The organism is Paenibacillus sp. MAH-35, assembly GCF_058135425.1.
In genome coordinates, this window is sequence record NZ_JBYUPU010000006.1 from 57,672 (window position 1) to 288,357 (window position 230,686).

Annotated in this window: 197 protein-coding genes, 4 tRNA genes and 1 other annotated feature (2 of these 202 only partly in view); of the genes, 155 read left to right on the forward strand and 46 right to left on the reverse strand. The window is 55.5% G+C overall.

The window, feature by feature from the left end; genetic code table 11:
* From typA to AC3Y2E_RS08265, 6 genes are all read left to right on the forward strand, one after another.
* A protein-coding gene (gene typA / locus AC3Y2E_RS08240) for a translational GTPase TypA (protein ID WP_379209032.1) crosses the window boundary here: on the forward strand, positions 1 to 859 show its 3' end. 983 nt of this gene lie to the left of the window's left edge; 859 of the gene's 1,842 nt are visible here — the last part of the coding sequence; its start codon lies beyond the left edge, outside the window; the stop codon is at positions 857 to 859.
* A gap of 48 nt (positions 860 to 907) precedes the next feature.
* Positions 908 to 1,306 (forward strand): YlaH-like family protein, encoded by a 399-nt coding sequence (locus tag AC3Y2E_RS08245; protein WP_379209034.1) that lies wholly within the window; start codon positions 908 to 910, stop codon positions 1,304 to 1,306.
* A gap of 49 nt (positions 1,307 to 1,355) precedes the next feature.
* On the forward strand, positions 1,356 to 1,799 hold the full coding sequence (locus AC3Y2E_RS08250) for a hypothetical protein (RefSeq protein ID WP_379209036.1): 444 nt from the start codon (positions 1,356 to 1,358) through the stop codon (positions 1,797 to 1,799).
* Between the two features lie 4 nt (positions 1,800 to 1,803).
* Entirely contained in the window at positions 1,804 to 2,079 is a 276-nt protein-coding gene (locus tag AC3Y2E_RS08255) for a hypothetical protein (protein ID WP_379209038.1), read from the forward strand.
* 17 nt (positions 2,080 to 2,096) lie between these two features.
* Positions 2,097 to 3,071 (forward strand): LCP family glycopolymer transferase, encoded by a 975-nt coding sequence (locus AC3Y2E_RS08260; RefSeq protein ID WP_379209040.1) that lies wholly within the window; start codon positions 2,097 to 2,099, stop codon positions 3,069 to 3,071.
* A gap of 106 nt (positions 3,072 to 3,177) precedes the next feature.
* The gene (locus AC3Y2E_RS08265; protein ID WP_379209042.1) at positions 3,178 to 3,630 is read left to right on the forward strand and encodes a pyridoxamine 5'-phosphate oxidase family protein; all 453 of its coding nucleotides are present in this window, start codon (positions 3,178 to 3,180) and stop codon (positions 3,628 to 3,630) included.
* A 56-nt stretch (positions 3,631 to 3,686) separates the two neighbouring features.
* Here AC3Y2E_RS08265 and AC3Y2E_RS08270 read toward each other — a convergent pair whose 3' ends face one another.
* Positions 3,687 to 4,232 (reverse strand): YhcN/YlaJ family sporulation lipoprotein, encoded by a 546-nt coding sequence (locus AC3Y2E_RS08270; protein WP_332073073.1) that lies wholly within the window; start codon positions 4,230 to 4,232, stop codon positions 3,687 to 3,689.
* 105 nt (positions 4,233 to 4,337) lie between these two features.
* Here AC3Y2E_RS08270 and AC3Y2E_RS08275 point away from each other — a divergent pair, with 105 nt between their 5' ends.
* The 8 genes from AC3Y2E_RS08275 to AC3Y2E_RS08310 all read left to right on the forward strand — a co-directional run bounded on the left by AC3Y2E_RS08275 (position 4,338) and on the right by AC3Y2E_RS08310 (position 18,966).
* Positions 4,338 to 5,669 carry a PhoH family protein gene (locus AC3Y2E_RS08275; protein WP_379209045.1) on the forward strand — a complete coding sequence of 444 codons (1,332 nt, stop codon included), beginning with the start codon at positions 4,338 to 4,340 and terminating at the stop codon, positions 5,667 to 5,669.
* Between the two features lie 268 nt (positions 5,670 to 5,937).
* Complete coding sequence (locus AC3Y2E_RS08280; RefSeq protein ID WP_379209047.1) at positions 5,938 to 7,206, forward strand: S-layer homology domain-containing protein; 1,269 nt, start codon at positions 5,938 to 5,940, stop codon at positions 7,204 to 7,206.
* A gap of 416 nt (positions 7,207 to 7,622) precedes the next feature.
* On the forward strand, positions 7,623 to 9,869 hold the full coding sequence (locus tag AC3Y2E_RS08285) for a helix-turn-helix domain-containing protein (protein ID WP_379209049.1): 2,247 nt from the start codon (positions 7,623 to 7,625) through the stop codon (positions 9,867 to 9,869).
* A 271-nt stretch (positions 9,870 to 10,140) separates the two neighbouring features.
* Positions 10,141 to 11,595: an ABC transporter substrate-binding protein gene (locus tag AC3Y2E_RS08290; protein WP_379209051.1), complete on the forward strand. Its 1,455-nt coding sequence runs from the start codon at positions 10,141 to 10,143 to the stop codon at positions 11,593 to 11,595.
* A gap of 44 nt (positions 11,596 to 11,639) precedes the next feature.
* Complete coding sequence (locus tag AC3Y2E_RS08295) at positions 11,640 to 12,533, forward strand: carbohydrate ABC transporter permease (RefSeq protein WP_379209054.1); 894 nt, start codon at positions 11,640 to 11,642, stop codon at positions 12,531 to 12,533.
* 19 nt (positions 12,534 to 12,552) lie between these two features.
* Entirely contained in the window at positions 12,553 to 13,389 is an 837-nt protein-coding gene (locus AC3Y2E_RS08300; protein ID WP_379209056.1) for a carbohydrate ABC transporter permease, read from the forward strand.
* A 168-nt stretch (positions 13,390 to 13,557) separates the two neighbouring features.
* On the forward strand, positions 13,558 to 16,854 hold the full coding sequence (locus AC3Y2E_RS08305) for a DUF4838 domain-containing protein (protein ID WP_379209058.1): 3,297 nt from the start codon (positions 13,558 to 13,560) through the stop codon (positions 16,852 to 16,854).
* Positions 16,855 to 16,875: 21 nt separating this feature from the next.
* Complete coding sequence (locus AC3Y2E_RS08310; RefSeq protein WP_379209060.1) at positions 16,876 to 18,966, forward strand: alpha-L-rhamnosidase-related protein; 2,091 nt, start codon at positions 16,876 to 16,878, stop codon at positions 18,964 to 18,966.
* Between the two features lie 57 nt (positions 18,967 to 19,023).
* On the opposite strand, the gene AC3Y2E_RS08315 is transcribed toward AC3Y2E_RS08310, so the two are convergent.
* Both AC3Y2E_RS08315 and AC3Y2E_RS08320 read right to left on the reverse strand, forming a co-directional pair.
* A complete protein-coding gene (locus AC3Y2E_RS08315; RefSeq protein ID WP_379209062.1) occupies positions 19,024 to 20,598 on the reverse strand; it encodes an extracellular solute-binding protein in 1,575 nt (524 codons plus the stop codon).
* 208 nt (positions 20,599 to 20,806) lie between these two features.
* Positions 20,807 to 22,105, reverse strand: a complete 1,299-nt coding sequence (locus AC3Y2E_RS08320; RefSeq protein ID WP_332073062.1) for an alpha-glucosidase/alpha-galactosidase — start codon at positions 22,103 to 22,105, stop codon at positions 20,807 to 20,809.
* A gap of 382 nt (positions 22,106 to 22,487) precedes the next feature.
* Between AC3Y2E_RS08320 and AC3Y2E_RS08325 the strand changes: the two genes are divergently transcribed.
* A complete protein-coding gene (locus tag AC3Y2E_RS08325; RefSeq protein WP_379209065.1) occupies positions 22,488 to 23,357 on the forward strand; it encodes an AraC family transcriptional regulator in 870 nt (289 codons plus the stop codon).
* An 83-nt stretch (positions 23,358 to 23,440) separates the two neighbouring features.
* Here the strand turns inward: AC3Y2E_RS08325 and AC3Y2E_RS08330 are convergent, their stop codons facing one another.
* On the reverse strand, positions 23,441 to 23,929 hold the full coding sequence (locus AC3Y2E_RS08330; RefSeq protein ID WP_379209067.1) for a hypothetical protein: 489 nt from the start codon (positions 23,927 to 23,929) through the stop codon (positions 23,441 to 23,443).
* A gap of 208 nt (positions 23,930 to 24,137) precedes the next feature.
* Here AC3Y2E_RS08330 and AC3Y2E_RS08335 point away from each other — a divergent pair, with 208 nt between their 5' ends.
* Complete coding sequence (locus AC3Y2E_RS08335) at positions 24,138 to 25,469, forward strand: extracellular solute-binding protein (RefSeq protein ID WP_379209069.1); 1,332 nt, start codon at positions 24,138 to 24,140, stop codon at positions 25,467 to 25,469.
* A gap of 9 nt (positions 25,470 to 25,478) precedes the next feature.
* Here AC3Y2E_RS08335 and AC3Y2E_RS08340 read toward each other — a convergent pair whose 3' ends face one another.
* Both AC3Y2E_RS08340 and AC3Y2E_RS08345 read right to left on the reverse strand, forming a co-directional pair.
* Complete coding sequence (locus AC3Y2E_RS08340) at positions 25,479 to 26,558, reverse strand: coiled-coil domain-containing protein (protein ID WP_379209071.1); 1,080 nt, start codon at positions 26,556 to 26,558, stop codon at positions 25,479 to 25,481.
* A gap of 196 nt (positions 26,559 to 26,754) precedes the next feature.
* Positions 26,755 to 27,696: a hypothetical protein gene (locus tag AC3Y2E_RS08345; RefSeq protein ID WP_379209073.1), complete on the reverse strand. Its 942-nt coding sequence runs from the start codon at positions 27,694 to 27,696 to the stop codon at positions 26,755 to 26,757.
* Between the two features lie 118 nt (positions 27,697 to 27,814).
* Here AC3Y2E_RS08345 and AC3Y2E_RS08350 point away from each other — a divergent pair, with 118 nt between their 5' ends.
* Positions 27,815 to 28,936, forward strand: a complete 1,122-nt coding sequence (locus tag AC3Y2E_RS08350) for a class I SAM-dependent methyltransferase (protein ID WP_379209075.1) — start codon at positions 27,815 to 27,817, stop codon at positions 28,934 to 28,936.
* 68 nt (positions 28,937 to 29,004) lie between these two features.
* Here AC3Y2E_RS08350 and AC3Y2E_RS08355 read toward each other — a convergent pair whose 3' ends face one another.
* Positions 29,005 to 29,235, reverse strand: a complete 231-nt coding sequence (locus AC3Y2E_RS08355; protein ID WP_190926498.1) for a DUF2626 domain-containing protein — start codon at positions 29,233 to 29,235, stop codon at positions 29,005 to 29,007.
* Between the two features lie 272 nt (positions 29,236 to 29,507).
* Here AC3Y2E_RS08355 and AC3Y2E_RS08360 point away from each other — a divergent pair, with 272 nt between their 5' ends.
* The 10 genes from AC3Y2E_RS08360 to AC3Y2E_RS08405 all read left to right on the forward strand — a co-directional run bounded on the left by AC3Y2E_RS08360 (position 29,508) and on the right by AC3Y2E_RS08405 (position 41,103).
* Positions 29,508 to 30,158: an RsfA family transcriptional regulator gene (locus tag AC3Y2E_RS08360; protein ID WP_379209077.1), complete on the forward strand. Its 651-nt coding sequence runs from the start codon at positions 29,508 to 29,510 to the stop codon at positions 30,156 to 30,158.
* Positions 30,159 to 30,390: 232 nt separating this feature from the next.
* The gene (locus tag AC3Y2E_RS08365; protein WP_379209079.1) at positions 30,391 to 31,344 is read left to right on the forward strand and encodes a ketopantoate reductase family protein; all 954 of its coding nucleotides are present in this window, start codon (positions 30,391 to 30,393) and stop codon (positions 31,342 to 31,344) included.
* Positions 31,345 to 31,448: 104 nt separating this feature from the next.
* Entirely contained in the window at positions 31,449 to 31,844 is a 396-nt protein-coding gene (locus AC3Y2E_RS08370) for a DUF3397 domain-containing protein (RefSeq protein ID WP_379209081.1), read from the forward strand.
* Positions 31,845 to 32,176: 332 nt separating this feature from the next.
* Positions 32,177 to 33,838 (forward strand): peptide ABC transporter substrate-binding protein, encoded by a 1,662-nt coding sequence (locus tag AC3Y2E_RS08375; RefSeq protein WP_379209083.1) that lies wholly within the window; start codon positions 32,177 to 32,179, stop codon positions 33,836 to 33,838.
* A gap of 205 nt (positions 33,839 to 34,043) precedes the next feature.
* Complete coding sequence (locus AC3Y2E_RS08380) at positions 34,044 to 34,979, forward strand: ABC transporter permease (RefSeq protein WP_379209085.1); 936 nt, start codon at positions 34,044 to 34,046, stop codon at positions 34,977 to 34,979.
* Between the two features lie 23 nt (positions 34,980 to 35,002).
* Positions 35,003 to 35,923 (forward strand): ABC transporter permease, encoded by a 921-nt coding sequence (locus tag AC3Y2E_RS08385; protein WP_379209452.1) that lies wholly within the window; start codon positions 35,003 to 35,005, stop codon positions 35,921 to 35,923.
* Positions 35,924 to 35,966: 43 nt separating this feature from the next.
* Entirely contained in the window at positions 35,967 to 36,959 is a 993-nt protein-coding gene (locus AC3Y2E_RS08390; protein WP_379209087.1) for an ABC transporter ATP-binding protein, read from the forward strand.
* Positions 36,956 to 37,912: an ABC transporter ATP-binding protein gene (locus AC3Y2E_RS08395; protein WP_379209089.1), complete on the forward strand. Its 957-nt coding sequence runs from the start codon at positions 36,956 to 36,958 to the stop codon at positions 37,910 to 37,912. The genes AC3Y2E_RS08390 and AC3Y2E_RS08395 overlap by 4 nt, the downstream gene beginning before the upstream one ends.
* Before the next feature lie 238 nt (positions 37,913 to 38,150).
* Positions 38,151 to 39,785, forward strand: coding sequence for a bacillithiol biosynthesis cysteine-adding enzyme BshC (gene bshC, locus AC3Y2E_RS08400; protein ID WP_379209091.1), 1,635 nt, complete (start codon positions 38,151 to 38,153; stop codon positions 39,783 to 39,785).
* A gap of 49 nt (positions 39,786 to 39,834) precedes the next feature.
* Entirely contained in the window at positions 39,835 to 41,103 is a 1,269-nt protein-coding gene (locus AC3Y2E_RS08405) for an adenosylhomocysteinase (protein ID WP_190926138.1), read from the forward strand.
* A gap of 669 nt (positions 41,104 to 41,772) precedes the next feature.
* Here the strand turns inward: AC3Y2E_RS08405 and AC3Y2E_RS08410 are convergent.
* Positions 41,773 to 42,102 carry a hypothetical protein gene (locus tag AC3Y2E_RS08410; protein ID WP_379209094.1) on the reverse strand — a complete coding sequence of 110 codons (330 nt, stop codon included), beginning with the start codon at positions 42,100 to 42,102 and terminating at the stop codon, positions 41,773 to 41,775.
* 18 nt (positions 42,103 to 42,120) lie between these two features.
* Positions 42,121 to 42,339: a hypothetical protein gene (locus AC3Y2E_RS08415; protein WP_379209096.1), complete on the reverse strand. Its 219-nt coding sequence runs from the start codon at positions 42,337 to 42,339 to the stop codon at positions 42,121 to 42,123.
* A 341-nt stretch (positions 42,340 to 42,680) separates the two neighbouring features.
* Between AC3Y2E_RS08415 and AC3Y2E_RS08420 the strand changes: the two genes are divergently transcribed.
* The 29 genes from AC3Y2E_RS08420 to AC3Y2E_RS08560 all read left to right on the forward strand — a co-directional run bounded on the left by AC3Y2E_RS08420 (position 42,681) and on the right by AC3Y2E_RS08560 (position 77,134).
* Positions 42,681 to 43,814 carry a DUF4349 domain-containing protein gene (locus tag AC3Y2E_RS08420; RefSeq protein WP_379209098.1) on the forward strand — a complete coding sequence of 378 codons (1,134 nt, stop codon included), beginning with the start codon at positions 42,681 to 42,683 and terminating at the stop codon, positions 43,812 to 43,814.
* Positions 43,815 to 43,961: 147 nt separating this feature from the next.
* Positions 43,962 to 44,399 (forward strand): division/cell wall cluster transcriptional repressor MraZ, encoded by a 438-nt coding sequence (gene mraZ, locus AC3Y2E_RS08425; protein ID WP_190926145.1) that lies wholly within the window; start codon positions 43,962 to 43,964, stop codon positions 44,397 to 44,399.
* 79 nt (positions 44,400 to 44,478) lie between these two features.
* Positions 44,479 to 45,438 carry a 16S rRNA (cytosine(1402)-N(4))-methyltransferase RsmH gene (gene rsmH, locus AC3Y2E_RS08430; protein ID WP_379209101.1) on the forward strand — a complete coding sequence of 320 codons (960 nt, stop codon included), beginning with the start codon at positions 44,479 to 44,481 and terminating at the stop codon, positions 45,436 to 45,438.
* A gap of 48 nt (positions 45,439 to 45,486) precedes the next feature.
* Entirely contained in the window at positions 45,487 to 45,876 is a 390-nt protein-coding gene (locus tag AC3Y2E_RS08435; protein ID WP_190926149.1) for a septum formation initiator family protein, read from the forward strand.
* A gap of 25 nt (positions 45,877 to 45,901) precedes the next feature.
* Positions 45,902 to 48,172 (forward strand): penicillin-binding transpeptidase domain-containing protein, encoded by a 2,271-nt coding sequence (locus tag AC3Y2E_RS08440; protein ID WP_379209104.1) that lies wholly within the window; start codon positions 45,902 to 45,904, stop codon positions 48,170 to 48,172.
* A 168-nt stretch (positions 48,173 to 48,340) separates the two neighbouring features.
* A complete protein-coding gene (locus AC3Y2E_RS08445; protein WP_379209106.1) occupies positions 48,341 to 50,269 on the forward strand; it encodes a stage V sporulation protein D in 1,929 nt (642 codons plus the stop codon).
* Positions 50,270 to 50,549: 280 nt separating this feature from the next.
* Positions 50,550 to 52,037 carry a UDP-N-acetylmuramoyl-L-alanyl-D-glutamate--2,6-diaminopimelate ligase gene (locus AC3Y2E_RS08450; protein WP_379209109.1) on the forward strand — a complete coding sequence of 496 codons (1,488 nt, stop codon included), beginning with the start codon at positions 50,550 to 50,552 and terminating at the stop codon, positions 52,035 to 52,037.
* Positions 52,034 to 53,425, forward strand: coding sequence for a UDP-N-acetylmuramoyl-tripeptide--D-alanyl-D-alanine ligase (locus tag AC3Y2E_RS08455; protein ID WP_379209111.1), 1,392 nt, complete (start codon positions 52,034 to 52,036; stop codon positions 53,423 to 53,425). The genes AC3Y2E_RS08450 and AC3Y2E_RS08455 overlap by 4 nt, the downstream gene beginning before the upstream one ends.
* A 22-nt stretch (positions 53,426 to 53,447) precedes the next feature.
* Positions 53,448 to 54,404: a phospho-N-acetylmuramoyl-pentapeptide-transferase gene (mraY, locus tag AC3Y2E_RS08460; protein ID WP_379209114.1), complete on the forward strand. Its 957-nt coding sequence runs from the start codon at positions 53,448 to 53,450 to the stop codon at positions 54,402 to 54,404.
* Between the two features lie 17 nt (positions 54,405 to 54,421).
* Positions 54,422 to 55,846 carry a UDP-N-acetylmuramoyl-L-alanine--D-glutamate ligase gene (gene murD / locus AC3Y2E_RS08465; RefSeq protein ID WP_379209116.1) on the forward strand — a complete coding sequence of 475 codons (1,425 nt, stop codon included), beginning with the start codon at positions 54,422 to 54,424 and terminating at the stop codon, positions 55,844 to 55,846.
* A 442-nt stretch (positions 55,847 to 56,288) separates the two neighbouring features.
* Positions 56,289 to 57,386: a stage V sporulation protein E gene (spoVE, locus tag AC3Y2E_RS08470; RefSeq protein ID WP_332073034.1), complete on the forward strand. Its 1,098-nt coding sequence runs from the start codon at positions 56,289 to 56,291 to the stop codon at positions 57,384 to 57,386.
* 5 nt (positions 57,387 to 57,391) lie between these two features.
* Positions 57,392 to 58,465: an undecaprenyldiphospho-muramoylpentapeptide beta-N-acetylglucosaminyltransferase gene (gene murG, locus AC3Y2E_RS08475; protein ID WP_379209119.1), complete on the forward strand. Its 1,074-nt coding sequence runs from the start codon at positions 57,392 to 57,394 to the stop codon at positions 58,463 to 58,465.
* A 250-nt stretch (positions 58,466 to 58,715) separates the two neighbouring features.
* The gene (gene murB, locus AC3Y2E_RS08480; protein ID WP_379209121.1) at positions 58,716 to 59,621 is read left to right on the forward strand and encodes a UDP-N-acetylmuramate dehydrogenase; all 906 of its coding nucleotides are present in this window, start codon (positions 58,716 to 58,718) and stop codon (positions 59,619 to 59,621) included.
* A gap of 54 nt (positions 59,622 to 59,675) precedes the next feature.
* The gene (gene murA, locus AC3Y2E_RS08485) at positions 59,676 to 60,953 is read left to right on the forward strand and encodes a UDP-N-acetylglucosamine 1-carboxyvinyltransferase (RefSeq protein WP_379209123.1); all 1,278 of its coding nucleotides are present in this window, start codon (positions 59,676 to 59,678) and stop codon (positions 60,951 to 60,953) included.
* 96 nt (positions 60,954 to 61,049) lie between these two features.
* Positions 61,050 to 61,892, forward strand: a complete 843-nt coding sequence (locus tag AC3Y2E_RS08490; protein WP_379209126.1) for a cell division protein FtsQ/DivIB — start codon at positions 61,050 to 61,052, stop codon at positions 61,890 to 61,892.
* A 330-nt stretch (positions 61,893 to 62,222) separates the two neighbouring features.
* Positions 62,223 to 63,473, forward strand: a complete 1,251-nt coding sequence (gene ftsA, locus AC3Y2E_RS08495; protein ID WP_190926169.1) for a cell division protein FtsA — start codon at positions 62,223 to 62,225, stop codon at positions 63,471 to 63,473.
* A 48-nt stretch (positions 63,474 to 63,521) separates the two neighbouring features.
* Positions 63,522 to 64,655: a cell division protein FtsZ gene (gene ftsZ / locus AC3Y2E_RS08500; RefSeq protein ID WP_190926172.1), complete on the forward strand. Its 1,134-nt coding sequence runs from the start codon at positions 63,522 to 63,524 to the stop codon at positions 64,653 to 64,655.
* A 1,022-nt stretch (positions 64,656 to 65,677) separates the two neighbouring features.
* The gene (gene spoIIGA, locus AC3Y2E_RS08505; protein WP_190926174.1) at positions 65,678 to 66,601 is read left to right on the forward strand and encodes a sigma-E processing peptidase SpoIIGA; all 924 of its coding nucleotides are present in this window, start codon (positions 65,678 to 65,680) and stop codon (positions 66,599 to 66,601) included.
* 257 nt (positions 66,602 to 66,858) lie between these two features.
* Entirely contained in the window at positions 66,859 to 67,581 is a 723-nt protein-coding gene (gene sigE / locus AC3Y2E_RS08510; protein ID WP_190926176.1) for an RNA polymerase sporulation sigma factor SigE, read from the forward strand.
* Positions 67,582 to 67,787: 206 nt separating this feature from the next.
* On the forward strand, positions 67,788 to 68,570 hold the full coding sequence (gene sigG / locus AC3Y2E_RS08515) for an RNA polymerase sporulation sigma factor SigG (protein ID WP_190926178.1): 783 nt from the start codon (positions 67,788 to 67,790) through the stop codon (positions 68,568 to 68,570).
* Between the two features lie 816 nt (positions 68,571 to 69,386).
* A complete protein-coding gene (locus AC3Y2E_RS08520) occupies positions 69,387 to 69,683 on the forward strand; it encodes a YlmC/YmxH family sporulation protein (RefSeq protein WP_190926180.1) in 297 nt (98 codons plus the stop codon).
* A 114-nt stretch (positions 69,684 to 69,797) separates the two neighbouring features.
* Positions 69,798 to 70,667, forward strand: coding sequence for a peptidoglycan editing factor PgeF (pgeF, locus tag AC3Y2E_RS08525; protein ID WP_379209131.1), 870 nt, complete (start codon positions 69,798 to 69,800; stop codon positions 70,665 to 70,667).
* Between the two features lie 18 nt (positions 70,668 to 70,685).
* Positions 70,686 to 71,372 carry a YggS family pyridoxal phosphate-dependent enzyme gene (locus AC3Y2E_RS08530; protein WP_379209133.1) on the forward strand — a complete coding sequence of 229 codons (687 nt, stop codon included), beginning with the start codon at positions 70,686 to 70,688 and terminating at the stop codon, positions 71,370 to 71,372.
* Positions 71,373 to 71,455: 83 nt separating this feature from the next.
* Positions 71,456 to 71,890, forward strand: coding sequence for a cell division protein SepF (locus tag AC3Y2E_RS08535; RefSeq protein WP_190926184.1), 435 nt, complete (start codon positions 71,456 to 71,458; stop codon positions 71,888 to 71,890).
* A 24-nt stretch (positions 71,891 to 71,914) separates the two neighbouring features.
* On the forward strand, positions 71,915 to 72,208 hold the full coding sequence (locus AC3Y2E_RS08540) for a YggT family protein (protein ID WP_379209136.1): 294 nt from the start codon (positions 71,915 to 71,917) through the stop codon (positions 72,206 to 72,208).
* A gap of 11 nt (positions 72,209 to 72,219) precedes the next feature.
* Positions 72,220 to 73,002, forward strand: coding sequence for a YlmH family RNA-binding protein (locus AC3Y2E_RS08545; protein ID WP_379209138.1), 783 nt, complete (start codon positions 72,220 to 72,222; stop codon positions 73,000 to 73,002).
* A gap of 90 nt (positions 73,003 to 73,092) precedes the next feature.
* Positions 73,093 to 73,569, forward strand: coding sequence for a DivIVA domain-containing protein (locus AC3Y2E_RS08550; protein WP_332073020.1), 477 nt, complete (start codon positions 73,093 to 73,095; stop codon positions 73,567 to 73,569).
* Positions 73,570 to 73,672: 103 nt separating this feature from the next.
* Positions 73,673 to 73,933 (forward strand) — a binding site (T-box leader).
* 50 nt (positions 73,934 to 73,983) lie between these two features.
* Positions 73,984 to 76,743 carry an isoleucine--tRNA ligase gene (gene ileS / locus AC3Y2E_RS08555; protein WP_379209141.1) on the forward strand — a complete coding sequence of 920 codons (2,760 nt, stop codon included), beginning with the start codon at positions 73,984 to 73,986 and terminating at the stop codon, positions 76,741 to 76,743.
* Between the two features lie 106 nt (positions 76,744 to 76,849).
* Entirely contained in the window at positions 76,850 to 77,134 is a 285-nt protein-coding gene (locus AC3Y2E_RS08560; protein WP_379209454.1) for a DUF5665 domain-containing protein, read from the forward strand.
* 44 nt (positions 77,135 to 77,178) lie between these two features.
* Here the strand turns inward: AC3Y2E_RS08560 and AC3Y2E_RS08565 are convergent, their stop codons facing one another.
* Positions 77,179 to 77,922, reverse strand: coding sequence for a TraR/DksA C4-type zinc finger protein (locus AC3Y2E_RS08565; protein WP_379209143.1), 744 nt, complete (start codon positions 77,920 to 77,922; stop codon positions 77,179 to 77,181).
* Between the two features lie 199 nt (positions 77,923 to 78,121).
* Here AC3Y2E_RS08565 and lspA point away from each other — a divergent pair, with 199 nt between their 5' ends.
* From lspA to AC3Y2E_RS08590, 5 genes are all read left to right on the forward strand, one after another.
* Entirely contained in the window at positions 78,122 to 78,637 is a 516-nt protein-coding gene (lspA, locus tag AC3Y2E_RS08570; RefSeq protein WP_190926195.1) for a signal peptidase II, read from the forward strand.
* A complete protein-coding gene (locus AC3Y2E_RS08575) occupies positions 78,618 to 79,616 on the forward strand; it encodes an RluA family pseudouridine synthase (RefSeq protein ID WP_332073017.1) in 999 nt (332 codons plus the stop codon). Before lspA ends, AC3Y2E_RS08575 begins: the two co-directional genes overlap by 20 nt.
* A 30-nt stretch (positions 79,617 to 79,646) precedes the next feature.
* Positions 79,647 to 80,804, forward strand: a complete 1,158-nt coding sequence (locus AC3Y2E_RS08580; RefSeq protein WP_379209146.1) for an aminotransferase A — start codon at positions 79,647 to 79,649, stop codon at positions 80,802 to 80,804.
* A 97-nt stretch (positions 80,805 to 80,901) separates the two neighbouring features.
* The gene (locus AC3Y2E_RS08585) at positions 80,902 to 81,672 is read left to right on the forward strand and encodes an SIMPL domain-containing protein (protein WP_332073015.1); all 771 of its coding nucleotides are present in this window, start codon (positions 80,902 to 80,904) and stop codon (positions 81,670 to 81,672) included.
* Positions 81,673 to 81,880: 208 nt separating this feature from the next.
* Positions 81,881 to 82,324: a DUF6526 family protein gene (locus AC3Y2E_RS08590; protein ID WP_379209149.1), complete on the forward strand. Its 444-nt coding sequence runs from the start codon at positions 81,881 to 81,883 to the stop codon at positions 82,322 to 82,324.
* Positions 82,325 to 82,406: 82 nt separating this feature from the next.
* Here AC3Y2E_RS08590 and AC3Y2E_RS08595 read toward each other — a convergent pair whose 3' ends face one another.
* The 3 genes from AC3Y2E_RS08595 to dapD form a co-directional block, all read right to left on the reverse strand.
* Positions 82,407 to 83,186: a WecB/TagA/CpsF family glycosyltransferase gene (locus AC3Y2E_RS08595; RefSeq protein WP_379209151.1), complete on the reverse strand. Its 780-nt coding sequence runs from the start codon at positions 83,184 to 83,186 to the stop codon at positions 82,407 to 82,409.
* Complete coding sequence (locus AC3Y2E_RS08600) at positions 83,183 to 84,340, reverse strand: N-acetyldiaminopimelate deacetylase (RefSeq protein WP_379209153.1); 1,158 nt, start codon at positions 84,338 to 84,340, stop codon at positions 83,183 to 83,185. The genes AC3Y2E_RS08595 and AC3Y2E_RS08600 overlap by 4 nt, the downstream gene beginning before the upstream one ends.
* Before the next feature lie 67 nt (positions 84,341 to 84,407).
* Positions 84,408 to 85,118 carry a 2,3,4,5-tetrahydropyridine-2,6-dicarboxylate N-acetyltransferase gene (gene dapD, locus AC3Y2E_RS08605; RefSeq protein ID WP_332073011.1) on the reverse strand — a complete coding sequence of 237 codons (711 nt, stop codon included), beginning with the start codon at positions 85,116 to 85,118 and terminating at the stop codon, positions 84,408 to 84,410.
* Positions 85,119 to 85,563: 445 nt separating this feature from the next.
* Between dapD and pyrR the strand changes: the two genes are divergently transcribed.
* From pyrR to pyrE, 7 genes are all read left to right on the forward strand, one after another.
* Positions 85,564 to 86,106: a bifunctional pyr operon transcriptional regulator/uracil phosphoribosyltransferase PyrR gene (pyrR, locus tag AC3Y2E_RS08610; RefSeq protein WP_332073010.1), complete on the forward strand. Its 543-nt coding sequence runs from the start codon at positions 85,564 to 85,566 to the stop codon at positions 86,104 to 86,106.
* Positions 86,107 to 86,112: 6 nt separating this feature from the next.
* On the forward strand, positions 86,113 to 87,021 hold the full coding sequence (locus tag AC3Y2E_RS08615) for an aspartate carbamoyltransferase catalytic subunit (protein WP_379209156.1): 909 nt from the start codon (positions 86,113 to 86,115) through the stop codon (positions 87,019 to 87,021).
* Positions 87,022 to 87,096: 75 nt separating this feature from the next.
* Entirely contained in the window at positions 87,097 to 88,377 is a 1,281-nt protein-coding gene (gene pyrC, locus AC3Y2E_RS08620; RefSeq protein WP_379209158.1) for a dihydroorotase, read from the forward strand.
* Positions 88,378 to 88,462: 85 nt separating this feature from the next.
* On the forward strand, positions 88,463 to 89,632 hold the full coding sequence (gene carA / locus AC3Y2E_RS08625) for a glutamine-hydrolyzing carbamoyl-phosphate synthase small subunit (protein WP_379209160.1): 1,170 nt from the start codon (positions 88,463 to 88,465) through the stop codon (positions 89,630 to 89,632).
* Entirely contained in the window at positions 89,619 to 92,840 is a 3,222-nt protein-coding gene (gene carB / locus AC3Y2E_RS08630; RefSeq protein WP_379209163.1) for a carbamoyl-phosphate synthase large subunit, read from the forward strand. Before carA ends, carB begins: the two co-directional genes overlap by 14 nt.
* A 149-nt stretch (positions 92,841 to 92,989) precedes the next feature.
* A complete protein-coding gene (gene pyrF / locus AC3Y2E_RS08635; RefSeq protein WP_379209165.1) occupies positions 92,990 to 93,721 on the forward strand; it encodes an orotidine-5'-phosphate decarboxylase in 732 nt (243 codons plus the stop codon).
* Positions 93,722 to 93,734: 13 nt separating this feature from the next.
* Positions 93,735 to 94,373, forward strand: coding sequence for an orotate phosphoribosyltransferase (pyrE, locus tag AC3Y2E_RS08640; protein ID WP_379209167.1), 639 nt, complete (start codon positions 93,735 to 93,737; stop codon positions 94,371 to 94,373).
* 105 nt (positions 94,374 to 94,478) lie between these two features.
* Here pyrE and AC3Y2E_RS08645 read toward each other — a convergent pair whose 3' ends face one another.
* Positions 94,479 to 95,801 carry a hypothetical protein gene (locus AC3Y2E_RS08645; RefSeq protein WP_379209169.1) on the reverse strand — a complete coding sequence of 441 codons (1,323 nt, stop codon included), beginning with the start codon at positions 95,799 to 95,801 and terminating at the stop codon, positions 94,479 to 94,481.
* 331 nt (positions 95,802 to 96,132) lie between these two features.
* Here AC3Y2E_RS08645 and AC3Y2E_RS08650 point away from each other — a divergent pair, with 331 nt between their 5' ends.
* From AC3Y2E_RS08650 to AC3Y2E_RS08670, 5 genes are all read left to right on the forward strand, one after another.
* A complete protein-coding gene (locus tag AC3Y2E_RS08650) occupies positions 96,133 to 97,458 on the forward strand; it encodes an amidohydrolase (RefSeq protein ID WP_379209171.1) in 1,326 nt (441 codons plus the stop codon).
* Between the two features lie 25 nt (positions 97,459 to 97,483).
* The gene (locus tag AC3Y2E_RS08655) at positions 97,484 to 98,773 is read left to right on the forward strand and encodes a CapA family protein (protein ID WP_379209456.1); all 1,290 of its coding nucleotides are present in this window, start codon (positions 97,484 to 97,486) and stop codon (positions 98,771 to 98,773) included.
* 26 nt (positions 98,774 to 98,799) lie between these two features.
* Positions 98,800 to 100,092 (forward strand): neutral/alkaline non-lysosomal ceramidase N-terminal domain-containing protein, encoded by a 1,293-nt coding sequence (locus AC3Y2E_RS08660; protein ID WP_379209173.1) that lies wholly within the window; start codon positions 98,800 to 98,802, stop codon positions 100,090 to 100,092.
* A gap of 836 nt (positions 100,093 to 100,928) precedes the next feature.
* On the forward strand, positions 100,929 to 101,093 hold the full coding sequence (locus AC3Y2E_RS08665) for a hypothetical protein (RefSeq protein ID WP_379209175.1): 165 nt from the start codon (positions 100,929 to 100,931) through the stop codon (positions 101,091 to 101,093).
* Between the two features lie 15 nt (positions 101,094 to 101,108).
* A complete protein-coding gene (locus AC3Y2E_RS08670; RefSeq protein WP_379209458.1) occupies positions 101,109 to 102,890 on the forward strand; it encodes a family 10 glycosylhydrolase in 1,782 nt (593 codons plus the stop codon).
* Positions 102,891 to 104,084: 1,194 nt separating this feature from the next.
* On the opposite strand, the gene AC3Y2E_RS08675 is transcribed toward AC3Y2E_RS08670, so the two are convergent.
* Both AC3Y2E_RS08675 and AC3Y2E_RS08680 read right to left on the reverse strand, forming a co-directional pair.
* Positions 104,085 to 105,488: an NAD-dependent malic enzyme gene (locus AC3Y2E_RS08675; RefSeq protein ID WP_332072999.1), complete on the reverse strand. Its 1,404-nt coding sequence runs from the start codon at positions 105,486 to 105,488 to the stop codon at positions 104,085 to 104,087.
* A 45-nt stretch (positions 105,489 to 105,533) separates the two neighbouring features.
* A complete protein-coding gene (locus AC3Y2E_RS08680; RefSeq protein WP_379209178.1) occupies positions 105,534 to 105,842 on the reverse strand; it encodes an IclR family transcriptional regulator domain-containing protein in 309 nt (102 codons plus the stop codon).
* Between the two features lie 688 nt (positions 105,843 to 106,530).
* On the opposite strand from AC3Y2E_RS08680, the gene AC3Y2E_RS08685 reads away from it, so the two are divergent.
* From AC3Y2E_RS08685 to AC3Y2E_RS08715, 7 genes are all read left to right on the forward strand, one after another.
* On the forward strand, positions 106,531 to 107,961 hold the full coding sequence (locus tag AC3Y2E_RS08685) for an aldehyde dehydrogenase family protein (RefSeq protein ID WP_379209180.1): 1,431 nt from the start codon (positions 106,531 to 106,533) through the stop codon (positions 107,959 to 107,961).
* Positions 107,962 to 108,069: 108 nt separating this feature from the next.
* Complete coding sequence (locus AC3Y2E_RS08690; protein WP_379209182.1) at positions 108,070 to 108,219, forward strand: hypothetical protein; 150 nt, start codon at positions 108,070 to 108,072, stop codon at positions 108,217 to 108,219.
* A 64-nt stretch (positions 108,220 to 108,283) separates the two neighbouring features.
* Positions 108,284 to 108,742 carry an NUDIX hydrolase gene (locus AC3Y2E_RS08695; RefSeq protein ID WP_379209184.1) on the forward strand — a complete coding sequence of 153 codons (459 nt, stop codon included), beginning with the start codon at positions 108,284 to 108,286 and terminating at the stop codon, positions 108,740 to 108,742.
* A gap of 49 nt (positions 108,743 to 108,791) precedes the next feature.
* Positions 108,792 to 109,742: an aminoglycoside phosphotransferase family protein gene (locus AC3Y2E_RS08700; RefSeq protein WP_379209186.1), complete on the forward strand. Its 951-nt coding sequence runs from the start codon at positions 108,792 to 108,794 to the stop codon at positions 109,740 to 109,742.
* A 238-nt stretch (positions 109,743 to 109,980) separates the two neighbouring features.
* The gene (locus AC3Y2E_RS08705) at positions 109,981 to 110,295 is read left to right on the forward strand and encodes a serine hydrolase domain-containing protein (RefSeq protein WP_379209188.1); all 315 of its coding nucleotides are present in this window, start codon (positions 109,981 to 109,983) and stop codon (positions 110,293 to 110,295) included.
* Positions 110,296 to 110,335: 40 nt separating this feature from the next.
* On the forward strand, positions 110,336 to 110,935 hold the full coding sequence (locus AC3Y2E_RS08710; RefSeq protein WP_379209190.1) for an NUDIX domain-containing protein: 600 nt from the start codon (positions 110,336 to 110,338) through the stop codon (positions 110,933 to 110,935).
* A 138-nt stretch (positions 110,936 to 111,073) separates the two neighbouring features.
* On the forward strand, positions 111,074 to 111,871 hold the full coding sequence (locus AC3Y2E_RS08715; RefSeq protein WP_379209192.1) for a helix-turn-helix domain-containing protein: 798 nt from the start codon (positions 111,074 to 111,076) through the stop codon (positions 111,869 to 111,871).
* 28 nt (positions 111,872 to 111,899) lie between these two features.
* Here the strand turns inward: AC3Y2E_RS08715 and AC3Y2E_RS08720 are convergent, their stop codons facing one another.
* A complete protein-coding gene (locus AC3Y2E_RS08720; RefSeq protein ID WP_379209194.1) occupies positions 111,900 to 112,787 on the reverse strand; it encodes a phosphotransferase family protein in 888 nt (295 codons plus the stop codon).
* Between the two features lie 191 nt (positions 112,788 to 112,978).
* Here AC3Y2E_RS08720 and AC3Y2E_RS08725 point away from each other — a divergent pair, with 191 nt between their 5' ends.
* The 6 genes from AC3Y2E_RS08725 (at position 112,979) to AC3Y2E_RS08750 (ending at position 121,195) form a co-directional block, all read left to right on the forward strand.
* Entirely contained in the window at positions 112,979 to 113,749 is a 771-nt protein-coding gene (locus AC3Y2E_RS08725; protein WP_379209196.1) for a GNAT family N-acetyltransferase, read from the forward strand.
* Positions 113,750 to 114,167: 418 nt separating this feature from the next.
* Positions 114,168 to 115,730: an FAD-dependent oxidoreductase gene (locus AC3Y2E_RS08730; RefSeq protein WP_379209198.1), complete on the forward strand. Its 1,563-nt coding sequence runs from the start codon at positions 114,168 to 114,170 to the stop codon at positions 115,728 to 115,730.
* A gap of 32 nt (positions 115,731 to 115,762) precedes the next feature.
* A complete protein-coding gene (locus AC3Y2E_RS08735) occupies positions 115,763 to 117,079 on the forward strand; it encodes an ABC transporter substrate-binding protein (RefSeq protein WP_379209200.1) in 1,317 nt (438 codons plus the stop codon).
* Positions 117,080 to 117,264: 185 nt separating this feature from the next.
* Positions 117,265 to 119,196 carry a hypothetical protein gene (locus AC3Y2E_RS08740; RefSeq protein WP_379209202.1) on the forward strand — a complete coding sequence of 644 codons (1,932 nt, stop codon included), beginning with the start codon at positions 117,265 to 117,267 and terminating at the stop codon, positions 119,194 to 119,196.
* Positions 119,197 to 119,334: 138 nt separating this feature from the next.
* Positions 119,335 to 120,240: an AraC family transcriptional regulator gene (locus AC3Y2E_RS08745; protein ID WP_379209204.1), complete on the forward strand. Its 906-nt coding sequence runs from the start codon at positions 119,335 to 119,337 to the stop codon at positions 120,238 to 120,240.
* A gap of 175 nt (positions 120,241 to 120,415) precedes the next feature.
* Positions 120,416 to 121,195: an arylamine N-acetyltransferase family protein gene (locus tag AC3Y2E_RS08750; RefSeq protein ID WP_379209207.1), complete on the forward strand. Its 780-nt coding sequence runs from the start codon at positions 120,416 to 120,418 to the stop codon at positions 121,193 to 121,195.
* Positions 121,196 to 121,350: 155 nt separating this feature from the next.
* On the opposite strand, the gene AC3Y2E_RS08755 is transcribed toward AC3Y2E_RS08750, so the two are convergent.
* Complete coding sequence (locus AC3Y2E_RS08755; protein ID WP_379209209.1) at positions 121,351 to 122,442, reverse strand: phosphotransferase family protein; 1,092 nt, start codon at positions 122,440 to 122,442, stop codon at positions 121,351 to 121,353.
* A gap of 216 nt (positions 122,443 to 122,658) precedes the next feature.
* Between AC3Y2E_RS08755 and AC3Y2E_RS08760 the strand changes: the two genes are divergently transcribed.
* The 5 genes from AC3Y2E_RS08760 to AC3Y2E_RS08780 all read left to right on the forward strand — a co-directional run bounded on the left by AC3Y2E_RS08760 (position 122,659) and on the right by AC3Y2E_RS08780 (position 126,236).
* The gene (locus AC3Y2E_RS08760) at positions 122,659 to 123,180 is read left to right on the forward strand and encodes an NUDIX hydrolase (RefSeq protein ID WP_379209211.1); all 522 of its coding nucleotides are present in this window, start codon (positions 122,659 to 122,661) and stop codon (positions 123,178 to 123,180) included.
* A 161-nt stretch (positions 123,181 to 123,341) separates the two neighbouring features.
* The gene (locus AC3Y2E_RS08765) at positions 123,342 to 123,767 is read left to right on the forward strand and encodes a pentapeptide repeat-containing protein (RefSeq protein ID WP_379209213.1); all 426 of its coding nucleotides are present in this window, start codon (positions 123,342 to 123,344) and stop codon (positions 123,765 to 123,767) included.
* Between the two features lie 150 nt (positions 123,768 to 123,917).
* The gene (locus AC3Y2E_RS08770; RefSeq protein WP_379209215.1) at positions 123,918 to 124,325 is read left to right on the forward strand and encodes a DUF2500 domain-containing protein; all 408 of its coding nucleotides are present in this window, start codon (positions 123,918 to 123,920) and stop codon (positions 124,323 to 124,325) included.
* 757 nt (positions 124,326 to 125,082) lie between these two features.
* Positions 125,083 to 126,060, forward strand: coding sequence for an RNA polymerase sigma factor (locus AC3Y2E_RS08775; RefSeq protein WP_379209217.1), 978 nt, complete (start codon positions 125,083 to 125,085; stop codon positions 126,058 to 126,060).
* Positions 126,057 to 126,236 (forward strand): hypothetical protein, encoded by a 180-nt coding sequence (locus tag AC3Y2E_RS08780; protein ID WP_379209219.1) that lies wholly within the window; start codon positions 126,057 to 126,059, stop codon positions 126,234 to 126,236. Before AC3Y2E_RS08775 ends, AC3Y2E_RS08780 begins: the two co-directional genes overlap by 4 nt.
* 109 nt (positions 126,237 to 126,345) lie before the next feature.
* Here AC3Y2E_RS08780 and AC3Y2E_RS08785 read toward each other — a convergent pair whose 3' ends face one another.
* A complete protein-coding gene (locus tag AC3Y2E_RS08785) occupies positions 126,346 to 128,544 on the reverse strand; it encodes a family 78 glycoside hydrolase catalytic domain (RefSeq protein ID WP_379209221.1) in 2,199 nt (732 codons plus the stop codon).
* 209 nt (positions 128,545 to 128,753) lie between these two features.
* Between AC3Y2E_RS08785 and AC3Y2E_RS08790 the strand changes: the two genes are divergently transcribed.
* Positions 128,754 to 129,638: a helix-turn-helix domain-containing protein gene (locus AC3Y2E_RS08790; protein ID WP_379209223.1), complete on the forward strand. Its 885-nt coding sequence runs from the start codon at positions 128,754 to 128,756 to the stop codon at positions 129,636 to 129,638.
* A gap of 423 nt (positions 129,639 to 130,061) precedes the next feature.
* Here the strand turns inward: AC3Y2E_RS08790 and AC3Y2E_RS08795 are convergent, their stop codons facing one another.
* Complete coding sequence (locus tag AC3Y2E_RS08795) at positions 130,062 to 130,976, reverse strand: helix-turn-helix domain-containing protein (RefSeq protein ID WP_379209225.1); 915 nt, start codon at positions 130,974 to 130,976, stop codon at positions 130,062 to 130,064.
* A 128-nt stretch (positions 130,977 to 131,104) separates the two neighbouring features.
* Between AC3Y2E_RS08795 and AC3Y2E_RS08800 the strand changes: the two genes are divergently transcribed.
* Positions 131,105 to 132,976 (forward strand): ADP-ribosylglycohydrolase family protein, encoded by a 1,872-nt coding sequence (locus AC3Y2E_RS08800; RefSeq protein ID WP_379209227.1) that lies wholly within the window; start codon positions 131,105 to 131,107, stop codon positions 132,974 to 132,976.
* Positions 132,973 to 133,797, forward strand: coding sequence for an amidohydrolase family protein (locus tag AC3Y2E_RS08805; RefSeq protein WP_379209229.1), 825 nt, complete (start codon positions 132,973 to 132,975; stop codon positions 133,795 to 133,797). Before AC3Y2E_RS08800 ends, AC3Y2E_RS08805 begins: the two co-directional genes overlap by 4 nt.
* 860 nt (positions 133,798 to 134,657) lie before the next feature.
* On the opposite strand, the gene AC3Y2E_RS08810 is transcribed toward AC3Y2E_RS08805, so the two are convergent.
* Positions 134,658 to 134,834: a hypothetical protein gene (locus tag AC3Y2E_RS08810; protein WP_379209231.1), complete on the reverse strand. Its 177-nt coding sequence runs from the start codon at positions 134,832 to 134,834 to the stop codon at positions 134,658 to 134,660.
* Between the two features lie 281 nt (positions 134,835 to 135,115).
* Between AC3Y2E_RS08810 and AC3Y2E_RS08815 the strand changes: the two genes are divergently transcribed.
* From AC3Y2E_RS08815 to AC3Y2E_RS08875, 13 genes are all read left to right on the forward strand, one after another.
* A complete protein-coding gene (locus tag AC3Y2E_RS08815) occupies positions 135,116 to 135,973 on the forward strand; it encodes an ABC transporter ATP-binding protein (RefSeq protein WP_379209234.1) in 858 nt (285 codons plus the stop codon).
* On the forward strand, positions 135,933 to 137,009 hold the full coding sequence (locus tag AC3Y2E_RS08820) for an efflux RND transporter periplasmic adaptor subunit (RefSeq protein WP_332072971.1): 1,077 nt from the start codon (positions 135,933 to 135,935) through the stop codon (positions 137,007 to 137,009). Before AC3Y2E_RS08815 ends, AC3Y2E_RS08820 begins: the two co-directional genes overlap by 41 nt.
* 5 nt (positions 137,010 to 137,014) lie before the next feature.
* On the forward strand, positions 137,015 to 139,930 hold the full coding sequence (locus tag AC3Y2E_RS08825; RefSeq protein WP_379209236.1) for an ABC transporter permease: 2,916 nt from the start codon (positions 137,015 to 137,017) through the stop codon (positions 139,928 to 139,930).
* Positions 139,931 to 139,933: 3 nt separating this feature from the next.
* The gene (locus AC3Y2E_RS08830) at positions 139,934 to 140,833 is read left to right on the forward strand and encodes an ABC transporter ATP-binding protein (protein WP_190926274.1); all 900 of its coding nucleotides are present in this window, start codon (positions 139,934 to 139,936) and stop codon (positions 140,831 to 140,833) included.
* Positions 140,820 to 142,343, forward strand: coding sequence for an extracellular solute-binding protein (locus tag AC3Y2E_RS08835; RefSeq protein ID WP_379209238.1), 1,524 nt, complete (start codon positions 140,820 to 140,822; stop codon positions 142,341 to 142,343). The genes AC3Y2E_RS08830 and AC3Y2E_RS08835 overlap by 14 nt, the downstream gene beginning before the upstream one ends.
* Before the next feature lie 115 nt (positions 142,344 to 142,458).
* On the forward strand, positions 142,459 to 143,013 hold the full coding sequence (locus AC3Y2E_RS08840; RefSeq protein ID WP_190926278.1) for a phosphatidylglycerophosphatase A family protein: 555 nt from the start codon (positions 142,459 to 142,461) through the stop codon (positions 143,011 to 143,013).
* A 165-nt stretch (positions 143,014 to 143,178) separates the two neighbouring features.
* Positions 143,179 to 143,385 (forward strand): hypothetical protein, encoded by a 207-nt coding sequence (locus AC3Y2E_RS08845; protein WP_379209470.1) that lies wholly within the window; start codon positions 143,179 to 143,181, stop codon positions 143,383 to 143,385.
* Positions 143,386 to 143,501: 116 nt separating this feature from the next.
* Positions 143,502 to 143,575, forward strand: a tRNA-Met gene (locus AC3Y2E_RS08850).
* A 19-nt stretch (positions 143,576 to 143,594) separates the two neighbouring features.
* A tRNA-Ile gene (locus AC3Y2E_RS08855) sits at positions 143,595 to 143,671 on the forward strand.
* Positions 143,672 to 143,720: 49 nt separating this feature from the next.
* A tRNA-Leu gene (locus tag AC3Y2E_RS08860) sits at positions 143,721 to 143,803 on the forward strand.
* A 154-nt stretch (positions 143,804 to 143,957) separates the two neighbouring features.
* Positions 143,958 to 144,389, forward strand: a complete 432-nt coding sequence (locus AC3Y2E_RS08865) for a hypothetical protein (protein ID WP_379209241.1) — start codon at positions 143,958 to 143,960, stop codon at positions 144,387 to 144,389.
* A gap of 152 nt (positions 144,390 to 144,541) precedes the next feature.
* Positions 144,542 to 144,784: a hypothetical protein gene (locus tag AC3Y2E_RS08870; protein WP_379209243.1), complete on the forward strand. Its 243-nt coding sequence runs from the start codon at positions 144,542 to 144,544 to the stop codon at positions 144,782 to 144,784.
* The gene (locus AC3Y2E_RS08875; protein ID WP_379209245.1) at positions 144,784 to 144,936 is read left to right on the forward strand and encodes a hypothetical protein; all 153 of its coding nucleotides are present in this window, start codon (positions 144,784 to 144,786) and stop codon (positions 144,934 to 144,936) included. Before AC3Y2E_RS08870 ends, AC3Y2E_RS08875 begins: the two co-directional genes overlap by 1 nt.
* Before the next feature lie 216 nt (positions 144,937 to 145,152).
* Here the strand turns inward: AC3Y2E_RS08875 and AC3Y2E_RS08880 are convergent, their stop codons facing one another.
* Both AC3Y2E_RS08880 and AC3Y2E_RS08885 read right to left on the reverse strand, forming a co-directional pair.
* Positions 145,153 to 146,091, reverse strand: a complete 939-nt coding sequence (locus tag AC3Y2E_RS08880; protein WP_379209247.1) for an S-layer homology domain-containing protein — start codon at positions 146,089 to 146,091, stop codon at positions 145,153 to 145,155.
* Between the two features lie 179 nt (positions 146,092 to 146,270).
* Entirely contained in the window at positions 146,271 to 146,453 is a 183-nt protein-coding gene (locus AC3Y2E_RS08885; protein WP_379209249.1) for a hypothetical protein, read from the reverse strand.
* Between the two features lie 253 nt (positions 146,454 to 146,706).
* On the opposite strand from AC3Y2E_RS08885, the gene AC3Y2E_RS08890 reads away from it, so the two are divergent.
* The 4 genes from AC3Y2E_RS08890 to AC3Y2E_RS08905 all read left to right on the forward strand — a co-directional run bounded on the left by AC3Y2E_RS08890 (position 146,707) and on the right by AC3Y2E_RS08905 (position 148,524).
* Positions 146,707 to 147,165 (forward strand): GreA/GreB family elongation factor, encoded by a 459-nt coding sequence (locus AC3Y2E_RS08890; protein WP_379209251.1) that lies wholly within the window; start codon positions 146,707 to 146,709, stop codon positions 147,163 to 147,165.
* A 124-nt stretch (positions 147,166 to 147,289) separates the two neighbouring features.
* Positions 147,290 to 147,592 carry a YolD-like family protein gene (locus AC3Y2E_RS08895; RefSeq protein WP_379209253.1) on the forward strand — a complete coding sequence of 101 codons (303 nt, stop codon included), beginning with the start codon at positions 147,290 to 147,292 and terminating at the stop codon, positions 147,590 to 147,592.
* A 77-nt stretch (positions 147,593 to 147,669) separates the two neighbouring features.
* A complete protein-coding gene (locus AC3Y2E_RS08900; protein ID WP_379209255.1) occupies positions 147,670 to 148,071 on the forward strand; it encodes a hypothetical protein in 402 nt (133 codons plus the stop codon).
* A 380-nt stretch (positions 148,072 to 148,451) separates the two neighbouring features.
* Positions 148,452 to 148,524, forward strand: a tRNA-Val gene (locus AC3Y2E_RS08905).
* A 374-nt stretch (positions 148,525 to 148,898) separates the two neighbouring features.
* Here AC3Y2E_RS08905 and AC3Y2E_RS08910 read toward each other — a convergent pair.
* The 3 genes from AC3Y2E_RS08910 to panD all read right to left on the reverse strand — a co-directional run bounded on the left by AC3Y2E_RS08910 (position 148,899) and on the right by panD (position 150,304).
* Positions 148,899 to 149,075 (reverse strand): hypothetical protein, encoded by a 177-nt coding sequence (locus AC3Y2E_RS08910; RefSeq protein ID WP_379209257.1) that lies wholly within the window; start codon positions 149,073 to 149,075, stop codon positions 148,899 to 148,901.
* Positions 149,076 to 149,178: 103 nt separating this feature from the next.
* The gene (locus AC3Y2E_RS08915; protein ID WP_379209259.1) at positions 149,179 to 149,910 is read right to left on the reverse strand and encodes a YheC/YheD family protein; all 732 of its coding nucleotides are present in this window, start codon (positions 149,908 to 149,910) and stop codon (positions 149,179 to 149,181) included.
* Positions 149,891 to 150,304 (reverse strand): aspartate 1-decarboxylase, encoded by a 414-nt coding sequence (gene panD / locus AC3Y2E_RS08920; RefSeq protein WP_379209261.1) that lies wholly within the window; start codon positions 150,302 to 150,304, stop codon positions 149,891 to 149,893. Before panD ends, AC3Y2E_RS08915 begins: the two co-directional genes overlap by 20 nt.
* Before the next feature lie 188 nt (positions 150,305 to 150,492).
* On the opposite strand from panD, the gene AC3Y2E_RS08925 reads away from it, so the two are divergent.
* Together AC3Y2E_RS08925 and AC3Y2E_RS08930 are read left to right on the forward strand one after the other, a co-directional pair.
* Complete coding sequence (locus AC3Y2E_RS08925; protein ID WP_379209263.1) at positions 150,493 to 151,698, forward strand: threonine synthase; 1,206 nt, start codon at positions 150,493 to 150,495, stop codon at positions 151,696 to 151,698.
* Between the two features lie 80 nt (positions 151,699 to 151,778).
* Positions 151,779 to 152,102 (forward strand): DUF1811 family protein, encoded by a 324-nt coding sequence (locus AC3Y2E_RS08930; protein ID WP_379209265.1) that lies wholly within the window; start codon positions 151,779 to 151,781, stop codon positions 152,100 to 152,102.
* A 107-nt stretch (positions 152,103 to 152,209) separates the two neighbouring features.
* Here AC3Y2E_RS08930 and AC3Y2E_RS08935 read toward each other — a convergent pair whose 3' ends face one another.
* Positions 152,210 to 152,512, reverse strand: coding sequence for a 4a-hydroxytetrahydrobiopterin dehydratase (locus AC3Y2E_RS08935; protein WP_332072955.1), 303 nt, complete (start codon positions 152,510 to 152,512; stop codon positions 152,210 to 152,212).
* Between the two features lie 192 nt (positions 152,513 to 152,704).
* On the opposite strand from AC3Y2E_RS08935, the gene AC3Y2E_RS08940 reads away from it, so the two are divergent.
* Positions 152,705 to 152,926 carry a hypothetical protein gene (locus AC3Y2E_RS08940; protein ID WP_379209267.1) on the forward strand — a complete coding sequence of 74 codons (222 nt, stop codon included), beginning with the start codon at positions 152,705 to 152,707 and terminating at the stop codon, positions 152,924 to 152,926.
* 36 nt (positions 152,927 to 152,962) lie between these two features.
* Here the strand turns inward: AC3Y2E_RS08940 and AC3Y2E_RS08945 are convergent, their stop codons facing one another.
* The gene (locus AC3Y2E_RS08945; protein WP_190926305.1) at positions 152,963 to 153,346 is read right to left on the reverse strand and encodes a cupredoxin domain-containing protein; all 384 of its coding nucleotides are present in this window, start codon (positions 153,344 to 153,346) and stop codon (positions 152,963 to 152,965) included.
* Between the two features lie 310 nt (positions 153,347 to 153,656).
* On the opposite strand from AC3Y2E_RS08945, the gene AC3Y2E_RS08950 reads away from it, so the two are divergent.
* The 6 genes from AC3Y2E_RS08950 to AC3Y2E_RS08975 all read left to right on the forward strand — a co-directional run bounded on the left by AC3Y2E_RS08950 (position 153,657) and on the right by AC3Y2E_RS08975 (position 158,682).
* On the forward strand, positions 153,657 to 153,926 hold the full coding sequence (locus AC3Y2E_RS08950; RefSeq protein WP_379209269.1) for a hypothetical protein: 270 nt from the start codon (positions 153,657 to 153,659) through the stop codon (positions 153,924 to 153,926).
* A 111-nt stretch (positions 153,927 to 154,037) separates the two neighbouring features.
* Positions 154,038 to 155,336 carry a S8 family peptidase gene (locus tag AC3Y2E_RS08955; RefSeq protein ID WP_379209271.1) on the forward strand — a complete coding sequence of 433 codons (1,299 nt, stop codon included), beginning with the start codon at positions 154,038 to 154,040 and terminating at the stop codon, positions 155,334 to 155,336.
* A gap of 222 nt (positions 155,337 to 155,558) precedes the next feature.
* On the forward strand, positions 155,559 to 156,557 hold the full coding sequence (locus AC3Y2E_RS08960; RefSeq protein ID WP_379209273.1) for an ABC transporter ATP-binding protein: 999 nt from the start codon (positions 155,559 to 155,561) through the stop codon (positions 156,555 to 156,557).
* Entirely contained in the window at positions 156,554 to 157,357 is an 804-nt protein-coding gene (locus AC3Y2E_RS08965; RefSeq protein ID WP_379209275.1) for an ABC transporter permease, read from the forward strand. The genes AC3Y2E_RS08960 and AC3Y2E_RS08965 overlap by 4 nt, the downstream gene beginning before the upstream one ends.
* On the forward strand, positions 157,341 to 158,135 hold the full coding sequence (locus AC3Y2E_RS08970) for an ABC transporter permease (RefSeq protein WP_190926313.1): 795 nt from the start codon (positions 157,341 to 157,343) through the stop codon (positions 158,133 to 158,135). The genes AC3Y2E_RS08965 and AC3Y2E_RS08970 overlap by 17 nt, the downstream gene beginning before the upstream one ends.
* Before the next feature lie 103 nt (positions 158,136 to 158,238).
* Entirely contained in the window at positions 158,239 to 158,682 is a 444-nt protein-coding gene (locus tag AC3Y2E_RS08975) for a GNAT family N-acetyltransferase (protein WP_379209277.1), read from the forward strand.
* A 182-nt stretch (positions 158,683 to 158,864) separates the two neighbouring features.
* On the opposite strand, the gene AC3Y2E_RS08980 is transcribed toward AC3Y2E_RS08975, so the two are convergent.
* Positions 158,865 to 160,127 carry an ATP-binding protein gene (locus AC3Y2E_RS08980; RefSeq protein ID WP_379209279.1) on the reverse strand — a complete coding sequence of 421 codons (1,263 nt, stop codon included), beginning with the start codon at positions 160,125 to 160,127 and terminating at the stop codon, positions 158,865 to 158,867.
* 178 nt (positions 160,128 to 160,305) lie between these two features.
* Here AC3Y2E_RS08980 and AC3Y2E_RS08985 point away from each other — a divergent pair, with 178 nt between their 5' ends.
* On the forward strand, positions 160,306 to 160,551 hold the full coding sequence (locus AC3Y2E_RS08985) for a DUF3892 domain-containing protein (protein ID WP_379209281.1): 246 nt from the start codon (positions 160,306 to 160,308) through the stop codon (positions 160,549 to 160,551).
* A gap of 77 nt (positions 160,552 to 160,628) precedes the next feature.
* Here the strand turns inward: AC3Y2E_RS08985 and AC3Y2E_RS08990 are convergent, their stop codons facing one another.
* Positions 160,629 to 161,384, reverse strand: a complete 756-nt coding sequence (locus AC3Y2E_RS08990; protein ID WP_379209283.1) for an MBL fold metallo-hydrolase — start codon at positions 161,382 to 161,384, stop codon at positions 160,629 to 160,631.
* Positions 161,385 to 161,652: 268 nt separating this feature from the next.
* Here AC3Y2E_RS08990 and AC3Y2E_RS08995 point away from each other — a divergent pair, with 268 nt between their 5' ends.
* The 3 genes from AC3Y2E_RS08995 (at position 161,653) to AC3Y2E_RS09005 (ending at position 167,212) form a co-directional block, all read left to right on the forward strand.
* Positions 161,653 to 161,844 (forward strand): hypothetical protein, encoded by a 192-nt coding sequence (locus AC3Y2E_RS08995; protein ID WP_190926323.1) that lies wholly within the window; start codon positions 161,653 to 161,655, stop codon positions 161,842 to 161,844.
* 268 nt (positions 161,845 to 162,112) lie between these two features.
* Positions 162,113 to 164,464, forward strand: a complete 2,352-nt coding sequence (locus AC3Y2E_RS09000; protein WP_379209285.1) for an FdhF/YdeP family oxidoreductase — start codon at positions 162,113 to 162,115, stop codon at positions 164,462 to 164,464.
* 255 nt (positions 164,465 to 164,719) lie between these two features.
* Entirely contained in the window at positions 164,720 to 167,212 is a 2,493-nt protein-coding gene (locus tag AC3Y2E_RS09005; protein ID WP_379209287.1) for a putative bifunctional diguanylate cyclase/phosphodiesterase, read from the forward strand.
* A gap of 104 nt (positions 167,213 to 167,316) precedes the next feature.
* On the opposite strand, the gene AC3Y2E_RS09010 is transcribed toward AC3Y2E_RS09005, so the two are convergent.
* Positions 167,317 to 167,478, reverse strand: a complete 162-nt coding sequence (locus AC3Y2E_RS09010; RefSeq protein WP_190926329.1) for an aspartyl-phosphate phosphatase Spo0E family protein — start codon at positions 167,476 to 167,478, stop codon at positions 167,317 to 167,319.
* Positions 167,479 to 167,778: 300 nt separating this feature from the next.
* On the opposite strand from AC3Y2E_RS09010, the gene AC3Y2E_RS09015 reads away from it, so the two are divergent.
* Entirely contained in the window at positions 167,779 to 168,390 is a 612-nt protein-coding gene (locus AC3Y2E_RS09015) for a stalk domain-containing protein (protein WP_332072940.1), read from the forward strand.
* Positions 168,391 to 168,482: 92 nt separating this feature from the next.
* Positions 168,483 to 168,779, forward strand: coding sequence for a DUF1292 domain-containing protein (locus tag AC3Y2E_RS09020; protein WP_190926333.1), 297 nt, complete (start codon positions 168,483 to 168,485; stop codon positions 168,777 to 168,779).
* A 93-nt stretch (positions 168,780 to 168,872) separates the two neighbouring features.
* On the opposite strand, the gene AC3Y2E_RS09025 is transcribed toward AC3Y2E_RS09020, so the two are convergent.
* Positions 168,873 to 169,292 (reverse strand): DUF1885 family protein, encoded by a 420-nt coding sequence (locus tag AC3Y2E_RS09025; protein ID WP_379209460.1) that lies wholly within the window; start codon positions 169,290 to 169,292, stop codon positions 168,873 to 168,875.
* Positions 169,293 to 169,505: 213 nt separating this feature from the next.
* Here AC3Y2E_RS09025 and AC3Y2E_RS09030 point away from each other — a divergent pair, with 213 nt between their 5' ends.
* A complete protein-coding gene (locus AC3Y2E_RS09030; RefSeq protein WP_379209290.1) occupies positions 169,506 to 169,793 on the forward strand; it encodes an SAV0927 family protein in 288 nt (95 codons plus the stop codon).
* Positions 169,794 to 169,880: 87 nt separating this feature from the next.
* Here AC3Y2E_RS09030 and AC3Y2E_RS09035 read toward each other — a convergent pair whose 3' ends face one another.
* Entirely contained in the window at positions 169,881 to 171,350 is a 1,470-nt protein-coding gene (locus AC3Y2E_RS09035) for an aminotransferase class I/II-fold pyridoxal phosphate-dependent enzyme (RefSeq protein WP_379209292.1), read from the reverse strand.
* Between the two features lie 343 nt (positions 171,351 to 171,693).
* Here AC3Y2E_RS09035 and AC3Y2E_RS09040 point away from each other — a divergent pair, with 343 nt between their 5' ends.
* Positions 171,694 to 172,971, forward strand: coding sequence for an MFS transporter (locus AC3Y2E_RS09040; RefSeq protein ID WP_379209294.1), 1,278 nt, complete (start codon positions 171,694 to 171,696; stop codon positions 172,969 to 172,971).
* Positions 172,972 to 173,038: 67 nt separating this feature from the next.
* A complete protein-coding gene (locus AC3Y2E_RS09045; RefSeq protein ID WP_379209296.1) occupies positions 173,039 to 174,199 on the forward strand; it encodes an MFS transporter in 1,161 nt (386 codons plus the stop codon).
* A 187-nt stretch (positions 174,200 to 174,386) separates the two neighbouring features.
* Here AC3Y2E_RS09045 and AC3Y2E_RS09050 read toward each other — a convergent pair whose 3' ends face one another.
* Positions 174,387 to 176,450 (reverse strand): OmpL47-type beta-barrel domain-containing protein, encoded by a 2,064-nt coding sequence (locus AC3Y2E_RS09050; RefSeq protein ID WP_379209298.1) that lies wholly within the window; start codon positions 176,448 to 176,450, stop codon positions 174,387 to 174,389.
* A 12-nt stretch (positions 176,451 to 176,462) separates the two neighbouring features.
* Positions 176,463 to 178,568 carry a hypothetical protein gene (locus AC3Y2E_RS09055; RefSeq protein ID WP_379209300.1) on the reverse strand — a complete coding sequence of 702 codons (2,106 nt, stop codon included), beginning with the start codon at positions 178,566 to 178,568 and terminating at the stop codon, positions 176,463 to 176,465.
* Between the two features lie 447 nt (positions 178,569 to 179,015).
* On the opposite strand from AC3Y2E_RS09055, the gene AC3Y2E_RS09060 reads away from it, so the two are divergent.
* The 9 genes from AC3Y2E_RS09060 to AC3Y2E_RS09100 all read left to right on the forward strand — a co-directional run bounded on the left by AC3Y2E_RS09060 (position 179,016) and on the right by AC3Y2E_RS09100 (position 192,309).
* A complete protein-coding gene (locus AC3Y2E_RS09060; RefSeq protein WP_379209302.1) occupies positions 179,016 to 180,038 on the forward strand; it encodes an efflux RND transporter periplasmic adaptor subunit in 1,023 nt (340 codons plus the stop codon).
* A gap of 37 nt (positions 180,039 to 180,075) precedes the next feature.
* Positions 180,076 to 183,000, forward strand: coding sequence for an ABC transporter permease (locus AC3Y2E_RS09065; RefSeq protein WP_379209304.1), 2,925 nt, complete (start codon positions 180,076 to 180,078; stop codon positions 182,998 to 183,000).
* A gap of 3 nt (positions 183,001 to 183,003) precedes the next feature.
* Positions 183,004 to 184,071, forward strand: coding sequence for an efflux RND transporter periplasmic adaptor subunit (locus tag AC3Y2E_RS09070; protein ID WP_483875095.1), 1,068 nt, complete (start codon positions 183,004 to 183,006; stop codon positions 184,069 to 184,071).
* A 220-nt stretch (positions 184,072 to 184,291) separates the two neighbouring features.
* Complete coding sequence (locus tag AC3Y2E_RS09075; RefSeq protein WP_379209306.1) at positions 184,292 to 185,425, forward strand: hypothetical protein; 1,134 nt, start codon at positions 184,292 to 184,294, stop codon at positions 185,423 to 185,425.
* Positions 185,422 to 187,683: a hypothetical protein gene (locus AC3Y2E_RS09080; protein ID WP_379209308.1), complete on the forward strand. Its 2,262-nt coding sequence runs from the start codon at positions 185,422 to 185,424 to the stop codon at positions 187,681 to 187,683. Before AC3Y2E_RS09075 ends, AC3Y2E_RS09080 begins: the two co-directional genes overlap by 4 nt.
* 112 nt (positions 187,684 to 187,795) lie before the next feature.
* The gene (locus tag AC3Y2E_RS09085; RefSeq protein WP_379209310.1) at positions 187,796 to 190,102 is read left to right on the forward strand and encodes an FAD-dependent oxidoreductase; all 2,307 of its coding nucleotides are present in this window, start codon (positions 187,796 to 187,798) and stop codon (positions 190,100 to 190,102) included.
* A gap of 21 nt (positions 190,103 to 190,123) precedes the next feature.
* The gene (locus AC3Y2E_RS09090) at positions 190,124 to 190,870 is read left to right on the forward strand and encodes an SDR family NAD(P)-dependent oxidoreductase (protein ID WP_379209464.1); all 747 of its coding nucleotides are present in this window, start codon (positions 190,124 to 190,126) and stop codon (positions 190,868 to 190,870) included.
* On the forward strand, positions 190,867 to 191,463 hold the full coding sequence (locus AC3Y2E_RS09095; protein ID WP_379209312.1) for a carbohydrate-binding family 9-like protein: 597 nt from the start codon (positions 190,867 to 190,869) through the stop codon (positions 191,461 to 191,463). The genes AC3Y2E_RS09090 and AC3Y2E_RS09095 overlap by 4 nt, the downstream gene beginning before the upstream one ends.
* 33 nt (positions 191,464 to 191,496) lie before the next feature.
* Positions 191,497 to 192,309 (forward strand): creatininase family protein, encoded by an 813-nt coding sequence (locus tag AC3Y2E_RS09100; protein ID WP_379209314.1) that lies wholly within the window; start codon positions 191,497 to 191,499, stop codon positions 192,307 to 192,309.
* A gap of 66 nt (positions 192,310 to 192,375) precedes the next feature.
* On the opposite strand, the gene AC3Y2E_RS09105 is transcribed toward AC3Y2E_RS09100, so the two are convergent.
* Together AC3Y2E_RS09105 and AC3Y2E_RS09110 are read right to left on the reverse strand one after the other, a co-directional pair.
* Positions 192,376 to 192,750: a RidA family protein gene (locus tag AC3Y2E_RS09105; protein ID WP_379209316.1), complete on the reverse strand. Its 375-nt coding sequence runs from the start codon at positions 192,748 to 192,750 to the stop codon at positions 192,376 to 192,378.
* A gap of 114 nt (positions 192,751 to 192,864) precedes the next feature.
* The gene (locus tag AC3Y2E_RS09110) at positions 192,865 to 194,223 is read right to left on the reverse strand and encodes an extracellular solute-binding protein (RefSeq protein ID WP_379209318.1); all 1,359 of its coding nucleotides are present in this window, start codon (positions 194,221 to 194,223) and stop codon (positions 192,865 to 192,867) included.
* 448 nt (positions 194,224 to 194,671) lie between these two features.
* Here AC3Y2E_RS09110 and AC3Y2E_RS09115 point away from each other — a divergent pair, with 448 nt between their 5' ends.
* The 8 genes from AC3Y2E_RS09115 to AC3Y2E_RS09150 all read left to right on the forward strand — a co-directional run bounded on the left by AC3Y2E_RS09115 (position 194,672) and on the right by AC3Y2E_RS09150 (position 206,834).
* Positions 194,672 to 195,805 (forward strand): ABC transporter ATP-binding protein, encoded by a 1,134-nt coding sequence (locus AC3Y2E_RS09115; RefSeq protein WP_379209320.1) that lies wholly within the window; start codon positions 194,672 to 194,674, stop codon positions 195,803 to 195,805.
* The gene (locus AC3Y2E_RS09120; RefSeq protein WP_379209323.1) at positions 195,802 to 198,804 is read left to right on the forward strand and encodes an extracellular solute-binding protein; all 3,003 of its coding nucleotides are present in this window, start codon (positions 195,802 to 195,804) and stop codon (positions 198,802 to 198,804) included. The genes AC3Y2E_RS09115 and AC3Y2E_RS09120 overlap by 4 nt, the downstream gene beginning before the upstream one ends.
* Positions 198,805 to 198,807: 3 nt before the next feature.
* On the forward strand, positions 198,808 to 199,794 hold the full coding sequence (locus AC3Y2E_RS09125) for a carbohydrate ABC transporter permease (RefSeq protein ID WP_332072918.1): 987 nt from the start codon (positions 198,808 to 198,810) through the stop codon (positions 199,792 to 199,794).
* 4 nt (positions 199,795 to 199,798) lie between these two features.
* Positions 199,799 to 200,653 (forward strand): carbohydrate ABC transporter permease, encoded by an 855-nt coding sequence (locus AC3Y2E_RS09130; protein WP_332072917.1) that lies wholly within the window; start codon positions 199,799 to 199,801, stop codon positions 200,651 to 200,653.
* Between the two features lie 70 nt (positions 200,654 to 200,723).
* Positions 200,724 to 202,736, forward strand: a complete 2,013-nt coding sequence (locus AC3Y2E_RS09135; protein WP_379209466.1) for a YIP1 family protein — start codon at positions 200,724 to 200,726, stop codon at positions 202,734 to 202,736.
* Positions 202,729 to 204,957: a DUF5696 domain-containing protein gene (locus AC3Y2E_RS09140; protein WP_379209326.1), complete on the forward strand. Its 2,229-nt coding sequence runs from the start codon at positions 202,729 to 202,731 to the stop codon at positions 204,955 to 204,957. The genes AC3Y2E_RS09135 and AC3Y2E_RS09140 overlap by 8 nt, the downstream gene beginning before the upstream one ends.
* The gene (locus AC3Y2E_RS09145; RefSeq protein ID WP_379209328.1) at positions 204,958 to 205,854 is read left to right on the forward strand and encodes a carbohydrate ABC transporter permease; all 897 of its coding nucleotides are present in this window, start codon (positions 204,958 to 204,960) and stop codon (positions 205,852 to 205,854) included. It abuts the gene before it with no gap.
* Positions 205,851 to 206,834, forward strand: coding sequence for a carbohydrate ABC transporter permease (locus tag AC3Y2E_RS09150; RefSeq protein WP_379209330.1), 984 nt, complete (start codon positions 205,851 to 205,853; stop codon positions 206,832 to 206,834). Before AC3Y2E_RS09145 ends, AC3Y2E_RS09150 begins: the two co-directional genes overlap by 4 nt.
* Before the next feature lie 247 nt (positions 206,835 to 207,081).
* On the opposite strand, the gene AC3Y2E_RS09155 is transcribed toward AC3Y2E_RS09150, so the two are convergent.
* Complete coding sequence (locus AC3Y2E_RS09155; protein WP_379209332.1) at positions 207,082 to 207,852, reverse strand: IclR family transcriptional regulator; 771 nt, start codon at positions 207,850 to 207,852, stop codon at positions 207,082 to 207,084.
* A 397-nt stretch (positions 207,853 to 208,249) separates the two neighbouring features.
* Between AC3Y2E_RS09155 and AC3Y2E_RS09160 the strand changes: the two genes are divergently transcribed.
* From AC3Y2E_RS09160 to AC3Y2E_RS09170, 3 genes are all read left to right on the forward strand, one after another.
* Complete coding sequence (locus AC3Y2E_RS09160; RefSeq protein WP_332072911.1) at positions 208,250 to 208,450, forward strand: cold-shock protein; 201 nt, start codon at positions 208,250 to 208,252, stop codon at positions 208,448 to 208,450.
* A 100-nt stretch (positions 208,451 to 208,550) separates the two neighbouring features.
* Complete coding sequence (locus tag AC3Y2E_RS09165) at positions 208,551 to 208,769, forward strand: cold-inducible protein YdjO-related protein (protein WP_190926382.1); 219 nt, start codon at positions 208,551 to 208,553, stop codon at positions 208,767 to 208,769.
* A gap of 215 nt (positions 208,770 to 208,984) precedes the next feature.
* Positions 208,985 to 210,925, forward strand: coding sequence for a DUF2334 domain-containing protein (locus AC3Y2E_RS09170; protein ID WP_379209336.1), 1,941 nt, complete (start codon positions 208,985 to 208,987; stop codon positions 210,923 to 210,925).
* A 718-nt stretch (positions 210,926 to 211,643) separates the two neighbouring features.
* On the opposite strand, the gene AC3Y2E_RS09175 is transcribed toward AC3Y2E_RS09170, so the two are convergent.
* From AC3Y2E_RS09175 to AC3Y2E_RS09185, 3 genes are all read right to left on the reverse strand, one after another.
* A complete protein-coding gene (locus tag AC3Y2E_RS09175; RefSeq protein WP_379209338.1) occupies positions 211,644 to 212,315 on the reverse strand; it encodes a TetR/AcrR family transcriptional regulator in 672 nt (223 codons plus the stop codon).
* A 65-nt stretch (positions 212,316 to 212,380) separates the two neighbouring features.
* Entirely contained in the window at positions 212,381 to 213,406 is a 1,026-nt protein-coding gene (locus tag AC3Y2E_RS09180; RefSeq protein WP_379209340.1) for an ABC transporter permease, read from the reverse strand.
* A complete protein-coding gene (locus AC3Y2E_RS09185; protein WP_379209342.1) occupies positions 213,403 to 214,131 on the reverse strand; it encodes an ABC transporter ATP-binding protein in 729 nt (242 codons plus the stop codon). Before AC3Y2E_RS09185 ends, AC3Y2E_RS09180 begins: the two co-directional genes overlap by 4 nt.
* 421 nt (positions 214,132 to 214,552) lie before the next feature.
* Here AC3Y2E_RS09185 and AC3Y2E_RS09190 point away from each other — a divergent pair, with 421 nt between their 5' ends.
* Positions 214,553 to 215,887 carry an ABC transporter substrate-binding protein gene (locus tag AC3Y2E_RS09190; protein WP_379209344.1) on the forward strand — a complete coding sequence of 445 codons (1,335 nt, stop codon included), beginning with the start codon at positions 214,553 to 214,555 and terminating at the stop codon, positions 215,885 to 215,887.
* A gap of 182 nt (positions 215,888 to 216,069) precedes the next feature.
* Here AC3Y2E_RS09190 and AC3Y2E_RS09195 read toward each other — a convergent pair whose 3' ends face one another.
* A complete protein-coding gene (locus AC3Y2E_RS09195) occupies positions 216,070 to 217,302 on the reverse strand; it encodes a serpin family protein (RefSeq protein ID WP_379209346.1) in 1,233 nt (410 codons plus the stop codon).
* 229 nt (positions 217,303 to 217,531) lie between these two features.
* Here AC3Y2E_RS09195 and AC3Y2E_RS09200 point away from each other — a divergent pair, with 229 nt between their 5' ends.
* Positions 217,532 to 219,307, forward strand: a complete 1,776-nt coding sequence (locus AC3Y2E_RS09200) for an ATP-binding cassette domain-containing protein (protein WP_379209348.1) — start codon at positions 217,532 to 217,534, stop codon at positions 219,305 to 219,307.
* A gap of 513 nt (positions 219,308 to 219,820) precedes the next feature.
* Here AC3Y2E_RS09200 and AC3Y2E_RS09205 read toward each other — a convergent pair.
* Positions 219,821 to 222,289: a putative phage tail protein gene (locus AC3Y2E_RS09205; protein WP_379209350.1), complete on the reverse strand. Its 2,469-nt coding sequence runs from the start codon at positions 222,287 to 222,289 to the stop codon at positions 219,821 to 219,823.
* A gap of 92 nt (positions 222,290 to 222,381) precedes the next feature.
* Positions 222,382 to 223,776: an ABC transporter substrate-binding protein gene (locus tag AC3Y2E_RS09210; RefSeq protein WP_379209352.1), complete on the reverse strand. Its 1,395-nt coding sequence runs from the start codon at positions 223,774 to 223,776 to the stop codon at positions 222,382 to 222,384.
* Between the two features lie 292 nt (positions 223,777 to 224,068).
* Here AC3Y2E_RS09210 and AC3Y2E_RS09215 point away from each other — a divergent pair, with 292 nt between their 5' ends.
* Both AC3Y2E_RS09215 and AC3Y2E_RS09220 read left to right on the forward strand, forming a co-directional pair.
* Entirely contained in the window at positions 224,069 to 226,300 is a 2,232-nt protein-coding gene (locus AC3Y2E_RS09215; RefSeq protein ID WP_379209354.1) for a helix-turn-helix domain-containing protein, read from the forward strand.
* 63 nt (positions 226,301 to 226,363) lie between these two features.
* Positions 226,364 to 228,247 carry an ABC transporter ATP-binding protein gene (locus tag AC3Y2E_RS09220; RefSeq protein ID WP_379209356.1) on the forward strand — a complete coding sequence of 628 codons (1,884 nt, stop codon included), beginning with the start codon at positions 226,364 to 226,366 and terminating at the stop codon, positions 228,245 to 228,247.
* Here the strand turns inward: AC3Y2E_RS09220 and AC3Y2E_RS09225 are convergent.
* On the reverse strand, positions 228,238 to 228,651 hold the full coding sequence (locus tag AC3Y2E_RS09225) for a ferrochelatase (protein WP_379209358.1): 414 nt from the start codon (positions 228,649 to 228,651) through the stop codon (positions 228,238 to 228,240). The genes AC3Y2E_RS09220 and AC3Y2E_RS09225 overlap by 10 nt on opposite strands.
* A gap of 9 nt (positions 228,652 to 228,660) precedes the next feature.
* On the reverse strand, positions 228,661 to 228,864 hold the full coding sequence (locus AC3Y2E_RS09230) for a hypothetical protein (protein WP_379209360.1): 204 nt from the start codon (positions 228,862 to 228,864) through the stop codon (positions 228,661 to 228,663).
* A gap of 340 nt (positions 228,865 to 229,204) precedes the next feature.
* Between AC3Y2E_RS09230 and AC3Y2E_RS09235 the strand changes: the two genes are divergently transcribed.
* Together AC3Y2E_RS09235 and AC3Y2E_RS09240 are read left to right on the forward strand one after the other, a co-directional pair.
* Positions 229,205 to 229,378, forward strand: coding sequence for a hypothetical protein (locus tag AC3Y2E_RS09235; protein ID WP_379209362.1), 174 nt, complete (start codon positions 229,205 to 229,207; stop codon positions 229,376 to 229,378).
* 248 nt (positions 229,379 to 229,626) lie between these two features.
* A protein-coding gene (locus tag AC3Y2E_RS09240; RefSeq protein ID WP_379209364.1) for a heavy metal translocating P-type ATPase crosses the window boundary here: on the forward strand, positions 229,627 to 230,686 show its 5' portion. Its footprint extends 902 nt past the window's final position; the window shows 1,060 of its 1,962 coding nt (coding positions 1-1,060); its start codon is at positions 229,627 to 229,629; the stop codon falls past the right edge of the window.

Sequence of the window (230,686 nt, forward strand, 5' to 3'; positions counted from 1 at the left end):
TACGTCCCGGAAGCTGCGCGAACGGCTGTTCAAGGAACTCGAAACCGACGTATCGCTGCGGGTAGATGAAACCGACAGCCCGGACGCCTTCGTCGTATCCGGACGCGGCGAGCTGCATCTCGGCATCCTGATCGAGAATATGCGCCGCGAAGGATTCGAGCTGCAAGTATCGAAGCCTGAAGTTATCGTTAAAGAAATCGACGGCGTCAAGTCGGAGCCGATCGAGCGGCTGATCATCGACGTGCCGGAAGACAGCATGGGAGCGGTTATGGAGAGCCTGGGCACGCGCAAGGCCGATATGGTCAATATGACCAATACCGGCAGCGGCACGGTCCGTCTCGAGTTCCTCATCCCGGCGCGCGGACTCATCGGCTACCGGACCCATTTCCTGACGCTCACCCGCGGCTACGGTGTAATGAACCACGCCTTCGACAGCTACGGGCCGTATGCGGGCGCTGGAGTCGGCGGACGTCATCAGGGCGTGCTGATCGCCTTCGAATCCGGCGTAGCGACGAATTACGGCATTCTGTCGATCGAAGACCGCGGCATTTTGTTCCTTCATGCGGGCACCGAAGTTTACGAGGGGATGATCGTGGGAGAGCATACGCGGGACAACGATCTCGCCGTCAACATTTGCAAAGAGAAACAATTGACCAATATGCGCGCTTCGAGTAAAGACGAGACGGTGAAGGTGAAGACGCCTCGCGTTTACTCGCTGGAGCAGGCGCTTGAATATTTGAACGATGACGAGTACTGTGAAGTCACTCCAAAATCGATTCGACTTCGCAAAAAGATATTAAATAAAAGCGAGCGGGAGAAAGCGGAAAAGCTCCGCAAGATGGCCGAAGCGAACGTTTAACGTTCGCTCGGCCTTTCTTCCCATCCGAACCGAGGGAGGCGTTCGCCGGTGCAGCAGTGGTTGTACGATCATCCGTGGATTACTTATATTCTTATTTTTGCGTTTCTCGTATACATTTATAATAAGGTGTTCCGCATGCGTAAGCTTCCGCCGCTGAAGGATGCCGTCATTTATTTGACGATCGCGGTAGGCGCAGGTATTCTGACGTTGTTCCAGCTCGATCTGGAGCTGCCGATCGTGATCAGTTTGGGCGTGGCTGTAGCGCTTATGCTGACCGTCAGAATCCGGTATTGGATGATCGAGCGGGAAAACCGCAAAAATGGCGTCAGTGCGCCTGCGGCCCAGGAAGCCCGGCAGCCGTTGCCCGACGCCGCTGCTCCATCCGTCGGTTCGGATCTCCCGAGCAAGGGTGTCAGGGCGGTTAAGAAGGACAAGCCGCAGGCATAATGTCAGGGAGGTAGCGGCCGTACGCGCTTTCGCAAAGGAGAGATGAGGCATGGCCCAGCTATGGCTTACTCCGATTGTATGCCGGAGCCCGTTAATTTTAGGAGGGGAGCGCATCCGTTGCGATCCGCCGGACGAGCTTGCCAGCTTCCGGGGGATGCTGGATCGCGTTCACCCTCGTTTTTTGCTTTCGTTCAAAGCTCGGCTGTTATTGTCCGACGAAAGTACACAAGCTTGCGGTTCGGAGGACGGAACGTTTTCCTTGTCCGCACCCGGCGATATTGCGTTCGACGGGACTACGCTTGAGCTGTCCGACTGCGGTTCCGCCCTGTTAAGCAGGCTTGCCGAACCGCAGCAAACCGCATTGTGGCTGGCCGAGCTGGAAGCCGGGATCGATTGGGCTTTGCTGCCGGACGTTCAGCGCGGCTGGATCGGCCGGATGCGCCGTTGGACCGGATTGGGCTGGACTACCATCATCGTCAGAGAGGATGCTTGACTCAATGAAGCTGCAGGATGCTTTGTTCAATTGGCTTCAAATCCGGTTAGTCGCCGACGCCAGACCAGATGATCACGCCGCGGGCGAAACCGAATCGTTTTTCGCTGAAATATTGCGGGACGATCATAAGCTGGACAACGTGCGTATTACGCTTACGGACGACACGATGTTGCATATTCAATACGAACAGGACGGAAAGAATCATACGCAATTATTCGATAAGGAACATGCGGAGCAGTTGCTCCGGGATATTATCGCAAACCCGAAATATAACGAATAAAAGAGGGGGAACTCCAGATGCCGTCAGCCGCTACACCGCCCCTTCCGCCTCGGCGTCCTCAGAGCTCGTCCAGACGGGTTTGGAAGACGCTGGTCTTTATTGTCATCCTGATCCTTCTGGCTGTCGCCGCTTACGCCGGATACTTGTATTATAAGATCAATTCGGCGATCGACAGCGCGGGCAGTGACAATACGGCTCCCGTAACGAAGCCGGTGAACGCGAATCCCGTAACCGTGCTGCTGCTGGGCGTTGACTCGAGACCCAAAGGAGGAAGCCTGAATACCGACGTCATTATGGTTGCTTCCCTGAATCCGGAAAGGAAAACCGCTACAATCGTGTCTATCCCGCGGGATACGTATATCAAAATGAACGGCTACAGCTCCGGGAAGGCCAACTCGTTTTACGCCGCTTTTCATAACGCCAAGTCATCGACGGCGGATACGAAAACGAAACAATTTTTCGGCAAATATTTAAACGTGCCGATCGATTACATCGCCAAAATCGACTTCAAAGGCTTCGAGGAAATCGTAGACAAGCTGGGCGGACTCACCTTAAACGTAGATATGAACATGTGTTACACCGACAAGTTCGACGGCACCTCGATCAAGCTGGCCAAAGGGACGCAGTCGCTGAACGGCAAGCAAACGCTGGATTTCGTCCGCTACCGGAAAGGCAACTGCCAAAATGCGGCCGATTCGAACGATATCGAGCGCAACGAACGCCAACAGCAGGTGATCGGGGAGATGGTCGGCAAGCTGAAATCGCTGGAAGGGCTGCTGAAGCTCGGTCCGGTCATCGAAGCGGGCGGGAAAAACGTCGATACGGACATCCCTTCCTCGCAAATCAAAAGCTTTATCCGGACATATATGGGAATCGACCGCGATAAAATAAACTATGTTCATCTGGAAGGCGAATGGCACAGCCCGTATATTACGATCGGGCAAACCGAGCTGAAGTCCGCTCAGACCGCCTTGCAGGAACAGCTCAAATAAGTTTGCTTCGAAGGACTATACAAGCGGGCGGACCCAATCGGCTATGGCTGACTGTCCGCTCGTTATGGTATACTGGAAGCAAGCTGCACATCAGGAGGATGAATGAATGGCGGAAACGATTACGGCTTTGACGGAGCAACAACTATCGGAGCTGCAGCAAGAAAGGCTCGTTATGCTTTCCACCATCGATGCGGAAACGGGTGCGCCAAGCCTAAGCGCCATTTCCTGGGTGAGACCGATGAGTCCGACGGTGGTCCGCTTCGCAATCGATCAGCGCTCCCGGCTTGTGGCGAATATGAAAGCGAATCCGCTCGTAACGCTGACTTTTTTCGGCGGCGGAACGCTGAATGCGCTGTACGGGAAAGCGTCGTTCGTAACGGATGCGCTCGAAGGCGTGCCGTTCAAGCTGACTTGTATCGACGTGCAATTGGAGGCGGTCCGGGATGCGATGTTTTACGGCTCCCGCATTACTGTCGAGCCCGCATACGAGAAAACGTATGACAAACGTGCGGCTGAGAAGCTGGACGGACAAGTTTTTGCTGCCATCCAAAAAGCCTAGTTCCAAGGGAACCAGGCTTTTTGCGTCTTCATCGAAGCTTGTCCTTTAGAGCGGGCCTACAGCTGTTTATCCATCTGCTGTCCGTCGTCCGTACGGGCCGGCGGATTCCCTTGAGGCGTTATATCTTTCGGAATTTGCGGCACGATCCTGCCGATCATATCGGCCAGTTCTTCGGCGAAGCCGGCTATCGGGCGCCCTTGCCGGATATCCTCGCGAATTTCCGCGATGCGTCCCGCCATATCGAGATCCGCCGTAACGAAGGCGTGCACGCCGTAAGGATCTTTGCGGAGCGCTTCTGCGACCGAATATTTGATCACATCGACGCGGCTCCGGTCGAGCTGGGGATCGACGTTGATGCCGACAATTGCCGTATTGCCGAGAATGACGCAGCGTGCGCTGTGGACTTGCGGAATATCCGACGCCAGCTTCTCGAGCCTTTGCGTCACTTCCTGCTTATTATGGATTTCCGGTTTCGCCGGAACCGATTGCTGGACTTTCACTCCATTTTGCCCATCCGGCGCAGGCGAAGCCTGATTCTGCGGATGGCGGGCACAGCCGGAAAGCACAGCTATCGCCAAAACGAGGACAACGACATATCTCATATAAATCGCTCCTATTCTAATCCTGAATTGCCATGGTTAGTTTGTCCGATTCGACTGTGATTATGTACAGGCGACAGCCATACGCCAAGCGGGAGGGGACGTACGATGAAAAAAGTATATGTGTTGGATACGAATGTCCTGTTGCAGGATCCGAATGCCGTCTTCGCCTTCGAGGACAACGAAGTGATCATTCCTGCGGTCGTTCTGGAGGAAATCGATTCCAAAAAACGAAACGCGGACGAATTGGGTCGCAACGCGAGAACGGTATCGAGACTGCTCGACGCCTTGCGTACGAAAGGGCGTTTGCATGACGGCGTGGAACTGGATAATGGCGGCAGCCTCAAGGTGGAGCTGAATCATAAAAGCTTTCAAAAACTGCAGGATGTATTTGGGGAGATTACGAACGACAACCGGATTCTCGCGGTCGCTCTGAACTATTATTTGGAGGAGCAGCAACTGGAGCAGCCGAGACCTGTCATCCTGGTCAGCAAAGATACGCTGGTGCGGATCAAGGCGGACGTGCTGGGGCTCTCCGCCGAAGATTATTTGACCGACCGGGTCGTCACTTCAAACGAATTGTATCCCGGCTATTTAACGATGCACGTGCATCCGGGAGTTATAGACAATTTCTACAATGCACGCTACTTGCCCGTTACCGACTTGAATACCAATTATATGTTCCAGCCGCATGAGTTCGTCATTTTGAAAGATGAGCTGGGCACTTCCAAATCGGCGCTGCTGAAGGCGAGCGCGGACGGCAAACGGCTCGATCCGCTGTTCTTGAGCAACGAGCCGATCTGGGGCATCGGAGCGCGGAACGTCCAGCAGCGGATGGCGCTGGAGCTGCTGCTGAACGACGATATTCCGCTCGTTACGCTGACCGGCAAGGCGGGGACGGGCAAGACGCTGCTGGCGCTGGCGGCCGGACTGATGAAAATCGAGGACGAACGCAAGTACAAAAAGCTGCTGATCGCTCGGCCGGTCGTGCCGATGGGCAAGGATATCGGATATTTGCCCGGCGAGAAGGACGAGAAGCTGCGTCCGTGGATGCAGCCCGTATACGACAACCTGGAGTTTCTATTTAATACGAAAAAGCCGGGGGATATCGATAAAATATTGGCCGGGATGGGTAGCATTCAGGTCGAGGCGCTTACGTATATTCGCGGGCGCTCGATCCCCGGACAATTCATTATTATCGACGAAGCGCAGAACTTATCCAAGCATGAAGTGAAAACGATTGTCTCCCGCGTCGGGGAAGGAAGCAAAATCGTACTAATGGGCGATCCCGGACAGATCGACCACCCGTATCTGGACGCTTACAGCAACGGGCTGACGTACGTGGTCGAACGATTCAAAAACCAGTCGATCAGCGGCCATATCAATCTCGAGCGGGGCGAGAGGTCCCAACTGGCTCAATTGGCGGCGGATCTGCTGTAGCGCGCCTTGCAACCGAAAGCAGTGGGGTTCCGGTAAACGGCGCCCTGCTGCTTTTTCTATAAGGATGAAGAGTTCGAATGGTTGTAATTTGTTGGTAAATGTCGAAAATAGTCGAAACGATTCAAGAGAAAGAGGTGAGTCGTTCGGGCTAGTCCGGTTCGTTCTTCCCTCCCTTGTCGATTTAGGTCGTTTGCCTGTGTTCAATTCCTTCGGTTTCCCGATATGATTGTTTATTGGATCGTACATAACAACCGGGGGAGTATTGTACATGAGACGAATGAGAACGTTACTGCTAGCGCTTGCCCTAACGACCGGGGTTTGCCAACTGGCCGAAGGAGTCCGGGTCGTGGCGGCATCTTCGATCGAGACGCCGAGCCGTTTTACGGATACGGCCGGACACTGGGCGGAACCGACGATCAACCGGCTTGTAGCCGAGGGTATTCTGGACGGATATCCGGACGGTACGTTTCGGCCGAACGAGCCGGTCTCGGCAGATCAATTTTTGAAAATTTTGCTGTTATCGTTTACAGACCGTCATCAAAACGGGGAGCGCAGCTGGAAAGAATCGTTTATTCAGTCGCTTAGCGCGGCCAACCGGAACATCCTGCGCCAGGATTACCGCGACTTTTCGTTTGCGCCAAGCTCTGTCGGATATTGGGCCAAGCCTTACATCGACCTGGCGGGAGACCTCCATCTGATGAACCCGAGCGTATTTCCCGACTTCAAGCAGAAGTTGAACCGGGAGCAAGTGGCGGAACTGCTCTATTATACGCTGAAAGAAACCGAGTATTTGGAGGACGCGGACTACAGCCGCAAGCTGTCGAACGGCATCGGCGATCTCCGAAGCGCCAACGAGCGGCAGCAGAAATTCATTGCCGAATCGTTCGCCAAAGGCATTATGGAAGGGTACCCGAATGGGTATTTTGGCGTAGGCGTAACGGTAACGCGGGCGGAGTCGCTCACGATCGTCGAGCGGTTGATCGACAAGAGCAAGCGGATCGAGCCGTCCGCCTCCCACACCGGCCTGCATACGCTCGTCGTGCCGACGAAGGACGGAAGCTACAAGCGGATCGTGTTCCCGAACGAAGCGATGAAGCGGGCGTACGGCGTGATGGAGGAAGCCGGCAAGCTTAGGGGAACGAACTACGACCTCGAAGAAACGACGCTCCGGCTGTTCGAGGACGCGGAAGCGAAGTCGAAGGCGTTGTCGCCGAACAAAAATCCGGGCGACGTCTGGGACGAGGCCTCCTTGTGGATAGAGCCCAAGTACGATACATACGGCATTACGATTCGTCTGCAGGAAGGGGCGCTGGCCCGCAACCGCGAGCCGATTAAACGGTTCGTCAACGAAATTTTCGGCTACGATGCCGCCAAGTTCGACAGCTGGTTCGACGCCATGTACGTCCAGAAAGAAAGCGGAGGCGCCTTCGAGACACAAAGCGTCGCGATCGGTGCTTATACGATCGAAGCTTCTTCGCCGGACGACGTGTCGCTTGTCTTCTCGATTGTGCCGCAAGCTACGAAAGTCCAGAAGTAGGTTTGCCGTACATACGCGCGCGAATAATCTCGCGGGCAGGTAATACCGGTGTCGGCTATAAAGATTAGGCCGGCCAAACAAGCAAACGGCGGTCCCCTGAGGCATGGGGGCCGCCGTTCCTTTTCCTCAACAAACGACCTCCCTCTTCGAAATCAAACGTTGGGACAAAAACTTTCTTCCGATGACGGATGGCAGGCTCTGTTGTACAATGGGCCTATGGCAAACGAAGACCTATTAAAGCCGGACAAATCCGCCGCGCTCCGCGATCTGCACAGCAATCGGGGGAGTTTGCGGAAGCTATTGTTTATCCGGTACTAAAATTGATTATTTACGGATGAGCTCCGATCCTGTACATGTTAAAGCAGGAAGTTCCGCTTAGCGGCTAACTCAACATTTGAATGACTCCGGAGGGTCTTATGCGGAAAAACTGGTTTAACCGGCTGCTGCTGTCCTACTTGCCCGTCTTGTTCGTCGTCAGCCTGAGCCTGCTGCTTATGACTTATTTGACGCTGAACGAAATGGCCAAACGATCGGCCGTCCGCGCGAACGAACTGCTCTCGCAAAGCATCAAGCAGAAAATCGACGATGTGCTGACAAGTATAGACGAGGCGATGTTTAAGGAAATTTTGGGGAATGACAAGTTGAAAGCGTTTTTTCAGGGCGATCGCACGGGGGATAACCGGTATGACGATTACCAGACGGTAGCGGCGCTAAGAAGCATGATGGAAAACAACCGGTTCATCGATTCGGTCTATTTGTACCGGGTAACCGGCCGAACGGTGCTCACCCCGACGACGTATACCGGAATCGATCAGTTCGGGGACAAGGAGTTCGTGGGGAGGCAGCTGAGCAGTTTGAAGCCTTACCGGTGGGTGGGGACGCGAATGTACCGGGAACAGCCGAACAGCAAACCCGTTTCGGTCGTCAGCCTCGTGAAAATTACCAACCTTGGCGATAAAAGCATGATGATCGTCAACGTCAGGACGGACCGCCTAAGCGAGCTGATTCGTCAAATGTCGGATTCGAATTTGAGTTTCGTCGAGCTGGTCAACGAGCAAGGAGCTCTGATCGCTTCGAAGGAGACGCAGGGGGACGTTCCCGATTCGAACGACCGGCTGCGGAGCGGCGGCAAGCCGCTGTCTTCCGTTCAGTCGTCCTATACGGGATGGACGGTACGCAGCGGGATGTACCGGGCCAGTATCGTAGATTGGGTGTCTTCCCTCTTCTACGTCTGGATGGCGTTCGGCTTCCTCGTCATCGTTCTCGGCATCGTCTGGCTGGTTTATGTGACGAGACGCAACTACAAGCCGATCCGCAGCATTGCCGCCCGGATCGAGGAATACGCCAAGCTGAAGCAGCAAAGCTTGAACCGGGAAGAGAAGGCGGACGAGTTCAAATATATCGAGACGGCGATCGAAGATTTGCTCGACCGGTCGAGCCTGCTGCAGGAGGAAAACAAGGAAAATATGGCCTACCGCAAGCGGCATGTCTTCCTGACGATGCTCGAAGGCGGGGCTTCCGCTTCCGCTCAGGGGGAGCCGTGGAAAAGCGAATTGGACAAGCTTGGACAATACGGCCCGCTTCGCGGACTCGTTGTCGTGCTGATCGAAATGGACCGGTACGCCGAGTTTGCCGGCCGATACGGCAGGCGGGATCAATTTCTGCTTAAACATGTGCTGAGCACCGGGCATCAGGAGCTTGCAGACGGCGAGCCCGTCCAGGTCTGGTCGGAGTGGGTCGCCCGGCATCGTCTGGCGGTGATGTACATGTTGGATGACGGCACGGCCGGCTGGGAGCCGGTACAGGTTTGCGAGCGGCTGCGCGCCTGGGTCGAGCAGCATCTGCCCTTTACGGTGACGATCGGGATCGGCTCCTTCCAGACAGAGATCGAGCTTGCGGCGGAGTCGTACCGGCACGCGGCGGACACGCTGAACTACAAGTCATCGCTTGGAACGAACCGCCTGATCGGTCCGGAGGATCTGCACTCGATGCCGCAAGGGGAAATGTTCAAGCAGTTCCACCCGATCAGAGCGGTCTGCCAGCTGTTCCGTTCCGGCGATCCGGAGTGGGAAAAGCTCTTTGACGATCTGCACGTTTTGGTACGAGGCCAGCTGTTTGCGCACGACGAGCTGGTCAGTCTGGTCACTTATTTGATCCACCATCTTCATAAAGAGGTAATGGAACTGCCTGCCGAGCTGCAGGAGTTGTGGAACGGCTTCCACGACCGGCTGCTGAAGATCGCCGAACAGAAAGAAAACGTAGACGAAATGTTTGCCGAATTGCGCCGGGTATTGACTGAAGCTTCGGAGCAAATGCGGGATGTGCGGGAGCACCGCCATCATCACCAATTGATGCATGAAGTGAAGCGGTACATCGGCGAACATTACGCCAATCCCGACTTATCGCTCGCTCATCTCAGTGAAGCGTTCGGCGTGAACGCCAGTTATTTGAGCCGGTTGTTCAAGGAGCAGTTCGGAGAGAAGTTTAACGACTTCGTCGCGCAGGTCCGCGTGGAGAAGGCGGTCGAGCTGCTGAAGGGGACGGAGGAGACGGTTAACGAGATTGCGGCCGCTGTCGGCTACACGCATACGCTGACCTTTATCCGGGTGTTCAAAAAGGTGATGGGCAATACGCCGGGAAATTACCGCAAGGATATGGCCTAGGGAGCGGCGCCCAGGCTCCGCCGCGGGTAACGCAGCGCCAAACGAATATCGGATATCGCGTAAAAAATCGTCTACAGACGACAGAGGCCTTGAACCGGCCGTTCCGTGCCTGCGGGCACAAACGGTCGGTTCAGGCTTTTTGCCATGCATCGCCAAAAAAAAGAATTGTATATGCCGTGATAAAATCGTCGATATTCAGAAGGCTGCCGCCCATGGTACTTTACTTAGCGAGACGGCAGCTTGCCGCAGACATAACGAGGAGGGTTTAAAGTTGACATTCAGATTGAAATCGATTTCAGCAGTATCCGCCTGCCTGATTCTTTCCTTAACGGCTCTCGGATGCTCGAAGGAAGGCGGGAAAAGTCCCGCGCCGTCCGCAAATCCCGCAGGCAGCTCGGCCGCAGACGTGTATCCGGAGAACGGGCTGCCGAAGGATGAAAAGGTGAATTTAAAGATCGGGTTCCACGAAGCGGGCATGGGCCGGGAATGGTTCGACTTTGCGATGGACAGCTTCAAGAAGAAGTTTCCCAACGTAAGCTTCGAGGTCGTGTATTCGCCTAAAATCGCGGACATCATCGGAACGAAAATATCCGCGAACAACGATAACGACATGTTCGATCTGTTCTCGCCCGTGCTCCCCGGAGGGAATGCGGCGCAAATCCCGCTGGTAGAGAGCGGAAAAGTAGAGTCGCAGGAGGATCTCTGGGACTACAAAGTGTACGACGGTAAAGGCAAAACGGTCAAAGAACTGGCCATTGCGGGCGAGTTTGAAGGAACGGCGAGAATACTCGGCAAAACGTATTTGCTGCCCACGGCGGGAACGACGACGGGTCTGTTCTTCAATAAAAAGCTGTTCGAGAAAAACGGCTGGAACCAAAACCCGAAAACATGGGACGAGTTTTTGAAGCTGGGAGAGACGATCAAAGCGGCTGGCATCATCCCGATCACGAGCCCGGGGATGTATCCGGATTATCTCCAGTACGCTTTCGGCCCGTGGAAGCTGTTCGAGCTGGCGGATATGAAAGGGAAGCTGAAAACGTTTGAGGATGATTTCCGTAATTTCCGTAACGAGTACACGAGTCCGGAAAGCGTGGAGCGCTGGAACCGCGTCTATGAGCTCGGCAAAAAAGGATTTTTCCCGGAGGGCATGGCCGCATTAAACCATACGCAATCCCAAATGCAGGTGCTGCAAGGCAAAGCGGCGATGGTTTCCACTGGCGCCTGGGTTCAGAACGAGATGAAGGATTCCACGCCAACGGATTTCAAATGGGGCTTTATGGCGGTGCCGATGGGCGACAAGCCGGACAGTGTGAAATATATCCGCGGCTCCTTCAGTAACGGCATGTTCATCTGGTCGGCCAAGCCGGAGCTGAACAAGAAGTGGGCGAAACAATTTATCGTATGGATGTGGAATCTGGACGTGCAGACGGTAATCGCGGATAAAGGCGGACAGCTGTCGGTGCGCAGCGATTTCGCCGACGATCCGGCCCGGGCCGACAAAATTCAGGATTCTTCGAAGGCGGTGGCCGAGTACATCAAAAACAATAAGGTGGTCATGGAGAGCGCCTTCCGCGACGTTACGCTGACCGATCCGGCTTACGCCCAGTCCGTCAAAGTAATCTCCGAAGCGGCGAGCCAGATCGCAACCGGCAAGCAGGATCCGCTTCCGAAGCTGCAAGAGGCGCAGCAATTAATCGATAAAGCGATAGCCGCGCAGAAAAAATGACGAACCCTTCGACGAACCAAGCCCTCCCGGCGCAGAAGGGGTGGATGCAGAAGTCTCGAAACCAGAAGCGGATTTTCCTGGCTCTTGCGATTACACCGGCATTCGGAGGTTATCTGCTGTTTACGTTATACCCGAATCTGATGTCCGTGTACTACTCCTTTCTGAACTGGAACGGCATTACCGAGCCCCAATTCGTCGGGCTGCAAAATTACATTACCCTGTTCCAGGACAAATACGTCTGGCGGGCGCTTGGTCATAACTTGATCTATATGATTTTCGTTCCGACGCTTGTCATTTTGATTTCTTTGCTGCTGGCCTATTTGCTCACGAACAAAAGCTATAAGGGAACCCCGGTTTATAAGGTGATCTTCTTTTTCCCGAACGTACTGTCGAGCGTCGTAGTCGCGCTATTGTGGGCGTTCGTCTACGACGGCAGCTTCGGCCTGCTCAACTCGCTGCTGCGCCTGGCCGGGATCGACATCGGGGAGTTTTACTGGCTCGGCGATACCAAAACGGCGCTGTGGTCGATTATTCCCCCGTACGTATGGGCGGGAGTGGGCTTTTATGTCGTCATTTTCATGAATGCGATGATCACGATACCGAAATCGCTGTACGAGTCGGCGATTCTGGACGGAGCCAAGCCGATGACCCGGCTGTTTCAAATTACGATTCCGCTCATCATGCCGATTATCCGGGTAGGCGCGTTATTCCTCGTCCTCGGTTCCTTGAAAGGCTTCGAGCATGTGCTGATTTTGACCAACGGGGGGCCGGCGGGCTCCACGGACGTGATCGGTCTGTATATGTTCAATCTGGCGTTCGGCTCCGAGTACCACAACTACGGGTACGCCTCCGCGGTGGGCATGTTCCTGTTCGTCGTGCTCGTCCTTGCCAAGCTGCTGACGGACAAATATATGGCGAATCGGTCGGTGGAGTATTGATGGAGAGGATGAAACGCTTGTGACGGAAAAACGTTCGATCGTCGATGTCTTTTGGTGGCTGGTGCTGGCGCTTTTCGCTTTGGCGGTTCTTTTCCCGCTCGTGTGGATCGTGTACCAGTCGTTAAAGACGAACCGGGAGTTTTTCCAAGACGTCTGGATGCTGCCGGAGCAGTTGAAGTGGATCAATTACAAAAACGCCTGGGTGAAATACAATATCGGCTCGGCGCTGCTGAACACCTTGTATTACGTCGGCGCCAGTCTGATCATCGGCACGTTCCTGACTACCGTGAATGCTTACGCGCTCACGCGGCTGGAATTTAAGGGCCGGAAGCTGATATGGGGCACGATCATGCTTTCCTTGTTCCTGCCGGGGATCAACGCCCTGATTCCGCAATATGTGCTGATGCGGGATCTGCATTTAACGAACAGCATTACGGGACTGATCATCCTGGACAGCTTCGGGGAGAGCGTCTTCTTCCTGTTGCTGCTCGGCGGATTCATGCAGTCGCTGCCGAAGGAGCTGGAGGAGAGCGCCTTTATGGACGGAGCTTCCCTGTTCCAAGTGTTTATGCGGATTATCGTGCCGCTTTCGGCGCCGGGTATTGTCACTGTGGCGATCTTTAAGTTTCTTAGCTTGTACAACAATTTCCTGGGACCGTTCATCTATCTCAGCGATCAGACCAAGTACACGATCGGCGTCAATATGTACCAAGCCAATCAGATGATGCAGTATACCTCGGATTGGGTTACGATGTTCGCCGGCGTCATGATCGCGATGGTGCCGTCCGTATTTATGTTCATGTTTTTCCAGAGATGGATTATGGAAGGCGCCACGCTGGGGGCGGTCAAAGGCTAGGAGTGAGCGGCCGATCGTCTGCGGCTATCGGACCGGATTCGCGGCGGTTCGGGCCCGTAAGAAAGGCAGGCAGGACCATCATACTGCAGGAGGCATTCGTCTGCATAGACGATGCCGGCGGGGAGTAAAGGCCGCTAACGCTCCCCGCATCATTTGAAGGAGGAACGGATGATGAGGCTTACAGGCAAAGGGAAGGTAACAAAGTACTGGGTCACGCTGCTGTTGATGGTCTGTCTGCTGATTTCCGTTGGATTCCCTACAATTGAAACCGCTTACGGACAAGCGGCGTCTCCGGGCAGCGGGCCGCCGGGCGGCAAAAGCGAGAATAAGAAGCCGTCGAAACCGCCAAAGCCGCCAAAGCCGCTGGGCATGGAGACGAACCCCCCGCTGAATATCGTCCTGAACGGTCAGGCGCAAGCTGCGATTATTCTGCCAGCGAATGCGGACGCTCCTCTCCGCGCCTCCGCCGATACGTTAGCGGCATACGTGCAGAAATCGACGGGAGCGGTTTTGCCCGTATGGGATGAAGACGAAGTGCCGGCCGGCAACGGCCAGCTTCAGGACCCTGTATGGATTCATGTCGGCGTGAGCGGTTTGTATCCGGACCCTCATCTGGACGACCTGCTGGAGGGCGTGGAGGGGGACGGGTTCGTTATTCATTTTCACGGCAATCGAATCGTCATTGCGGGAGCGACATCCTGGGGAACGCAATTCGGCGTTTACGATTTTTTGGAACGGTATATCGGCGTGCGCTGGCTGATGCCGGGACCGGACGGCGAAGACGTGCCGCAGCATCTTAATGTATCCATTCCGCAGCAAGATGTGATCGAGGAACCTGTCTTTATGTCGCGGGCGATCAGTCCGCTGATGGGAGCGGCGTTACCCGTGCAGGCCGAATGGGCGAAGCGGAACCGGCTGCATGGCCGGATCGAGTTTCATCACAATGTGCATTCGCTCTTCCCGCCGCAGAAATACGGCCAGAGCCATCCCGAGTTTTATCCGGTCCGAAACGGAACTCCCTATACTCCGCCCGTCGGGACTACCACGTACTGGCAGCCTTGTTATTCCGAACCGGCCACCGTCCAAGCCGCGGTTTACGGAATTATCGAGTATTTTACGAACCATCCGGATGCGGACTCGTTCTCGCTGGGGGTTAACGACGGCCGCGGCTATTGCGAGACGGAACCGAATCATCCGAATTACCCGGGGCAGCTCAACTCGGTCGGTCTGCCGGATATGTCCGATATTTACTACGGGTGGGTCAATGCCGTTGTGGAAGACGTCCTGGCCGTATTTCCCGACAAATGGTTCGGTCTGCTTGCGTACGATAATGTCATGGACCCGCCGTCCTTTCCGTTGAATCCTCGCGTGATTCCGTTTATTACGCAGGACCGCATGAGCTGGATCGATCCGGCCGTCGAAAGTGTGGCGAAGCAAAAGCTGGAGGAGTGGGGCGAGACGGCGGGCAACGTCGGGTGGTACGACTACATCTACGGCAACCCGTACCTGGTTCCGCGCATGTATACGAATCAGATGGCCGAAAACTACGTTTATGCTGCGAACGAGGGCGTTCAGGCGCATTACGCCGAGTTGTACCCGAACTGGGGAGAAGGCCCGAAGCCGTGGATCGCGGCCAAGCTGCAATGGAATCCGAACCAGAATGTCGAAGCGCTGCTGGATGAATGGTATGTCCGCGCCGTCGGGGAAGCCGCTGCAGACGACCTCCGCGCCTACTACGAGTATTGGGAAAACTTCTGGACGCAGCGGGTTCCGAATTCGGAGTGGTTCGAGTCCTGGAAAAACGCTACTTATCTGGACTTCGCCGATCCCGGTTACATGAATCTGGTCACCCCGCAGGATATGGCTTACAGCAGAAGCCTGCTCGAAACGGTATGGGCGCAAGCCGACACGGCAGGCCGAAAATCCAGGGCAAACCTGCTGCTGCGAGCGTTCGAGTATTACGAGGCGTCGGCGCTCAGCTATCCGAAAAACGTGGACCCGATTGCCGATACACAAGCGGCCTTGTTGCTGCTCGATAGCATCGATCTCGAGGAAACGACGGAGATGGCTCAGAAGCGAATCGATTTGGTGAACCAGTTCAAACAGGACGCCGTCCTCGTCCACACGATCGATCCCAAGCCGTACCCGCTTCTGAATTGGTCGGGGCTGAATGCTAACGAGTTTTGGGAGCTGGTCCGGTATATGCAGCTGCACGAGCCGAACGGCGGGACGGCTACCCAGAGCGTATACAACCTCTCAACCGCAGCGGAACCGACCAAGATGCGCGAATATGCGCGATTGCTGCAAGAGGCCAGTTTAAACCAATTCCCGCTGAACGGTAATCCTTCCTTCGAGGAAGCCGGCGGGATAAGCCCTTGGGGAACCTGGATCGATAAGCCGCCGGCTGTCATCTCGCGTTCGCAGGACATTGCCCGGCCTGGAGGCTCGTCCAGTTTGCTGGTCAGCAATCTGACCAAGGGCGGTCCGATTCAGACGTTCGAGGTGAAACCGGGCCTCTATGCGTCGCAGGTGTACTATTACACGCCTCCGGGTACACAGACGAAAGCGATCATCCGATTATCGTTTAACTATTTGGACAAAGACAACAAGGTGCTGAAAAATACGATCACCCCCGCGAGATTCGTCTCGACAACGGCAGGACAATGGGCTTCCGTCCGAGTGCTGGACGATGTCCCCGCCTCGGTGAACGGCACCGAAGTGAAAAAGGTTCAGATGATTGTGTATATCAACGACGTTGAGTCTACGACCCAGCTATACTTGGACGATGTGACCTTTTTCCAAAGCAACGAAAATTTCATTAACACGCTGTCGTTTTGGAAGGTTTACGATTATATAACAGCCAATCGGACGGGCAGCGGTACGATGCGGACCAAGCTGGAGATTGTGGCTCAAAAGGACGAAGCGTCTGACAGCCGCGATCTGGCGCGGCTTCTCCTGAACATGCTGGACGGGGCGCAGCCGGTGAATCCCGATCCGTCGTTCGCGCTGGGGACTGGATCGGGACCGGGATCGACGTTGACGTATTGGTCACAGTTCGGTTCCATGCAGCGTGTTACGGATAATACGTATATTCGTTCGGGCAGCGCCAGCATTCTTCTGGCCGGACCGGCCGCACAGAGAATCACGGCCCAATATTTTACATTCCAACCCGGTGCGGCGGCTGTAAGAGTCTACTATAAGCTCCCGGCAGGAACGACTTCGGCGGGCACGATTCAGCTTAGGCTGAATTTGAACACCGCAGGCGGGGCGCCGATCGCCGTCTTGCCTTCGAAGACCGTTCCGGTATCCGCTCCGTCGGGCGGCTGGGCTTCAATCGATTTCGCGGTTTTGATTCCCGCGTCGTATAACAATCTGGCTGTAGGAAAAGTACAATTCGTTATCGTGACGAACGGCTTGGAGAGCGCGACCCCAATCTATCTGGACGATGCGTCTATTTATCAGTAAAGGATGAAGGAGATTTTCGCGATGACATACGAACAAAGTCAAGCAACCTGGATCTGGTTTCCCGGCGATTTCGAAATATGGCTTCACCGCGAGGTGTCCATCCGCCGGGAAGAGAGGGGAAGCGTTTATCCTCCGTTTTACCGGTTGGATTCGCCTTACGCCTCGGTCAAGTTTCGCTGTCTTTATACGATACCGCAGGAAGAGGAAGTGACGATCACGGCGCAGGGCCGGTATAATGTCATGCTCGACGGACGGATGGTTCCGTCCGATACCGGCAAGCTGCTCCTGCCCGCGGGGACGCATACGTTCATCGTGTCGGTAGTTCACGAGGCCGGTCTCCCGGCCTTATTCGTGGAAGGAACCGCGATCGCGAGCAACCGCAGCTGGAGCGTCACGCACGGCAACTGGAACTGGACGACGCCGGGAGCGTGGAATTTCCGCACGGCGGAGGAGCGGCCTTCGTTATACCGGCTGCCAACGACGCGGGAAGAGCCTGCCGAAGTGAAGCAGAATGCGGACGGCTCGCTGCTGGCCGATTTCGGGAAGGAAACGTTCGGCTACATGCAGCTTCATGGACTGGTGGGAGAAGGGACCGTCACGCTATACTACGGGGAATCGCTGGAGGAAGCGTGCTCCGAGACGTTTTGCGAAACGTTCGACCGGATTGCGATCGAAGCCGGAGATTTGCCCGACTATACGCACGACAAATCCAAAGCGTTCCGCTATGTAAACGTCGTTCCCGGGTCTGGCGTTAAGGTTGGCGATGTCTCGATGCTGTATGAATACTTGCCCGTCGAATACCGCGGCCAATTCCGCTGCTCGAACGAACGGATCAACCGGATCTATGAGGTGGCCGCCTACACGATGCATTTGACGACGCGGGAGCTGTTTCTGGACGGCATCAAGCGGGACCGCTGGGTATGGTCGGGGGATGCCTCGCAAAGCTATCTGATCAATTATTACCTGTTCTTCGACGAGGCCGTCAATCGCCGGACAATGATCGCGCTGCGCGGCAAAGATCCGGTCGAATCGCATCTCAATACGATCCTCGATTATTCGTTCTACTGGATCATCAGTCTGCATGACCATTACTGGTACACCGGGGACGTGGAGTTCGTCCGGTTTCTCTACCCGAAAATGCTGAGCCTGCTCGATTTTTGCCGCGACCGGACGAACCGCAGCGGTATGGTGGAAGGTTTGCCGGGAGATTGGGTGTTCGTCGACTGGGCGGAGATTAGCAAGGAGGGCGAGCTGAGCTTCCAGCAGGTGCTGTTTTGCCGCAGTCTGGAAGTGGCGGCCGGTTTTGCCCGACTATTCGGGGACGGAGAGCTCGCCGGGCGGCTGGGTGCAGAGGCTGCGGCCCTGCGGGGCCAGCTGTTCGATGTATTCTGGGATGAAGAGCGGGGAGGACTGCTGCATCATCGGGTCGACGGGCAAGTTCGGCCGGTTATGACCCGGTATGCCAACATGTTTGCGCTGCTGCTCGGCATGCTGGACGAAGGGCGGCAGCGGGCAGTGGCGCAGCAGGTGCTGAAAAACGACCGCGTCCCTCCGATCACTACGCCTTACATGCGATTTTACGAGCTGGCCGCGCTTTGCGAGATCGGCGAGCAGGCGCATGTGTTGACCGAAATGGAGCGCTATTGGGGCGGCATGCTGGATTTGGGCGCAACCAGCTTCTGGGAAGTATATGATCCGGAGGTGAAAGGGATCGCGCAGTATGCGATGTCCGGGCGGCCGTTCGCCAAAAGCTTGTGTCATGCCTGGGGAGCGGGTCCGGTTTTCCTGCTCGGGAAATATTACATGGGCGTCCAGCCGCTGGAAGCCGGGTATGCGCGGTTTGTCATCGAACCGCGTCTGGGCGGGCTGGACTGGTTCGAAGGGGTGGTGCCGGCTCACCGGGACAACATCCGCGTCTATATGGATGCAACGACTCTTACCATCCGAACCGGCGGCTTTCCGGGCCTCCTCCGGTTGACGAGCCGAAGCGAGCCTTCCTGTCCGGACGCACTGTTCCGGCACCTCGGCGAGAACCGCTACGAGCTGCCGCTGGAGAAGCCCGATACGGATTATGTCATCGCGTACATCAATGCGGAGAGTCTGATCCGCTAATAAACAACCCGACCCCGGTATAAAAGCCGGAGTCGGGTCTTTTTGCGCAGTTGCGGCTTACCGATTTTTGCGGGCGGCGCGAATTTTCTCTTCATACTGCTGGAAGATGCTCTCTCCCTCATAAGAGCTCATCAGTTGCCTGCGATATTCAGGCCAGTGCTTCCCGGATTTGTCCTGGAACAACATTTTCAATTGGAGCTCGTTTTGGCGGGTGCGCATCTTTTCCACATTAATGCCCAGCGGGGGGGTTAGGATCGTCCCCAGTCCTTCATATACCGGGATAGTAGTGATCGTCCGGATCACGGTCCGGTCCCGTGCAGTAATGCGCGGGTCCACAATCGCAAGTCCGAGGATTTCGGGCGTATTCGGCGTAAAGAAGCTCCAGATATTCAGGAGATTCTGAATGGTATTGGTTTCATTCCGCAGCATGCCGGGTAACAGCGTAATGGTGTTTCCGTCCCGTTTGTAATGCTGATCCCGAATCCCGTAGTGCGTAAGCAGGAAGCCTTCCTCGCCGGCCAGCCAGTCCAGGATTTGGGCGGTAACTTTGAGCTTCTCCTGATTCAGGCCTGCGGCGTTATTGGAGAAGACGAACGGATAACCCGGAGCCGCCGCCGTGCGGAGCGGCTGACTGCCGAACGGATTAAACGGCACCCAATCGGCGTTCGGGTCAATCGCGCGGCTCCGCGTCTGCAGGCTCTCCGGATTGGAATCGAGGGCGAATTCCAGCGAATCGCCGAGGACGATTCCCGCCTTGCCTTGCACGGCTTTGTCCACATGCTGATTGTCCTTGTACAGAAACCAGTCGGGGTCGACCAGGCCGGCGTCCTGGATCTTCAGAATATCCTCGACGACTTGCCCGACCCGCAAATCCATCTGCATGTCGATCAGCTTGTCGTTCTCGAAATATGCCGGGAAGAGGAGCCCGTTCTTGACGTATTCCGGCCAATCCAAGGAAATGCCCGTTCCGGCGCCGGCCGTCGTGAACCCGTACGTATCGTTGACCCCGTTCCCGTCCGGATCTTTATAGGTAAACGCGTGAAGAACGTTGACATATTGATCGTAGGTTTGCGGAACGTCCAAGCCGAGGCGCGACAACCAGTCGCGGCGGATGTAATAGGCGCGGTACGTTTTTTTGTCATACGGAATCGGGGCCCTCGCAAATTTGTTATGCACCTGATATTCACGAAGTTCCTGCTCGTTCATCCAGTATTTGAAATAGTTCGGCATCGTCGCCGGCGTCACGAAATAAGTCATGTCCGCCAGAACATTGTCCAGCGTATATTTGGCTCCGCCGTCCGGACTGATATTCAGCCACATATCGGGAGGATTGTTGGCGGCCAGCAGAGAAGCCAAGGTCGCATTGTATTCGTCGCCCGGGGGCATGGCCGTTACGGTAAGATCGATGTTGAATTTGGCTTCGATCGCTTGCCGGATAAAATCGTCTTCGGGCGGAGGCAGGTGCGAACCTGGAGCGCCGCTTATAAAAAAGTGCAGAGACAGCTTCTCCTCCGGGTTGTCCGGGCCCGATACCGGCCGGCCGGTATCGGCCATTCCCGGCTTTAGCCAGACCAGGATTCCGAGCAGGACGAGAAGCGCCAATCCCGCGATCCCCCATTTGGCAGCTTTCACTTGGTTTTCTCCCCTTCTTGCATCACGTTTCTTCCTCTAATACTACTTGTTCAAGCCAAGTAAATAAAGAGTTTCTTCAAGGGCGGGCCGCTTCGGGGAGGGGGGAGCGGCCGGGCTGAATCCGGGCGTGGAGGCTGGTCGGCGGGATGCCCCAAAAAAAGGCCGCCCACCGGGAAGGAACCCGGGAGACAGCCTTATCCGCCAACGCTTATTTAAATTTCGGCAGCCAGTCGCCGTGAGCTTCAATCATCGCGTCACACATCGCGACGATATCGTCGATCGACAATTCCGCGGAAGTGTGCGGGTCCAGCAGCGCCGCATGGTAAATATGCTCTTTCTTCAGCGTACGGGCCGCTTCGATCGTCAGCAGCTGGGTGTTGATGTTGGTCCGGTTGAGCGCCGCCAGCTGCGGAGGCAGATCGCCCACATACGTAGGCGTGATGCCGTTGCGGTCGACGAGACAGGTAACCTCGACGCAAGCTTCCTTCGGCAGGTTGGTGATCAGACCGGTGTTCATTACGTTGCCGCCGATGCGGAACGGGTTGTTCGTCTCCATCGCTTCCATCATATACGAAGCGTATTCGTGGGAACGCGTATGCTCGATGTTTTTGTTATTGACGAGTTCTTCGCGCATCGTCTTCCAGCGTTCGATCTGACGGACGCAGCGGCGCGGATATTCGTCGAGCGGGATGTTGAATCGTTCGATCAGCTCCGGATAGTTGCGCTTGATGAAGTACGGATGATATTCCGCGTTATGCTCGGAAGATTCGGTGACATAATAGCCGAACCGGAACATCAGTTCGTAGCGAACCATATCGCCATGTTTTTCCTTTTGTTTCTCGGCGGCGCGACGTTTGATCTCCGGATACAGATCGACGCCGTCCTTCGTTACTTCCAGCAGCCATGCCATATGGTTGATGCCGGCGATTTTCGCCTGCACGCCTTCCATATCGATTCCGAGCGGCTTGAACAGATGAGGAATGCAGGCTTGGACGCTGTGGCACAAACCTACCGTTTTGACGCCGCCGTCCGTATTCATCACGTTCGTCAGAACGGCCATCGGGTTCGTATAGTTGAAGAACCAGGCGTCGGGGCACACTTCGCGAATATCTTTAGCGAAATCCAGCATCACCGGGATCGTGCGCAGATTGCGGAAAATGCCGCCTATTCCGAGCGTGTCGGCGATCGTTTGCCGGAGACCGAACTTTTTCGGAATTTCGAAGTCGGTAATCGTACAAGGGTCGTAACCTCCGACCTGAATCGCATTAACGACGTAGGTGGCGCCGCGCAAAGCTTCCCGGCGGTCGGCGTACGAGATGATGCGGCACGTGCTGCCGGACGTCGTCTTCAAGTTGTTCAGCATGTTCTCCGAATCTTTCAACCGCACCGGGTCGATATCGTGAAGCGCGATCTCAAAATCTTGCAGAGCGGGAGTCTTCATGACGTCGCCCAGTACGTTTTTGGCGAATACGCTGCTGCCTGCTCCGATGAAAGTAATTTTCGGCATTTTGCAATTCCTCCTTGTTTGTTCTATAAATGCGAGTTCAAAAAGTCCGGTTTTCAGCACCGAGAAGATGGGATGAAGCTAGGAAATGAGGAGCGGAGCGTAGTGAAGCTACGTGAGCACCGGAAGTTCCGGCTGAATTCCATATTCGATGCCGAGCAGGCTTCCTGATCTGCTTCGTGATCAAAAGCGGACTTTTTGAACAACCTCTATAAGCAACTATAAAGTCAGGAGGTCAAAAAAAATATGGAGAAAAGCGTGTTGCTTATGGAACAATGCGGCTTCCTTCGAACGTGCCCCGGCAGCCTCTTGATTTGTGGCGGCGCTTCGTTTTCAATAGAAGAGAGGTTCACCGATTCAGAAAACGAACAAGGAGCGCACGGCCATGAACATGGAGGAACGTCATTCGACGTCAGTGAATCCCCTGCCGGGCAAAGGCGAATTGACCGTCCTTTTCGGCGGAAGAGAGCAGACGGCGCCTGCCCATAATGTCGGTCCGCAGGTGCGCGATTATTTCCTCGTCCACCATGTGATGTCGGGAAAAGGCACGTTTCAATGCATGGGGCGCACATACGAGCTCGAGGAAGGAGACAGCTTCTTCATTTTCCCCGGCGAGCTCATCCGGTACACGGCCGACGACGCCGATCCGTGGACGTACCGGTGGGTCGGCTTTCGCGGGAATATCGCCGAGGAGCTGCTGAATGCGGCGGATATCTCCCAGCATCGTCCGGTAGCACGACCTTCGCGCCATCGGCGCGTTGCGGTGCTGTTTCATCAGATCGAGCGGTCGCTGGAGCTGGCGGACCCCGGCGTCGACCTGCGAAGCGGCGGTCTGCTGCGGATGCTGCTGGCTGAGTACAGGAAGGACGAGGCGTACCGGTCCGAAGGTGCGGACGGGAAGAGGACGCCGATCGAGCAGCAGGTCGAGCGTACGATCCGCTGGCTGACCGTGCAATATGCCGAGCCGATCTCGATCGAGAAAATGTCGCAGTCGCTCGGATACAACCGGACGCATTTATCCAAAATGTTCAAGCAGTACACCGGGATGACCCCGATGCATTTTCTGCTGAAAATTCGCATGGAGCGGGCGAAGCTGCTGCTTCGCGAGAAGCTGACGGTGGAGCAGGTGGCGGCATCGGTCGGCTTTACCGACCCGCTTTATTTCTCCAAGCAGTTCAAGAAATGGTTCGACCGGTCTCCGACGGAATACCGGCAGGAAGCGGACGGAAAGTCTTTTTACGATTGCAAGGACTGATCGGGCCGAAGACGCGCCAAAAAAAGCGGGGGAACGTAGTGCTCCTCCGCTTTCCGGCTGCAAGGGCCGAATCGCCGTGCCGGTTACTCCCGGACGAATTGCAAGCGGCAGCCGTACGCCTTGGCGATGCCGTGCATCAGTTCGTTAAGCGATCGGTCGACTGCATAATGCGCGCTTCCTTCATAAGGAAAACGGGCGATCAGATGCTCCTCCATCTGCGCCGCCGCCTGAGCGGGTTCGGCAAGTCCGTCCGATTCGGCAAAACGGTATACGGCGCACAGATGCCCGTACAAATAGCAGCCTCCGGACAGCGATACGAAGCCGTAATCCTCAAAGAGCGGAGTCACCTCGGCCTTCTCCGGCAGCTTCAGCAGCTCGAAGGGCTCGTACTCGAATTCGTATTCCTCGATCAGCTCCGTCAATAACGCGCACTCCCGCTGCTCATCCACAATCAGCAGTTCCTTATCCCGGTCCGACAATCGTACGTGATTCGCCAATGCTTGGACGAACCCGGCGTATTCGTCCGGCTTTGTGCCTTCGGGAAGCTGGACTTCCACACCGTATTTCCGCATCGTATCCCCCCTCCGTCTGAATCTGGCTTTTTCCCATTGTAGCAATCCGCCATTTCCGTGTCGAATGCGAGGAAGAAATTGTATCGTTTTTTTGAAACGCATGAAAAAGAGTTCACGAAAGCGCTTTTTTGATATAGTATAGATAAAAATAAGGCTTTTGAACTAGCAACCTTTTCGCTGTCTGCATATCCGAAGGAGGGATGTCCTCTTGTTCCGCCATAAAAAGTGGCTGCTGCTCGGCTCCGCGGTATGTTTCGCCGTCGTACTCGTCTCCGTGCTGTTCGGCGGATCGGTCGACCGGTCCAAACCGAGCGCAGGGGAAGGCAATCCGGTCGATCATACGCCCCCGTCGGCGAGCGATGCGGAGAAACAGCTGAAAGTAGCCGTCTCCATGCCGCCTAAAGAGTTCCAGCTGCTGCAGCAGCTGAAGGAGCAGTATCAAAAAGCGCATCCGGGCATCGTGATCCAGTTGGAGAACGTGCCGGACGATACGGTTTACGCCAAACTGAAAAAAGCGGCACAGCTCGGGGAAGCGCCCGACGTTATGCTGCTTGATAATAGCTGGGTGAGCGAATTCGCCGCTCTCGGTTATTTGCTGCCCGTCGATTCGATGCTTGCCCAGGATTTGCAGTCCCAGCAAATGGAACAGGCGCTGGCGCAAGTGAAATGGAACGGATACGTATGGGGGGTTCCCAAAGATTTGGATGCCCCCGTATTGGTTTATCATACGAAAAGACTGGCTGATGCGGGAACGGAGAAACCTCCGGCAACGTCCGAGGAGCTCGTCTCGCTCCACAAGCAGCTGCATAAACCGGAGGAAGGCAAGTACGGAATCTACATTCCCGCGTCCGACGGACATCTGTTTGCGACGATGGTGCGCATTCTGGGCGGCGGCAAAACCGCTTCCAAGCAATACCCGGTGAAGCTGAACGACCCGGCTGTGCTGAAATCGCTGGAAGCTTTTCTGCTGACGGCGCCGGACGGGGCTAAAGAAGACGCGAAAGCGCTATTAAAATCGTTTCCTTACGAAAGCGCGACGTGGAAACCGTGGGAGCTGCTCGCGCAGGGCAAGATCGCCGGTTATTTGACCACCTTCTCCGACTGGAAGCAAAACGGTTCTCCGGCCGTTCAGACGATGGCGAAAATCCCGTTTCCCAAAGGGGAAGAGACGTGGCTGACGCCTTGGCTATCCGGCAGAAGCTTCGCGATTTCCGCCCGGTCTGAGGCTGCCAAGGAGTCGTTCGAGCTGATCCGTGACTGGATCTCCCAGCCGTCCGCGCTTCATTTCTGGCGAACCGCCGGTGTGCTGCCGGCGCAGCGTAACGCCTATTTAACGGGAATCCGGGATGACGCCGGCTTTCAGAGCATCGCCGCGCTTATCGACAATAATGAACCGACGCCGGCTTTTCCGCAGCGGGTGAAGCAGTTGACGGCGCTTGAAACCCAGCTGGATCTGCTTTGGAAGGGCGAGCAGCCGCTCCGGACGTTCGCGGAACGGACCGAAGCCGAATGGGAGACGATTCGTCCCGCTTCCAAGTAAAGCTTACCTTCAGAGGCTGAGCTTCAAGGAAATCGTCATTTCGCCAGTTTTGATCGTTACGTCGGTCGCTTGAATAAACGGGGCGATCTTGCCTGGATAAAAAGCGAGATCGAATTGCCGCTCCAGCGACTTTGCGGTAGATTCGGGCATCGCGTACCCGTTAAACGATAAGCTGTCAATGAAAAAACGAATGGCGTTTACAGGTTTATTCTCGGCTACATACCGTCCTTTGAGCGAGATCTTGATTTCGTCGGCTGTACCTCCGGCTGCGATCGCCCCGTCTTCGAACAGAAACGAAAAACCGTGCAGCGCCTTGCTCTTCGCCTGCATAAACCGGTTTAACTCGCCGTCGCCGATGACGATAGTCGGGTTCAGTCCTTTCATCGAGACCATTTTGCCGTTTTGTCCGATCAGCTCCGGCAGCTTTGTCATCACTTCGGCCAAGGCGGCGAAATACGAGCGGAACAAAGGAAGCCCGCGTTGTTCCCACTGCAAGCGGATATCGGCCAGTTCGGTTTCGAGCCGCGATCTGTCGGGGTGGCCTGCCAGCAGATGGTCGACTTCCTTTTGCGCTTCTGTCCGCTTCGCCTTTTCCGCTTCGTAGGCGTTCCGCGTATCGGCAAGCAAGCGGCGGCCCTCTTCCAGCTCGGCTGCGGCTTGCCTGTAGGCGGTGTACTGTTCCTGGTAGTCGGAGATGAACTTGCGGTCGCGGGAGAGGATGAATTGCAGCTGCTCCCAGACGTACAAAGCGTCCCGAAGCGAGCTCGCGCGGAGCACGGTCAGCCAGATCGAATGCCGCTGTCCTGTATAATAAGACCGGATGACCGATCCGGTCTGATTTTTTTTCTCTTCCAGCTTCCGGCTTGTCTGTTCGGCCAGCCGACCGGTCACTTCAAGCGTTTCGATCAGCTTGTGTTCCTCGTCCGTCAGCCTTTCGATCTCACGGTCCAGCTCGTACACGGTTAATCCTTTCCCGAGCAGCAGGCTGTCGGCACTGACGCTTGGCTCGGCCAGAGCGAAGCCGTTCCCGCAGAAAAGCAGCGAGCAGGCCAGTCCGATCGCCGCCATCCGGCGAACTATATTCGGCATCGGTTGTCCCCCCTGTCCTATCCGTACTAAATGTATCGGAGGGAGCGGCGTTTTATGCTTCCCGATTTGGTGAACATGGAAGTTGTTCCGCTTCGCGGGACAGCGGGCGTATGGAACGGCAAATCCCCATACCGGAAGGTACAGGGATTTGTGCTGGGCTGGGCTGCGTTGCGTTGCGATGCGCATTATCGGAAGCTCACTTCCTGGGAAGCAGCTTCCATAGATCTTCAAACGGCTTTACGGCAGCCGGGACGTTTTGTTCAAAAGAAATAGGCTCGTTTATGTCCGACAAGCTGTAATCGAGCTTGAACCGGTACGTTCCCGGGGCAGGCGACGAGGCCGCCGGCAAGGCGTTCAGATCCAGGGAGATCTGTTCGAGAAACGACTCCGGATTCATCCGAAGCCGGATGTAGCCCGGCGCTTGAAGCTGCATTCCTGCGAGCTTTGGCGGGCCGCTCCATGTGCCGCCCGTGATCGCTTGCAGCTGTCCGGTCCATCCGTCCAGTCCGGCCCCCATCTGCTTCGACAGTTCGGCCGCGTTGGCTTCTGTAATCTCGATCGAATACTGCTTGAACGCCCCCGGCTCATCGAGCGTATCTTCCTTAAACCACTTCGGCTCGACTCCGGACAGAAGCGAATCCAGCAGCCGGGTCATCGTTTCCTGGGAGCGGAGCAGAGCTTCGGGCGACAGCGGACCGGAAGAGGAACCCCCGGCGGGCTTTGCCAGATCAAACGAGTAATATTCGTCCTTCTTGTTCAAAAGTGGAATCTGCGCGTACATTTTGTTATCCTTGATAAGAAACGGAATTTGAAATGAATTCCCCAACCGGGTTGTCATCTGTACGTTCGTCTCCAGCCGCACCGGGTTGTAGCTGGCTATGCCGGACCATTTGAATTCAGCGCCGTTGACAGCCCCGGCCAGCGCTGCGGTAAGCGGATTGGATAAACCGCCAGCAGCGGCTTCAGGGGTGTCCCAGCCGAACGTCCCGCTGCCGCTGAACCGGTAATGCTGGATCTCGCTTTGCTTGCGGATCGCTTGCTGCACCGCTTCTTTTTCCTTGACTCCGTCCGAGCAGCCGGAGAACAGCAGGGCGGCAGCCGCCAATACGACCGGGAGGAACGGCAGCTTTTTGTTCATCGATGTCTCCTCCTTTGCGGGTTTTCCTAAGTTTATCGCTCTCATTATACTCGGATATCGGGCGATTGTCTGTACGCAACAAGTGCCATTTACAGAAGCAGGAAGGAGGCCGCATACCGTGACGGACTTAACCGGACCGTGTCCGTTGATCCCGATCATCCGTTCGAGAATCGGCGATAGTCCCCGTTCGGCCCTATCGTTTCGCGATTATATGGAGCTGTGCCTGTACCATGATCCTCTCGGTTATTACAGCCGCGATACGGTCAAAGTGGGCAAGGACGGAGATTTCTACACCAGTTCCTCGATCGGAACGATTATGGGCGAAGTGCTGGGCATGTTTATTATCAAGCAAGCGCAGCGGTACGATGCGGATACGCCTCTGACGATCGTCGAATGGGGAGGCGGTACGGGCCGGCTGGCCGGCCATATCCTCGATACGGTCGCAAAGCGCAGTAAATCTTTGTACGACCGGCTGACATATGCGATGGTGGAGAGCAGTCCTTTCCATAGGCGGCTGCAGACCGAGCAATTGAGTCCTCATCCGGCGGTGCAACACGTAACGCCCGGACAATCGTACGAGATGCTGGAGAACGGCCCGGCGATCGTGCTGTCGAACGAACTGCTCGACGCGTTCCCGGTACACCGGATCGAGCGCAAGGACGGGAGCCTGTACGAATGGTTCGTCGGCTGGAGCGAAGAGTCCGGCAAGTTTGTGACGCGGCTGTTTCCGCTGGCTGCCGGCAGCCGGGCGGCTTCTTATATCGAGCGGGAATCGGTGCCGGTCCGCGAGCGTCAGATCGTGGACGTGAATCCGGAGGCGGCCGATTGGGTGAAACGCATCCTATCGGGACTTCGGGAAGGCATGCTGGTTACGATCGATTACGGCGATGTCGCCGAGGAGCTGTACAGCGCTCACCGCATGCAGGGAACGTTTCTATGCTACAGGAAACATCAGGCGTTCGATGATCCGTATGCGTACCCGGGCGAGCAGGATATGACTTCTCATGTAGACTTTACGGCTTGCATACGGGCGGGTACGGAAGCAGGGGCGGGCGAATGGTCGCTAAGGACGCAGAAGCAGTTTCTGATCGACGAAGGGGTGCTGGAGCTGCTCGTAGCTCATAACGGTCAAGACCCGTTTGGGCCTGAGGCGAGACGGAACCGTGCGGTTCGCCAGCTGCTCGTCAGCGATTCGATGAGCGAGTTGTTCAAAGTTTTGGTGCAAACGAAAAAAAGGTGATCTCCCGGTTATGTACGTAAAACGCCGGAAGCTCACCTTTTTTTGTTCGCTTACTTGCGAAGCGGGGATTAAAGCTCCATCTCGAAAAACGACCAGTACGTAAACCCTAAGAAGGAGAGAACCATGTATCCCCAGAAAATCATAATGTACGTACGTTCGGACAAATTCATATACCCCAAAACGACAAAAGCGGCGGTTTGGAAAAAGAACAGCAGCGCCATCTCCTTCATGTCGCCGGCTAGTGCCATCAGACCGATCGCGAGCGTCCAAAAGCCGAGCACTCTGAACATGCGAGCCACCATTACTCCCCCTCTCTGTTGAACGATCAATAAACGCAAAACCCTATTGTCCATTATACCTGCAACCTTTTCGACTTGTAAACCGGAGAACGTGACGAATTAGCAAACTTTTTAACCCGGTGGTTCTAGCATAACCGGTTGTCCGAAAAAACATGTATGAGCGCCACAAAAAATGGTAATACCAAATAGTATCAAATAGATTCTATGAACTCTAGTTTGGGCATAGAAATAAGTTAGTGGCGATATTAGTTTGTGTTGGGAGGTTTTCGTTGATGACTGTAGTCAGACAAGACGCATGGAGCGAGGAAGACGATCTAATATTGGCCGAGGTGACGCTTCGCCATATCCGCGAAGGCAGTACGCAGCTTGCGGCCTTTGAAGAAGTAGGGGAAAAGATAGGTAGAACGGCGGCTGCCTGCGGGTTTCGGTGGAACAGCTGTGTACGCAAAAAATACGATGCGGCGATCTCGATCGCAAAGGCTCAACGGCAGAAGCGGAACCAGTTCCGGAAGCAAGCCGGAATAGGCTCGGCCGTAACGTCCGTAGCTACGCTGGATACGGCGGATATCGGCTCGTCCAGACACGAGCCGGTGACGGAGGAGTCCATCTCGATCGATGCGGTCATTCGTTTCCTGCGCCAGTGGAAAGGAACGTATCAGGAGATGAGCAGACAGATCCGCAATCTGGAAAAAGAACTGAAGGAAAAAGACGAAGAGCTGGACGATCTGCGCCGCGACAAGGAACAGCTAGGGAAAGAAATCAACAATGTGCAGACCGATTACCGCGTCGTGAATGACGATTACAAGGCGCTTATTCAAATTATGGACCGTGCCCGCAAGCTCGCTTTTCTCGTAGAAGAGGAAGAGGAGCAGAAGACGCGGTTTAAGATGGATGCGAACGGAAACCTGGAACGGATCGATTGACGTTTGCAGACGCGATGCTGGGAAACGAAGCGCATGCGGACAATATAAGGAAGATCGAGCAATAAGCCTGCAGCGGTTTAACCCGCCGCGGGCTTTTTCGATTTAGCAGACCGTATATCGTGGAAGTGGCTCTAAATCCCGGAAACGCCAGCGTCAAAGACGCCGGTAGGCGTTTATCCTTGTTTCCTTCCGAAAATATGGTATAGTAGCGGAAAAAGGCCGGGGGACGGATATGAGAATCGCATGCGTAGGCGCGGGTTCGATAGGAATGCTGGTAGCTTCCAGACTGGCTGCCGCGGGGACGGATACGACGCTAATCACCCGTACCGAAGAGCAGGCGGAGCTGCTGAACGAAACGGGTATTCAATTGCTGGATGGCGGAGGGGAGAGGGGTGTCGCTATTCGCGCACATTCCTATGAAAATAAGACCGCACCGCTGCCGGACGGCGCAGAGAAACTTTACGATTGGGTGTTTCTGACGGTGAAGCAGAAGCATATTACGGAGCCGCTGCTGGACACTTTGCATCATTTGCTGGGGGAGCAAGGGAAGCTGGTATGTTTTCAGAACGGAATCGGTCATGTCGAGAAACTGAAAGAGCGGTTTCCGCTGGCGCGCATTTATTTGGCGGTGACGACGGAAGGCGCGAAGAAGCTGTCTCCTTGCCAGGTTGCGCACACCGGACGAGGATGGACGACGATCGGACATGCAGGTCCGAATATTGGGGGAAAAGAGCAAAATTTGCTTGAAAAAACGATGAATGAGGCAGGATTTCGTACGTTCCTGTCGAACCAAATGATAGAGATTGTATGGAATAAGCTGCTTATTAACTCGGTCATCAATCCGCTGACTGCACTGCTTCGTCTTCGCAACGGAGAGCTTCCGGCGTCCGGGGAGAGGCGCCGACTTATGCGCGATCTACTGGATGAGGGGCTGGCAGCCGCCAACGCTTCAGGCATCCGCACGCGCGACGACGTATGGGAGCAGCTGCTTGATGTATGCGCCAAGACGGCCGGCAACCATTCCTCCATGCTGCAGGACGTCTCCGAGGGGCGAATCACCGAGATCGATTGGATTAACGGAGCCATGCTGGAAGCAGGCGCGCGGCACGGGGTGCCGATGCCTCATCATGAAACCGTATACCGTCTCATAAAAGCTGCGGAACCGGCGGAACCGGCAAATACATAATTCCGGATTTCCTCCGGCTGCTTGAACGACGATGTCTCGATAAAGCGACGATAACACGTTACACGTACGTTTCGGAAAAAGATCATGATTCCGGGTGGTGTAGGTTGGACGGATTATTGAACGTACTCATACATATTTACGCATTTACCGCCGCAGTGCCGTTTTTATGGTTTTTCATCCTGTGGATCGGAGTATATCTTTGGCGCAGGGACACCAAAAAAGCGACGAAGCTGGCGATGGACGTAACGACTTTGCTGCTCATCGGTTCGGTTCACGCGATGTTTTTGCAAATTTTTCACTCCGGCTTCGGCTTTTTTCTAATTTTACTTTTCTTTTTAATCGGCTACGGGCTTGTCGGCAATTTCCAGTATCGGATGAAAGGCAAGCTGGACCATATGAAAATCGTCCGGCTGTTATGGAGGCTCGGCTTCCTTTGCCTAAGCGTCGTTTATTTGTTGTTTTTGGTCGTCGGTCTTATCAAATCGATCGTATCCGTTTAACCCGTTCCGCAGCGTTAGCCGCAGTTAGCCGCTTCTTGCAATCCGCGTGATTGCAGAAGCGGCTTTTTTGCTTTGCTTTACATATTTTAGCCGTTGCGGGGGAACTTAAAAAGGAGAAAAGATGTCCCGCTTTAACGCTGAAAAGCTTGCACTGTTTAACGCTTCAACGATTTTCGCCATTTGTGCAGTAAAGAAAGAAGCGGTGTCAAGATCAATATATTGCACGTTTTCGTTCAATATAATGCGTGGTTTTTTGACTCCGAGGGAAGTATATTATTTCGTGTATGACAAAAGGTAGAGAAAAAAAGTTTCATGAACAGGGAGGAACATTTGTGAAGATTAAGGGGTTCAACAAATCTGTAATCGTTTTCACGAGTATCGTTCTGCTTGCGGGAACAGCGCTGGTTGGCTGCACGAAAAAGTCTGAAACGGGCGCAGACGGTGCGGCTGCCGAGCAGAAGTTTCGGATGCTGATCGCTTCCGAGCCACCTTCACTCGATCCGGGGCTGGCCCAGGACAACAACTCCTCGACGGTGCTTCGTCCGATCTACGACGCCTTGACTCGTATGGACGAAAAAGGCGAAGTAAAGCCGGCCGCGGCGGAGAAATGGGATGTCTCGGAAGACGGCTTGAAATACACGTTCCACCTTCGCAAAGACGCCAAATGGTCCAACGGGGACCCGGTTAAAGCGAGCGATTTCGAGTTCGCGTGGAAGCGCGTGCTTGATCCGGGGATGACGCCTCCGGCTCCATATGCGTACCAGCTGTACTACATCAAAAATGCGGAAGAATACAACACAAAGAAAATTACGGACGCCTCCCAAATCGGAGTGAAGGCGAAGGACGACTTTACGCTTGAAGTCGAACTGAAATCGCCGACGCCGTATTTCCTCAGCCTGGTTGCCTTCTACACCTATATTCCGCTGAACGAAAAAGCGGTGAAAGCGAATCCGAAATTCGCATCCGAGGCGGCTACGATGGTCACGAACGGACCGTTCCTGCTGAAGGAATGGAAGCATAACGATTCGTTGACGCTTGTCAAAAACGACCAGTATCATTCGGCCAAAGACGTTAAGCTGACCGAAGTAAACATGAAAATTATGAACGACCCGGGCACGATGCTGAACATGTACAACACAAACCAGATCGACTGGGCCGGCCGTCCGACCAACGAATTCCCGGTTGATCAGCTTCCGATGCTGAAGAAGGACCCGAAGATCAACCTGCAAATTAAAGGGATCGCATCGACGTATTATTACGAGTTCAACACGAAAGCGGAGCCGTTCGACAATGCGAACATCCGAAAAGCGTTCGCCATGTCGATCGACCGCAAGGCGATCGTAGAGAAAATTACGCAGGGCGACCAGCAGCCGGCCTACGGCCTTGTTCCGCAAGGCATCCGCGGCGAAAGCAAAACGTTCCGCGAAGAAGTGAAGGACGACTACTTCAAGGAAGATATTGCTGAAGCGAAGAAGCTGCTTGAGCAAGGGATGAAAGAAAAAGGCTACTCGAAGCTTCCGGCGGTTACGCTGATTTATAACAAAAGCGAAGCGCACAAAAAGATTGCGGAAGCAGTCGTCGATATGTGGCGTCAAAACCTCGGCATCGACGTCAAGCTGGAAGTGCAGGAGTTCGGCGTCTATATCAAAAACCGTCAAAACGGCAACTTCCAAATTGCGCGCGCAGGCTGGGGAGCGGACTACAACGATCCGATGACCTACATCGATCTGATGATGACCGGCGGCGGCAACAACAATTCGAAATATTCGAACGCGGATTACGACAAGCTGATTAAAGATGCGTACGGTACGTCCGATCAAGCGAAACGTATGAAGGCGATGGCGCAAGCTGAGAAAATCATGATCAACGACATGCCGATTATGCCGATTTATTACTACACCGGTATTTGGGCTCAAAAAGATTACGTGAAAAACGTGTTCGTCGATTACAAAGGTGACGTCAACTTCATCTACGGCTCAATCGAGAAGAAATAATCGGGTCACCATACAGGTTGGAGTTCCCATTCGGGGTATATAGGGCGTCTTATATATCCCGAATTTTTTTGTGCAGGCATGGAAAATGCTGCAGTTGGACAGAATGAGGCGTTATTGTTTACAATAATCAAAGAGTTATGTTAACTAATTCACAGTTACCGAAGCTGGTTGACATGCTTCGTATTTTGTTCGGGAGGTGCGCGATTTGGTTCGCTACTTGCTGCGAAAGCTGGTTTTTGTAGTCATCTCCTTGTTCGTACTGGCTTCGGTCACGTTTTTTCTGATGAAGGCGATACCGGGTGATCCTTTTACGTCGGAGAAAGCAGTACCGCCTGAAATCAAGGCGAACTTGATGGCCCATTACGGCTTGGACAAGCCGGTATATATGCAATATGCCGCGTACATTAAAAATGTCGCTTCGTTCGATCTGGGCATGTCGATGAAATGGCAGGGCCGTTCGGTCAACCAAATTATCGAAGGCGCGTTCGGCTATTCGCTTCGCCTTGGCCTGCTGGCTGTCGTAACCTCGGTTACGATCGGCGTGCTTCTGGGAACCGTCGCGGCGCTCAGACACCGCAAGCTGCTCGATAACGTCGCCATGATCGTTGCGGTTCTCGGGGTGGCCGTACCGAGCTTCGTTATGGCTACGCTGCTTCAATACTTATTTGGGGTGAAGCTCCCGCTATTTAATGTCGCCGGATTAAACGAGCCGCTGGATTATGTGCTGCCCACGCTCGCTTTATCGTTTATGCCGATCGCCTTTATCGCCAGGCTGACGCGTTCCAGCATGCTGGAGGTGCTGCAGTCCGATTTCATCAAAACGGCGAAGGCCAAAGGTCTTTCAGGATCGGTTATTACCGTCAGGCACGCTTTGCGCAACGCCATTCTGCCTGTTGTCACCTATTTGGGACCGCTTGCAACGAGCGTTATTACCGGATCGGTCGTCATCGAGAAAATTTTCGGGATTCCCGGCTTAGGCAAATATTTCGTCGAAAGCGTGGAAAACCGCGACTATACGCTTATCATGGGCCTGACTTTGTTTTACGGAACGCTGCTGATGAGCGCCCGCTTCTTTACGGACGTGGCCTACGGTCTCGTAGACCCGCGCATTAAATTGACCGGTGGAAAGGAGAAGGCATGATGAAGGAACATTCGGTCCCAGGCATGCCGGAGACGGTGACGCCGGATCAATTCGAGAAACTGGATCACGAGAGCAGGCAAGGGGAGAAGATCGTCCGTGAAAGTTTGTCCTCCTGGAAAGACGCATGGCTGAGACTGCGGGCGAACAAGCTCGCGATGACGGGGCTCGTCATCTTGATCGTTCTTGCGTTTATGGCCGCTTTCGGCCAGATGATGACGCCTTACGACTATTATACGAACGACCTAAACAATACGAATCAGCCTCCGTCGGCCGAGCATTGGTTCGGTACGGACGATCTCGGACGCGATATGTTCGCGCGGACGTGGATGGGCGCCTCGATCTCGCTGCGTGTCGGGCTGTTCGCCGCTGTGATCGATTTGCTGATCGGAGTTATTTACGGCGGAATTATGGGCTACTTCGGCGGCCGAATCGACGAAGCGATGAACCGTTTCTCGGAAGTGATGGATTCGATTCCTTACCTGCTTATCGTTATTATGTTCGTCGTCGTGTTTGAACCAAGCATGTACACCATTATACTCGCACTGGTCATTACCGGGTGGATCAAGATGGCCTGGATCGTCAGGGGGCAGGTGATGCTGCTCAAAAACCACGAGTATGCGCTCGCCTCGCGTTCGCTGGGAGCCGGCTTCTCGCGGATTTTGTTCCGTCATCTGATCCCGAACGCTTCCGGTCCGATTATCGTGACGCTGACGCTGACCGTGCCTCAGGCGATCTTCGCCGAAGCGTTTCTGAGCTTCCTCGGCCTTGGCGTCAACTCCCCGGCGGCTTCCTGGGGGACGATGATTTCCGACGCGCTTTCGTCCTGGATGTATATGCCTTGGAGATTGTTCTTCCCGGCCGTGCTGATCAGCTTGACGATGTTTGCCTTTAACGTATTCGGAGACGGCTTGCGTGACGCATTCGATCCGAAGATGAAAAAATAACCGGCTTATCGATTTTTGAAACAATGGAAGGGAGGAGTGCCTGATGGAACCGATCTTGGACGTACAAGATTTGCGAGTGTCGTTCCGCGTTCGCGGCGGAGAAGTTCAAGCGGTGCGCGGCGTCAGCTTTCAGGTCGGCAAGGGGGAAGCGGTGGCGATCGTAGGCGAATCGGGCTGCGGCAAAAGCGTTACCGCTCAAACGATCATGCGGCTCATTCCGTCGCCCCCCAGCATCATCAAAGGCGGCGAGGTCCGTTTCCTGGGCCAGGATCTGCTGGAAAAGTCGGAGAAAGAGATGCAGCGCATTCGCGGCAAAGATATCGGCATGATCTTCCAGGACCCGATGACCTCGCTCAACCCGACGATGACGATCGGCAGGCAAATCGCCGAAGGGCTTATCAAGCATCAGAATATGAGTGCGAAGGCGGCGGACAGCCGCGCGGTGGAGATGCTGAAGCTCGTCGGTATCCCGAATCCGGAATCGCGTATCAAGCAGTACCCGCACGAATTTTCCGGCGGAATGCGTCAACGGGCGATGATTGCGATCGCGCTCGCCTGCAATCCGGCGCTGCTGATCGCTGACGAACCGACTACCGCCCTTGACGTTACGATCCAGGCGCAAATCCTGCGGCTGATGAAAGATTTGCAGAAAAACTTGGGGACGTCGATCATCCTGATTACTCACGATCTGGGTGTGGTCGCCGATATGTGCGATAAAGTAATTGTCATGTACGCAGGCAAAGTCGTGGAAGCCGGCACGAAGTGGGAAATATTCAAAAACCCGCAGCACCCCTATACGAAAGGGCTGCTTCGTTCGGTGCCCCGGCTCGATCAGCGGAAAGACGAGCCGCTCATTCCGATATTCGGCACGCCTCCCGATCTGATCAAACCTCCGGCCGGCTGCGGCTTCTGCGCCCGCTGCGACGACGCGATGCGCATTTGCGCCGAGCGCGATCCGGGGACGACTACGGTCAGCGACAGCCATCAGGTCCGCTGCTGGCTGACGCATCCGCTTGCCAAGGAGGTGGCGCAATGAGCCAGCCCTTAGTGGAAATCCGCAATTTGAAAAAATACTTCAATATAGGTAAAGGCCAGACGTTGAAGGCGGTCAACGACATCAGCTTTAATATTAAGCAGGGCGAGACGCTGGGCGTCGTAGGCGAGTCGGGCTGTGGCAAGTCTACGGCGGGACGTACGATCTTAAGATTGTACGAGCCGACCGAGGGCTCCGTTCAGTTTAACGGAACGAACATCTACTCCTTGTCCGGTTCGAAGATGAAGGCGCTGCGCCGGGAGATGCAGATGATATTCCAGGACCCGTACGCCTCGCTTAACCCGAGAATGACGATTACCGATATTATCGGGGAAGCGCTGGACATTCACAAGCTGAGCGGCAGCAAAGCCGAACGTAAAAAGCGCGTAGAGGACCTGCTCGACCTGGTCGGGTTGAATCCGGACCATGCGACGCGGTATCCGCACGAATTTTCCGGCGGACAACGCCAGCGGATCGGGATTGCCCGAGCGCTCGCCGTTGATCCGAAATTCATTATATGCGACGAGCCGATATCCGCTCTGGACGTGTCGATTCAGGCGCAGGTCGTGAATTTGCTGCAGGAGCTTCAGCGCAAAATGGGGCTGACTTACTTGTTCATCGCGCATGACTTGTCGATGGTCAAGCATATTAGCGACCGTGTGGCGGTGATGTACCTGGGCAAGGTCGTAGAGATCGCACCCAGCGAAGAACTGTACGCCTATCCGACTCATCCGTATACGAAGGCGCTGCTGTCCGCGATCCCGATTCCCGATCCGGAAATCGAAGCGACGCGGGAGCGGATCGTGCTTACCGGCGACTTGCCGAGCCCGGTGAATCCGCCGAGCGGCTGCAAGTTCCGGACCCGCTGTCCGCTCGCTACCGAGAAGTGCGCAAGCGTGGAGCCGGAGCTGGTGGAAGCCCGTCCGGGCCATTTTACGGCTTGCCATTATGCTTGAGTATTAACCGTCGTGTATTAAGCCGAATAGATTGCGAGCACCCGGTAACGGCCTTTTAGGCGCCGCTGACGGGTGCTTTTCGGCGTGAGCGCGCGTTTGCTTCTTTGGTCTGCGAACGGCGTTAACGAAACGGTTCCGAAAGACGTATCTTTTTTTGACGAATCGGGTCCGGACGTGTACAATCGAAGTAGTTTTGCCGCGAAAAATGCACGACATCTTACGACGAGGGGTTGCCGCTATGAAAATGGAACGTTACCGATGGGCGCCCGGACAACCGATTACGCGGGATTACATACATGATTTCGCATCTGTAGCTTCTCTGTACGAGTTTAACCCTTGGGAGGAATCCGGAGAACGGGAACGGGTTGCCTGGCTGGACAGGGAAGACAGGCCGGAGGCGGATCGGGAAGAGCTCGTTCGGACGCTGCTCGCCTATAATAAGAAGATCGGGAACGCAGCCGCGGCGCTCGATCGGATCGAATCGCTGCGGGATCGCGGAACGCTCGTCGTGGCGGGCGGCCAGCAGGCGGGATTGTTCACTGGGCCGCTGCTCGTGCTCTACAAGGCGATCACGATTTTGACGGAAGCCCGCAGAGCGTCCGCGAGACTCGGCAGGGAAGTCGTACCGGTCTTCTGGATCGCCGGAGAGGATCATGACGTAGACGAGGTCAACCATACCTACGTGCTCTCCGATACGCTCGCCGTACATAAGATCAAGCTGAATGCGGAAGCGGGGGTCAAAACTTCGGTCAGCAGGTGGAACGTGCCGAAGGAAGCCTGGGACGATGCCCTTGCGCAGCTCGAACAAACGCTGATGAATACCGAGTTCAAGCCGGTTCTGATGGAGAAGCTCCGGGCGATCCTCGCGGATTCGGACAGCTTGACCGACCAATTCGCCCGGACGCTCGCCTGGCTGTTCGGGGAGCACGGCCTTGTCTTCGTCGATTCCGACGACCCTTCGCTCAGGCGGCTGGAGTCCGGATTGTTCCGTTCGATCGCCGCAAGGCAAGCCGAACTGAGCGAGGCCGTGATGCAGGCCAAGGACCGTCTTGAAGCGGAAGGGTACAAAGCTCAAGTCGAGCTTCACCCCGATCAGGCGCACTTGTTCGTTTACGATGAAGCGGGAGAGCGAATCTTGCTGTACCGCCGGGACGGATTGTTCGTGGACCGGAAGGGGACGGTGTCGTTCACAACGCAGGAACTGGAGCGGCTGGCCGAGGCTGAGCCTCACAGGCTCAGCAACAACGTCGTGACGAGACCGCTGATGCAGGACTATTTGTTTCCCGTCTTGTCTACGGTGCTGGGTCCTTCCGAGATCGCGTACTGGGGCTTGCTCCGCGAAGCGTTCCGGCTGTTCGGCTTAAGGATGCCGACGCTCGTCCCGAGACTGGAGTTTACGCTGCTCGAAGGGACGATTCAGAAGCAGATGGGCAAGTTCGGACTTGAGTTCGACGATGTCGTACGCCGTCTGGACGACAAGATGAACGGCTGGCTGGCGGCCCAGGGCTCGCTTGAGGTGGAGAAGCTGTTCGCGGATGCGAAGGCGAAGTTCGGTGATCTGTACGGCCCGGTTGTGGATACGGTGGCCGGACTGAATCCGGGGCTGAAGAAGCTTGCGGAGACGAATCGGAGCAAGATCGTCGAGCAGATCGAATTTCTCGAAGCGAAGGCGGCGGACGCTTTCCGCTCCCAGCACGAGACGTCCTTGCGTCACTGGGAACGGATTCGTCAATCGGTACTGCCGCTGGGCAAGCCGCAGGAGAGAGTGTATAATGTGTTTCAGTACTGGGTGAAATACGGCGGCGGCTGGCTGCAGCAGTTGGCCGAAGAACCGCTATCCAGCGACGGCGATCACCGGATTGTATACTTTTAAGCGGATAGAGCCAAAGAATCAACCTACATTCAAGGAGGCCATTATTAGAATGAGCACAAAGGCACAACAAAACTCGATTATTACCGATCTGTCCCTGGCTAAGGACGGTCACCTGAAAATTGACTGGGTACAAGCTCATATGCCGGTATTGAACCGGATCCGCGAACGTTTTGAGCAAGAACAGCCGTTCAAAGGTTTGAAAGTGGCGATCTCGCTCCATCTGGAAGCGAAAACCGCTTATCTCGCCAAAGTGGTGCAAGCCGGCGGCGCTGAAGTAACGATCACGGGAAGCAATCCGCTGTCCACCCAGGACGACGTGTGCGCGGCTCTCGTCGAAGACGGCATTACGGTATTCGCTAAGTACAATCCTTCTCCGGAAGAGTACAAGCAGCTGCTCATTCATACCCTGGAAACGAAACCGGACCTGATCATCGACGACGGCGGCGATCTCGTAACGATTTTGCACTCGGAGCGTCAAGATCTGCTCGCGCAAGTTCGCGGCGGCGCGGAAGAAACGACGACCGGGATTCTCCGACTGAAAGCGATGGAGAAAGAAGGCCAATTGAAATTCCCGATGGTGGCGGTTAACGACGCCTTCTGTAAATATTTGTTCGACAACCGTTACGGTACGGGCCAATCGGTTTGGGACGGCATCAACCGGACGACAAACCTGGTGGTAGCGGGCAAAACGGTCGTAGTCGTCGGATACGGCTGGTGCGGCAAAGGCGTAGCGATGCGCGCCAAAGGTCTCGGAGCCAACGTCATCGTTACCGAAATCGACGCGATCAAAGCGGTGGAAGCGTACATGGACGGCTTCGCCGTTATGCCGATGGTTGAAGCTGCCAAGGTCGGCGATTTCTTCGTAACGGTAACAGGCAACCGCGACGTTATCCGCGGCGAGCATTACGAAGTGATGAAGGACGGCGCCATCTTGTCCAACGCAGGCCACTTCGACGTAGAGGTGAACAAGCCGGAGTTGGAAGCTTTGTCGTCTTCCAAACGTACGGTACGCCGCAATATCGAAGAGTATGCGCTGAAAGACGGCCGCAAAATCTACATTTTGGCGGAAGGCCGTCTGGTCAACCTCGCGGCTGGCGACGGACATCCGGCCGAGATTATGGACATGACGTTCGCGCTGCAAGCGATGTCGCTCAAATACGTAAACGACATGTACAAAGAAATCGGCAGCAAAGTCGTGAACGTTCCATACGAGCTGGACGAGCAGGTTGCTCGCTTCAAGCTGGAATCGCTCGGCTTCGGCATTGACAGCTTGACCGAAGAGCAAAAATCGTACCTCGACAGCTGGGTGGAGCATTAATCTCCGGCTGTAATCCGAACCTAAACCAAGCCCTTCCTGATCCCAGGAGGGGCTTTTGTCACAAGATCAGGAGTTTAAGTGATTCACCATGGTAAAGCGGAAAAGAGTTTCCTTCCTGATGTCGTCGAGTCAGCCACTGTCGCAAGCTGCTTATGGTTTTTATCGTGGCCGTTCGGCTTTCTGCCCTGCTTATGGCTAGGGGGAGGGGGAAGCGAATAGGAGTGGTTTGCAGCTTTTTTTTGGTCCGAAAACCGGATTGGGCGTGGAATAAGAGCGGTTTGCAGCTTCTAAATATCCGCGAAATAGGCACAGACCCCTTCAAGTGGTGGAAATAAGGGGTACAAACTGCCTTTATTTGTATATTTCCTTCCAAGATGCCGAAAATAGAGGGTGCGAGAGACTCTTATGTGGTTAGGTAGCTTGTACAGATGTCGTCTCCGTGAAGCCCAACGCGATCGGTTCGAAAGAAACTTGCTTACGGGCGTCGGCATCATTCGAAGTCGAGTTGTTCCGGCAACACCCTTATCAATGACTGGCTGGAGCGATGGGACCGGTTCCCTTCCATGCACAGACGTATGGGTTTGCATGTCAAAGGACCGTCCGGAACGCTTGCCGGACGGTTTTCTACTTCGTATTTCACAGCAGATTCGCCGACAGGAGAAGCGGCCGTCAAGGGACCGGACGATCCTGCTCCCCGATCGATCCCATGCCGGCGATCGTATGCTTCGTCTCCTCCGTACCGAGCTCGTACAGCTTCCGGTACACTTCGGTCAGCACATAATCGTAGCCGTCGTGTTCGGCATCCTGATGATACGGCACGCCCGGCAGATGGGCGCGAAAGCCCGAAGCGTTGTCCTGATCGCTCAGCATCCCGAACCGTTCGATCAAATCGTCCACTTCCGGTTCCGTTGCGAAGATCTCGAACTCGTACGCGGCGTCGCCTTGATTCTCCAGCACAGATCCGGCCTGAACCGAGACGTAGTATTTTTTCTTATCCACCGGGTAACACTCCCTTCATTATACATACAACCAAAGCATGACGGCGGCGACCACCGCCAGGACAGGAAACACCACATAAGCGATTACGATCGGATTCGCCAGAAACGGATGCTTGGCGGTTGTCGCATTCGTATTTTGGTCGAACCTGCCTTCTCGCTGCTTTCGGCCCGCGATAACGGTAAGTACGAAGCCGACAGCCGATACAAGCACAATAAGCCAGGCGAGGTACGTGATCACGCGCAAAACTCCTTTAAGTCGATATCGTTCCCAATATTGTTATCCCATAACAGAGGGGACTTTATTCGCCGGGAGAGAGAATCCGTACGGATTGCTCAGCAACCCCAACCCCAACCCCAACCCCAACCCCAACCCCAACCCCAACCCCAACCCCAACCCCAACCCCAACCCCAACCCCAACCCCAACCCCAACCCCAACCCCCTCTGCAAGTTTCATATTTTGCCGTCTCTTTTTTTCCAAATCTTTGCAACCTTAAGCGGATTTGACTCGTTTAGGGAGTGGCGGCGCTTTCATCTGCGGTTCACGCTGTCAAAATAGGGCAGATCTAGGGGGAATAGATTTGAGCGGATTCAGAAGGGGACGTAAGACGGGAGCCGTTTTGCTGGCGGGTTGTCTGCTGGCCGTCGGCTTGCTGGCCGGGTGCGGGTCGGCGAAGGAGGCACCCGACCAGGCGATGAATTCGGAGCCGGCTCCGGCACCGGCGATGGCAGCCAAACAGGAATCGGCCCAGCTTTTCAATGCCAACGATTCCGGTACGACAGCGGGAGGAGCGACGGAGCGAGCAGACGGCGCCCAAGCAACATCCGGTATGACGAACGTTCAATCCGGGGCGGGAGCGCCAGCTTCGGTTCCGGGTGCCTCTCCAGCCGGGCAGCAACCCGCCGCCATCGACCGGCAAATCATCTACAAAGCGAATGTGACGATGGAGGTAGCGGAGTACGGCAGCGCCCATACGGAGATTAACAACCTGGTTCATTTGTCCGGCGGTTACCTGCTCCAGTTTTCCGAAAACCGGACCGACTACGAGCAAAGCGGCATCCTCGTCGTGAAGGTGCCGTCCAAAGGGTTCTCCGGATTTTTGGCCGATCTGGAGAAGATGAAGCCAAAGTCGATCCAGCGCAGCGTACAAGGCCAGGACGTTACGGAAGAATATGTGGACCTGACCTCGCGGCTGAAGGCAAGAGAAGCGGAGCTGGCGCGGCTGTTCTCCTTTATGGACAAAGCGACCAAAAGCGAAGATCTGGTGGCGTTCTCGAAGCAGATCGAGACCGTTCAGACCGAAGTCGAGCGGTTGAAAGGCCGGATGCGTTATTTGGAGCAGAACGTCGCTTATTCGACCGTGGAGATCCGGCTGTATCAGAAAATCGAGAAAGCGAAGGTTGAAGCCGAGAAGGCGCAGGAGAGCGGGTTTGCAAGCAAGCTGGCCAAAGCGCTGAAAGGCAGCGCCAAGGTTGTGCTTGGTTTCCTGCAAGGGGTTGTAATCGTGCTCGCCGGGGCGCTTCCGGTACTTGCGGTGCTTGCCGTAGTCGGCATACCGGCAGCTATCATCTACCGGAGACGGAGAGCCCGCATGAAAGATCTGGAAGAACGTTCCAGATCGATCCGCAGGCAAAACCTGTCCCAGATCGAGTCCGATGCAGAAGCGGATCGGGATGCGAATAACGACCGCAAGCCGCCGGCCTCCGATGCGTAAGCGCAGCCGACTTGTACAAATTGAAAACAATTGATAAATTATTTCAAAAATCCTGCTGCTTGCGGCAGGATTTTATTTGTCTATGGAGAATAACAAGTCAGAGTGGTGAAAAGTGGGTGAAAGTGGCGGGAAGGGGGAGACTAGCGGATGTTCATGGGGGAATACCAGCACTCGGTCGATGACAAAGGTCGAATGATCGTTCCCGCCAAGTTCCGCGAAGCTCTCGGAGCCGCGTTCATCGTCACCCGCGGGCTCGATAACTGCTTGTTCGTATATCCCAGGGAAGAGTGGGCCGTACTCGAGCAGAAGCTCAAAAGCTTGCCGCTTATGAAGGCGGACGCCCGCGCGTTCACAAGGTTTTTCTTCTCCGGCGCAACCGAATGCGAGCTGGATAAGCAAGGCCGCATCAATATCCCGAGAAACTTATGCGAATACGCCAAGCTGGACAAGGACTGCGTCGTATTGGGAGTCTCGAACCGGGTGGAGATTTGGAGCAAGCAAGTTTGGGAAAGCTATTATGAGCAGTCGGAGGAGTCGTTTAATGAGATTGCGGAGAAGCTCGTCGACTTCAATTTTGATCTGTAACCTTGTCGATTTTACACATTTCGTACGATAGAATCGTCCGGCTGGCAATCGCTGCGCCGGACTTACGGGAGGGCGCAGCTTGTTCGAGCATGTGACGGTATTAAAGGAAGAATCGGTAGAAGCGCTGGCGATCCGGCCTGACGGCATCTATGTAGACTGCACGATGGGCGGGGCGGGCCATAGCTCGCTGATCGCTTCCAGGCTGGGAGAGCAAGGCCGGCTGATCGCCTTCGACCAGGACGATATCGCCCTGGAGAACGGCCGAATCGCGCTGGCTCCGTTCGGTGAACGGGTACATATGGTTAAGAGCAATTTCAGATATTTGCGGAGTGTACTGGGCCGCCTTGATTTCGTTCCGAAGAAGGACGGAGTGCCGCAGGTGGACGGGATCTTGTTCGATCTGGGCGTATCGTCGCCGCAGCTGGATGAAGCGGACCGCGGATTCAGCTACAACCATGACGCCGAGCTCGACATGAGGATGGACCGGGATTCCGATTTGACCGCACGCGAGATCGTTAACGAATGGAGCGCGGAGGACATTGCCCGCATCCTGTTCCAGTACGGGGAAGAGAAGTTTTCGCGCAAGATCGCAAGAACGATTGAAGAAGCACGGAAGGCGGGTCCCATCGAGACAACGGGCCAACTGGTGGAGCTGATTAAAGAAGCGATCCCCGCAGCCGCGAGAAGAACGGGCCCTCATCCGGCCAAGCGCAGCTTTCAGGCGCTGCGAATCGCCGTGAACGATGAGCTGGGCGCGTTCGAGGATGCGCTGGAGCAATCGATCCAGTGTCTCGCTCCGCACGGCCGTGTAGCGGTGATAACGTTTCATTCGCTCGAGGACCGGATCTGTAAGCACGCCTTCGCCAAATATGTAGAAAAATGCACGTGTCCGCCCGATTTCCCGATGTGCGTCTGCGGCACCAAGGGGATCGTCCGGCTTGTGCACCGCAAGCCGCTGCTGCCTTCGGACGAGGAGCTGCAGCGCAATTCGAGAGCGAGATCGGCGAAGCTGAGAGTGGCGGAGAAGCTGGACGTCTAATCTGCATGAATATAACCAGGGGAACGCCCGAAGGAGGATGACACCCGCGTGTCGGCATATATCAACGGAAACTTGGCGATTGAACGGAAACCCGTCAAAAAGCCGAAAGGACAAGACCAGAAGAAAGTCGTGGTCAAACGGAAATCGATTCCGGTTCAGGAGAAGCTGCTGTATTTATTTACCGTCATCGTATGCGTCGTGGTGGCGGGTGTCATCATATGGCGTTACGCTCAAATCTATGAAATGAATACGAGAATTCAAAAGATAGAGAGTGAAGTCAAGGCGCTGCAAATTGAAAACAACAAGCTGAAGATGGAGATCACGAAATATCAAGACCCGAAAAAACTGCTCGATCAAGGAAAGTCGCTCGGACTTGTCCCGAACGAAGAGCTGAACCAGTTGACCGAGAGAAAGTCCCCCGCCGGCGATAGTCGCTAATGAATACGAGTGAGAGGACCGGGCCATGAATAGAAAAGTAAAACTGCGCACACTGCTGATAGGGGGATTGTTCACCCTATTTTTTATTGTCCTTATCGGTAAAATTTATTGGGTTCAAGTCGTAGACGCTAAAGAACTGATCAAAAAAGCGCAGGCGATGTGGGAGCGCAACAAAATCCTTCAGCCGGTCCGGGGATCGATCGTCGACCGGTACAATCAGGTTCTCGCCGAGGACGGCGCTTCGTATACGGTCATCGTAAACCCGACGGCGATCGATAAGCTCAAAAACGCCCAGACGGTTGTCCAAGTGCTGTCGAGCATTTTGAACAAACCGGAAAACGAACTGATGGAAATGGTTACGAAGCAAAATAAGGACGGTGAGTTGTCCAGTTGGGTGGAAGTACGAAGCGAAGGCTGGAAGATTGACGCCGAGACGGCCGACCGGATCGCCAAGGCGCTTAACTTGCCCGAACCGATCAATAAGCAAGCCAATCTGTACACCCACGGCGTGTATTTGGAAGAATCGCAGAAACGGTACTACCCGGCGGGATCGATGGCTTCCCACGTGCTCGGGTATTTCGACAAAAACGGCAAAGCGGTGATGGGGCTCGAAGCCGCCTACAATGAGCTGCTGACGGGCAAGCCCGGCCATATCAGTACGACGAAAGACCGGATGGGCTACGAGCTGCCGGACGCGAAAGCCAGCTACGAGCCGGCCGAGGACGGCAAGACGCTGCAGTTGACGATTGACCGGAATATCCAGTCGTATATCGAGACCGCTTTGGAGAAGTCGTATAACGAATGGAAGCCGAAAAGCATGACGGTCGTGGCGATGAACCCCAAAACGGGGGAAATCCTCGGTATGGCTAACATGCCGACCTTTAATCCGTCCAGATATTGGGAGTCGGAAACGAAAAACTTCTACAACCATGCCGTAGGCTCGCAGTACGAGCCGGGATCGACGTTTAAGCTTGTAACTCTTGCGGGCGCCATAGAAGAAGGACTGTTCGATCCGAACGACAAGTTCCAGTCCGGCGGGATCGCCGTTTATGACCGGACGCTGAAAGACCATAATTTGAAAGGCTGGGGCAAAATTTCGTATCTCGAAGGATTAAAGCGTTCCAGTAACGTTGCTTTCGTCAAGCTGGGCTACGAGAAGCTGAAGCCGGACAAGCTGAAGGAATATATTACGCGATTCGGCTTCGGAGAGAGAACGGGCATCGATATTCCCGGAGAAACAAAAGGTCTGGTGCGTTTCAATTATCCTGTCGATTACGCAACCGCTACGTACGGGCAAGGAGGCGTCTCGGTTACGGCGATTCAGCAGATCGCCGCATATGCCGCGATCGCCAATGGCGGTAAGATGATGCAGCCGCACATCGTCAAAGCCGTACTCGATCCGAAAACGAACGAGCCGGTTCAAACGTTCGAGCCGAAAGAAATTCGTCAAGTCGTATCGCCGCAAACGGCAGCGAAAGTAACGGAATATTTGGAGCAGGTCGTATCCGATCAGGAGATCGGTACGGGAAGAAATGCTTATATCGAAGGCTACCGGGTAGCCGGCAAGACGGGAACGGCGCAAAAGGTTATCGACGGCAAATATTCGACGGAAAAATGGCTGATTACGTTCGTCGGATACGCGCCGGTCGAAGATCCGAAAATTGTGGTTCTCGTACTGGCCGACGAGCCGGAACTGCACGGGAATTACCATAACGGCGGTCTGGTCGCTCCTCCCGTATTTAAAGAAATCGTAACGCAAAGCTTGCGTTATATGAACGTCTCGGCAACCGTCAAGCAGGAACTGTCGGGTATCGACAAAAAAGTGGTCGCCCCCCAAGTGGAAGGCAAACTGCTTATAGAAGCGAAGAAAGATCTGGGTGATTCGAAAATCAAGTACGATGTGCTGGGCAAAGGGGCGTCCGTTGTAGCCCAATTTCCCGAAGGCGGTACGGAAATCGGACCGACGCAACGAATCTATTTGGTAACCGAGGAGAAGGCGGGGATGGATCTGCCTAACCTGCAGGGCAAATCGCTGCGAGACGCCCTCGCCGTCTGCTCGTTTCTGAAAGTGAACTGCCAGGTGACCGGCGAAGGTTATGTCGCCTCGCAAACGTTATCTGCAGACGAAGGCGGACAACAAGTCGCGGTGCTTCAGCTCGTTCCTTGGATCGATCTGGAGAAAGCGAAGGCGGAGGCGGCCAAATTGGCGGCCAAAACCGAAACCGCGAACAAACAGCAGCCAGCCAATTCTGCGAAAAATAGCGATCCAAAGCAAAAGACGGACAAAAAACAGTAAGAAAGCTAGCGAAAGAGCTTGTTCTAACCCCCCTCACCCAGGAATAGCTATGTTATGAAACGTTCTAGCTATTTCTGCAGATAAGATCTAGCAAGCTTGATCCGAAAAAGGAAGGCGTACGAGCTGCGGCTGTCGATTTCGGAGGAAAGCGTGAGGGGGGCTCTCTTCGTGAAAGTATCCAGTGTTACCGTTCGTCGCAGATTGTTTATTGCGCTTCTCGGAAGCGGGATTATTTTTGCCGCACTTGTTCTGCGTCTGGCTTACGTCCAGCTATGGATCGGCGGGGATTTGGCGCAGAAGGCGGAAGATTCGTGGCGCCGCAACATACCGTTCGCGGCAAAGCGGGGCGATATTTTGGACCGGAGCGGAGTGCGTCTGACTTACAACGTCAGTTCTCCGTCCGTCCTGGCAATTCCCGCCCAGATCCAGGACGCGCGCGGCACGGCGAGGGAGCTGGGCCGTGTGCTGCAAATGAATGAAGACGAGATTTACGCGACGATTACAAAAAAGCAATCCAGCGTCTATATCCGGCCGGCCGGGCGTAAAATGACCGAGGAGAGGGCGCGGGAAGTCCGGGAGCTGAATTTGCCCGGTATCGAGGTGGCCGAGGACAATAAGCGGTATTATCCGTTCGGCTCGTTCGCTTCCCATATTCTCGGGTTTACCGGGATTGACAACCAGGGATTGACCGGAGTCGAGGCGGCTTATAATGCGGAGCTGCGGGGCATTAACGGAAGCGTGTCGTATTTGAGCGACGCGGCGGGGCGCTACATGCCGGGTACGTCGGAGCAGTACATCCCGCCCAAAGACGGTCTTAACCTGCAACTGACGATCGACAAAAACATTCAGTCTTTTCTGGAACGCGAGCTAGATCAGGCGATGGTCCAGCATCAGGCGAAAAACGCGATCGGCATCGCGATGGACCCGAATACCGGTGAAATTCTCGCGATGTCAAGCCGGCCGACGTACGATCCGACGAACTTTCGCGACTTTCCTTCCGAGGTGTATAATCGCAATTTGCCGATCTGGATGACGTACGAGCCGGGATCGACATTCAAAATCATTACGCTGGCAGCCGCTTTGGAAGAGAAAAAAGTGGATTTGAAAAACGAGCATTTCTACGATCCGGGCTTTATCGAAGTGGGAGGCGCCAGACTCCGCTGCTGGAAGCGGGGCGGACATGGCAGCCAGTCGTTTCTGCAAGTGGTCGAGAATTCGTGCAACCCGGGCTTTGTGGTGATGGGACAGCGGCTCGGCAAGGAATCGCTGTTCGATTATATCCGCCGCTTCGGCTTCGGGCAGAAGACCGGCATCGATATCGGCGGAGAAGAAAACGGCATTTTGTTCAAGCTGTCCCGGGTCGGCCCCGTCGAGCTTGCGACGACTTCGTTCGGCCAAGGTGTCTCGGTTACCCCGATTCAGCAAATTACCGCCGTGTCGGCCGCGATTAACGGCGGCAAGCTGTTCAGGCCGCACGTGGCCAAAGCGTGGTACAATCCGGAAACCGGCGAGAAAGTGAATAGTGTAGAGCCCGAACTGGTCCGTCAGGTGATCTCCGAGTCGACCTCGAAGCAGGTGCGCGAAGCACTGGAAAGCGTAGTGGCCAAAGGAACGGGACGGCCGGCGTTTGTAGACGGCTACCGGGTCGGCGGCAAAACGGGTACGGCGCAAAAAGTCATTAACGGACGCTATTCGCCGGATGAGCATATCGTCTCGTTTATCGGCTTTGCGCCGGCGGACGATCCGAAGATCGTGATCTATGTGGCGGTCGACGATCCGGCAGGCATTCAGTTCGGCGGTCTCGTCGCCGCTCCGATCGTCAAAAACGTAATGAGCGATGCGCTGCGTTACATGGGCGTTGAGCCCCGCAAAGACCAGATCGAGCGGGAATACCGGTACGGCGAGACGAAGCTCGTGGAAGTGCCGAATCTGATCGGACATTCGGTCAGCGATTTGTATGAGAATATGAATATGAACTTCCGGCTGGAGAAGTTCGGCAGCGGCGAGGAAGTGATCAGCCAGGCTCCTAAGGCGGGCGACCGTGTGGAACAGGGCACTACGATTCGGATTTATATGGGAAATCACCCAGAATCGTGATTGCAAGGGGTAGGTTTTGGTCTATAATAGTTAAGGCGTTTCTGAAAGAAACGCGGCTTCGAAAGCATAGGCTAGGCGATTCGTAGACATACAGAGTAGGCTCTGTATGTCTACGAATCGCCACATCGGAAGCATAAGCTAGGCGTTTCACAGATAAAATCCGAGTATAATCGGAATATCTGTGAAATGACCACATCGAAAGCATAATCTCAGCGTTCAATGCAACGTTTCATAGAAGAGCCATTCCTTTTTACTATAACGGCTTCAAGGGGGGACATTTATGCAGCTTCGGCAGTTCGCTTCTCTATTTGCCGCATCCCGGCTGACGGGAGATGCGGATACGGTCGTAACCGGCATTCAGACCGACTCCCGTAAAGTGCGGCCGGGCGATTTGTTTCTGTGCATACCGGGCCTCGTCAGCGACGGACACGATTTTGCCGCCAAAGCCGCTGAGGCCGGTGCGGCCGCTCTGATCGTGGAGCGGGACGTCCCGGTCCAGCTTCCCAAACTGTTCGTCAAGGATGCGCGGTACGCGATGGCGGTAGCAGCCAGCTTTTATTATGGCTATCCGAGCCGGGAGATGAAGCTAATCGGCGTCACCGGCACGAACGGCAAAACGACGACGACGACGCTCATCGAATCCATTTTGCGGGATAACGGCTATCCGACCGGTCTGATGGGAACGATCAGCATGAAGATCGGCGATGAATGGTTCGAGGCGGAGCGAACGACTCAGGAGGCGCTCGAGCTGCAGATGAATTTGCGGAAGATGCGGGACGCCGGAGCGCAATACGCGGTTATGGAAGTGTCGAGTCACGCGCTCGAGCTCGGACGCGTGAAGGGCTGCAAGTTCCGGACCGCCCTGTTTACGAACCTGACTCAGGACCATCTTGATTTCCATAAAACGATGGAGCAGTACCGGGCCGCCAAAGGACTGTTTTTCTCGCGGCTCGGCAACGAGTTCACCTCGAATCCGGACGACGCCGTGTATGCGGTGCTGAATGCCGACGACGATGCCTCCGATTATTTGGCATCGCAAACAAGCGCGCAGGTGATCCGTTACGGGTTCGGCGAAGATGCCGACGTCCGGGCGACCGACATTAAGATGTCGCCGAAAGGCACGCGATTTACCGTATCGGCGTTCGGGGAAACGGCGGAAATTCAGATGAGACTGGTAGGCAAATTCAACGTATACAATGCGCTTGGGGCCATTTCATCAACTTTGCTGGAGCAGATTCCACTTTCAAGCATAGCGAATAGTCTGGATAGGGTGAGCGTCGTCCCCGGGCGGATGGAGACGGTGGAAGGGGATCACGAGTTTCTCGTTATCGTCGATTACGCGCATACGCCGGACGGCCTGGAAAATGCGCTGGCTACAATCCGCGAGTTTTGTGAAGGCCGGATTCTTACCGTTTTCGGCTGCGGAGGAGACCGCGACAAGACGAAGCGCCCTGCGATGGGCCGTGTAGCAGCCCGCTACAGCGACTATGTGTTCGTCACTTCCGACAATCCGCGTTCCGAGCCGCCGGAGTCGATATTGGCCGATATCGAGCCGGGCATAACGGAGGGGGGGCTCAGCCGGGACCGGTACGAACTTCTGGCCGACCGACGCGAAGCGATATATAAAGCAGTTGAAATGGCAAGCCCGAACGATGTAGTATTAATTGCGGGAAAAGGGCATGAATCATACCAGATCGTGGGCGGCGTCCAGCATCATTTCGACGACCGGCTTGTCGCCCAGGAAGCGATAAGGGGTAGATCGAAGTGATCATTCGTACGTTCGGCGAAATCGCCCGTATGGTAGCCGGGAAGGCGGTTTGCGGCGAAGAGTCGGCCGTCATCCGCGGCGTATCCAAAGATACGAGGACGATTCAGGCCGGCAATTTGTATGTTCCGATTATCGGAGAGAGGTTCGACGGGCACGAATACGCGAAGGAAGCTTACGACAAAGGGGCTGCCGCCACGTTGTGGCAGCGGGACCGCGGCGAGCCTCCCGAAGGCGTTCCGGCGATTCTCGTCGACGATGCGCTGGCGGCACTGCAGCAGCTTGCTTCGCGGTACCGCGAGCAGTTGCCTGTCCGGATCACGGGCATCACCGGCAGCAACGGCAAGACGACGACCAAAGATATGATTGCGGCCGTACTGGCCGTCAAATATAACGTTCATAAAACGGAAGGCAATTTGAACGGCGATATCGGATTGCCGCTGATGATTTTGCAGATGGATGAACGGACGGAACTTGCCGTATTGGAGATGGGAATGCGCGGCTTTCACGAGATCGAGCTGCTGACGCATATCGCCAAGCCGGAAGCGGCGGTCATTACGATGATCGGCGAGGCACATATGGAGTACCTCGGTTCGAGGGAAGGAATCGCAAAGGCGAAGCTGGAGATTTTGAGCGGCTTGAAGGAAGACGGGGTGTTCGCCTATTTGGGCGACGAGCCCCTGCTGGACCGGCTGCTGCCGCATGTTCGCAAGCCCGCGTCCATGAACGTCGTCCGGTTCGGCGCAAGCGCAGGGAACGACCTGTGGCCGAGCGGGATCGAGATCGACGGAGACGGAACGAGGTTTACCGTGAACGGCGCGGAAGAGCCTGTCTTTCCTATTCCTCTGCTCGGCAAACATAATGTGGTCAACGCCATGGCCGCCGTTGCGATCGGACGTTACTTCGGGCTGACCGACGCCGAGATCGCGGCGGGGCTGTCGTCCATGAAGCCGACCGGTATGCGGATCGAGCGGCTGACGGGCGTATCGGGAGTGACGGTGCTGAACGACGCGTACAATTCGAGTCCGGCTTCGACGCTGGCCTCTCTCGAGCTGCTCCGCGACTTGACGGGCTTCGGCCGGAAACTGGTCGTGCTCGGCGATATGCTGGAGCTCGGGGAGCACGATGTGCGATACCATACGGAGATCGGAGCGACGCTGTCGTCCGAACATTTCGATTGCGTGTTCACGTACGGTCCGTTATCCAAACATACGGCGGATGCGGCGGCTCCCTTTTTCCCGGAAGGCCAGGTCCGCTGGTTCGAGGATAAGGAGCAGCTTGCCAGTCTGCTTGCGGAGTATGCGAAGCCGGACGATATTGTGCTGGTGAAAGGCTCGAGAGGAATGCGGCTGGAAGAAGTCGTCCATCGCCTCATAGAACAGCAGCTGTAGAAGGGAGGGGGAACCGACTGTCATGGATATACGTGTTATCTTGTTTACAATGGGCGCCGCATTTGTGCTCGCGCTTATTCTCGGGCCCATCTGCATCCCGATCCTGCGGCGGCTCAAGTTCGGCCAGCAGATTCGCACCGACGGTCCGCAAGGGCATCTGAAAAAAGCGGGAACCCCGACCATGGGCGGAACGATCATCTTGCTCGCATTATCGATTGCCTTTTTACGGTTTTCCGACAAAACAGCGGAAGCGGTTATCCTGATTGTCGCCACGTTAGGATATGGCTTAATCGGCTTTTTGGACGATTATATCAAAATTTTGTTTAAACGCTCGCTCGGACTTACCGCCAGGCAGAAATTGTTTGGGCAGTTGTTTTTCTCTGGCGTCGTATGTTACCTTTTATATCGGAGCGGGCACAGCACCGAACTGACGGTGCCGTTCACCGATTTCTCGTTCGAGCTCGGCTGGTGGCTGTATGTGCCTTTTGCCGTCATCATGATGCTGGGCATGTCGAACGCAGTGAATTTTACGGACGGACTGGACGGTCTGCTGGCCGGAACGAGCGCGATCGCCTTCGGCGCTTATACGATTATCGCCATGGTCACCTCCGAGATGGAAACCGCCTTTTTCTCGGCCGCTATGGTTGGCGCGGTGCTTGGCTTTCTCGTCTTCAACGCGCATCCGGCCAAAGTGTTTATGGGCGACACCGGTTCTCTCGGAATCGGCGGCGGACTCGCCGCCGCGGCGATGCTGACGAAGTCGGAGCTGCTGATTCTGATCATCGGCGCTGTATTCGTCATCGAGATGCTGTCCGTCGTCATCCAGGTCATTTCCTTTAAGACGCGCGGCAAACGCGTGTTCAAGATGAGTCCGATCCATCACCACTACGAGCTCGTAGGATGGTCGGAATGGCGCATTGTTCTTACGTTCTGGCTGGCCGGTCTCGCTTGTGCGGCACTTGCGCTGTTTACTTTATAAAGGTGGGTTGCAAACCTATGAATCATCCCGAGTTTTACCGGGGCCGGGAAGTCGTCATCCTCGGCCTCGCGCGCAGCGGAGTGACGGTGGCAAAGCTGTTTCACGAACACGGCGCCGCCGTGAAGGTTAACGATATGAAGGAACGCTCTTTATGCCCTGAGGCCGACGAACTAACGGCTCTGGGTATTTCTGTTCTATGCGGGGGTCATCCGGATACGCTGATTCATCTGGGCGTGGCGCTCGTCGTCAAAAATCCGGGCATTCCGTACTCCATTCCTCCTATTAAGGAAGCGGAGCGTCTCGGCATCGAAGTGGTCACCGAGGTCGAGGTGGCGAACTATACGTGCGAAGCGCCGATTATCGGAATTACCGGGTCGAACGGCAAGACGACCACGACGACCTGGATCGGACTTATGCTGGAAAATGCCGGCCTGAAGCCGATCATCGCCGGGAATATCGGAATCGCCTTATGCGAGGCGGCTCTGGAGGCAACTCCGGACAACCGGATGGTCGTGGAGCTGAGCAGCTTTCAATTAAAGGGGACGGTGTCGTTCCGTCCGCGCATTGCTTGTCTGCTCAACCTGTGCGAGACCCATCTCGATTATCATGGAACGATGGACGATTATATCGAATCGAAGGCGAAGCTGTTTGCGAACCAGCTGCCGGAAGACGTAGCGGTAGTCAATTTTGACGACCCGGAATGCAGACGAATCGCGGGCACCGTCCGTGCTCAGCTTGTCCCGTTTTCTATGAAGGAGCGGCTCCATCGCGGTGTATTTGTCGATCCACCGCTCGCCTCGCCGGAGGAAGCGCTCACGGAACGTCATCGGATCGTATACCGCGATGCCGCCGGTCAGGAAACTGTCGTGCTGCCGGTTAAGGAACTTGGACTTCCCGGCAAACACAACGCCGAGAACGCTCTGGCCGCTGTCGCAGTAGCCATGTCGGCGGGAGCCGGACTCGAGCCGGTCGTGAAGGCGCTCCGGGAGTTCCGGGGCGTTGAGCACCGTCTGGAATTCGTAACCGAGCGCGAAGGGATCGGGTACTACAACAATTCGAAAGCGACCAACTCGCTGGCTACGATCAGGGCGCTGGAATCTTTCGAGCAGCCGATTGTGCTGATCGCCGGCGGACAGGACCGGAAGCTGGACTTCCGCGACCTGCTGCCGCTGCTGCGCGAGAAGGTGAAAGCGGTCGTTTCGCTGGGAGAAACCCGCGATATCTTTGCCAGGCTGGCGGAGGAGGCAGGGATTAGCGCCGTAAAATCGGTCGATACTGGGAACAGTGCAGCCGATACGCTCGACGAGGCGGTCCGCACGGCGCGGTCTATGGCCGCACCGGGAGATATCGTGCTGCTCTCGCCGGCCTGCGCCAGTTGGGATATGTTCGAGTCTTACGAGATTCGGGGACGCATGTTTAAAGAGTCGGTGCATAAGTTGTAGAGAGGGCTTGTTTACATCGACCGTTCGCCGGGTGGGGGCGTGCTGGTGCGGCTGCGATAGTGCAAACTTGTATGAGAGATGATGATCGGAAGTCCAGGCTTGAAGGATAGGCTTCGCCCGCTTGTTGAAATGGTGTCCTCTTGGAATGGATGGTAGGGCAGGACACCCTTTCAAAGGCGGGACGTAAACTCTTCGCTCTATCCTTGCAATCCTTCGGCATTTCAGTTTCTCATATAAGTTTGAATGTACTTGCAGCCCGCAACGGCACCGCCTCCCGCAGTTCCGGCGGAGAGAGTCGCTGCAAACAAGCCCAAGAGTGGGGAAGGAAGTAGAGAGGGCGTGTGCTTAGGAGAGTTATAGAGCATAACTCCAATAAGCCGATTCATGGTTTGTGAAGCGCCGGTTTCTACGTATTCTCCCCCGTCTATGGAGGTATGCGGCGATGTCTAAAGTGCGTTCGTTTCCCGATCCGTGGATTCTCATATCCACACTGCTTATTTTGACGATCGGCGTTGTGATGGTGTACAGCGCCAGCGCGGTTTTGGCTTTTCACGACTATGGGGACTATTATTACTATTTGAAGCGCCAGCTGATTTTTGCCGTTCTGGGCATAGCCGCGATGTTTGTTACGATGAACGTCGACTACTGGGTATGGAAAAAGTATGCGAAAGTCGGCCTCATCGTCTGTTTCGCGCTGCTCGTTATCGTCCTTATTCCCGGAATCGGGGTTGTCCGCGGCGGGGCGCGCAGCTGGCTCGGCATCGGCTCTCTCGGGATTCAGCCGTCCGAGTTTATGAAGCTGGGCATGATCGTATTTTTGGCGAAATGGCTGTCTGAGGACCAGTCGAAAATAACCGAGTTTACGCGCGGGCTTGTGCCGCCTCTCGGCATTATGGGGCTTGCTTTCGGGATGATTATGCTGCAGCCCGATCTCGGGACGGGCGTCGTTCTTGTCGGTGCGTCGCTGCTTATCATTTTCACCGCAGGCGCCCGGATCTCGCACTTATCGTACCTCGCTCTGGTCGGGGTGGCCGGGTTTGTCGGGCTGATCGCCGCGGCGCCTTACCGGCTCAAGCGGATCACCGCTTTCCTCGATCCTTGGCAGGACCCGCTCGGAGCGGGGTATCAGTCGATTCAGTCTTTATACGCGATCGGCCCCGGAGGGCTGGCCGGACTCGGGCTCGGCATGAGCCGGCAAAAGTACAGCTATTTGCCCGAGCCGCAGACGGACTTTATTTTCTCGATCATCGCCGAAGAATTGGGCTTTATCGGCGGAGCCACGATCCTGCTGCTGTTCGCGCTGCTCGTCTGGAGAGGGATGCGGACGGCGATTACCGCTCCCGATTCGTACGGCAGCCTGCTGGCTGTCGGGATCGTCGGGATGATCGCAGTCCAGGTTATTATTAATATCGGCGTCGTTATCGGCATGTTTCCGGTAACCGGAATTACGCTGCCGCTCATCAGCGCAGGAGGCTCGTCACTGACGCTTATGCTGACCGCCATCGGCGTGCTGTTGAATATTTCCCGCTATGCGAGGTGACATCCATGAAATCGATCGTCTTCACCGGCGGAGGCTCGGCGGGCCATGTAACGCCCAATCTGGCGCTTATATCCAGACTGCGCGAGAGCGGCTGGAACGTGAATTACATCGGCTCGGCGGACGGCATCGAGAAAACCATTATTGAGGAAGCCCGCATTCCGTTCCATCCGATCTCGTCGGGAAAGCTTCGCCGTTACTTCGATCTGAAAAATTTCAAAGATCCGTTTAAAGTGATCAAGGGCGTCTTCGACGCTTACCGGACTATACGCAAGCTGAAGCCGGACGTCGTCTTTTCCAAAGGCGGCTTCGTGTCCGTTCCGGTTGTCGTGGCGGGCTGGATGAACCGGATTCCCGTCATCATCCATGAGTCGGATATGACGCCGGGGCTGGCCAACAAGCTGTCCGTTCCATTCGCTTCGCACATATGCGTCACGTTCCCCGAGACGCTGCGCCATATGCCCGGAGGCAAGGCGGAGTGCACGGGGCTGCCGATCCGCGACGAGGTGAAGCGCGGCAGCAAGGCGAAGGGACTCTCGCTCTGCGATTTTCACAGCCGGAAGCCGGTATTGTTCATTATGGGCGGCTCTCTCGGGGCGAGAGCGATCAACGAAGCGGTCCGGAGCGGACTCAGCAGGCTGCTCGAGACGTTTCAGATCGTACATCTGTGCGGCAAAGGCCATGCGGACCCGCAGCTGAACGGCGTCCGCGGCTACCGGCAATTCGAATACGTGACGACCGAGCTGCCCGATCTGCTGGCCATGGCCGACGTTGTCGTATCCCGTTCGGGCTCGACGTCCATCTTCGAATTTTTATCGCTGCGCAAACCGATGCTGCTTATTCCGCTGTCGAAAAACGCTTCCCGGGGCGACCAGATCCTCAACGCGGAATCGTTCCGCAGCCAAGGCTTCTCCGAAGTGCTGGAGGAGGAGCAACTAACGTCCGATACGCTGCAAGACGGCTTGCTTTGTCTGTACGAGCAGCGGGAAACCTATATAAACCGGATGAACGCGTATTCCAATCAGGACAGCGTCTTGCAAATCATCGCCCTGATCGAGCGGCTGTCCGGGGCCCGGAGCTGACCGCGATGCTCGCTCCGCAGCCGCGCCCCGCTTATCCGCGCCCGCACAGATGGGCGTTTGTCACACATCCGGGCCTCTTACATACTATACACTATAACCGTGACAGACACCGGGATACCGCTATATGCACGATGCGGAAACATAACCGTATTTCTCGAAGTGTTCGGACCCTAGGGGCGTACCCGCGTCTGCAGACGTTCGACGTTCGTTCAGGCAGGTCCCAAGGCGTTCCCGTGAAGGAGGTTCACCCATGCTGCAGGTAATCCAAGATTTGCAGGCTGCCCAAGTAGGCGAAGTGATGCAAAACGAACCGCTCGCTGACTACACGACCTGGAAGATCGGCGGTCCCGCCGACGTTCTGGTCGTACCGAACGGCAAAGAGGAGCTGGCTGAGACGATGCGCATCCTGCATCGGCACGGCGAATCGTTTATAACGATCGGCCGCGGCTCCAATATGCTCGTATCCGACAAAGGCGTACGCGGCTTCGTGATTAAGCTCGGCAAAGGTCTCGACCAGATCCGGTTCGACGATCAGGTTGTTACGGCCGGCGGAGCTGTGTCACTCATCCCCTTGTGCGTTAAGGTCGGCAGAGAAGGACTTACCGGGCTGGAATTCGCAGGGGGCATTCCAGGCACTGTGGGCGGAGCCGTCTACATGAACGCCGGGGCTCACGGTTCGGATATGTCACGTATTCTCAAAGAAGCCGAAATTGTACTGGAAACCGGAGAGACGATACGCCTGCGTAACGATGAGATGGAGTTTGGATACCGGCATTCGCTGCTCCACAGGCGGCCCGGGATCGTGACGGAAGCCGTCCTGGAGCTGAAGCACGGAGACCGGAAAGAAATTTCCGCCGCTATGGCATCCAACAAAGCCCGCCGCATTCATACCCAGCCGCTGACGCTTGCGACGGCCGGGAGCACGTTCCGCAATCCGGAGGGGACGTTTGCCGCGAAGCTGATTGAGGAGGCCGGGCTGAAAGGCTACCGTGTAGGCGGGGCGGAAGTGTCGCCGCAACATGCCAACTTCATCATCAACACCGGAGGCGCGACGGCGAATGATGTATTGCAGCTGATGGACCATATACGAAGCACTGTACTCGGAAAGTTCGGCGTCACCCTAGTGCCGGAAGTATGGATCGCAGGGGAAAAGTAACGCAGGTTATTCCGGTTCCCGGCTTGCAAGGCAGGCTTTCGGGAGGGTATAACATTGGAGAAGCTGGTTATCGAAGGCGGGAAGCCCTTGTCCGGCAATGTCCGGATTCACGGCGCCAAAAACGCTGCGCTGCCGATCCTCGCGGCATGTACGATGGCGGAAGGCGTTCACCGGATCGGAAACGTGCCGGATCTGCTTGATATTCATGTCATGCTGGACATTTTGCGCGCACTCGGCTGCAAGACGGAGCTGAAGGACGATGTCGTTTCGCTGGAAACGTCTTCGGCCCATTCGTCGCATATTCCCGAGGAATTAATGCGCCAGATGCGGTCATCGATCTTTTTGATGGGGCCGCTGCTCAGCAGGTTCGGCCATGTGCAAGTGTATCAGCCGGGAGGCTGCGCCATCGGGGAACGCAAGATCGACTTGCATCTGAAGGGCCTGCAGGCGCTTGGAGCGAAAATCGAAGAGTCGGGAAATACGATCAAGTGCAGCGTAGACCGGCTTAGAGGAACCGATATTACGCTCGATTTCCCAAGCGTCGGGGCGACGGAAAACATCATGATGGCTGCGGCTTTGGCGGAAGGCGTTACGACGATTTCCAATGCGGCGCGCGAGCCGGAGATCCAAGATCTGCAAAACTTTTTGAACGCCATGGGCGCCAAAATGATCGGTGCCGGCACGGACACGATAACGATCGAAGGAGTGGAGCGGCTTACGCCCCGGGCTTACCGGGTCATTCCGGACCGGATCGTAACGGGCACGCTGATGGTCGCAGCTGCGGCAACGCGGGGCAGCGTCACTTTGGAGAACGTGTGTCCGGCTCACCTGACTTCGGTCATTCACGTCCTCAAGCGCGCGGGTGTTCAAATCGTCGCTAGCGATGATATAATACACGTAAGCAATTCTTCCAGACCGCGAGCCGTCGAACGAATCGTAACTTCGCCTCACCCGTCGTTCCCTACTGATCTTCAGGCGCAACTGATGGTGCTCCTGGCGCTTGCCGACGGAATCAGCGTTGTTAAGGAGACGGTGTTCGAAGGCCGCTTCAAGCACGTCGACGAGCTTTCCCGCATGGGCGCCGATGTGCGGGTCGATCTGAACAGCGCCTTTATTCGCGGGGTACCGCGATTGTACGGAGCGACGGTCGAAGCGACCGACTTGCGCGCCGGAGCCGCGCTCGTGATTGCCGGCCTGGCGGCTGCGGGCACGACCATCGTCGAGCAGATTCATCATATCGACCGCGGATACGACCAGATCGAGATCATGTTCAGCAGGCTCGGAGCGAAGATCGAACGTTTCAGTCCTGTACGTCAATTGAAAGTTCCATAAGCCGTTTGCGGCATCGCCAGAAGCTCCCCTTCTCCTACAGGAAGGGGATGAACGGCGTTTTAACGTTTTTGCGCGTTACGATCGGAGGTTTTCGATTTGCAGGAAAGAATGCCCGTACTGCGGGAAGAGAAGCGGAGGCCCCGCAGCAGCCGGAAGCTGATCGTTTTTTTGGTGCTGCTGTTTATCTCGCTGTTGGCCGTGCTGTTTTTCCGTTCGTCTCTCAGCAAGATCGCCCAGATCGAGATTACCGGCAATTCGGCCCTGACGACCGAAGAAATCGGACAATTGCTCGGCATATCGGTCGGAGACAACTTTTTTCCGTTCCGTTCGGCTAGCGTCGAAGCTCGCGTGCGCCAGCTGCAGGCCGTCGAGAACGTGGCCGTGAGCAAAAAGTTTCCGGGGCTGGTGCGAGTGGCCGTCGAGGAATATCCTCGCGTCGCTTTCCAGATCAATTCGTCGGGCGGTAAAGACATGCTGCTGTCCAACGGCCTGGCCATCCCCGTGAACGACCCCGGTGTCGTGGTGGACAAGCCGATCTTGTCCGGTTGGAGCGACAGCGACCCGTGGAAGGCGAAGCTGACGGAGACGCTCCGGCGTTTATCGGACAAGACGCTCGCCGAAATATCCGAAATCAAGCCTTCCCCTACCAAAACCTACGAAGATAAAATTAAAATGTACACCCGCTCCCAGTTCGAAGTTTATACGACGATCACCTACTTGCCGGACAAAATCCAATACCTCGACGAGATGATCGAGCAGGTGGCGGAGAAGGACGTATCTTCCGGCGTGTTCGAACTTTTGGAAGCCAATACCCATATTCCGTTCGACATGTACTACACCCAGCCGCAGGACCCCGCCAAAGAGGCGGACAAGAAAAGCGGTTCCGCGTCAAATACGACAAAAAACGATACCAAAGATCCCCAGAAAAAAGGAAACTGAACCGAATACTATGTCAGGGGGCGAACAGTCGCCTCCTCTTTTCCGTTTGGGTAAGCGTACGTTACATATTTACCTGTATCTGGATGGCGTTCCGGCGGCTTGATTGCATCTAAAAAAGAACTACTCTTTCCTATTAAAAAATGGTAGAATTGTAGTTATGGGATCTACCAGCCACTCGATTTTTCACTCTTAAATTGGAAATAATTGATACGCCCGAATCCTCATAAAAAATTGTTGAAAAAAGAGGGAAACTATAAACCGTGTGGAATATGTACAAAGGTGTTTTTTGCGACACCGACATTTATCTGAATTGCTGGGAGGTGCCACGGGTTGAGCAGCAATGACATCATTGTGAGTTTGGACATCGGTACGTCCAAAGTGCGAGCGATTATCGGCGAAATGAACAACGGCGCCATTAATATAATCGGAGTTGGATCTGCCGACTCGGAGGGTATTCGTAAGGGTGCTATCGTGGACATCGATCAGACCGTCCATTCGATACGGAGCGCAATTGATCATGCAGAGCGTATGGTAGGGATTCAAATTTCGGAAGTGTATGTCGGCATAGCCGGTAATCATATCGCTTTACAGTCGAGTCACGGGGTAGTAGCCGTGTCGAACGAAGACCGGGAGATTGGCGAGGAAGATATCGAGCGGGTGCTGCAAGCCGCAAAGGTTATCGCGCTTCCTCCGGAGCGGGAAATTATTGGCGTTGTGCCGAATCAGTACGTAGTTGACGGTTTGGAGGGAATTCAAGACCCCAGAGGGATGATAGGCGTCCGGCTCGAAGTCGAAGCGACGATTATAACCGGCACGAAGACATCCATACATAATTTGCTTCGCTGCGTAGAGAAATCGGGACTGCGCGTTTCCGGCATCGTCCTCATGTCTCTGGCTTCGGGTCAGCTCTGCTTGTCCAAGGACGAGAAGACGGTAGGGACGCTGCTGGTCGACATCGGCGCAGGTGCTACGACGATAGCGGTGTACGAGGAAGGCAGCCTTATCGCCACGTCCACCTTGCCGATCGGCGGAGAATATATTACAAACGATATCTCGATCGGACTTCGGACACAACTCGACATTGCCGAGAAGATTAAGCTCAAGTTCGGCTGCGCCATCATCGACGACGCGGCAGCGGACCAAATTTTCAAGGTGAACCGGATGGGCAGCAACGTGGACAAAGAATATTCCCAGGTTGATCTGGCCCATATTATCGAACCCCGGGTTCAAGAGATTTTTCAGTTGATTCGTGCCGAGGCTCATCGTCTCGGTTATGGGGAAGCGCCGGGAGGTTACGTACTGACCGGCGGTGCCGTGTCGATGCCGGGTGTGCTGGAGATCGCACAGATGGAGCTCGAGAACTCGGTCCGCATGGCGGTGCCCGATTTTATCGGGGTTCGCGATCCGGCTTACATGAGCGGAGTCGGCATCATTCATTACGTTTCCAAGTTCGCGCGCCAGCGTCCGAGCACGGCAACCGTCAAGAAGCTTCCGGCCGTGAGCAAAAAATCGTCATCTGCCAAAGAAGGGAAGCCCGGGCTGTTCGAACGGATTAAAAATTATTTGAGCGAATTTATTTAAACTCTCGCGGCAAACGAACACAAGCAATTGAGGGAGGATAACACTTGTATGTTTGAAATCGATTTGGGTAACGAATCGCTTGCGCAGATCAAGGTAATCGGCGTAGGCGGCGGCGGGAGCAATGCAGTAAACCGGATGATCGAATTCGGCCTGAAGGGCGTAGAATTTATAACGGCCAATACGGATGCTCAAGCTTTGCAGACGGCGAAGTCCGATACGAAGGTGCAGCTTGGCGAGAAGCTGACTCGCGGTCTTGGTGCAGGCGCCAATCCGGATGTAGGCAAAAAAGCGGCTGAGGAATCCCGTGAGGTTCTTGTAAATGCGCTTCGCGGCGCAGATATGGTGTTCGTAACTGCTGGCATGGGCGGAGGAACCGGTACTGGTGCCGCTCCGGTTATTGCTGAGATTGCCAAAGAATGCGGAGCACTGACCGTAGGCGTTGTTACGCGTCCGTTTACGTTCGAAGGACGCAAACGTTCCGCACAAGCCGAGCAAGGCATTAATGCTTTGAAGGAAAAGGTAGATACGCTGATTGTCATTCCAAATGACCGGCTGCTCGAAATTATCGATAAAAAGACACCGATGCTGGAAGCGTTCCGCGAAGCGGACAACGTCCTTCGTCAAGGGGTCAAAGGGATCTCGGATTTGATCGCTGTTCCCGGTATGATCAACCTCGACTTTGCTGATGTCAAAACGATTATGACCGAACGCGGCTCTGCGCTGATGGGAATCGGCGTCGCTACCGGAGAAAATCGCGCTGCCGAAGCGGCAAAAAAGGCTATTATGAGCCCGCTTCTTGAAACATCGATCGACGGTGCGCACGGCGTTCTGATGAACATTACCGGCGGAGTGAACTTGAGCTTGTATGAAGTAAACGAAGCGGCGGATATTGTCGCCTCGGCATCCGACCCTGAGGTCAACATGATTTTCGGTGCAAGCATCGACGAAAAGCTGACGGACGAGATTATGGTAACCGTTATTGCCACCGGGTTCGAGCATAAGCCGGCGCAGATTCCACAGCAGCCGCAGCGGCGCCCAGGTCTTGGTGGAAGTGCGGAACAGCCGGCTGACAAATCGCAAGGCGGCCTTCGTCCGTTTGGAAGCGGCCAGCCTGCGGGCGACCAGCTCGACATTCCAACCTTTTTGCGCAACCGCGGGAAGAACAATCCTTCCGGCCGTTAATCGCAGCAGAGCCAGAGCACCTCATTTGCATACGATTCCCGTAAATACCCGGCCCGGCCTATATGGTCGGGTTTTTTTGTGTTGACTATCCAGGATGTTAAAGTTCCTCACTACGGTAAAGGGGAGAAGGAGCTCCTTCCTTGTCGGGTAAGCAAGTATCGCAAGTACGTTCATCGCGGTTGGGTGGCCGTTTGGACTTTCTGCTGCCTAATATCCTCGAAAAAGGCGCAGATTCCACCAGTTGGCTGAAATAGGGGGGCAAACCGCCTCTATCCGTTCTAGTTTGTCGAAAAGATCGAAAATAGGAGGTGCCAAAGAGGCTGTCGATTCATTGTGTAGAAGTGTTAGAAAGGCCGTTCCAAGTGAAAAGTTACCTTCTTCTGCTCAGACAGGTTGTCCGGAATCCCTTGATTGAATAAGGAGTGTAAGGTAGGGGATTCCAGACAAAACTCGCCAGAAGGTAATCTTTTCCCTTTCCACTTGGTTGTCCACAATGAATCGACAGCCTCGCCAAAGACTCCTATCTTGTTCGTGCAGCTATATTTCAAGCTGCGCGGACCTCGAATATGAAAACGAGTGTCGTTACCAAGTGTCGTTACCACCTTGGGAGTATGTGTGCCGGGATGAGTAATCCTGTTAAGTTGCAGAACAGTTCCCGATGATTTCTGAAATCTCGCTGCTTATCCCCATACCCTCGGTAAAAAACACCATATTCCGCCATTCTTTCCTTGCCGCTGTGCAGGAAATTCGTTTTCTTGCGCGAGTGGTCGTTTGATTATATTGTTTTATAGTGTTATTTATTTTGTTTATGCGATAAAAGGGAGAAAACCTGCTCAAAAAATTTCGCCAAAAAAAGACGCTTCGCCATGACAAGTTTAGACAGACTTTGAAATATGCTTACTATATACTGATTTCAAGAATGGCAGATTCAACTGGAAACAGCCGCAGCTGCCCGGAGCGTACAGGCTTCCGGCGCTTCGATGCGGTGTTTCGTCGTCTTTGCAGCAGGCAGGGGGGGACCGATGGTCGTTTATTTGGATCTGATCTTCCTTGTCAATTTCCTCATCGATGGTGCGATTCTGCTCGCAGCGGCCCGGATTCGTCATATACGGCCGAGCTGGTGGAGAATTGCGGCATCGAGCGCGTTTGGCGCCTCGTACGTTGTGATGATGATGGTGCCCTCCTTATCTTTTATGTTTACGATCGTTTTGAAATGCTTATTTTCGTCGGCCATGATCGTAATCGCTTTCGGTTTCGGCGGACTGCAGACGTTTTTGCGGAATATGGGCGCTTTTTATGTGGTTAGTTTCGCTGTAGCGGGTGGGATGTTCGGCATTTATTATTTCCTTCAGTCGCCGGGGGAAGTGATGAACGGCATTCTTGTCACCCGCTCGGGCGGGCTTGCCCACCGGGTCAATATCGGTTTTTTGTTCGTGGCTCTTACGTTTATTCCGTTGTTGTGGCTGTTCCGGGCAGTATTTTTCGGCGCCAAGCGCAGGCGGGAGATGACGCAATATTTGGCGAAAGTCAAAATCCGCATCGACGACTACGAATCGGTATGCACCGGATTGATCGATACGGGCAACCAGCTGTACGACCCGTTGACGCGCACGCCGGTTATGGTTATTGAAGCGACTCAGTGGAGCGATATGCTGCCCGAGTCGTGGATGGCCCGTATTCGTCAGTCGGAGGTGGACCAGCTTGTTGCGGGGATCGGGTCCGATTCGTTCGTCTGGCAGGATCGGCTCCGCCTTATTCCGTACCGGGGGGTGAACCGTGGAACGCAGTTTATGCTAGCTTTGAAGCCCGACAAGGTGGTGATTGTCCATAACGAAACGGAAATCGTAAACGAGCGGGTGCTTGTCGGCCTTGATGGCGGGAAGCTGTGCGCCGACGGATCGTATCAGGCAATCATTCACCCTACATTGGTGCAAATGGAAGCGTAACGTTTACGTGTACGTAGAGGGAGGCTGGTTTTAAAATAAGGCGCACCCCCGAAACGATTGCGAGTAAGCCGGCTTTTCATAGAAAAGCCCAAGCGGATGCTTACGAAGCTGGCTTTTCTATAAAAAGCCCGGAAGATGCTTACGAAGCTGGCTTTTTTATAAAAAGCCCAAGCAGATGCTTACGAAGCTGGCTTTTCGTAGAAAAGCCCTTAACTTACAATTAAGCTTTTCACTGAAAAGCCTTCAGGAGGTATCCCATGCTGCTAAAGTGGAAACTGATCATGCAAGTGCTCTATTACCGACTTCTGTTCCTCCTCGGTCTGAAGAGCGACGAGATTTATTACATAGGAGGCAGCGAAGCGCTGCCGCCACCGCTGACGAGAGAAGAAGAGGAGTATTTGCTGGGGAAGCTGCCATCCGGAGATGCGGCGATCCGGGCGATGCTCATCGAGCGTAATTTGCGCTTGGTCGTGTACATAGCGAGGAAGTTCGAGAACACCGGGATCAATATCGAGGATCTCGTATCGATCGGCGCGATCGGGCTGATTAAAGCCGTGAACACGTTTGATCCGGAGAAAAAAATCAAGCTGGCTACTTACGCTTCCCGTTGTATCGAAAATGAGATTTTGATGTATTTGCGCCGGAACAGCAAAGTCCGGACGGAGGTTTCGTTTGACGAGCCGCTGAACATCGATTGGGACGGCAACGAGCTGCTGCTCTCCGACGTGTTGGGGACGGAGAATGATACGATTTACCGCAATATCGAGGAGCAGGTGGACCGGAAGCTGCTGCATAAAGCGCTCGAGAAGCTGACCGAGCGGGAACGAATCATTATGGAGCTGCGCTTCGGCCTGCAAGACGGGGAAGAGAAAACACAGAAGGATGTAGCCGATATGCTGGGCATCTCCCAATCCTACATCTCCCGGCTGGAGAAACGGATCATCAAGCGGCTGCGCAAGGAGTTTAATAAGATGGTATGAGGAGAAGCGCGAACAGGCTTCTCTTTTTTGTTTGGCTTCCACCGATTTTTCTTGAGGTGATAAGGGGGCTTTTTGCTTTAGAGAGAGTAAGCTGTAAGCGATTTCCACCACCCTTTTCAGGAACGTCAGTTCGCATTCGGAGGCGCATAAAAAAAACTTCCAGGGAGATAATTAACAGTAATGTTTCTCCTTGGGAGGTATTCACGTTGACCCGAAACAAAGTCGAGATCTGTGGTGTTGATACTTCAAAACTGCCTGTTCTGTCCAACGCGGAAATGCGGGAATTGTTCGTACAGCTTCAGACGAGAAACGAACGAGCAGCAAGAGAGAAATTGGTTAACGGCAATCTACGATTGGTCTTAAGCGTTATTCAGCGCTTCAATAACCGTGGGGAATTCGTCGACGACTTGTTTCAAGTCGGCTGCATAGGTCTTATGAAGGCGATCGATAATTTCGATTTGAGTCAAAACGTCAAGTTCTCCACATACGCCGTACCGATGATTATCGGGGAGATCCGGCGTTACCTGCGGGACAACAATCCGATCCGCGTATCCCGCTCGCTTCGCGATATCGCCTACAAAGCGCTGCAGGTACGGGACCAGCTGACTAATTCCAATTCGCGGGAGCCGACGGTATACGAAATATCCGAAGCGTTAAATGTTCCGAAGGAAGACGTCGTGTTCGCCCTTGATGCGATTCAGGATCCCGTTTCTTTATTCGAGCCGATTTATCATGACGGCGGAGACCCGATCTATGTGATGGACCAGATAAGCGACGAACGGAACAAAGACGTGTCGTGGATCGAAGGAATCGCCCTACGGGAAGCGATGCGCAAACTGAACGATCGTGAGAAAATGATCTTGTCGATGCGTTTTTTCGAAGGAAAAACCCAAATGGAAGTGGCCGACGAAATCGGCATCTCTCAGGCGCAAGTGTCCCGGCTTGAAAAGTCGGCAATTTCACAAATGCAGAAGCACGTTAAAACCTGATCCGATCCGAAACTAGTTCGTACCGAAAGAACGGACTTTACGCGGTTTCCCTGTTCAAGCAATAGCATACAATCTCAAACCTCCAAGCCCATTGGTATTGACCACAGTACGGGGCTGGAGGTTTTTTTAACTTTAAACATGGATGAGGGGGAACCGAGTAAGAGTGGTTTGCACCCCTTATTTTGACCGAAAGCCCGCTTGGACACGGAATAAGAGCGGTTTGAAGCTTCTAATATCCGCGAAACGGGTGCAGACCCCTTCGGCGGGCGGAAATAGGGGGTACAAACCGCCTCTATTTGTCTCTGTCCCCCCAATATGCCGAAAATAAAGGGTGCCAGATAGACTGTCGATTCATTGTGTAGAAGTGTTAGCAGGCCGTTCTAAGTGAAAAGTTACCTTCTTCTGCTCAAACAGGTTGTCCGGAATCCCTAGATTGAATAAGGATTGTAAGGTAGGGCATTCCAGACGTCGCCAGAAGGTAATCTTTTCCCTTTCCACTTGGTTGTCCACAATGAATCGACAGTCTCGCCAGAAACTTTTATTTTGTGATTTACGCACGAACTACCGCTTTACACGGCTGGTTTTCCGGTCAGAGACCGTTCCTTCGCTCTCGCTAGTAGACAGGCATTGGCATAATTACCTCACTTTTTCAGCTTGTCAGCACGGAGGAGCAGGACATTTTGCCCGTATGTCACATATACTGGTATAGAGCCCAGTCGTGTCGATCCTGATCTTGCGTGTAACCGCATCGTGCGGAGAATTTGACAGGTTCGGCGACCGGCAGCTCCCATCCTCTGCGATTCGTGGTGATTGGACTTGAAAATATCGGACTTCCAATCGAAAGACGTCATCAATATCGTCGACGGCAAAAAGCTCGGTCAAATTAGCGATCTCGAGCTCGATTTGCGGCAGGGCCGGATCGAGTCCATCGTCGTGCCGAATCAGAGCAAGTTTTTTGGTTTCCTCGGCGGGGGGACGGATGTGGTCATACCGTGGCGGAACATAGTAAAAATCGGGATGGACGTCGTGCTCGTCAAACTGGATGATGCCCGAGCCTACCGGGTCGAAGGCGATAACGAGTTCCAGGACGACCAGCGGTCGTACCGGTCTTAGAACGGACGGGAACGCGGAAGCACGCCTTCCCGGCGGTGCCGGCTGGCTTGTCGGCTCTGCCGGACGGCGTCGTCCGGATATGATATACTGGATGCCGAGAGGAGAGGACAAGCGTTGCCATTGGAACCTTTTCAATTGACCCGTAAACCGGGAGAACCGGCGTACGTTACGATAGAACGATGGGAGCGGGAACATCCCGGCATTAGCGCGGGGATGACGACCCGGATCGGAGGCGTAAGCGGCGCGCCTTACGGAACGCTGAACTGCGCTCTGCATATCCAGGACGAGCCGATTGACGTGATCGAGAACCGGAGACGGCTTGGCGAGACGTTAGGCTGGCCGTTTGAAGCCTGGACCTGCGGAGAACAGGTGCATGACCGGCAGGTGGCCGTCGTGACGCTGGCCGACAGGGGGAAGGGCCGCGAATCCCGCGAAGATGCGTTTGCGCATACCGATGCGATCGTTACCAACGAGCCGGGAATATGGCTCACTTCCTTTTATGCCGACTGCGTTCCGCTCTATTTTTTCGATACGGTGCGACAGGCAGTCGGCCTCGCGCATGCCGGATGGAAAGGCACGGTGCTGCGCATTGCAAGCGAGACGATCCGGACGATGTCCGAAGCATACGGCACCGATCCGTCCGACGTGATGACCGCAATCGGACCATCCATCGGCATGTGCTGTTATGAAGTGGACGATGCGGTTATAGCGAGGATCGATTCCTGTCTGGACGAGATCAGCGCAGAGCCCGGTGTACATTCAGACGTATACCGTCCCGGAGCGGAGAACGGGAAGTGGATGCTGAGCTTGCAAGAAATGAACAGACAAATTATGATAAAAGCAGGAATATTGCCGACGCATATCGAAATATGTGGGATGTGTACCGGCTGCCGCACGGATCTGTTCTTCTCCCACCGGAAGGAGAACGGGGCGACGGGTCGTATGGCATCTTGGATCGGACTAAGAAGCGCGAGTCAGCGGTAACGGAAAGGATTGGACAAGTTGGGCATGCTGGAACGAATTCGCCAAGTGGATGCGCGCATCACGCAGTCGTGTGAACGAAGCGGGCGCGACCGCAAGGACGTTAATGTAATTGCTGTTACGAAGTATGTATCGATCGACACAACGCGGGAAGCGGTCCAGTGCGGACTGAAGCACCTCGGCGAGAACCGCTGGCAGGACGCCCAGGCGAAGTGGGAAGCCATCGGCTCCGAGGCGACGTGGCATTTCATCGGTCATCTGCAGACGAATAAAGTAAAAGACGTGATCGGAAAGTTCGCTGCCATACATTCACTCGACCGGCTGTCTCTGGCCAAAGAGGTGGACAAGCATGCCGCGAAGCTCGGAACGGTCGCCGACTGCTTTTTGCAGGTGAACGTATCCGGCGAACAGTCGAAGTACGGCTTGGCGCCGGAGCAGCTGATCCCGTTCGCCGAGCAGTTGTCCGGCTACCCGAATATCCGTGTGATCGGTCTGATGACGATGGCGCCGTTCGAGGCCGAAGCGGAAGAGACCAGGCCGGTGTTCCGGGGACTGCGCGAGCTGCGGGACCGGCTCAATTCGCAAGGAACGCTCGGGTACCCGGTGCCGCACTTGTCGATGGGGATGTCCAACGATTTCGAGGTGGCGATTGAGGAAGGGGCGACCTGGATTCGGCTGGGAACGGTTTTGGTCGGAAAGGAAGGATAAGCTCCGCTGCCGCCAATGCCATAACGAGGACGGCTCCGTACGAATCGTACGAATGAAATCGTTCATAAAGGAGGACAATCGTAATGGGAGTTATGAATCGATTTTTGAATTTCGTCGGCTTGCAGGATGAAGAGGAAGTTGTCGTGGATCGCGACCAGAACCGGGTAAACGACGAGATGGAAGATGCTGAAACCGTTCCTTCCGACATGCGTAAAAGTAATAAGGGAAATATCGTCAGCATCCATTCCCAGCGCAACGTCCGGGTCGTGCTGACCGAGCCGCGCTCCTACGAGGAGACGCAGGAGATCGCCGATCAGTTGCGTTCGCGCCGGCCTGTTGTCGTCAATTTGCAGCGGGTCCGGACGGATCAGGCGATCCGCATCGTCGATTTTTTGAGCGGCACCGTATACGCTTTGAATGGGGGAATTTCGAAGATCGGTCCGAATATATTTTTGTGCACTCCGGATTCGGTTGAAATTCAAGGCGCTATTTCGGAAATGCTGCATGATCAAGAGTGAAATTTGTAGATTGAGGTGAAAGTATTGAGCCCGGGAACGATCGAATCCATTATAGGGTATATTGGACAGCTGGGAACGGTGTATACGTATTTGATTATCGCGTACATTTTGCTTTCCTGGCTGCCCAACGCCCGCGACAGCTTTATCGGTGAAATATTGGGGAAGCTCGTTGAGCCTTATTTGACGCCATTTCGCCGGTTCATACCGCCCATCGGCGGAATGATCGACATCTCTCCGATCGTAGCCCTGATTGCGCTTCGGTTTGTCATTGCGGGATTGCAGGCCGTCGTTGGTTATTTACTTAACATGTTCAGTTGAGGTGACTCGAGATGTCCTCGGAAGTACGCGCGCATTTTCACCCCGATGAATACCGCTTCGTGGACAAAGCGCAGGATTGGATTCAGCGTGCAGCCGAACAGCACATCGTGAAGCGTACCGATTTCTTGGATCCGAGGCAGTCGTTCATCATCGAGTCGTTAGCGAATCGGAATGGCGGCGTCTCGGTCGTCTTTGACGGAGGTTACGAGGGGGCCGAACGCAAGCGGGCCTTGATCGGACCGGACTATCGCCGCAGCGAACCGGGTGAGGCCGGTGTCGGATTGTTGTCCATCACGTCCGGGGACGCCAAGTTTTCCCGGCTTCAGCATAGCGATTTTCTCGGCTCGCTGCTCGGCTTAGGCATTAAACGCGACAAGATCGGCGATATTCATGTCGGAGACAACAGCTGCCATTGCCTGGTGGCTGACGAAATTATCGATTTCGTGAATTCGAATTTGCAATACGTGAACCGGGTATTCGTCTCCACGGAGACGCTCCCGCTGGATCGTATTCAAGTCGCAGCGCAAACGCTGGAGGAAATGAATTTGACCGTCGCTTCGCTTCGTCTGGACGGAATCGTTAGCGACGTCTACCGTCTGAGCCGCGCCAAGGTGATGGAACCGATCAAGGCCGGACGCTGCAAGGTAAACTGGAAACCGGAAGCGGACCCTTCCAAAGCCTTAAAGGAAGGCGATGTCGTCTCCTTCCAGGGATTCGGCAGATTTAGGCTCGTAACGGTAGAAGGCGAAACGAAAAAGGGCAGAATTCGGCTGAAAATTGGCAAATTCGTGTAAGAGATTGCAGGATTTCCGCTGTTCCCGTCGAAATTTTATAACGGGATAAGACAGCGTTTTCCGCCGTCATCATTTACAGGAGGTGCGCCAATGCCTTTAACGCCATTGGACATACATAACAAGGAGTTCGCCAAACGTCTTCGCGGATATGACGAGGACCAGGTCAACGAGTTTCTTGATCAGATTATTAAAGATTATGAATTGTATATACGTGAAAATAAGGAACTACAAAGCCAGGTAGCGGCGCTTCAGGAGCGGCTCGATCATTTCTCCAATATCGAGGAGACGCTCAGCAAGACGATTATCGTCGCCCAGGAGGCGGCGGACGAAGTCCGGAGCAACTCCAAGAAGGAAGCCCAGCTGATCTTGAAGGAAGCGGAGAAAAACGCGGACCGGATCATCAACGAATCGTTAACGAAGTCGCGCAAAGTCGCCCTCGAGATTGAAGAGCTGAAGAAGCAGGCGTCGATTTACCGGACCCGGTTCAGAACGCTTGTCGAAGCGCAACTCGAGCTGCTTGGCAATGACCAGTGGGATTCGCTGGATTCGGGCGATGACCGCAAATAAATCAGCGTACCTGTCCGGATGGGCTTCAGTTGACTCCCGTTTGCCGACTCGGGTATAATGATGGACGACAGACCGCTATGCAGCGGTTGTTTTTTTGAAGGAGCCCAAAGCGATGACCGGGACAAGTACATTCGGAGAGATGGAGTCAAGCGAGCCGGGGAAGGTGCAAGCCCGGTATCCAGCCGAGTCGAATATCCCCCGGGAGCGTCTCTCGAACGCCGGCGAATGAGCGGTTACTAAAGAGAACGGGAGATCCCGTTACAGATCGTCGAGTGAGCATGTCCGAGAGATATGCCGTATTCATTACGGCCGAATCCGTATGCTTATGAGGGTGGTACCGCGAGAATAACCTCTCGTCCCTTTGTGGACGAGAGGTTTTATGTTTGTTCAGACGATAAAAGGAGTGTACGAAAGATGGATTACGGCAAAACGTTAAATTTGCTGCAGACCGAGTTTCCGATGAGAGGCAATTTGCCCCAGGCCGAGCCGAATATGCAAAAGTGGTGGGAAGAGATCGACATTTACGCGAAGGTGCGCGAGCACCGGCAAGGAAGTCCCAAGTTTATTTTGCATGACGGGCCTCCGTATGCGAACGGGGACATCCATATCGGCCATGCCTTGAACAAAGTATTGAAGGACTTCATCGTCCGGTACAAATCGATGCGGGGGTTCGACGCGCCGTACGTTCCAGGCTGGGATACGCACGGATTGCCGATCGAGCAGGCGATTGCCAATAGCGGCAAGGTCGATCGCAAAAAGATGAGCGTGCTCGAATTCCGCGACTATTGCAAGCAGTATGCACTGAATTGGGTCGAGAAGCAGAAAGGGCAATTTAAACGGCTCGGCATCCGCGGAGACTGGAACGACCCTTACATTACGCTGAAGCCGGAGTACGAGGCCCAGCAAATCCGGGTTTTCGGCGATATGGTCAAGAAAGGGTATATTTACAAAGGACTGAAGCCAGTGTACTGGTCGCCGTCTTCGGAGAGCGCCTTGGCGGAAGCGGAGATCGAATACCGCGAGAAGACGTCCGCCTCGATCTATGTTGCCTTTGATGTGAAGGATGGCAAAGGCAAGCTTCCTGAAGGATCGTCGATCGTAATCTGGACGACTACGCCATGGACGCTGCCCGCCAACCTCGGCATCAGCCTGCATCCGGAATTCGATTATGTACTTGTGGAAACGGACGGTAAATTACTCGTTTTGGCGGAAGGGCTGCTGGAGGCGGTCTCCAAAGAAATCGGCTGGAGCCAAGTCACGACGAAGGCGACGTTTAAAGGTGCGGAGCTGGAGTATGTAACGTGCCGTCATCCGTTCTACGACCGGGAGTCGGTTGTCATTCTCGGCGAGCATGTCACGCTGGAAGCGGGTACGGGATGCGTTCATACGGCGCCGGGGCACGGGGAAGACGACTTTACGGTCGGGCAGAAATACAATCTCGGCGTATTGTGCCCGGTCGACGATCAAGGCAAGATGACTTGGGAGGCTCCCGGCTTCGAAGGCGTATTTTACGATAAAGCGAACAAGCTGATCACCGAGAAACTGGAACAGTCCGGCCATCTGCTTAAGCTGGATTTCATCAAGCACCAGTACGCCCACGACTGGCGGACCAAAAAACCGGTCATCTACCGGGCGACCGAGCAATGGTTCGCTTCGATCGATAAGTTCCGCGGGGAGATGCTGGAGGAGATCAAGCGGGTCGACTGGACGCCGGAGTGGGGCGAAGTTCGCCTGCACAACATGATCGCCGAGCGCGGAGACTGGTGTATATCGCGTCAGCGGGTATGGGGCGTGCCGATTCCGATCGTTTATTGCAGAAGCTGCAACCATCCGCTCGTGAACGATGCAACGATCGAGAAGGTGGCGGGCATCATCGAACGGGAAGGCTCGAATGCCTGGTTCGCTTTGGATGCCCACGAACTGCTGCCGGAAGGAACCCGTTGTCCGGAATGCGGACACGGCGAGTTCCGTAAGGAAACCGATATTATGGACGTCTGGTTCGATTCCGGCTCCAGTCACGCTGCTGTGCTGGGAACGCGTCCGGAGCTGCAATGGCCGGCCGATCTGTATCTGGAAGGCTCCGACCAGTACCGGGGATGGTTCAACTCGTCTCTGATTACAGGTGTGGCGGTCCGCGGTCAATCGCCTTACAAAGGGATTTTGAGTCACGGATTCACGCTGGACGGAGAAGGCCGCAAAATGTCCAAGTCGATCGGAAATACGATTGACCCGAGTCAAGTATGCGGCAAGCTGGGCGCCGATATTTTGCGGCTGTGGGTCGCTTCGGTTGACTATCAGGCGGACCACCGGATTTCGGACAACATTTTAACGCAAATCTCCGAGGGGTACCGCAAAATCCGCAATACGCTCCGCTTCCTGCTGGGCAACTTGTCCGATTACCAGCCTGCGAGTGATCGCGTATCGTATGCGGAGATGAACGAGCTTGACCGATTTGCGGTGATCCGCTTGAACCGGATGACGGATCGGGTGCTGAAAGCTTACGAAAACTATGAGTTCCATGTCGTGTATCAGGCGGTACACCATTTCTGCTCGGTCGAGATGAGCGCCTTCTATCTGGATATCGTCAAAGACCGGCTGTACGTAAGCAGCCAGGACGACGCAGCCCGCAAAGCGTGCCAAACCGTATTATACGAGGCGCTTACGGCAATAACTAAACTGATTGCGCCCATACTGCCGCATACGGCCGACGAAGTGTGGAGATATACCCCGGAGACGGCGGCGGTCAGCGTCCAGCTTGCCGATATGCCGGACGTGCAGACGTCCGTATATGACGCGGAGCTGGAGAACAAATGGGAACAGTTTATGGAAGTTCGCGACGAGGTGCTGAAGGCGCTGGAAGTCGCAAGGAAGGACAAAGTGATCGGCAATTCGCTCGGAGCGCATATCCGCCTGTATCCGGATGCGGAGACCGCGAAGCTGCTCGGACGTCTGACCGGTCTGGATCAGCTGTTTATCGTATCGGCGGTAAGCGTGGAGGAGACGGGAGCACCGGTGCCGGAAACGGCGATGAAGCTGAAAGGACTTGCCGTAGCGGTTGAAGTAGCATCCGGTGAAAAATGCGAACGCTGCTGGGTAGTCAGTCCCGAGGTGGGTACGGATAAAGAGCATCCGTCGCTGTGCGGCCGCTGCGCGCCGATCGTAAAATCGATGTAATGACCCGTCATGGAGAGCCGGCCCGCCGGTTCTCCATGAACGTTATTCGAGTCTATTTCCAAAAGGGGGACCTTGCTTGACAGAGAAGAAGCCGGATGAAACTACGCTGGACAGTGTGAATGAAAGATTGAAGAAAATCGCCGATCAGATGGAAAAAGTTCAAATCGCGGACTACGTGGCGCTGCTGAATCGCCCGAGACGGCTCATCTTCATCAATTTGTACACCGGAATCGCCCGCGGCGTCGGAATCGCCATCGGTTTTACCGTGTTCGCAGCGCTGATCGTCTACTTCCTTCGCATACTCGGAGCGTTAAACCTTCCGATCATCGGCGATTTTATCGCCGATATCGTCAAGATCGTACAGATACAGCTGGAAGGGCGCGCTTATTAAAATGGGGGAGGGACGGGACAGTGGGCAGTAGAACGCCAGATCGGCTAATGGAGTCCAGAATCCAGATCGTTGTACGGATCGGGCTCCAGCAGCGGATCGCCCTCCCGGTTGTCCATATAGTCCCGATACTGCCGATTGCGGATAACCGATACTTGCTCGCCGTACAGATCTGTGGCGATAAAGCTTTCGAAAGATTCGACGAAGCCGTCATTCTCATCGGATTCCGTATACAGCTGATCGTAGTTCCAAACCTCGCGATCCTCGGCCATGGCGGGAGAGTCCGAATTGCCCCAGCTTTCGACGATCTGCCATGCATCTTCTCCGTCAAATCCGTTTTGTCCGGGCAGCTCGTCCAGGCTCGTACGGCCAAAAGGCGGTTCGAGCAGACGCTCCTCTACAGGACGGCGCTGAGATATATCGCGGTCAGGAACATGGTCGATGCAATACTCCGTAGTCGGCATCGCTTCCAGCCGTTCATACGATATGGATTTCCCGCATACCGCACAAACCCCGTAGGCGCCTTCGCTCATCCTCTCCAGCGCATCGTTAATGTCGGCGAGATGGTGTTCCTCGTGCTCGTTCAGCGCAATGTCTTTCCCGCGCTCGAATAGCTCCGATCCGAGATCGGCGGGATGATTGTCATAGGCGGACAGCTCGCCGGTTGTCGCCGCAAGCGGATCGGCGGCGCCAAAATGGTCGTTTTGCTTCAGGCGTTGCTCCAGCTCGTATTTTTCCCGTATGAGTACGTCGCGCAGCGTCTCTCGTTGTTCGCTTGTTAGTCGGTTCACCGGTTGTCGTTCTCCTTCCGTAAGGCAATGTCTGAATCGGAGCGATACGTATATCGTTAGCCATCGGTGCGGAAATAAAACAACCATAATTTATGATTGCGAGAGCCGGATAACGGCGGTTCGCTTCATTGGACGCGCATGCGGCCGCTATGCTACAATGCGAGGTATCGGAACCTAAAGTCGCAGGGAGGACTGCACGTTGATTTATTATATTTATGCGCTTATCGTATTTGTGATCGACCAAGTTACGAAGCGGCTAGTTGTGGTGAATATGAAAGAAGGAGACTCGATCCCGGTGATCGGCGAGTTTTTTCAGCTGACTTCGCATCGGAACCGGGGAGCGGCGTTCGGCATTTTGCAAGAGCAGCGCTGGTTTTTTATTGTCGTTACAACGGTTATCCTGATCGGGCTGATCTGGTATTTGCAGAAGCTTCGCAAAAACGGCGACAAGAAACTGTTGAAAGTCGCGCTGGGATTACTGCTTGGCGGAGCGCTCGGCAATTTTATAGACCGGCTGTTGTTCGGAGAAGTTGTGGACTTTATGCATTTCACTTTCCGGTTTTCGCTGTTCGGCTGGGACGTCGACTATCAATTTGCCATATTCAACGGGGCCGATTCTGCAATCGTAATCGGGGTAGCGCTTATTTTCCTCGATTCTATTCTGGAATGGCGTAAAGAAAGAAGAGGTCTTACTCATGAACAAGGACAAGTTTAAGGAACACGATTCGTCAGCGCAGCAAGTCCTGCCGTTCGAAACAAATTCGGAAGATCCGGATACCGAGGGTCTGCAGGAATGGATCGTCGAAGCGAAGGACTCCGGCGAGCGGATCGACAAATATGTGACCGAATCGTGCGGCGAGGATATCTCGCGTTCGCAAATCCAGCTGTGGATCAAAAATGGGGATGTCGTCGTAAACGGCAAAGCGGTAAAGCCGAACTACAAGCTCGCCGAGGGGGATAACGTCCAGTTGATCGTTCCCGATCCGGTCGAGGTTAGCATCGTTCCCGAACCGATTCCGCTCGACATCATCTATGAAGATTCCGATGTCATCGTAGTGAACAAACCTCGCGGCATGGTCGTCCATCCGGCACCCGGACACTACTCGGGAACGCTCGTCAATGCGCTCCTGCACCACTGCACCGATCTGTCGGGAATTAACGGCATGCTGCGCCCCGGTATCGTACACCGGATCGATAAGGACACTTCCGGTCTGATCATGGCCGCCAAAAATGACAAGGCGCATCTCTCGCTGGCCGCCCAATTGAAAGAACACAGCGTTACGAGAAAATATATCGCCGTCGTGCACGGCAACGTGACCCACGATCAGGGAACGATCGAAGCCCCGATCGGCCGATCCTCGGAAGACCGCAAGATGTATACCGTCACGGACAAAAACAGCAAGCATGCGGTCACTCATTTTATCGTGCTTGACCGGATCGCCGATTACACGCTGATGCAGCTGAAGCTGGAAACCGGACGGACGCACCAGATTCGCGTTCATATGAAGTATATCGGCCACCCGCTCGTAGGCGATCCGATGTACGGGCGCAACAAAGGAAACCCGATCGACGGGCAAGCTCTTCATGCGGGTGTGCTCGGATTCGTTCATCCGACGACGGGGGAGCATCTCGAGTTCGAGGTCGGCCTTCCCGACGATATGACCCATTTGTTGGACGTTCTCAAAACGTTATAATTCCGTAGGCATGCAATGGGAGGAACACTTGTGGAGCATCTGGTCAATTCTGCGGTTCACAATATTCAAATCTCGGGCATACGCAAAATCTCGAATCTGGTGGCCGCCTACAAGGACGTCATCACGCTGACCATCGGCCAGCCGGATTTTCCTACGCCCGCCCATATTATAGAAGCCGGCAAACGGGCGCTCGATCAAAATAAAACGCTGTATACCCCCAATCCGGGGCTGCCGGAGCTGCGTCAAGCGGCTTCGGCTTTTGTCAACCGCAAATACGGGCTCGGCTACGATCCGGATCAGGAAATTATCGTGACGGCCGGAGCAAGCCAGGCGCTCGATATAACGCTTCGGACGATCGTCGGCCCGGGCAGCGAGGTCATTATCCCCGGCCCGATCTATCCAGGCTATGAGCCGATTATCCGGCTCTGCGGAGGAACGCCGGTGTACGTGGATACCCGCAAGACCGGGTTCAAGCTGACGGCCGAGCTGCTGAAGCCGGTGCTGACCGAACGGACGCGCGCCGTCGTCCTCTGTTATCCGTCCAACCCGACGGGGCGGGTGATGGCCGAGGAGGAGCTGAAGGCCGTCGCCGACCTGCTGCGCGGCAAACCGATTTTCATCATCTCGGATGAAATATACAGCGAGCTGATTTATGATGTGCCTCACCGCTCTATCGCTTCGCTGCCCGGGATGAAGGAGCAGACGATCGTGATCAACGGCTTGTCGAAATCGCATTCGATGACCGGCTGGCGGATCGGATTTACGTTTGCTCCCGCGGACATCTCGAAGCATATGGTCAAGGTGCACCAATACAATGTGACGTGTGCCAGCTCGATCAGCCAATATGCGGCGGTAGAAGCGCTAACGGCCGGGATCGACGACGCGGAGCCGATGAAGCGGCAATACAAGCTCCGTCGGGATTTCGTATACGACCGGCTGCAGCGGATGGGGCTTGAAGCGGAGAAACCGGAAGGCGCGTTTTATTTGTTCCCGTCGATTCGCCGCTTCGGATTAAGCTCCATGGAATTTACGATGAAACTGCTGGACGAGGAGCGGGTGGCGGTCGTTCCCGGCGACGCTTTCTCCGAATACGGGGAAGGGTATATCCGGATTTCGTACGCGTACTCGATGGAGCTTCTGGAGCAGGCGATGGACAAGCTGGAATCGTTTGTTGAACGGCTCGGATAAATTTTTTTTGAATCCGTTCATTTTCCTGCAACAATTTTCCGGAAACGCTCGTTAATAGAGTCGGAAAACAATTCTTGGAAAGAAGGGAAAATGAACGATGAACATGACGATGAAGAAGAAATGGCTGATTACAGGGGTAGCCGCCCTCGCATTAACGACAGCACTGTACGCTCAAAGCCTGCCGCGCTTCGGCCCGGGCGAAGTATACGCCGCCGAGCAGTCCTCCAGCGTCAAAAACGTGATTACCGTCAACGGTCAAGGCGAAATGACGGTCGCTCCGGACGTCGCTTACATCAACCTCGGTATCCGCACCGAAGCGGAAACGGCGAAAGATGCCCAAGCGGCCAACGCGGAAGCATACACGAAGCTGCGGGAAGTATTGTTCGACAAGTACAAGCTGCCAGCGAAAGACGTGCAAACATCCGGCTTCAGCGTAAGACCGGAGTATTCGTACTCCGATCGCGGAGAAGCGAAAGTAAAAGGATATAGCGCCACTCAAATGCTTCAGGTGACGTACCGTGACCTCGACAATCTGGGAACGTTCCTCGATGCGGTATCCGCGGCCGGGGCGAATCAGATCGAAGGCGTCCGCTTCAGCACGGAGAAGGGCCAGGAATATGAGCTGCAAGTCATCGAGAAAGCGATGGACAACGCGAAGGCTAAAGCGCAAGCGATCGCCAAGTACGCCGGCAAAGAGCTGAAAGGGATCGTAGCCGTGAATCAAGGCGGCGGAGTCGCCATCCCTTCGGAATACCGCAACATCGAGATGTCCAAAGCGATGATGGATTCCGCAGCCGGGTCTCCGACCAGCATTTCGACCGGTGAGCTGAAAGTAACGACAAATGTGACGGTTCAGTACGAATTCTAAAAGCAGATCGAGTACAGCCTTTGCCCTTGACGGGTGAAGGCTTTTTTGTATTTGCCGAAGCGGGCACGATTTGTTTTAGGTTTGCGGTTGGACGATGGACGATTTGCGAACAGCGATATGAATATTTTAGATTAAATTGTATACTTAATACCATATAGGGTAAGTAAGATGGCCTAATTAAACCGAAGGAATCAAGGAGGAGCCAGAGATGGAAAACAAGCAGGAGCAATCGTTAGAAAATCATCGCAGGTTATACCCGCTGCAGCATTTTGTGCTAATGCCGCTGGGACTTCTCACGTTTTTGGCTGCAATAGGCTTCGTTATTGCGGATGCTGCTTCGGGCTCGCTCGACTGGAAGACGTTCGTCCTGTTTTCCTTAGCTTTACAGACGGTCCTAGTCGGTGTAATAACGCGAAGAAACAGTCTCGTCGTGCAAGATCGCGTAATTCGTGCAGAGGAAGGATTGAGGCACCTCGTATTAACTGGCAAGCCGTTAAGCGGCAAGCTGACGATCCGCCAAATCATCGCCTTGCGCTTCGCATCCGACGAAGAGTTTCCTCAACTGGCGGCCCAAGCAGCCGAATCCGGCCTATCGCCGGCGGATATCAAAAAATCGGTCAAGCAGTGGCGAGCGGATCATCATCGGGTATAGTCCTCAAGCAAAAGAGCGGTTAACCCGGACGGTTAGCCGCTCTTTTGCCGCGTATACCCATAGTCATCTTGATATACCCAGTTTACCGGTCATTGCGGTGCAGGAACGCTTTCACCGCGAAAATCGGCAATACGAGCTGCCGCCGCCAGCGGGAGGGGTTGGAGAGCAGCCGGTACAGCCATTCGATGTTCAGCTTGATCCAGAAGTCCGGAGCCCGCTTCACTTTGCCCGCGAGAATGTCGAGGCTGCCTCCCACGCCCATAACGAGCTTGACGTTCAGCTCCGGCTTGTTGCGGTAGATCCAGCGTTCCGCATGGGGAGCGCCCATCGCCACGATCAGAAAATCGGGGCTTGCCGCAGCAATTTCTTCCACGATGGCGGGTTCCCGGTCCGCTCCGAAGAAGCCGTTATGGCGTCCGGCAATCTTCACGTTCGGATAACGAGCGGCGATCGCTTCGACCGCCTTGCGGTTCGTTTCCTCGTCCGTACCGAGGAAGTAAAACGACCAACGGTCCCGGTTGCCCTGCTCAAGCAGGCGCAGCAGCATATCATAGCCGGTTACGCGTCCGGGGACGGGTTCACCTTTCCACTTGGCAGCTTTCACGATCCCGATGCCGTCTGGCGTGATAATGCCCGCTTCATGTAAAATTTTCATCAGAGACGGATCTTTCGAGGCGGACATCACGATTTCCGGATTCGCCGTAACGACATGATACATGCCGCGTTCGGAACGATTCGCCAGTTCCGTAAAATGCCGGATCGTCTCGTCCAGGTCCATCTTCGAGAACGGCACGCCCATGATCGATACGCGATCCTTTCTCGGATTCGCTACGGACGCCGTCCGACTGTTGGCTCCACTCATGCCGTATCCCCTCCTGAACGCAATCGGCCCGATTTCCAGCGGAAATAATCGGTCACCGTATGAATAGCGACGGGTATCGCCTGCTCGCTCGGTTCAAGCTTGGCGTGGTGCAGACCGTAAGGCGTGTCGACGCCGAGCCAGAACATAAAGCCGGGGATGCTCTCGAGAAAATAGCCGAAATCTTCCCCGGTCATCGCTTCCGAACATTCGATCAGACGGGCGTGACCGGACTTCCCGAGCCATTCCATAAATTCCCGGGTGATCTCCTCTTCATTGTACACTTGACGGTAATTCGACCCGTAATCGATATGTGCCGTACATTCGAAGGAGGCTTCCGTTCCGCGAACGAGCGCTTCGATCCGCTGCTTGACGAGCTGCATCGTGTCCGCGGACAAGGTGCGGATCGTCCCTTCCAGCCGGGCTTTTTCCGCGATTATGTTTTGCTTCGTGCCGCCTTCGATCTTACCGACCGTTACGACGGCCGAATCGAGCGGATTAACGTTGCGGGAGACGATCGATTGGAGCTGAACGAGCAGGTGGGCGGCCGCGACGACCATGTCGTTCGCCCAGTGCGGGTAAGCCGCATGTCCGCCTTTGCCTATCAAATCGATGAACAGCTCCGACGTATTGGCGAACAGGATGCCCGGTCTTGTCGCAATCGTACCGGCCGGGTATTCCGGCGCGATATGCAGCGCGACGATCTGCTCAGGCAGCCAGCCGCGAAGCTCCTCGCTCTCCAGCATCGGCTTGGCTCCGCCAGGGCCTTCCTCGGCGGGCTGGAAAATAACGATCAGATCGTCCGCCATCTCCTGTTCTACGAAATGGGTGAGCACCCCGAGCCCGATCGCCATATGCATGTCGTGCCCGCAGGCGTGCATATATCCCGGATGCTCCGAGCGGAACGCGTAAGAGGTGTCCTCCTCGATCGGCAGCCCGTCCATATCGGCGCGGTAGCCGAATGTGAACTGCGGGTCCGTTCCTTTGACTTTGACGAGAATGCCTGTCCGCCATGTGCGCACCTCGATCCGGTGCTGCGGCAGCTCCCCGATCCGATTCAGCAAGAAGCGCTGGGTTTTAAATTCGGCATAACCGGGCTCCGGGATGCGATGGAGCTGCCGGCGTATGTCTACAAACGTTTGGATCTCCGTACGCATAAGTCCTCCTTAATATTGGAAGCCAGGGGAGGCCCCTGGCTTGTGGTGTGAGAACCGATGATGCAGCTTACAGCTGGCGCAGCTCCTGCATAATTTCCGTCTTCGACTTCGTCTTGTCGTCGACCTTCTTGATCACCCGGGCCGGAGTGCCGGCTACGACCGTATAAGCTTCGACGTCCTGCGTAACGACCGCTCCCGCAGCCACGACGGCTCCTTGGCCGACGCGGACGCCTTCGAGGATGACGGCGTTGGCGCCGACAAGGACGTCGTCTTCGATGACGACCGGCTGTGCCGAAGGCGGCTCGATTACGCCGGCTACGACGGCGCCTGCCCCGATATGGCACATTTTACCGATCTGTACGCGGCCGCCGACGACTACGTTCATATCGATCATCGTGCCGTCGCCGATCGAAGCGCCGATGTTGATGGTGGAGTTCATCATAATAACGGCGTTGTCGCCGATCGTCACTTTATCGCGGATAATGGCGCCTGGTTCGATGCGGGCATTGATGCCTTTCAGATCGAGCAGGGGGATCGCCGAGTTGCGGCGGTCGTTTTCGATTTCGAAATCTTCGATATACGATTTGTTCGTTTCAAGCGCCTCGGCGATTGCCGGCCACTCTCCGAAGAGCACTCCGCTTCCGCCCGAGATAAAGGCACGGACGCCGGAGCCGAAGCTTGCTTGCTCGAGCGCGCCTTTCACATATACTTTTACCGGCGTTTTTTTGACGCTGTTTTTTATAAAGTTAATAACTTCCATCGTGTTCATTTCAGACATGTAAGTGTATTCTCCTTTTCGGCTTGGGAATAACGTCTAAACCTTTTATAGCATAAAAGGAGGGGCGCAATCAATGATGGCGGGCCGCAACGATTCGTCATATTTCCAAACTGAATTGTCGATTGACATCATATGTCGAACGTGAGATAATCGTTTGGAACCAAATAGTGCCTTTAAGCTGGTCCTGTGAGGCTGGCAAGGTGGTCGACGAGAAAGTCGCGATATCGTAACGGACGTGCCGGTTGCGAACATGGTCATACGCGCTCTGGGTGGTTGTGCCTTGAGAACGCGAATGGCTGTTTCGTGCCCCAGCGATGCGGTCGAATCGAACTCCTTGCCCTAGGGCAAGGAGTTTTTTTGCGGGCGGACTCCGTCATCTCCAGAAGCGGTATCGGCACATGGAAAGCCCCGGATGGATCGGGGCGTAATCGGGAGGTAGCAGGCCATGAATCCGGATAAGCTGGTTATAATGGACGAGACGGCAATACGCCGCGCCTTGACGCGCATTGCACACGAGATACTGGAAAAAAATAAAGGCGTGGACGACAGCATTATGGTCGGCATTCGCACACGGGGGATCTATATCGCCAACCGGATCGCAGAACGGATTCGCGACATCGAAGGAATCCCGATGCCGGTAGGCGAACTGGACATCACCTCGTACCGCGACGACCGCGTGCGGCTGAATTCGGTAATGGCCGCCTCGTCGGTGCAAGCGCCGGATATCCAGGACAAGAGAATTATTTTATGCGACGACGTGCTGTACACGGGCAGGACGGTAAGAGCGGCGATGGACGCCCTGATCGACCTGGGGCGCCCGAGATCGATTCAACTGGCCGTCCTGGTCGACCGCGGACACCGGGAGCTGCCGATCCGCCCGGACTACGTAGGCAAAAACGTACCGACCTCCAAGCTGGAGCAGATCGAAGTGAAGATGAACGAAGTGGACCGGATCGACGAAGTCGTCATCATTCAGCAAAGGGGATAACGATTCATGACGAGAACGAACGTAGCTGGCGACAGACACCTGCTTGGACTGAAATCCCTCGGAAAAGAAGAGATTGTAAGCATCCTGGACCGGGCCGCGTACTGGGAAAGCCAGACCCACAAACTATCGCCGGTGCTGGAAGGCAAGTTCGTCGCCAACATGTTTTTCGAGAACAGCACGCGCACGCGGTTCTCGTTCGAGGTGGCGGAGAAGCGGCTGGGCGCGCAGGTGCTGAACTTCGCGGCGGCGGCATCAAGCGTGGAGAAAGGCGAATCGATCTACGATACGGTACGGACGCTTGAATCGATGGGAATCGACGCCGGGGTAATCCGGATGAAGCCGATCGGCCTGCTGGCCGAGCTGGCCGAGAAGATCAAAGTTCCACTGATCAATGCGGGGGACGGCAATAACGAGCATCCGACGCAGGCGCTGCTCGACTTATATACGATTCGCAAGACGTTCGGCGAATTCAAAGGACTAACGGTGGCGATCATCGGCGATATTATGCACAGCAGGGTTGCACGCTCGAATTTGTGGGGACTGCAGAAGATGGGCGCGACTGTGAAGTTTTGCGCGCCGGACAACATGCAGGCGCCCGAGCTGAGCGAATTCGCCGGCTACGTGACGATGGAAGAAGCGCTGCAGGCCGACGTCGTGATGATGCTCCGCGTACAGCTGGAGCGCCATGACAAAGGATTTATCCGCTCGGCCGAAGACTACCGCGCTCATTACGGGCTGACGGTGGAGCGCGCAGGGATGATGAAGCCACATGCGATTATAATGCATCCGGCTCCGATCAACCGCGGAGTCGAAATTGACGACGAACTGGTCGAATGCGACAAATCGAAAATTTTTACGCAAATGAGCCACGGGGTACCGATCCGCATGGCGGTCGTCGAACGGGCGCTGAGCTAACGATAACGAGACGGTCGGCGGCCGGAGCATGACGATCCGGCCGCCGATCCGCAACTACCGATCAGGAGGCGAACCATGGGAACTTGGATCATTAACGGACGCGTGCCGGTACGGGGACAAAACGAGCTGGCCACCCGGCATTTGTTTATCGAAGACGGCAAGATCGCGGCTATCGGCAGCGATGTCCCGGATACGAACGGCCACGAAGTGATTGACGCGAAAGGCAAGCTGGTATCGGCAGGTTTCATCGACATGCATGTTCACTTGCGCGAACCCGGCTTTGAATATAAGGAAACGATCGCAACCGGCACCCGCTCGGCTGCACGCGGCGGGTATACGACGATCGCCTGCATGCCGAATACGAGACCGGTCATCGATAAGGTAGAGACGGTTAAGTATGTGTTGGACAAGGCCGAGACGGAGGGGATCGTCCGGGTGCTGCCTTACGGCTGCATATCCAAAAACCAGCTCGGCCGCGAGCTGACCGATTTCGCAGCTCTGAAGGAAGCGGGAGTCGTCGGTTTTACGGACGACGGGGTGGGCGTGCAAAGCGCCCAGATGATGAAGGACGCGATGGCGCTGGCCGCTTCGATGAACATGCCGGTCATCGCACACTGCGAAGACAACACGCTGGTCGAGGGCGGAGCGGTATCCGAAGGCGAATTCGCCCGCAAGCACGGGTTGAAAGGAATCCCGAACGAATCCGAAGCGATTCATGTCGGACGCGACATTTTGCTCGCGGAAGCGACGGGCGTTCACTACCACGTCTGCCACGTCAGCGCCGAGCAATCGGTAAGGCTGATCCGGCACGGCAAGCAGTTCGGCATCAAGGTCACTTCCGAAGTATGTCCGCATCACCTGCTGTTGTCCGACGAGGATATTCCCGGCGTAGACGACGCCAACTGGAAAATGAATCCGCCGCTTCGCACGCCGAAAGACGTAGAGGCGGTTATCGCAGGGCTTGAGGACGGCACGATCGATATTATCGTAACCGATCATGCGCCGCACAGCGAAGAAGAGAAAGCCCGCGGCTTGCAGATGGCGCCGTTCGGCATCGTCGGTTTCGAGACCGCGTTCCCACTGCTGTATACGAAATTTGTCCGTACCGGACGCTGGACGCTGGAGTTTTTGCTGGACCGGATGACGTCGAAGCCTGCGGAACTGTTCGGACTGCCTTGGGGCGTGCTCGAAGTGGGACGCGAAGCGGATCTGACGCTGATCGATCTGGACACCGAGAAGGCGGTAGAGCCTTCAGAATTCCTCAGCAAGGGGCGCAACACCCCGTTCACCGGCTGGAAGCTGTACGGATGGCCGTCGCTTACGATGGTGGGCGGCAAAACCGTTTGGAGCGAATAACTTCCTTATATAGAGCAAGGTGCAACTAGAAGCAGAAATCATCATGGCATAACGACGAGCAGCACATCGATTGGAGGATGAAAGGATGCAAGCAAGACTATTGTTGGAAGACGGCACGCTTTTCACAGGCAAAGGGTTTGGCAGCGAAGGCGAGTCGGTTGGCGAAGTCGTATTTAACACCGGAATTACCGGTTATCAGGAAGTATTGTCCGATCCGTCCTACTGCGGACAAATCGTAACGATGACGTATCCGCTCATCGGCAACTACGGGATTGCGCGCGACGACTTCGAGTCGATCCGCCCGTTCATCCACGGGTTCGTCGTACGCGAGCATGAAGAGGTGCCGTCCAACTGGCGTGCCCAATATACGATCGACAGTCTGCTGAAAGAATACGGCGTTGTCGGAATCAGCGGCATCGACACGCGGATGCTGACACGGCTGATCCGCCATCACGGGGTTATGAAAGGGTTGATCACCACGTCGAACCGCCCTGTCGAAGAGCTGATGGAGCAGTTGAAGGCGACTCCGCTTATTACGGATCAAGTATCCCGCGTCTCCACCAAGACGGTATTCGGCTGCCCGGGTACGAAGGAGCGTATCGTGCTAGTCGACTTCGGCGCCAAAAGCGGCATCATCCGCGACTTGACCAAACGCGGCTGCGACGTCGTCGTTGTCCCTCAGGACGCGACCGCCGATCAGATCCGCCGACTGGCACCGGACGGCATCCTGTTGTCCAATGGCCCCGGGGACCCGAAAGACGTCCCGCATGCGGTCAAGATGATCGCCGAGCTGCTTGGGGAGTTCCCGATCTTTGGCATCTGCCTCGGACATCAGCTGTTCGCTCTCGCTTGCGGCGCGGATTCGGAGAAGCTGAAGTTCGGTCATCGCGGAGGCAACCACCCGGTTAAAGATCTGATCTCGAACCGCTGCTACATTACTTCGCAAAACCACGGCTACACGGTTAAAGACGATTCGATCGCAGGCACCGACCTGATCGTGACTCATATCAACAACAACGACAAAACGATCGAAGGCTTGAAACATAAAACATATCCCGCGTTTTCGGTGCAATATCATCCGGAAGCTGCTCCGGGACCGTTCGACTCGAGCTACCTGTTCGACGACTTCATCACGATGATTCACAGCTTCAAGGAGCAAAATCCGCGCTCCCCGCGTCAAGCCGAAATCGTGGCTGCACGCGGTGCCGGATCGGACCTCCAGCGGAAAGGGGAACTCGCATATGCCAAAAAATAATGCACTCAAAAAAATACTCGTGATCGGCTCCGGTCCGATCGTCATCGGTCAAGCGGCCGAGTTCGATTATGCGGGAACGCAAGCTTGCCAAGCCCTGAAAGAAGAAGGCATGGAAGTTGTCCTGATCAACAGCAACCCGGCCACGATCATGACCGATACGAATATGGCCGACAAAGTATACATCGAACCGATCACGCTGGAGTTCGTATCGCAGATCATCCGTCAAGAAAAACCGGACGGCTTGCTGCCGACACTGGGCGGACAAACCGGTCTTAACATGGCCGTAGCGCTCGCGAAAGCAGGCGTGCTGGAGAAAGAAAACGTCAAGCTGCTCGGTACGCAGCTGACCGCGATCGAGAAAGCGGAAGACCGCGACCTGTTCCGCGACCTGATGCGCGAGCTGGAGCAACCGGTACCGGCGAGCGTCATCGTAACGACGGTTCCGCAAGCGGTCGACTTCGCCAATGAGATCGGCTATCCGATCATCGTTCGTCCGGCCTATACACTGGGCGGCACGGGCGGCGGTATATGCAACACGGAAGAAGAGCTGGTCGATATCGTATCGTCCGGTATCCGCTACAGCCCGATCGGCCAATGTCTGGTCGAGCGCAGCATCGCCGGCATGAAGGAAGTCGAATACGAAGTTATGCGCGATGCGAACGACAACTGTATCGTCGTATGTAACATGGAGAACTTCGACCCGGTCGGCGTTCATACCGGAGACAGCATCGTCGTAGCCCCGAGCCAGACGCTATCGGACCGCGAATATCAGATGCTGCGTTCCGCATCGCTCAAAATCATCCGTGCGCTTAATATCGAAGGCGGCTGTAACGTCCAATTCGCGCTTGATCCGCACAGCTTCCAATATTATGTGATCGAAGTTAATCCTCGCGTAAGCCGCTCTTCGGCGCTCGCTTCCAAAGCAACGGGTTATCCGATTGCGAAGATGGCAGCCAAAATTGCGATCGGTTATACGCTGGACGAGCTGGTCAACCCGGTTACCGGACAAACCTACGCCTGCTTCGAGCCTACGCTCGATTATATCGTATCGAAAATTCCGCGCTGGCCGTTCGATAAATTTACGAGCGCCAACCGCAAGCTCGGCACGCAGATGAAAGCGACCGGGGAAGTCATGGCGATCGGCCGGACGTTCGAAGAGTCGATTCATAAAGCGATCCGTTCGCTGGAGATCGGCACGCACCGCCTGTTCCTGAAAGGCACCGACCTGCTCGACGTCGATACGCTCGAGACCCGTCTGCGCAAGCCGGACGACGAGCGCCTGTTCCTGATCGCGGAAGCGTACCGCCGCGGCTATACCTTGCAGCAAATTCAAGATTTGACCAGCATCGACTGGTGGTTCCTCGGCAAGCTGGAGGGAATGATTCAGTTCGAGGCGAAGCTGGCGAGCGAGCTGACAAGCGAGCTGCTGCTGGAAGCGAAGCGCAAAGGATTTACCGACCGGGCGATCGCCGAAGTGCGCACGCTGGCCGGAGCGGACTCCTTTACGAAGGAAGCGGACGTTCGCACCTACCGTCTGCAGTCAAACATCAAGCCGGTATACAAAATGGTCGATACGTGCGCGGCGGAGTTCGAAGCGACGACACCGTACTACTACTCGACTTACGAAACCGAAGACGAAGTGCTGGAGACGAGCAAGGAGAAAGTTATCGTCCTCGGCTCCGGACCGATCCGGATCGGACAAGGTATCGAGTTCGACTACTCGACCGTTCACGCGGTATGGGCGATCCAGGCGGCCGGTTACGAAGCGGTTATTATTAACAACAACCCGGAGACGGTATCGACCGACTTCAATACGTCCGACCGGCTGTACTTCGAGCCGCTGTTCTTCGAGGACGTCATGAACGTGATCGAGCGCGAGAATCCGATCGGCGTAATCGTCCAATTCGGCGGCCAGACGGCGATCAACCTGGCGGCTCCGCTGTCTAAAGCGGGCGTTCGCATCCTCGGAAGCAGCCTGGAAAGCATCGACGCAGCCGAAGACCGCAAGAAGTTCGAAGCGCTGCTGCGCGAGCTGAACATCGCCCAGCCTCCGGGAGGCACGGTCACTTCGGTTGACCAAGCGGTCGGTACGGCTTCGCAATTCGGCTACCCGGTTCTCGTTCGTCCGTCCTACGTACTGGGCGGCCGCGCGATGGAGATCGTCTACTCCGACTCCGAACTGCTCAGCTACATGGAATACGCGGTGAAGATCAATCCGGAGCATCCGGTTCTGATCGACCGTTATATGCTCGGCAAAGAAGTCGAGGTCGACGCGATCTGCGATAAAGAAACGGTGCTCATCCCGGGCATCATGGAGCATGTCGAGCGCGCAGGCGTTCACTCCGGCGACTCGATCTCGGTATATCCGCCGCAGTCGATCTCCGAAGAGCTGAAGCAAAAAATCGTCGATATTACGGTGAAAATCGCACGGGCTCTCGAAGTTGTCGGTCTGGTTAACATCCAGTTCGTCATCTTCCAAGATGAAGTCTACGTCATCGAGGTGAACCCGCGGTCGTCCCGTACGGTACCGTTCTTGAGCAAAGTAACGAATATCCCTATGGCGAATGTGGCGACACGCGTCATCATGGGTCAAACGCTTGCCGACATGGGCTACGAAACAGGTCTGTGGCCGGAAGACGATCACGTATCCGTCAAAGTGCCGGTGTTCTCGTTCGCCAAGCTGCGCCGCGTAGAACCGACGCTCGGTCCGGAGATGAAGTCGACGGGCGAAGTGATGGGCCGCGATCTCAATTTCGCCAAGGCGTTGTATAAAGGATTTATCGGCTCCGGTATGAAAATTCCGCCGACCGGCGCGTTGATCGCGACGATCGCGGATAAAGATAAAGAAGAAGCGATTGAGCTGTTCCGCGGATTTTTCGAGCTCGGCTACAAAATCGTCGCTACCGGCGGCACGGCCGACGCGCTCGAAAAGGCGGGCTTGCGCGTAGAACGCGTCAACAAGCTGAGCGAAGGCTCGCCGAACATTCTCGACTTGATCCGCAACGGCGAAGCTCACTTTGTGGTCAATACGCTGACCAAGGGCAAAACGCCGGAGCGCGACGGCTTCCGCATCCGCCGCGAGGCGGTCGAGAACGGCGTCGTCTGTATGACATCGCTGGATACGGTACGGGCGCTGCTGCACGTGCTGAACACGATCAACTTCTCGTCGCGGGCGATGCCGAACGTACACCTGTCCGCTTCGAAGTAAGCGGATTGCAGGCAGCTGGGCTGTAGTTGTAGCGTGTACCGGCTGCCGCAACCGAATAGGAACGAACTGGAGGCCGGTTTCCCGACTATGCAAGCGAGTCGGAGACCGGCTCTCATATGACCTTATATCCGTTAAGGAGGGCTTCGAACTTGAAATCGAACAGGAATCCGGCAGAACGGATCATCGTCGCACTCGATTACCCCGATGCGGCGGGAGCCGAGTCGCTGCTTCGCCAGCTGGAAGGCATTCCTTGTTATATGAAGGTGGGCATGGAGCTGTTTTATGCGGCTGGACCGCAATTCGTGCACCGGCTGAAGGAAGCGGGCTACAACATATTTCTCGACCTGAAGCTGCACGATATTCCGAACACGGTCAAGGGCGGTTCGGCCAGCGTGACGCGCCTCGGAGTCGATATGTTCAACGTGCATGCTGCGGGAGGCGCCGCGATGATGGAAGCGGCGCGGGAAGGCGTGGAGCAGGCGATGTCCGGCCGTCCCGGAGCGGCGAAGCCGATTCTGATCGGAGTCACCCAGCTTACCAGCACGAGCCAGCATGTGCTGAACGACGAGATCGGCATCGCAGGTTCGATCGAAGAAGCGGTGCTCCGGTATGCGTCGCTGGCCAAGCAGTCCGGTCTTGACGGCGTAGTAGCTTCGCCGCTTGAAGTGACCCGCATCAAGGAACGCTGCGGTACTTCGTTCGCCACCGTGACCCCCGGCATTCGTCCGGCGGGCGCCGCGATCGGAGACCAATCGCGCGTCATGACGCCGCAAGACGCCTTCGCGCAAGGCACCGACTATATCGTCATCGGCCGTCCGATTACGGGAGCGGCAGACCCGCGCCAGGCGCTTGAACAGATTATCGAATCGATAACGGGATAAGGAGAAGATAAATATGGCACTGCGTTACTTGGATGAACAAATCGCGGAAGCGCTGCTTGAGATCGGCGCGGTCAGCTTGCGGCCGAAACAGCCTTTTACATGGACGTCCGGGATCAAATCCCCGATCTACTGCGACAATCGGATCACCATCTCCGATCCGTCGGTACGCGATCTGATCGCGCTTGGCTTCGCGGAGAAAATCCGTGAAATGTACCCGGATGCGGAAGTGCTTGCGGGCATCGCGACGGGCGGCATTCCCCATGCGGCATTTGTAGCCCAGAAGCTGAACCTGCCGATGATCTACGTGCGCGACAAGGCGAAAGGCCACGGCAAAGAAAACGTCATCGAAGGCTCGCTGAAGCCGGGCCAAAAAGTAGTAATGATCGAGGATCTGATCTCCACCGGAGGCAGCTCGGTCAAAGCTTCGCTGGCCGTACGCGAGGCCGGCGCGGAAGTGCTCGGCGTGATCGCGATCTTCAGCTATCAGTTGGAGAAAGCCGCCGAGAACTTCGGCAAGCCCGGTTTTGCGTTCGACTCGCTGTCGAACTTTACGGCGCTCAGCAAAGTGGCGCTCCAGCTCGGTAAAATCGAGCAGGACGATATGGAGCTGCTGCAATCGTGGCGGACCAACCCGGAATCGTTCGGCGTGTAAATCGATTCAGCCCCTCCTGCTGCCAATAGCGGGAGGGGCTTTTTTGTACGCTGCACGCCTGGCGCGCCTTGCGGCCACCGGCTGAATTCGGCTGCCGCCGGAATTTCAGGAAGAACCGGAGTCGGACGCTACCGGTTTCCAAGCATCGATGCGGAACAGCTTGCGGGGTCTTCCTTTCGCGCCGGGAGCTTCCTCCCCGACGATCCGGGCCAATCCGCTGCGCTCCAGCTCGGCCAAGAGCCGGTTCGCATTGCGCTGCGTCATGTCCAGCCAGGAAGCCAAGTCGGCTGCGCTGACTGACCGTTTGCCCGTCCGGGTCTGCACGGAGACGATCCGGTTGAACATGGCGGCCGAGACGCCGGCCCGCTTCAATTGCTCGATCACATCCAGGTCGCCGGACCGGTAATGGTACGAGAGCGACTCCTGATTCGGAAACGATTCCTGGATCGCTCCCGCTTCGTCGGCGACGACGAGACCGCCTTCCGCATTCATTTCCGTGCGGGACAGCGCCAGCACCGCGTTTTGCTCCGCGCCGAATGCGGTGAGTCCGTACCCGATACCGAAGTGGACCGTACCACCGGTAAGCAGCCGGATTTTCTCGAACAGAAGGGTAGGGGGGAACGACGTATTCCGCTCGATGGCTCCCCGTGTGGAGAACATGCTGAAGGTCGTCCCTCCCGATGGGAGAAGCGCCCCGGAGATGTGCTCGGTAAATTGGAGCAGCAATTCCTGCAGCTTCAGGCTGAGCCGGTACGTTTCATAAGCGCTTGTATGTTCATTCAGCACGTTGCGCACATGCAGGAGAAGCACGGCAATCTGGGATTGCCGGAAATGGTTCGTCTCTCCGAGCTGGGAGGCCAGGCGCAAAGTCTCGCGGATGGACATGACGGTCGGAACGATCCGGTAGACGGCGACGCCGCGCTTGCGTAATTCTTCGCAGACGTGTCCGCGATGGGTAATGCATACTTCCACTTGTCCGGAACGAAAAAGCGCTTCGTGGAACTGTACAAGCTCGGCGGAGGGAACGTATCCGCTATTCGGATGAATGACCGGGACGCTGCCCTGCAACTGAAGCTCGTCCAGCGTTTCCGCGACTTCCTCTTGCGTCAGCGTATCGATGCTGAAGCGTAACGGAATGCCTGCTTCGCTTACGGCGGCGAACAATGCTTTCATAAGCGCGGAACCGCTGGAGCGGATCATCAGCATACGGGGCTCGGGTACATAAGCGCGGCCGAACTCGTATGCGATCCGTCCGGTAAATAACCAGATGTCGATATCGCTCCGATGCTCCTTCACGATATCCGCAATTTCCTCGACATCCTCATAGATGTACGGGATCAGGGTGATCCGGCCCTCCCATTCCCGGCCGACCCGCTCCACAAGAGCGATCGTATCCGAAGGCCCGACCAGGCCAATAACAATGTTCATAAGTACCTCCGCAAGGTGTGGAATGCAGCAATATCACGCTTCGCTAGTTCAAGCTTATCTTTCTATTATGGAGGGCGGAGCCTGCAAAAAGCAATCCGCCCCGGTTTTCCCGCCTAACTTTCCTGTCCAAATTTCCGTCCAAATGTCCAAAGAAACATCCGTTTTCCGCTTCCATCTTTATGTAATTATCGATTGACACAGGTGTAAAAGCAATGGTAGTCTTTATATGGAATATATATAGACAATTTCTTTAAATGAACGTATTTCCGTTTCTGTACGATGAGACGGCGGTAGTTTGAATGTAACCGTATCCTTGAACGGGGAGGATGAGATGGACAGCTTCCAAAAGGAACAATGGCACGCCGATATGATTGCCTGGCGAAGAAACCTCCACGCCCACCCCGAACCGGGCTGGCTCGAATACCGGACAGCGGTGTTCGTGGCCGCACAGCTGGCCTCGCTTGGGCTGGAGGTGACCGCCGGCCGCGACGCGTGCTCGTCGAAGGCGCGTATGGGCGTGCCTGATGCGGAGACGATTCGCGCTCACGAAGAATTAGCTTTGAAGGAAGGCGTCGATCTCGATTGGCTCGGGCGAATGAAAGGGGGCCATACGGCAGTCGTCGGCGTGCTTCGCGGCGCCAAGCCGGGGCCGGTCATCGCCCTCAGATTCGATCTGGACTGCGTCGAGGTCGGGGAGGATGAAGGCTCGGAACATCTGCCGAGAAAGCTGGGCTTTGCTTCCCGCCGGTCGGGGCTTATGCATGCATGCGGTCATGACGGGCATCTTGCGATCGGGCTTGGGGTGGCGGCGAAGCTTGCCGCAAGCGCGAACGAGCTGGCAGGGGAAGTGCGGCTGCTCTTCCAGCCTGCGGAAGAGGGCTGCCGCGGCGCGCAGTCGATGGTGGCGTCCGGCTGGCTCGACGGCGTCGATTATTTGTTCTGCGGACATATCGGCCTCAAGAGCAAAACACTCGGCGAGATCGTCGGTTCGGTCAGCGGCTTCCTGTCCACCACGAAGATTGATGCCGTATTTCGCGGCAGAGCCGCGCATGCCGGAGAGTCCCCGGAGCAGGGGAACAACGCGCTGCTCGCAGCCTGTGCCGCGGCGCTGCATCTGCACGGCATCAGCCGCCACGGAGGCGGGGCGACCCGGGTGAATGTGGGGAGGCTCGAAGGAGGTGCCGGACGCAACGTCGTCCCCGGAGAAGCGAGCCTGAAGCTCGAGCTTCGCGGTGAGACGGAGGAGCTGAACGCCTATATGGCTGGAGAGACGAGCCGCATTTTGGCTGCGGCGGCGGCGCTGTACGATGTAACCTGCGATTGGGTTACGGTCGGCCGCGGAACGAGCGCGGAAGGCGACGTTTCGCTCATCCCGCTGATCGAGAAGGAGTGCGCCGCTTTAGAGGCGGTCGGTTCTTTTATCAGTACGCTGCCGTTCGGCGCTTCGGAGGATGCGACATTTATGCTGAGGAAGGTCCAGGAGCAGGGAGGGCGCGGCGTCTATATGCTGTTCGGCAGCCCGTTGGCCGCAGGGCACCATCATCCTTCGTTCGATTTCGACGAGCGGGTGCTCGTGATCGCCGCCGAACTGCTGGTCCGTCTCGTACTCGCCTGCCCCTACTGGCCGGCGGAAGATCAATCTGGTACTTTCAATTAGGAAGGACTGAATCGGCTTGACCCGAATGACGATTGCCGCTACGGGCGACAGCTTTATTACAAGACGTCTGCCGGTCGGGGACGAGACGCTTCCCGGCTTGGCCGAGCTGCTCGGCCGGTCCGACATCCGGTTTACGAACCTGGAAGTGACGGTGCACCGGATGGAAGGGTTCCCGTCCGCACAAAGCGGCGGCACATGGGCTGCCGCCGACCCGGCCGTGCTGGACGATTTGCAGCGATACGGCTTTAATGCGCTTGCCTGGGCGAACAACCATACGCTGGATTACTCCTACGGCGGGCTGGAGGCGACGAAACGGTACTTGGACCGGTACGACTGGGTGCATGCGGGTGTCGGGCGCAATCTGGCCGAAGCGGGCGGCATCCGGTACATGGAGTTTCAAGGGGGAAGGGCGGCGCTGATCGCGGCTACCTCGACCTTTCACGAATCGTGGCGCGCCGGAGAGCAGCGCTCGGACGGAATCGGCAGACCGGGAGTCAACCCGCTCCGCTATGTGGCCACCTACCGCCTGTCGGAGGAGCAAATGAACCAATTGAAAGCGATTGCATCCGAGACCGGCATTAACGACGAACACGACATGCTGGCCAAGGAAGGCTTCGCGGTCCGCGATCCGGACATGATGCTGTTCGGCGGGCACCGTTTTACCGTCTGTGAGCAGAGGGGAGCTGCGACCAAGCCGCACCAGGCCGATCTGTCCCGAATACTTGAAGCCGTCCGGCATGCGAGGCGTCAAGCCGACTACGCGATCGTCAGCATTCACTCCCATGAGATGAAGGGCAAGCGCAAAGACGCTCCGGCCGATTTCCTCCAAGAGTTTGCCAGACGTTGTATCGACGAAGGGGCGCATGCCGTGATCGGCCATGGGCCGCATATTATACGCGGGGTGGAACTGTACAAAAACAAGCCGATTTTATACAGCTTGGGCAATTTTATTTTCCAGAACGACTCGGTCGAATGGCTGCCTTCCGATTATTATGAGAAATACGGTCTTGGTCATTCGCATCATACGGCTGATGCACTCGATGCGCGCAGCGCCGGCGATACGCGCGGATTGGGCGCCAACCCCGACGTCTGGTCGTCCGTTGTCGCGTCGCTCGTCTTCGAAGGCGGCGAATTGCTGGGTATGGACTTCCATCCGATCTCCCTCGGGTACGGAACGCCCCGATACCGCCGGGGCTGGCCGAAGCTGACCGGCGATACGGGCATCTTACGTAAGCTGCAAAGCTTGAGCCGGGAGTTCGGGACCGAACTGCATATCGAAGGAACGCAGGCGAGTTGGAGAGCCGGCCGGGTATAACGATCGATGAAACGGAGGAATTTCAAATGTTGTTATGCGGAATGAGCGAGCTGGATATTACCCCTCCTCTCGGCAGCTCTATCCCGGGATATACGGAGGAAAGAAAATCCGGGGGAATCCGGGACCCTCTTTACGCCAAAGCATGGGTCGTCGAGTCGGATGAGACGGTGCTGGCGTTTATTGCTGTCGATGCGCTGTACATTCCGGCTCGCGAGGCGAACCGGATTCGCGAAAGGCTGCTAACGTATACGGGAATCCCGGTTGAGCGAACGATGGTATCCGCGACGCATACGCATACGGGCGCGCCTGTGCGCATCGGGCTGGACGGGAGCCTCAGTGAGGAATATTTGGCTTATATGGCCGACAGGGCGGCCGATGCCGCGATTGTCGCTTATAACGGACGGAAGCCTGCCCGTATAGGCTGGGGAACGGGGCAGGTGGGCGATGTATCGTTTAATCGGCGCTATTGGATGAAAAACGGGCAATTGCGGACGAATCCGGGCCGTCTGAATCCGGATATCGACCGGCCGGCCGGGCCGATCGATCCCGAGCTGTCGGTTGTGCGCGTCGACAGTCTGGTCGGACAGCCGATGGGCATCTTGACGAGCTTCGCCTGTCATACGGATACGACCGGGGGAAGCGACTACAGCGGCGATTACCCGGCCATCCTGTCGGCAGCGGTGAAGAAGTCGCTTGGTGAGCATGCCGTCAGCGTATTTCTGCTCGGCGCGTGCGGGGATATTAATCATACCGATCCGGGCAAGCCGATGCCGGCGGAGCGAAACTTTGCGCAGATCATCGGCCAACGTCTCGCCGGGGAGGCGCTCCGGGTACGCGAGCGTATTGAGACATCCACGGACGCCGAAGCCGGCGCCGTCCGCGCCTTTATCCCGATGAAGCTCCGTGAAGCGAACCAGCGGGAAATCGAGCACGTCCGGAGCGTGCTGGGGGACAATCGGGTCGTCGGAGCGGAGCGCTTTTTCGCTGAACAAGTCTTGAAAGTGGCGGAGCTGCCCGGAGGGGAAGCGCTGCTGGAAGTTCAGGCCATCCATCTGGGCGGTCTGGCGTTCGTCGGTTTGCCGGGAGAGCTGTTCGTGGAGCTGGGACTTGCCGTCAAGATGGCTTCCCCATATGCGTCTACGATCGTGAATACGCTGTGCAACGGCTCGATTTACGGCTATGTTTGTACGGAAGCCGCCTACGAGCAAGGCGGGTACGAGCCGAGGCTGAAAGTATTCAACCGGATCGCCCCGGGGACGGGGGAGCGTCTGGCGGAGTGCGCATCCGCGCTCCTGGAGCAGTTGGCGCGAGCGGAATAGAGGTGTCAGATACGTTCATCGTGCATATCCATGAAAACCTGGCCGCTGGTCAGGTTTTTTTGCACACTTACTGCCTTGCTTCAAGGGGAGGAGCTGAATAAGGGGGGGTTGGAACCGTTATTTTGACCAAAATCCGCTTGGTTGGGGACATAAGAGCGGTTTGAAGCTGTTAATATTCGCGAAAAGGGGCAGATGCGGACGAGTGGGCGGAAATAAGGGGTACAAACAGGTTGTCCGGAATCCCTTGATTGAATAAGGATTGTAAGGTAGGGGATTCCAGACAAAACTCGCCAGAAGGTAATCTTTTCCCTTTCCACTTGGTAATCCACAATGAATCGACAGCCTCGCCAAAGACTCCTATTCTGTTACTCCGCCCGTACGTAGGTCGTTTCAGCGAGGCTAGACATGATCGGTTCACCAGAATGGAGGGTAACATGCTTCAGTTGGAGTCAGATTGTTCCCTGTAAAACCTCATCAGCGAGCGGCTGGAGGATCGAAGGTACCTATTCCCTCCAACGCGCTAACGTGCGGTTTGCACGTCAAAGGGCTGTCCGGACGTTTTTGCTTGACGGTTTTTCTTAAAAGGAAAATTGTACTTGGAAATGAAGAACCCCCAAAAACGGTGGATTATATAGCCCGGCAGGAAAGCGGAACTGGAATAAGGCAAATAAAAACCGGCCAATTGGGAGACCACCCGGCTGATCTACATACAAAGGAACTCTTGCTTGCGCGCCTCATCATATTCGCTATTTACAGATCATTCGTCTAGTGGTATTTTGTTATATATAATATATAATACATAAAAACCGACTCCATCATAAAGCGAGGGAAATCGTATGCGAACGTTGAAAAGGGCCGTTCATCTGGACTTCCACACGATGCCGAACGTGAAGGATTTCGCCGCACATTTCGATGCCGGGCAGTTTGCACGTACCTTGAAGGAAGCGCGGGTCGAGTTTATTAACGTATTCGCCAAATGCAATCTGGGCTTCGCTTATTAACGGACCGATATCGGCATTCCGTATCCGTACATGAAAGGCGATATGCTTGGCGAGATCGTGGAGGAATGCCACAAGGAAGGAATCGGCGTAGCTGCGTATTTCAACATCGGCATCGACCACGAGATGGCGAGAAAACGCCGGGACTGGTGTGTTTTGAACAAGGACGGCCAAGTGATATCGGGAGACCGTACGGGTAACTTTTTCCGCCTGATGTGTCTGAATTCCGGCTACAAGGACTACATGCTCGGTATGATCCGCGAGGTGGTGGAGCGGTATCCGGTGGACGGGGTGTTTCTCGACTGTCTGGTGACGAATCCGTGTTACGGAAACGAGTGCCAGGAAGAACTGCAGACTTGCGGTAAAGATCCGCTCGATCATCATGAGGTGGACTTGTTCACGAGGCAAAAGGTGAACGATTTCTGCTGGGAGGTCAAAAAGATTACCGGCGACGAGCTGCTCCTGCTGCCGAACGGGCTGGGCCATATCCACTGCGACGGATTGGGCTCGCATATTGAGATCGAATGTTTGCCGGGAGCATGGGGGTACGACTACTTTGCGGCCCAGGCCGCCTACTCCCGGACGCTCGGCAAGCAAGTGCTGTACATGACGGGACGGTTCCACGCCAGTTGGGGGGATTTCGGAGGGCTGAAGACGAAAGCGTCACTCGAATACGATTGCTGGGATGCGATCATGAACGGGATCACGACCTCGGTCGGCGATCATATGCATCCCCGTGATGGGCTGGATAGTTCGGTGTACCGGAGAATCGGCGAAGTGTACCGCGATATCGAAGCTTACGAGCCATGGACGGAAGGAGCGGCGGCAGCAGCCGAGATTGCCGTCGTGCTACCTCCGGGAAGCGATCTCGGAGCGAACAATCCGAGGTTTCCGAAAGGTCAGCAGGTGCTGTATGCGGCGGCCCGGATGCTGGGCGAGTTGAAGTACGGGTTCAATATCGTAGAGGAACGCGGCGACTTCTCCTCCTACTCTGTTATAATCCTGCCGGACGAGGTGACGGTAACTCCGATCTTAAAGGAGAAGCTGGAGCGGCACCTGGCTGCCGGAGGAAGCGTCATCAGCACCGGTTTTTCCGGTCTGAATCCGGAACGGACGCAGTTCGCCCTTGAGCAATGGAATATGGAGTATGTCGGCCCGGACCCGCGCAATGCGTCGTACTTCAACATGATCGAGCCTTCGGAACAGTTCGATTCGGAGTTTCCATATGCCGTATACAAGCAGGGGATACAGTTGAGAGGGAAACCCGGGACCGTTCGGCTCGCCGCCGATGTGGATGCATATTCCAACAAGATGTGGGACGGCTTTCACGGCTATTATTATACACCTCCGGCGGCAGCTTCCGGTCTGGACGCAGCCGTTCAGTCCGGCCGGATCGTGCAGATCGGGTTCCAGCTTTTCGGGGGATACGGTGAGAACGCTTATCCGGAGTATAAATATTTGCTCAGGCATTGTCTGAAGAAGCTGCTGCCCGATCCTTTGATCAAATATGAAGGCATCCCTTCGACTGCGCGGGTAACCGTCACCCGCAAAGAGCGGTTGGACATCCTGCATGTCAAAGCGACATATCCCGAGCTGCGGGGAAGATACAACGTCATCGAGGAGCATAATCGTTTGCACGACGGCATCGTATATGTAAAGGGGGCGGATGTGAAAGCTGTGTACACCGCTCCTGACCGGACACCGGTTCCATTCGATATTGTCGACGGGTATGCGAAAATCCGACTGCCTGCGGTTAACGGCTACTTGATGACTGTGATCGAACGCAGCGCGGGCGTGTAGCGAGGAATCGAACCTTGCCGCAGCCCAAGAAGGACGGTGTCCCAGAAGTGCCCGCATGACAGGGAGCGTCCTATTGCTGAACGAAAGGACCTCAAATTCCATGGTAACGTGGAGACTGAGGTCCTTTTTCTGGAGGAGAGTTGGTCCCAAGTGCGGCTCCACAAATCGCCAAACGGACTTAGGAGACAGCCCCCAGATGTGTGCGGCGCCCTACGTATGTGGGAGAGAGGGAGCGGTGCCTTTGCTCCAGCCGCTCGTTGATGGATGACATCGAAGATGTGGAATAACGCATGATGGCAAATCGGATGATCAGCCTCTTCATGGAATCACACATACATGAGGGTTTATTGGAACAATCCGACTCCGCATGAAGCACGTTACCCTCATTTTGGAGAACAGTTCCTGTTTAGCTTCGCTGAAACGAAATATGGACGAGCGGAGTAACAAAATAGGAGTCTTTGCCGAGACTGTCGATTCATTGTGTAGAAGTGTTAGCAGGCCGTTCCAAGTGAAAAGTTACCTTCTTCTGCTCAGACAGGTTGTCCGGAATCCCTTGATTGAATAAGGATTGTAAGGTAGGGGATTCCAGACAAAACTCGCCAGAAGGTAATCTTTTCCCTTTCCACTTGGTTGTCCACATTGAATCGACAGCCTCTTTGCCACCCCCTATTTTCCGCTTTTTCGAAAAACCCCAACGAATAGAGGCGGTTTGCACCCCTATTTCAACCAAGTGGGCGGGTCTGCACGCTTATCACGGATAATAGCAGTCCCAAACCGCTCTTAAGTCCCCAACCAAACGGGTTTTGGACAAAATAACGGCTCCAAATCACCCTTATCCAGTTCCTTCCCCGCTGCAAGCGAGGCGGGAAGCCGAATGGCCGCAAAGCAGGGTAGAAAGCCGAACGGCCGCGAAGCAGGGCAGAAGTGGAACGTCACATAGCAGGGCAGAAGTGGAACGTCACATAGCAGGGCAGAAAGCCGAACGCCCACTAAGCAAGGCAGAAGCGGAAAGCCCAAGATGTGTAACCTTGCGGCATTGCTGGTCCGATCGATAAGTAAGGAGCCCCATCGCTGCTTTCGTACGTTGAAGACGAACTTAACCATTCTATGCTATCAAAAAAAGAGCCTTGCCGGTCGATGGCGACCGCCAAGGCTCTTTTCTCGTTCCCCCGCCACAGGACGGCGGAATTCCGCTTATCTAAAATCCGGCGGCGTCCGGCGGGCGACACCGGTCAAGATCGCCGCTTCCACGACCGCGCGCCTGACGCGGACGACGACCTCCTCGTTGAAGATGCCGGGGATGATGTACTGCTCGTTGCGCTCGCCCTCGGATATGACGGAGGCGATGGCGCGGGCTGCGGCGAGCTTCATCGGCTCGTTGATGAACGTCGCCCGGCAATCCAGTGCGCCCCGGAACATGCCGGGGAAGACGAGCACGTTATTGATCTGGTTCGGGTAATCGCTTCGTCCGGTTGCGAACACCCGCACATGCGGCAGCGCTTCTTCGGGAGCGATCTCCGGGTTGGGATTCGCCATAGCGAAGACGATGTTGTTCGGCGCCATCCGCTGGACGTCTTCCGCGTTCAGCAACCCGGCACGCGATACGCCGATAAAGACGTCGGCGCCGGTCAGCAATTCCTTCAGGCTGCCCGGCGTATCTTCCACCTGCGGCTGCTCGGCGAGCCAGTTCCACATCGGGTTCGGGTAGCTGCCGCCGCGCACGATCGCGCCGTCACGATCGACCGGGACAAGCTGCTTCACGCCGGCGGCCAGCAGCATTTTGCAGATCGATACACCGGCGGCTCCGATGCCGTTGACGACGACCCGGATATGCTCCATCCGTTTGCCTACAACTTTCAGCGCGTTGATCAGTCCGGCGACGACGACGACGGCCGTTCCGTGCTGGTCGTCATGAAACACCGGAATGTCCAGCTCTTCTGCCAGCCGGGTCTCGATCTCGAAGCAGCGCGGCGAACTGATGTCCTCCAGATTGATTCCTCCGAAGATCGGACTGATCGCTTTGATTGTGCGGATAATTTCCTCGGTATCCGTCGTGTCGAGGCAGATCGGGAAGGCGTCTACATCGGCGAGCTGCTTGAACAGCATCGCTTTTCCTTCCATAACCGGAGCCGCCGCATAAGGACCGATGTCCCCAAGACCGAGGACGGCCGTCCCGTCGGTGATAACGGCTACCGTATTGCGCTTGATCGTGAGCGAGTACGCTTTTTGCGGATTTTCGTGAATGGAAGTACATACCCGCGCTACGCCGGGGGTGTACACCCGCGACAAATCGTCGCGGTTTTTGACCGGAAGCTTGGGCTGAACCGATATTTTTCCTCCCAGGTGGGCAAGAAAGGTGCGATCCGATACGTTCACGACTTCGACACCCTTAAGCGACTTCAATCCTTCGACGACCCGGGCTTCGGCCGTATCGGAGACGTCGATCGTAATATCCCGGACCGACCGGTCGCTGCCGGGACGAATGACGTCGATTGACGTAATGTCGCCCTTGGCCAGACTGATCGCCGAAGCGACCTCACCGAAATTGATTTCGCTATGATTCAATTCAACGCGGACAATGATACTATTGTAGGCCATTATCGGATGTTCCCTTCTCATTTAGGAGTATAATATCAGGTTCGATTAGAAGCTGGATATCGCTTGGGTAATCTCTCTGGCGCCTTTCTGCAGAAAGTTGCGGGTGATCTGGGCATCGTAATGGTTGGAAGTGCTGGAACGGAACGCGCCAAGAATAAGGACGATCTCTCCCCTCGAATTAAAGATCGGACAGCCGAGTCCGGCGATACCGTACGTATACTTCTCAAAGCTTTCCGAGATGCCTTCTTCGCGGATTTGCCGCAGGTTGTCGAGGTACACATTCAGATCGGTAATCGAATTGTCTGTATACCGGGGCAGCTTGCCGTCGACAACGACCTCCCCGATAATGCTCAAGGCGGAATGAACCGACGGTATGAAAGATCGTCGTTCGTTATTCGTGGAGGGTTGCCTGTTCACCTATTCGCATACATACTTTCGTCTAAGAGAGCAAGGTAAAGGTTCCTCCGCGGATGATCCCCAATTAGAAGGATACATCATCTATTCCGTAAACGACAACTATATTTGATAGAGATTATGAATCAAGGAGCCTTTACGTTGCAGAATTCTGCCTAAAAATACCTATGTCCAGAAAACTATTATACCATCAAACCTGGCATCGTCTTGTTCGTAAAAGTCTTCCACGTAGTACCTTGATGGGGAGGCCGTTGACAAGCAAGGTGAAGCCGTATAAATTTCAAATGGGGCCTTAGGCCCCCGGCTTGTATAGCACAGTTTCCTTCTCCGCTGTATCGTCCGGAAGGGATGTCGGAATGGGAGTACGGCATGTACGGCGTCTGTCAGCTTGGGGATTTCCTGTATATGGAAGGTGTTGCCTCCACACTCCGGAATCGGGCCGGATAGAAGACGATGTCCAATGTGATTGCGGCCGGAACGGCCTTTCAGAAGTGAAGGACGACCCGAATCCGGGAGAGATGGAGAACATACGGCGCAAATCCGGTAATCGGGGAAGTACTGACCAGGCAAGTGCGAAGCCAGGGCTGATTCAGGGAACTTGCCGCTAATTCGGGAAAGTGGGGATACGATGAAACATCACTTATATATGAACGGCCAGTGGAAAGAAGCGCCCCGGTATACGCCGCTGTACTCGCCTTATTCCGGCGAGCTTGTGGCGGAAGTAGGGCAGGCGGGGGAAGCGGAGACCGAGGAGGCGATCCGTGCAGCCGAAGCGGCCGCTCCGGTGATGGCGGCGATGCCGGCGCACGAGCGGGCGGCGATCCTTGACCGGGTCGTCGCCATTCTCGAACGGCGGCAGGAGGAGCTGATGCGCATTCTGGCGCTGGAAGCGGCCAAGCCGGTCAAGACGGGACGCGGCGAAATCATGCGGACGATCCAGACCTACAAGTTCGCCGCGATGGAAGCCAGACGCATCCATGGCGAGACCGTTCCGCTGGACGCCGCGCCGGGCGGAGAAGGGCGGATCGCTTTTACGATGCGCCGGCCGATCGGCGTCGTGGGGGCGATTACGCCGTTTAATTTCCCGTTTAACCTGGTTGCCCATAAGGTGGGCCCGGCGATTGCGGCGGGAAATACGGTGGTGCTGAAGCCTGCTGGGCAGACGCCGCTTTCTTCGCTCGTGCTCGGCGATATTTTTGCCGAAGCGGGACTTCCTGCGGGAGCGCTTAACATTATCCCGGGGCCGGGAGCGGTAGTCGGGGAGAAGCTGGTGAGGGACAGCCGGGTCAAGGCGATTACGTTTACCGGCAGTCCGGCGGTGGGCATCGCGATGCGAAACAAGGCCGGATTGAAACGGATGACGCTGGAGCTGGGCTCCAACTCCGCGCTCGTCCTCGATCGGACTTGCGACATTACGCCGGAGCTGATCCAGCGCTGCGTGCTCGGCGCTTTTTCCTTCAGCGGGCAAGTCTGCATCTCGATCCAGCGAATCCTGGTCCATGAGGAGAAGGCCGAGGCGTTTGTGCAGCAATTTAAAGCGCAAACCGAGAAGCTGGTCGTCGGCGATCCGCTGGATGAGGCGACGGACGTGTCGGCGCTGATCAGCGAGAAGGAAGTTCGCCGAATGGAGGAATGGGTCGGCAGCGCGGTCGCCCAAGGAGCGGTAGTCGTTACCGGCGGCAAAGCGGTCCATCCGCGGCTGTATCCGCCGACGATCCTGACAGGGGTGCCGACGACCGAGCCGGTATCGTGTCAGGAAGTATTCGGTCCGATCGTCACGGTCGGGTCGTTCTCGACGCTGGACGAAGCGATCCGGGAAGTGAACAATTCCCGTTACGGACTTCAGGCCGGCATCTATACGAACGATATCCATGCGGCGATGCAGGCGGCGGTCGAGATGGACGTAGGCGGGGTCATGATCAACGACTTTCCGACCTTCCGCGTCGACAACATGCCGTACGGTGGAGTCAAGGAAAGCGGCTTCGGCCGCGAGGGCATCAAATATGCGGTAGAAGAAATGACCGAGCTGAAGCTGATCTCGATCAAGCTGAAGCCGTAACAGGCAGGCTGCTGCCTCGATAACCGTCCGGGAATGAAGTGCCCCGCTAGTTAGATCGCATCTAACCGCAGGAGGTACGTTCAAGTTCCGGACGGTTTTTTTTGCCGCTTGATGCTTGTGGTGTTAGGCGCGCTGGAGAACGGCCGGCTGGAGATGAAGACGGGGGAGCGGTTTGCTTCGCAGGACGCAGCAGCGGTCCATCGCTGGGTAGAAACCAAGCGCAGCACGGACCAAGCGTTGCTCCGCATCGAAGATTAGTGCTATAATGATCAACTTAAAGGAGCAGATGCAACCCCACTACGCGTTAACAGGAGGAATCCGAATGGGATACGTCGAAGAACTTCGTTCCGCGGTCGGGCACCGGCCATTGATTCTTGTTGGAGCGGTGACTCTTGTGCTGGATGATCAAGACCGCCTCCTTCTCGAACAGCGTCGTCATCCGTACGGAAGATGGGCGCTGCCCGGCGGACTGATGGAGCTGGGAGAGTCGGCCGAGCAAACCGCGATTCGCGAAGTCCGGGAAGAGACGGGACTTACGATCGGCGATTTGCAGCTGGTGGACGTCTTCTCGGGCCCCGAGCAATTTATAACCGCTCCGAACGGAGATCAGTTCTATGCCGTCACCGTAGCGTATTTCACCCGAAATGTAAGCGGACAGCTGCAGATCGATTACGCTGAATCGCTTGATTTCCAATATTTTGAATGGGCCGATCTGCCGGACGACATCGTGAAGAGCCACAGGAAGATTATCGACCGTTATTTGTCTCAGCAGGAGCGCTGAATGGGGCACAGGTAGCCGGGATTTTTTCGAAACGGGGAGGAGTTTGCTGATGGACTGCAGCGCCGATAGAAACGTCGAGCTTCGTCGCTTGATCGAAGAAGCTGTCGCATGTTTTATTTCGCCGGATGCTGTTGTGCTGGACTTGGAAGAACAGCCGGTTCACAAAGGATTTTCGGCCACAGACATTTATCGGCATCAAGTCCAAGTGGAGTATCGGAACGAACGGTTAGTAACCTCTTACATCACTAAAAACGCCAGTTTGAAGGAACGCCGGGTATTGGCGCTGCTGCACCGGCAAGGGGCTGCTGTACCTTACAGCTTCTCTCGTGACTATGAGGAGGATCAGTCCCGTTACGTCTGCATTCAGGACGTTGACTATGCGACGGACTACGGGGCTGTGGATGCGGAACAGGTTCTCGGACAAGAATTCGAACTGCTTGCTCACCTTCACGCCAGTAACCTGGGTCGCAGGCACGAACTGCTCTGGCTTCCTGAAGCCGACTCCGGTTATATATCCCGAATGCTTCGCGAGCGGTGGGAGCCGTCGTGGAATCGGGCTGTGCAGGACAAGGATTTCGCAGCCTTATTTCAATCGTACATACCGGACATCCAAGCCGCGGCCCAATCGATTGCAGGTGATCTGGAACCGATCCTTAACGACGCAAGCTCCCATACATTAATCCATACCGATCTGCACCCAGGCAACGTATTGGTTCAGAACAACACACGGATTCGTTACATCGACTGGGAGGAAGCCGGATACGGATCGTTTTACTTGGATATTCCGCTTCGCTTCACGAGCTTGGAAAAAGCGGAAAAATACCGAATGGCGCTCGAAGCAAGAGGAGTCTCCATAGACCAGGACGAATTCAGACAGCGGTATATAACGGCTTCCCGGTACATAGGATTGCGGTATATGGGGTGGACGTTCGGGTCGTGGCGCACCGATCGGCATACGTTAGAATCGATGATTCAATACATGAACATGGTGCTAAGTTAACAAAAAGGGACTGCCCGACGGTCATCTGCGATGGCTGCCTGGGCAGTCTCTGTTTATTACGAGGTATAGGCGGAAGGGCTACCCGACTTATTGCCGTCTGCCCGGCCTGGTAATATTTAATGTAGTCATTTATTATTACAACAAGACTCCCTTTTTTTAGTAAAATGGAACAATCAATGTGCCTGGGATGTGAAAAAGATGAGTTCAACAATCGCTTCACTGTTCGATCAGTATTACCGTGAGAAGGCGTTCCCTGCTAAGCGGCAAGCTGCTATCCGAGAAAATGACACAGGAGATGTTGAAGCCGCAGACCCATCTGGAGAAAACATTCGAATGGGGGAGAATCGTTAACGGTTACGGGTTTCACTTTACTTATAATACGGAAGGGAAGGGTTATCGCCTCTACAAGGAAGGCTCCAACGCCGGAGTTGCGGCGATGCTTGCCTATTACCCGGACCTGGACACGACCAGCATCATATTAGCGAATCAAACGTGCAACGTCTGGAAGCTTCACTGGGAAGTGGAGCAATTGCTGTTCGACGGGTTAAAGTAAGACGAGCTAATCAGCAGCGATCAGAAAGAAGGTGTCCCGATTGTCACATTCGGAACGCGTCTACAACGTGGTGACGGCTGGCGTATATGTGCTTGCCCGCGGTTTGTTTCCGTTTCAAGCCGGTCCGGACCGGTCCGGACAAGTGCTCGGCGTCGTCAGGCTCGGCGGTCATCGGGGGGAAGGCGAGACAGGCTGGGAGTGCGCATCGAGAGAAGCGTGGGAGGAGGCGTCGATGCGGGTGAATCCGGTCGCTCCGCCCGCTACTTATTGGCTCGATTACGGAGAGAGCGACCGGTTGTCCCCCGGTCCGTGGGAGGAAGACGGCATAGCGCCGATTCTTGTCTCAAGAAAGGAGGATGGAAGCATTACGCCGATTTATTTGGCGACTTCCACGGATTCGCCGGTTCCCGCTGCGGAGACCAAGGCGCTGCTCCTGCTCCGCCCGGAAGAGATTCGGCGTATGGTGACAACTTCGATTACTTTCAGGCAGTATTTGGAGGCGGGGGGACAAGCGGTGTCGAAGGCAGAACTGCCGCTCGATTTTATTTTGCAACCGTTCCCGCATTTGCGTCTGCTTCACGTTTTGCTGCAGATGCATCCGGAACTCGCTCGGCTTGCGCCTCCCGCCAAGCAGGTATAAAAGAATGGAAATGGAGTCAGAAAATGATTCACACGGGAACGTGTGTTTGGTATACTGCTAAGTAGATGCGAAAATCGCAATAGACCAGACTCCGGTCTCCTGCTGCACGCGGGACGGCGGGAGGGAAGGAAGGTATACATGGTTACGGACCAGCTTACGGAAATAGATGAGGTGATCGCTTATATTCATAAGCATCTGGATGATCCGCTGCCTCTCTCCCGGTTAGCCGGCCATATTAGCTACAGTCCCTATCATTTTACCCGGCTGTTTAAGGAAAGGGTCGGGCTGCCGCCGCTTTATTACGTCTCTTCTCTACGGCTTCAGAAAGCGAAAGATTTATTGCTGCAGACAAATATGAGCATTCGCGATATCGGCCTGGAGATCGGCCAGCAAAGCCTCGGTACGTTCACTACCCGATTTACCGAACGGGTAGGCGTGTCCCCGTCCCAATTCCGGAATTCGCGGCTGCAGGCGGACGATCAGTTTCGCGCTTTGCGCAAGCTTGGCGATTGGGAACCGGAGCAGCGGTATTTGAATCACCTTAATACGGTAAGAGGAACCATCGGTGCGGAGATTCCTTTCGATGGCGTCATTCTGATCGGCCTGTTCGCCAAACCGATTCCGGAAGGATTGCCCCTGTACGGGACGCTCCTTCCGTCCGTCGGCGATTTTTGCTTTACCGGCGTCAGGCCGGGCACCTATTATTTGATGGCGACTTCGCTCTCGTGGGGGATGCAGGCAATGGATATTTTGCTGCCGCACGCTACTTTACGGACCCGGACGAAAGAGCCGATCGTAGTCGGCCCCGGATCGTATATCCCGCATCTGCAAGTTACGTTATATCCCCCGCGGGCGGACGATCCGCCGATTCTCATCTCTTTATCGCTGCTGATGAACAATTTCATGAACAGAGTGACAAGCGGCGTTACCCGGTAAGGCGCGGCGCACCTGGTTCTGCTGTTGTTTAGATCCGCTGCTGCACCTGCCGCAGGAAACCGCCGCAAAGCTCCAGTTGTCGTTCGGCGAAAGACCAGTCTCCATGCCCCTCCAGCGCCAATGCCGCATTGCAAAGCGTCGACATTAGAATACGCGCGCGCAATATGAATCCGAACGATTCCCGGTCTGCTGCAACCACCGGACGGTTCAACACGGCTTGCAGAAACGGCTCCTCCCACCCCCGGAACAACGCCAAATTTGCGACAAACGAAGCATAGTCCCAATATCTCGGCATCCGGCTAACGTCCTCGAAATCCGTCCAGCGCCAGCCGTCCGGGCCCGGAAGCAGGTTGCGCGCATGGGAGTCGCCGTGGGTGGGGACAAGCTCTTCCGGCCGGAACCGGCGCATCCGCTCGTCGACACACTGGTACGCTTCGAGTGCCCGGCTGATTCGCGAATCGTCGTGTGCGGGCATCGCTTGGATGATTTGATGCGATTTGTCCCAGACGCCAAGGACGGGTAGCTCCTCGGGGAACGAAGCCATTGCCGACGACAGGTCACCGACAAGCCCGATCGCCCGGTCCGGGGCGAGAGGGGACGCCGGAGCAGGCGGTACGTACTCCCAGCAAGTGACCCACGTGCCGCCGGCCAGGAACGGACCGGCCAGCGTCGTATCGGGGGGTTGTACGACAGGAACTTGGCATATGTGCAGATGACGCGCTACTCGGATCTCGCGCGCCAGCGTCGCTTCGGCTTCTTCGAGCCGCAGCTTGGCCGCCCGGGCTACGACGGGGTAGGGGGCCAGGTGTATAAGGAGATTGGCTCCATTGCTTAGCACGGCAGGGGTAATATTGACGAAGCCGCGTGCTTCGACGGCTGCCGCGACTTGGTCTACCAGCTTATGGGGAATAGTCAACAGATACTTTCCTCCTCGAAAGTTGATCTTCGTATAACGTAGCTTAGCGGCAGTACCGTTTCAAGCGGATAATTCCACTATGCTTGTTCTTTCCGACCGAAATGCCGCTTCGTCTGCCGGGAATCTGGTATGATGCGGAGTGGAATCGTTCCATTCGGGAACGGATACGGAAAAACGGGAGGGTTATAATCATGACCGCATCGGATTGGAGCACGGCTGTACAAACCGTTAAGGGTGTCTTATCGGCGACACTTGCCTGTCCTCAGACGGATCTCGACCGTGAGGGCGTATCGGTGTACGAAGCGAAAAGTCTGGAAGGAAGGCTCCGGTTTCCGCTTCGCGAAAAAGCGTTAACGATCGTAACGATGGGGAAAGGCGTCGTCGTTTCGTGCAGCGCGGACCGGATGGACTGGGCGAGGCGGGAGCTAGGGGGGCTCGTTACCGGGCAAATTTTCACGGCGCGGACGGCCGCTTTACTGGAGGAGCTTGTCGCACCGGACCGTCAGTTTATGGCGGGACCGGATCAGAAGTATGTATGCTCTGCCGATCATTTCCGGGCGTTTACGGTTCCGTCTGGAGTCAGCGTCTCCACTTACCGCGGCGACCAAGTGTCCGGCTTGTACGGCTACACCCGGTTTAAGCACGCTTTGTCGTTTCGGGCCGACAGCCCGCGGCCGGATCGGATGGCAACGATCGCGGTTTGCGACGGGACTGTCGTCGGCATTGCCGGAGCATCCGAGGATAGCGAGACGATGTGGCAGATCGGCGTCGATGTGCTGCCGGAGTACCAAGGGAAAGGGATCGGCAAGGCGATCGTCGGCACGTTAACGTTATCGATCCTGCAGGAGGGCGTTACGCCGTATTATTCGACGATTACGAGCAATCTGCAGTCGAGACAACTGGCCGCCAGTTTGGGCTATTGGCCGGCTTGGGTCGAGATGTACGCCAGAGACAACTCGTAGTCCAACGAGACATGGAGCCCGGACTTGCTTGTGGCGGGAGGTGCAGCCGCCCGGAAGCGGGGCACCTGTCTGGGCATCTGGGCAGGAATAGGTTCCTTCACCAGGCACGATACCCGAGTCGCCGATTAACTTGAAAAGATTCCCTCTCAGCGAACATTTTTTGGAACCGCCCCGTTAACTCCCTTTTAAGCTTATTTCTTTTCTCCATGGCATGTCTCTTGATACCGTGTGATGATTAGAGTGCCTCTTACACAGCTCCTTTCCTGCTGCGAAACACTCCTTTCCCACATCCCCATCCAAATATCGATAAATCACAAATGTAACGTCTATTATCGAATAGACCCCCTCTTGGAACCCGGTGTATATTGGTTGTGATCTTCAAACAAGGATGTACCAGGGCATAGACAGGGGGATGCATATGAAACGCGAAATGCATGCAGACGTCGCGATCATCGGCGGCGGTCTGGGTGGTTTTGCAGCTGCGCTGGCAGCAGCAAGAACAGGCAAGCGCGTCGTATTAACCGAAGAAACGGATTGGATCGGCGGCCAAGTGACGAGTCAGGGAGTACCGCCCGACGAACACCGATGGATCGAGGAGACCGGCTGCACGAGAAGCTACCGGCAGTTCCGGGACGGCGTGCGCCACTACTATCGCAGCCACTTTCTGCTGAGCGATCTGGGGAAGAAGGCGGATATTTTTAATCCAGGCAACGCGCTCGTCAGTAAAGTAAGCGGCGATCCAAGGACCGCGCTGGCCGTCCTGCTCGAAATGGCGGCTCCATACACGCATAGCGGCAGACTGGTCATTCTGCTTAAGCACGTACCGGAATCGGTGGAGACGGAAGGAGATACGGTTCGCGCCGTCACGATGCGAAGTCTCGAATCCGGGGATCGCCTGGTTCTCACGGCACCGTATGTGCTCGACGCGACGGAATGCGGCGATCTGCTGCCGATGGCCGGGGTCGAATATGTAACGGGAGCGGAGTCCCGGGAGCAGACCGGGGAGCCGCGCGCTTTGGAGGGAGCGGCGAATCCGTCGGAGATGCAAGCGATCACGCATTGTTTCGCTATGGACTATATCGAAGGCGAAGACCACACGATCGACAAGCCGCGGGATTATGCGTTCTGGAGAGAGTTCAGCCCGGATTATTGGCCGGGGCGGATGCTGGGCTGGATCGGTCCCCATCCGGTCACGCATGAAGCGAGACAATACGTGCTGTTTCCGGAAAACGACTTGTTCCCGCTGTTTGATTACCGCCGGATCGCCGACAAATCCAATTTCGCGCCAGGTACGTTTGAAAGCGATATCACGATCGTAAACTGGCCGCAAAACGATTACGTGCTCGGCCCGGTTATCGACGTAAGCGAGGAAGAGAAAGCCCGCCATCTGGACGGGGCGAAGCAGATCAGTTTATCGCTCCTCTACTGGATGCAGACGGAGGCGCCTCGTCTTGACGGTAAAATCGGCTATCCCGGACTCCGGCTGCGCAAAGATATTTTCGGTACGGAGGACGGTCTGGCCAAATCCGTTTACATTCGCGAATCGCGCCGGATTCAAGCGGAGTTTACGATACTTGAGCAGCACGTGACGAAAGAGTTCCATCCGGACGGCAAGGCGGAACGGTTCCTTGATTCGGTAGGCATCGGTTATTACGCGATCGATCTGCATCCGAGCACGGCGAACCGCAATTATATTCATTTCTCCCCGCTTCCGTTTCAGATTCCGCTTGGCAGCTTAATCCCGGTCCGGGTCAACAACCTGCTGCCGGCTAACAAAAACATCGGAACGACTCATATTACGAACGGCTGCTACCGGCTTCATCCGGTGGAATGGAATATCGGCGAAGCGGCCGGGCTGCTCGCTTCCTTTTGCCTCGACAAAGGCGTACAGCCGCGCTCCGTCTATAAAGACCCTGGCCTGCTGGAGCAATATCAGCAGTTGCTGACCGGACAGGGCATCGAGCTGATCTGGAACCTATAAGCTTACACTTGTAGAGGAAAGGGGACTTGAGAATGAACGTTAATTTGAAAAAAGGGTTGGTCTTTGTATCTCTTAGCGTACTTCTCGCAGCATGTGGCGGACAGAACGGAACAACAGGCGGAACAAGCGCAGGGAGCGAGACTCCGCCGGCCGGCAATCCGGCCGAGGCGCCGGAGAAGCTGAAGGACCCGGTTACGATCAACTTTTTCTATAACGGATATTCCGGATCGCTGATGGACGAGTGGAAGGCGAAGGTGAAGGACAAGTACAACATCATCTTGAACCCGTACTTGAACGAAAACATCGACAACCTGATCGCCTCCGGCGTGAAGCTCGACTTGATCGCTTATTCGGCGGGCGGGCTGTTTAAGGCGATGGACCTGCAACTGACTTCCGATATGAGCGACCTGATTGCCAAGTACAAGTTCGATATGAGCCGGCTGGCGCCGGGCGTGCTCGATTCCGTAAGAATGTATACGGACAAAAACGATATTTCGGTTATGCCGTACGAGTTAAACAATAACGTCGTCATTTACAACAAAACGATCTTTAACAAGTTCGGCGTTCCGTTTCCGAAGGACGGCATGACTTGGGAAGAACTGAACGAGCTGGTCAAAAAGGTATCGCGTGTCGACAGCGGCATCCAGTACAGAGGATTCGCCTACAGCGGGTTGAATCTGATCTACAAAAATCAGATGGGACTGCCTTTCGTCGATCCTGCATCGAACAAATCGCTGGTCAATACCGATGCGTGGAAAAAATGGCTGAGTACGATGGCCGGATTGTACCAGGTGTCGAACAATGACTTGGTCAACGCCAAGGAAGATCAGCTCTTTTTCAAGGAACAATCGCTGGCCATGCGGGGAGGGCCGAGTCCGCTGGAGCTGCTGCCGCCGGCGATCGAGAGCGGTTTGGAATGGGATGCGATTACGAATCCCCGTTTCGCCGGGATGGAGAATGTCGGGTCGCAGATGAACGCGCCGTTCCTCGCCATACCTCCGAACAGCCCTCACCGGGACGAAGCGTTTAAAGTAATCATGTTTTTCCTCTCGGATGAGATGCAGGCGGAGAACGCGCGGGCGGGCCGGGTACCTGTTCTCAAAACGGACAGCGTCGTGAAGGAATTCGGCACGAAGCTGCCGTTCCTGAACGGAACGAATTATGCAAAAGCGGTGTTCGCCGATACCATCGGCAAGCCGATCCGGGTTACCAAATACGACGGCACCGTCAGATCCCAGCTCTCCGCAGCGATCGTGGATGTCGCCACAGGCAAGTCTGATGTGAATACGGCACTTCGAACCGTTGAGGAGAATGCGAACAAGGCCATCGAAGCGGCGATGAAAAAGTAAGGAAGACAGTCAACGAATGAAGGAGCCGGGACGACTCGTTCCGGCCTCTTTCGCGTTACGTTGTGTATCGGATTGGCCGGGCTGTGCTCACGGACGGTTGACATTCCATGGAAAAGACTCCGTTCAGCTCCGGTCGAAGCTTTTTTCTTTTCCAACATCTTGGGCTTAAACGAAGGACGGTGGCGATGATGAACGTTAGAAAAATTGCCGTTATTACGGCGAAAAAAAACGATTTTACAAACATGCTGCAGCTTCAGAAGGCGAACGTCGCTTTTTTCGCCCCTGATGACAATCCGAATCTGGATGAATACGACGCGGTCGCCGTGCTGGGCGGGGTGTCGGAAGAGCCTCTGCTTCTGCGGGCCCGGACAAGAAATGCGGTGGAGAAGCAGATCAAGGCGGGGAAGAGGGTGTTCGCCGAATATGTGGGCAGCATCGGCCACGTTTATTGCGCCCCTCCGGTCAGCAGCCGGTACGAGCGGCTGGCGGTATGCGCGGACGGGGTTATCGACGGACTGGAGGCGGGCGAGCTTATCGAGGATCAGTGCAATATGCGTGTGAAGCCGCACAGCATCGCCTGCTCGCACGGCTTGCCTATTCTGCAATATGTAAAGCTTCATGCTCATGACCGGGTAGAGATGACGCCGGAGCTGACCAAGCCGGTATCCGACCGGGGGCTTTGGTTCGATACGCCCGACAATCTGCTCGTCTGCTCGCTGCGCCTCGCTAATTTCGCGAAAGCGAGATTTGCGCCGAGACGTTCCGCTCTTAAGCTGATCGGGTTCATCCTGGAGTGGCTGATAGACGGGCCGGCCGATCTGAGCGGCGCCGCAGCCGCTTATTCAGTGGGAGCGGAGCGGCCGGAAGCTCCGCTTGCCGAACAGATTAGAGACAGCGCGGATCGCGCCGTTCGCTGGTTCGAGCGGTCCGGAGTCGTCTATGACGAAGGCGTCACCGGTGCTCTGGAAGGACCGGGAACGGAAATATATCCGGACGGCACCCAGCGGATGAGCACGATTCGGCGGGTCGATTGTATCGGAGAGATCGCGCTACCTTATTATTTGAACCATTTGCTGACCTCTGACCGGCGCAGCCTGGATATCGCGGACAATCTGCAGCGAGTCGTATACGGCGAGTTCCAGTGCAAAGATCGGGACGAGCCGTGGTACGGCATGATTCGTTGGACCGAAGAGGCATGGGGCGTCTGTTACCAGGACGATGTGGCGCGCGCCATCCTGCCGCAACTGCTCAAATGTCTGTACTCCGGTACGACCGAGCATTTGGACGATATTGCCGAGGCGCTGCTGTTCCTTGTCCGTACGACCGGGACCGACGGGACGAGAGTGTACCGGACTGATAATATCGGACTTACACCGGAGAAGATGGAGCAGCTTCGGTCGGAGCCGGGCCGTATGCCGAGCGCGCATTACAACGGCTTTTATTATGCCGCTCTGCTGCTCGCCTACCGGTTGACCGGCATCGGAGAATTCCGCATGACCGCGATCCAGGGGATGGAGACCATGATGGCCCTATATCCGGATACGAAACGGGAGCAGAGCCAGACGCAAGAATATTGCCGGCTGATTCTGCCGCTCAGCTGGCTGTACTGGGAGACGGGGGAGGAACGTCATCGGGAATGGCTGTACCGGGTTGCGGGCGATCTGCAAAAGTTCCGGCATCCGACCGGGGCTTATCTGGAATGGGACGAAGGGTACCGCGCCGCCATGCGGCACGAGATCGGGCAAGGCGAAAGCTCGCTGATTTCGCGCAACGGCGATCCGGTCATCGATCTGTTATACTCGAACAATTGGCTGCCGATCGGATTTATTCAGGCGTATTTCGTTACAAAAGATCCTTATTTCAAGCAGCTGTGGGAAGAGATCGCCGGGTTTCTTGTGTCTGCTCAACTCCGCAGCGACAACCCGGTCCTTGACGGAGCGTGGACGCGGGCGTTCGACGCGGAGAGAGCGGAAGTGTTCGGCTCTCCGGCGGATGCGGGCTGGGGACCGTGGTCGATCGAATCCGGCTGGACGGTGGCCGAGATTTCCGCCGGGCTGCTGATGGGACTGCTGGAGGAACGGCTGCTGCCTCATTATGAACAAGGTTCGGCCCGATAAAGGATAATCTGCGGGAAGGACGGTCGTCGTGGGACAGCGCGGGAATCGAAGCCGTTGCATTTTGCAGGATCGTTCTTTATGATGAAGGGTAGGAAGGGCTGGAGCCTTTCCGGCAGGATCGGGGAAAGGGGAGTCTTCATGGCACTTGACCGCTCGCTAATCAACCAGTCTCCTTCGATGAATGATGCCGTATGCAGATGGTTCGAAGAATTCCCGATTTATTTGCGCCACGATTTTTTAAGCGCGCATAACTTCAGTATGCACACCCAGCCCGGCATCGAGCTTAATTTGACGCTGGAAGGCCAAGGCACATTCGTAGTTGATAAAAATATATTGAGGCAGTCGCCCGGCCAACTGCTCGTTTTTCCGGGTAAAATGCCGCATCAAGTGTTTATCGATCCGTCCGATCTGTATACGAGAATGGTCGTTCTGATCGACGACCGGAGCTTGTCTTCCTTAATGCCCGGCCGCGACTTCGACTGGCTGTCCGATGTGAGCTGCCACCAGATCAGACTGCAGCCGGATACGTATATGACGATGAAACACCTGCTCTTCATGATGCATAAGGAGATGCGGGAGCGCAAAATCGGCTGGCAGCAGATGATCGTCTCCGGCTTGATGAATTTGACTGTACTGGTTCGACGTTGTCTGGAAGCCGGGCAAACGCTGCAAGGCAGTCCGGGGAAGCGGAAGCCCGGGCGGCGGGCCGGAGAAAATCCGATCTCGCAGCTGTGCCAATATATCGAACAGCATCTCGATGGAGATTTGTCGCTCAAGACGATGGCCGACCATTTTCAGCTTAGTCCGGATCATCTGATTCGAACGTTCAAGAAAGAAAAAGGGATGACCTATCACCAATATGTGCTTCTCCAGCGCGTATTCGAGAGCAAACGGCTGCTCTTGCAGCAAAGCGAGATGTCTCTGACCGACATCGCTTATTCGGTCGGGTTCGCCTCCTCGTCCCAATTCAGCAAAACGTTCAAAAACATTACCGGGCAAACGCCGAGCGCATTCCAGCAGCAGGTGCAGACGAATATCCCGTAAGTCCGGCCGCGTGCGGGGATCATCGTCCGTTCAAGCCGCACTATATAGAAGGACAATCCCTCAGAAGGTAGATGAGCAGGCTATGCAGCCGCGCTTCCCTTTTGAGGGATTTTTTACTATGATGATGGTAGGAAACACCTGACAGATGTTGCGTCGGATACAAGGAGTCGATTAGATGAGGAACAGCCAGATGAAGCCGGAAGTTCGGGCCTACTTGGACCGGATCGGCTACGACGGCCCTGCGGACGGCAGCGCCGAATGCCTCGCCCGCTTGCAGGAATGCCATCTGCACACGGTGCCTTACGAGAACTTCGATATTTTGAACCGGGTGCCGATCTCGCTTCAAATTGAGGCGATTCATAACAAGATCGTAACGCGCAGACGCGGAGGTTATTGCTTCGAACTGAATGCTTTGTTCGGCTGGCTGCTGCGGGAGCTCGGATATTCCGTCACCGACCTGTTCGCCCGCTTCTGGCGGGACGAGCCGAATCCGCCTCCGAAGCGCCGGCATCAGGTGCTGCTCGTGACGGTTGGGGACGCATCGTATTTGTGCGATGTCGGCGTCGGGGGGATCGTTCCCCGCAGACCGATCCGGATGGAGGAAGGGCTGGAGCAGGTGCAAGGCGACGAATGTTACCGGATGGAGACGGACGACGATTTTGGCTGGGTGCTGTGCGAGCGGAAGCGTGGGGCGTGGAGCCGGATCTACTCGTTCAGCGAGGAACCGCAGCTGGCCAGAGATTTTGTGATGGCGTCGTATTGGTGCGAGAACAGCCCGGATTCGATCTTCATCCAAAGCCCGATGGTCGCGATCCGTACGGCGGAAGGACGCAATACGATCGCCGGAGGCGAGTTCCGCATCTTCACCGCAGAAGGCGTACGCACGCTCGTTCCGCAGACAGATGAGGCTTACAAGGAAGCTTTGCGCACTTATTTCGGTATCGATCTGGGGTAGCAGGGAAGCGGGGAAGCGGCCTGGAACGGCAAGCTTTGCCAAACGAAGAGGCTTTCGGATTCGGTTCCGGGAGCCTCTAATCGTTATGGCCGAAATAAGCGATCGGTCGTACAGCTTCCCGCAGTTGCCTGTTCCACGCACAACACAGACAGGGTTTACCGGGCGATGTCCTGCAGTCCGGCCATCCCCTCGTAATAACGCTCCATCCATTGACGGAAAGGACAGGCGTCGTCCCAGTAAACGGTGCCGCTCGCTTTGTGGTATCCCCAGACGAGTAAACGTTCATGAATCAGATGAACACGGAAACGGTTTGTCCATCCGCGATCCGGCGTGTCCCGAACGATACGGCTGTCCCAGTATCCGGTCATAAATTGCCCGGCAAGCTCCGGAGCGTCCCTGTCGATGTACATCGCATACGCACGAGGCAGATCGGCAATGCCGTCCCCCATGCCGCAAGCGGTAAAATCAAAAGCTCCCGACACTTCCCAGTCCCCGCCGCGCCGTTCGAACAGGACATTGTCCAGCTTGTAATCCCCCATCACAAAGCAAGGCTTCCATCCGGAATCGAAAGCGCCGCTTGATGCGGCAAGTACGCGTTCAACCCAATCGCGATCCTCCGGGGTGATGACCGAATACTTTTTGGCGTCCTCGAGCCAAAAGCGGATTTTCGTATACAACCATTGCCGATAAGGGTTGTCGTGCACCGGGAAACTGTCGACGTACCGGTCGCGCACCGGACCGAACAGCCAATCCCGATACAGCTGCTCCAAAGGAACGATGCCATTCTCGTGCGGCACATACAGGCCCGGCCGGTCAGCGGTGAATTCCTGCATCCGGGCTAGATTGCGGCCGAACGCCCTCGCAATGCTCCGCTCGTCATCCGCGCTCAGCCGGTTCCTCATCTCCTCGGTATCGATATGAACGCCGCCTAGCCGGGGCATAATCGCATAACTCCATCCGAACAAATCGGTCGACAAGTCGAGATGGTACGGGGCCGGAACCGGCACACCGGTATAGGCGTGCAGATGGTCAATAATAAACTTTTCCAACCGAAGCTGCCCCGGGTTCGGATCGCCTCTCATCACATATTCGCCCTCGGTTGAAGAGAGGAATATCGTCTGTCCCAAGCTGCCTCGAGCGGTCTTCTCGGCTTTCTGGAAGCGTCCCAGCTGTAACCGGTCCAAAGCCGCCTGAAATTGCCGGTCGGAAATCGTTCCTAATCGTTCGCCGTAATGGAAGCTGTTCATGGATACCTCCAGATATAGGAATATATGTTCCCATTATAAGGAATATGGCCGGAATAGACAATAGGGTTTGGGCTGGCAGCTTAACCGTCCGCCCTATTTTCCCCCGCTTTCTCGATCGGATCGTATATAATGGGGAAGTCAGGTGACGAGGGCGATGGTGGCTGTCATACCAGCCGGCAGCGAAAGCCCGCTTTGCAGCAAAGGAGAGAGTGGCTGATGTCAGGTAACGTGTACAAATATACGCTTTGTTTCATTCAGCGCTGCGACGAGATTTTGATGCTGAACCGGCGCAGCAAGCCGGAGATGGGCGTATGGAACGGAGTCGGAGGCAAGCTGGAGAAGGACGAACGTCCCGAGCTTGGCATCATCCGGGAAATCGCGGAGGAGACGGGAATTCGGCTGGAGCGGGAGCAGGTTGTGCTGGCGGGCAGAATTACTTGGGTTACGCCGACGATGAAGTCGGGCATGTACGTCTTTCTGGCGCGTGTGGGCGACGACTTGGACTATCCAACCCCTCGGGTGACGGAAGAAGGCATCCTGGACTGGAAGCCGGTCGCCTGGATTTTGGAACCGCTGAACAAAGGCATATCGCATAAGATCCAGCATTTTCTCCCGCCGATGCTGGAGGGTGCCGTGTACGACCATATTTATGATTATGATTCCGAGGACAACGATATCGGCTACACTCGTTTGCCCTTGGGGGAATCGGCCGGAGAGCCGGTGCGGGCAACGAAATAAGAGCGGCAAGCCTCCGCCTCCGGCATCGATCGCCAAATCGACTGTATGGAATGAACCCGGGTTGCCGTTATATCACTAGAGGATGAATGCGTAATAAAGAGGGCCGACAGGGCGACCCCCTATGCAATCAATCCGTTACTAATTCATGGAGGGATTCGGCAATGATCATCGAAAACGACAAGCAGCAGCTAAAGGTTCAAAATGCGGACATCTCGAAATCGAGCTTAACGAACGTTAATGCCGAAGGGATGACGATCCGGTGCGCCAACATCGGAGGCGTAACGTATACCGACGTGTGCATGGCCGGAACCTTGATTACCGACGCCAATATGAGCGACATTACGATAGACGGAGCGCAGCTGGGCGGGGCTGTCATCCGGAATATCGGCCTGCCGCCCGAAGGCCATCACGCCTACAAGCCGGGGGAGAAGCAGCGGCCGCTGAAGTTCGAGAACTGTACGCTGCACGACAGCACGTTTACCAATTGCGATTTGAGCCATGTGCGGCTGGAGATGTGCGACATTACGGGACTGACGATCAACGGGATTCACATCGACGAGCTTCTGGAGCGTCACGGAAAAGCTTGAGCCGGTTCGATCGTGCATCCTGTACGTACATCATGAGCATAGAGCGGAGCAGCCGCGGCAGGCTGCTCTTTGCTTTTTTGCCGAATCCGGAAACGATTGTGCTTAATTTACGTATAAAGGTAAACAACTAGCAACGGGAAGGTGAAAAATATGATCGATATGGGACCGTCGTTTGGCGGAGGAATGTCTTCCTTTATGGTCTCCGTCGTGCCGATCTTGGTTATCGTCGTATTTGCGATCGTGATCGTTCGGATGGTGATGAGCGGGGCTCGTTATGTAAAAAACGCGAGCACGCCGCAGGAGTCCGTATACGCCAAAGTCGTCGCCAAACGGATGGACGTCCGACATTATACGAATCAGCACAACCACGGCAGCGGAGCGATCCACACGTCCAATTCGTCCCGTACGTACTACTACATTACTCTCGAGTTCGATAACGGCGATCGCAAGGAGTATCTGGACGTCAAAAACTTGTACGGTCTCGTCGTCGAAGGGGACACGGGATATGCAGCGGTGCAAGGGGAATGGATCGTTGCGTTTGAGCGCAGCGCTGGCTGAGGGCTGAGAGAGCGACTTGCCTGAAAGAGACGGTATGAAAAGGCGGGATGGGGCGTCCCCCTCCCCTCGCGCTGACACGACCCACTGTGTAATGGACATGAGCGCAGCTTAGACAGCCCCAAAAGAAAGATTTGCAAGGTTAACGGACAAAAATGACGCTTGCGATGATAAAATGCGGACAAATAAGGAATAATTCGCCGCAAAGATGCTCAGATGACTGTTAGAATTTGAAAAGCTGCAAAAATCAGCGATTAAGCTGCCGTGATGTCCGTTAGCGGAATGCAACACGGGAAAATGACTGGTCGCGAACAGCTAGAAAAGGTATGGTATCGGACGTGCCGGTTGGCCAGCTTACTGCTGCCTGCTGCTGCGGATCGGACATGAGCGGGTTTGGTTAGTCCGTGGAGAATGATTCGGAAGCAGTCGGACCAAAATCATCAAAGCGGCTGAAAATCAGAGTAAGAGACACTCGGGTCTTTCGGGACGGCCGTGTCATATGGATTCCGCAACGGGTTCGTCCTGAGCTGGAGCCCGGAAGGGCGAAGCCGGATCATCGGGCGAGCTGCTGGCGGTTACCGGAGTGGGAGCCCGGCGGAATCAACGGAATTAAAAGGAGGAACCTTTTACGAGGGGCCTTCTTTTTTTGTTTTTTAAAATAATTGTCGTTTAGCGATAAGATTTCGACCTGCTCAATACATTACTTAATAGAGGGCAAGATTATGTTTAAACAGCCTTCGACCGGATGAGGAGGGGGAAGATGAATTTTGACCAGCTTTACGACAGTATCGTACATAACAAAGCCGAAGATGACATCGTTATCCGGTTCAGAACCAATTGGCTGCCGGGTGTCGTTATGCATCTGGCTTCCTATGAAGCGATCAAGTGCGAACGTTCCCTCGGTGCAAGCGATTACGAGGAGATCGAGGATAAAGTGTTCGAGATCGTGCTGCATAAAGCGGCTGAGACGAAGCGAGGCGCCGCGTTTCGCGCCTGGGTCTGTCAGGTGATCGTTTATGTGAGCAAAAACCAGCTTCGCAGGATCAGCCCGATTCTGGTCGATTTTACGCCAGGCGGAGGCTTGAGAAGCCAAAGGTATGAGAAGCAGTTGGCCGACCGGAGCGAGGAATTGAAGGATCAGATCGAGGAGGCGCTCGAGATGCTGCCTCCCAATCAGCGCAAGGCGATCATTCTCCGGTATTGGCGGGGGGACTCGTCCAAGGAGACGGCCGAGCGGCTTGCCTGCAGCAGCAATCACGTCGATCAATGGGTGCATAAGGCGAAGAAAACGCTGGCCGAATCGCTGGCGCAATACCGCGGAGTCCGCAAGGCGGACCGGGAAGTCAAGCCGTCTAGCGGCAGCGGGATACGCGAGAGCGGCACTCGGTATACGGCGGCAGGCGGGCCGGACGGATTCGGGCCGGATGAGCTGGAACCTTTCGAGCCGGATGCCGTCCTGCTGTTCCGTTTTGCGATGGAGGATGAGCTGGGGACGCCGGAGCAATGGAACGAGCAGCTGCGTCTGGATGAGAAAATAGACGGACCGCTGCTGGCCGGGAAGTTTGACGCATGGAGATGGGAGCGGCGGACACTGATCCATTTGCTGCGATGTCTGGGCTTGCCCTGGCAGGAGGCGGCGGAGGTGCTGCGCAGACAGCCTTTTCATGCGGCTTGTGCACGAGCGCTTTTTGACGATCGGCCGGCCAGCGGCGGCAGCGGAGACCGGACGCCGATATGAACAGGAAGGGAAGGGTTGCCTTGTACGCCATCTACTACCGGAGCAAGCGGCTGACCAAACCGGGGACGGAATATGAAGCGAGAATGGATTTGCTGAGGCTGAACAGTCTTTTTTTGCATCTGGAAATAAGGGAAATCAAGGAGCGACGGGGTCGCGCTGCTCCGGAGCGCAAATAAACGGAGAACTGGCCTGTTGGATGTTGCGGCATACGGCACCGTCCGTCCTGCAGTCCGTTTGAGGCGGAGCTGCAGGATGACGGGGATGTTTGTAGTACGCCGGCTTGGCTTAGCTTAGCCTCTCCACCCGGACTCCGTCGGGAACGTCCAGTTCCGCTTTGCCGTCCGCATAGCTGAATCGGACTGTCCCGGAAGGAATCCGGAACTGCAAGCTGATCTTGTCCAGGGAGGCCGGGACCCGGGGTGCGAACGTCAGCGATGTCCAGCCCGGCGAGGCCGGCTTGATGCCCGCTATTTCTTCGATAAGCAGCGGGATCGGGGCGCTGGCCCAAGGGTGGCAGAGACTCGTATTCCGCTTCAAATCTTTGGACCATACTTCGAAGCAGGTGGTCGCGCCTTCCTTCACCATCGTGCTCCACGAATGCAGATCGTCCGAGGTGATCAACTCGTATACGAGCTCGTGCTCCCCTGCGGCAGCGAGCGCCTGCAGAACAAAGTAGGCTATATAAACGCCGCAGCTTAAGCGCTTCTCCCGGATCAGGCCGACGACGGCATGGCGGTCGCGTTCTTCCGTCAGCCGGAACAGCAGCGGTAGCGCATTGGCATGCAGCGAGGAATGGAGCGAGCCTTCCGCGTCGGTGAACAAGTTCGTCTCCGTATTCAGAAAAGCTTGCCGGAACGCGTTCTTGAAAGAACTTCGGACCCCGCTCTCCGGGTCCGGCTCGTTCAACAGCTGCCGGATCTCGCTCATGGCGAGCATCGCTCCGTAATACCAGGCGTTGACGACGTTGTGGCAGCCTTCTCCGACAGGTTCGAGCGGGAAGTCATAGCCGTCGCGCATATTGGTCGGCCAGTCGACCAGATTCGGCTTGTCTGTTACATTCGCGAGCAGGCCGTCTTCCCGCTTGTATTTGTCGTAATACCGCATCAGCCGTTCCGCCACGGGAAGCATCTCCCGCAGGAAATCCGTATCTCCGCAGAGCATCGTATAACGCAGCAGCTGCAAAGGCCATTGAAGGGAATAGTCGACGAACTCCTGCATGAAATGCCCCGGAGCTACTGCCATAAAGCCGGTACAAGTGCGGGAGGACAATACGGCGAAATCGATCAGCGACTTGCGGAACAGACGAAGATCCCCAGTCAAGTAGGCATGAGCATGCGTGATGATCGTATTGTCGCCCAAGTATTGGCCCTTCTCCCGGGAAGGACAATCGACGTAGTTTTCCTGGGAGCCGTATTTCACGCCTTCGCGGCAAATTTCCCAGATCCGGTCCAGCAACGGATCGGACGACTCGAACCGGCTGGCCTCCTCATCGAACGGATAGTGGCGGACGATGACGCCGAAGCTGTCCGGGTCCGTCTGAACTCCCGCCTCCGGCAAAACCTCGACGTAACGGAAAGCTTTGTAATCGTAAAACTCGAGCTCGTCCTCATCGCTGCCGGACAACGTCCATACTTCGCGATACGTGCAATTGCACCGCATCTTGTAGCGGACGCTCCCGTCGTCCTCCAGCTCCTCGCCGCACCGGATCTCAATCGTTTGCCCGGGGGTGCCGCGCGCCTTCATCCGGAACTGGCCGGTCCGCTCTCCGCCAAAATCGAGCAGGAAGCCGCCGGAGTTCTCCGGTAAAGAGACGATCTGCACCGGCTGGATCTCATATACGCTAACCGTCGGGGTAGGCTGTGCAAATAACCGGTGATCGTCGGACCAATGCTCGGCCGGAGTCCGCCAGCCCGAGTCGTCATAGCCTGGCTCCCGCCAGCCGGTAAGCTTCAGCCGGTTGTCGATATGTTCCAGATACTGCGTGTCATAACCTACGATCCCGCCGCTCGCATATTCGCGGGCCGTCTCGATCTTCCACGTCCGGTCCGTCTTCACGACCGTTCGCCCCTGAACGTCCAGCTCGGCGATCAGCCCTTGCCGGTAGTCTCCGCTGTTGAACGCCCGGCAGATCAGTCCCTGATAATAGACGTGGACAGCGATTACGTTGACCCCCTTATGCAAAAAAGGAGCGAGGTCGTACCGGTTGTAATAGTAATGATAATGATTCCCTTGCGCAGGGCCTTGACCGACAAACGTCCCGTTCACATACAGCTTGTAACAGTCGTCGGCGGTAATGTGAAGCATGGCGTTTTCGTACGAGTCGTCGAGTACGAACGTGGTTCGGGCGAGTATATGCCGGTTTTTCAGATCGTCCCGGTGTTTCGGGCCTTGGCTGGGCTCCAGTTGCTTGCGGTATACGTCGATCGGCTTTAGGCCGGCGAAATCTTCGTCCATAATCCAGTGGGCAGACCATCGTTTGTCCATTTTTTGCACTCCTTTTCGGGTTGTAAACAGCTGTCCATCTGCAGGGCGACAGCTCTGTATGCGGAGAGTGTACAACAGATAAGGGCTCCGATCTTGTAACTTTTGCCGTAAAACAGGGGGGATCTGACGCGCCGGGCCTCTTGCCAGAAGGAGCAGCGTATTTTACTATTGCTTCAGAAGGACGAGTTCTGCGGAAGAAGGAGCCTGATATGCTCGTTTACTCGAAGGAACGTTATTTGGAGAGCGACGAATTTGCTTTTGCGGCCTTTCCTTACTCGACGATGCCGGACCGGCCGTTTACGCCTCATGTGCATGAGTTTGTTGAGCTTGTCTACGTGGACAGCGGCTGCGGCGAGCATCTGTACAAAGGAAACCGGTTTCCGGTATCCAAGGGAGATCTGTTCGTCATTCCGCCTTACGCCGAGCATGATTATCGCGTGATCGGAGACGCTCCGCTGGACGTGTACAACATTTTGTTTTTGCCGTCTTTTCTCGTATCGGAGTTGAAGGTGCTGTCGCAGGTGACGCCGTTTGTGCAGTTTTTTTATGTGGAGCCGTTTATGAAGCAAAATCCGGATTTCGAGTCTCATCTGAAGCTGTCCCGTTCGGAGGCGGAGGAGGTGAAGCAGCGTCTCGACCGGATTGTCCGGGAATTTCGCGACAAACCGCTTGGTTACCGGATTACGGTGAAGGCGTTGCTGATCGAGCTGCTCGTCTGGCTGAGCCGGCGGTACGAGCCGGTAACGGCGGAGCCGCCGTTTCAGACCCGGGACTCAGAAGCGATCCGGAAGTTGTGCGAGTTTCTCGATACGCACTATGCCGAGCCGCTTCAGCTGGAGCAGGTGTGCCGGATGTGCGGCATGAGCCAATCGGCTTTTACGGCCAAATTCAAAGAAGTTACGGGCAAGACGTTTACCGGGTACCGCAACGAGCTGCGCATCCAATCTGCTTTGGAGCTGCTTCGGGGCACGGACGAGAAAGTCATTCATATCGCGGAACGGGTAGGCATTGGGGATAGCAGTTATTTCAACAAGCTGTTCAAGGAACAGATCGGAATTTCCCCGCGGGATTACCGCCGGTTGGCCCGGACTTGACGGGATACGGACAAAGGGTGCCGGAATGAGGCGCACTTTGTTCTTTTTATTTAGGAAATGATGAACCTTGCCGTAGCTGAGGATACGTTTTGCCGTATGGAGAGGAGCGGATAATCCGGGATCGGCTGGTTTTTCATAGCCAAGAGGAAGTCTAACTTCCGGTATTCCCGAAAGGGATGTGCATTTTAAGAGATAGAGGAAATTTCGTTTCCTTTATTTTGGCGTTTTGGAGTGGAGTAGGCTGTTTCGTCGAAAGTAACGGAACCTATTCTTCCGCTAAACGTCTTTTTCCTGCGGCGAATAACAGATAACGGAAGTAGTTCTTCCAGAAGAAGCTTCACAGGCTGGATGGGAAGTCGAAGCTGCCGGTGCGGTTTCGACGCAGGCTGCGTATCAGCAATCGAGCGTGAAGGATGACAGCCGTCACTTCGGCTTGCCGGGCGCCGCTCCTCTTTCCCGGTAGTGCTGGGGCGACACGCCTTCCATCTTTTTGAAGATGCGGCTGAAATAAAAGGGCTCCTGGTAGCCGACCTCCATGGAGATTTCCTTGACGGTTTTATCGGTCTGATGCAGCAAATGTTTGGCGCGCTGCACGCGCAGCTGCTGGACGTAATGATGGATCGTCGAACCCGTATACTTGCGAAATACTTGGCACAAATATTCATACTTTCTTTCCATGGCCTGCTCCAGCTGATCCTTGCTCACTTCGCGCTCGTACGAGTTGTTCAGCATATTGACCAGTTTGCGGAACGTAATATATGAGATCGGAAACGAAGTGTCGAGGTGGCTGGACTCCAGAAATCCGGAGGCGATCCGGTGAAGCATGTCCGACAGCAGCAGCGTGGCCTGATACCGGAAATATCCTTCAGGCCGGTTCATCGTGTCCAGAAGTTTCTCGAACAGGCCGAGCAGCGTATAGCGGTCCCGGTTGCTGAACTGGCGGGGAATGATCAGCAGATCCTCGTGGCTCACCTTCACGGTCCTTAATTCTGTCCGCTCGGCATGCACGATATTAAGTTCGGAGGCGCGATTTAGAACGAATTCGTTCATGCCGGGCTCGCAGGAGAACTGCACCCAGAAAAACTTGCCCGAACCTTCGCAAGGACTCCATCCGCCATGCGGCTCCCACGGCTTCAGCAAGTACGAATCTCCCATCTGCAGCGTCATCCGGCTGTCTCCCGTCTGCAAATGAACCGTCCCCTCCGCCACAACGATCAGCTCGTAATAAGGGTTATAGTGCATATTGTTGAAGAAGGAAGTGCTGCGGTTCGTATCGAGATAATCGGCCCATCTGACGTCTAGTGTCGATAAACGGGACATGGAATAGTAGAGAGTCATGACTTCCTCCGATGATTTTTCATGACAAAACCTTAATCCTGTTCATGGATGCGGCGGGCGGCCGTTCCTATAATGAAATCAGGCTACATGCATTATACCATGACGGATAAGCGGCTGGAGGAGAAGATATGGGAATCAGTATTTTGAATGAGCGGGACTATTACCGGATCGTGTACGGCGGATGGCTGGGCAAAAATATCGGCGGAACGCTGGGCGCGCCGGTAGAAGGCAGGAAGGAGCTGCTGGATCTGACCTTTTATCCGAAGCTTCCGGACGGCCCGCTCGAGAACGACGATCTGGACTTGCAGCTCGTCTGGCTGCACGCTTTGGAGCAGTACGGTCCGTCCTTGACCGCACGGGAGCTCGGGAAGGAATGGGCGGAGCACGTATTTTTCCCGTTCGACGAATACGGGTATGCGCTTGCCAACTTGCGCCGGGGGCTGCAGGCTCCGGTAGCGGGCTGGTTCAACAATCCGTTTACGAACTGTATGGGTTCGCCGATCCGCTCCGAGATCTGGGCGATGGCTGCGCCGGGCGCACCGGAGATTGCGGCATATTACGCGTATCAGGACGCCATCGTGGACCATGCCGGGGGCGAGGGCGTATATGGGGAAATGTTTTTCGCGGCGCTGGAAAGCGCGATCTTCGTCGAGAAGGACAGAGACCGGCTGATCGAAATCGGCATGAAGCACATTCCGGAAAGTTGCCGGACCGCCAAAGCGATGCGGGACTTGATCCGCTGGCACAAGGAAGGCTGCAGCTGGACGGAAGCGCGCGAGCTGATTCTGAAGCATCACGGAAACGATAATTTTACCGATGCCCCGCAAAATATCGCGTTTACGATTCTCGGCTGGCTGTACGGCGACAACTTTGAGGACGCGCTGCTGAAATCGGTCAACTGCGGCTATGATACGGACTGCACGGCGGCGACGCTCGGCGCGATTCTCGGTATGCTGCTCGGACCGGAACAACTGCCGGAAAGATGGGTCAAGCCTGTAGGCGACCGGGTCGTGGTGAGCCCTCCGATCAAAGGATTTCCGGCTCCGGCCAATCTGGACGAATTGACCCGCCGCACGATCCGTATGGGCAAGCAAGTGCTCGCGGCCTGGGATTCGGACATCATCGTGCATCCGGAACTGCCGACCTCCTGGAGCCGGAAGGAAGCGGCAGTAGACCCGCTGATTGCATTATCGGAAAGCCCGGTATCGTCGAACCGGTATCAGCTTCCCGAAGGGTCTGTGCGTAATCCGGATCTGGAACTGGTTATCGAGTATGGGGAGACGGGCCCCGCGATCGGGACGAATCAGACGAAATCCGTCATTTTCGAGTTGACCAACTGTTCCCGGGTCACCGTTGAAGGGACGGTCTCCCTGGAGCTGCCGGACGGATGGACCGCTTCCGAAGCTCGGCCGGTCGTGCTGGAGCCGGGGCAATCGTACCGCTGGGAAGCGGAAATTCGCGCTAACGAGTTGGTAAACTCGTGTAACGGCCTGGCGTTTCTATGGACCAGAAACCATGACGTGTCCGTATGGTCCGAACAACGGGTAGCGTTCTCCCTCGTCGGAGCTGCGAAGTGGACGGTATGGGGACCTGACGGGCAGCAGCTCGAGGACGTCTGGTTTAGCGGAAACAGACTGGACTGGGAGAAGGCGCTCGGAGCCGAGACGGAGGGCGCGTACCGGGCCAGAACGACGATGCATGTTCCGACGGAGAGACCGTTCCGTCTTATAGCCGCAGCCAACTGCCCGGTTCGGATGAAGCTGGACGGACAGCTTGTCGTCGACTGCGGCGATACGCTGCCGCTGATGCCGGCTTTCCATAGAGCTCCCCCCAGACAAACGGCCGAATTGACGATCGGGGAAGGTTATCATGAAGTGGAAGTGGAAGTCGTAAAGGGTGAAAGGCCGCTCGAAGTATACGTCCTGCCCGTATCCGTAAGGAAGACGTCCTCTCCAGGCCCTTGCTACTTCTTCACGGACGTAACCTGGGGGCTCCGTTGAGAGTCGACGCACATCAGCATTACTGGGAGCCGCAGCGGGGCGATTACGGCTGGCTGACCCCCGGGCTGGACGCGATGTACCGGGACTTTTTGCCGGATCAGCTCGAGCCGTTGCTCGGCAAGTACAGGATGGAAGGTTCCGTTGCGGTGCAGGCCGCGCCTACTGTGGAAGAGACGAAGTATCTTCTGGCACTGAGCGATACGTACCCTTCGATTCTGGGGGTCGTCGGCTGGCTTGATCTCGAGTCGCCCGGATTCGCTGAAGCTTTGGCCGGGCAGCGCGAGCATCCGAAGTTTGTCAGCATCCGGCCGATGATTCAGGATTTGCCGGACGACTGGCTGCTGGGCGAATCGGTTGCGGGTTCCATGCGGATTTTGGAGCGGCAGCGGTTTCCGATCGACCTTCAGCTCCGCCCGCGCCTGCTCGACAGTGCGGTTAAGCTGATGGAGCGAGTCCCGGAGCTTCCCGCCGTTATCGATCATCTGGCGAAGCCGGATTGGAGACAATCCCCGGTCCGGTGGCAGGAGGCGATTCGGCGGCTGGCGGAGTACCCGAATGTGATGTGCAAACTATCCGGAATGGTGCCGGAGAGCAGAGAACGGTGGGATGCCGAGGCGTGGAAGCCGTACGTGACCTATGTATTGGACGTGTTTGGCCCGGATCGGGTGATGTACGGAAGCGATTGGCCGGTTTGTCTCTGGTCGGCTGACTACGATCGGGTGTACGAATCGTTGGCCGGGCTGCTTCCTGCCGGACCGGAGGATTCGAGGTGGACCGGCTTGTGGGGAGACAATGCGGCGCGGTTTTACGGTTTGAGATGAACGGAACGGACTTCGGCGTATTGCCGTTTTTCATCCATAACTAATGAACCTTCATTTCCTGCAATAGATCGCGGGAGGGCGAAGGTTCTTTTTATTTTGGGCCAAAGAAAGGGACTGGAGCAGGGAGGGGAATCGTAATGGAACCAACTGGAGCAAGCGATACTGCCCGTTTCCTCAGACGCGCCGGCGTACGGGTATGCCGAAAAACCGTCTGGGGGAAATCCCACTCCCGGACGGTTATTACAGGGTTAAGATTAGTGCGCAGCGATGCCGAAATACGTTTTGCACGAATCTATGCCGCCGTTCACGCGCGCCGGGAGCCGCTCATGGGCACGGGCCGACCGGATAAGGGTGGTTTGTACCCTGTATTTTGTCCGAAACCCGCTTGGTCGGGGAAATAAGAGCGGTTCGTAGCTGCTAAAACCGGCTAAAAGAGTATAGCGAGCCTGTCGATTCATTGTGGACAACCAAGTGGAAAAGGAAAAGATTACCTTCTGGCGAGTTTTGTCTGGAATCCCCTACCTTACAATCCTTATTCAATCAAGGGATTCCGGACAACCTGTTTGAGCAGAAGAAGGTAACTTTTCACTTGGAACGGACTGATAACACTTCTACACAATGAATCGACAGTCTCGCCAAAGGCTCTTATTCCTTGCAGTGCCGCTCCCGCAAACACGTCTTCAGTGAAGCGAAACGTTCATATCCGAGGGGAATGTTTGCGCAGGGGGGATTGGACTTGAACAAGGCCGGGTTTGGAAGCTTTTCTTAGAAGGTCGAAACCAAAAGCGGTTGTATACGTTGTATATGGATATGCCAGCCGTCCTGTCGATATATGCGTCAAAGTCCCGCCGGGCCTAAGATCAGTGGCAATCGGGGGCGTCGTTGTACACAATTCCGTCTCCGGTCAATACGATTAGGGGCTGAGGCACGTACGGCTTCGCCTCTACGACGGAAACCCGGTCCTTTTGTCCGTATACGGCCACCACGACTGCTACGATGGCGATCGTCGAGAAGGAAATCCATTTCTTCTTGTTCATTTTCGCCAAACTCCTTCCGTCAGCAATGAAGTTAGATGTAGTATACCTTATTTCACACCAGAATACTAGGGATTATTCGGGGAGAGGTTTGCAATTCCAGAACGTGCAAGGTTTCCTACCTCGCCAAAACCATTCGTCCGCTGCATTCGTGAACGGGTCCGATTTTTTGAGGGCCCATTATGAAAAATTTTGCAAACCATGTAACTTTTTTTGTCGATGCGACGTCTATAGTTTGTATGAACGAACTATGAACGCGAAAGAGATAGGAGGAGAATCGGGGGATGGCTTGGCTTCCGCGTTTTGCCGCGAAAAAAAAGAAGGAAACGGCGCCGGCTGCAGCATCCGGTGAACGGCCCGCGACATCGGCTGCTGCGGTGGAGACCGCGTCGGCTGCCGAGACGGCTTCCCGGGACGGAACAGCGGCGGTGGCCGGTCTGCCGGTCAGGGGAGAGCCGGCAGCGAATGAGCTGATTCTGTCCGTCAACCATGTCGAGCGTTCATTTCCGGTAGGCGGTCAGCAGCTTCACGTCCTGAAAGGAATCGATATGGAACTGAGGCGCGGCCAATTGGTTATGCTTCGCGGACGTTCGGGCTCGGGCAAGACGACGCTGATGAATATGATCGGCGGCCTTGATCAGCCGAACAAAGGCGAGATTTATTTTATGGGACACCCGTTCCATCAGTGGAATGACGATAAGCGGACCGAAGTGAGACGCAAGCAGATCGGGTTCATCTTCCAGGCTTATGCGCTTATGCCGCTGTTGTCCGCATGGGAAAACGTCGAGCTGTCGATGAGGATGGCCGGTATTCCGCGTTCGATGTGGAAGCCGCGAGTCGAGCATTGTCTGGAACTTGTCGGACTTGGCAAAAGGATGCACCACCGCCCGTTCGAATTGTCCGGCGGCGAGCAGCAGAGGGTGGCTATCGCCAAATCGATTGCACACCGTCCAACGCTGCTGCTGGCGGACGAACCGACTGCGGAGCTCGATTCGCAGATGGGCGCGCAGATCATGTCGGTTTTTCGCGAAATCATCGAGACCGAGCAGGTGACGATCTGCATGACTACACACGACCCTACGATTTTGGAGGTAGCCGACCATGTCTATCAGATGGTTGACGGGAAATTCGTCACTACATAAACGCAGCAAAACGATACTTACAGTTGTATTGGCCGTATCCATGATAGCCGCCAGCGGTTGCTCGCTGCTTCCGAAAGAAGAGGAAGAGGAAGTGCTTCCGGCGATTACTCCGCCGAAAATTTCTGCGAAGCCGGAGCACACAGTCAAGACGACGACTCTCGAAACGAAAGTGAGAGGCGCCGGCCGGCTGATGTCCACCAAGGAGGAAATCTTGTATTTCACCGAGGACAACAAACGGATTAAGGAAATGTATGTCAAATCCGGAGATGCGGTCACGGCGGGCCAACTGATCGCGGAGCTTGACGTCAGCACGCTGGAAAGTGAGCTTCGTACGCTGAGACTGCAGCAGCGCAGCGAGGAGCTGGCGATGATCGAGAAGCTTCGCAAAAGCGACGGCGACCAATCGGCAACCGAGCTGGAGCAGGCCAAGATCCAGTTCGAGCTCAAAAAGGAAAAGCTGACTGAGCTGGAAACGTCGATCGCCAAGGCGAAGCTGAGCGCTCCTTTCGGCGGGACAATCGTCTCCGTGCCAGTCAAAAAAGGCGACAGCGTCAAGGCGTACGACGATATTGCCGTCATCGCCGACCTGAACGAGCTGACCGTCGTGGCCGACCTGAGCGCCGACGACCTCAAAAAGGTAGCGGTCGGAATGGAAGTGCTGGTCGATATTAACATGGCTGGTCAGCATAAGGGCAAGGTGAAGCAGCTGCCCGCTCCTAAGCAGGATAACAACAACAACCCGGGCGGGCAGAAGAAACAAGACACGATCGACAACTATCTGGTCGTGGAGCTCGATGCGTTCCCTCAAGGACTCAACCGCGGAACGCCGCTAAGCGTGCAGGTCATCACCCAGCGGAAAGAAAACGCAGTCGTCATTCCGGCTTCCGCGCTTCGCAGCTATTCCGGCCGCAACTATGTGCAAGTGGTCGACGATAAGGGGAAGCGGGAGGTAGACGTAGAGATCGGCCAGCAGACGTCGACCGAAGTGGAGATCCTTAAAGGCCTGCAGCCGGGGCAAAAAGTGGTGGGGAGATAACGTCTATGCCTATGCTCCGGTTTTTGTATCGTAAAATGTGGAATAACCGCTGGATGACGCTCAGTACACTGCTCGGGCTTATTGTGGCGGTAGCGTTCACGACCAGTATCCCGATGTACTCGGACGGCTCGCTCAAGCGGGTCGTAGCGAATACGCTGCTGGACAATACGGACGGACTGCCTCCGGGCTCGACGCTGATCCGTTATCAGGCGGTAGGGGCGGATAAAGCCGATCTGGAATCGCTTGGTGACGTTGACGCCTACATTCGCGACGAGATTCCGAAGCAGATCGGATTTCCGTTTACGACTTATGCACGTTCTTATTCGATTCGGGGTTCGCAGATCACGCCGGTCGATCCGACCAAGACGGACCCGAGCAAACGCCGCCAGATGACGATCGTCACATACGGCGGCTTGGCCGACCATATCGAGATGTCGAACGGCAGCCCGTTCTCCGATCAAGTCAAGAACGGGGTCATCGAGGCGGTCGTTTTCGAAGAAGCGATGTACCGGAACGATTTCAGAGTCGGAGACGAGTTCAATTATCCGATTACCGGCGGGCAAGGCATCGCACCGCTTAAGGTGAAGGTTGTCGGCACGTTCAAGCCGAAGCAGGAGGAAGACCCTTATTGGTACCAAGGCTTCGAGGGACTGCTCAACAGCCTGATCGTCAGTGACGAAGTGTTCCAGAACGAACTGCTCCAGCAGAAAAAAATACCGCTTAATCTTGCGAACTGGTATTACGCGTTCGACTTGCGCGAAATCAAAACAAGTCAGCTGTCCGATCTGTCCCGGATTCTGGACCGGCTGGACATTACGCTGTACCAGAAGCTGAAGGATACGAGAGTGGACTTCTCGTTCCAGGATATGCTCACCGAGTTCAAGCGGCAAAGCTTGCAAATGCAAATGACGCTGTTCACGCTCGCTGCGCCGATGATCGCGATGGTCTTTTATTATATCGTCATGAATGCGCGCCAGTCGCTGGACCGCCAGCGGAGCGACATCGCCGTACTGCGAAGCCGCGGGGGAAGCACCCGCCAGATCATTTGGGTATATTTGCTGGAAGGGCTTCTGCTCGGCGGTATCGCCCTCCTTATCGGTCCGGTTATCGGATGGATGATGGCGAAAAGCATCGGCTCGTCGAACGGATTCCTTATGTTTGTCGACCGGAAGGCGGTTCCGGTAGGAGTGACGACGGAAGCGCTGATGTACGGGGGAGCGGCGGTGCTGCTGGCCATACTTGCGAGCGTAATTCCGGCGGTTTCCTTCGCCCGGTCGTCCATCGTCAGCTACAAGCAGCAGTTGGCCCGTTCAGACCGCAAGCCGTTCTGGCAGAAATGGTTTTTGGACGTGCTGCTTATTCTGCTGGCCGGATACGGGTATTATTCGTTTCAAAATTATCAGGTGTTGTCGGCCAAAACCGGCTTGACGAACGATCAGCTTCAGGTGCATCCGCTGTTGTTTTTCGTTCCGGCGCTTACGATATTCGCGCTGGGCCTGTTTTTCCTGAGATTGTTTCCGTGGCTGCTGCGGCTGTTTAACTGGCTCGGCAAAACGTTTTTGCCCGTACCGATCTATTTGACGCTTACGCAGCTGTCCCGTTCGTCCAAATCGTATTATCCGCTTATGCTGCTGCTTATTTTGACTCTGGGCCTAGGGGTATACAACTCCTCTGCAGCACGGACGATCGATCTGAACTCCACCGAGCGCACGTTATACCAGTACGGCACCGATGTCGTGCTTCAGCCCGTATGGGAAGCGTACTCGGAAGCACCGCCGCCGTCGCCGGATCAAGGTCAAGGAGGCCAAGGCGGTCAGGGGGGACAAGGCGGTCAAGGTGGCCAAGGAGGCCAAGGAGGCCAAGGCGGAGGCGGAGGCGGCAACCCGGGAGGCAATCCCGGCGGCGAACCGCAAAACTCGAAGATGCTGTACCTCGAACCGCCGTTTGAAATTTTCCGCACGCTGGAAGGCGTGGAACATGCGGCGAGAGTGCTGCAAACGAAAGGAAACGTCGTCGTTTCCGGCAAATCGCTTGGCGCCGGTACCGTCATGGGTATCGACAACGTGGACTTCGCGGAAGTGGCCTGGTTCCGCAACGATTTGTTCCCGGCGCATCCGCGGCAATATTTGCAACTGCTCGGCTCTTACGAGCATGCGGTGATCATCCCGGAATCGTTCGCCAAGAAACATCAGGTGAAGCCGGGCGATCTGATCTCGATCGCGATTCAGCAGCAGATGGTCGAGTTTGTCATTGTCGGCACGCTGCCGTATTGGCCGTCGCTGTATCCAGATCAATCGCCGTTTTTCATCGCCAATCTGGATTACATATTCGATCAGGCGCCTCTCGTACCTTATGACGTCTGGCTGAAAATGAAGCCCGGAGCGCTGCTCGCTCCGATTATCGAGACGCTGCAAGAGAAAAATATTCCATTGGTCAGCTACAAGGACGTACGAAGAGAGCTGATCACCCAAAGCAAACATCCGTCGCGCGGCGGCGTATTCGGCATACTGAGCCTCGGTTTCCTCGTATCGGTTCTCGTATCGCTGATCGGATATGTGCTGTATTGGTTCTTTAATCTGTCGAGCAGGGTCGTCCAGTTCGGCGTCTTGCGGGCAATGGGATTGTCGCGCAAGCAGTTGACCGGCATGCTGCTTCTCGAACAGGTGTTTACCGCGGGCTTGTCGATTGTGCTGGGCTTCGTCATCGGCAGGCTGACGAGTATTCTGTTCCTGCCGTTCCTGCAGACGACGGAAAATGCCAAAACCCAAGTTCCGCCGTTCCGGGTCGTGTTCGAAGCCAGAGACATGTATCAGCTTTACGCCGTCGTCGGATTTATGCTGATTACTGGCGCAACGCTGCTGCTGCTTCATATTCGCCGGCTGAGAGTGCATCAGGCGGTTAAGCTGGGGGAGGAGCGGTAACCGATGATTACTTGCGAAGGATTAGTTAAAATTTTCAAAACCGACGAGATCGAGGTCGTCGCACTGCAAGGCTTGAACATTTCGGTAGAAGCCGGCGAGATGATGGCGATTATCGGCAACAGCGGAAGCGGAAAGTCGACGATGCTGAACATTCTGGGCGGACTCGACCGCCCTTCCGCGGGCCAGGTCCGGGTCGGCGAATGGGATCTGCTGAAGATTACCGACGAACAGCTGGTAGAGTACAAGCGCAAGACGGTAGGCTTCATCTGGCAAAATAACGCTCGGAACCTGCTTCCCTACTTGACCGCGCTGGAAAACGTGGAAATGCCGATGATGCTGAACGGCAAGGTGGATCGCGCCTACGCCAAGCAGTTGCTGGATTGGGTGGGGCTCAAGGAGCGGATGAACAACAAGCTGTACCAGCTCTCCGGCGGGGAGCAGCAACGCGTCGCGATCGCCATCTCGCTGTCGAACCGGCCGTCGCTGCTGCTGGCCGACGAACCTACCGGTTCGGTGGATACGCAAACGTCGGACCTGATCATGGATATTTTCCGCAGGCTGAACAAAGAGATCGGCATCACGATCGTAATCGTCACCCACGATCTGTCGCTCGCCAGCAAGGTGGACCGGGTCGTGGCCATCCGCGACGGCCTCACGAGCACCGAATTCGTGAAGCGGAACGAAAATCTCGATTTCGATGCAGGCGCCGGCGCTCATCTCAAAGGAATCCGTGCGGGGCACGAGGAGTATGTCGTGCTTGACCGTGCGGGCCGTCTGCAAATTCCTAAAGAATATTTACAAGCTCTGCAAATCACGAACAAAGCGTCGATGGAATTCGACGGCAAGACGATTACGATTAAAGCGCCGAAACAATTAGGGGGAGAAGCGAATGAATCAATCTAAACCGCGATGGCTTAAAACGTTGACCGGCCTTACGGCAATTGCGACCTTGACCGTGCCGGTACTGGCAGCATGCAATAAAGGGGAAGGGCCGGGCGATAAGGGCGAGCAGGTGCTGCGTATCGCGACTCCGTATTACGGCGAGGAGGATGAGTACTTCCGCCAACAGTTTACCGAAATTTTCGAATACAATAATCCGAACATAAAGGTCGAGATCGTGTCTGCGGTCAATCAGGACCAGTATCGTTACGGACCGAGACCGGAAGGGGAAAAACCGGAAGATCCGAACGAGAAAATGAAAGAGCTGATGAACAGCGATAACCCGCCTGACGTCGTTATGCTTAACTTTGAGCAGCTTCCCGATCTGATCAGCAACAACATGCTGAAGCAGCTAGACGCGGACATTACAAAGGATAAATTCGACTTGTCAGACGTAGTGCCGGCCGTCATCGACGGGATCAAGTCTGCAGGCGAAGGTAAGATTTATGCGCTTGCGCCGACGTTTTCCTCTCAAGTGCTGCTGTACAACAAGAAGCCGTTTGACGATGCGGGTGTTGGGTACCCGAAAGACGGCATGACCTGGGATGAGATGTTCGAACTGGCGCGCCGGGTATCGAAAGGCGAAGATGAAAACCGCGTGTACGGATTTTCTTTTAACCAATACAATTACGGCTCCAAAGAAAACTTGTTCCACGAGATGAGGACGTATACGGCGCCGCTTCAATTGCGTACGTTCTCGGATAACGCTGAAAGTATGACGGTGGATTCCGATCAATGGGAAAAAGTATGGTCGACGATGATCAGCCTCAGCAAGGAGAAAATATTCCCCGAGCCGATCGATTACAGCAAGATGGATGCGGCCAGACGGGCGCAGATGGCAAGCGGCGAGTACAATCCGTTCCAAAACAATACGTTCATGAACGGCAAGCTCGCGATGACGCTTGGTCATACGTATAATATTAACGAACTGATCCGCAGCAACAAAAATGCAGCCAACATTAAAGGGTATACGCCTATCGATTGGGATATCGTCTCGATGCCTTCGCATCCGGAGTTTAAAGACGTCGGCGGCAACGTGTACCTGAACGGTCTGATGGGCATTAACGCCAAGGCTCAAAACTCGGCGGCAGCGTGGAAGTTCATTAAATTCATCAATGGCGAAGACTGGGCCAGACTGAAGTCCAAGAGCGTCAACCAGCTCGTATCCCGCGCGAAGTACATTCAGCCTCGCGACGGCATGCAATATAACATCAAAGCGTTCTACACCATGAAGCCGGTACCGGTTCAGGACGAGATGAGCGAGCTGTATCGGGAATACCAAAATATCGGTCAAGTGTATGATATTGGCCGGGAATATTTCAAAAAAGCGATTGAAGGCAACATTACCGTCCGCGAAGCGCTGAAAGAATGGCAAACGGCCGGAGATGCGGCGCTGAAGCAGATGAAGGATAATCCTAACGCTCCGATCAACATCATGCCCGGCGGCGGCCCGATGATGATGCCGGCGTTCTAATCGATGAAGGATGCCGGATCGCCGACTGAGGCGGTCCGGTTTTCGCATTTTCCGACAATTTCCGGGAAGTCCATGCTATAATGAACCTATGTCTGACATCGAAGGGGAGATTCCAATGCGGAAACGGGTCCACAGCAAAGATGTAAAGGAAGCTGCACTGCGCAAGCTGCAGGAGCGCGGCGTACAGCTTGAAGATATCGCTCATATCGTCTATGAGATGCAATCTCCCTATAATGCGGGTTTGAAGCTGCAGTTGTGCCTGGAAAGCGTTCGGGCGGTGCTGGAGAAGCGCGAGATACAGCATGCGATATTGGTGGGGATCGAGCTCGACCAGCTGGCTGAGAAACAGATGCTGTCCGAACCGCTGCAGTCGATCGTCGAGACGGACGAAGGGTTGTTCGGCTGTGACGAGACGCTGGCGCTTGGCTCGGTATTCGGCTATGGGAGTATTGCTGTTACGACGTTCGGTCATTTGGACAAGCATAAGGTCGGAGTGATCAAGCGGCTTGATACGAAAAGCGGGAACGGCGTCCATACGTTCCTCGACGATCTGGTGGCGAGCATCGCGGCTTCCGCGGCCAGCCGGATCGCTCACCGGATGCGCGACGAGGAGGAGCGCCTGGAGGCGGTCGATAACCCTGCGGTGCTTCGGGGAGAGCATGCGGGCTGAATAAACGGTATAGAACCTCTCACGCAGAGATGCGGGGAGGTTTTTTTGCGGCCTTTTTCGTTTATAGCGGGGGCGTAAGCGTTAGGGCAAATAGCGTGCTTCTGAAACTTTTTGCATAGAATCGTACCGATTCCGGTAAAAAAATGGGGGAGATGGGATATGCTAATGAGAGAACAAAATCAAAGAAAGGATCGGTCGGAATTGAAGATGCAATGGGTGTACTGGGTCAAGCTGTATGAAAGCAAATTCCAGGCGGGTTGTCTGGCCAAGCGGATGGAAGAGGATTGGTGGATCTACGGCTACGAATGCCCGCAGTCGGTGGAAGTGTTCAGGTCCAAGAAAGGCCGGTTCGGCGTCCGGTATCAGCTGTAGGGAACAAGAAAACTTACGTACCGTACCAATAAGTGAAAAAAATATTGACATCCACTCTTCATATGGTGTATATTTATTTTTGTCGCTGTCGCGAACAGGACAGCATTTCCAAACGACGCGGGGTGGAGCAGCCCGGTAGCTCGTCGGGCTCATAACCCGAAGGCCGCAGGTTCAAATCCTGCCCCCGCAATAATCTTTTCCGCTCATTGGGGCCCTTAGCTCAGTTGGTTAGAGCGGTCGGCTCATAACCGATTGGTCGGGGGTTCGAGTCCCTCAGGGCCCACCAGAAATAGCATGCGGCAATCATAGATTGATAGGAACGTCCATACATACATGCCGGGGTGGCGGAATGGCAGACGCACAGGACTTAAAATCCTGCGGGGGCAACCCCGTACGAGTTCGAGTCTCGTCCTCGGCATAAACCTACAATCCAAAAACACAAAACGCTTAGTTAAAGACAGTGGGAGTTGATTCCCGTCGATAACTCGGCGTTTTTTTGTACAGGCGAACCGGGTTCGACCTGGTTTTTGAGTGTAAACTTCAAGAGAACAGACTGCTTCCGGGATGTGTCCATGATGATCATTGAAAGTCTTGTCGACCGCAAAAACCAGGCGCCGTTAACGGTGCTGCTTAAACTGAAAAAGGGCGACCCGGTCGATATGCGGCTGGAGGACGGTTCCTGGAAGGTATATGCGCACAACGCCTATCTGGGGGCGATCCCCGATACCTATGAAATAATCGGGAGCCGCTATCAGCATGCGGTCATTACCAAAATGGAGCGGACCGTTACGGTGAATTTCTCGCTGCGATGTGTAACGGTTCAAGAACTCCAAGCGCATGCGGAGAAGCAACGTGTGGAGACGGAACAATACAAGAAGAAGTATATCAAATATCAAAAAGAAAAAGAGTCGGACAAATATAGACCGGGCACCTCCAGCGGCGTTAGTCTGTACGATAAAGAGCTGGATAAAGAGTTAACTTGGAATTATGACCCCGAGCCGTGACTTTGTCAAGTTTCGTTATAAAGCAGTGTATATGTGAAAGTAGTTGCATAGCAGTTGATCTGTAACGTCAGGAAAAGAGAGCTCAGCGGTTAACCGACTGCCAGGGGCTCTCTATTGTTATCAATGATCTGGCAGCATCGAGGAGAATCGTTATGGTTGGCGGAGTCTTGGCCATCGGTATTGCTTTGGGGTCACTCACCGTGAAAACAATCAGTGCTTCTCAGATGGACAACAGTCAGGATCATCCTTCGACCGCCTACTCGGTAAATGAACGCGGCCAAACGTATGGTACAGCAGTAAATGCGCGTACGCCTGAAGAAAGACCGGATTTGATGAAAGCGATCGGAGAGGGTGGAGTATCCGGTTACATATTGAAAAAGGATTTAGAGGGGTAATGCCAAAAACACCGGAAGAGGCAATCGCTTTGATGAATAATCAGATAGCGGAAGGCGGAAGAACAATCCACTTGTATAAAGAAGACGGTAAAACCGTGATTGGCGTTTATAAGATCGGTTTAGGGAACGTTGTTAAGAACCGAAAAGAATAGTACCAGTTAAAATTCAGCAGCCTTGGAAGTGAAGTATTCTTGGCTGCTGTTTTATTTTAATTTTGAAATGAAACAGGACGAGATTCTGATTGTCGAATGCAATTGCAATTTCATCCCCCTCGATAACTTGAAACCCTGAGCTTAAACCCGCGGCAACAAAAAAAGAACTCCGGCCAAGAGCGTCCGCTCTGCCGAAGTTCCCGGGTGAAGCTTATCTTACAACGCGTCGGAAGACGAAGTCGATCCGGCGGCCGGCTGCAACACCGGCTTATAGGTTGAGGCGACGTAGGTGTCGATTTTGGCCTCGCTGATCACTTGCGGATACATCTTATCCGGATCGGGCTGATGAAGCTTGTAGGAGATCAACGCTTGGCCGTCAAGGGTGAACTCGATGTTCGATACCGAGATTCCGTATCCGGGATGCGGTCGGTTGCTCCAGGTTAAGGTTACTTTGTTCACATCGTCGTTTACTTTCGTAACCGACAGCGATACGTCCGGATCTACCGCCGGAACGGGTTTGATCGGTTCGTGCTTTTTGGCGAACAAAATCGCTTGGTTCAGCAGACGGGCGGCTTCGCTGCGCGTAATTTCGTGTTTCGGATAAAAATATCCGTCGTCAAGCTCGGTAATTTTGCCGAGCACCAGATGCTGGATGCTGTTCATGTAGGCTTCGGTGACGTCCGCTTCATCCTTCAGAATGACATACATTTTAATGAACGCATAATCATTTTTGGCGGTCAACGCATGGAACAAAAGATCGGCATACTGTTCTTTCGTCAAGTTTTGCAGCGGATCGGCGTCCCTCGGAATCGGCAGGCCGTTATGATGCGCATAGATGAACGCTTCTGCGTACCAGGCGTCGTTAGGAACGTTGGTGAAATAATCGCTTGCTTCCGGTTTCTTAATAAACCGGATATGATCGATGTTCAAATCAAAAGCTTTAACCAGCATCGCAACGCCTTGCGCCATCGTGACTTTGCCTTTGGGGGCGAAATGCTCGGCCGATATGCCGCTGACGATGCCGGCCTTCTGAAGCGCGGCGATATCCGCCTCGTTAGGATCACCTTGTACGTCGGAGAAGGCATAAGCGGAGCCGCCCAGCATCATCAGCAGGGCTAGCAGTGCGGAGATTAAGAAGGTTGCCCGTTTTTTCATTTCTTTCACCTCTTCGTCTGATGGTATCGTGCAATCGATCGATCAACCTTCTAAACGGGAAACGCCGGAGAAATGTTGCAAAGTTTATCCACTTTTTTTGAGAATGCGAGTTTCGCTGGAAACGGAACAAACGCCAGATGCGGAAGCGTGGCTCCGCAATCTGGCGTTTGTTGGTTGGTTTATTCGTTCAAGCCGGCATGGCCCGTGCTTGTGGCGAGAGACGAATCGGCCGGTGAATAGGCGATCAGAGTTACCGGCTGTCCGGTTTCCTGCTTCAATTTTTGTTCCAGCTGAACGATCTCTTGGATAAGAGCGGGTTTGCCGTTTAAATCGGTGTATTCGTATTCGTTGCGAGTGGACAAGTGTCGCTGCTCCTTTCCGCTCAAAAGCCATCATTCCATCATTCCAAACCTAATCTTAGACTGTCCCGAAAAATTGCTTTCTATACCTGGCATATTCTGTATTGGCAGACAAGCCCGTTTTTGTTAGAATGCGTGTAAGGCCCCGGATCGGGGTCTGTTTGTCCATATGAGGGAGGAGATGAAGCGATGATACGATTATCGGTGCCGATCGTCAAACCCGTCGCGGCAGCACGGTATGGAGGTGATGGCTGCCATGAGCCATAGTGATGCCAAAGGAACAAGAGACGCTTTAATCGGGCAGCTCGTTTATTTTGACGAGCAAGTGTCTTCTTTCTTAGATGAATACAGCGATTCCGCCCGTCAGGACCGGGTCAAGCTTCGCAAGCTGATCGAGCGTTACCAGCGCAAGCTGCAGGATGTTACGTCCAGAAACGACGATCGTCTCGACGAATCGCTTCGATCGGTTGTGCTGATCGGCAGCAGCGTCAAAATCGAATTTCCGGAAGACTCTATCGTGGAAACGTATACAATCGCCTTTCCCGAGCATATCGATCCGGATCAAAACCGGATCTCGTTTTTGTCGCCGCTCGGGCTCAGCCTGTTGTTGGGAAGTGTCGCCGACTCGGTAACCGTAGAAGGGCCGGGAGGAAATTATGTCGTTCATGTCCAGGAAGTGAATTTCGCGGAAAACGCCGTGTATGCGATGCCATAAAGCTGGAAGAAACGCCGGGTCGGACAATGGACGATCCGGCTTTTTGCCTATTGGCGGACGATTGACTTCCCCTGATACCTCCTCTATAATATAAGAACAAATGTTCTTATTCGGAGGGTTCGCGATGAGTAAAGTTCCTGTTGAATGTATGGCTGTCGATAGTTCAACGGCTGCCCGTTCATCCGCAAGACGGATGCCTGACCTGGACGATCGGCAGTATGAAGAGAACATTCGATCGCTTGCAGTCGCTTTATTTACAGAGAGCGAAGCGATCGTGACGGTATGGGGAGACGAGGAGGAGCAGACCATTCAAGGACGGATCACCAAGCTGGATAAGGAACGCAAAAGAATCAAAATCGAGAACGAATGGGAATACAGCTGGATCGACTTCGCCGATGTGGCAGACATACGTCTTCTCTTAGATTGAAGCGAAACTCCCGGATATGGTATGCTGCTTCAGAGCAGGCTTTTCTAACAACCTATCGAGTAATGGAGCAGAGCGGTATGAATAACACTATTGACAAGCAATGGGTATCGCGTAAAGTGCAAAGTTTGATCGCGATATCCGAAGAACTGATTTCTTTCCTGGAAACGAAGCAAGGCGAAGACGGGACGATCCGGATCACGCTTAAAGATTTGGCTGCGGAGCTGAAAACGTCCGTGCCGTCTGCGACCGATCGGCTCGATCGGCTGATCGATTTCGGCCTGGTCCGGCGTATCGATTCCCGTTCGTATCAGATTGTACATACGAATTTGGCGCAGACGCCTTTAACGAAGATCGAAGAATTGATGCAAGTCGTATCGGATGTGCCAAGCTCCAGCTATAAGCAGCAAGCGGAGGCGCTGGGCATATCGGTGGAAGAGCTCGAGATCGTATACGGATATTTTGTTCTTCTCCTGAAGTAGTCTGCCGTTTAGAGTCAAAGGAAGGTCCGGACCGGCACCCATGCACCAATAACGGTAATATCCCGGATGTGCTTCATCCAGAATTCCGCCGGCAACTGCCGCAACTCCAGTTATGACATGATCCGTCCGCTCCTATCATATACTGCTATCACCCTAGGCTAGAGGTGAGAGGATATGGAGCGTAACGGTTCTGCGGTCAGAGGTTTGTTGTTCGCCGTGCTGCTTGTGGCACCGGTCTGGGGCGTGCTGATCTGGTTATGCAGCCGATAACCGGGATCGGGCCGTCTTATGCAGCCGGGATATTTTTTAGAAAAAAACAGAATCGAAGGTTGACATGATAGGCGATCCTTGGTATTATAGTTTTTGTCGCTAATGAATACGACCTGTTAGCTCAGCTGGGAGAGCACTATCTTGACAGGGTAGGGGTCAGTGGTTCGAGCCCACTACAGGTCATATCAGGAAAGCCTTGAGATATCAAGGCTTTTTTCTATTTTCTATTAGCTGGAACGGACCCGATAAGAGTGGTTTGTAGCCTTTATTTTGCGCAAAACCCGCTATGGACGGGGAAATAGCAGCGGTTTGGAGCACTTATAATTGGCCATAGGGGTGCAGACCCCGTCAACGGGTTGAAATAAGAGCTACAAACCGCCTTTATTCGCTTCCATCTATCAAAAAGTCGGGAAATAGAGGGTGCCAGAGACTCTTATGGCGCTCGACCAACCGCCCTCCTGCAGCAAAACGCCGCACGCTGGAAGCAACGTGCGGCGCGATGAGATTCACTTCTTCCTTTGCAGAACCCCAACATACGGCTTCTTACAAATGCCGCGTCAATCGGACACGGTCGGACCGTCTTCATCTACATGTTGCTGCTCCACGTATTGACTCTGATCGCTGCCGTAAATAAAATCGACGGAATAGTCGATGCCGGGCTGATCCGAGTCGGAAGCGGGAGACAGGCTAACGGCTGCTTCGCGGTGATCGGCTGCTTGTTCCTCGTTGTACATGGAAATCCCTCCTCTCGGTATTAACGGGAGTTTGCACCAGGAGGACGGTATTTATGCAGCACACGGGTTATTTTTGCCGATCCGGTACCGCGCGCGCTTGCTTTTACTTTTGATAGCGGACGATTCTCCGGTACATGGACCGGTTCTTCAGCTTCAAGAACAGCGACTTGGCCGGGTGAAAGTTCGCCTCGATGATCCATACCCGCCCTTTGTTATCGATCCCCACATCCAGGCCGACCGTGCGAATCCGGTAATAGTTGTGAAGCTGCCGGGCGGCCTTCAGCCCGATCGACTCGACCCGGTGCTCAATCTCGCTAACCGACCGGCCTTGAACGTCGGATCTCCGGATCGCGTCGGAGAGAGGAACGACTTTGCCTTTGCTGCGAGCGGTATTCGTGATGATATACCCGGCCCCGGCGATTTTCGCCAGCTGCCCCGTCAGCACCCATTCCGAGCTGCCCCGTTTGCGCTGCGCCATGACACGTGCGTCGAACGGACGTCCGTTCACCTTAGCCAATCTGATTTTCTTTTGCACGATGTAGGAGGCGCCTTTTGTTTTGCGCTTGATATACGCATAGGTTTCGCTTAACCCGGATATCCTTTTTTTGCTTGTGCCGTGATGGAGCTTGTAAGATTGGCCTCCCTGGGAGACGACCGACATGACTCCGATTCCACCCGAACCGGAGGAGGGTTTGACGATCACTTTGCCGTACCGGCTGATCAGTTTCTGAAAATGGCTTTTGGTCATCGAATACGTTGACGGAAGGGCGGACGCCAACTCCGAGGACTTTTTCAAGACCCGGTATTTCGCCAGTTTATTTCGGCTGTAGCGCATTCCAGTTCACTTCCCCTGTCTCATTAAATAAAGGGTGATCCTCGTAACGGGTAATCCGGTTATCCGGATCGACGAAGACGACCCGAGGGACCAGCTTGCGGATCTCCTCTTCGTCATACAAGCCGAGACTTAACACAATGACCAGATCGCCGGGCTGGAACAAATGGGCGGGTGGTCCGTTCAGACAGATTTTCCCCGAGCCTTCTGTGCCGGGAATCGCATACGTTTTCCAGCGCGTAGCGTTGCGGAGACTGGTGACCTGGACCATCTCGTAGGGATGGATATTCGCCGCTTGCATCAGGAGAGAGTCGATCGTAATGCTTCCTACGTAGTCCAGACTGGCTTCAGTGACGGTTGCCCGGTGGATTTTTCCTTTGCACATCAATCTCTTCATGCCGTAATGATCCTTTCTCTTCTCGACGAGTAGTCATTCTTGCGGCCGATCTCAACATCAGACTATGCACAACCGCACAGGAACGTTTGGGAATCGGTGAATTTGGCGCAGGAATAGGCGTCAACCCTCGAACTTTCGTACAGGGGTTCATACGTTGTAAGGAAGCTTGAGAACGGGGGGATGCTGCGATGAGATTCGGTTTGGTTTGCGGAACATGCGGGAAACAGAAGCCGTTCGACTTACAAGGGATGAAATGCGGCTGCGGCGGCACTTTGTCGGTGGAGTACGATCTCGAATGGGTCGGCCGGACGCTGACCAAGGAAAGCTTGCAAAGCCGCGTAACGTCCATGTGGAGATACGAGGAGCTGCTGCCTGTTGCGAACAGGGACCATATTGTAACGTTGGGGGAAGGGTGGACCCCGCTGATCCGGTTGTATTCGCTGGAGCGGCAGCTGCCGGTCCGCAAGCTGTGGGTCAAGAGGGAAGAGCAAAATCCGACCGGAAGCTTTAAGGCGCGGGGCTTCTCGGCGGCCATCTCGGTGGCCAGGGAGCACGGTATCCGGAAAGTGGCCGTGAACTCCAACGGCAACGCCGCTTCGGCTCTAGCCGCCTACGCCGGCTATGCGGGCATGGAAGCGTATGTCTTCCTGCCGAAGGATTGTCCGGGGCTGATCGCAGCGGAATGTTCACTGTATGGCGCGTTTACTTGTCTCGTAGACGGATTCATTCACGATGCGGGCCGCATTATTCAGGACGGCGGTCGGGAACAAGGCTGGCACCATGTCGGCACACTGAAAGAGCCCGGTAGGGCGGAAGGCAAAAAAACGATGGGGCTGGAGCTCGCGGAACAGCTCGGCTGGAAGCTCCCCAGTGTGATCGTATACCCGACCGGCGGCGGATCGGGGCTGATCGGCATGTGGAACGCGTTCAAGCAGTTGAAGCGGCTCGGCTTGCTGATGGGCGACTTGCCGAGGATGGTCAGCGTGCAGGAACAAGGCTGCCAGCCGGTAGTCGATAATATGGAGCGGGGCGGACCGTTCGTGCCAATCACGTCCGGCGTCAGCTCCAATCCGACAGGGATGCGCGTTCCCGAGCCTCCGGACGGCGAGATGATCGTCCAAGTGCTGCGCGAGTCGGGCGGCACCGCCGTAGCCGTATCCCCGGAGGAGATCCGCTGTGCGCAGGCGGAGATGGGCAAGTCCGGCATATCGGCATCGCCTGAAGGGGCGGCTGCGTGGGCGGGGTTCCTTCGACTTCTGGACCGGAACGGGCTGCGCCCAAGCGATGAAGTCGTCCTGTTTAATACGTCGCACGCGATGAAATATACGCCGAGTCAGCCGGATCCTTTGCCGGTCGTCCAAACATACGAAGAATGGAAACGCCGGCGGACCTAGGAGGTCTGCCGACCTGCGATTATGATATAATAGCGTCAGCACGAAAAACATAGAAACGCTAGCCTACGCCGGAGGATCAGATGAAACGATACAGTGAGATGAATCAGGAAGAACTACAGGAGCAGATCAAGCTGCTGAAACGGGAGCAGCGGCGGGCGGAGTTTCCGAGCCAGGCGGAGATGCTGGAGCGGAAAATTTGGATGGCCAAAGCGTACTTGCTGTCCCCCGAGTCGTTTCCTCCCGGACAGTATGAGGTGAAAGGGCACTCGGAACCTTTTGAGCTCCGTTATGTGAACGGGGTGATGGCTTGGGGCAAGATGGGGGATGAGGACGAAGCGAGCTTCCTGCTCTCCATGCTGAAGCCGAAGGAAGCGAGCGGCACGGCTGCGGAGAAACCGTCTTGAACGCGGCTCGTCCTCACCCGGATTCCCGCCAGGGACGGGAAAGACGGCCGGATGACGTTGTCCGATCGCTCGCCAGCGGCACCGTTATGCGACAACTCCCCGACCGGCTAATCCGTCCCGCACATCGAACCGAACAGCCGGTCGCAGCGGTCGATCAGCTCGATATCGAGCTGTGTAATGCCGCCTTCGCTCCAGGTTGTGACGCTTAGTGTTACGACTTTATACTCGATCGTGATCATCGGATGATGGTTCAGAGCTTCGGCGATCATCGCGGTTTGCTGTACGAATTCGATGCCTTTCATAAATTGCGGAAACCGGTATTTTTTGATAAGCCACTTGACGTCTTTGCGTGTCCAGCCGGTGCGGGTCGCCAGCAGCTCCTGAATGTGCTCGTCGGTTAATCTGCTCATAATAGCAGCACCACTCTCCAAATCTAGTTCTCGTTTATCGGACGGTGTGAACCGGAGGACGCGCCGTCCTTCCTCTTATTATACACGAACATGAAGGCAGGGAATGTCGGGATGTTTAAATTTAATGCACAATTGATGTTTGAAGCCGAGATTCGTCCATTCCAGGCGTTTGCCGAACGAAGGGGGCCCTTTGTGGACATATATATGCGGCTCGAGCCGGAAGGGCAGCGCTGGCCGGACGATTTGACCGAGCCGGGGGCTCTGGTCATTTGCGACGAGACCGGAAATCCGATCGATTATGTCGTGCAAAGCGAAGGCTGCGACTGCGAATACCGGTTCACGGAGAGCGAGAAGGAACAGCTCCGGCGGTATATCGCAGAGCAACGGCTGATCGAAAACGCTCAGATAGAATGAAAAAAGAGAGGGAACCTGTCCCTCTCTTCGTCGTTATTAAGCTTCAACAATCAATTTGGCTTTCATGTTCGCGTGGCCGGCACCGCAAGGGACGCTGCATACGATCTCGTATGTACCCGGTTTGTCGAACGTAACTTCCTTGGACGTATCTTTACCTTGCAGGGTAACTCCAAGTCCGTTAATTTCGATGCCGTGAACGCCTTCCGAGTTTTTCAATACGACTTTCATCGTTTCGCCCTGTTTCACTTTGTATTCCGCTTGATCAAACTTGAAGTTGCTGGCCGTTATTTTTAACTGCGGCGTACCCGATTCGGCTGCAACATCTTCCTCGCTCTTCTCCGGCGTTGCGCTGATCATCAGGAAAATCAGACCGAATGCGCAAGCTCCGAAAAACAGAGCGGACATGACCCATTTATACATGTGTGGTCCTCCTCGAACAAAATGTCACTTCAAGATTATACGCTATTTCGGAATTCAAATCCATTCGCCCTTTCCTTCACTTTATGACAAAACGTTGAACAAATCGGCACATCCTTCATTGTTGCCTGTTCATACGGACATCAAACGGCGGTGTTCGCAGCTTTACATTTTTATCGGCTGTGCAAATTTCCGCAACATTCAAAGAAGTAGGCGCACGACCAATTTGACGCCCATGGGTGTTTAACCGTGTTCCGGGTAGGTGCTTCCCCATAGACTAATGTAGATTGCAGGACACAAGGGAGGTGCAATAATGGAATATATGCCAAAGCAGACCGGGTTCAAACCGATGGCAGCTCCGATGCCGGTCGCCCCGATTTCGGCAGGACCGATGCCGATGCCGATGCCAATGCCAATGCCGGCTCCGATGCCGATCGCCAAGCCTTCGTATGAACACGTTTCGGTCAGCTACGTGCAAGCCCCTGTTTGCGAACCGAAGAAAACTCACGGCTGCGCCAGCTCGGCCGGTATCATATTGGTACTGTTCATCCTTCTTGTCATCATCAGCCGCGGTAAATGTTAAGCGAAATGAAGCGGCGGATGGAAGCCGGGGCTTGCTGCTCCGGCTTTGTCCTTTCTACATGCCGGAACGAACCGATCCGGCACGAAACGATACGGGTGGTGAAGGTTGGGAATGGAGAAGCCGCAAGGCACACATCGTAAACGCTCGAAGATGAGCCCGCTTTTGCGTAAAGCGGTTTCCGGTATGATCCGCCGGAACGAGGGCCGTTCCGCAAGCGGCAAGCTGCGCGTCATCATCGAATTCGACCGCAAGCCTTCGCTGCGGATGGTCGAATCCTTACGGCGCAGCGTCGTGACTCACGCCCACCGGTTCGAGCCGCTGCGGAGAATGTCGCGGGTATACGCGCTGTCGGCGATCGTATCGGTCGCATGCCTGCGCAGGCTGTGCCGCCATCCGAACGTGCTTCGCATTCATTTGGACAGCAAGCTGAAGCTCAGCTTAAATGTCGCTACGCCTTCCGTGGGTGCCACAGCGCTGCAACGACGCGGAATTGGCGGAAAAGGAATCGCCATCGCGATTATCGATACCGGAGCTTACCCGCATCCGGATCTGACCCGGCCGGTCAACCGGATCGTAGCCTTCAAAGATTTCGTGGGACACCGGACCCGCACTTACGACGACAACGGTCACGGAACGCATGTGGCGGGCGATGCGGCCGGCAACGGGTTCAGCTCCCGGGGCAAATACCGCGGAGCGGCCGATCAGGCCAAGCTCGTTATTTTGAAGGCGTTCGACAAGTTCGGGGATGCGAACAGCTCGGACGTCATCGCGGCCGTTGACTGGGTATTGCGCAACCGTAAAAAATACAATATTCGCGTCGTGAACATGTCGTTCGGCTCGCCGGGCGTAACCCGGTGCTCCGACGATCCGATATGCCGGGCGGCCGAGCGGGCATGGAGAGCCGGACTCGTCGTCGTGACGGCCGGAGGCAATTCGGGACCCGATCCCCGAACGATCGAATCCCCGGGGATCAGCCCGCTGCTGCTAACCGTCGGAGCGGTTAATGACCGCCGTACGATCAGACAGGCGGACGATACGGTTGCGCTGTTCTCCAGCCGCGGTCCAGCCGCCGGCAACCGGATCAAGCCCGACTTGACCGCTCCGGGCGTTAACATCATCTCGCTGCGGGCGCCGGGATCGACCCTCGACCGGAACAATCCGTCTGCGCGGGTGGGCAACCTGTATTTCAGACTGTCCGGTTCGAGCATGTCCACGCCGATCGTAAGCGGCGGCGCCGCCCAACTGCTTCAGCGGTATCCCGCTTTGAAGCCGGAGGGGGTGAAGCGGCTGTTGAAGGCCGGAGCGTTCAAGCTGAGGAAAAGTCCGAATGCGGTCGGCAGCGGGGTGCTGAACGTCGGATTCATTGCAAAACCGCTATTGCCAGTCGTCAGAAGCCGTGGTAAGATATAGCATTATTACGGAAGGGCCTCTAGGGATCCGCGGCGGCTGGAGAACAGCTTGCCGGCGAACCGAGCGAGGCCGGGCGCAGGCCATAACCGATCGCGCTACACCGCAGGGATAAAAGACCCGTGGCAAGTTCCGGCTCATGATACGATGAGCGGACTGCAACGGGTCTTTTGTGCTTTAATCGGATGAAGAGCGTACCAACAACGTTAAGGAGGGAGAGCGGCTGTGAAAGCAATCCGGGTGCAAGGACTGACGAAGCGGTTTAGTCAAAAGCGGAAGAAAGCAGGATTAAGGGGCAGTATGCAGGCGCTGTTTAAACCGGAATATACGGAGAAGACAGCCGTTAGCCCGATCGACTTCGAGGTGGAGAAGGGGGAGTTTTTGGCATTTCTCGGCCCGAACGGCGCAGGCAAATCGACCACAATCAAGATGCTGGCGGGCATTCTTCACCCGACGGCCGGTTTTGCCGAGGTGCTCGGACTGTGTCCGTGGAAGGAACGGAAGAAGCTGGCTTACCGGATCGGTTCCGTATTCGGGCAAAAATCGCAGCTGTGGTATCATCTGCCGCCCGCGGATACGTTCGAACTGATGAGACGGATTTACGAGCTGGAGGAGAGCGATTATAAGAAACGGCGCTCGGAGCTGATCGAACGGTTCGAGCTGGGACCGTATATCGATATCCCGGTGCGGAAGCTGTCGCTCGGCGAACGGATGCGCTGCGAGATCGCCTCGGCTTTGCTTCACCGGCCCAGTGTCGTTTTTCTCGACGAACCGACGATCGGTCTCGATGTCGTGGTCAAGCAGCGAATCCGTGAGATGCTGCGTGAAATGAACGAAACGGAGCGGATGACCGTATTTCTCACGTCGCACGACTCCGGAGATATCGAGCAGCTGTGCAGCAGAGCGATCGTTATCAATCACGGGCAAATTGTGCTGGACGATAAAGTGTCCAGCCTGAAGCGCCTGTATTTGACCCGCAAGACGATCGATCTCGTGCTGCGGGAAGAAGCCGAGTCGTTCCCGTATCCGGGCGTAGAGCAGCTGCTGCGATCCGGCAGACGGCTGAAGCTGTCGGTCGATACGTCGCGGACGTCGATCGAGGAGGTGCTGGCGCAGCTCGTCGGGCGCTACCGGCTCGACGACGTGACGATCGAAGATCCGCCGATGGAAGAAGTCATCTCGCATATATACGCAAGCCATACGCAAAGGGAGGCGCTGCCGTGATTGTAGTCCGGAAAGCGGCGAAGTACGCGGCCTACGCCCGAATGACGGTGCGGAATCATCTCGCGTACGTGCTGGATTTTCTGATGCGTTCCCTGTTTCTGCTCGTTATTCTTTACATCTTTTTTCAACTGTGGTCCGTCACCTTCGAGGGCGTAGGGGAGAGCCGCATCAACGGTTATTCGTTCGAGCAGATGATCTGGTATCTGGTTGTCGCGGAATCGATCATATTGGCTTCGCCGAAGCTGAACGCGAAGGTAGAGGCTGAAGTGAAAAACGGCGACATCGGTTACCAGCTGATCCGCCCGGCCAGCTATCTGCTTATGCATTACGGCAGCTACATGGGAGAAGCGGCGGTCCGGGTTGTCGTCAATTTACTGCTCGGTTCGGCTCTGGCCACGATCTGGTTCGGCTGGAGCTGGCCCGGCTGGAACGTGCCGATGATGCTGGCGGTTATGATCGGGGCTTTTACGGTCAATTTCCTGATGGCGATGCTGATCGCGTTATGCGCATTCTGGGTGGAGGAGACGCGGGGGCTTGACTTTGTCTACAATAAATTGCTGTTTACGGTAGGAGGCATGCTGCTGCCGCTGGAGATGTTCCCCGATACGTTGAGGAGCGTCAGCGAATGGCTGCCGTTCCAGACGATCGCTTATTTCGCGGCGAAGACGGCGGTGCTGCCCGATGCCAAGGAGCTGGTCCGGATGATCGCGATCCAGTGGGGCTGGGTCGTCCTGCTGGCAGCTGGAGCGGGGCTCGTCTACCGGAAAGGAGTGCGGAAGCTGAATGTCAACGGCGGCTAATTTGTTGAAGTTTGTGTGGGCGTGCTGGAAGCTTAATTTATCCGGAGCGATGGAATACCGGATGAGCTTTTTTTTGACGGCGGGCATGATGGTGGTGAACAACGTAGTCTGGATTTTTTATTGGGGCGTTTATTTTACCAAATTTCCGGTCGTCAACGGCTGGGAGCTGCAGGACGTCATGATGATGTGGGCAGTCAGCGCCGGAGGTTTCGGGTTGTCCGCCGTGTTGTTCGGCAACAGCTATGCGATGTCCACGCTTATTGCGAACGGCCAGCTGGATACGTATTTGACCCAGCCCAAGCCGGTGCTGCTACACGTTCTGATCAGCCGGATGTCCGTCTCCGCTATCGGCGACGTTGTCTTCGGCTTGCTGCTGTATGCGTTGTTCGGCGACCATACGCTTGCGGGATTGCTGAAATTCGGCTTCGGCCTCGCTCTTGCGACGACGATCTTCATCTTTTTTAATGTAATCGCCCAGTCGCTCGCCTTTTACATAGGCAACGCCGAAGGAATCGGGCAGCAGGTGTTTATCGGCTTCGTCACCTTTTCCACCTACCCGACGGATATATTCCGGGGGCTGGGAAGGCTCGTTTTATTCACGGTGATTCCTGCAGGCTTCATCAGCTATTTGCCGATCGGTTTGCTCCGGGAAGTGAAATGGACGTTTCTGGCCGGGGCGACCGGCATGGCGCTGCTGGTCACCGCCGTCGGCGTGTTTGTTTTCTACCGGGGGTTGAGACGGTACTCCTCGGGTAATATGATGTCGATGCGTGGCTGAAGCGAGCCCTCTAACTTGCCCCCATGGCAGTTCGATCCGGGCGATCCCGATCTGGTATAATCGGTTCTAGACTCCAACAAGCTGCTGCAGAAAGAGGATGACCATGATCGAGACAATAACGGTACAAAATAATGATCAGCTGGAGAGGTGCCTGAACTTGCGCAGGGAAGTGTTCGTCAAGGAGCAGTCGGTTCCCGAGGAGCTCGAGGTGGATCAGTGGGATGTGCTCGGAACGGAATGCCGGCATATTCTGATCCTGTCGGACGCGGAAGCGGCGGCGACGGCAAGGCTGATCCGCTACGACGCACAGACGGCCAAAATGCAGCGGGTGGCGGTCCGAAGCGCCTTGCGGGGGCAAGGCTACGGACGTATCGTGATGGAGGCTCTGGAGAAGTTGGCTCGTGAACTCGGGTTTTCCCGCTCGCTGCTGGATGCTCAAGTAACGGCGCGTCCCTTTTACGAGCGGCTCGGATACGAGGCGGTGTCCGAGGAGCTGTTTTACGATGCGGGCATTCTTCATGTGAGGATGACCAAAACGATCGTCTAGACGGCCGGTCGCCAAGCAAGGCAGACAACAAAGGCGCTCCGTTGAACGGGGCGCCTTGTTGTGGAGCAGCGGAATATTCAAGTTTCATTCCGTGCTAAAGCGGTACATACGGCCGGCTTCCCTGAGGGCATGCGAACTAGGCGAACTAAGCATCCTGGCAAAGCTCCTCGGAGCCGGCTCTACTAGTCCGTCTCCGAACGGACCGCCGTGCGGTTCGCTTCCGGCACGCCTGGCAACGGCAGCGAGATCCGGAACGTCGTACCTTTGCCCAGCTCGCTTTCCACCTCGATCAATCCTCCGTGATCTTGGACGATTTTATGGCAGATCGATAACCCCAGCCCGGTTCCCGTATCTTTGGACGTATAAAACGGTTGGAAAATCTGGTCCAGCTCGTCCGGCGCAATCCCGGTTCCCGTATCCTTCACTTCCACGACGGCAAAGGCTCCCGACTGCAAAAGCGCAATCGTCACTTGTCCTTGCTCGTGCATCGATTCGATCGCGTTTTTGATCAGGTTGAGCAGCAGCTGGACGAGCTTGTCCGGGTCCATCCAAATCTGGATAGACGGGTGAGACGCTTCGTATACTAGCCGGTGTCCGAGACGGGTCGTTTCCGATTCGGTCAGCGAAATCACTCTTTGAATGCAAGTATGGACGGGCTGCAGAACGAAATGAGTGGCGCTCGGCTTGGAAAATCGTAAAAACTCCGCCGTAAGCTCGGACATCCGGTCGATTTCTTCCATAATCATGTTATACCAGGGCTCAATGTTGTACCCGTTTGAACGGGAGATTTGCAAAAAGCCCTTAATGGTCGTTAGCGGATTGCGGATCTCATGCGCCATCCCGGAAGCGAGCTCGCCGACGATTCGCAGCCGCTCGGAACGGGCGATGATCACTTCTCTCTTCAGCCAGATGTCCTGCTTCATCGCAATCATGTTTTTCTCCGCTTTGGCGAGAAGCTGTTCGCGGGTCGTGCCGTCGTCGGGAGACGAGGAGAATCCGTATGAAAGCTGCAAGCCTGTCAGCTTCGAAATTTCGGATTCGATAATCCGGCGTACCGATTCGAGCTCCGCCGCTCCGGCGCTTCCGAATACAACGGCCAGACGGCCGTCCCCGTAACGTGTAATAACCGCTTTGTCCGAGAAAGAAACGCTCAGCAGACCGGCGATTTGATTGGGCAGCCGAGCTCTTTCGGGATCGGGCTGGGACTGCTCCAGCATGTTGGTTTCGTTGCAATCGATCAATGCCGTCAGGACCGGAGAAGGCTCGCGCAGCAGGCCGTCCATATGCCGATGAAACACGTCGTACGTTACAAGTCCGGCGAGCGGCTCGCGATGAGGCGGCTTGCCGGGGGTGGCGACGCGTTTATGTTTGTCCGCGATGTGGGCGATTACTGAACTGATGATGAACAACCCGGAACAAACGGCAATGAGTACGCCAAACAGCATAACATTACCTCCGTCTTAATGTTAAGAGGTATACCAACACAACAATACCACTCCGATCCGGCTATTGGTACACGGACATTCTATAGATTTCCTCAAGAAACGTTAAAGTTCTAATAAATTAGCAGGATTCGGGAATGTTACATAAGGATTGGCAAATCAAAAAAAGGAGGCGGAGGAAATGAACTCCAATTCGAATAACGAAAGAGAAACATTCGTAGCCGTGCAAAAAAACGGGGACGGAGACATTACGGCCTTCCAAACGTCGACCGGACGTACGCTGAACTACGAGCAGGCTTTGGCGGAAGTGCAGGGCGGCCAGATCGCCGGCGTCAACGCATTTAAAGGAAGAGACGGCGAAACGTATATTCGGGGAGACGCCGACGGCGATCCGAGCAACAATCTCGACAATCTCCCTACGTTCTGACAAATATATCGTTCACCACAGCATGAAAAAACCGGGCTCTAGGCCCGGTTTTTTGGCGTTTCCTTATTCCTATTCGTTCAGATGACGGTATCGGTCGGGAACGAATACGTCTTGCGCTGAAGTATAAACTTCATCAACCCGGTATGACCGACGTACGTCTCCATATCGTCTCCGTAATGCATCAGCCATACTTTCTTCTGAATATCAGGGGGCAGCGTCATCAGCTCGGCGAGCGTGGCGTGTACCAGGCCGTGTCCTTCCAACTGGCAGTCGTGCAGCAGATACGTACAGCCCCGTTCGTGAACGGCGCGGATCAGCTCGGGATCGAACACCGTGTCTCCGCTATAAAACAGCTGATTATTCAAAATAGCAGCGTAGCTCGGCATATTCCGGAAATGCGTGGTCGGCAAAATCTCAATCGTAAAGCCCGGATGGATCAGATGCGGAACCCCGCTTCTCAGCGGAATCACGTCAAAAAACTGGTCGAGCGACTGGTCTTCCTCCGCGCCATACTGCAGACCGCCCTTCAAGGAATGCTCCCACAGCGGGCCGATCAGCTGTTCTTCGATGAAGAGTGCCGGTTTTTTCTTGTATTGAAACTTCAATCGCAGCATAAGCTCTTCGAAGCCGCCGATATGATCGGCGTGCAGATGTGTGACGAACACGCCGTCGATCCTGTCAAGCGGGGCGTTCAGCTCATGCATCGCAAGCGGTGCCGTAATGCCGAAGTCGATGATGAGCGTATACCCGTTGCACGTTACGAGCGCATTGTTGTTGTAATATTTTTTGGCAAAGGCCGAGCCCGTCCCGATCATCTGGATATCGATGCGCATATAGTTTCTGCTTCCTCCTTCGGCTGGTTCGAATAAACGTTGCATGCGCACGTCATTTGAGGACATATTGCTTCAAATGTATCATTTTTCCTGTCAAATGGAAAGGAGTTGATCACCGATTTTCGACAAATTTTTCAGTATGCCTGCGGCTTCCCCGCTCCGCAAATAAACGTACCCCCGGTACAGAGGCGGAGTCTTGTTCGTCCTCTTCCGCATAGTATACAAGGCGATCAGGCAACGGGTCGACAAGCGCGCGGGAGGAAAAACGATGGCGGGGAAAAAAGTAAAAAAACAAGCGTCCTCGGGAAGGACGCAGGCTCATTACAAATTCGTAACTTCCGACGTATGCGCGGTGTGCAAGCATCAGTGCGCGCGGGGCATCCGGTATATGGAACGGATGAAGCAGCCTGGCGCAGTCGGCAGAGGCGTTCCTTGCGTGCTCACCCGTTATTTCAAGTGACCGTAATCCTTTCGGGATACGGATATACGTTTATGCCGCTGCCTCTCAGGCCGTTGACAGTCCAGGGCCAAGGCAAGCGGTTATCCGGCGGCGAGCGGATCGTTTCTTGCGGTCCATTCGCCGCCTTCGTATGTGCGGGAGGGTCCGACGGCACAGACGACGAATCGGATATACGGCCGTTCCTGTTCCTTTTGATATCCCGGGATGCTGCGAAAGCGGTTCCATGGTATCATTGTAGTATGGAAAATCGAGGAACGGAGGGTGTGCCGTGGGCAAAACGAAACATTCCGGCCCGATGAAACTGGATACGAGGCTGAAGCCGTCGCTGTGGGTAAGCCCTGCTCCGCTTGGTCTCGGCAAAGTGAAGCCGCACCACATTTGGGATACGTTGAAAGCGGTTTACGACAATCGCGACAATCTCCCGTACGCCTACCGTATTTTGACACAGGGTGTATGCGACGGATGCGCGCTGGGCGTATCCGGGCTGCGGGACCGGACGTTGACCGGCCCGCATCTATGCACGACCCGGCTGAACGTGCTCCGGCTGAATACGATGCCGGCCATCGAGCCCCGCTGGCTCGAGGATGTCTCGAAGTTGAGGGAGATGGACAGCGCCGAGCTTCGCAAGCTGGGCCGTATCCCGTATCCGATGATCCGGAGGAAAGGGGAAAACCGGTTTACGCGCCTCACCTGGGATGAAGCGCTGGAGCGGATCGCGGCCAAAATACGCAGCATCGACCCGAAGCAGCTCGCGATGTATTGGACCGCGCGGGGCATTACGAACGAAGTGTATTACACGGCTTCGAAGGTGGCGCGGTTCCTCGGCACGAACAATATCGACAACGCGTCGCGTATATGCCACTCGCCGAGCAAGACCGCCCTGAAGCGCTCGCTCGGCATCAGCGCCTCAAGCTGCAGCTACAAAGACTGGATCGGCACCGACGTTCTCGTGTTCTGGGGCTCCGTAGCCGCGAACAACCAGCCGGTGTCGACGAAATATATGTACGCCGCCAAGAAAGCCGGGACCCGGATTATCGTGGTGAATCCGTACCGGGAGCCTGCGATGGAGAACTATTGGATTCCGTCGATTCCGGAGAGCGCCCTGTTCGGGACGAAAATCGTCGACGAGTTCGTCCAGGTACATATCGGGGGAGATATCGCCTTGATGAACGGGGTGATGAAATATTGGTTCGAGCTGGAGAAGGACCGCCCCGGAAGCGCCATCGACCGGAAATATGTGCACGAGCATACGACGGGATACGAAGAGCTTCGCAAGCATACCGCTTCATTAAGCTGGCCTGCGCTGGAGAAAAGCTCCGGGCTGACCAGACAGCAGATCGGCGAGTTTGCGCAGACACTGGCGTCGGCCCAAACCGGCGTGTTCGTCTGGAGCATGGGCTTAACCCAGCACCGGTTCGGTACGGACAACGTATCGCAGATCGCCAACCTGGCGATGCTCCGCGGTTTTATCGGCAGGGAGCGATGCGGGTTGATGCCGATTCGCGGGCATAGCGGGGTACAGGGCGCCGGAGAGATGGGCGCCGAGCCGATGTCCTTGCCGGGAGGAGGGCCGATCGACGAGGAGAGCCGGGATCGTTTTGGGAAGCTGTGGGGATTCCCGATTCCCGCCTGGTCCGGGGATATCGTCGGCTTGTCGCTGGAGAATGCGCTATTGCCGGATGGTCACGAGCGGCGTACCCGCGTCTTTTATACGAGCGGCGGGAATTTCCTCGAGACGATGCCGAAGCCGGAGTTCATCCGCTCCTGTCTGGAACGTATGGAGCTTCGGGTTCATCAGGATATTATTCTGAACACGTCGACGCTTGCGGAAGCCCGCGAGGAAGTGATCGTCCTGCCGGCGATGACGCGTTACGAGCAGCCCGGAGGCGGCACGTCGACGAGCACGGAGCGGATGGTTTATTACAGCCCGGAGATCGAAGGCCCGCGAATCGGGGAAGCCCGGGCGGAATGGGACATTCTCGTCGATTTGGCGGGGAGGGTCAAGCCCGAGCACAAAGCGAAAATCGCCTTCCGCTCCGTACAGCACATTCGCGAAGAGATCGCGGAGGCCGTTCCGTATTACGACGGGATTCAGCATCTGTCCAAGGCGGGGGATGTTTTCCAATGGGGCGGCGCATGGCTGTGCGAGGACGGAATCAGTCCTACGCCGGACGGCAAGGGACGGCTTCTGCCGATCCAACTGCCGGAGCTGCGCAAGCCGGAAGGTCATCTGTATGTCACGACCCGCAGAGGCAAGCAGTTCAATTCGATGGTATACAGCCGCATCGATCCGTTTAATGCGGCCAGACGCGACGACGTGCTGCTGCACGAATCGGATGCCGGGGAGCTAGGGATCGCCGAGGGCGAAGCGATCGTGGTTTATAACCGGAACGGTACGATGTACGGCCGGGCCAAATTCGCCGAGATCAAGCCGGGCAATGTCGAGGTGTTTTGGCCGGAAGGCAATGTGCTGTTTCCGGTCGGCGTCTATGAGCCTCATGCCGGAATTCCGGAATACAACGGCGCAGTTATTATCGAGAAGGCGGAGACGTTTTTCGCTTTCAAAGACACCCGGTATGCCGAGCGGAGAATCGCCGAGTTGGATATCGGAACGGAGTAGTAGGCTCCGCCATAAGAGCCGCAATCGGCCGGATGCTTCGGGCGAACGGTTCTAATGATAGAGATGGAGCGGCCCGGTGAAGTCTTCGCCGGGCGTTTTCTTTTGGTCCAAAAACCGGATAAGTCGTTGGAACTATTTAGCGAACGGGACTTTAGTCTAATTATTTGTCGAAGATCGATGAATTTCATGCAGGAATTGGAAAGATGACGTGGAATATATTGGAGTTGCGATTAGAATGTACCGAGGTTATGGACCATGAATGTACTTATGAAGCCGCTCGTTCGTTTGATGGGGCGAATGAAATATAAACAAAAGCTGTATTTGATGGCGCTTGCAGTTATCGTTCCGTTCAGCCTGCTGGCGGTGTATTGGATTCAGGATATCGAGGACGACTCCCGCCGGCTGCGAATCGGTCGGGAAAGTCTGCTCGTTCATGATGCGCTCGTGCAAGTGTACGGCGACATACAGATCCATAGAGATTTTGCCGGACGTGTCTCAGCTGATCCAGCAGCTGTACAGGAGAAGCGCAAGGAGCTGCAGGCGGGGATCGATACGAAGCTGGCTGCTCTGGGACACGTGCTTCGCCAAACGAATGCTCCGGATAGCGTGACCGAGGAATGGCGAGCGGTCTCCGCCTACTGGAACGAATCCACGCGTGCGGAAGCGGCCGTGAGTCCGGCGGAAGCCGTCTCTGCCCACTCGAAGACGCTAAGCGCGATCTACGCGATGATGATCCGCACCGCCGAACGATCGGGGCTCGGTCATAGCGCGGACCCGGCGACGGAACGGCTGGCGGAAGCGGCTCTGACGAAGCTGCCGGTCGTCATCAGCCAGGCGGATGATCTGCGTACGGCCGCCTCCTCCGAGCCGTCTCTCGGCGCTGAAGCCTTAAGTTCGCGGGTCAAGCAGCCGGCTGAAGAAGTCGTCTCGAAATTGCTCCAATTGCGTGAAGGCACCCTTAAGCAGATTCCCGAGCCGCAAACGCAGCAGCGGTTGAACCAGGCTTTGGAAAGCGCTGTATCTGCATTTACCGTGTTATCCGCCAAGCGGCCGGCCCCTGCTTTCGAAGCAAGCTTGACTCGTTTGGACAAGGAGCAGCTCGACTCCCTCTCCCGAGAGGCGGTTAAGAAAGTATATGACGTATACGCGGAATATTCGAGGCTGCTTGACGATACGTTGAAGCAGCGCGCTGCCCGTCTGAGATCCGGCAAAGTCGTCGTCGTGCTGTTTGTCATAGCCGGCCAGCTGGCATCGATTCTGCTGTTCGCGGCCATCTACAAATCGGTTATCGGGTCGGTGGCCGAACTGAAGCGCGTATCGCGAAGGATCGCCTCCGGAGATTTATCGGCACGGGTCCGTCTGCATGCCCGCGACGAATTGCGCGAGGTGGAGACGGCGTTTAACAGAGTCATCGATTCCTTCGACCAGACGATGTCCGAAAGAAAGCTGGAAGAGGAGCAGATGCGGCACAAGGCGTATTATGACGCGCTGACCGGACTGCCGAACCGGTTCCTGCTGCAGGACCGGCTCCGCACGGCGATCTCCCATGCGAGCAGGCAAGGGGGGATGCTGGCGGTTTTGTTTATCGATCTGGACGGATTCAAGCATATTAACGATACGCTCGGACACCGGACAGGCGATATGCTGCTTCATGCGATCGCCGGACGGCTCCGCTCGCGGCTCAGGGAAAGCGATACGGTGTCCCGGGTGGGCGGGGACGAATTTATTATATTGCTGCCTGATCTGTCAGAACGGCAAGTGGCGGCTTACGTGGCGCGCAAGCTTGTAGACGAGATGTCCAAGGCGTTCGTATTCGAAGGGCAGGAATTGTTCGTATCGGCGAGCGTCGGCATCAGCCTGTACCCGGGCGACGGAACCGATTCCGACACGCTGCTCCAGAAGGCGGATTCGGCGATGTACCGGGTCAAATCAAACGGCAAAAACAATGTCCAGCTGATCGACACCGAAGACAAGGGCGGCGTGCAGCAGAAGCTGAATCTGGAAAACGAGCTGCGGATCGCGCTGGACAAAGGCCAATTCCATGTCGTCTATCAACCGATAGTCGGAGCGGAGAGCGGGACGCTGGCGGGGATTGAAGCTTTGCTGCGCTGGAACCATCCGAGACGCGGGCTTCTGTACCCGGCGGACTTTATGGAGGTGGCCCAGCAGAGCGGACTGATTGTCCGGATGGACGAATATACCCTTGCGGCCGCATGCCGGCAGATGAAGGGTTGGAAGGACGGGCTCGGATGGAACGTTCCGGTATCGGTGAACTTGTGCCTGCACCCGGAGTGGCGGGGCCGGCTGGCCGACAAAGTGTCGGAGCTGCTTACCGCGAGCGGGCTCCATGCCGATCAGCTCGTGGTGGAATTTACGGAAAACCGGGTGTTTCAAAACCTGGACGAGACGCTGCACATCCTAAAGAGCTTGCGTTTGCTCGGCGTACGCATTTTGCTGGACGATTTCGGAACCGGATTTTCGTCGTTCACGCATTTGAAGAAGCTGCCGATCGACGGGCTCAAAATAGACCGCACGTTTGTAAAAGACATTCCGCACGGACTGAAAGACTCGGCGATCACAGCTTCGACGGTAACGCTTGCTAAGCAGCTTCATATGCGTGTAGTTGCAGAAGGAGTGGAGACGGAGGAGCAGCTCCAGTATTTAAAGCAGATCGGTTGCGGTGAAATTCAAGGGTATATCATATCCAAGCCGGAAACGGCGGGTGTGATTGCAAGCCGTTTTCGGTAATGCCGGTCTGTCAGACAGCTCGGCGAATGATAGAAATTGTAACAGCAGGGAATTGTGGTGCTGAGAAAGAACCGCAGCATACTGGAAACCGGGCTGCAGGATCTTTAGCGGCTGTACCGCATGACTTTGACAATTAATTGGTCCAGCTGTTGGCTTATTTCCAGTACTTGAGGATGTCCGAAGTTGAATTCATATATTTTTGCCGTGCGCAGAAGTTGTTTTTTTAACAGGTCGATTTCGACTTGAAGGCCCGTCAGATGATTCATGATGATTCCGCTTCCTCTTTCTGATGTATATTTCTGTATCAGTTTACATGATTTTTATTGATCGTGTAACACCATTCCGTGCAGGTTTATTTTTGTTTACAAACTACTTGGGATTCATGTAGAATATAATATTTACCAATTCATAGAAAGCTCTATCAGTCATCCATATCATAGAACAAACAAACGATTCTTGCAGCTGATTCTAATAAGGTCGGCAAACTTTTGTGACGGTTTCCCGCAACTTTTTGCAAACGTGCGAGTATAACGATTCAGAACAACACGTTTGATGGAGGTAATCGCATGAAGGTGAAGCGGCTTGCCGCACTAACAGCAACATTAGTCGTGCTTGGGGCAGGAATCGTATACGCTGGCTCCCCGTGGGGAGATTATAAAGGTTTTGACAAAGTAAAAGTGCAGGTAAACGGATCGGCGGTGCCCGATGGCGATGTTCCTGCGTTTATGATCGACGGCCGTGTCGTGCTGCCGCTTCGTGCTTTATCCGATTCGCTTCAAGCCGTCGTCCAGTGGGACGATTCAGCGAAGACGGTTAATATGTATAAACCGAATGTACATATGTTCGTCGCCGAGAAGCTCGGCAAGAAAGATTCGCTCGAAACGCCGTTCGGAGCCGTACCGCTCGGCAAAAAGCTGGATTTTGTCGTATCCGCGCAGGTCGACAGCTTGACTACACCGATCGATGCGTTCAAGATCGATCTGGTGTCTCCGGCCGGTGACGTGATCCGGACGACGGAAGTGCCGATGGAACAAAGCAAGGAGAGCTTCTGGTATACTTGGCCGCTTGAAGCCGTCCATTTTGAAGCGTCCGGCACCTATAAGATTCAGTTTAAAATCAAGATCGACAAATCGCAAGATTACGCCGTCGTCTCTGAGAAAAAAATCATTTCCCAGTAAGCTCCGCGCGCCATTCGTTTCATTGACCGTCGATAGGGAACATGGTACGATAGGATGGGTTTGAAATTCAATCGATGAAACGAGGGTTTTGCATGAGCGACCATCAGCACGACGAAAATTGCGGCTGCGGAGAGCATGAGGAAGACGTATTTATTTTAACCGACGAAGACGGCAACGAACACGAGATGGTGATCGTATATACGTTTGAAACGAAAGAGAAAGCGTACGCCGTATTGCTGGACCGCAACGACCCGGAATCGGACAGCATCATTTTCCGGATCGATGAAGAAGGCGAGGAGTCTTTCCTGGTCAACATCGAAGACGATGCCGAGTGGGAGCACGTTACGGCAGTATACGAGCAGATCGTAGAATCGGAAACCGAGGCATAAGATAGCGGAAAGAACCCCCTTTGCACGAGAGTGCAGAGGGGGTTCTTTGGTTTTGCTAGAAGAGTAGCGCCGGACAGAGGGAACGTGATTCTATCACTTGCGCGGATTAAAGTACATCGTCCGGCCGTTGAACAGCCGAAGCTCAGCCTTTAAGTGACGCGCCAAATATTTGCACAATTCGTTGCCTTTGGACTTGTCGCCGTGCGTCGCGTCATCGGGAAGCGTCACTTGAATGTACGTTTTTTCTTTCTCTTCTTCGGTTTGGGTGCCGACGCCGAACAATATGTATTTATACAGAGGATTGCTGCCTTTCAAGTAAAACCATTTGCCCTGGCCTTCCGGCTTCGTCTCGATCGAATAAGGAAACGCGGAACCGGCATAGTCCCATCCAAGCTGACGGCCCGTTAGCCCGGTTTGCTCCTTGTAACGGCCGAGGTGGTCTTTGAGTTCGTCCAGCGTCAGGGTGGATGCGGCCGATCCGTCCACCAAATAAATGTAAGCGCTTTGCGCCATCGTTACACCGCCCTTGTCGTTCCGTTTGTCAATGACCATCATAGCACTTCATCCCTTCATTGACAATATCCGCTGACGCCCGCGGATGAACCAATCCCTTATCCGGGACGAGACGGATACATTTATCATTGTCAAACTGGCGAGGAGGATGGTATAGTAACTGTAAAATATTATAAATATTCAGAAAATTCAAACGAAAAGAGCGTGATTCGCATGTTTGAACGTTTGTATGATACGTCCGAGCAAGCTCAAGTGCAATTTATCGGCTATGCTTCCGACCGGGCACGCTACGATTTCGGAATTGTGTATACGAACGCCTTTTTCGGCAAACCGATCGTATTTTGTATGCAGACGAACCGTTCGACTCTTCTCGATTATGACGATCTCGATAATTTGACTTATCTGCAAAAAGCGTTCCAGCTCACAACCGCCGAAGCGGAGGAAGTATCGGCACTGATGAAGCAATTTATTCCTACCTTGTCGATTAAGGATCAATATTAAAGGTTCGGACCGGACACCAAAACGGAGGGGGGCCAGGGGCTCCTCTCCGTTTTGTATGGGCTGCCCGCCGGCAGAACGACAAATTTCTCAGAAAATCGGCTTGGTTTCGACGATCACTTTGACGAATTCGATCGTGCGGTCTTCCGGGCCTTTGACCGGCAATCCGACCTCCAGATGATCGACGATATAATCGATGTTGTCCTGAGAGATCACTTCGCCAGGAAGCAGGATCGGTATCCCGGGCGGGTATACATAAATAAATTCGGCCATAATGCGCCCCGCAGATTCTTTAAACGGCACAATCTCCGTATCTCCGTAAAAAGCGTCGCGGGGGGTCAGAGACAGCTGCGGAATTTCCGGAATGTGAATGACGAGCTCGTTCGACTGATTGACGTTGTGCGTTTCCTTGGAGAGCTCCGCCAGCGCCTGGATCAAAATGTCGACATTCTCCTGCGTATCGCCCGGTGTGACGAGGCAGAGAATGTTGTACATATCGCTCATCTCAATCTCGAGATTGTACTTCTCCCGCAGCCAGTTCTCGGCGTCATACCCCGTAATGCCCAGATGGCGTACGTGCACGGTCACTTTGGTCGGATCGTAGTCAAACGTCGCTTCCGTCCCCAATATTTCTTCCCCGAAGCAATGCAGACCGGGTATTTCATTAATCGCCCTGCGGGCGTATTGGGCCAGCTGCAAAGCTTTCTCCGCGATTGCTTTGCCGTTCAGCGCCAAGTTTCTGCGAGACGTATCGAGTGAGGCCAGCAGCAAATAAGACGTCGAAGTGGTCGTCAGCATGCTGATGATCGTCTGAATCCGGCGCTGGTTGATTCTCGGACCTTGCACGTTCAGAATCGAGCTTTGCGTCATCGAGCCGCCGAGCTTATGAACGCTGGTGGCCGCCATGTCGGCGCCGGCTTGCATCGCCGATATCGGCAAATCGTCATGGAAATGAATCAGCGACCCGTGAGCCTCGTCGACGAGTACGGGAATATCGTAGCTGTGCACCAGCTCGACGATTTCTTTCAGGTCGGCGCATACTCCATAATAGGTCGGGTTGATCACGAGCACCGCTTTAGCGTCCGGATGCCTGCTTAACGCTTTTTTGACGGAGCTGGTCGTGACCCCGTGATCGATCCCCAGATTGGCGTCGCGCACCGGCGACAGGAAGATCGGTTTGGCACCCGAGAAAATGATGGCAGACAATATCGATTTATGCACGTTGCGGGGAACGATGATTTTATCGCCTTCTCCGACGACGGACATAATCATGGTCATAATCGCACCGCTCGTGCCTTGGACGGAGAAGAACGTATAGTCGGCTCCGAATGCGTCGGCTGCGAGCTGCTGCGCTTCCAGGATTACCCCTGTCGGCTGGTGAAGATCGTCCAGCGGCGCTATATTGATCAGGTCGATCGAAAGTGCGTTATCTCCGATAAACGAGCGAAACTCGGGATCGGAGCCGACCCCCGTTTTGTGTCCGGGAATATGAAACTGAATCGGGCGTTTGGCCGCATGCCCGGTCAGTGCGGTAAATAAAGGGGTGCGGTTATGATCCATGCGGTCATCCCTTCCTTCCGGCGATTTCGAATGATATGCTTAAAGAGTTGTTCAAAAAGTCCACTTTTGATCACGGACTTTTTGAACTTGCGCTTAAAACTAAACAAGCTTGAGTATATCAAATTGGGCGGGTGATGCAAGTTTTTATTTCATTAAAACTTGCACCGTTGATGCAAAGTTTTTATTTCGTGAAAAACATGCATCGTCGATGCGAACTTTTTATTTCATTAAAACTTGCATCGTAGACTTCCCTCAGCGAACATCGGCTTCGCAACGTTTTACGACCCTGCTCCTGGGGTAGACTAACCAATAAGTAGATTCTTATATCGGCTGAGGTGAACAAGTGAACCGGTTACTATCGTTTTGGAACGAACAGAAAAAATTTCTTACTCCTTTCGTGGTGTTGCTTTTGGTCATTATGTTTATTGTTGAATTCGTGAAGGGAGCGATTCTCGTCTCGATTTTGCCGATATATATGAAGTCGGTACTCGGGATTACGACGTTTTTAATCGGCTGGACGCTTGCGCTTCAATACATAGGCGACAACTTGTTCCGTTCCCCGATCGGCTGGCTGATCGATAAAGTCGGCTATCGTCCGGTTATGCTAGGCGGGGTGATCGTGACGCTGCTGTCGGTGCTTATTCTCGTGTTTTTTCGTCAGCCGTATTGGATCATGCTGTCCTGCACGCTGCTCGGAATCGGCACATCGCCTTTATGGCCCTGCGTCATTACGGGGGCGACGAATTCGACGGGAGAGAAGGCGACTGGCACTACGATGTCGGTCATCTATATGTCGTGGTTATCCGGGGTCGGCATGGGGCCGGTCGTCATCAATTTTTTTATCGGAGACACCTACAGAACAGCGTTCGGAATTTTGCTCGGCCTGATGGTGCTGACTGTCGTCGTCTCGCTGTTTTTGCCTGGCAAAGGATACGGCTCGGATCTGAAGTCCCTGGTGAACGATTACCGGGCCGAGCACGGGTCGCGCGGGTCCGCAGAAGGCTTCTTTACCCGGCAAGCACGCAAGATCCGTTTATATATGGATGAAGTGCGCCGTTCGCTCCATGTCAGTTGGGTATTTTATCCTTCGTTGTTCGCGCAGACGTTCGCTCTCGGGTTGCTGACGCCGGTGCTGACGCTGTATGCGAGGACGATCCTGAACTTGACGCCTGCCCAGTACAGCCTGTTTCTGGTTGCCGGGGGAGCGGTTACGGTACTTTTTCTTATCCCTGTAGGCAAGCTTGTGGACCGTTTCGGCGTCCGCTGGTTTATTAATATCGGGCTCGTGCTCAGCTCTGCGACGCTGTTGACGTTCACATCGGTGAAGTCTGTGGGCTGGGTGCTTGTGTTGGTAATGCTGCTCGGGATCGGTTACGCCCTGATCATCCCTTCCTGGAATGCGCTTATCGCTTCGGTTATTCCGAAGGAGAAGCGCGGCGCGATCTGGGGGTTTTTCCTCACGATCGAAGGATCGGGCAACGTGCTCGGACCGATCCTATCGGGCAAGCTGTGGGATTCGATCGGCTATCAGGCGCCGTTTCTGTTAAGCGGGTGCGTGCTTGCCGTCCTTTTCGTTCTACAATTGTTCATTTTTGTCGACCGTAAAGTTATGGTAAGATGATTAAAGCGCCTGCAAACGCAACGGTTTGGTTAGTGTTGTATACTACGTTTTCGGAGGCCTTTCGTCCATGAACAAGCAGATTGGGGTCATCATGCTCATTCTGGTGACCATCTTTATCGGATTCGGCATTATTATTCCGGTCCTTCCGGAAATTGTCAGTCCTTTTCATCTCAGTATGATGCTAACGCTTTACTCCGCGATCTCGTTCGTGATGTCGCCGTTTTGGGGCTCGTTATCGGACCGGATCGGCAGACGGCCGGTGCTGCTGCTCGGTCTTGTCGGATTTGCCGTGAGCTTTCTGATTCTCGGCCTTGCCGGCGACTCGTTATGGCTGATGTATGTGTCCCGCATCCTTGGAGGCGTGTTCTCCGGCGCGGCGACTTCCTGTGCAGTCGCTTATGTGGCGGATATTACGACGGAGAGCAACCGGACGAAAGGGATGGGACTGGTCGGCATGTCGATCGGGCTCGGGTTCATTTTCGGTCCGGCGATCGGCGGGCTGCTGGCGGGCTTCGGCTTGTCGATTCCGTTTTTCGTCTCCGCAGCCTTGTCGCTGATCACGTTTCTGTTTGCGTGGAAACGGCTGGTGGAGTCGCTTCCGGCAGAGAGCAGGGGACAGAGCGGCCAGAAGCGGGTGTCCCGATGGACCGCTTTCTCGGGTCCGCTCAAATATTTGTATGTGCTGTCGTTTTTCGTGACGTTTACACTGGCCGGCATGGAGGCGACGCTGCAATACTTCCAGATGCTCCGGTTTAATGCGACTCCGATGGATATCGGCATTATGTTTCTGGCGAGCGGTATCGTAGGGGCGGCCATTCAGGGAGGCGTCGTCCGGAGGCTGGTCAAACCGGGGGACGAGCCCAAAGTGATCGCGATCGGGCTGCTGCTGTCTTCGGTCGGATTTTTCCTGATCCTCCTGTCGTCGAACTTGCTGACCGCTTCAATTTATTTGACCGTATTCGGTGCGGGCAACGCTTTGATCCGTCCGTGCGTGTTGTCGCTCATTACGCAAAAAACGAAAGTCGGCCAAGGCGTAGCGACGGGCTTGAACTCGTCCATGGACAGCCTCGGCAGAATCGCCGGACCGCTGATGGGGATGGGCGCCTTTCACCTTAATGTCAATATGCCGTTCGCGATCGGCGGCGTCCTGTGTCTGGCCGCAATCCTGCTGCTCGTTCCGTACCGGGCGCTTGACCGCCGGATGAAAGCGGAAAGCGCGGCAGGCTGATCGCAGCCTGCTTGCAACGAGGACGGCTCCTGCCGGTAACATTCCTGCGGACGCGTCCGCTGTGTTCACCTCGAGCCGCAGATTTTTTCTAGCTGCACATATCCGCTTCGAAAACATATAAAGCCCCCCGGTAACGCCTGACGGCATTTCCGGGGGGCTTTGTTGATGCGTCATGCGTTTGGCCTTGTTACTTCGTTACCGAAACGGTAATCGATGCACTGGAGGTCACTCCGGCATAGTTGACCAGCTCGGCCCGATACGTATACGTCCCGACCGGCTTGCCGCTTATAAGCGTCGCCGCCGATTGCGCCTGAGGCGTCCGGGCGGTCAACGTCTGCGTGTCGATCAGCGTTCCGTTCTCGTACAGCCGGTACGTCTCTCCGTTCGTTCCCCACCACATATTCATGCTGATCGTGAAGTTCCCGTCCTTATCCCAATTATCGTGAGAGAGAACGGCTTTGGCCGGTGCGGCATCGGTTACGTTAACGGTCAGCACGCCGCTTTTCGTCGTGCCGTAAGCGTTCGTAAGCTCGGCGTAGTAACGGTAGGTGCCGTTAGGTTTATAAGTGACGGACGTAACGGTCGCCTGCGCATGAGGCGAATTGTCGAGTAGCGTCCGGGTGTCGATCACCACGTCGTTCTCATACAATTTGTACGAGCTGCCGTTATTGCCCGACCACATGTTCATCGTGATGTTGTAGCTGCCGTCCGCAAGCCCGGTATCGTGTCCGTTGTTGTGGGATAAAACCGGTAGTCCCGGCACTCCGGTGCTTTTCGTTGCGATATTCGTCACGGTAGCGGTTTGACTGCCTGGATTGCCTGCTTCATCGATAAATTCGAACGTAAAGCTGCCGTTGGCTTGGAACGTATAGCTGGCCGATCCGCCATTGTTCGTAATCGTAACCGGTTCGCTTGGCGTCAAGACCGCGGTAACCGGACCGCTGGTCGGAGAAGTGCTGCTGTAGGTGACGGAAGCGGCCGGCGCTGTTGTATCGATCCGCAGCGAAGCGGTCTTGACGGCTTCGCCATTGCCCGCCATGTCCGTCGAACGGTAGCTGATCGTATAGGAGCCATCCTGATCAAGGACGAACGGGCCCGTATAAGCGTTCCAGGCAGCTCCGCCGTTCAGGCTGTACACGGTGTCCATGACGCCGGCGCCGCGGTCGTAGGCGGACAAGGTGACTGTAACCGGATTGACGTACCATCCGTTCAAGCCGTCCGGCTGCCCCGGCGACAGTTCCGCAGTCGTTGCGGGAGCCGTGCGGTCCATCAGCATGTTTTTCAAGTATATCTTCCGCTTGTCGTCCACGTTGTAGCGCAGCTCCATCCAGGTCCGAACGTTCTGGAACAGCTCATCCGTTTGCACCGCATTCAAGCTCGCCAGTTGGCTCATCGGTGCGCCTTTCGAAGTGCCGTCCTCGATCAGGGGCAGGACGATGCGATTGTAGAAGGCGATGTCTTGCGTAGCGGGGTTCTGTGACCAATAGGCGTTCAGCTCCGCGGATTTGGTTTGAAACGACGCCCAAGCTTTGGCCAGCACATATTTCTGGATCGCCATCCGCTGCTCCGCCGTCGGGGCTTGAAAGCGCAGCAGGTTGAATTTCCCGGGCTGATGGACGTGTCCTCCCCAAGTCTGGCCGTCGGAAGGAGACCAGCGGATCAGATTGAACTGCCAATCTCCACCGTTCAGCGGCAAACGATCGTACACGTTCTCCCAAGGAAAAACGACCACCGTTCCCCAGCCGGTCGGGATTTGTCCCGTATTCACCTTGACGCTGCCTTTCAGCGGACGGTTATCCCGGTACTCGGTCTGCCACTCGTAATATTCGATCGGCCCTCCGTCCGTCGGCACAATCATCTGATGGTAGGGGAGATCGCCTTCCCCGGGGACTACAAAAAACTCGAACGAGCTCGGCTTCAAGCTGCCGCCCGCATCGTTCTCCCATTCGTTCGCCTGGAAAAACATATACAAGCCGTCCTCGCGATATACCATATAAAAGGAAGTTTCGCGCGGACCGCCCGGCGGAATCGGGGTACCGGGCCAATATACGCCGAACCGCGTTTCCTTATATGCCGGATTGTTGAAATAAGAGCTTTGCGCCCAATCCGTCGGAGATTGGAGCGATTGCTCCGTCCAAGTAACCGGATACACCTTCTTCGTCTCGGCCTGCGCACTCGCTGGGCTCATACCCGAAGCGGCCCATACAAGCGCAAGCAGCAGGATGATAACTCGCCCTGATTGTCGGAACATCGTACCGCCTCCTTAGTGGGTAGTTTCCAAATCAAGCAACAGCCCGATATGCCGGATCATCTCCAGCCGGAGCAGATCTTGATTCGTCGAGCGCTCGTCGACTTCTTCGAGCCAAATCAAGGCGTTGTTCGCGGCGGCTACCCGATCGGCTTGACCCGATGCAATCGCGGCGGCGGCAACCTGCTTGAGCTTGGTCGCATAGCGGATGTCGTCAATCCCTTCGCGGAACCCTTCCCAGGCGATCGTGTCGATCAATTTCGTTCTTGTCGGATAGACGAGGTTGAAGTTGCGGAATTCGTCCTGGATCGAGTTGTCGTTCCAGATGTTCGGAGGGCCTTCATAGAAAATATAATTGTATGTAGCGTCATAGTTGGCTTTGTACGTCCACATCCCGTGACGCTGGCGCATCAGGTCGGGATTTTCCGGTCCGGTATGCGGGTACGCGTAATTCGTAATCATTTTGTCGCTGCCGAAGGAGTGCCACATATCCGCCTTTTCGCGGGTCGGCTCTCCGACGATATTCAAGAAGTTTTCTTTCACATCCAGCTCGAAGTGGCGTTCGGTGCCGGTAGAGAACACTTTAGCTCCCTTGTCGTGCATGTACTGCCACATCTCCTGCTGGAACTGCAGCATCGACCAGGAAGGCTCATCCCAGCCGTCAAAATACAGGTTCGTGTGGCCGACGAAGCTGGAGACATAATCGTACGCCTCGTCGAGCGCGGCCTTTTGCGCGTTAACGCCGTTTCGCCATGCGTCGTAGAGGGTGTCCATCGCCAGCTTGTTCGCTTCGGTCGGATTCGCTTCATAGGTCGCTTTGGCGGCCAAATAACCTGTATATTTATTGAAAATGTCGTAGGGAGGAAACGTCTGCTTCACGCCGAATAACGGGTTCAGACTGAGGCCGGCCTGCTGCATAAGCTCCAGCTGCTTCGTGAAGGTCGCCCGGTCGGCAACCGAATATAGCGGTCCGGGGATATGAAGCGCGTTATGATCGGCGAGATTCTGGTAATCGTTCAGCAGCTTGGTCTCAACGAGAGCGAGATCCCCCTTGGCTTGAACCAAATGTTCTTTTACTCGGCTTTGGTGGTAAAGCATGACGTAAAAGTCTTTGTTCACATCGTAATACGTTTTCGGCTGAGGAAGCTCATAAGGAAGGACGCGGACATGTAAGGCGAGGCTGCCTGCCGGGACGCCGTCCGCTACGATATCGATCGAGCCGGTATAAAAGCCGGCGGCGGCTTGGCCGGGAACCTTCAAGGTAAGCCACATCTGCTTCGATTCCCCCTGCTTCAGTTCGATCGGCAGAAGAGTCGGGCTGTCCTCGACGGGTTCCTCGTATGTGTTGAATTTGGTCGCCGGGATGTTGGAGATGTCTTTGTACTGGGAGCCGGTCGGGTAGTCGACGCGCAAGGAGTTGCCTTTGCGGTTATGGTCGACGAGAATGAGGTTTTCATCGTGCAGCAGCAGCTCGGGAACCAGCACTTGCTTGGAGGAGTCGCTAAAGTAGCTTTGCCAGGCCGTTCCGCCCTGATACCAGGTTTTGACGACCCGCAGATCGATAGCGCCGGCCGGAATCGTGCCGCCTTCCCCTGTCAAATCGCTGACGGCAAAGGTGACAGAGCTTACATCGGAGAGCGGGGCGAGAACGAAGGAAGCTGCTTCGAATTCCCCTTTCGCCGAGATGACCGAGAGTTGATCGGTTAAGGCGCCGTCTTGCGGAAGCGTATCCGGCAGCCGCTTTTCCGGGCTGATCGGGGGAGCCTCGTAGACGATAAAAGGCGAGTTCGCCCAAGGGGCGCCGCTGCTGAGCAGGTTGACGTCCGCGGCCAGCTTCAAGGCGTAGCTCAGCGCCTTGTGCGTGGTCAAGCCGGCCTCGGGCGTGATGTCGGCTGAGCCCAGCACCGTATTGGCTTGATTGCGAACGCTTTCAAGAAATTGCTTCAACGGAAGCCGGTCGGTAGTGCCAAGGAGCACATCCAGTTCACTGACTTGGGCGGCCAGCCCTTCTCTCGACCAGGAGTCGCCCGGAGCGGGGGAAGCAGAATTCGCCATTGCCGGCGAGACAACGAGAAGCAAGGTGCAGAGCATAGTGACGACAAGCATCAGACGCTTGAACAACAAGATCACTCCCTCGTATTCCATTGTGATGGTTGCAGTCTGCGCACACTGCAGCCTTATATTTCACTCCACTGCGGCTTGACTCGGGCGGCCAACCCCAATACAGCTGCCGCACTGCAGGAAATAACGAATTCTCCATATCTGCTTCACCCTGCTGTAGCTGTAACCATCGGCGTTCTCGTGTATCCATTCTCCTCCTGTCCTCTTAGAAAACGGTTCGATTCATATTATACATCATAATTTATGTATGTAAATGTTTTTCTCATTTGCGCATTATGTATCGAAATCATGCGGGTACAGGATAAAATAAGCAGATAAAATCTTTGTTTTTTTTCATTATGCAATTTATTTATATTTATAAAAGTGGTAATATGCAGTTAACTGGAACAGGAACGGACCTGGAGAAAGACGGATTCGGCATGAAGTTTTCCCGTGGAGGATGGACGAATGCGGAACAGAATTAGCTGGGAGAGAGCGGGCTTGACCGGACTGGCGTGCCTGACGCTGGCCTTGTCCGGATGCACATTGTGGCCGAAGGAAGAATCGGTGCTGAAGCCGCCGCTCGTATTGCCGCAGAAGGAAATCTACAATTTGCACGAAGTGAAGCGGGGGACTGTGACCCGGCAGGTGAAAGGGACGGGCGTGTTCCAATCGTCCGACGTCGTCAGTCAGCACTTTTATTCTACAGGCAAAGTAACGGGCGTTCCGGCAAAACCCGGAGACCGGGTCCGGCAGGGAGACCCACTGATCGAGCTGGAGATCGGGCTTGGCGATATCGCCGTCAAGGAACGGGTCCGGGACTTGGCGAAGGCGAAGCGCAATCTGAATCTGGCCAAGGAAAGCCGGGACGAGGAGCTGATTCCGATCCGAATATTGGAGGTGGATATCGCCGAGCGATTATGGAACGATGCCCAGTCGCAGCTGGAAGGCAAAACGATGCGGGCGCAAATCGACGGCATTATCGTCGCGATGGAAGAGGTGAAGATCGGAGATACGGTTGAACCGGCTAAACCTTATGTAACGATAGCCGATCCGCAAAGGATCGAGCTGACCTACACATCGTCCGGCTCCGATAATGTGCAGGAGGTCCGGGCCGGGATGCGGGCCGACATCGTGTACCGGGACCGGCAACTGCAAGGGACGGTGGTCCAAAGTCTGGCAAACGCACCGTCTACCGGTCAGAAACCGCAAAACGCCGGTTATGCGAAAACGATATATGTGCGGCTGGACGATGCCGGCATCCGCCCGGAGCTGAACGACAGCGCGGAAATTCAAATCATGCTCCAAAAGAAAGAGAACGTCATCGTCATTCCGAGGTTCGCATTAACCTCTGTTCTGGGGCGTACTTACGTCAAAGTGCTGGAAGGAGAACGGATTCGGGAGGCCGATGTAGAGACCGGGCTCGAGTCGGCCACAGAAGTCGAGATCGTCAAAGGGCTGGGAGAAGGGCAGCAAATCATTATCCAGTAACAGCCGGGCTCCGCACTCCACTAAGTCGGGAGGTATCGTGTTGGCACTGCTTCTCATGATGGTGCGCAAGCTGGCGAATAACGGATGGCTGGCGATTTGTCTTCTCGGCGGGCTTGTTATGTCCGTGGCGCTCGTAAGCAGCATCCCGATCTATACCGATGCGGTATTGCAGCGGATGCTCATTAAGGATCTGGAGCAATTCCAGATTGCGTCCGGCCGTTATCCCGGAATTTATTATGCGAAGGCGGTTATGGGAGGCACTTCCTACTGGGATACCGGGGACTACAAGCCGGAGGACCGGCCGCAGGCGGTACGGACGCTGGACGACTTCATGCGCAAGGAAGCGGCTCCCGGATTCGGACTGCCGGTAAGCGAGCTGGTGCGCGAGAGAAGGACGACCTATTATTCGGTGATCCCTGCGGAACAGACCCGGATCGAATTGGGGACGAACCGGCAAATCGAGCTGGCGGCAAGGTCCGGCTTGTCCCAGCATATTCGTCTGGTAGACGGCAGATTACCGGCCGATCGGCCTGTGGACGGGATCTACGAGGCGCTTGTGACCGAGCAGTCGCTGAAGGCGTTAAATATGGTGCTGGGCAACTTATTCGTTATAAACGACGAGGAAGCGAAGACGAACATCCGGATCATACCCGTCGGCGTCGTCGCCAAGAAGGATAATACCGATCCTTACTGGTACAACCAGTTTGAAGACTACGCCAAAACGTTTTTTATCGACTTCGAGCTGTATGAACGCGACTTTACGACAGGGGAAGTGCTGCCGACGGCAAGCGCCGGCTGGCTGTTCCTGCTTGATTACTCCCGGATGGGCCTTGATTCCATGCACCGGTTTGTTGAGACGAGCGAACGAATCGAATTTTTTTTATCAGACCGGTTCCGTACCTACCTTACCGAAGTCCCTGCCATGCCGACATTGCAGACGTACTTCCAACGGGAAGCCAACTTAAGGAAGATGCTCTGGTCGTTGTACGTGCCGATTATGATTATGCTCGCTTATTACCTGTATATGGTGTCCAGCCTGATTACGGAGCGCCAACAAACGGAAATTGCGGTGCTGCGCAGCCGCGGAGCCAGCCGGCTTCAAGTCGCGGCCGGCTATATGATCGAAGGGCTGCTGCTGGGGGCTGTCGCGCTGGCGATCGGACCGCCGCTCGGCTTGCAACTCGTCCGCTTGCTCGGCGCTTCGAACGGGTTTCTCGAATTCGTCAACCGTTCGGCTCTGCCGGTCCGGTTGAGCGGCGAGTCGTACCGGTATGCGATGTATGCGGTCGCAGCCTCCGTCCTGATGACGCTTTTCCCCGCGCTCGCCGCAGCCCGCCTGTCGATCGTCAGCCATACTCGGCAGTTGGCCCGCCGCGGGAGCCGTTCGCTATGGCACCGATTCTACATAGACTTCGTGCTGGTCGCGGCCGCGGTATTCGGCCTTCGCCGGTTCGACAGGCAGCGCAGCGACTGGATGCGAATGGGAGCGGACGGCTCCGACTTCTCCGTCGATCCGCTGCTGTTCTTTTTTCCCGCGATGTTTATCTTGGGCGCGGGACTGCTTATGCTGCGCTTTTATCCTTGGCTGCTCCGACTCATCTATTGGACCGGCAGGAAAAGATGGCCCCCGGCGCTTTATGCGGCGCTGATCCAAGTCGGAAGAGCCGGAGCGCCGTATTTGTATGTGATGATGTTTCTGATCATGACGATCGCAATAGGCCTGTACAGCGCAAGCGCGGCAAGGACTTTGAACGAAAACGCGGAGCACAAGATCCGTTACAATAACGGCGCGGACCTCGTGCTGAAGCAAGCCTGGATCAGCGACGCCCCGCTTCCGGGCTCCGCAGGCCCGACCAGCCGTTTACCAGGCAGCCCCGGAGAGCAGGCGAGCGCAGGCGCTATCGGGGCGGATACGGGTTCGGCGAAGCGGACTCACTACGTGGAGCCGCCGTTCCAGCCGTTCTGGGAGCTTCCGGGCGTACAGTCCGCGGCCAAAGTATTCGTGAAAGAGGAAGCGAGGTATGCGGCCGGCAAGGAGGGCGGACCGATCCGGCTGATGGGCATTAACACAGCTGAATTCGGACGTACAGCATGGCTGAGGAAAGGCCTGCTGGAGCATCATCTGAACGACTATTTGAATCTGATCGCGACCGATCCGTCAGCGGTATTGATTTCCCGAACGATGGCCGATCAGGGGATCAAGCCCGGAGACGTGATTTATATCGATTGGAGCGGCGTTCCTGCGAAGCCTTTTACCGTTTACGGTGTAGTCGATTACTGGCCGGCCATGAATCCGAATCCGTCCGGGCGTGTCCGGGGCGGCGTGCTCCCGGAAATACCCCGCTTCGTGATCGGTCATCTCGAGTATATCCAGCTGGCGCTGGCGCCCGAGCCGTATGAAGTGTGGATCAGATTCAAGGATGGGGAAAGCAGGCAGCCTCTGTACGATGCGTTGACGGCGAACGGCATCAGCTTGATCTCGGTGGCGGATACGCGGGAGGAGGTCGTCGCAGCCAAAAACGATCCTTTTCAGCTGGCCGTAAACGGGGTGATGACGCTCGGCTTTCTCATCGCCGTGATCATCAGCTTTACCGGTTTCCTGCTGCATGGGGTACTGTCGCTCTCCGGACGGCTCGTGCAGTTCGGGATCTTGCGGGCCATGGGCAAATCGTTCCCGCAGCTGCTAGGGATGCTGGCTGCCGAGCAACTGCTGACGACCGCCGCCGCCGCGGTAATGGGCGGGCTTGTCGGTTGGGTAACGTGCGCTTGGTTCGTCACGCTGTTCGAGATCTCCTTCAGTCCTGCGGCGCAAGTACCGCCATTCCGGGTAACGTTCGATTCCGGCGATTCGCTGAAGCTGTATGTGATCGTGACCGGTATGATCACGGCGGGGCTGGTTGTTCTCGGCTGGCTGCTGTCCCGTATCCGAATTCACCAAGCGGTCAAGTTAGGAGAGGATTAGGCGGTGATGATCTTGGGGCATGGACGAAGGACGGACCGATCCGCTGCGAGAGGAGTACGGCGCTTCACGCTTTCTCTGACCGCCGTACTTCTGGCAGCAGCGCTCCTGGCGGGATGTTCGCTTCTCCCGAAGCGAAGCGAGTCCGGTCCCGGGCTGATCGAGAATGTCCGGGTAAAAGCCGACGTCTGGGCGGTGAAGAAGGGGACGCTGACCGTCGAATTAACCGGAGCTGCCATAGTCGTCCCGGCCTGGGAAAAGTTTTATTCTTTTCAGGTTAACGGGACGGTTGGGGAGGTACGGGTCAAGCGGGGGGACCGGGTCGGCCGGGGAGACGTGTTAATGCGGCTGCAAACCGCGGATTTCGCTTTATCGCACGCCCGGCACAAGCTTGCCGTCGAGAACATGAAGCTGGCGCTTCGCCAATCGCTGAAGTCCGGTCATCCCGACGATATAATGATCGACCGGATGAATCTCGAGATCGAACAGTTGAAGCTGTCCCGGCTGCTGGACAATCAAAGCAAAAGCGAGCTCGTCTCGGCAGCAGACGGAATCGTGACGTTTCTGGACGATATCGTAGCCGGGAGCAAGGCCGAGACGTACCGGAACGTGGTCGGCGTCGCTCCATCCGGTGCGTTGCGGCTTCAATATACGGGAGACCTGTCCGCTTACGCAGGCGGGATCAGGCCGGGGATGCCTGTCGCCATACAGGTGGAAGGGGCGACGGTGAACGCCCGGGTAGCGGGGGCGCATTTGACGATTTCTCAAGATAACGGTCATCAGCAGCAAGCCGAAACTAACGAGAACACCCTTTTTTTTGAATTCGCGGGCCCGCTCCCGGACGGACTGACGCTTGGTGCCAGCTTGAATTTCAAGCTGGAGCTGGCCAGCAAGCCGGATGTGCTGACGATCCCGCGCCGGGCGCTTCGGTATGAGAACGGCACGGTTTACGTACAGATTGCAGACGCGGATACACGCCGGGCTGCGGAGGTGCAGACAGGCCTCGTCACCCGTACGGAAGCGGAGATCGTAAGCGGGTTGACGGAGGGGCAGCTCGTTGTGATCAGTCCGTAGCCGACAGGCGAGCGAGAGCGGATGTTTCATACCCGTGAAAAATGTCGGATTTTCGCTGGATATTTCATTCGAAATCCTTATATTTATCACAAGTAAGAAAATAGTACACATTCATGAAAAAATTCATTGACTATCCGGATTTGCGGATATAAAATTTTGTTAGCGTTTCCTATTCGTCAGATCATACGGGACAGTTCAAGGATAAGGGGAGAGGGCGGCCATGGGCGAAAGCGGCAGTAAGCTGAATGTAGCAGTCCTCGTCACGGAATACCGGTACAACTCCCACGCGGATGTCATTTTGGGGCGTCTGTTGGGCGATTTTGCTTATCGCCCCCGGGTAGAGGTCGTTTCGATGTATACGGATCAGGTGCCGGACGGCGATATGAGCCGGGAAGCCGCGGCCCGGTGCGGCATTCCGGTCTGCCCGTCGATCGCCGAGGCGATCCGGGCCGACCATTCGGGAGGGCCTGTGGACGGCGTGATCATAATCGCCGAGCACGGAAATTACCCCAAGAACGAGAAGGGGCAAATTTTGTACCCCAGACGACGTTTTCTCGAGGAAACGCTGGCAGCGCTCGATGAGCTTGGGCGTGCGGTTCCGATTTTCTCCGACAAACATCTGGCCTACACTTACAGCGATTCACTGTGGATGTACGACGAGATGAAGGCGAGAGGCATTCCGTTCATGGGCGGCTCCTCGATCCCGTATGCCGATCTGGTGCCGGCTCTCGATCTTGGGCGTGCAGGGTCGATGAAGGAGATCCTGGTGATCAGCAACGGAGGGCTGGAATGTTACGGCTTCCACGCTATGGAGGTGCTTCAATCGATCGCCGAGTTTCGGGAGGGCGGCGAGACCGGGGTGCGGTCTGTGGAATTGATCCGGGGCGGTCAAGGGGAAGTATGGGAAGCGATGGACCGCGGGGAATGGCCGGAAGATTTGCTGCTGCATGCGCTCTCCGTTTATCCGGATTTGCCGCAAGTGCATCCGAGAACTAGCGAGCCGGACCCGGCTATGTACAGAATCGAATATGCGGACGGCACGAAGGCTTTCATTATTCAGTTCAAGCGGCTGCACGAGCATTGGGCTTTCGCCTTTCGCGACCGTGAAGGCCGGATCGCCGCTTCGCGCTACGACAACGACCTCGACCGGCCGTTCAGCCATTTTGAACGGTTGACCCGGGCTATCGAGACGTTTTTCCTTACGCGGCGGCCGCCGCAGCCGCCGGAACGGACGCTGCTCACATCGGGCATGATCAGCTTTGCGATGGAATCCTTATTTGCAGGAAAGAAGCTGGAGACGCCCGAGCTGATGATCAAGTATACGGCGCTTCCGGTCGTGGAGGGAGAAGAATGAATAACAATCTGTTTGCCGGAATTCCGGAGGAGCTTACCCGGTTTACCCAACTGCCCAATCAGGAAGGGCACAATGCGGTGTGGGATTTCGTGCGGTCGCCGGACGGCCGGTTTTATGTAAGCGTATGCGGGGAAAACGAGAAGCCGCTCACCGCGTTGCTGTACGAGTATTATCCCGAGTCGGGCGGGCTCAGGCTTATATTCGACGTGGCGAAAGTGTGGATCGTCGATTCGCAGCAAATGCCGCCGAGCAAAATCCATACGAGCATCGATTTTTTGCCGGACGGCAGACTGATTATGGCAACCCATAACACGGCCCCGGCGCCGGGGCACAAGCAGTGGATGTACGAGCAGTATTACGAGCATCCGTGGGAAGGATATCCCGGCTCGATCTTAATAATCGTCGATCCGGATACGAACGAGGTTCAGGTGAGAGGCATTCCCGTGCCGAGGGAGAGCATGTACGGCGGCATGCTGGGCAATGATCCGCGTTATTATTACTTTCTCGGTTACATGAGAGGGCACTTTTACCGGATCGATCTGGAGACGAATGAGGTGAAGGATTACGGCAAAGTGTCGGAATTCTCCTCCTGCCGGCTCGTCAAGGATGCCCAAGGCCGGTTGTACGGCAGCTCCTATACAGGGGGGATCTGGCGATTCGATCCGGAGCGGGAAAAGGTGCAGGATTTGAAGGTGAATTTCGTCTCTCCTAACGGAACGAAGCATCGGAGGCAGTTTATTTTCGCCGTGCATTCTCCGCGGAATTCGCTGTTCCTCGTAGACAATATGGACGGGGAGATGATCGAGCTCCATACGGAGACGCTTGCGGTTACGAGGCACGGCCCGATCCATCTGCGCCATGAAACGCCGGTGAATCCGTACGGGATCGGAGGACTGGCGGCCGACGACAATTTCGTTTTGTATTACGGCCTGAAAACATACGACGGCTATTTCCCGATCCGGCTCGTCCGGTGGGATATTTTGAACGGCGGAGAGCCGGAAAATCTGGGGCTGATCGCACCGCAAGGCAAAGACTCCCAGTACATATGCGAGATGATTTTCGACCGCGACGGCTGGCTGCATATGGTGGACGTATGCGGAGAGTTTTCCCCGTACATCCTCGCTGTCGATATGAAGAAGCTGCAGCCTCCGGGACCGGGCGCCCCGAACGTGCCGCTGAGGCCGTACACCGAACCGGACTATAACGGTGTCGGCCGCCCGGCGTTTATGCATATCGTGGCGGGCGGTACGCGGACCATGCCGCTTCACCAGTATATGAGCTGGAACGATACGGCGGTCCGTCATGTGCGTTCCATCGCGGAGCGCGTATTCACGATAAACGGCGGCGCTCAAGTGCTGCTGGCCGAGTCGGATGCCGGAACGGGACGGCTTGTGCAAACAACGGTGATTTATGACGGGGGCGCTCCTCTATCGTGTGTAGATGTGGACGGCCGGAGGGCGGCAGTCCTTACGGCGGACGGCAAAATCGTGGAAACGGATCTGCGGGCCGGCACCGGGACGATTATTTTCGAAACGCCGGAGGGAACGAAGCTGACGAAGCTGCACCTGCCGCTCCAAGGAAACCAACTGCTGTCCAGCGATCCGGTAGGCGCCGTATACGTATGCGATCCTCAGAAGGGGTCCCTTCAGTTGCTGCCCGGTCTGGTCTTGACCGAGCCGGATGCCCATCCGATCCGGCTGGACGACGACCGGCTGCTGCTGTCCGGCGCCGCTGACGAGCTGGTGCTCTACGATCTGGCGGAGGGACGTGCCGTGACGCTGCCGGTCAAAGTTCCCTCCATCCGGGGAAGAGCGTTCCGGGCGACGGTGACGGGAGGAGCGGCGCTCGCAGACGGAACCGTAGTTGCGGGGACGGCGGACGGCATATTGTTCACGTTGTCCGCAGATCACCGGAAGACGACGTCCTACGGCCGGTTATACTCCAGCGGGCAACTGCGTTGCTTCGTCAGACGGAACGAGGAGGAAGTATTCGGTGTATACGGCGGAGCCAGGGACGCCGGCCATGTGTTCCATTTTTCGTGCGAGCACGGGTTTACGGATCTGGGAAGACCGCGGGTTATTAAAGACAATGCGGAGCTGAGGGAACTGGATTCCGAGTGGGCCAGCATCCATTCGATCTCGTGTCTCGCCTACTCGCCCGAGGACGATTCCTTATGTGTCGGTTCGGGAGAGCTGTACGGCTGCGTGGTGCGTTATACGAATGTCGCGGTTCCCGGACAGGGCGGGGAGTTAGGTTGAGTGACGAATACGAGGCCGGCGTCACACGGGAAATGGCACCGAAGGCCGACTATATGCTGGGCAACGATCCAGGACGGATGATCGGCGGACAGGGCCGAAAGGGGAATGTGAGATGAAGGGACGGGAGCAGACGAAGACGGGTTTTCGTGCCGTCGAAGAGCGATACGATGTCGTGGTGTGCGGCGGCGGACTGGCGGGTTTCTCCGCGGCCGTCGCCGCAGCTCGTCACGGCGCGAAGGTGTGTCTCGTGCAGGACCGGCCGGTGTTCGGCGGCAACAGTTCGTCGGAAATACGCGTCCCCCCGCAAGGAGCGGCCAGCTTCCATGCTTACGCACGGGAAACCGGCATCATCTCCGAGCTGCTGATCGAGGAGAGGGCGCGCAACCACGAAAATCCGACGTGGGACAACGGATATATCAACAGCGTCTGGGATATGGTTATGTACGATATGGCGATGCACACGCCGAATCTGACGTTCCGGCTGAATTCGACGGTCGCCGATGTAAGGATGCGGGATGAACGGACAGTGGAAGCCGTAATCGCCCGCGTCAGCCATGCGGAGACCGAGCTGACGATCTATGCGGATACGTTCGTCGATTGCACCGGCGACGGTATCGTTGCCGCGTTGGCCGGCTGCGAATGGAGGCTAGGGACGGAGAGCCGGGACGAATTCGGCGAGCCGCACGCGCCGGAGCTAGCCAGCGATGCGGTCATGGGCAATTCGATACATTTCAAGGCGAAGGATGTAGGCTATCCGGTGCCCTTTACCGCACCGGACTGGGCGGTCCGCTACGACAACCCCGACTTTTTCTACAAGCAGGGCAGATGGCCGAGCGATGTGCGAAGCGGGTTCTGGTGGATCGAGCTGTCCGTTCCGTGGCATACGATCTACGACAACGAGACGCTCCGGCATGAATTGACCCGGCACGTATTAGGCGTCTGGGACTGGATCAAAAACAGGGACCCGCGGCTGAAGGACGAGGCGAGGACATATGCGCTCGACTGGATCGGGCAAGTGCCCGGCAAGCGGGAAAGCCGGAGAATCGTCGGCGAATACCTGATGACCGAGCACGATCCTTTGCAGAAGACGGTATTCCCGGACGAGGTCGCCTACGGCGGCTGGTTTATCGATTTGCATGAGCCTGGAGGACTTCTCGCTCCGTTCAGCGAACATTCTGCTATAGAGGGAAATTCCGGAACTTCCTACATGTCGAAAAGTTATGTCGGACCGTACGGAATCCCGCTGCGCATCTTGATTGCGAACAAGATGAATAATGTGATGATGGCCGGCCGGAACGTCAGTGTCACTCATGCGGCGCTCGGCACGGTGCGCGTCATGGGGACGACGGCGGTGATGGGGCAGGCGGCGGGGACGGCTGCCGCCCTGGCGATTCGCGCCGGCATCCCGGTGCGCGACGTTCCGGAGCGGGCGATCGGCGATGTCCAGCAGGCGCTGCTGCGCGACGGTTGCTTCCTGCCGAACGTGGTGAACGAGGATGAGTGCGATCTGGCGAGACGGGCCGAGGTCCGTGCTAGCAGCGAAGCGGTTCTGGCCGGCGCACATCCTCCGCCGGACGGGGAAGACCGGCCGGCTGCACAGCCGCTAACGCACAGGAGAGGTCAATGGATCTGCGTCGGCGCGGATCGTGTGGAGGTGTTGACCGTATGTCTGGCCAACGGGTCGGGTGCCGCTCAGACCGTGGAAGCCCGGTTATATGCCGCGGAGCATATATGGGATTACCGGGTCGAGCCGGGAGAGCCGCTCGCAGCGGCCACGCTCACGGTACCGCCGGGAGAGGAGCAATGGGTGGAATGGCCGGTCGGCATCGACGTATCGCAGCTCCGGGGAAGCTATATCCGCCTGGATCTGCTGGCGAATCCGCTCGTCGGCTGGCACGCTGCGGCTGCGATCCAGCCCGGGCATGTAAGCGCCTACGAGATCGGCAACGGTCTGATGCGGCGGTTCGGAAGCGGGACGACGATGAGCTTCCGCATCTCGCCGTCCCAGGCGTGTTACGGGGCGGACAACGTCCGCAGCGGCGTCACCCGCCCTTACCGGAGCACGAACTTGTGGCGCTCCGACCCGTCCGAGTCTGACGCCCCTTGGCTGGAGCTGACATGGGCGGAGCCGGTGGAGATCGGGCGGATCGAGCTGACCTTTCCCTGCCAGCTGCTTCGCGACTACCGGAACTATCCGGGCCTCTACCGCGATCCGGAATGTCCGAAGGATGTTGCGGCAGAAGCATTCGTAGACGGCAGCTGGACCGGGATCGGGGCGATCGCCGACAATTATCAGCGGATGCGGTCGATCGTTCCGGAACGCCCGGTCCGGACGGAACGGCTGCGTATCACCGTTCGTTCCACGAATGGCGATCCGTCTGCGGGGATTTATGAAGTCAGGTGTTATCCTACTTCCTAGAAAGTGGTGAACCGCGTGAGTATGCTGGACAATAAAGTGGTGCTGATCACCGGCGGTTTAGGCGCTTTGGGCCGGTCGGCCGCGCGCATGTTTCTGGCAAGAGGAGCGGCGGTGTTCCTATGCGACCGCGCTTCTCTTGCGGCATTTCCGGAGATCGGAGCGTTGGAAGCGCAGTACGGGGACAAGCGGTTCGCCTTCATGCAGGCCGACCTGTGCGACGAGCGGCAGGTGATGGACGTCGTGGCCGAAGTCGAACGCCACTTCGGCAGGCTGGACGGGACGTATCATAATGTGTTCGCGAATGTGTGGAAGCCTGCGCTTGAGATCACGCTGACGGAATGGGAGGATACGATCCGGGGGACGCTGACGAGCACGTTCCTGGTTAATAAATACGCGCTCGCCCTGATGATCCGCTCGGGCGGCGGATCGATCGTCAATACGTCCTCGATTCTCGGGGAGATCGTGTCGGAGGGCTGTCTGGCTTATGGAGCCGGCAAAGCGGCGATCCATCAGTTTACGAAAGTGCTGGCCGCCGATTACGCGTCATACGGGATACGCGCGAATGTGCTCGTTCCCGGCGATTTCAGGGCGAAGGAAGATTTTGCGCTCCAATCCGAGAAGGAAAAAGAAGCAATTCGCAGCCGAACCTGGCTGGGCCGCAGCGGCAGTGCCGACGAGATTAACGAGATGGCCGCCTTTTTGTTGTCGGACGCTTCCTCTTATATAACCGGCTCGATTTATAAAGTGGATGGAGGGTTTCATGCATGACGCCAAAAACGATAGAATGCAAATTTACAGAGGATGAGACCAGGAGATGGGAGACGCTGCAGGCGGAACAACTGGTCGATGTAGTCAGCGGCGGTCAGGTGCAGCAACAGACGCGGGTGATGACGTGCTGGGACAGGGATGCGGTTTATTTCCGGTTCGAATGTGTCGATGATCATACGGTCGCCGATTATACGCAACGCGACGATCCGTTGTACGAACAGGATGTAGTGGAAGTATTTATAGATGAAGAGGGGACGGGGCGGCATTATATCGAGCTGGAGCTCAGCCCCTTGAACGTAGTGTTCGATGCCCGTGTGGACAACGAGGACGGGCGGATCCGCGTACATACGGAGTGGGATGCGGATGGAATGGAGACGAAGGTATGGAACGAAGGCGATCTTCGGCTCTACGAGATCCGCTTGCCGTTCATCCATTTTAGCCGGCGGCCGGAAGCGGGCGCGTTGTGGCGCATCAACTTTTACAGAATCGACGAGGACCGGGACAATAAACGGCATTACCAGGCATGGTCGTCGACGGGGGCGGTCAATTACCATATTCCGTCGCGATTCGGAACGTTACGGTTCGTCAAGTAACCGTACGCCATGGGGGAGGAGACGGGGCAAATCATGAAATCCTTCTTGTATCACGAGCATACGAGGGAAGAACTAACGGCCAAAGCCAAACAGGGTTATATGGCCGTCGTTCCGCTGGCGGCAACGGAACAGCACGGGCCGCATCTCCCCGTATACACCGACAGCCTGATCTGCGGACATATCGCGAACGGAGCGGCGCTTCGGGCGGCCTCCTCGGTTCCGCTCCTGCTCTGTCCGCTCATCCCGATCGGCTGCTCGCATCATCATCTAGCCTTCGGAGGAACGTTGAGCTTCTCTTCGGCAACTTATATGCAGATGCTTCGGGATATCGGGGAAAGCCTCGTCGCGAACGGGTTCCGTAAAATTGTATTCCTTAACGGCCACGGCGGAAACGATCCGATCATGCAGCAGACGGCGAGCGATCTGGCCGTCTCGCATCCGATCTGGACCGCCTCGGCTTCCTACTGGAGCGTTGCGAAGGAAGCGCTTCGGCTTGCCGATGCGGAGCAAGTCGGCATGGTGCCGGGCCATGCGGGAGGGTTCGAGACTTCGGCGATACTGGCCTTGCGCGAGGAGTTGGTTCATACCGACAGGGCTGCCGGGGAACATCCCCAGCGTCCCTGGATTCTTTCGGGGCCGCCCGGAACATTTATTGGCAGGCATGGAGAACTGACCGGAGCGGACGGATATACCGATACCCCGCACCGGGCAACTGCGGAGAAAGGGCGCGCTTATTTGGATGTAATCAGCCGTAGCGTCGCCGAATGGCTCGTCCGGACGTATCAATCGATGGAGACCGGGGAGAGAAGCTTGGCAGCGAACGAAAAGCAGGAAAATGGCATATAAGCCAAGAACATACAAAGGGGAGGACGAGCCGCAGCTCGTCGCTCCCCTTCACTGAACGTACCGGAATTATGCTTTCAGCTTGGCGATCACGTCGATTTCGACAAGCAAGTCGAAATTGAGTTCGCAATAGACGAGTGTGCGCGCCGGGTAAGGGCAGGGGAAGAGGCGGGCGTAAATTTGGTTGAACAGCTCGTAGTGTTCCCGCTTGCATAGATATACGTTGACCTTTACTACGTCCCGCAGCGTTAATCCGGATTGAGACAAGATGCGTTCAATGTTCTGGACGGTTACGATCGTCTGATGTTCCAGATCGTTCGCCGTAATATCGCCTGTATGCGGATCCACTCCCCCTTGCCCGGATACGAACAGCAGCGATTCCGTAGGCGTAGCAGAAGAGAAGGGAACTTCATCCATTCCGTATTTTTGTAACTTCGTATCCAATGCTCATGTTCCTCTCCGCGGAAAAGGTTCTGTACGTATCCGATTGGCCCCGGAGAGGCGAGACGGCCGGTTTCCGCTTACTTCCGCCCCGTTCCTCCTCCGAGGGACCGATATCTACCAGCCTAAAGCTTTGCGGGTCTCGAGAGCTTTGGTGTTGTAAGCCTCGATCGCCGGGAACACGGTGCTGATATTGCCGCCTTCGCGGATCAGTTTATCGATGGAAGCGTTGACCTTGCCGGCCAAATCGCCAAGATTGACGGTGCGCGGATCGCTGGAGAAGCAGCACATTTTGGCGGACAATTGCAGCGCCTCGACGTTTTTGCCTTTCCAGAGCGGCACCTCGCCGAAATATTTCTCCAACACGGGATCTTTGACGAACGCGCTGGAGCCGGTTTCAATCATCGTTTTCTGGGCTTCGATATCGAACAGGAAGCTGATGTACAGGAACGCTTCCTCTTTATGTTTGGACGCTTTCGGAATCGAGATCGGGCCTGCCTGATGAATCGTCGCCTGCATCTTTTTGCCCTTCGGCATCGGCAGAACGTCCCACTCGAACTTCGCTTTCTGAATCGTCTCCAGCATCCAGTCCGCGCCGAGCATGAACAGGACATTGCCTTTTATGAAAGCTTCTTCCGCTACGGCAGGTATGCCCAAATCTTTTTGCTCTTGAACGGTAGGCTGGACGTGCCATTTGTTCGTCAAATCCTGAACCCATTTGAAGTCTTCCTGAATGGCCGGCGTATGGGCGACGCTCTGGGAAGAGTCCTTGTTCATATACCGGTAGTTATCGGCGCTTCCGCTCGCCATCGTCAGAATGCTCGTAAATTCATGGCCCATGCCGACCATGCCCCAATCGTTTGCCGCCGTATTCGTCGCTTTTTTGGCCATCTCGAGGTAGTCGTTGTACGTCCAATCGTTTTTGGGCATCGTCATTCCGTATTTCTTCATCAAATCTTTGTTGACGATGATCCACATCGGGATGTCGGAGAAGGGGACGGTCCACTGTTTGCCGCCGGTAGCGAACGATTCCAGCAAGTTATCGATTTTGTTCGCGCTTTGAATTCTTTGATCTTTCTTGATGTAGGGAGTCAAATCTTCCAGCAGATCGCCGCTCATCCATTCCGACAACCCGTTGTCGAGAAAGACGAGGTCGGCCTGATCGCCGGCTATGACGTTTTTGATGATGCCCCCGTTGATCTTCGTACTGGCGTCGATCGTAATCCAAGGGTATTTCTCGGTGAACTTGTCGAACAGCTTCTGGAAAGGTCCTGCGTTCCAGGTTAATACTTTTAAAGTAACCGGGTCCTTTTTCTCAGGTGCGGCGGTATTCGGAGTCGGGGTGGTGCCGGCCGGATCGGCAGGTTTCCCGGAGCTTCCGCCGGAACAAGCGGCTAATAAAGGCAGGAAGGTGAGGACCAGGATGAACGTGCTGATCAGCGCGAATTGCCGTGAACGCTTTTTACGGAATTTCATTGGATCGCCTCCACATATCGATTCGAGTGACACCCAGTTTTCATCATTACATAACCCTTATCTGCGACAGCGATCGTCGCGGTTCATCCAGATGGTTACAATCCCGCAATCCCCCCTACATATCATTCGCATATTCGGATAGTAAGCGCATACATCTCGGGTTTTCTGAACGATTCGGAATATGGAGCCGGATTAAGCGAGAAGCGGAACCGCTCATCGAAAACGCTTCGGACGAAAGCTTTTCTTTCTCGATTTTATCACGAACATTTCTCAAGTCAAGAAATAAATTTCATGTATACGATAAATGAAAAAACAATATGCGCGGACAAAAAGTGATTTACCGTATATATATGTAATAAGATTTGTGTTTACGTGATTATTTTATTTTGCTATGATTTATTCATGTATAGGAAAAGTTTTTAAGAATTGAGTGTGGGGGTAGGTCCGTATGGGAAGCGTTGCATTCAACCACGTGTACAAGTACTACAAGGGGGAAGCGAATCCGTCGGTTAACGATTTTCATCTGGATGTAGCCGACGGAGAGTTCCTTGTCCTGGTCGGACCTTCGGGATGCGGCAAGTCCACAACCCTCCGGATGCTCGCCGGCCTGGAGGAAGTATCGCAGGGCGATATCTACATAGACGGCAAATTCATCAACTACGTATCCCCGAAAAATCGCGATATTGCGATGGTTTTCCAAAACTATGCCCTGTATCCGAATATGACCGTGTTTGAAAATATGGCGTTAGGCTTGCAGCTTCATAAGGTGGCGAAGCACGAGATCGAGCAGCGGGTCAGCCGGGCGGCCAAGATGCTGGAGATCTCGCATTTCCTGGCAAAGCGGCCCGGTCAGCTGTCCGGCGGACAGAAGCAGCGCGTAGCGTTGGGGCGCGCCCTCGTGCGGGAGCCGCAAGTGTTTCTGATGGATGAGCCGCTCTCGAACCTGGACGCCAAGCTCCGGACGCAGACCCGTGTGGAAATCAGCAAGCTGCACAGCGAGCTGCGAACGACGATGGTATATGTCACCCACGATCAGACGGAAGCGATGACGATGGGAACGCGGATCGTCGTGATGGAGAAAGGCAAGATCCAGCAGGTGGCCCCGCCCCAGCACTTGTATGACCATCCGAACAACATGTTCGTAGCCGGATTTATCGGCACCCCGCAGATGAACTTTATACCGGGGGCGATAGTATCGGAACACGGCGTCTTTTATTTTGAGAACAGGCGGCTGAAAATACGGGTGCCGGAAAGCCGCTGCGCCCAAATTGCCGCAGCCCGGACGAATTTGCGCCAAGTCGTGCTCGGCATCCGGCCGGAATATGTGCTGAGCGAGTCTTGGGCGCTCGAACAGTATCCGGATTGGCGAATAACCGCCATCGTCGATTCGAGGGAACCGATGGGCTCCAACACGTTTCTGCATGCCAAGTCGGGGGACGATACGTTCATCTCGCGAGCGGAAGCGCATACACCGATTCAGCCCGGCGATACGGTATCGCTTGTCGTGCGTATGGATCGGGCGCATTTCTTCGACTCGGAAAGCGGAGTTTCCTTTGCGGTGCAGGGGGATCTTCGATCATGAGCCGGCGCTGGAGAAGAAGCGGACGTATCTTGTTCGGCACGTTAGCAGTGTGCGGGATCGCATGGATCTTCTGGCGCTCGTCATCCGCGGAGCCGGCCAGCTTCCCGGTTGTCGCCCAGTCGGACATTCGTCTGTCTGCCGCGGCCGCGGACCGGCAGCCGTTCTCTTACGTGTTGTGGCAGCGCAGCGGCGAATTCAGCCGGTTCCAGCCGGCCGGGACATCGGGGGCCCGCGTGCTCGCGGCCGAATACAGCGGGATGTCGCCGGATGCCGGCGTCCAGCGCCGCCGGGATGACGCGAAGAAGGCGGACATCGTGGAATGGACCCATGCGAAAGGCTGGCTCGAATGGAACGTGGAGGTGCCGGAGGACGGACTGTACGATCTGATGATCGAGTATGCGCCTATGAAAGGAAGCTTCTCGGAGATCGTCCGGGGCGTTCAGATCGACGGCAAGTATCCGTTCGCCGAAGCGGGGCGGATCGTCCTGGACCGGCAGTGGAGAGACGCCAAGTATCCGTACGACCGCAATGGGATCGGCAATGAGATCCGTCCGGTGCAGGAGGAAAGAAGCGGCTGGCAGACCGCGCGCATAACCGATTATTCGCTCTCCCCGGAGCCGCTGCGCTGGGCGCTGACCAAGGGCACGCATACGATCCGCCTGGTCGGAGTGAAGGAACCGGTTGCCTTGTATTCGCTTACACTCGCTTCGCCCGAGAAGCTGCCGGCTTACGCCGAATACGCCGGCCGGCATCCGGCCGGCAGCGGGCCGCAGAAGGACTGGTATCAGCGGTACGAAGCGGAGCAATTTCTGCAGAAGTCTGCGGTCAGCACCCGAACGATAAGCGTGGCGGAGCCGCTGGTCTCCCCGGATGCGAAAGGCAAAATAACGTACAACGCGCTCGGAGGCACTTCGTGGGAGAAGGCGGGCCAGTCGGTCGAGTGGGAGATTGCCGTACCGGAGACCGGATATTACGCGATCGATCTGAAATATTTTCAAGGCTATAACGGGAATGCGTCCGTGTACCGGACGGTGCTGATCGACGATCGGGTACCGTTCCGGGAAATGCTGCATTACCGCTTCGCCCCGAACCGCGCTTTGGAGATCAAGCCGCTTGCGGACCCGGACGGAGAGCCGTACTTGTTCCATCTGACCGAGGGCACGCACCGGCTTAAGCTGGTCGCGGATAATTCGCTCGTCCGTCCTGCGGTCGAGGCGTTGCATGAAATTAGACAACGGGTCATGTCGATCGAGAAGGAGATCCGGGCGATCTCCGGCAACTACGGCTTCGGCGCCGATCAGAACATCGACACCGCGCGGACATGGGAGATTAAGAAATTCGATCCGGAGATCGAAAACAAGCTGCAATCCGTCATCGATGAGATGGAGGTCGTCCGCGACTACTTGCTCGGACTGAACCAGGCGGTTACCGATCCGACTACGGCTCTGAGCGCGCTGATCGACCTGGTCCGGTCGCTGAAGCAAGACGTCAACGAGATTCCGAATCAGGTGACTGCCTTCTCGGATATCGTGTCAGGCATCGGCACCTGGATCAAACCGGTGGAAAGCCAGGCGCTGCAGCTCGATTATATCGTCGTGCGAACCCCGCAGACGAACCCGCCGTTCCAGATCCCGAACGGTTGGGACAAGGTGCGGTATACGGCGGTGAACTTCGCCCGCTCCTTCTTCGAGAATTACGATACGAACGAGCTGAACGACGAGAACGCCCTGACGATTTGGGTGCAGCGCGGACGGGACTACGTCGATTTGCTGCAATCGCTGATCGAGCAGGAATTTACCCCGCAGACGGGCATTAAAGTGAATGTGAATCTGATCCCGAATCAGAACGTGCTGTTGATGGGCAATGCGGCAGGCGATCAGCCGGATCTGGCGCTTGGCGTCGGGATGGAGACGCCGGTCGACTTCGCCATGCGCGGTGCGGCGGAAGACTTGTCGCAGTATGACGGGTTCGAGGAAGTGCTCAAACGGTTCAATCCCGGGATCATGCGATCGTATAACTACGGAGGGGGCGTATACGGGCTGCCGGAGACCCAGACGTACAACATGATGTTTTACCGGACCGACATCTTCGAGCAGTTGGGCATCGAGCCGCCGGATACGTGGGACGATCTGATGCGTTTGCTGCCGACCTTGCAGGAGAGAGGCATGGCATTTAAATATCCGAGAAAAATCGACGGTACGATCCACTCCAACTTGACGACGTCGGGCGCCTACAGCCTGCACTATGCGCTGCCCTTTTATCAGCAGGGAGCGGAGTTTTATACGGAAGACGGCTTGCAGACGGAGCTGACCAGCACGGAGGGGCTGGCCGCGTTCAAGCAATATACGGAGTGGTTCAGCAAATACAGCCTGCCGCAGGAAGTTCCGGCCTTCATCAACCATTTCCGGTATGGGGATATGCCGATCGGGATCAGCGATTTTATGCTGAACATTCAACTGACGGTCGCCGCTCCCGAGCTCGCCGGACACTGGAAGATGGTTCCCGTCCCGGGCACCCGGCAGCCGGACGGCACCGTGGTGCGATGGGCGCCGCAGGAAACGACGTCGGCTTTTATGATGAAGCAGAGCAAGCGCAAGGAAGAGGCGTGGAAGTTTCTGGAGTGGTGGACGTCGGGTAGCGTCCAGAGCCGGTACGGCAACGATATCGAATCGTATGCCGGCATCGAGTACCGCTGGTATACGGCGAACGTGGCCGCGATGCAGACGCTGCCCTGGTCCGAAGACGACTTGAAGGCGCTGAACGAACAAGACCGGTGGGCCAAAAACGTGCCGTACGTTCCGGGTTATTATTTTCTGACCCGCGAGATGGATTTTGCCTGGATCAATACGGTCATCGGAGGAAAACCGGCCCGGGAGACGCTCGGCAAATCCGAAATGTCGCTGCAGCGGGAAATGAGGCGCAAGCAGGAGGAGTTCGGTCTCACGCCGGACGACAATCTGCAAGTAACGCCATACAACCAGCCTTACGGAAGGGAGTAACCTATGGAACCCGTACAACTGTCCAACGCCGTTACGCTGCCGCCGGGCGGGCCGAGAACCCCGGCTCCTAAGACGATAGCGAGAATCAAACGATTTTTACGGGAATGCTGGCGCGACCGATTGTCGTATTTGTTTCTGGCTCCCTTCCTCATTTGCTTTGCCTGTTTTATTATCGTTCCGGTGCTGATGGCGGCTTTGCTTAGCGTCACTTCCTTTAACGGAATCGAGTTTCCGCGATTTATTGGGGCGAGCAACTTCGTCTACATGTTGACGCAGGACATCGTATTTATGAAATACACGCTTCCGAATACGCTGAAGTTCGCGATCATCGTCGGGCCCGGCGGTTATGTGCTGTCGTTCGTGTTCGCCTGGCTCATTCATCAGCTGCCCTCCGGCATCCGCGATTACTTCACGCTGGCGCTGTATGCGCCGTCCATGGTCGGGGGAGTGGCGCTGTCGGTCGTCTGGGCGGCTACGTTCAGCGGCGACCGGGTCGGGTATTTGAACAATGTGCTGATGCGTCTCGGGTTCATCGAATCGCCGCATCTATGGCTGCAGGACCCGAGATATTTGATGACCATCATGATTGTCGTGACGTTGTGGACCAGTATGGGGGTCGGGTTTCTCGCCATGCTTGGCGGGCTGCAAACCGTGAACAAGGAGCTGTACGAAGCGGGCAGAATCGACGGGATCAAGAACAGCTTGCAGGAAGTGTACTATATCACGATTCCGGCGATGAAGCCGCAGATGCTGTTCAGCGCGGTCATGGCGATCGTCGGCACGCTGAAGGCGGGGGCGATCTCGACCCAGCTTACGGGACTGACGATTACGCCGGACTATGCCGGACACCTCATCACGAACCATATCGACGACTATGCTTATTTGCGGTATGAATGGGGTTACGCTTCCTCGTTGTCCGTCGTGCTGCTGATCATGAGCTATGGCCTGATGAAGCTTAGCTACAAGCTGTTCGGATCGAAGGGGGAATAGCGGAATGCTGCTTTCGATTCGCAAGCTCTCGTTCTCCCGGGTAGTGCTGGTCGGATTCCTTGCCGCTGTGGCCGCGTTTATGCTCGTGCCGATTGTTTTTTTGTTTAATAACGCCTTCAAGCCGTTAAACGAGCTGTTTTTGTTTCCGCCTACGATCTTCGTCAAGCACCCGACGATGCGCAATTTCGAACAATTGCTGCTTCATACGTCGGCCGGACTCGTTCCGGCGACGCGGTACTTGTTCAACAGCGTACTCGTTTCGGCGGTGTCCACCGTGTCCGTCATCCTCGTCAGCACGATGGCCGGTTATGTGCTTGCGAAGCACCGGTTTCATTTTAAAACGGCCATAATGGCCTTCATCATGATCGCGCTTATGTTCGCTCCGGAGACCGTAGCGATCCCCCGCTATCTCGTCGTAAGCAGTCTGGGGCTGAAAAATACGTATCTCGCTCATATTTTGCCGTTTATCGCTTCGCCGGTCGCGGTGTTCCTGATGAAGCAATTTATCGACCAAATCCCGGACTCCTTGCTGGAAGCGGCCAAGCTGGACGGCGCCGGCGATCTGTACATCTTCTCGCGCATCGTGATTCCGCTCACGGCGCCGGCGGTCGCAACGGTCACTATCATTACGTTTCAGGCCGTGTATCTGGATGTGGAAACCTCGACGCTGTACACGACAAAAGAAACGATGAAGACGCTGGCCTTTTATGTAACCAGCCTCACGACGAACGTCCCCGGCGTTGCGGCGGCCAGCATGGCGGCGGCGGTCGGACTGCTGATGTTTTTGCCGAATCTGATCCTGTTCCTGCTGTTCCAGCGGAAAATGATCGAAACGATGCTGCATTCGGGTGTGAAGTAATATGGGGAAAAAGAGAGGGCTTCCGATGATCCGACGCGCCGCATCCGGTGGGATGATAACCACTGTGACTATGCTCACCGTCTTATGTCTGCTCAGCTTGCTGGTTCCGCAGGCGGCATGGGCCAAGCTGCCCTACAGCACGTATTATGTCGATCCGGTCACCGGCGAGATGAATCAGATTCAGCCTTTATATGTACCGGACCGCATCATCGACGGCAACCTGATGAAGAAGCCGTTCTCCGCGCCAAGCGACCTGTTCATAGCGGGCAACGACCACGTCTACATCGCCGACACGGGGAACGATCGCATCGTCGAGCTCGGTCCGTCCGGACAATTCATCCGTACGATCGGCGAGGAGGAGGGGCCGGGCAAGCTGAGCCGTCCGGAGGGCGTGTTCGTCGCTGCAGACGGTACGATCTACGCGGCCAATACCGCCGGGGAGACGATTGTCCAATATGCGCCGGACGGCAGCCTGTTGAAGGTGTTCGCCAAGCCGGACTCCAGCGTGCTGGGGAAAGACTACTTTTTTATTCCGACCAAACTGGTTGTGGATAACCGCGGGTTTCTGTATGTCGTCATAAAAGACACATATCAGGGCTTGCTGCGGATGAATCCGGAAGGCGAGTTTACCGGGTTTTTCGGGGCGAACAAAGCGAAGCTGAGTTGGATGGACCGGCTGAAGCGGACGGTGCTCAACCAGGTGCAGCTGGCTCAGGAGGTCGCGAAGCGCCCGGACTCGATCGCAAACGTCACCTTGTCCGAAGACGGCTTTTTGTTCACAACGACCGCAACCGCACTTAACGACGGGCAGATCAAAAAGCTGAACGCCGGAGGCTCCGACGCGTTCAAAAACAAAGAGTTCGGGGAAACGCAGCTGGTCGATATGACCGTGGACGGCCACGGCTTTTTGTACGGGATGAACCGGCAGTTTAATGAAATCTCGATCTACGACCCGATGGGCGGCGTTTTGTTTTATTTCAGCGAGGGTGACAAAAACGCCCGGCAGATCGGGGTAACGAGCTTTGCCAGCAGTATCGCAATCAATGGACGAAACGAAATATGGCTGGCCGACAGCCGCTCCAATCTGATTCACGTCTTTAAGCGAACGAGCTTCGGCGACGCTTTTATGACGGCGGCCCATCTTTACTACGAGGGCGATTATTTCAAAAGCAAGGCGTACTGGGAAGAAGTCGTCCGTCAGAACGGGATGCTCAACATCTCGTTTAACGGATTGGGCAAAATCGCCCTGCACGAGAAACGGTATGACGACGCGTTGTATTATTTCAAGCAATCGTACGACCCCGAAGGATATTCGGACGCCTTCTGGAATTTGCGGTACGAATGGATTCAGGACCACTTCTTCATAGCGGCTCTGGCAACGGCTGCCGGGATCGGAGCGCTCGTTTTTCTCGGGAGGAAGGGAAGGGCGTTCGTCCGCAGCCGGACATGGCCCCGGGGGTTGGAGCGTTATGCGGCCGAGCTTAAGGATGCGATTTATTTGATTTTCCACCCGTATGAAGGGTTTTACCGGTTGAAGGATCGGCAAATTTCCTGGTTCGTGCTGCTGCTGATCGGCTCTCTTGCCGTCGGGGTCCATCTGCTGTCCATATTCGGTTCCGGTTTTATCGCGTATCCGTTCGATCTCGGCAGCTATAACCTGAAATGGTCTTTGGGCCTGCTCCTGGTGCCATGGGCGACGTGGGTAATTGCGAACTACCTGGTCAGCTCCGTGAAGGGCGGGGAAGGGCGGTTTCGCGAAGTGCTGCAGGCCAGCACCTATGCGATCGTTCCTTATATGGTGATGCAGATCCCGGCGATTGCGCTCTCCAACGTCGCCGTGCTCGAAGAATGGATATTGATCGACCTGATTCATCAGCTCATGTGGATCTGGATCGTACTGCTGCTGTTCGTTATGACCCAGGTCATTCATAATTTCGATTTTACCGAAGCGATCAAAAATGCAGGCATCACCGTATTTACGATCGGGGTTATGTGGGTGTTTGCGGTCATCATGACCGGGCTCGGTATGAACCTGTACGATTTTCTGGAACAGATCTACCGGGAGGTGACGTTTAATGGTTAGACGGCTATGGCCTGTGCATCCGAAAAGGGGCATCCAACTGATCGCGGCAGCTGCGGCGGTTCTGGCGATCGTACTGCTGTGGGCGTTAAACCGGGATACGCTGCCGAAGCTGGAAGCGATGAACATCGAGATTCCTGCCGCCGCTAGGCTGTCTGTAGCGCAAGGGGAGGATTGGAAGCCGGCGGCGGTCGATCCGGAAGGCTACGCGACGGTGGCGGAGAACAGCCGATTCTCGCTGCGGCTCGATCCGATGACGAGTCAAATCGCCGTGCTGAACAAACAAAACGGCTACTTGTGGCGAAGCAATCCGCCGGGCGGCAAACTTGCCGGGGAGACGGTAAAGGGGACGCTGCTGGAAAATATGCAGTCCCCCTATATTCTCGAATACACGTCGGGAACGGAGACGAAACGTTCGGTCACGAATGCGCTCGATCCGAAAATGACGACCCGGTACACCCGGATCGGAACGGACGGCATTCAGGTCACCTATACTCACACTGAGCTGCACATCTCTTTCGTGCTGCAGTACCGGATAACCGACAGCGGGTTCGAAGTGTCCGTCCCCAGCTCGGGAATTGCCGAAACGGGAGAAGCCCGATTGTTTGCGCTTAATGTGCTGCCTTTTTTCGGAGCCGTTTCGAAGGCGGAAGAGACCGGTTATTTATTCGTTCCGGACGGTCCCGGGGGGCTCGTCTATTATGACCGCAAGCGGCCGGCGATCGGAACCGTCTACGAGTTCCCGGTCTACGGGGAAGACCCGTCGCATCTGAAAGAGCGGGAGAGGAAGACGCCGCGCGAGCAGATCGGCTTTCCGGTATTCGGCCTGAAGCGCGGAACGCAAGCGTTCGCCGCGATCGTCCAGGAGGGGCAGTATACTGCCTCGGTCAAAGCGGTCCTGCCCGGCAACATTTCGAGCTACAATACGGTGAGCGCCAACTTCAGCTACAGGCAGGAGTATGGGCGCAAAGTGAGCGGGATTACGAAGGATGTCGTCGGCACGATTCAAAAAAACCGGAATGAGGACGACCGGCGCGTGGAATACCGGCTGTTGTCCGGCGATGCCGCAAGCTACGTCGGGATGGCGCAGGCGTACCGCGCTTATTTGAAGGAAGGGGGCGCGCTCGCCGCCGGGCTGAAACCGGTCGATCAAGTCCCGATGCAGCTGTCGTTTATAGGCGGAGCGACGAAGCCCCGATTCGGCGGCAGCCGGTACGAGACGGCGACCACGTTCGCACAAGCGGAGAGCATGGTGGACGAACTGATGCGGCTGGGTGCGGGCAACATCCGCGTGACGTATCAGGGCTGGCAGCATAGCGGATACGCCCGGTCCGATCAACGCTTCCCCGTCGTGCCGGAGATTGGAGGAACCGAGGGAGCCAAGCGATTCATCCAGGCGATGCATGAGAAAGGCATCCAGGTGCTGTTCGAGGATTATATGTCGTGGAAACATCCGGATTACAGCCGCTTCCAAGTCAAGTCGGACGGCATCCGCGGGATCGATACGGCCGTCTTGCAAGACCGCGAAGGCCGGTTCATCGTCGATCCGGTGAAGGCCGTACGCGGGCAAAAAGACGTCGTCGACCGGTTGAAGGGGCTCGGCGTGGACGGTATCCATTATGTCGAAGGCCCCGGCGATCAAGTGTTCAGCGACTTCAATCCTTCCTCTCCCCTGGCGAGAAAGGATACCTCCTACTATTACCGTGAACTGCTTGATTATGTCCGCCACCGGCTGGGGACGGTCGGAGTGGTCCGGGGCAACGACTATTCGCTCGGACACGTCAGCTTTATCGAAGAGCTGCCGTTCAGCTCCAGCTACGACCTGATGATCGACGAGACGGTGCCTTTTTACCCGATGGCGCTCCATGGGTCGGTGGAATATACGTCGGCGGCCGGCAATTTGCGGGACGTGTATGACGAGCAGCTGCTGAAAGCGATCGAATACGGTGCCGTTCCGTATTTCAGGCTGACCTACTCGGAAAGCCGCGTCTTGAAGGACACCGATTACAGCCATATATACAGCGGGGAATATGCAGTCTGGAAAGACCGGATCATCGAGGAGTACCGGAAGTTCAATCAGCTCGCTGCCGTCTACCATCAACCGATGACCGGTCACGAGCGGGTCTCGGAAGGGGTCTACAGGACGACCTATGCCGACGGAACGAGCGTGACCGTCAATTACAATACGAAACGATTCGACGTAGCGAAAGGAGGAGGAGCCTAGATGGTCAGCAAGACGGAACGGCGCCTGGGATACATCAAGCTTCTCCTGAAAGATTACGGAATCGGATATTTGTTCATGCTGCCGTGGCTGGTCGGTTTTGCATGGTTCGTCGCGTTTCCGGTCGGCTGGTCGCTCTACAACAGCTTCAATAAAGTAACGCCGTCCAGCGGCAGCTTCAAGTACGAATGGGTGGGCCTCGACAATTACAAGCGAATGCTGGTGACGGATAACGCTTATCCGATCGTCCTGTTCTCGTTGTTTCAGGAGATGCTGATGATCATTCCGCTCATCCTGATCTTTTCGTTTTTCGTATCGCTGCTGCTGAATCAGAAGTTTCCCGGCCGGGGGCTGATGCGGGCGATCTTTTTTCTCCCGGTCTTATTTGCAACAGGGCAAGTGCTGCTGGAGCTGTTCGCGCAAGGCGCGGGGGAGATGCCGTTTCTCGAGCAGTACAACGTGGCTGCGATCGTCCAGCAGTATTTCAGCGAACGGACGGCGGCTACCGTGATGAATGTGCTGAGCCGGGCGGTCATTATATTATGGTACTCGGGCGTCCAGATCCTCATCTTCCTAGCCGGTTTCCAGACGATATCCAGATCGATCTATGAAGCGATTCGAGTAGACGGCGCTTCCCCGTGGGAAAGCTTCTGGAAGATTACGTTTCCCGGCATGCTGCCCTTTATCGGGTTAAACGCCGTATTTACGATCGTCGATCTGTTCACGTTCCCGTTTAATCCCGTGCTGCAAATTGTCAAAAACAATATGTTCTCCCCGACCACGGGGTACGGATATGCGAGCGCTCAGGCGTGGTTGTATTTCTTGCTTATCCTGATCCTGCTTGGCGTGACCGTGGGGCTGACGTATCGGGTGACGAAAGGAAGGGGCGAGCTGCGATGAGGTTGACGGAGCGATACCGGCAAGTGAGGCTGGAGGCGGTGCGATTCACGGAGAGCCGCCGGGCGCAGCGGGTGGGCAAGCTGCTGCTCGGTCCAAACGTGAATGACGGATACGTGGCAAAAACGGTGATCATCGTCCTGTTGTCGGTCATCGCCTTCCTGTACTTGAAACCGATTATTTACATGGTCTCCACCAGCGTGAAAAGTTTGGAAGACTTGATTGATCCCGTAGTCGGACTGATTCCCAGGAGCGTGCACAGCCAAAACTATACCGATGCGTGGAAAGGGCTCCGCTACCCGGAAGCGTTTACCAATACGTTTATTATCGCTTTTTTCGGTTCCTTGTTCCAGGTGTTCTCCTGCGCTCTTACCGGGTATGCGCTGGCCCGCCTCCGGTTTCCGGGGAAATCGCTGTTTTTCGTCTTGATTTTGATTACGTTTCTCGTTCCGCCGGAAATTACGATCATCCCTCTGTATATGATTTTCAACAAGCTCGGCTGGCTGAACACGCCGCTCGTTTTTCTCGTGCCGGCTATACTGGGCCAAGGGATGCGCGGGGCATTGTTCATTATCATCTTCCGGCAGTTTTTCCTGTCCCAGCCGAAAGCGCTGGAGGAAGCGGCCAAGATGGACGGGGCATCCGTGTTCCGGTTGTTTTTCCGGATCATGATGCCGCTTGCCGGCTCCGCCTGCCTTGTCGTGTTTCTGTTCTCGTTCGTCTGGTATTGGAATATGCATTTCGAGCCGTCGATGTTTCTCAGCAAAGACTTCATTCCGCTGTCGCTGCGCCTGAACGAGCTGTCGACCGAGCTGCTCGGGAACAAGTCGCTGAGCTTAAGCGTAGCCGTCGGAAAAGATCCGGTCTCGGAAGGGCCCAAGATGGCCGCCGCGTTTCTGATTATTTTGCCGCCGCTGCTCGTTTATTTCATCGCACAGCGCTGGTTTACGGAAGGAATCGAGCGTACGGGGCTGGTCGAATAGGACGGCACGGCGCGTTGCGTCAAAAAGGGGGGCTCAACTCAACAGTCAGGCCGCGATGATTCGGGCCCCGCTTAGAACCGGTTTGACTGGAGAAAAAGGACCTCGGCCTCCACGTTACAGTGGAATTTGAGGTCCTTGTCCTTTCGATTGGGAAATGGGGATGATCCCTGACATGCGAGCATTTCCGGGACAGCCCCGAAGCGGGGCGGGTGAGGGCAGCGAAGCGGAGTCGCCCCCTCCGCGCCTGTTAATTTTGGCGGTATACCTTGTTGCTAAGCTCCTCGCACGAGCGTCTGATCCAATCGTGCACGTTCCCCCACACCTCGCCGGTAATGCGCACGACCGGGATCGAGATGCTGATCGAGGCGACCGCACGGTCGTCCATATCTTTGACCGCCCCGGCGACACAGTGTACGCCGTCGACCGTCTCGCCCATGTTGTAGCCGAATTCCTGCTTGCGGACTTTGTCCAGCTCTTTGAGCAAGTCCGAGAAGGAGGAGATCGTCTTGCTCGTCACTTTCTCCAATTCGTCGGACGGGTACAAGGCGCGCAGTTCCTCCGCCGACAGATCGGCCAGCAAAATTTTGCCCGACGCGGTGGCATGCAGGGGCAGCGTTACGCCGAGACTCGGATTAAACCGGAGCGAATGTGTACTCACCTTTTCTCCGATATATAAAAGCTGATTGCCGGTTCTTATCGATAAACTGACCGTCTCGTTCAGATTGTTGATAATCTTCTCGGCGATGTAGTTGAATTCTCCGGTTAAGCTGGCGTTGCGCATATAGCCGGAACGAATCGCAAACAATTTGTAGCCGATACGAAACTGCTTGCCGGACCGGTCTGTCTCCAAATATCCGCGGCTGAGCATGTTTTGCAAAATCAGATACGTGCTGCTGGAAGGCATGTTCAGATTTTTGGATATTTCCGTCAAATTGTACGAATCTTTCTCTCCGGTGAACAATTCGAAAATATCCAGGACGCGATCGGCAGATTTAACTTTTGGCGCTTGTTGTTCCATTGGATTCACCCTCCATAGAAAAGATTTCATAAATATGAAATCTATAATGATTCTATCGTATTTGCTTCAAATTGTCGACATCATTATTTGGCCGTTGCAGGCAAGCCCGGGCCTATTCGGAAACCGGGGGCTGTTCGCGAAAAGCAGACAGGCCGGTGCATCGTATGGATTGACAACTTACTGGTAAATGTAGTATAGTGGGATATGGAAATGGAATTTTTTGAAATTCGCATATCGATAAATGTTATCATCCGTCGTTATGGTACCTTTATCAATATGTGAATTTTTTTCGTTGCAGATGTTCCTGATCGTTCAATCGCTTCTGCTTTGAACCGGATTCCAGGCTTCTGTCGTAAAAAACAGAACATGTTAGTTTATTCAGAAAGGAGCGATTTCCATGCAAACGGGAACTGTAAAGTGGTTCAACTCTGAAAAAGGGTACGGCTTTATCGAAGTGGAAGGCGGAAATGACGTTTTCGTTCATTTCAGCGCCATCGTCGGCGAAGGCTACAAGTCGCTTGACGAAGGTCAACAAGTTCAATTCAATGTGGTACAAGGCAACCGCGGACCGCAAGCTGAGAACGTTGTGAAGCTGTAACACCGGACAAGAGTAGTAAAAGCTGCCCTGCCTCGTTGTATGGGCGGCTTTTTTTCATACAGAAAGGGTCCACTACAATCGGAAGGGGTACGTGAGAGAGATGAACAAACGCAGACGGTTTACGGAAGAGCTGCCGCTCGAGGAAACGGAAATCTGGTCCTGTACGAAGGAAGCTTGCAACGGATGGATGAGAGACGACTTTGCTTTCGAGAGCACGCCCACTTGCCGCCTTTGTTTGTCGCCGATGACTCGCGCTTTAAAGATGATCCCTGTGGTGTCGAATTCTAACGGAAACCTGAAACCGTTCAAAGCGGAATAGAACCCTACGATCACGAGGTCCGGCCGGACATTCGCGTTACCCGAAAATCCTTTTCTTCCTTGTAACGGACGAAGAGGATTTTTTTGATGATTTATGTAAGCGGTTTAAGCTATAATACTACCATACTGCCTGCCGTGCGTTTTGTTTATAGATAGGACTTGGAGTTATACCGGTTTCCATGGGGGATTTTGTTCAAGCATCTGGAGGGACCAACTGTGAAACGTTCGTTGACCGCGCTTCGACCCCGCTCGCGTATTCTGATAGCCGCAGCGGTCGTATTCGTTATGTTGTACATGCTGCACCTGGAGTCCGCCGTAGGCAACGACAACAGGCCGAAGCAGATCATGATCCGGCTTGAGGACGTCGGTCCGGGAGGACAGTACGAGGGTGCGGAACAGCTCGGCAAGCTGCGGGCCGTGTTTACTTTATTGAAGGAACGGGACGTTCCCTATCAGATTGCGGTTATCCCGCGCTGGAAAAACGTCTTGAAGGACGGCACGGTATACGACGTGTCGATCGACCAGACGGATAACGAATATGCGCGGTCGTTTGCGGCTCTGCTGCACAATGCGGCGAGATCGGGCGCTGTGATCGGGATGCACGGGTATACGCATCAGGTTGGCGATACGGTCCGTCCGGACGGATACCAGGAGTCGGGAATCGGCGACGAGTTTTACGTCCCCGACGTCGCAGAGACGTTAACGACACAGTTCGCCTCCCGAAGAGTAGAGGAGGGTGCGGAGACTCTCCGCCGCGCCGGCTTGTTCCCTTATTTCTGGGAAGCACCCCATTACCGGACGCTTCCCGAGCAGGACGCCGTGTTTCGCAATTATTTCGGGCTTCATTTTCAAGCCGACGTTCATCAGAATGCCAACACGTTATATACGCAATACAAGACGGAGCGAAACGAAGGTTACGGCTCGTCCTCACTTGGCGCGATCTACGTGCCGACACCGTTCTCTTATATTCCTTATAACCGGGATTCCGACATCATCATGAACCAACTGGACAAATCGGATAAGCTGCCCTCATTTTTTTATCATCCTTTTCTCGAATTTGGTCATTTGGTTCCGGTTACCGACGAGTCGGGGGAGCCGGTCATTCAGGACGGCCTGCCGCTGTACCGCTATCCGGCGTCGGATAAGAGCAATTTGCAAAAGCTGCTGAGCCGTCTTAGGGATAAAGGCTACAGCTTCGTCCCGATTACGGACTATATCCCGTTCGTTCCGGCGCATAGCGTCAAAGTCGGCACGGGGATGGAGGGAGCGGTGTCGGCCGCGGATGTGACGGGAGACGGTCAGGCGGATGTCGTCGTCTGGGACCGCCAGAGCGGACAAGTGACCGTTAAAAGCGGCGAGTTCCGGGGGCTGCGGAACGAAAGCTCCGGTGCGCCGAAAGTATGGGGCCGGCTGCCCTATACGAAAGGGGACTCCTGGACGCTTCTGGACGATAACGGCGATGGAAAAGCCGACTTGTGGGTGATGCGCACGGACGGCACCTTGGAGTCGTACCGTTCCAGCGGAGACAGCTTCGTGCCGGGCCGTTCCTGGAAAACGGGCAAGCCGGGATGGAGCTCGATGTATGCCCTGAAACGAAACGGCGGCGAATGGATCATCGCGGGCGAGACGGCGGATAACAATCAGCTGGAGAGCTTCTCGTTCAAAAAAGGCGAGCTGCAGCCGCTGGCTCCCCGTCCCTGGGACCGGAGACTTCCCGTACGGCTGGTCGCCGGCGACCTGGACGGAGACGGCAACGAATCGCTGCTGATCCCGTTCCCTCATTCTTCGAGATGGATCGAGCTGAGTCCCGACGAGACGTCGCCGAAATGGAAACGCCGCGTGCTGCAGCTCGATATCCCGACCGGAGAGGACGGCACGGTGAAGATCGGGGATTTTAACGGGGACGGGAAGACGGATATTTTGTTCTGGAACCGGGAGGAGAAAACGTTTGCCGTATACCGGCAGACCGGTCCGCTGCAATTCGAGCTGTCCTCGCGAATGGGTCCTTGGGGGCATTCGGACGGGGAACTGCTCGTCTGCGATATGAACGGGGACGGACGCCAGGACGTCGCGGAGCTGGACGACGGGCAGCCGTACATCGATATGGCTCTGTCGTTCCAGACCAAGAAGCCGGCGGTTCCTGTCAAGGCGCCATAACATACAAAAGCTTCGGCCAGGGAAGGGAATTCCGTTTCCTTGCGCCGAAGCTTATCAACTGTGTGCATGAGGTTGAACGGTCATCCAAAGAGTAGCGGAAGATTGACTTCCGGTATTTCCGTATAACGTGTAACTTTCCTGCTATAGCGGAAATTTGATTTCCGTTATTTTGGCTTTTTAGGGGGATAAAAGCGATTTAACTGAAAATAGCGGAACAAATAGTTCCGTTATGCGCCGATTTCCTGCTGTAAGAAACAAATAACGGAAGTGATACTTCCGGAAGAAATCTCACTGGCTTTAGTTGAAGCCGGTTGTTGTCACATCAACTCCAATTGACAAACACGACAGTGGTGGCAGCTGGCGTGAAGCTACACATTCCTGTCTACTTACAAACGTAGGGGGTTGTATGCCAAAGACCGTCCGGACGCTTATAATTTACTAGAATGTTAAGTGCTTCAGTGTTGAAGTAGAAGACAGCTCGTAAGAAATCCAAGGGAATGGTATTGGAGCGTAAAGTTTGGGTGTGAATTGGGCATAAAGCTAGCCAAATTCACATTCGGTCCGCATTTGAAGTCGTGTTGTAACCGTAAAACCTCAAAAAGACAACACGATTGAGGGCGAGCGGATGGAGCCCGATACCCATTCCCTTCCACGCGCATACGTATTTGGGTTTACACGTCAAAAGGACCATCCGGCCGCTTTTACTGGACGGTTTTCGTTAACCGGGACGTCCCGAAGTGGATAATCCGTACAAAATAAACTGGATAGTGTGCTCGATCTCCTTCTCGTCCTCCCATTCCAGATGGGGCAGCAGCATATATCGCATCGCCAAAAATCCGAGGATGGCCGAACCTGTCAATCGCAGCGCGGTCTTGGACGGAATCGGGACGATTTGCCCGTTCGCTTGAAACTTTTCGATGATCGGCGTCAATCGTCCGAGCACTTGTCCCGCTACAGCATCGAGAAACTGTTCCTTCAGCTCTGGATGGAACGGAATCTCCTGGAGCAGTATTTTAACGACCGGCAAATGCTTTTTGACGAACTCGATGCGGTTCACGATTACAGCACGCAGAAATTGTTCGTAGGAAGCATAGTCGGCGTCAAGCACTTTCGTAAAATCGCGAAGCACGAACGGGGCCAGTAACCTGGTCATCATCGGCGCCACGATGCTCAGCAGCAGCTCTTTTTTCGTCTTGTAATGCCGGAAGATCGTACCTTCGGCGACAGCCGCTTTTTGAGCGATTTCGCTCGTGGAGGACGCCGCATACCCTTTCTCGGCAAATACTTCGATGGCAGCCGATAAGATTCGCAGCTGCTTTTCCGTTTTTTTCTCATCCTCGTCGTAAAACTTCAATTGCTCCTGCAGCCATAACTCCATCTGGTCCGACATAGGGCGCGGGCCTCCTCCCGGTGCGATATAAGGGTCAAGTAATTCCTTGCGGTTTTCGGGATCAATCAGATCCGCCGGTGTTTTTTCAACGCCAGCACGTTCAAGAACATGATCACGGCCGAGAAGGCGAGCAGCACGTAGACGTCAGCCGCAATATCGGACCAGCCCTGGCCCCGGACCATAATATTCCGCAGCGCGTCGGCTCCGTACGAAAGCGGCATGCACTTGCCCAGCCAGCGCAGCCAGACGGACATCGTGTCCATGTTAAACAAGCCGGAGAAAAACACTTGCGGAACGATAACCAGCGGTATAAATTGTATCATCTGAAACTCGTTGCTGGCAAATGCCGACAAAAACGTGCCGAGCGCCAAAGCGGTAACCGCGAGCAGCAGCGTAACGAGCAGCACGTACCAGAACGAGCCGGCCATCATCATGCCCAGCACGTGGATCGCATACCAGGCGATCAGGGCGGACTGAATCATCGTAAACAGGCCGAATCCTAAAATGTAACCGGCCACGATCTCCCAGCGCCGGATCGGAGTGGCGAGCAGCCGTTCCAAAGTCCCGCCCGTCCTTTCGCGCAAAAACGATACGCCGGATATAAGGAATACGAAAAAAAAGACGAAAAACCCGATAAGCACAGGGCCGAAATGATCAAAAGCCGCCATCTCCGCCGATCCGTGCAAATAAGTGACGGCAGGCTTGGGAGCGACCGCTGCCGGATTCAGGTCCTGGAGCACGTTTTGGAGCAGCAGAAGCACCGCTCGGTTGGCCGTCGGGTCGCTGCCTTCCAGCTTCACGACAGGTGCCGAGCCTTGCAGGGTGACGATGGCATCGATTCGCGCGTCCGCCAAAGCCGTCTCCGCTTCTTCCGGAGTATAGCGGTAGATGTCCGCGCCGCGCTGCTCCAGTTTCTGAACGAGCGGCTCGGGCAGCCCGCCGACCGAAAGGGCCGGTCGGAACGTATCGCCGTTAAAGACGAGCGACATTAAAGTAAGTACGAGCATCGGCGCGACAATCATAAGCGCGAGCGTCCGTTTGTCATGCCAAAACTGGCGCAAAATCCGGATGACCAGTGCGCGGATTCTCATGAGGCGGCACCTCCGAAATGCAAAAATGCTTGTTCCAGCGTAGCGGAACCGGTATCCTTCTTGAGCGCTTCGGGAGTACCTGCGGCGATAAGCGTGCCGTCGCGAATCATCCCGAGCTGCCCGCACCGTTCGGCTTCGTCCATCACGTGGGTGGTGACGACGATCGTCGTGCCGGAACGACTTAACTGCTCCAGCTCGCTCCATATCGATTGGCGCAGGACGGGATCGATGCCGACCGTCGGTTCGTCCAGGATAAGCACCGGCGGCTGGTGGAGCAGCGCGACGGCCAGCGACAGCCTTCGTTTCATCCCGCCGGAATAACGGGCGACCTGTTGCTTCATATGAGCGCCGAGATTGACCAGTTCCATAACCTCCTGCATGCGGCGCTTTTTATCGGCTCCGCCGAGACCGTACAAAGCGCAGAAAAATTCGAGATTTTCCTGTGCGGTTAATTCTGCATACAGCGCATCGGATTGACCCATGTACCCGATCTGCTGCATATGCGACAGTTTGGGCATGCGTTCGCCCAGCACATATACGTCGCCGCTTGTCGCCTCGTCGATTCCGGCGATCATTTTCACAAGCGTCGTTTTGCCGGAGCCAGACGGTCCCAGCAATCCGAATATGTCCGAGCGGCCCACTTGAAGCGAAATCTCCTTGATCACTTCCTTGCTTCCGAATGTTCGGCAGACCTGATCGAGCCGAATACAAGCCACACTTTGCATAAATAATCGCCCTCCTCACGAAAGTGAGTAATCACTCATTTTTAGTATAAAGCGGACTTCGGCTATTGTAAATAAAAAAGGCGAGGGGTGAAAAACGGCTGCGAAATAATTTGAGAATACGCATTCTTTATGATTGAAAAGTAACCGCATACATGATATATTGAAACCGAGAAATCGATTTCTATCAAATCGGGGTCAACTGAAGGAGGTATATAGAAGTCACGAATATACTGGATAATCGGGCGTCATAAAACGGATTTCGCTGCGATTAGGCAGGGCAATCGGGCATGGGCAGTCCGCGGCAACAGGTAACACATACGTATAAGTGATTTGCCAATAAGATCAGCTTGTGATCAGGTTCGACACATCAATGAATAAGAACGGAACCATTAGGAAGCATCTACTAAAGGGAGGGTTCAGCATGTCTGTTAAACGCGCTTTGGTCGCTTCGACCGTTATGGCTGCGATGCTGCTTGCAACCGCTTGCGGAGGCGGCGGAAAATCGGCCGGCCAGACAGAGAATGGAGAGAAAGGCCAGCCGTCCGCACCGGATATTACGAAGACGCCTGCGGAACTTAATTTTTTCACGATGGCCGGAGATACGGATGAAGTATTTAACGAAAGGTTCGGCAATTCGATCCGCAAAAAATTTCCTAATTATAAAATCAATTATATCCGCGCCCAAAAAGGGAGCACTTTGCCGGAGCTGCTGGCAGCGGGGACGACGATCGATATTTATTACGATTCGATCGGCAATTTCAGCGAAGGGCTGCTGGTCAACAAGCTGGAGTACGATCTGTCCGAGCTGATCAAGAAAAATTCGGTCGATCTGAACCGGTTCGAGCCGACGGTCGTCGATGCGATGAAGCAAATATCCGGCGGCAAAATGTACGGTTTGCCTGTGTACACGAACAACCTGGCTTTATTTTATAACAAGGCGGTATTCGATAAGTTCGGGGTGCCGTATCCGAAGGACGGCATGACGTGGGACGAGACGCTGGAGATCGCCCGCAAGCTGAACCGGACCGACGGCGATAAGCAATATATCGGACTGGCCGTATCGGGCTCGCATATGCTCCGGATGAATCAGTTCTCGCTTCCGTATGTCGATATGCAAACCGACAAGCCGACGATCCAAAACGAGAAGTGGAGACGGCTGTACCAGGCGACGATAATCGATCCGGCCCAGGATGCCGGTTATAAAGCGAAAATTACCGAATTGAAAAATGCGCTGCCGTATCGCGACGCGCTGACGAAGGACCAGTATCTCGGCATGTTCGTCTTTTTGTCCCAGATGCCGTTTACCGTGCCGGAGATGAAAACGATGAACTGGGAAATGGTCGCGCTGCCTACCTTCAAAGAGCTTCAGAACGTCGGCTCGCAGTCGTATCCTTCGTACTTCACGGTCACTTCGCTGTCCAAATCGAAAGAGGCGGCGATGGAAGTGCTGAAATACCTGATCTCCGACGAGTATCAGATGGAGATTTCACGTAAAGGAACGATGCCCGTTCTTAAAAACGAAGCCGTCCAGAAAGCGTATGCCCAGGATACGGAGTATAAGGATAAAAACTTTGCTTCCGTGTTTTATAACAATTTCGCTCCCATATCGAACAAATCGATCTATGACGTAGCGGTCGAAAAGACATATACGAAAGATATCGGTCTAATAGCGAAAGGCGAGATCGATATTAACACGGCATTCCGCAACGCCGAAGAGGCGGCGGCGAAAGCGATCGCCGAAGCGAAGAACAAGTAGTGCGGCGATTTGCTTGGAACGGATGAATGGATGATTGGATGATTGGATTAATGGATGATTGGATTAATGGATGAACAGATGACGGGACAGCAGGCCGCAGCCTGCTGTCCCGTCTGCGTGTGCTCAGAAGACTATACGACCTATCCCCGGTATCCGATCCAGGAATTCCCGGATCGATCCGCCTACGGATTCGTGATCGTTCCGAGGAACAGCCAGGAACCGGTGTGACTGTCTTCGATCGCGAAGAAAAAGGGACGGTTCACGATCATGTCGACCGGCTTGGAAGGCGGGGCCGAGCCTGCCATCATGGCGCCGGTAGCGGCGGCGGCTTCGGTGCCTTCTTCGTTTACGTCCAGATACGTCTTGTGCGTAACGCCGCTAATGTAAAGAGGATGAACGTCGGCCATTTTACGAAAATCCGCCCGGCCCGGATCGAAAGCCAGGGACATGCCGATACCGGTTAGCGCGTCTTTCAGCTGCGCGGTATACTCCACCTTGAACTTAGGGAGACGGAGATCAACCCGGACAGGTTCGAACGTCTGCCGGCAGGGGAGACAATCGGACCACAGCTGGCGGTTTAATTCGTCCAGGGAGGACGTCTCCTTCGGCAGGACGAGCAGCATATTCATCCGTCCGTCGCCGTAGGGAAGCTTGACGGCTTGCCAAGCTTCGTGTTCGGAGTAGGCATAGGTGCGGGTTTGCCGCATCATGGGCAATTTTTTAACCGTACCGTCCGGAAGCGTGAAGTTATCATCTTGAGTATCGCCCTTCTTGAACGGGTCCGTCCAGGACGCGTTGAAGTAGACCGCATTCAGCAGCACCGCTGCGCTATCGGCGGGGAGCTGTTCCTCGAGCAGCTTGCGGATTTTGCCTTCCGTCCGCTTCGACACCCAGCTGTTGATAACGTCCGTCGTCTTCGGGGAGGAGAAATCTGCAGAGCGGACCTCCGCTTGATAATAATCTTTGACGGTCTGAAGATAAGGCTTATGGAAGACCGTATGTGCAGCGGTCCATACGGAATTCGCGATCGTTAGCTTAACGCCGCCCCCGGATGCGGTTAGCAGCTCCGTCATCCTGCGGTTCGCCTCGTTTAACTCGTTCTCACTCATTCCGTCCCAGCCCAGCGCAGCCGCGATTTTCTCCGCCGTCTCCCCGGAGCTTCCCGTATAGGCCAGAGCAAGCGCGGCCGATACGCTTGCCGGCGAGATTACGACACTTTCCCCTTTTCCGGCATCGCTCATCTGCTTGTGCAGCTTAAGTCCGAATGAGCGGCTCGCTTCGGCGATTCGCGGATCGATCGCCGCCGCGGCCGCTTTTCGTTCATCCGCCGACCACTTCGGTCCGGAAGGCCCGGCGCCTGCACAGCCGGTCAACAGGAGTAGCAGAACACCCGCCGCAACAGTCTTTTTCTTCATAACGCCCCATCCCCCAAAAATTGGTTGTTTCTCTTTCCTAGACCAGACGAGTTCAAGACGCCGAAGGTTGCGCCTTTGAGCAACAAATGTGCCGGACAGCCCAGTCCGGTTAGGCAGGAGCGATTGATTAGAACGGTTTTATCCGGGTGCGATTCCAGCTGTGTAACGGTATAATAGATGAGCTTAGCAAGAGAAGACCATCTGAACAGGAGGGGCCGCCGTTAATCGGATGATCCGTTGTTTTCTCCAAGCTGCTTCCATTCTTCACAAGGTAGAAAAGCGGCCGGTAGTCGTACTCGCCGCTGCTATGCTGGCAATCGTCCCGGTATTGCCGGCTGAGCTATGGCTGATGAAAGAGTTGATTGATCGTATCCAAGGCTGGAACCCCTCCCTAAGTAGTTACCCGATCCTGACCTCCGCCGCCTGGCTGGCCGCTCTGATGCTGGTGAACAATATCGGGCTGGGCGTACCGATCCCCATGGCGCTAACCCGGATTAACGAGATCGGAGCGCTGGAGCAGCAGCGGCTGGTGCTTGAGAAAACGTCCCGCCTTCCTCTCCAATCCGTAGAAGCTCCTTCCGTCAAAGATATCCGGGAACGGGCGTTGCTAGTTTCCCTGCACGAGATCTACAGTACGGGCCTTCAATGGATACAGCAGCTGATCCAGGCCGCCCTGCTCGTCTCGATCCTGCTCGCCTTCGGGCAATGGATTCCTCTTGCTGCCGTAATCGGCGCTACGGTCTTGCTGTCAATCGTTACCGGCAAGTCGGTGCGTTCCCTCGAGAAGCTGTCCCGGAGCCAGACGCCGGATCAGAGATTGATGGATCATTATGCGGGGCTGATGACCGGAAAAGAGGCGGCGAAGGAGATCCGGCTGTTCGGTCATGCGCCTGAGCTGGAGAAACGCTGGCGCGGCCTGTATGAGCGGCAATCCCGGGACAGACGGACCGCCGTCCGCGTCTCCGAATTGCGCAAGCTGGGGCCGGAGCTTCTGCTCGCTCTGCTGTCGGGACTGCTGCTGGCGTTGCTGGTGCTGCTGCCGGGAGCGCGGACGTTTACGGCAGGAGACTTTGCGGTATTGTTCATGACGATGACGATGCTGCTCGCGAAGCTGCCGGAAATCGTTCGGACTGGAGGTTCCTTCCAGAAACTTTATATGAGGTGGGAAGACTTCCGGACTTATCTGGAGCTGGAGGAGGACGCCTCGGCGGAAAACGCGGGGAGGGCGGAAACGTGTGGCAGGAGCGCAGCCGGCGGAGGATTGCGGTTATCCGATGTTTCGTTCCGTTATCCCGGGATGGACCGCAAAGCGCTGGATGGAATCCGGATGACGATACCGCCGGGCTGCCGGGCCGCGCTCGTCGGCGAGAACGGCTCCGGCAAATCGACGCTGGTGAAGCTGCTCGCCGGGTTTTATCAGCCGTCGGAAGGTGGTATCGATTGGGGCGGTTTACCAGCCAACGGGCTGGAGTTGGACCGGGAGCCGGAGAGAGAGCGGAACGTGAAGCTGGCCGCCGTCTTTCAAGACTTCTCGCAGCTGCATGTGCGGCTTCGGGAAAACGTCGCACTCGGTCAACTGGCGGAGCTGCATAACGATCCGGCGATCGAAGCGGCGCTCCGATCCGCCGGATACCGAAAAAGCGGACTGGACACGTTGCTCGGCGCCGCGTTTGGCGGAATCGAGCCTTCCGGGGGCGAATGGCAAAAAATCGCCACAGCCCGGGCGCTGATGCGCGACGCGGATTTCGTCTTTTTCGACGAGCCGACGGCCGCGCTTGATCCGCAAGCGGAACGGGAGGCGTTCGAGCTGTTTATGAAAGTGACTGAAGGCAAGTCGGCGCTGCTCGTCACCCACCGGCTCGGAGCGGCGAAGCTGGCGGACCTTGTGTTCGTTCTTAGGCAAGGCAAGCTGGTCGAGCAAGGGACGCACGAGGAGCTGATGCGGATGAACGGCGAATACAGCCGGATGTATCGGACGCAGGCGTCTTGGTATAGCGGGGATTAGGCAGCAAGGGCATTTGTTCCATAAAGAAACTCCGGCCGAAGCCGGAGTTTGCGCCACCTTTTAGTGATACGCTACGTAAAAATCCCGACACTTGTACGAGTAGATTTTACCGAAGTGGCCAGTTTGACGCAGACGGAGCGGTTGGATTCAGCTCTTCCTGCAAATGAAGCTAGAGGAAACTTTACTTCCGCTAATTCGTCGATGGCGCTCTTTTATGGTCGTTAGCGGAAGTTTTATTTCCTCTATACGGAGAATTCCTCTGTAGCTCAAGCAAATTTCCGGAAATAACGGAAATAATAGTTCCGCTATCCAACTTTATGGACGGTTTCAGGCGTAATACCGGAAGTTTTTCTTCCGCTAATCGCTTCACCCTACAAAAACAACCCCTTGCTGTCCTTCAGCGTGTAGGCGCGAATTCGTTTGCTGTCGGAAACGGACATCCTATCTCCGTTGCCCATGCGCTGGTAGATTTGCTAGAATGATCGTCCGCAACGTACGCTTCAGCACCGCAGGTTACCGTTTCAGCAGCGTGATCGAAAATAAGGTGCTGCCTTGGGTAACGGCTGTTCCTGACGGGTTGAGAAGACGGAGGGACACCGTTCCTTTTGCCGCCACATAGGCGGATGCCACGAGCTTTTGCAGCGCGACATTGGTACCGACCGTTACCGCATCGCCGACTACCGCCTCCGGATGGGCGATGTTGACGGTTGCTTCTCCGCCTCCTCCGGCGATCGACGGAACGTTCCACGTATAGTCGACGGAGAGCAGCTGGCGGTCGTTATAGCGGTTCGTATCGTCCGCGAAATAAGCGTTGCTCAGGCCGTTCGGGTCGGAGCCGTTTCCGTAAACAGTCGGAAAGGGGATATCGTAAAAGCGGTTTCCGATCAGCACCGGCTTCGCCGCCGTTCCGGCGTAGGCCGTCGTCCAGGCCCACCGCCAAGTAATGCCGACCCCGCTTTTGCCCGCGATGTTGTTGTTGCACAGCCGGATGTTCATATAACCTTCGCTTGTCGTCAGCGGCAAGTTTTTGGCCGGATCGCAGTAAAACATCACGCCATTGTGGCGAATGCTGCACCCGCGCACCTCCAGTCCGTCGATGGAATTGATTTCAAAGATGTTGGACGAGGCAATGGTAGGGTGAACGTTGATCCGGTCCAGAACGGAGTTATGGAATTTCAAGACGCGGGCGTGAAAGGAACGGATGCCGTCGAACGTAATATTGCTCCATTCGCAGCCTTGCAGAACGTGCGACAGCGAGTCGATTCCGAAATGAATGACGGAAGCGTCCGCCTTCAGGACAAGATCCCGGAAAGAGCAGTTGACCAGGGAAGCCGGATAATAAACCGCTCCGTCCGTATGCGTAAACGTTTTGATCCGGTTGCTGGCGTTAAACAGGTGACCGGCATTCATATCGGGCGGAATAATGATTTTGACGCACGACTGCTGCGCAGCCGATCCGGCCGGGATCTCCAGCGTCGAGCGGCGGAACGTGACATGAACCGCTTGAGGTAAATAAGAATGCTCGTAGTAGCGCCACTGATTGATTCCCCCGAACACGACATTTTCCTTGGAGTCGTAATGGCCGTCGTACGTCCAGCCTGCGGAGTTCGGCACGAGCGCCGGATCGTCGGCATTGGCCCGGTAAGCGACATATTTTTTGCCGCTCTGGAAGACGACCGGCAGCTTGGAGACGATATGGCAGCCGTCGACCAGAACGTGCCGCACCCGGTTAAAGACGAACCCGTTCACCGTCCCGTGGAAATAGCTGTCCCTTACCTGCAAATGTTCGCTGTAGTCGAATTCGTCGCTGCTCCGCAGCCAGATAGCGGTAATGTACCCGCGGACGTCCGCCCGTGTGACGCTGATATGTTTGCTGCCGTAGCCGACGTTAATGCCGCGGGCTCCGATCGTGCCGTCGCTGACCACTTGAATGTCGGACACGCTGCACTTGATGCCGTGCTTGTACTCGTAGCCCATCGTATTCGTTTTGCCGACGCGGATGCGGCGGTCGTGAATTGCATAGCTCCAAAAAATAAACACGCCGTATGTAATGTTCGCGTTGTCGTCGATCCGGACGTTCTCCCAGCTTCCTTCGGAGCAATAAAACGTCCGGATGACGTTGCCCGCGGAAGGAAGCGGTCCGGCGGAAGGGCTGGCAAACGTAAAGTGAAGGTTGGCGTTGCGGAAGCCGTCGACCTTCCGCATCGTAATGACGGTGCCCGTATTCCGGGTCAGGCACAGCTCCAGATCGGAGATGCCGACATTGCTGAGACGATAGTCGTCGCCGCCGTATTGCGCCGGGTCGAACGTATCCATGTCCGCGTAATAAGGCAGGTTGCTCGGATTCGTTCCGCCGAACCCTCCGCGGCTGTCCCAGACATGGATGCAGCTGTCGCCCGTTCCGGGGGACTGAAACAGCAGCCGGGTATGGCCGGTGCCGCACAGAAAGACGTTGCTCCGCTGGATCGAGAGATGGCTTCCCTGGATGACGTACGTTCCGTCCGGGATCACTACGGTGCCGCCGCCTGCATCGTAGGTGGCGTCGATCGCGCTTTGCAGCGCCGCCGTATCGTCGGTAACGCCATCGCCTTTGGCGCCGAACCATTTGGCGTTCAGGACGTCTTCATTCGAGCGCTTGAACCTCGCGCCGGCGGCGGATACGAGCACCGTCCCCGTATTATCCGCGGATGTCGTATCGGCGGGGTCGTAATAGTAGTGGCCTTCCTGGCCCGGGTCCGTTACATAATACGCCGTATCCGCGTCCGGCAGCGTCATCGTGCGCAAGCCGGATACCGTCGTCGCAACGACGCAAACGTCTGTAGCCGCTGTCAGGCCGTAAACCGATGAAGTAACGGAGCTTTGCGCAAATGTTCGCGTAGCGAGGCTGGTCTGAACGAGCCCGCCTGCGGTCAACGCGGCACCGGCAAGGCCGGCGGTTGCCAGCAGCTGTCTGCGGCTTAATTTTTTCGGATCGGAAGTCATCAACGGTCACTCCATTCCCCATGGTTATTGTCAGACTGCGGGACCGCATGGGCTCCGCAGCCGTCGTGCCTGAATCCGTTTTGCGCCGCCGGCTACTTGTTGGCGGATTCCAATTCCGCAATTTTTTGATTGGTCCGCTCTTCCGCTTCCCGGATCGCCGTATTGTAATCTTTGCCTCCGGCCATCAGCTCGGTAAACGCTTTGTTCAGCTCCGCGACGCCATAGCCGTTATATTTGGACATGTACGCGGGCGGCGCGAACGATTCCGGCAGGAACGCCTGCAAATTTTTCCCTTTATATTCGGGCGCATCCTGGGCGAACGCTTGCCGGATCTCTTTGTTTCTCAGCACGGTCAGGATGCCGCTGCGCGACTTCTGCATCTGGAATTCGTCCGACGCCAGAAAGGCGAGAGCCTGAAACGCATCCTCCTTGTGCGCGCTCGTGCTCGTCAAGTAGAAGAACAGCGGCCACGACTGCGGTCCGATGCCGGGCGCCTCTTTAAACGACGGGATTTTCGCGAAATCGTAATTGATCCCTTCGAACGACAAATCGTGAACGCCGGTACCGGACACCGGAAGCCACATGGCAAGCCGCTGCTCCTTGTGGAACAGAGTTCTCGTCTCGCCTCCCGCGAGTTGGGCCGGCGACAGCTGATTGCCGGGAATCTGGTAAAAGCGGAGCAGGTTGTGAACGTAGTCCCTCCACTTGCTGCTTGAAAAATCGGCTTTTTGCGTCGTCGGATTGATGAAGCCGAGCGAAAACGAATTGCGCAGCAGCGCATCGACCGGCGAGATGACGGCTCCGTAATACGATACGCCGCCTTCGCTCCGGGACAGCTTTTTCGTCATCTCGTACAGATCGTCCCACGTCATATTGTCCGTCGGATAGGCGACCCCGAACTTGTCGAACAGGTCCTTGTTGTAGACGATCGGCGAAGCGGCCCCGTTTACCGGCATCCCGTAGATGCCGCCCCCGGCGAGCTGCTTGGCGAGCGCGACCGTCGTCGGGTCGATGCGTTCCATATCAAAGCCATGCTTTTTGATGTAAGGCGTCATGTCGAACTGCAGCTTATTGTCTTCGATATTTCCGTAAAAGCCCGACAGCGCTACAATAACGACATCAAGCTGAGCTTTGGTCGTCAGCATCTCCTTGATCGGAGCGGCGCTTTTCGGCACGAACGAAATTTTCATATGCGGGTATTTGTTCTGAATTGCATTGCCGTAGTCTTTCATGAACGATTCCGCCGACCAGCCGAACGTCGCATCCTTAAATACAAGCTCCACCGGCTCCGGCGGCTTGGGCGCTTCAGGACGAGCCCCGGTCTGTGGCGCTTCTCCGGAGCTTCCGCTTCGGCTCCCGCAGGAGGTCAGCAGCAGCGGCGCGATCATCAGGCTGGCCAGGACGACCGGTCCGCTTCGCGTCCGGCGGCGTTTCCGGCCCCTCGTATACTTGTCCTCCTGTTCCCGGTTATTGCTGGATCGTGACATGTTCGGTACACCCCTTCGATTTGTTGTGGCGACTGCATTCTTATTGTCCGATATTCCGGCCGGCGGGCCTATATCAAATTTTTAAGATTCATTACATTTGTTTGCGCAGCGGCATTACAGTTTTTCTGCGGAGTACGTTTTTTTGCGCGGCGGGGTGGGTGATTCGGCTTTGGAGTGAGGGAGGGAGAACGGATGCGGCCCCCGGTTTACAAGTCGTATACCGCATGTTACGATTCAAGTTACATAAGGGAGAGAACGGAACGGGAAGGCGACGTGGAATGGGGGCATTCAGGTGAGAAAAGAGAGGGTACACCGATTCAGCGCTTTATTCGAAAACGCTTACTTTCGGCGCTTGTTCGTATCGTATGCGGTGACAACCGCTCTGATCGCCTGCTTATGCGGCGCCGTCCTGTACGACAGGGCCGGAAGAGCCGCCCATGAGGAGCTGGAGCGGCAAAGCCGCAGCAAGCTGCTGGGCGTTCAGGAGCATCTGGAGAATACGTACCCGAACGTATTCAAAAACGCGTTCGTCAGCAATTTGCTGTCGGCGGTCGATAAGCCGGGGCGGGACGCGTTTTCCGTCTATTACGAAGAGTACGGACAAAATGTATATCAAATGTATCATTTGGCCGCTCACTTGAAAACGATCGTTTCCGGCCGGCCCGAAGCGGAGAACGTAACGGTTTATTTCAAAAATACGAATTTTATGGTCGACAAGCACGCCTTCTTCCCGATGGAGGAGCATACGCCGGGCGCCGAACTGATCCAGCGGCTGCAAAAGGACGAAATCCCGACAAACCGCTGGCTGCAGCGCAACGTGTACTACGGCGAAGGCGTATACGACCGGCTCATGACGTTCGTATATTCGTTTCCCGAACGGGCGAAGGGCGGCGAGATCCAAGGGTATATGCTGATCGACATTCGCGCCGACCGGTTCCGCGACATCCTCAGCGGGCTTGCCGGCGATTCCGGAGAGAAATTTGTGATGCTGAGCGTCAAGGACGGCTATATGACCGGCTCGGATCACGTTACGGAAACGGATTTCACCCGGGTGCTGAACGCCCGGGAGCGGGGGGCGGGGAGCAGCGACAAAGGAGTGAGCCTGCTTCCGGCGTCCGAAGGGAACGGCGATTGGGCATATGCCTCGATCCGGCCGAAAGGGATGGTGGCTCCGGCTTCCGCCCAGATGCAGCGCAACGTCGTTTTCGTTTGTCTGGGCGTGATCGCATTAGGCGTGCTGATCGCTTATTATTTGTCGCTCAAATCGTATAAACCTGTGCAAACGATGCTGCTGCGGCTGAAGGAACGCGACAACGGGCTGCTTCCGAATCAGCAGCGTAATGAATTTCTGGCACTCGATCTCGTGCTGAACGGGCTGTACAGCACGATCCAGCAGCTGTCCCAGCAAGTGGACGGGAATATGCTGCACGCCTTGCTGAACGGCCGATTGTCCGAGGACGAAATGCCGAAGCAGGTGCCGGTCAAAGCCGGTTACGTCGTGGCGGCTGTCAGGATGGAGAACGGCGGCGCGCGCGAGCTCGTCCCGGCCCTTCAGAGCGGCAGTCCGATTGCGCAGTTAGTCGCCGAGAAAGATGCGCATGAGATCACGATCCTGTATTTCAGCGATGAGACGGGGACCCTCCGGGAGCGCATCCGGGAGGAGCTGGAGCGCTTGCTGCCTTCGCTTGCCGGGGATCGCGGTTATGCGGCCGGCATGGGCGGTCTGGTTCAGACGCGCGAGGATATCGCCAAGTCGAACGAACAAGCGGCCAGCGCTTTGAAATACACGTTTCTGCTCGGGATGAACCGCGTGTTTGACTCCGAGGAACTCGGGTTGCGCTGTGATATTCCTCAGATCGATTACGAGCCGTTCGAGCGCGCGCTTCGTGCGGGGAACAGCGAGGCGGCGAAGCAGTTTATCGCCGATTTTTCGGAGAAGATCAAGGGCCGGCCCGTTCCGCTGGAAACGGCGGAGCTTTCGCTTGCGCAGCTGACGATGATCATGTCCAAGGTAATGATCGATATCAATACGAAGGAACGTATCTTTCCCGATGTTTTGCCGTATCAGCGGGCGAGTCAGGGGACGTTCGCCGAAACGGTCGATTCGATATGCGAGCAGAGCATGCAGATTGCCGGTCATATCGGACGGCATTTACTGCCGCATGCGCAGCACGAAGTCATAGCCGGACTGATGCGGTATATGGATGCCCATCTGCACGAAGATATATCGCTGGACCAACTGGCTGGAATGGCTGGGCTGTCGACCCAATATTTGTCCAGACAGTTCAAGGAGATCGCCGGGATTTCCTTTATCGAATATTTGACGAATGTGCGGATGGAGCGGGCCGGCGGACTGCTGCAGAACAGCCGCTCGTCCGTAACGGAGATCGCCGCCGCCGTCGGATACAGCAATGCCCAATATTTTTGCGCAAGGTTTAAAAGCAAGTTCGGCGTCACGCCGATGCAATACCGCAATTTATTCAAAATAGAGGGCGACCGGACCGCGCATGCGGGACGCGGATAGACGGAGGGAGAGGGCCGGCGTCCGTCCGCTGTCCGGGATTCCGCTTCATCCATAGGAGGGGAAATGAAAAGAACTAGCCGTTATTCGTTAGGGCGCTGCATGATGCTGCTCATATACCGGATATGGAAGGCTATGCCCGTGCTTGCTTCGGTATGGCTCGCCGTTCCGCTGCTGCTCGGGCTGCTGCTTGTTCCGGGCTTCGCGGCGCAGCGGGAGCTGATCGATCTATTTACAGGAGGAATCGGCAGCACAGGCTGGACCGAGATGCTCGCATTGGCCTGGCAGCCTGTCGTCGTGATCGCAGCGGTCGCCATGCTCCGCTCCTCGTTATCCGCCCTGCACCAGATGACGGATTCGGGGTTGAAGGACCGGGCTTCGATGCTTCTGCAGGCCGAGGTGCACGCCAAGGCGGTCGGCGTTCCGCTCGAGCGGATGGAGCAGGCCGGCTACTATGACCGGCTGGACAGAGCCAATCAGGCCGCGAGGTCGGAGCTGTTCGACATTTTGCAAAACGGGATTACACTGTTCCGCCTGTTATTCGAGTTCGCCGGTCTGCTGGTCGTAAGCTGGCTGGCTGATCCGGTCGTCGGCATTATTCTTGCCTTCGCGTTTGCCGTGTCGTTCGCCATCCGTCTGGAAGCGGATATGGTGAAGCGCAGGCTGAACCGGGAGCTGACGTTCTCCGGCAGATACTCCGACTATTTGCGCAGCGCTGCGGTCCAGCCGGCGACGGTAAAGGAGCTTCGTTTATTCGGATCGATGAGCTACCTGATCGGGAAATGGCATGCGGTTACGGACCGGGCGGTTACGCTTCGCGGCGATGCGAACCGCAGAGAGATCCGTCACGGCATCGTCGTCTCGGCCGTTCAGATCGCCGGCCTGTTCGCTTCGATCGTATGGCTCGTTTTGCAGATGAAGGCGGGAACGTTTACGGCGGGGACGCTGGTCGTCGTCTTCCAGGCGATGAGGCAAGCTTACGGAATATCCGGAAGAATGGCTTGGCCGGTAGGAAAGCTGTATTTGCAAAGTGCGAAAATCACCGACTTGGTCCGGTATTTGCATGAATCGCCGGAGACGGAGGCGGGAACGGGGACCGGGGCAGCGGCAGGCCGGGAGCGTTATGGTCCGGACGGAGCGTCCGCCGCAGGGAGCCGGTCTTCCCAAGTGCCGGGCGAAGAGGGGCGCATCGTGTTCGATCAGGTGGAGTTTCGTTATCCCGGCGCTTCGCAGCCGGTGCTGCGGAATATCCGGCTGGAGCTGAAGCCCGGCGAGACCGTAGCGCTTGTAGGGGAAAACGGTGCGGGCAAATCGACGCTCGTCCGGCTGCTGCTCGGTCTATACGAGCCGACATCGGGCAAAGTGACATGGGACGGCACCGACTACCGGGAATTGGACCCTGAGCTATTGCGCGCCTCGGTGTCCGCCGCGTTCCAGGACTACGTCCGTTATGAAACGACGGTTCGCGACAACGTCGGTTTCGGCCGGCCGGACCTGCTGAACGACGACGATTCGGTCCGGCTCGCGATGCGGGCGGGAGGGGCCGAACGGATCGGGGGCGGTTATCTCGATTCGCGGGTCGGGCTTGTGACGGAAGGCGCCCGCGAGCTGAGCGGCGGACAATGGCAGCGGCTCGCGATCTCCCGCGCTGCGATCCGCCCGGCCCGTCTGCTGGTGCTCGATGAGCCGACCGCCGCGCTGGACCCGCAGCATGAACAGGAGCTGTATCGTTCGTTCCGCGAGTTGTCCCGGGGCCGGACCGTGATGTTCGTCTCGCACAGGCTGGGCTGGGCGCGGTACGCCGACCGGATCGTCGTGCTTCGGGACGGCGCGATCGCCGAAGAGGGGACCCATGAAGCGCTGATGGCTGCGGATTCCTGCTATGCGGCGATGTTCCGGGCGCAAGCCCGGTGGTATTGCGACGAGAGCGGGGGGAAAGGTCAGCCTTGAACCTCGGAGGCGTCGATGAAACCGGCAACGATGCGCTCCAGTGCGGTCATGAAATCGTCCGAATCGTTCGGATATTGAACCGATACGAATTCCATGCCGAGTTCTCTGGCTTTCACGCTGCAATCGTGGCCGCAATCGTAGACGACCTCCACATTTTCCGTCACCGTAAGCAGGTCGCATACGACGACGGCGGCCGCTCCGTCTGCGGCGGCTTCTACGATCATCCCGGTAACGTCGGGAGCGAGCCACGTTTGGCGGAGCGGGCCCGCCGCTGCGGTAGCCCATCTTCCAGGAACCGATTCCGCCGGCAGACGGCCGTGGAACAGGTGCGAGTAAAAGGCGGGCGGCTCGTCAATCGACGCGATCGAAAAGTACCCCATCATGAGAACGGCTTTTTTCATCATCGGATCTCCTTATTTCCCGAATTGTCCGGGATGAAACCATTCGGCCAATTCCGCAACCGTATCGATGTTATAACGATTCGGATACGGCATCCGCTTGACCGTCATCGTTTTGACGTTCCCTGTGCTGCTTTGGAGCGTTGACAGTTTCCACGTTTGTCCTCCTGTGATGGTTTCTTCCTGCCGATCCGCTGCGCCACAGCGTTCACTGAACATTTATTTCCCTTGGGCATATAATTTTACCTCGGTTCAAAATGTTTCCTTGGGTAAAGAAATGCCCAAAAAAAAGACGGGCGCCGATCGGGCTTCCGGATGATTTTTATCGTACAGCATGAAAGTTTTCCTTGAAACAAATATTTTCCTGTATGCAAAAATAATTCGTTATATCGTGTTAATTGCAGGAATCATGAGTAAACTGGAATTATTGATCGGAATGTGGCCAATTCCTGTGGCGACAGCTCAAAAAAAAGCTTGAAATGTTTCTAAAATGCGGTATGATTATGATAATGATTATCATTCTAGTACGTCACTACGATTTGACGAGGAGTGCCGATTGATGTCTTTCATGGTCCCGATCTTATTTGTCGTATTGCTTGCGGTTGGCGGTCTGGCCGTATTTACCGGATGGGAGAACGTTCGTCAGACGAAAGCCTGGAAAGCGCAGCCCGCCCGCACCGGCAGAGCGGTCCGGTTGGACTGGAGCGGTTCGGAAGCCCGGGAGATGAAGTAACAGGTAATCAAGGCGTGACTCCGTTCGTCGTTATAACTTAATCGTGGATTTAGAAAAGCGGCGTTATCATCGGCGCTTTTTTTGTGTTGACGTTATTCGGTTATTTATTTATAATGAGTATAAATAAGAACCAATGCTAAATAAAAAACGAGCTTTCTTATCATGCTGTTCCCAACCGGGAGCAGCATGAGTCATTTTTAAGGTACTAACAATGGTTCTCAATCTCAAATAGAATGGAGCGATCGAACATGAACTCATCCCTTAATAACGTGGACCGCAACGTCCATTCCCCTATCGTGAAGCCGTCCATCCACAGCGTCAAATCGTGGATCGCTCAATACGGCGAAGGGGCGGCTGCGCTCCTAAGCGGCTTGCTGATCGCCGTCGCCTGGGTGCTCGGGAACGTCTCGGAAACGGCTTCCGTACTCGTCTACTTGCTCGCTTTCGTTGTCGGCGGCTTCGCCAAAGCGAGGGAAGGGCTGGAGACGTTAATCCAGGAACGCGATCTCGACGTAAACCTGCTCATGATCGTCGCCGCCATAGGTGCGGCATGTATCGGGTATTGGGCGGAAGGCGCCGTTCTCATCTTCATCTTCTCTCTGAGCGGTGCGCTCGAGAGCTACACGATGGCGCGCAGCCACCGCGATATTTCGTCGCTGATGGAGCTGAAGCCGGAGACAGCTGTCTTGTATGTGGATGGCCAAGAAACTGTAGTACCGATCGAGAAGCTCTCCGTAGGCGATACGGTGATCGTGAAGCCGGGCGAGCGCATTCCGTCCGACGGCATGGTGAAAGGCGGCGCTTCGGCGGTTAACCAGGCTTCGATCACAGGCGAATCCGTTCCGGTGGACAAAGCCGCAGGCGACGGAGTGTACGCAGGAACTTTGAACGGCCAAGGCATCTTGTTCATCGAAGTTACGCAGACGAGCGAATCGTCGCTGTTCGCCAAAATTATTCGTCTCGTTCAGGAAGCGCAAAGCGAGAAGCCGGCGTCGCAGCGGTTTATCGAGCGGTTTGAACGAATTTATGCCAGAGCGATTATTGCCGGGACGCTGCTGCTTGTCCTTGTGCCGCCGGTATTGTCGACGGTAAGCTGGAGCGATGCGTTTTATAAAGCGATGGTATTTCTCGTCGTCGCTTCTCCTTGCGCCCTCGTCGCTTCGATCATGCCGGCCGTGCTGTCGGCCGTCTCGAACGGGGCCCGCCAAGGACTGCTCGTCAAAGGCGGCGCCCATCTGGAGCATTTGGCGAATACCGCGGTTGTAGCGTTTGACAAAACAGGCACCTTAACCGAAGGCAAACCCGCAG

What these genes read in the sequence shown, in the direction of transcription:
- AC3Y2E_RS08890 (WP_379209251.1), top strand. Translation starts at nt 146,707, where the DNA reads ATGAGCCATAGTGATGCCAAAGGAACAAGAGACGCTTTAATCGGGCAG.
- sigE (WP_190926176.1), top strand. Translation starts at nt 66,859, where the DNA reads ATGCTGCTAAAGTGGAAACTGATCATGCAAGTGCTCTATTACCGACTT.
- AC3Y2E_RS08665 (WP_379209175.1), top strand. Translation starts at nt 100,929, where the DNA reads ATGCGAACGTTGAAAAGGGCCGTTCATCTGGACTTCCACACGATGCCG.
- AC3Y2E_RS09095 (WP_379209312.1), top strand. Translation starts at nt 190,867, where the DNA reads ATGACGCCAAAAACGATAGAATGCAAATTTACAGAGGATGAGACCAGG.
- AC3Y2E_RS08340 (WP_379209071.1), bottom strand. Translation starts at nt 26,558, where the DNA reads ATGCCGAATATAGTTCGCCGGATGGCGGCGATCGGACTGGCCTGCTCG.
- AC3Y2E_RS08915 (WP_379209259.1), bottom strand. Translation starts at nt 149,910, where the DNA reads ATGCGCTACAGCCGAAATAAACTGGCGAAATACCGGGTCTTGAAAAAG.
- AC3Y2E_RS08660 (WP_379209173.1), top strand. Translation starts at nt 98,800, where the DNA reads ATGTTGTTATGCGGAATGAGCGAGCTGGATATTACCCCTCCTCTCGGC.
- AC3Y2E_RS09025 (WP_379209460.1), bottom strand. Translation starts at nt 169,292, where the DNA reads ATGGCGCAAAGCGCTTACATTTATTTGGTGGACGGATCGGCCGCATCC.
- AC3Y2E_RS08645 (WP_379209169.1), bottom strand. Translation starts at nt 95,801, where the DNA reads ATGAACATTGTTATTGGCCTGGTCGGGCCTTCGGATACGATCGCTCTT.
- AC3Y2E_RS08795 (WP_379209225.1), bottom strand. Translation starts at nt 130,976, where the DNA reads ATGACTCTCTACTATTCCATGTCCCGTTTATCGACACTAGACGTCAGA.
- AC3Y2E_RS09210 (WP_379209352.1), bottom strand. Translation starts at nt 223,776, where the DNA reads ATGTCACGATCCAGCAATAACCGGGAACAGGAGGACAAGTATACGAGG.
- AC3Y2E_RS08330 (WP_379209067.1), bottom strand. Translation starts at nt 23,929, where the DNA reads ATGCGGAAATACGGTGTGGAAGTCCAGCTTCCCGAAGGCACAAAGCCG.
- AC3Y2E_RS08900 (WP_379209255.1), top strand. Translation starts at nt 147,670, where the DNA reads ATGAATAACACTATTGACAAGCAATGGGTATCGCGTAAAGTGCAAAGT.
- AC3Y2E_RS08910 (WP_379209257.1), bottom strand. Translation starts at nt 149,075, where the DNA reads ATGTACAACGAGGAACAAGCAGCCGATCACCGCGAAGCAGCCGTTAGC.
- AC3Y2E_RS08880 (WP_379209247.1), bottom strand. Translation starts at nt 146,091, where the DNA reads ATGAAAAAACGGGCAACCTTCTTAATCTCCGCACTGCTAGCCCTGCTG.
- AC3Y2E_RS08260 (WP_379209040.1), top strand. Translation starts at nt 2,097, where the DNA reads ATGCCGTCAGCCGCTACACCGCCCCTTCCGCCTCGGCGTCCTCAGAGC.
- AC3Y2E_RS08750 (WP_379209207.1), top strand. Translation starts at nt 120,416, where the DNA reads ATGAGGAACAGCCAGATGAAGCCGGAAGTTCGGGCCTACTTGGACCGG.
- spoVE (WP_332073034.1), top strand. Translation starts at nt 56,289, where the DNA reads ATGTCTAAAGTGCGTTCGTTTCCCGATCCGTGGATTCTCATATCCACA.
- AC3Y2E_RS09180 (WP_379209340.1), bottom strand. Translation starts at nt 213,406, where the DNA reads ATGAGAATCCGCGCACTGGTCATCCGGATTTTGCGCCAGTTTTGGCAT.
- AC3Y2E_RS09035 (WP_379209292.1), bottom strand. Translation starts at nt 171,350, where the DNA reads ATGGATCATAACCGCACCCCTTTATTTACCGCACTGACCGGGCATGCG.
- AC3Y2E_RS08390 (WP_379209087.1), top strand. Translation starts at nt 35,967, where the DNA reads ATGGAACCGATCTTGGACGTACAAGATTTGCGAGTGTCGTTCCGCGTT.
- AC3Y2E_RS08675 (WP_332072999.1), bottom strand. Translation starts at nt 105,488, where the DNA reads ATGGCCTACAATAGTATCATTGTCCGCGTTGAATTGAATCATAGCGAA.
- dapD (WP_332073011.1), bottom strand. Translation starts at nt 85,118, where the DNA reads ATGTCTGAAATGAACACGATGGAAGTTATTAACTTTATAAAAAACAGC.
- AC3Y2E_RS09155 (WP_379209332.1), bottom strand. Translation starts at nt 207,852, where the DNA reads ATGGAACAACAAGCGCCAAAAGTTAAATCTGCCGATCGCGTCCTGGAT.
- AC3Y2E_RS08745 (WP_379209204.1), top strand. Translation starts at nt 119,335, where the DNA reads ATGGCACTTGACCGCTCGCTAATCAACCAGTCTCCTTCGATGAATGAT.
- AC3Y2E_RS08740 (WP_379209202.1), top strand. Translation starts at nt 117,265, where the DNA reads ATGATGAACGTTAGAAAAATTGCCGTTATTACGGCGAAAAAAAACGAT.
- AC3Y2E_RS08730 (WP_379209198.1), top strand. Translation starts at nt 114,168, where the DNA reads ATGAAACGCGAAATGCATGCAGACGTCGCGATCATCGGCGGCGGTCTG.
- AC3Y2E_RS09205 (WP_379209350.1), bottom strand. Translation starts at nt 222,289, where the DNA reads ATGACTTCCGATCCGAAAAAATTAAGCCGCAGACAGCTGCTGGCAACC.
- AC3Y2E_RS09225 (WP_379209358.1), bottom strand. Translation starts at nt 228,651, where the DNA reads ATGATGAAAAAAGCCGTTCTCATGATGGGGTACTTTTCGATCGCGTCG.
- AC3Y2E_RS09125 (WP_332072918.1), top strand. Translation starts at nt 198,808, where the DNA reads ATGGAACCCGTACAACTGTCCAACGCCGTTACGCTGCCGCCGGGCGGG.
- AC3Y2E_RS09175 (WP_379209338.1), bottom strand. Translation starts at nt 212,315, where the DNA reads ATGTCGGACCAGATGGAGTTATGGCTGCAGGAGCAATTGAAGTTTTAC.
- AC3Y2E_RS09135 (WP_379209466.1), top strand. Translation starts at nt 200,724, where the DNA reads ATGCTCACCGTCTTATGTCTGCTCAGCTTGCTGGTTCCGCAGGCGGCA.
- AC3Y2E_RS09010 (WP_190926329.1), bottom strand. Translation starts at nt 167,478, where the DNA reads ATGAATCATCTGACGGGCCTTCAAGTCGAAATCGACCTGTTAAAAAAA.
- AC3Y2E_RS08715 (WP_379209192.1), top strand. Translation starts at nt 111,074, where the DNA reads ATGGTTACGGACCAGCTTACGGAAATAGATGAGGTGATCGCTTATATT.
- AC3Y2E_RS09090 (WP_379209464.1), top strand. Translation starts at nt 190,124, where the DNA reads ATGCTGGACAATAAAGTGGTGCTGATCACCGGCGGTTTAGGCGCTTTG.
- AC3Y2E_RS08785 (WP_379209221.1), bottom strand. Translation starts at nt 128,544, where the DNA reads ATGGACAAACGATGGTCTGCCCACTGGATTATGGACGAAGATTTCGCC.
- AC3Y2E_RS09140 (WP_379209326.1), top strand. Translation starts at nt 202,729, where the DNA reads ATGGTTAGACGGCTATGGCCTGTGCATCCGAAAAGGGGCATCCAACTG.
- AC3Y2E_RS09230 (WP_379209360.1), bottom strand. Translation starts at nt 228,864, where the DNA reads ATGTTCAGTGAACGCTGTGGCGCAGCGGATCGGCAGGAAGAAACCATC.
- AC3Y2E_RS08770 (WP_379209215.1), top strand. Translation starts at nt 123,918, where the DNA reads ATGATCGATATGGGACCGTCGTTTGGCGGAGGAATGTCTTCCTTTATG.
- spoIIGA (WP_190926174.1), top strand. Translation starts at nt 65,678, where the DNA reads ATGGTCGTTTATTTGGATCTGATCTTCCTTGTCAATTTCCTCATCGAT.
- AC3Y2E_RS09130 (WP_332072917.1), top strand. Translation starts at nt 199,799, where the DNA reads ATGCTGCTTTCGATTCGCAAGCTCTCGTTCTCCCGGGTAGTGCTGGTC.
- AC3Y2E_RS08255 (WP_379209038.1), top strand. Translation starts at nt 1,804, where the DNA reads ATGAAGCTGCAGGATGCTTTGTTCAATTGGCTTCAAATCCGGTTAGTC.
- AC3Y2E_RS08815 (WP_379209234.1), top strand. Translation starts at nt 135,116, where the DNA reads ATGGCTTGGCTTCCGCGTTTTGCCGCGAAAAAAAAGAAGGAAACGGCG.
- AC3Y2E_RS09200 (WP_379209348.1), top strand. Translation starts at nt 217,532, where the DNA reads ATGATCCGTTGTTTTCTCCAAGCTGCTTCCATTCTTCACAAGGTAGAA.
- AC3Y2E_RS08395 (WP_379209089.1), top strand. Translation starts at nt 36,956, where the DNA reads ATGAGCCAGCCCTTAGTGGAAATCCGCAATTTGAAAAAATACTTCAAT.
- murB (WP_379209121.1), top strand. Translation starts at nt 58,716, where the DNA reads ATGCTGCAGGTAATCCAAGATTTGCAGGCTGCCCAAGTAGGCGAAGTG.
- AC3Y2E_RS08755 (WP_379209209.1), bottom strand. Translation starts at nt 122,442, where the DNA reads ATGAACAGCTTCCATTACGGCGAACGATTAGGAACGATTTCCGACCGG.
- AC3Y2E_RS08765 (WP_379209213.1), top strand. Translation starts at nt 123,342, where the DNA reads ATGATCATCGAAAACGACAAGCAGCAGCTAAAGGTTCAAAATGCGGAC.
- AC3Y2E_RS08650 (WP_379209171.1), top strand. Translation starts at nt 96,133, where the DNA reads ATGGACAGCTTCCAAAAGGAACAATGGCACGCCGATATGATTGCCTGG.
- AC3Y2E_RS08275 (WP_379209045.1), top strand. Translation starts at nt 4,338, where the DNA reads ATGAAAAAAGTATATGTGTTGGATACGAATGTCCTGTTGCAGGATCCG.
- AC3Y2E_RS08365 (WP_379209079.1), top strand. Translation starts at nt 30,391, where the DNA reads ATGAGAATCGCATGCGTAGGCGCGGGTTCGATAGGAATGCTGGTAGCT.
- AC3Y2E_RS08895 (WP_379209253.1), top strand. Translation starts at nt 147,290, where the DNA reads ATGAGTAAAGTTCCTGTTGAATGTATGGCTGTCGATAGTTCAACGGCT.
- AC3Y2E_RS09005 (WP_379209287.1), top strand. Translation starts at nt 164,720, where the DNA reads ATGAATGTACTTATGAAGCCGCTCGTTCGTTTGATGGGGCGAATGAAA.
- AC3Y2E_RS08535 (WP_190926184.1), top strand. Translation starts at nt 71,456, where the DNA reads ATGGGAGTTATGAATCGATTTTTGAATTTCGTCGGCTTGCAGGATGAA.
- AC3Y2E_RS09195 (WP_379209346.1), bottom strand. Translation starts at nt 217,302, where the DNA reads ATGAAGAAAAAGACTGTTGCGGCGGGTGTTCTGCTACTCCTGTTGACC.
- AC3Y2E_RS08990 (WP_379209283.1), bottom strand. Translation starts at nt 161,384, where the DNA reads ATGCGCATCGATATCCAGATGATCGGGACGGGCTCGGCCTTTGCCAAA.
- AC3Y2E_RS08840 (WP_190926278.1), top strand. Translation starts at nt 142,459, where the DNA reads ATGCGGAAACGGGTCCACAGCAAAGATGTAAAGGAAGCTGCACTGCGC.
- AC3Y2E_RS08310 (WP_379209060.1), top strand. Translation starts at nt 16,876, where the DNA reads ATGACATACGAACAAAGTCAAGCAACCTGGATCTGGTTTCCCGGCGAT.
- AC3Y2E_RS09015 (WP_332072940.1), top strand. Translation starts at nt 167,779, where the DNA reads ATGAAGGTGAAGCGGCTTGCCGCACTAACAGCAACATTAGTCGTGCTT.
- AC3Y2E_RS08685 (WP_379209180.1), top strand. Translation starts at nt 106,531, where the DNA reads ATGAAACATCACTTATATATGAACGGCCAGTGGAAAGAAGCGCCCCGG.
- AC3Y2E_RS08295 (WP_379209054.1), top strand. Translation starts at nt 11,640, where the DNA reads ATGCAGAAGTCTCGAAACCAGAAGCGGATTTTCCTGGCTCTTGCGATT.
- AC3Y2E_RS08270 (WP_332073073.1), bottom strand. Translation starts at nt 4,232, where the DNA reads ATGAGATATGTCGTTGTCCTCGTTTTGGCGATAGCTGTGCTTTCCGGC.
- carB (WP_379209163.1), top strand. Translation starts at nt 89,619, where the DNA reads ATGCCAAAAAATAATGCACTCAAAAAAATACTCGTGATCGGCTCCGGT.
- AC3Y2E_RS08955 (WP_379209271.1), top strand. Translation starts at nt 154,038, where the DNA reads ATGGAGAAGCCGCAAGGCACACATCGTAAACGCTCGAAGATGAGCCCG.
- AC3Y2E_RS08930 (WP_379209265.1), top strand. Translation starts at nt 151,779, where the DNA reads ATGAAACGATACAGTGAGATGAATCAGGAAGAACTACAGGAGCAGATC.
- AC3Y2E_RS08590 (WP_379209149.1), top strand. Translation starts at nt 81,881, where the DNA reads ATGGAAAACAAGCAGGAGCAATCGTTAGAAAATCATCGCAGGTTATAC.
- AC3Y2E_RS08865 (WP_379209241.1), top strand. Translation starts at nt 143,958, where the DNA reads ATGATGATCATTGAAAGTCTTGTCGACCGCAAAAACCAGGCGCCGTTA.
- AC3Y2E_RS08975 (WP_379209277.1), top strand. Translation starts at nt 158,239, where the DNA reads ATGATCGAGACAATAACGGTACAAAATAATGATCAGCTGGAGAGGTGC.
- AC3Y2E_RS09160 (WP_332072911.1), top strand. Translation starts at nt 208,250, where the DNA reads ATGCAAACGGGAACTGTAAAGTGGTTCAACTCTGAAAAAGGGTACGGC.
- AC3Y2E_RS08320 (WP_332073062.1), bottom strand. Translation starts at nt 22,105, where the DNA reads ATGCCGAAAATTACTTTCATCGGAGCAGGCAGCAGCGTATTCGCCAAA.
- AC3Y2E_RS08545 (WP_379209138.1), top strand. Translation starts at nt 72,220, where the DNA reads ATGTCCTCGGAAGTACGCGCGCATTTTCACCCCGATGAATACCGCTTC.
- AC3Y2E_RS08760 (WP_379209211.1), top strand. Translation starts at nt 122,659, where the DNA reads ATGTCAGGTAACGTGTACAAATATACGCTTTGTTTCATTCAGCGCTGC.
- AC3Y2E_RS08845 (WP_379209470.1), top strand. Translation starts at nt 143,179, where the DNA reads ATGAGAGAACAAAATCAAAGAAAGGATCGGTCGGAATTGAAGATGCAA.
- AC3Y2E_RS08820 (WP_332072971.1), top strand. Translation starts at nt 135,933, where the DNA reads ATGTCTATCAGATGGTTGACGGGAAATTCGTCACTACATAAACGCAGC.
- AC3Y2E_RS08655 (WP_379209456.1), top strand. Translation starts at nt 97,484, where the DNA reads ATGACGATTGCCGCTACGGGCGACAGCTTTATTACAAGACGTCTGCCG.
- AC3Y2E_RS08600 (WP_379209153.1), bottom strand. Translation starts at nt 84,340, where the DNA reads ATGCGTACGGAGATCCAAACGTTTGTAGACATACGCCGGCAGCTCCAT.
- AC3Y2E_RS08980 (WP_379209279.1), bottom strand. Translation starts at nt 160,127, where the DNA reads ATGCTGTTTGGCGTACTCATTGCCGTTTGTTCCGGGTTGTTCATCATC.
- AC3Y2E_RS08925 (WP_379209263.1), top strand. Translation starts at nt 150,493, where the DNA reads ATGAGATTCGGTTTGGTTTGCGGAACATGCGGGAAACAGAAGCCGTTC.
- AC3Y2E_RS09235 (WP_379209362.1), top strand. Translation starts at nt 229,205, where the DNA reads ATGTCTTTCATGGTCCCGATCTTATTTGTCGTATTGCTTGCGGTTGGC.
- AC3Y2E_RS08285 (WP_379209049.1), top strand. Translation starts at nt 7,623, where the DNA reads ATGCGGAAAAACTGGTTTAACCGGCTGCTGCTGTCCTACTTGCCCGTC.
- AC3Y2E_RS09165 (WP_190926382.1), top strand. Translation starts at nt 208,551, where the DNA reads ATGAACAAACGCAGACGGTTTACGGAAGAGCTGCCGCTCGAGGAAACG.
- AC3Y2E_RS08870 (WP_379209243.1), top strand. Translation starts at nt 144,542, where the DNA reads ATGGTTGGCGGAGTCTTGGCCATCGGTATTGCTTTGGGGTCACTCACC.
- AC3Y2E_RS09045 (WP_379209296.1), top strand. Translation starts at nt 173,039, where the DNA reads ATGAACAAGCAGATTGGGGTCATCATGCTCATTCTGGTGACCATCTTT.
- AC3Y2E_RS09085 (WP_379209310.1), top strand. Translation starts at nt 187,796, where the DNA reads ATGAAGGGACGGGAGCAGACGAAGACGGGTTTTCGTGCCGTCGAAGAG.
- panD (WP_379209261.1), bottom strand. Translation starts at nt 150,304, where the DNA reads ATGAAGAGATTGATGTGCAAAGGAAAAATCCACCGGGCAACCGTCACT.
- AC3Y2E_RS08265 (WP_379209042.1), top strand. Translation starts at nt 3,178, where the DNA reads ATGGCGGAAACGATTACGGCTTTGACGGAGCAACAACTATCGGAGCTG.
- AC3Y2E_RS09115 (WP_379209320.1), top strand. Translation starts at nt 194,672, where the DNA reads ATGGGAAGCGTTGCATTCAACCACGTGTACAAGTACTACAAGGGGGAA.
- AC3Y2E_RS09080 (WP_379209308.1), top strand. Translation starts at nt 185,422, where the DNA reads ATGAATAACAATCTGTTTGCCGGAATTCCGGAGGAGCTTACCCGGTTT.
- AC3Y2E_RS08995 (WP_190926323.1), top strand. Translation starts at nt 161,653, where the DNA reads ATGGCGGGGAAAAAAGTAAAAAAACAAGCGTCCTCGGGAAGGACGCAG.
- AC3Y2E_RS09050 (WP_379209298.1), bottom strand. Translation starts at nt 176,450, where the DNA reads ATGTTCCGACAATCAGGGCGAGTTATCATCCTGCTGCTTGCGCTTGTA.
- AC3Y2E_RS09120 (WP_379209323.1), top strand. Translation starts at nt 195,802, where the DNA reads ATGAGCCGGCGCTGGAGAAGAAGCGGACGTATCTTGTTCGGCACGTTA.
- AC3Y2E_RS08950 (WP_379209269.1), top strand. Translation starts at nt 153,657, where the DNA reads ATGGAATATATGCCAAAGCAGACCGGGTTCAAACCGATGGCAGCTCCG.
- AC3Y2E_RS08810 (WP_379209231.1), bottom strand. Translation starts at nt 134,834, where the DNA reads ATGAACAAGAAGAAATGGATTTCCTTCTCGACGATCGCCATCGTAGCA.
- AC3Y2E_RS08790 (WP_379209223.1), top strand. Translation starts at nt 128,754, where the DNA reads ATGCTCGTTTACTCGAAGGAACGTTATTTGGAGAGCGACGAATTTGCT.
- AC3Y2E_RS08985 (WP_379209281.1), top strand. Translation starts at nt 160,306, where the DNA reads ATGAACTCCAATTCGAATAACGAAAGAGAAACATTCGTAGCCGTGCAA.
- AC3Y2E_RS09075 (WP_379209306.1), top strand. Translation starts at nt 184,292, where the DNA reads ATGGGCGAAAGCGGCAGTAAGCTGAATGTAGCAGTCCTCGTCACGGAA.
- murG (WP_379209119.1), top strand. Translation starts at nt 57,392, where the DNA reads ATGAAATCGATCGTCTTCACCGGCGGAGGCTCGGCGGGCCATGTAACG.
- AC3Y2E_RS08360 (WP_379209077.1), top strand. Translation starts at nt 29,508, where the DNA reads ATGACTGTAGTCAGACAAGACGCATGGAGCGAGGAAGACGATCTAATA.
- AC3Y2E_RS08615 (WP_379209156.1), top strand. Translation starts at nt 86,113, where the DNA reads ATGACGAGAACGAACGTAGCTGGCGACAGACACCTGCTTGGACTGAAA.
- mraY (WP_379209114.1), top strand. Translation starts at nt 53,448, where the DNA reads ATGGATATACGTGTTATCTTGTTTACAATGGGCGCCGCATTTGTGCTC.
- AC3Y2E_RS08775 (WP_379209217.1), top strand. Translation starts at nt 125,083, where the DNA reads ATGAATTTTGACCAGCTTTACGACAGTATCGTACATAACAAAGCCGAA.
- AC3Y2E_RS08835 (WP_379209238.1), top strand. Translation starts at nt 140,820, where the DNA reads ATGAATCAATCTAAACCGCGATGGCTTAAAACGTTGACCGGCCTTACG.
- AC3Y2E_RS09220 (WP_379209356.1), top strand. Translation starts at nt 226,364, where the DNA reads ATGAAAAGAACTAGCCGTTATTCGTTAGGGCGCTGCATGATGCTGCTC.
- AC3Y2E_RS08345 (WP_379209073.1), bottom strand. Translation starts at nt 27,696, where the DNA reads ATGAACAAAAAGCTGCCGTTCCTCCCGGTCGTATTGGCGGCTGCCGCC.
- AC3Y2E_RS09030 (WP_379209290.1), top strand. Translation starts at nt 169,506, where the DNA reads ATGTTTGAACGTTTGTATGATACGTCCGAGCAAGCTCAAGTGCAATTT.
- AC3Y2E_RS08550 (WP_332073020.1), top strand. Translation starts at nt 73,093, where the DNA reads ATGCCTTTAACGCCATTGGACATACATAACAAGGAGTTCGCCAAACGT.
- AC3Y2E_RS08935 (WP_332072955.1), bottom strand. Translation starts at nt 152,512, where the DNA reads ATGAGCAGATTAACCGACGAGCACATTCAGGAGCTGCTGGCGACCCGC.
- AC3Y2E_RS08700 (WP_379209186.1), top strand. Translation starts at nt 108,792, where the DNA reads ATGGACTGCAGCGCCGATAGAAACGTCGAGCTTCGTCGCTTGATCGAA.
- AC3Y2E_RS08385 (WP_379209452.1), top strand. Translation starts at nt 35,003, where the DNA reads ATGCCGGAGACGGTGACGCCGGATCAATTCGAGAAACTGGATCACGAG.
- AC3Y2E_RS08780 (WP_379209219.1), top strand. Translation starts at nt 126,057, where the DNA reads ATGAACAGGAAGGGAAGGGTTGCCTTGTACGCCATCTACTACCGGAGC.
- AC3Y2E_RS08725 (WP_379209196.1), top strand. Translation starts at nt 112,979, where the DNA reads ATGACCGCATCGGATTGGAGCACGGCTGTACAAACCGTTAAGGGTGTC.
- murD (WP_379209116.1), top strand. Translation starts at nt 54,422, where the DNA reads ATGAATCATCCCGAGTTTTACCGGGGCCGGGAAGTCGTCATCCTCGGC.
- carA (WP_379209160.1), top strand. Translation starts at nt 88,463, where the DNA reads ATGCAAGCAAGACTATTGTTGGAAGACGGCACGCTTTTCACAGGCAAA.
- AC3Y2E_RS08735 (WP_379209200.1), top strand. Translation starts at nt 115,763, where the DNA reads ATGAACGTTAATTTGAAAAAAGGGTTGGTCTTTGTATCTCTTAGCGTA.
- AC3Y2E_RS08250 (WP_379209036.1), top strand. Translation starts at nt 1,356, where the DNA reads ATGGCCCAGCTATGGCTTACTCCGATTGTATGCCGGAGCCCGTTAATT.
- AC3Y2E_RS09190 (WP_379209344.1), top strand. Translation starts at nt 214,553, where the DNA reads ATGTCTGTTAAACGCGCTTTGGTCGCTTCGACCGTTATGGCTGCGATG.
- AC3Y2E_RS08800 (WP_379209227.1), top strand. Translation starts at nt 131,105, where the DNA reads ATGGGAATCAGTATTTTGAATGAGCGGGACTATTACCGGATCGTGTAC.
- AC3Y2E_RS08450 (WP_379209109.1), top strand. Translation starts at nt 50,550, where the DNA reads ATGCAGCTTCGGCAGTTCGCTTCTCTATTTGCCGCATCCCGGCTGACG.
- AC3Y2E_RS09185 (WP_379209342.1), bottom strand. Translation starts at nt 214,131, where the DNA reads ATGCAAAGTGTGGCTTGTATTCGGCTCGATCAGGTCTGCCGAACATTC.
- AC3Y2E_RS09150 (WP_379209330.1), top strand. Translation starts at nt 205,851, where the DNA reads ATGAGGTTGACGGAGCGATACCGGCAAGTGAGGCTGGAGGCGGTGCGA.
- bshC (WP_379209091.1), top strand. Translation starts at nt 38,151, where the DNA reads ATGAAAATGGAACGTTACCGATGGGCGCCCGGACAACCGATTACGCGG.
- AC3Y2E_RS08440 (WP_379209104.1), top strand. Translation starts at nt 45,902, where the DNA reads ATGAATAGAAAAGTAAAACTGCGCACACTGCTGATAGGGGGATTGTTC.
- AC3Y2E_RS08405 (WP_190926138.1), top strand. Translation starts at nt 39,835, where the DNA reads ATGAGCACAAAGGCACAACAAAACTCGATTATTACCGATCTGTCCCTG.
- AC3Y2E_RS08875 (WP_379209245.1), top strand. Translation starts at nt 144,784, where the DNA reads ATGCCAAAAACACCGGAAGAGGCAATCGCTTTGATGAATAATCAGATA.
- AC3Y2E_RS09020 (WP_190926333.1), top strand. Translation starts at nt 168,483, where the DNA reads ATGAGCGACCATCAGCACGACGAAAATTGCGGCTGCGGAGAGCATGAG.
- AC3Y2E_RS09100 (WP_379209314.1), top strand. Translation starts at nt 191,497, where the DNA reads ATGAAATCCTTCTTGTATCACGAGCATACGAGGGAAGAACTAACGGCC.
- AC3Y2E_RS09110 (WP_379209318.1), bottom strand. Translation starts at nt 194,223, where the DNA reads ATGAAATTCCGTAAAAAGCGTTCACGGCAATTCGCGCTGATCAGCACG.
- AC3Y2E_RS08585 (WP_332073015.1), top strand. Translation starts at nt 80,902, where the DNA reads ATGAACATGACGATGAAGAAGAAATGGCTGATTACAGGGGTAGCCGCC.
- AC3Y2E_RS08830 (WP_190926274.1), top strand. Translation starts at nt 139,934, where the DNA reads ATGATTACTTGCGAAGGATTAGTTAAAATTTTCAAAACCGACGAGATC.
- AC3Y2E_RS08970 (WP_190926313.1), top strand. Translation starts at nt 157,341, where the DNA reads ATGTCAACGGCGGCTAATTTGTTGAAGTTTGTGTGGGCGTGCTGGAAG.
- AC3Y2E_RS08695 (WP_379209184.1), top strand. Translation starts at nt 108,284, where the DNA reads ATGGGATACGTCGAAGAACTTCGTTCCGCGGTCGGGCACCGGCCATTG.
- ftsZ (WP_190926172.1), top strand. Translation starts at nt 63,522, where the DNA reads ATGTTTGAAATCGATTTGGGTAACGAATCGCTTGCGCAGATCAAGGTA.
- ileS (WP_379209141.1), top strand. Translation starts at nt 73,984, where the DNA reads ATGGATTACGGCAAAACGTTAAATTTGCTGCAGACCGAGTTTCCGATG.
- AC3Y2E_RS08305 (WP_379209058.1), top strand. Translation starts at nt 13,558, where the DNA reads ATGATGAGGCTTACAGGCAAAGGGAAGGTAACAAAGTACTGGGTCACG.
- mraZ (WP_190926145.1), top strand. Translation starts at nt 43,962, where the DNA reads ATGTTCATGGGGGAATACCAGCACTCGGTCGATGACAAAGGTCGAATG.
- pyrC (WP_379209158.1), top strand. Translation starts at nt 87,097, where the DNA reads ATGGGAACTTGGATCATTAACGGACGCGTGCCGGTACGGGGACAAAAC.
- AC3Y2E_RS08595 (WP_379209151.1), bottom strand. Translation starts at nt 83,186, where the DNA reads ATGAGTGGAGCCAACAGTCGGACGGCGTCCGTAGCGAATCCGAGAAAG.
- AC3Y2E_RS09145 (WP_379209328.1), top strand. Translation starts at nt 204,958, where the DNA reads ATGGTCAGCAAGACGGAACGGCGCCTGGGATACATCAAGCTTCTCCTG.
- AC3Y2E_RS09060 (WP_379209302.1), top strand. Translation starts at nt 179,016, where the DNA reads ATGCGGAACAGAATTAGCTGGGAGAGAGCGGGCTTGACCGGACTGGCG.
- AC3Y2E_RS08280 (WP_379209047.1), top strand. Translation starts at nt 5,938, where the DNA reads ATGAGACGAATGAGAACGTTACTGCTAGCGCTTGCCCTAACGACCGGG.
- pyrR (WP_332073010.1), top strand. Translation starts at nt 85,564, where the DNA reads ATGAATCCGGATAAGCTGGTTATAATGGACGAGACGGCAATACGCCGC.
- AC3Y2E_RS08825 (WP_379209236.1), top strand. Translation starts at nt 137,015, where the DNA reads ATGCCTATGCTCCGGTTTTTGTATCGTAAAATGTGGAATAACCGCTGG.
- pyrE (WP_379209167.1), top strand. Translation starts at nt 93,735, where the DNA reads ATGGCACTGCGTTACTTGGATGAACAAATCGCGGAAGCGCTGCTTGAG.
- AC3Y2E_RS08945 (WP_190926305.1), bottom strand. Translation starts at nt 153,346, where the DNA reads ATGTATAAATGGGTCATGTCCGCTCTGTTTTTCGGAGCTTGCGCATTC.
- AC3Y2E_RS08325 (WP_379209065.1), top strand. Translation starts at nt 22,488, where the DNA reads ATGAACATGGAGGAACGTCATTCGACGTCAGTGAATCCCCTGCCGGGC.
- AC3Y2E_RS08575 (WP_332073017.1), top strand. Translation starts at nt 78,618, where the DNA reads ATGAACAAGGACAAGTTTAAGGAACACGATTCGTCAGCGCAGCAAGTC.